Source organism: Aquimarina macrocephali JAMB N27, assembly GCF_000520995.1.
Classification (GTDB): domain Bacteria; phylum Bacteroidota; class Bacteroidia; order Flavobacteriales; family Flavobacteriaceae; genus Aquimarina; species Aquimarina macrocephali.
In genome coordinates, this window is record NZ_JACA01000003.1 from 1 (window position 1) to 230,686 (window position 230,686).

General features: G+C 32.5%; 204 protein-coding genes and 3 tRNA genes (1 of these 207 cut by a window edge). 96 read left to right on the plus strand and 111 right to left on the minus strand.

What is annotated here, in order from left to right:
- Together Z054_RS31255 and Z054_RS0103025 are read right to left on the minus strand one after the other, a co-directional pair.
- Positions 1–16,245, minus strand: a 16,245-nt coding sequence (locus tag Z054_RS31255; RefSeq protein ID WP_152538446.1) for an HYR domain-containing protein, incomplete at its 3' end; no start/stop codon positions are given.
- Positions 16,246–16,975: 730 nt separating this feature from the next.
- Positions 16,976–17,599, minus strand: a complete 624-nt coding sequence (locus Z054_RS0103025; protein WP_051473657.1) for an IS1595 family transposase — start codon at positions 17,597–17,599, stop codon at positions 16,976–16,978.
- A 15-nt stretch (positions 17,600–17,614) separates the two neighbouring features.
- On the opposite strand from Z054_RS0103025, the gene Z054_RS31260 reads away from it, so the two are divergent.
- The 7 genes from Z054_RS31260 to Z054_RS0103060 all read left to right on the plus strand — a co-directional run bounded on the left by Z054_RS31260 (position 17,615) and on the right by Z054_RS0103060 (position 23,180).
- On the plus strand, positions 17,615–17,845 hold the full coding sequence (locus Z054_RS31260) for a hypothetical protein (RefSeq protein WP_051473658.1): 231 nt from the start codon (positions 17,615–17,617) through the stop codon (positions 17,843–17,845).
- Between the two features lie 72 nt (positions 17,846–17,917).
- Positions 17,918–18,121 carry a hypothetical protein gene (locus Z054_RS0103035; RefSeq protein ID WP_024768621.1) on the plus strand — a complete coding sequence of 68 codons (204 nt, stop codon included), beginning with the start codon at positions 17,918–17,920 and terminating at the stop codon, positions 18,119–18,121.
- Between the two features lie 237 nt (positions 18,122–18,358).
- Positions 18,359–18,826: a hypothetical protein gene (locus Z054_RS0103040; RefSeq protein ID WP_024768622.1), complete on the plus strand. Its 468-nt coding sequence runs from the start codon at positions 18,359–18,361 to the stop codon at positions 18,824–18,826.
- A 36-nt stretch (positions 18,827–18,862) separates the two neighbouring features.
- Positions 18,863–21,034, plus strand: coding sequence for a phosphorylase family protein (locus Z054_RS0103045; RefSeq protein ID WP_024768623.1), 2,172 nt, complete (start codon positions 18,863–18,865; stop codon positions 21,032–21,034).
- Between the two features lie 63 nt (positions 21,035–21,097).
- A complete protein-coding gene (locus Z054_RS0103050) occupies positions 21,098–21,442 on the plus strand; it encodes a hypothetical protein (RefSeq protein WP_024768624.1) in 345 nt (114 codons plus the stop codon).
- An 819-nt stretch (positions 21,443–22,261) separates the two neighbouring features.
- Positions 22,262–22,453, plus strand: a complete 192-nt coding sequence (locus Z054_RS31265; RefSeq protein WP_152538448.1) for a hypothetical protein — start codon at positions 22,262–22,264, stop codon at positions 22,451–22,453.
- Between the two features lie 229 nt (positions 22,454–22,682).
- A complete protein-coding gene (locus Z054_RS0103060; protein ID WP_152538449.1) occupies positions 22,683–23,180 on the plus strand; it encodes a hypothetical protein in 498 nt (165 codons plus the stop codon).
- 412 nt (positions 23,181–23,592) lie between these two features.
- Here the strand turns inward: Z054_RS0103060 and Z054_RS0103065 are convergent, their stop codons facing one another.
- The gene (locus tag Z054_RS0103065) at positions 23,593–25,779 is read right to left on the minus strand and encodes an acylase (protein WP_024768626.1); all 2,187 of its coding nucleotides are present in this window, start codon (positions 25,777–25,779) and stop codon (positions 23,593–23,595) included.
- A 202-nt stretch (positions 25,780–25,981) separates the two neighbouring features.
- Between Z054_RS0103065 and Z054_RS0103070 the strand changes: the two genes are divergently transcribed.
- From Z054_RS0103070 to Z054_RS0103120, 12 genes are all read left to right on the plus strand, one after another.
- Positions 25,982–26,287: a hypothetical protein gene (locus Z054_RS0103070; protein WP_024768627.1), complete on the plus strand. Its 306-nt coding sequence runs from the start codon at positions 25,982–25,984 to the stop codon at positions 26,285–26,287.
- Between the two features lie 393 nt (positions 26,288–26,680).
- Positions 26,681–27,376, plus strand: coding sequence for an ABC transporter ATP-binding protein (locus Z054_RS0103075; protein ID WP_024768628.1), 696 nt, complete (start codon positions 26,681–26,683; stop codon positions 27,374–27,376).
- A gap of 10 nt (positions 27,377–27,386) precedes the next feature.
- Positions 27,387–29,672, plus strand: coding sequence for a TonB-dependent receptor (locus Z054_RS27805; protein ID WP_316929915.1), 2,286 nt, complete (start codon positions 27,387–27,389; stop codon positions 29,670–29,672).
- Positions 29,635–29,883, plus strand: coding sequence for a TonB-dependent receptor (locus Z054_RS32615; protein WP_316929916.1), 249 nt, complete (start codon positions 29,635–29,637; stop codon positions 29,881–29,883). Before Z054_RS27805 ends, Z054_RS32615 begins: the two co-directional genes overlap by 38 nt.
- 4 nt (positions 29,884–29,887) lie before the next feature.
- The gene (locus tag Z054_RS0103085; protein WP_024768629.1) at positions 29,888–31,327 is read left to right on the plus strand and encodes an ABC transporter permease; all 1,440 of its coding nucleotides are present in this window, start codon (positions 29,888–29,890) and stop codon (positions 31,325–31,327) included.
- Positions 31,328–31,329: 2 nt separating this feature from the next.
- Positions 31,330–32,670 (plus strand): DUF3526 domain-containing protein, encoded by a 1,341-nt coding sequence (locus Z054_RS0103090; RefSeq protein ID WP_024768630.1) that lies wholly within the window; start codon positions 31,330–31,332, stop codon positions 32,668–32,670.
- Positions 32,671–32,927: 257 nt separating this feature from the next.
- Entirely contained in the window at positions 32,928–33,422 is a 495-nt protein-coding gene (locus Z054_RS0103095) for an RNA polymerase sigma factor (RefSeq protein WP_024768631.1), read from the plus strand.
- A 1-nt stretch (position 33,423) separates the two neighbouring features.
- Positions 33,424–34,113 carry a hypothetical protein gene (locus Z054_RS0103100; RefSeq protein WP_024768632.1) on the plus strand — a complete coding sequence of 230 codons (690 nt, stop codon included), beginning with the start codon at positions 33,424–33,426 and terminating at the stop codon, positions 34,111–34,113.
- 182 nt (positions 34,114–34,295) lie between these two features.
- A complete protein-coding gene (locus Z054_RS0103105) occupies positions 34,296–34,526 on the plus strand; it encodes a hypothetical protein (RefSeq protein ID WP_024768633.1) in 231 nt (76 codons plus the stop codon).
- Positions 34,527–34,668: 142 nt separating this feature from the next.
- The gene (locus Z054_RS0103110; RefSeq protein ID WP_024768634.1) at positions 34,669–35,769 is read left to right on the plus strand and encodes a helix-turn-helix domain-containing protein; all 1,101 of its coding nucleotides are present in this window, start codon (positions 34,669–34,671) and stop codon (positions 35,767–35,769) included.
- Between the two features lie 124 nt (positions 35,770–35,893).
- Positions 35,894–37,441 (plus strand): alpha/beta fold hydrolase, encoded by a 1,548-nt coding sequence (locus Z054_RS0103115; RefSeq protein ID WP_024768635.1) that lies wholly within the window; start codon positions 35,894–35,896, stop codon positions 37,439–37,441.
- Positions 37,442–37,751: 310 nt separating this feature from the next.
- Positions 37,752–38,327, plus strand: coding sequence for a Crp/Fnr family transcriptional regulator (locus Z054_RS0103120; protein WP_024768636.1), 576 nt, complete (start codon positions 37,752–37,754; stop codon positions 38,325–38,327).
- A gap of 42 nt (positions 38,328–38,369) precedes the next feature.
- Here Z054_RS0103120 and Z054_RS0103125 read toward each other — a convergent pair whose 3' ends face one another.
- The 4 genes from Z054_RS0103125 to Z054_RS0103140 all read right to left on the minus strand — a co-directional run bounded on the left by Z054_RS0103125 (position 38,370) and on the right by Z054_RS0103140 (position 43,178).
- Positions 38,370–39,041, minus strand: a complete 672-nt coding sequence (locus tag Z054_RS0103125) for a LytR/AlgR family response regulator transcription factor (protein WP_161635236.1) — start codon at positions 39,039–39,041, stop codon at positions 38,370–38,372.
- Between the two features lie 8 nt (positions 39,042–39,049).
- Positions 39,050–40,072, minus strand: coding sequence for a sensor histidine kinase (locus Z054_RS0103130; protein ID WP_024768638.1), 1,023 nt, complete (start codon positions 40,070–40,072; stop codon positions 39,050–39,052).
- Positions 40,073–40,122: 50 nt separating this feature from the next.
- Positions 40,123–40,779: a hypothetical protein gene (locus Z054_RS0103135; protein WP_024768639.1), complete on the minus strand. Its 657-nt coding sequence runs from the start codon at positions 40,777–40,779 to the stop codon at positions 40,123–40,125.
- A 71-nt stretch (positions 40,780–40,850) separates the two neighbouring features.
- Positions 40,851–43,178, minus strand: a complete 2,328-nt coding sequence (locus tag Z054_RS0103140) for an outer membrane beta-barrel family protein (protein ID WP_035090454.1) — start codon at positions 43,176–43,178, stop codon at positions 40,851–40,853.
- Between the two features lie 374 nt (positions 43,179–43,552).
- On the opposite strand from Z054_RS0103140, the gene Z054_RS0103145 reads away from it, so the two are divergent.
- The 6 genes from Z054_RS0103145 (at position 43,553) to Z054_RS0103170 (ending at position 49,581) form a co-directional block, all read left to right on the plus strand.
- Positions 43,553–44,122, plus strand: a complete 570-nt coding sequence (locus tag Z054_RS0103145; protein WP_024768641.1) for an RNA polymerase sigma factor — start codon at positions 43,553–43,555, stop codon at positions 44,120–44,122.
- A gap of 29 nt (positions 44,123–44,151) precedes the next feature.
- The gene (locus tag Z054_RS0103150) at positions 44,152–44,334 is read left to right on the plus strand and encodes a hypothetical protein (RefSeq protein WP_024768642.1); all 183 of its coding nucleotides are present in this window, start codon (positions 44,152–44,154) and stop codon (positions 44,332–44,334) included.
- 21 nt (positions 44,335–44,355) lie between these two features.
- Positions 44,356–45,171, plus strand: a complete 816-nt coding sequence (locus Z054_RS0103155; RefSeq protein WP_024768643.1) for a mechanosensitive ion channel family protein — start codon at positions 44,356–44,358, stop codon at positions 45,169–45,171.
- Positions 45,172–45,645: 474 nt separating this feature from the next.
- Positions 45,646–47,940: a TonB-dependent receptor domain-containing protein gene (locus tag Z054_RS0103160; RefSeq protein WP_024768644.1), complete on the plus strand. Its 2,295-nt coding sequence runs from the start codon at positions 45,646–45,648 to the stop codon at positions 47,938–47,940.
- A 41-nt stretch (positions 47,941–47,981) separates the two neighbouring features.
- The gene (locus Z054_RS0103165) at positions 47,982–49,097 is read left to right on the plus strand and encodes a PQQ-dependent sugar dehydrogenase (RefSeq protein ID WP_024768645.1); all 1,116 of its coding nucleotides are present in this window, start codon (positions 47,982–47,984) and stop codon (positions 49,095–49,097) included.
- A 19-nt stretch (positions 49,098–49,116) separates the two neighbouring features.
- Positions 49,117–49,581, plus strand: coding sequence for a c-type cytochrome (locus Z054_RS0103170; protein ID WP_024768646.1), 465 nt, complete (start codon positions 49,117–49,119; stop codon positions 49,579–49,581).
- Between the two features lie 264 nt (positions 49,582–49,845).
- On the opposite strand, the gene Z054_RS29860 is transcribed toward Z054_RS0103170, so the two are convergent.
- From Z054_RS29860 to Z054_RS0103195, 3 genes are all read right to left on the minus strand, one after another.
- Entirely contained in the window at positions 49,846–50,691 is an 846-nt protein-coding gene (locus Z054_RS29860; protein WP_024768647.1) for a M12 family metallopeptidase, read from the minus strand.
- A 917-nt stretch (positions 50,692–51,608) separates the two neighbouring features.
- The gene (locus Z054_RS0103185; protein WP_024768648.1) at positions 51,609–52,448 is read right to left on the minus strand and encodes a M12 family metallopeptidase; all 840 of its coding nucleotides are present in this window, start codon (positions 52,446–52,448) and stop codon (positions 51,609–51,611) included.
- Positions 52,449–53,076: 628 nt separating this feature from the next.
- Complete coding sequence (locus tag Z054_RS0103195) at positions 53,077–53,973, minus strand: helix-turn-helix domain-containing protein (RefSeq protein ID WP_161635237.1); 897 nt, start codon at positions 53,971–53,973, stop codon at positions 53,077–53,079.
- A gap of 239 nt (positions 53,974–54,212) precedes the next feature.
- On the opposite strand from Z054_RS0103195, the gene Z054_RS0103200 reads away from it, so the two are divergent.
- The 10 genes from Z054_RS0103200 (at position 54,213) to scpA (ending at position 65,228) form a co-directional block, all read left to right on the plus strand.
- Positions 54,213–54,950, plus strand: coding sequence for a hypothetical protein (locus tag Z054_RS0103200; RefSeq protein WP_024768650.1), 738 nt, complete (start codon positions 54,213–54,215; stop codon positions 54,948–54,950).
- A 52-nt stretch (positions 54,951–55,002) separates the two neighbouring features.
- Positions 55,003–56,274 carry an MFS transporter gene (locus Z054_RS0103205; RefSeq protein WP_024768651.1) on the plus strand — a complete coding sequence of 424 codons (1,272 nt, stop codon included), beginning with the start codon at positions 55,003–55,005 and terminating at the stop codon, positions 56,272–56,274.
- 4 nt (positions 56,275–56,278) lie between these two features.
- Positions 56,279–57,853, plus strand: coding sequence for a glycoside hydrolase family 3 protein (locus Z054_RS0103210; RefSeq protein WP_241461383.1), 1,575 nt, complete (start codon positions 56,279–56,281; stop codon positions 57,851–57,853).
- Between the two features lie 6 nt (positions 57,854–57,859).
- Complete coding sequence (locus Z054_RS0103215) at positions 57,860–58,942, plus strand: anhydro-N-acetylmuramic acid kinase (RefSeq protein ID WP_024768653.1); 1,083 nt, start codon at positions 57,860–57,862, stop codon at positions 58,940–58,942.
- A 118-nt stretch (positions 58,943–59,060) separates the two neighbouring features.
- Positions 59,061–59,669, plus strand: coding sequence for a uridine kinase (gene udk, locus Z054_RS0103220; protein ID WP_024768654.1), 609 nt, complete (start codon positions 59,061–59,063; stop codon positions 59,667–59,669).
- Positions 59,670–59,752: 83 nt separating this feature from the next.
- Complete coding sequence (locus Z054_RS0103225) at positions 59,753–60,067, plus strand: FtsB family cell division protein (RefSeq protein ID WP_051473670.1); 315 nt, start codon at positions 59,753–59,755, stop codon at positions 60,065–60,067.
- Complete coding sequence (locus Z054_RS0103230; RefSeq protein ID WP_024768656.1) at positions 60,060–61,427, plus strand: methylmalonyl-CoA mutase subunit beta; 1,368 nt, start codon at positions 60,060–60,062, stop codon at positions 61,425–61,427. Before Z054_RS0103225 ends, Z054_RS0103230 begins: the two co-directional genes overlap by 8 nt.
- A gap of 66 nt (positions 61,428–61,493) precedes the next feature.
- Positions 61,494–62,138, plus strand: a complete 645-nt coding sequence (locus Z054_RS0103235) for a hypothetical protein (protein ID WP_024768657.1) — start codon at positions 61,494–61,496, stop codon at positions 62,136–62,138.
- Positions 62,139–62,404: 266 nt separating this feature from the next.
- Complete coding sequence (locus Z054_RS0103240) at positions 62,405–62,974, plus strand: hypothetical protein (protein WP_024768658.1); 570 nt, start codon at positions 62,405–62,407, stop codon at positions 62,972–62,974.
- A gap of 121 nt (positions 62,975–63,095) precedes the next feature.
- A complete protein-coding gene (gene scpA / locus Z054_RS0103245; RefSeq protein WP_024768659.1) occupies positions 63,096–65,228 on the plus strand; it encodes a methylmalonyl-CoA mutase in 2,133 nt (710 codons plus the stop codon).
- Between the two features lie 3 nt (positions 65,229–65,231).
- Here the strand turns inward: scpA and Z054_RS0103250 are convergent, their stop codons facing one another.
- Positions 65,232–67,010 carry a carboxypeptidase-like regulatory domain-containing protein gene (locus Z054_RS0103250; protein ID WP_084050081.1) on the minus strand — a complete coding sequence of 593 codons (1,779 nt, stop codon included), beginning with the start codon at positions 67,008–67,010 and terminating at the stop codon, positions 65,232–65,234.
- A 150-nt stretch (positions 67,011–67,160) separates the two neighbouring features.
- Complete coding sequence (locus tag Z054_RS0103255; protein WP_035090462.1) at positions 67,161–68,969, minus strand: carboxypeptidase-like regulatory domain-containing protein; 1,809 nt, start codon at positions 68,967–68,969, stop codon at positions 67,161–67,163.
- 289 nt (positions 68,970–69,258) lie between these two features.
- On the opposite strand from Z054_RS0103255, the gene Z054_RS0103260 reads away from it, so the two are divergent.
- From Z054_RS0103260 to Z054_RS29865, 9 genes are all read left to right on the plus strand, one after another.
- A complete protein-coding gene (locus Z054_RS0103260; protein ID WP_024768662.1) occupies positions 69,259–70,140 on the plus strand; it encodes an SDR family oxidoreductase in 882 nt (293 codons plus the stop codon).
- A 141-nt stretch (positions 70,141–70,281) separates the two neighbouring features.
- The gene (locus Z054_RS0103265; RefSeq protein ID WP_024768663.1) at positions 70,282–71,046 is read left to right on the plus strand and encodes a ParA family protein; all 765 of its coding nucleotides are present in this window, start codon (positions 70,282–70,284) and stop codon (positions 71,044–71,046) included.
- Positions 71,047–71,052: 6 nt separating this feature from the next.
- On the plus strand, positions 71,053–71,967 hold the full coding sequence (locus Z054_RS0103270; RefSeq protein ID WP_024768664.1) for a ParB/RepB/Spo0J family partition protein: 915 nt from the start codon (positions 71,053–71,055) through the stop codon (positions 71,965–71,967).
- Positions 71,957–72,541, plus strand: coding sequence for a DUF5683 domain-containing protein (locus Z054_RS0103275; RefSeq protein WP_024768665.1), 585 nt, complete (start codon positions 71,957–71,959; stop codon positions 72,539–72,541). The genes Z054_RS0103270 and Z054_RS0103275 overlap by 11 nt, the downstream gene beginning before the upstream one ends.
- 46 nt (positions 72,542–72,587) lie before the next feature.
- Positions 72,588–73,286, plus strand: coding sequence for a 4-hydroxy-tetrahydrodipicolinate reductase (gene dapB / locus Z054_RS0103280; protein ID WP_024768666.1), 699 nt, complete (start codon positions 72,588–72,590; stop codon positions 73,284–73,286).
- Positions 73,287–73,340: 54 nt separating this feature from the next.
- Positions 73,341–74,912, plus strand: a complete 1,572-nt coding sequence (lepB, locus tag Z054_RS0103285) for a signal peptidase I (protein WP_024768667.1) — start codon at positions 73,341–73,343, stop codon at positions 74,910–74,912.
- A 17-nt stretch (positions 74,913–74,929) separates the two neighbouring features.
- Positions 74,930–75,556, plus strand: coding sequence for a WbqC family protein (locus Z054_RS0103290; RefSeq protein WP_024768668.1), 627 nt, complete (start codon positions 74,930–74,932; stop codon positions 75,554–75,556).
- Positions 75,553–75,861, plus strand: a complete 309-nt coding sequence (locus Z054_RS0103295; RefSeq protein WP_024768669.1) for a DUF6122 family protein — start codon at positions 75,553–75,555, stop codon at positions 75,859–75,861. Before Z054_RS0103290 ends, Z054_RS0103295 begins: the two co-directional genes overlap by 4 nt.
- A 90-nt stretch (positions 75,862–75,951) precedes the next feature.
- Entirely contained in the window at positions 75,952–76,728 is a 777-nt protein-coding gene (locus tag Z054_RS29865) for a M949_RS01915 family surface polysaccharide biosynthesis protein (RefSeq protein WP_024768670.1), read from the plus strand.
- 45 nt (positions 76,729–76,773) lie between these two features.
- Here Z054_RS29865 and Z054_RS0103305 read toward each other — a convergent pair whose 3' ends face one another.
- The 7 genes from Z054_RS0103305 to Z054_RS0103335 all read right to left on the minus strand — a co-directional run bounded on the left by Z054_RS0103305 (position 76,774) and on the right by Z054_RS0103335 (position 83,104).
- On the minus strand, positions 76,774–77,790 hold the full coding sequence (locus tag Z054_RS0103305; protein ID WP_024768671.1) for an endonuclease/exonuclease/phosphatase family protein: 1,017 nt from the start codon (positions 77,788–77,790) through the stop codon (positions 76,774–76,776).
- Between the two features lie 2 nt (positions 77,791–77,792).
- Positions 77,793–78,671, minus strand: a complete 879-nt coding sequence (locus Z054_RS0103310; protein ID WP_024768672.1) for a rhomboid family protein — start codon at positions 78,669–78,671, stop codon at positions 77,793–77,795.
- Positions 78,672–78,674: 3 nt separating this feature from the next.
- On the minus strand, positions 78,675–79,460 hold the full coding sequence (locus Z054_RS0103315; protein ID WP_024768673.1) for a rhomboid family intramembrane serine protease: 786 nt from the start codon (positions 79,458–79,460) through the stop codon (positions 78,675–78,677).
- Positions 79,461–79,467: 7 nt separating this feature from the next.
- The gene (gene mutL, locus Z054_RS0103320) at positions 79,468–81,342 is read right to left on the minus strand and encodes a DNA mismatch repair endonuclease MutL (RefSeq protein WP_024768674.1); all 1,875 of its coding nucleotides are present in this window, start codon (positions 81,340–81,342) and stop codon (positions 79,468–79,470) included.
- Entirely contained in the window at positions 81,343–81,639 is a 297-nt protein-coding gene (locus tag Z054_RS0103325) for a hypothetical protein (RefSeq protein ID WP_035090467.1), read from the minus strand. It abuts the gene before it with no gap.
- Positions 81,640–81,766: 127 nt separating this feature from the next.
- Entirely contained in the window at positions 81,767–82,270 is a 504-nt protein-coding gene (ribH, locus tag Z054_RS0103330) for a 6,7-dimethyl-8-ribityllumazine synthase (RefSeq protein ID WP_024768676.1), read from the minus strand.
- A gap of 63 nt (positions 82,271–82,333) precedes the next feature.
- Positions 82,334–83,104: a tetratricopeptide repeat protein gene (locus Z054_RS0103335; protein WP_024768677.1), complete on the minus strand. Its 771-nt coding sequence runs from the start codon at positions 83,102–83,104 to the stop codon at positions 82,334–82,336.
- 136 nt (positions 83,105–83,240) lie between these two features.
- Between Z054_RS0103335 and recF the strand changes: the two genes are divergently transcribed.
- From recF to Z054_RS0103350, 3 genes are read left to right on the plus strand one after another with little or no spacing between them, the layout of a single operon-like run.
- Positions 83,241–84,341: a DNA replication/repair protein RecF gene (gene recF / locus Z054_RS0103340; protein ID WP_024768678.1), complete on the plus strand. Its 1,101-nt coding sequence runs from the start codon at positions 83,241–83,243 to the stop codon at positions 84,339–84,341.
- Positions 84,342–84,388: 47 nt separating this feature from the next.
- Positions 84,389–84,802, plus strand: coding sequence for a hypothetical protein (locus Z054_RS0103345; protein ID WP_024768679.1), 414 nt, complete (start codon positions 84,389–84,391; stop codon positions 84,800–84,802).
- Positions 84,802–85,098 carry a DUF721 domain-containing protein gene (locus Z054_RS0103350; RefSeq protein ID WP_024768680.1) on the plus strand — a complete coding sequence of 99 codons (297 nt, stop codon included), beginning with the start codon at positions 84,802–84,804 and terminating at the stop codon, positions 85,096–85,098. Before Z054_RS0103345 ends, Z054_RS0103350 begins: the two co-directional genes overlap by 1 nt.
- On the opposite strand, the gene Z054_RS0103355 is transcribed toward Z054_RS0103350, so the two are convergent.
- Both Z054_RS0103355 and Z054_RS0103360 read right to left on the minus strand, forming a co-directional pair.
- A complete protein-coding gene (locus Z054_RS0103355) occupies positions 85,084–85,476 on the minus strand; it encodes an acyl-CoA thioesterase (RefSeq protein WP_024768681.1) in 393 nt (130 codons plus the stop codon). The genes Z054_RS0103350 and Z054_RS0103355 overlap by 15 nt on opposite strands.
- A 124-nt stretch (positions 85,477–85,600) precedes the next feature.
- A complete protein-coding gene (locus Z054_RS0103360; protein WP_024768682.1) occupies positions 85,601–86,773 on the minus strand; it encodes a hypothetical protein in 1,173 nt (390 codons plus the stop codon).
- A 410-nt stretch (positions 86,774–87,183) separates the two neighbouring features.
- Between Z054_RS0103360 and Z054_RS0103365 the strand changes: the two genes are divergently transcribed.
- Both Z054_RS0103365 and Z054_RS0103370 read left to right on the plus strand, forming a co-directional pair.
- Positions 87,184–90,411 carry a SusC/RagA family TonB-linked outer membrane protein gene (locus Z054_RS0103365; RefSeq protein WP_024768683.1) on the plus strand — a complete coding sequence of 1,076 codons (3,228 nt, stop codon included), beginning with the start codon at positions 87,184–87,186 and terminating at the stop codon, positions 90,409–90,411.
- A gap of 10 nt (positions 90,412–90,421) precedes the next feature.
- Positions 90,422–91,876, plus strand: a complete 1,455-nt coding sequence (locus Z054_RS0103370) for a SusD/RagB family nutrient-binding outer membrane lipoprotein (RefSeq protein ID WP_024768684.1) — start codon at positions 90,422–90,424, stop codon at positions 91,874–91,876.
- A 546-nt stretch (positions 91,877–92,422) separates the two neighbouring features.
- Here Z054_RS0103370 and Z054_RS0103375 read toward each other — a convergent pair.
- A complete protein-coding gene (locus tag Z054_RS0103375; RefSeq protein ID WP_024768685.1) occupies positions 92,423–93,583 on the minus strand; it encodes a hypothetical protein in 1,161 nt (386 codons plus the stop codon).
- Between the two features lie 168 nt (positions 93,584–93,751).
- On the opposite strand from Z054_RS0103375, the gene Z054_RS0103380 reads away from it, so the two are divergent.
- The 4 genes from Z054_RS0103380 to Z054_RS0103395 all read left to right on the plus strand — a co-directional run bounded on the left by Z054_RS0103380 (position 93,752) and on the right by Z054_RS0103395 (position 99,025).
- Positions 93,752–94,273, plus strand: a complete 522-nt coding sequence (locus Z054_RS0103380) for an RNA polymerase sigma factor (protein WP_024768686.1) — start codon at positions 93,752–93,754, stop codon at positions 94,271–94,273.
- 87 nt (positions 94,274–94,360) lie between these two features.
- Complete coding sequence (locus Z054_RS0103385) at positions 94,361–95,275, plus strand: FecR family protein (RefSeq protein ID WP_024768687.1); 915 nt, start codon at positions 94,361–94,363, stop codon at positions 95,273–95,275.
- 4 nt (positions 95,276–95,279) lie between these two features.
- Positions 95,280–97,832 carry a TonB-dependent receptor plug domain-containing protein gene (locus Z054_RS0103390; RefSeq protein ID WP_024768688.1) on the plus strand — a complete coding sequence of 851 codons (2,553 nt, stop codon included), beginning with the start codon at positions 95,280–95,282 and terminating at the stop codon, positions 97,830–97,832.
- 83 nt (positions 97,833–97,915) lie between these two features.
- Positions 97,916–99,025: a C1 family peptidase gene (locus Z054_RS0103395; RefSeq protein WP_024768689.1), complete on the plus strand. Its 1,110-nt coding sequence runs from the start codon at positions 97,916–97,918 to the stop codon at positions 99,023–99,025.
- A 77-nt stretch (positions 99,026–99,102) separates the two neighbouring features.
- On the opposite strand, the gene Z054_RS0103400 is transcribed toward Z054_RS0103395, so the two are convergent.
- Together Z054_RS0103400 and Z054_RS0103405 are read right to left on the minus strand one after the other, a co-directional pair.
- The gene (locus Z054_RS0103400) at positions 99,103–99,522 is read right to left on the minus strand and encodes a nucleoside-diphosphate kinase (RefSeq protein WP_024768690.1); all 420 of its coding nucleotides are present in this window, start codon (positions 99,520–99,522) and stop codon (positions 99,103–99,105) included.
- A 232-nt stretch (positions 99,523–99,754) separates the two neighbouring features.
- Entirely contained in the window at positions 99,755–100,783 is a 1,029-nt protein-coding gene (locus Z054_RS0103405; RefSeq protein WP_024768691.1) for an alkaline phosphatase D family protein, read from the minus strand.
- Positions 100,784–100,862: 79 nt separating this feature from the next.
- On the opposite strand from Z054_RS0103405, the gene Z054_RS0103410 reads away from it, so the two are divergent.
- Genes Z054_RS0103410 through Z054_RS0103420 form a run of 3 tightly spaced genes read left to right on the plus strand, consistent with a single transcriptional unit; the run spans position 100,863 to position 103,582 of the window.
- Positions 100,863–101,879, plus strand: a complete 1,017-nt coding sequence (locus Z054_RS0103410) for a DHH family phosphoesterase (RefSeq protein ID WP_024768692.1) — start codon at positions 100,863–100,865, stop codon at positions 101,877–101,879.
- Positions 101,876–102,427: a gliding motility-associated peptidyl-prolyl isomerase GldI gene (gldI, locus tag Z054_RS0103415; RefSeq protein ID WP_024768693.1), complete on the plus strand. Its 552-nt coding sequence runs from the start codon at positions 101,876–101,878 to the stop codon at positions 102,425–102,427. Before Z054_RS0103410 ends, gldI begins: the two co-directional genes overlap by 4 nt.
- 12 nt (positions 102,428–102,439) lie before the next feature.
- Complete coding sequence (locus tag Z054_RS0103420; RefSeq protein ID WP_024768694.1) at positions 102,440–103,582, plus strand: peptidylprolyl isomerase; 1,143 nt, start codon at positions 102,440–102,442, stop codon at positions 103,580–103,582.
- Between the two features lie 203 nt (positions 103,583–103,785).
- Here Z054_RS0103420 and Z054_RS0103430 read toward each other — a convergent pair whose 3' ends face one another.
- The 16 genes from Z054_RS0103430 to Z054_RS0103505 form a co-directional block, all read right to left on the minus strand.
- Positions 103,786–104,961: an acyl-CoA dehydrogenase family protein gene (locus Z054_RS0103430; RefSeq protein WP_035090472.1), complete on the minus strand. Its 1,176-nt coding sequence runs from the start codon at positions 104,959–104,961 to the stop codon at positions 103,786–103,788.
- A gap of 34 nt (positions 104,962–104,995) precedes the next feature.
- On the minus strand, positions 104,996–105,826 hold the full coding sequence (locus Z054_RS0103435) for a DUF2306 domain-containing protein (RefSeq protein WP_024768696.1): 831 nt from the start codon (positions 105,824–105,826) through the stop codon (positions 104,996–104,998).
- Between the two features lie 336 nt (positions 105,827–106,162).
- The gene (locus Z054_RS0103440; protein WP_024768697.1) at positions 106,163–106,708 is read right to left on the minus strand and encodes a hypothetical protein; all 546 of its coding nucleotides are present in this window, start codon (positions 106,706–106,708) and stop codon (positions 106,163–106,165) included.
- A gap of 80 nt (positions 106,709–106,788) precedes the next feature.
- Positions 106,789–107,241, minus strand: a complete 453-nt coding sequence (locus Z054_RS0103445) for a hypothetical protein (protein WP_152538452.1) — start codon at positions 107,239–107,241, stop codon at positions 106,789–106,791.
- A gap of 125 nt (positions 107,242–107,366) precedes the next feature.
- A complete protein-coding gene (locus Z054_RS0103450) occupies positions 107,367–108,068 on the minus strand; it encodes a DUF4386 domain-containing protein (protein ID WP_024768699.1) in 702 nt (233 codons plus the stop codon).
- A gap of 173 nt (positions 108,069–108,241) precedes the next feature.
- On the minus strand, positions 108,242–108,676 hold the full coding sequence (locus Z054_RS0103455; RefSeq protein WP_024768700.1) for a DUF6326 family protein: 435 nt from the start codon (positions 108,674–108,676) through the stop codon (positions 108,242–108,244).
- Between the two features lie 50 nt (positions 108,677–108,726).
- Positions 108,727–109,284, minus strand: a complete 558-nt coding sequence (locus Z054_RS0103460; RefSeq protein ID WP_024768701.1) for a GIN domain-containing protein — start codon at positions 109,282–109,284, stop codon at positions 108,727–108,729.
- Entirely contained in the window at positions 109,271–109,651 is a 381-nt protein-coding gene (locus Z054_RS0103465; protein WP_024768702.1) for a GntR family transcriptional regulator, read from the minus strand. Before Z054_RS0103465 ends, Z054_RS0103460 begins: the two co-directional genes overlap by 14 nt.
- A 2-nt stretch (positions 109,652–109,653) precedes the next feature.
- Positions 109,654–110,406, minus strand: coding sequence for a hypothetical protein (locus tag Z054_RS0103470; RefSeq protein ID WP_152538453.1), 753 nt, complete (start codon positions 110,404–110,406; stop codon positions 109,654–109,656).
- Entirely contained in the window at positions 110,390–111,238 is an 849-nt protein-coding gene (locus Z054_RS0103475; RefSeq protein WP_024768704.1) for an ABC transporter ATP-binding protein, read from the minus strand. The genes Z054_RS0103470 and Z054_RS0103475 overlap by 17 nt, the downstream gene beginning before the upstream one ends.
- A 320-nt stretch (positions 111,239–111,558) precedes the next feature.
- Positions 111,559–112,041 (minus strand): DUF2867 domain-containing protein, encoded by a 483-nt coding sequence (locus Z054_RS27820; RefSeq protein ID WP_024768705.1) that lies wholly within the window; start codon positions 112,039–112,041, stop codon positions 111,559–111,561.
- A gap of 57 nt (positions 112,042–112,098) precedes the next feature.
- Complete coding sequence (locus Z054_RS0103485) at positions 112,099–112,614, minus strand: GNAT family N-acetyltransferase (protein WP_024768706.1); 516 nt, start codon at positions 112,612–112,614, stop codon at positions 112,099–112,101.
- A gap of 69 nt (positions 112,615–112,683) precedes the next feature.
- Complete coding sequence (locus Z054_RS0103490) at positions 112,684–113,124, minus strand: SRPBCC family protein (protein ID WP_024768707.1); 441 nt, start codon at positions 113,122–113,124, stop codon at positions 112,684–112,686.
- Positions 113,125–113,190: 66 nt separating this feature from the next.
- Positions 113,191–113,532 carry a nuclear transport factor 2 family protein gene (locus Z054_RS0103495; RefSeq protein WP_024768708.1) on the minus strand — a complete coding sequence of 114 codons (342 nt, stop codon included), beginning with the start codon at positions 113,530–113,532 and terminating at the stop codon, positions 113,191–113,193.
- A gap of 11 nt (positions 113,533–113,543) precedes the next feature.
- Positions 113,544–114,275 carry a hypothetical protein gene (locus Z054_RS0103500; protein ID WP_024768709.1) on the minus strand — a complete coding sequence of 244 codons (732 nt, stop codon included), beginning with the start codon at positions 114,273–114,275 and terminating at the stop codon, positions 113,544–113,546.
- A 256-nt stretch (positions 114,276–114,531) separates the two neighbouring features.
- On the minus strand, positions 114,532–115,995 hold the full coding sequence (locus tag Z054_RS0103505) for an aminoacyl-histidine dipeptidase (RefSeq protein WP_024768710.1): 1,464 nt from the start codon (positions 115,993–115,995) through the stop codon (positions 114,532–114,534).
- Positions 115,996–116,175: 180 nt separating this feature from the next.
- Here Z054_RS0103505 and Z054_RS0103510 point away from each other — a divergent pair, with 180 nt between their 5' ends.
- The gene (locus Z054_RS0103510; protein WP_024768711.1) at positions 116,176–117,240 is read left to right on the plus strand and encodes a DUF3810 domain-containing protein; all 1,065 of its coding nucleotides are present in this window, start codon (positions 116,176–116,178) and stop codon (positions 117,238–117,240) included.
- Positions 117,241–117,245: 5 nt separating this feature from the next.
- Here Z054_RS0103510 and Z054_RS0103515 read toward each other — a convergent pair whose 3' ends face one another.
- The gene (locus Z054_RS0103515) at positions 117,246–117,914 is read right to left on the minus strand and encodes a hypothetical protein (protein ID WP_152538454.1); all 669 of its coding nucleotides are present in this window, start codon (positions 117,912–117,914) and stop codon (positions 117,246–117,248) included.
- Positions 117,915–118,058: 144 nt separating this feature from the next.
- Positions 118,059–118,739 (minus strand): hypothetical protein, encoded by a 681-nt coding sequence (locus Z054_RS0103520; protein WP_024768713.1) that lies wholly within the window; start codon positions 118,737–118,739, stop codon positions 118,059–118,061.
- Positions 118,740–118,891: 152 nt separating this feature from the next.
- Between Z054_RS0103520 and Z054_RS0103525 the strand changes: the two genes are divergently transcribed.
- Together Z054_RS0103525 and Z054_RS0103530 are read left to right on the plus strand one after the other, a co-directional pair.
- Positions 118,892–121,876, plus strand: a complete 2,985-nt coding sequence (locus Z054_RS0103525) for an amidohydrolase family protein (RefSeq protein WP_024768714.1) — start codon at positions 118,892–118,894, stop codon at positions 121,874–121,876.
- A gap of 50 nt (positions 121,877–121,926) precedes the next feature.
- Positions 121,927–123,219, plus strand: a complete 1,293-nt coding sequence (locus Z054_RS0103530) for an amidohydrolase family protein (RefSeq protein ID WP_024768715.1) — start codon at positions 121,927–121,929, stop codon at positions 123,217–123,219.
- A gap of 125 nt (positions 123,220–123,344) precedes the next feature.
- On the opposite strand, the gene Z054_RS0103535 is transcribed toward Z054_RS0103530, so the two are convergent.
- The 9 genes from Z054_RS0103535 to tgt form a co-directional block, all read right to left on the minus strand.
- On the minus strand, positions 123,345–124,163 hold the full coding sequence (locus Z054_RS0103535; protein WP_024768716.1) for a tetratricopeptide repeat protein: 819 nt from the start codon (positions 124,161–124,163) through the stop codon (positions 123,345–123,347).
- A gap of 72 nt (positions 124,164–124,235) precedes the next feature.
- On the minus strand, positions 124,236–125,045 hold the full coding sequence (locus Z054_RS0103540; protein ID WP_024768717.1) for a DUF6503 family protein: 810 nt from the start codon (positions 125,043–125,045) through the stop codon (positions 124,236–124,238).
- Positions 125,046–125,116: 71 nt separating this feature from the next.
- The gene (locus tag Z054_RS0103545; RefSeq protein ID WP_161635238.1) at positions 125,117–126,109 is read right to left on the minus strand and encodes a DKNYY domain-containing protein; all 993 of its coding nucleotides are present in this window, start codon (positions 126,107–126,109) and stop codon (positions 125,117–125,119) included.
- Between the two features lie 122 nt (positions 126,110–126,231).
- The gene (locus tag Z054_RS0103550; protein WP_051473672.1) at positions 126,232–127,527 is read right to left on the minus strand and encodes a hypothetical protein; all 1,296 of its coding nucleotides are present in this window, start codon (positions 127,525–127,527) and stop codon (positions 126,232–126,234) included.
- A gap of 4 nt (positions 127,528–127,531) precedes the next feature.
- Positions 127,532–129,079, minus strand: a complete 1,548-nt coding sequence (gene dnaB / locus Z054_RS0103555) for a replicative DNA helicase (RefSeq protein WP_024768720.1) — start codon at positions 129,077–129,079, stop codon at positions 127,532–127,534.
- A gap of 170 nt (positions 129,080–129,249) precedes the next feature.
- Positions 129,250–130,203, minus strand: coding sequence for an acetyl-CoA carboxylase carboxyltransferase subunit alpha (locus Z054_RS0103560; RefSeq protein ID WP_024768721.1), 954 nt, complete (start codon positions 130,201–130,203; stop codon positions 129,250–129,252).
- A gap of 51 nt (positions 130,204–130,254) precedes the next feature.
- Positions 130,255–131,184, minus strand: a complete 930-nt coding sequence (locus tag Z054_RS0103565) for a DMT family transporter (RefSeq protein WP_024768722.1) — start codon at positions 131,182–131,184, stop codon at positions 130,255–130,257.
- Positions 131,171–132,241, minus strand: coding sequence for an LptF/LptG family permease (locus Z054_RS0103570; protein WP_024768723.1), 1,071 nt, complete (start codon positions 132,239–132,241; stop codon positions 131,171–131,173). The genes Z054_RS0103565 and Z054_RS0103570 overlap by 14 nt, the downstream gene beginning before the upstream one ends.
- Position 132,242: 1 nt before the next feature.
- Positions 132,243–133,373 carry a tRNA guanosine(34) transglycosylase Tgt gene (tgt, locus tag Z054_RS0103575; protein ID WP_024768724.1) on the minus strand — a complete coding sequence of 377 codons (1,131 nt, stop codon included), beginning with the start codon at positions 133,371–133,373 and terminating at the stop codon, positions 132,243–132,245.
- A gap of 176 nt (positions 133,374–133,549) precedes the next feature.
- On the opposite strand from tgt, the gene Z054_RS0103580 reads away from it, so the two are divergent.
- From Z054_RS0103580 to Z054_RS0103595, 4 genes are all read left to right on the plus strand, one after another.
- Complete coding sequence (locus tag Z054_RS0103580) at positions 133,550–134,395, plus strand: transketolase (protein WP_024768725.1); 846 nt, start codon at positions 133,550–133,552, stop codon at positions 134,393–134,395.
- 10 nt (positions 134,396–134,405) lie between these two features.
- On the plus strand, positions 134,406–135,110 hold the full coding sequence (locus Z054_RS0103585; RefSeq protein WP_024768726.1) for a hypothetical protein: 705 nt from the start codon (positions 134,406–134,408) through the stop codon (positions 135,108–135,110).
- Positions 135,107–136,060, plus strand: a complete 954-nt coding sequence (locus Z054_RS0103590; protein ID WP_024768727.1) for a transketolase family protein — start codon at positions 135,107–135,109, stop codon at positions 136,058–136,060. Before Z054_RS0103585 ends, Z054_RS0103590 begins: the two co-directional genes overlap by 4 nt.
- Before the next feature lie 335 nt (positions 136,061–136,395).
- On the plus strand, positions 136,396–136,980 hold the full coding sequence (locus Z054_RS0103595; RefSeq protein ID WP_024768728.1) for a porin family protein: 585 nt from the start codon (positions 136,396–136,398) through the stop codon (positions 136,978–136,980).
- A gap of 48 nt (positions 136,981–137,028) precedes the next feature.
- Here the strand turns inward: Z054_RS0103595 and Z054_RS0103600 are convergent, their stop codons facing one another.
- Positions 137,029–138,000, minus strand: a complete 972-nt coding sequence (locus Z054_RS0103600; RefSeq protein ID WP_024768729.1) for an FKBP-type peptidyl-prolyl cis-trans isomerase — start codon at positions 137,998–138,000, stop codon at positions 137,029–137,031.
- Between the two features lie 90 nt (positions 138,001–138,090).
- Here Z054_RS0103600 and Z054_RS0103605 point away from each other — a divergent pair, with 90 nt between their 5' ends.
- The 3 genes from Z054_RS0103605 (at position 138,091) to Z054_RS0103615 (ending at position 139,666) form a co-directional block, all read left to right on the plus strand.
- Entirely contained in the window at positions 138,091–138,495 is a 405-nt protein-coding gene (locus tag Z054_RS0103605) for an RNA-binding S4 domain-containing protein (RefSeq protein ID WP_024768730.1), read from the plus strand.
- Complete coding sequence (locus Z054_RS0103610) at positions 138,492–139,076, plus strand: methyltransferase domain-containing protein (RefSeq protein WP_024768731.1); 585 nt, start codon at positions 138,492–138,494, stop codon at positions 139,074–139,076. The genes Z054_RS0103605 and Z054_RS0103610 overlap by 4 nt, the downstream gene beginning before the upstream one ends.
- 89 nt (positions 139,077–139,165) lie before the next feature.
- Positions 139,166–139,666 carry a phosphoribosyltransferase family protein gene (locus Z054_RS0103615; RefSeq protein ID WP_024768732.1) on the plus strand — a complete coding sequence of 167 codons (501 nt, stop codon included), beginning with the start codon at positions 139,166–139,168 and terminating at the stop codon, positions 139,664–139,666.
- On the opposite strand, the gene Z054_RS0103620 is transcribed toward Z054_RS0103615, so the two are convergent.
- Positions 139,658–140,179 carry a shikimate kinase gene (locus Z054_RS0103620; RefSeq protein WP_024768733.1) on the minus strand — a complete coding sequence of 174 codons (522 nt, stop codon included), beginning with the start codon at positions 140,177–140,179 and terminating at the stop codon, positions 139,658–139,660. The genes Z054_RS0103615 and Z054_RS0103620 overlap by 9 nt on opposite strands.
- A 134-nt stretch (positions 140,180–140,313) precedes the next feature.
- Between Z054_RS0103620 and Z054_RS0103625 the strand changes: the two genes are divergently transcribed.
- The 3 genes from Z054_RS0103625 (at position 140,314) to Z054_RS0103635 (ending at position 140,786) form a co-directional block, all read left to right on the plus strand.
- Positions 140,314–140,386: transfer RNA gene (locus tag Z054_RS0103625), tRNA-Lys, on the plus strand.
- 179 nt (positions 140,387–140,565) lie between these two features.
- Positions 140,566–140,638: transfer RNA gene (locus tag Z054_RS0103630), tRNA-Lys, on the plus strand.
- 64 nt (positions 140,639–140,702) lie between these two features.
- Positions 140,703–140,786, plus strand: a tRNA-Leu gene (locus Z054_RS0103635).
- Between the two features lie 598 nt (positions 140,787–141,384).
- On the opposite strand, the gene Z054_RS0103640 is transcribed toward Z054_RS0103635, so the two are convergent.
- Together Z054_RS0103640 and Z054_RS0103645 are read right to left on the minus strand one after the other, a co-directional pair.
- Entirely contained in the window at positions 141,385–144,627 is a 3,243-nt protein-coding gene (locus Z054_RS0103640; protein ID WP_024768734.1) for a TonB-dependent receptor, read from the minus strand.
- Positions 144,628–144,709: 82 nt separating this feature from the next.
- Positions 144,710–145,876: a FecR family protein gene (locus Z054_RS0103645; protein WP_024768735.1), complete on the minus strand. Its 1,167-nt coding sequence runs from the start codon at positions 145,874–145,876 to the stop codon at positions 144,710–144,712.
- A gap of 88 nt (positions 145,877–145,964) precedes the next feature.
- On the opposite strand from Z054_RS0103645, the gene Z054_RS0103650 reads away from it, so the two are divergent.
- The 5 genes from Z054_RS0103650 (at position 145,965) to Z054_RS0103670 (ending at position 150,495) form a co-directional block, all read left to right on the plus strand.
- Positions 145,965–146,522 (plus strand): RNA polymerase sigma factor, encoded by a 558-nt coding sequence (locus Z054_RS0103650; protein WP_024768736.1) that lies wholly within the window; start codon positions 145,965–145,967, stop codon positions 146,520–146,522.
- A gap of 214 nt (positions 146,523–146,736) precedes the next feature.
- Positions 146,737–147,633, plus strand: coding sequence for a MerR family transcriptional regulator (locus Z054_RS0103655; protein WP_024768737.1), 897 nt, complete (start codon positions 146,737–146,739; stop codon positions 147,631–147,633).
- Positions 147,634–147,652: 19 nt separating this feature from the next.
- On the plus strand, positions 147,653–149,149 hold the full coding sequence (locus tag Z054_RS0103660; protein WP_024768738.1) for a phytoene desaturase family protein: 1,497 nt from the start codon (positions 147,653–147,655) through the stop codon (positions 149,147–149,149).
- A gap of 30 nt (positions 149,150–149,179) precedes the next feature.
- The gene (locus Z054_RS0103665; RefSeq protein ID WP_024768739.1) at positions 149,180–150,019 is read left to right on the plus strand and encodes a phytoene/squalene synthase family protein; all 840 of its coding nucleotides are present in this window, start codon (positions 149,180–149,182) and stop codon (positions 150,017–150,019) included.
- 26 nt (positions 150,020–150,045) lie between these two features.
- Complete coding sequence (locus Z054_RS0103670) at positions 150,046–150,495, plus strand: sterol desaturase family protein (protein ID WP_024768740.1); 450 nt, start codon at positions 150,046–150,048, stop codon at positions 150,493–150,495.
- 3 nt (positions 150,496–150,498) lie between these two features.
- Here Z054_RS0103670 and Z054_RS0103675 read toward each other — a convergent pair whose 3' ends face one another.
- The 14 genes from Z054_RS0103675 to Z054_RS0103740 all read right to left on the minus strand — a co-directional run bounded on the left by Z054_RS0103675 (position 150,499) and on the right by Z054_RS0103740 (position 161,632).
- The gene (locus Z054_RS0103675; protein WP_024768741.1) at positions 150,499–151,059 is read right to left on the minus strand and encodes a TlpA family protein disulfide reductase; all 561 of its coding nucleotides are present in this window, start codon (positions 151,057–151,059) and stop codon (positions 150,499–150,501) included.
- Positions 151,060–151,283: 224 nt separating this feature from the next.
- A complete protein-coding gene (locus Z054_RS0103680; RefSeq protein ID WP_024768742.1) occupies positions 151,284–152,192 on the minus strand; it encodes an anti-sigma factor domain-containing protein in 909 nt (302 codons plus the stop codon).
- 72 nt (positions 152,193–152,264) lie between these two features.
- Positions 152,265–152,933, minus strand: coding sequence for a Crp/Fnr family transcriptional regulator (locus tag Z054_RS0103685; RefSeq protein ID WP_024768743.1), 669 nt, complete (start codon positions 152,931–152,933; stop codon positions 152,265–152,267).
- A gap of 133 nt (positions 152,934–153,066) precedes the next feature.
- Complete coding sequence (locus tag Z054_RS0103690) at positions 153,067–154,512, minus strand: nicotinate phosphoribosyltransferase (protein ID WP_024768744.1); 1,446 nt, start codon at positions 154,510–154,512, stop codon at positions 153,067–153,069.
- A 110-nt stretch (positions 154,513–154,622) separates the two neighbouring features.
- Positions 154,623–155,777: a hypothetical protein gene (locus Z054_RS0103695; RefSeq protein ID WP_152538455.1), complete on the minus strand. Its 1,155-nt coding sequence runs from the start codon at positions 155,775–155,777 to the stop codon at positions 154,623–154,625.
- Positions 155,778–155,853: 76 nt separating this feature from the next.
- A complete protein-coding gene (locus Z054_RS0103700) occupies positions 155,854–156,582 on the minus strand; it encodes a metallophosphoesterase (protein WP_024768746.1) in 729 nt (242 codons plus the stop codon).
- 70 nt (positions 156,583–156,652) lie between these two features.
- Positions 156,653–157,198, minus strand: a complete 546-nt coding sequence (locus Z054_RS0103705; protein ID WP_024768747.1) for an RNA 2'-phosphotransferase — start codon at positions 157,196–157,198, stop codon at positions 156,653–156,655.
- The gene (locus tag Z054_RS0103710) at positions 157,185–157,703 is read right to left on the minus strand and encodes an O-acetyl-ADP-ribose deacetylase (protein WP_024768748.1); all 519 of its coding nucleotides are present in this window, start codon (positions 157,701–157,703) and stop codon (positions 157,185–157,187) included. Before Z054_RS0103710 ends, Z054_RS0103705 begins: the two co-directional genes overlap by 14 nt.
- A complete protein-coding gene (locus tag Z054_RS0103715; RefSeq protein ID WP_024768749.1) occupies positions 157,700–158,335 on the minus strand; it encodes a DUF4291 domain-containing protein in 636 nt (211 codons plus the stop codon). Before Z054_RS0103715 ends, Z054_RS0103710 begins: the two co-directional genes overlap by 4 nt.
- A gap of 114 nt (positions 158,336–158,449) precedes the next feature.
- Positions 158,450–158,983 (minus strand): LOG family protein, encoded by a 534-nt coding sequence (locus Z054_RS29870; RefSeq protein WP_051473662.1) that lies wholly within the window; start codon positions 158,981–158,983, stop codon positions 158,450–158,452.
- 4 nt (positions 158,984–158,987) lie between these two features.
- Positions 158,988–159,542 (minus strand): NADAR family protein, encoded by a 555-nt coding sequence (locus Z054_RS0103725; protein WP_024768751.1) that lies wholly within the window; start codon positions 159,540–159,542, stop codon positions 158,988–158,990.
- Positions 159,539–159,997 carry a nucleoside 2-deoxyribosyltransferase domain-containing protein gene (locus Z054_RS0103730; protein WP_024768752.1) on the minus strand — a complete coding sequence of 153 codons (459 nt, stop codon included), beginning with the start codon at positions 159,995–159,997 and terminating at the stop codon, positions 159,539–159,541. The genes Z054_RS0103725 and Z054_RS0103730 overlap by 4 nt, the downstream gene beginning before the upstream one ends.
- 49 nt (positions 159,998–160,046) lie before the next feature.
- Positions 160,047–160,874, minus strand: a complete 828-nt coding sequence (prs, locus tag Z054_RS0103735) for a ribose-phosphate diphosphokinase (protein WP_024768753.1) — start codon at positions 160,872–160,874, stop codon at positions 160,047–160,049.
- A 77-nt stretch (positions 160,875–160,951) separates the two neighbouring features.
- Complete coding sequence (locus tag Z054_RS0103740) at positions 160,952–161,632, minus strand: NUDIX hydrolase (protein WP_024768754.1); 681 nt, start codon at positions 161,630–161,632, stop codon at positions 160,952–160,954.
- 239 nt (positions 161,633–161,871) lie between these two features.
- On the opposite strand from Z054_RS0103740, the gene Z054_RS31270 reads away from it, so the two are divergent.
- Positions 161,872–162,057 (plus strand): hypothetical protein, encoded by a 186-nt coding sequence (locus Z054_RS31270; RefSeq protein ID WP_152538456.1) that lies wholly within the window; start codon positions 161,872–161,874, stop codon positions 162,055–162,057.
- Positions 162,058–162,143: 86 nt separating this feature from the next.
- Here the strand turns inward: Z054_RS31270 and Z054_RS0103745 are convergent, their stop codons facing one another.
- The 6 genes from Z054_RS0103745 to Z054_RS0103770 all read right to left on the minus strand — a co-directional run bounded on the left by Z054_RS0103745 (position 162,144) and on the right by Z054_RS0103770 (position 170,843).
- Positions 162,144–164,411 carry an aconitate hydratase gene (locus tag Z054_RS0103745; protein WP_024768755.1) on the minus strand — a complete coding sequence of 756 codons (2,268 nt, stop codon included), beginning with the start codon at positions 164,409–164,411 and terminating at the stop codon, positions 162,144–162,146.
- Positions 164,412–164,734: 323 nt separating this feature from the next.
- Positions 164,735–165,169: a hypothetical protein gene (locus tag Z054_RS0103750; protein WP_152538457.1), complete on the minus strand. Its 435-nt coding sequence runs from the start codon at positions 165,167–165,169 to the stop codon at positions 164,735–164,737.
- 205 nt (positions 165,170–165,374) lie between these two features.
- Complete coding sequence (locus Z054_RS0103755) at positions 165,375–166,331, minus strand: AAA family ATPase (RefSeq protein ID WP_024768757.1); 957 nt, start codon at positions 166,329–166,331, stop codon at positions 165,375–165,377.
- Between the two features lie 6 nt (positions 166,332–166,337).
- Positions 166,338–167,810 carry a peptidylprolyl isomerase gene (locus Z054_RS0103760; protein ID WP_241461384.1) on the minus strand — a complete coding sequence of 491 codons (1,473 nt, stop codon included), beginning with the start codon at positions 167,808–167,810 and terminating at the stop codon, positions 166,338–166,340.
- On the minus strand, positions 167,803–168,651 hold the full coding sequence (locus tag Z054_RS0103765; RefSeq protein WP_024768759.1) for a hypothetical protein: 849 nt from the start codon (positions 168,649–168,651) through the stop codon (positions 167,803–167,805). Before Z054_RS0103765 ends, Z054_RS0103760 begins: the two co-directional genes overlap by 8 nt.
- A gap of 203 nt (positions 168,652–168,854) precedes the next feature.
- Entirely contained in the window at positions 168,855–170,843 is a 1,989-nt protein-coding gene (locus Z054_RS0103770) for a peptidylprolyl isomerase (RefSeq protein WP_152538458.1), read from the minus strand.
- 136 nt (positions 170,844–170,979) lie between these two features.
- Here Z054_RS0103770 and Z054_RS0103775 point away from each other — a divergent pair, with 136 nt between their 5' ends.
- From Z054_RS0103775 to Z054_RS0103785, 3 genes are all read left to right on the plus strand, one after another.
- The gene (locus tag Z054_RS0103775) at positions 170,980–171,432 is read left to right on the plus strand and encodes an SRPBCC family protein (protein WP_024768761.1); all 453 of its coding nucleotides are present in this window, start codon (positions 170,980–170,982) and stop codon (positions 171,430–171,432) included.
- A 42-nt stretch (positions 171,433–171,474) separates the two neighbouring features.
- Entirely contained in the window at positions 171,475–171,714 is a 240-nt protein-coding gene (locus Z054_RS0103780; protein ID WP_024768762.1) for a hypothetical protein, read from the plus strand.
- 89 nt (positions 171,715–171,803) lie between these two features.
- Positions 171,804–172,325 (plus strand): OmpH family outer membrane protein, encoded by a 522-nt coding sequence (locus tag Z054_RS0103785; RefSeq protein WP_024768763.1) that lies wholly within the window; start codon positions 171,804–171,806, stop codon positions 172,323–172,325.
- A gap of 50 nt (positions 172,326–172,375) precedes the next feature.
- Here Z054_RS0103785 and Z054_RS0103790 read toward each other — a convergent pair whose 3' ends face one another.
- Genes Z054_RS0103790 through guaB form a run of 3 tightly spaced genes read right to left on the minus strand, consistent with a single transcriptional unit; the run spans position 172,376 to position 175,775 of the window.
- Entirely contained in the window at positions 172,376–173,215 is an 840-nt protein-coding gene (locus tag Z054_RS0103790) for a tetratricopeptide repeat protein (RefSeq protein WP_024768764.1), read from the minus strand.
- Entirely contained in the window at positions 173,187–174,290 is a 1,104-nt protein-coding gene (locus Z054_RS29875; protein WP_024768765.1) for a hypothetical protein, read from the minus strand. Before Z054_RS29875 ends, Z054_RS0103790 begins: the two co-directional genes overlap by 29 nt.
- 9 nt (positions 174,291–174,299) lie before the next feature.
- The gene (gene guaB, locus Z054_RS0103800; protein WP_024768766.1) at positions 174,300–175,775 is read right to left on the minus strand and encodes an IMP dehydrogenase; all 1,476 of its coding nucleotides are present in this window, start codon (positions 175,773–175,775) and stop codon (positions 174,300–174,302) included.
- Between the two features lie 296 nt (positions 175,776–176,071).
- Between guaB and Z054_RS0103805 the strand changes: the two genes are divergently transcribed.
- The 5 genes from Z054_RS0103805 (at position 176,072) to Z054_RS0103825 (ending at position 182,877) form a co-directional block, all read left to right on the plus strand.
- On the plus strand, positions 176,072–176,839 hold the full coding sequence (locus Z054_RS0103805; protein WP_035090512.1) for a phosphatase PAP2 family protein: 768 nt from the start codon (positions 176,072–176,074) through the stop codon (positions 176,837–176,839).
- A gap of 264 nt (positions 176,840–177,103) precedes the next feature.
- A complete protein-coding gene (locus tag Z054_RS0103810; RefSeq protein WP_024768768.1) occupies positions 177,104–177,439 on the plus strand; it encodes a hypothetical protein in 336 nt (111 codons plus the stop codon).
- A 490-nt stretch (positions 177,440–177,929) separates the two neighbouring features.
- Positions 177,930–180,728, plus strand: a complete 2,799-nt coding sequence (locus tag Z054_RS0103815) for a T9SS type A sorting domain-containing protein (protein ID WP_161635239.1) — start codon at positions 177,930–177,932, stop codon at positions 180,726–180,728.
- A 395-nt stretch (positions 180,729–181,123) separates the two neighbouring features.
- On the plus strand, positions 181,124–182,161 hold the full coding sequence (locus tag Z054_RS0103820) for a sensor histidine kinase (protein ID WP_024768770.1): 1,038 nt from the start codon (positions 181,124–181,126) through the stop codon (positions 182,159–182,161).
- Positions 182,161–182,877, plus strand: a complete 717-nt coding sequence (locus Z054_RS0103825) for a LytR/AlgR family response regulator transcription factor (RefSeq protein WP_024768771.1) — start codon at positions 182,161–182,163, stop codon at positions 182,875–182,877. Before Z054_RS0103820 ends, Z054_RS0103825 begins: the two co-directional genes overlap by 1 nt.
- A 31-nt stretch (positions 182,878–182,908) precedes the next feature.
- Here Z054_RS0103825 and Z054_RS0103830 read toward each other — a convergent pair whose 3' ends face one another.
- The 24 genes from Z054_RS0103830 to Z054_RS0103945 form a co-directional block, all read right to left on the minus strand.
- On the minus strand, positions 182,909–184,228 hold the full coding sequence (locus Z054_RS0103830) for a S41 family peptidase (protein WP_084050087.1): 1,320 nt from the start codon (positions 184,226–184,228) through the stop codon (positions 182,909–182,911).
- 48 nt (positions 184,229–184,276) lie between these two features.
- A complete protein-coding gene (locus tag Z054_RS29880; RefSeq protein WP_152538459.1) occupies positions 184,277–185,569 on the minus strand; it encodes a nuclear transport factor 2 family protein in 1,293 nt (430 codons plus the stop codon).
- A gap of 50 nt (positions 185,570–185,619) precedes the next feature.
- Positions 185,620–186,531, minus strand: a complete 912-nt coding sequence (locus tag Z054_RS0103840; RefSeq protein WP_024768774.1) for a hypothetical protein — start codon at positions 186,529–186,531, stop codon at positions 185,620–185,622.
- Positions 186,532–186,846: 315 nt separating this feature from the next.
- Positions 186,847–187,323, minus strand: a complete 477-nt coding sequence (locus tag Z054_RS0103845) for a hypothetical protein (RefSeq protein ID WP_024768775.1) — start codon at positions 187,321–187,323, stop codon at positions 186,847–186,849.
- A gap of 504 nt (positions 187,324–187,827) precedes the next feature.
- A complete protein-coding gene (locus tag Z054_RS0103850) occupies positions 187,828–189,057 on the minus strand; it encodes a DUF3999 family protein (protein ID WP_024768776.1) in 1,230 nt (409 codons plus the stop codon).
- A gap of 113 nt (positions 189,058–189,170) precedes the next feature.
- The gene (locus tag Z054_RS0103855) at positions 189,171–191,552 is read right to left on the minus strand and encodes a DUF2339 domain-containing protein (protein ID WP_024768777.1); all 2,382 of its coding nucleotides are present in this window, start codon (positions 191,550–191,552) and stop codon (positions 189,171–189,173) included.
- A gap of 354 nt (positions 191,553–191,906) precedes the next feature.
- Positions 191,907–193,184 carry an RNA polymerase sigma factor gene (locus Z054_RS0103860; protein ID WP_024768778.1) on the minus strand — a complete coding sequence of 426 codons (1,278 nt, stop codon included), beginning with the start codon at positions 193,182–193,184 and terminating at the stop codon, positions 191,907–191,909.
- A 4-nt stretch (positions 193,185–193,188) separates the two neighbouring features.
- The gene (locus Z054_RS0103865; protein WP_241461385.1) at positions 193,189–193,515 is read right to left on the minus strand and encodes a YciI family protein; all 327 of its coding nucleotides are present in this window, start codon (positions 193,513–193,515) and stop codon (positions 193,189–193,191) included.
- Positions 193,516–193,555: 40 nt separating this feature from the next.
- Positions 193,556–193,900, minus strand: coding sequence for a YciI family protein (locus tag Z054_RS0103870; protein ID WP_024768780.1), 345 nt, complete (start codon positions 193,898–193,900; stop codon positions 193,556–193,558).
- Between the two features lie 293 nt (positions 193,901–194,193).
- Complete coding sequence (locus tag Z054_RS0103875; protein ID WP_152538460.1) at positions 194,194–194,580, minus strand: hypothetical protein; 387 nt, start codon at positions 194,578–194,580, stop codon at positions 194,194–194,196.
- Positions 194,581–194,723: 143 nt separating this feature from the next.
- On the minus strand, positions 194,724–195,113 hold the full coding sequence (locus Z054_RS0103880; protein ID WP_024768782.1) for a hypothetical protein: 390 nt from the start codon (positions 195,111–195,113) through the stop codon (positions 194,724–194,726).
- Between the two features lie 383 nt (positions 195,114–195,496).
- Positions 195,497–195,976 carry a DUF1203 domain-containing protein gene (locus Z054_RS0103885; protein ID WP_024768783.1) on the minus strand — a complete coding sequence of 160 codons (480 nt, stop codon included), beginning with the start codon at positions 195,974–195,976 and terminating at the stop codon, positions 195,497–195,499.
- 111 nt (positions 195,977–196,087) lie between these two features.
- Positions 196,088–196,933, minus strand: a complete 846-nt coding sequence (locus Z054_RS0103890) for a bifunctional helix-turn-helix domain-containing protein/methylated-DNA--[protein]-cysteine S-methyltransferase (protein WP_035090523.1) — start codon at positions 196,931–196,933, stop codon at positions 196,088–196,090.
- 133 nt (positions 196,934–197,066) lie between these two features.
- Positions 197,067–198,314: a DUF3570 domain-containing protein gene (locus Z054_RS0103895; RefSeq protein WP_035090524.1), complete on the minus strand. Its 1,248-nt coding sequence runs from the start codon at positions 198,312–198,314 to the stop codon at positions 197,067–197,069.
- A 65-nt stretch (positions 198,315–198,379) separates the two neighbouring features.
- Positions 198,380–198,592 carry a DUF4266 domain-containing protein gene (locus tag Z054_RS0103900; protein ID WP_024768786.1) on the minus strand — a complete coding sequence of 71 codons (213 nt, stop codon included), beginning with the start codon at positions 198,590–198,592 and terminating at the stop codon, positions 198,380–198,382.
- 25 nt (positions 198,593–198,617) lie between these two features.
- Positions 198,618–199,562 carry an FAD:protein FMN transferase gene (locus Z054_RS0103905; RefSeq protein WP_084050090.1) on the minus strand — a complete coding sequence of 315 codons (945 nt, stop codon included), beginning with the start codon at positions 199,560–199,562 and terminating at the stop codon, positions 198,618–198,620.
- Positions 199,563–199,602: 40 nt separating this feature from the next.
- Positions 199,603–200,043: a thioredoxin family protein gene (locus tag Z054_RS0103910; protein ID WP_024768788.1), complete on the minus strand. Its 441-nt coding sequence runs from the start codon at positions 200,041–200,043 to the stop codon at positions 199,603–199,605.
- A 121-nt stretch (positions 200,044–200,164) separates the two neighbouring features.
- The gene (locus tag Z054_RS27840) at positions 200,165–200,527 is read right to left on the minus strand and encodes a hypothetical protein (protein WP_152538461.1); all 363 of its coding nucleotides are present in this window, start codon (positions 200,525–200,527) and stop codon (positions 200,165–200,167) included.
- 453 nt (positions 200,528–200,980) lie between these two features.
- Entirely contained in the window at positions 200,981–201,487 is a 507-nt protein-coding gene (locus tag Z054_RS0103920; RefSeq protein WP_024768790.1) for a ferritin, read from the minus strand.
- A gap of 156 nt (positions 201,488–201,643) precedes the next feature.
- Positions 201,644–202,156: a PAS domain-containing protein gene (locus Z054_RS0103925; RefSeq protein WP_024768791.1), complete on the minus strand. Its 513-nt coding sequence runs from the start codon at positions 202,154–202,156 to the stop codon at positions 201,644–201,646.
- A 104-nt stretch (positions 202,157–202,260) separates the two neighbouring features.
- Positions 202,261–202,749, minus strand: a complete 489-nt coding sequence (locus tag Z054_RS0103930) for a hypothetical protein (RefSeq protein WP_024768792.1) — start codon at positions 202,747–202,749, stop codon at positions 202,261–202,263.
- On the minus strand, positions 202,749–203,285 hold the full coding sequence (locus tag Z054_RS0103935) for an FMN-binding protein (protein WP_035090526.1): 537 nt from the start codon (positions 203,283–203,285) through the stop codon (positions 202,749–202,751). The genes Z054_RS0103930 and Z054_RS0103935 overlap by 1 nt, the downstream gene beginning before the upstream one ends.
- A 125-nt stretch (positions 203,286–203,410) precedes the next feature.
- A complete protein-coding gene (locus tag Z054_RS0103940; protein ID WP_024768794.1) occupies positions 203,411–204,589 on the minus strand; it encodes a porin in 1,179 nt (392 codons plus the stop codon).
- A gap of 157 nt (positions 204,590–204,746) precedes the next feature.
- On the minus strand, positions 204,747–205,613 hold the full coding sequence (locus Z054_RS0103945; RefSeq protein ID WP_024768795.1) for a hydroxymethylglutaryl-CoA lyase: 867 nt from the start codon (positions 205,611–205,613) through the stop codon (positions 204,747–204,749).
- Between the two features lie 242 nt (positions 205,614–205,855).
- On the opposite strand from Z054_RS0103945, the gene Z054_RS29885 reads away from it, so the two are divergent.
- The 9 genes from Z054_RS29885 to Z054_RS29890 all read left to right on the plus strand — a co-directional run bounded on the left by Z054_RS29885 (position 205,856) and on the right by Z054_RS29890 (position 217,208).
- Complete coding sequence (locus Z054_RS29885; RefSeq protein ID WP_024768796.1) at positions 205,856–208,663, plus strand: ATP-binding protein; 2,808 nt, start codon at positions 205,856–205,858, stop codon at positions 208,661–208,663.
- 473 nt (positions 208,664–209,136) lie between these two features.
- Positions 209,137–210,156: a Kelch repeat-containing protein gene (locus Z054_RS0103955; RefSeq protein WP_024768797.1), complete on the plus strand. Its 1,020-nt coding sequence runs from the start codon at positions 209,137–209,139 to the stop codon at positions 210,154–210,156.
- A 63-nt stretch (positions 210,157–210,219) separates the two neighbouring features.
- Positions 210,220–211,473 (plus strand): hypothetical protein, encoded by a 1,254-nt coding sequence (locus Z054_RS0103960; protein WP_024768798.1) that lies wholly within the window; start codon positions 210,220–210,222, stop codon positions 211,471–211,473.
- A 52-nt stretch (positions 211,474–211,525) separates the two neighbouring features.
- Positions 211,526–212,212 (plus strand): TapB family protein, encoded by a 687-nt coding sequence (locus tag Z054_RS0103965; RefSeq protein ID WP_024768799.1) that lies wholly within the window; start codon positions 211,526–211,528, stop codon positions 212,210–212,212.
- Between the two features lie 12 nt (positions 212,213–212,224).
- A complete protein-coding gene (locus Z054_RS0103970) occupies positions 212,225–212,824 on the plus strand; it encodes an autotransporter outer membrane beta-barrel domain-containing protein (RefSeq protein ID WP_024768800.1) in 600 nt (199 codons plus the stop codon).
- A gap of 128 nt (positions 212,825–212,952) precedes the next feature.
- The gene (locus Z054_RS0103975) at positions 212,953–214,260 is read left to right on the plus strand and encodes an NHL domain-containing protein (RefSeq protein WP_161635240.1); all 1,308 of its coding nucleotides are present in this window, start codon (positions 212,953–212,955) and stop codon (positions 214,258–214,260) included.
- 22 nt (positions 214,261–214,282) lie between these two features.
- Positions 214,283–215,326: a hypothetical protein gene (locus tag Z054_RS0103980; protein ID WP_024768802.1), complete on the plus strand. Its 1,044-nt coding sequence runs from the start codon at positions 214,283–214,285 to the stop codon at positions 215,324–215,326.
- Between the two features lie 38 nt (positions 215,327–215,364).
- Positions 215,365–216,618, plus strand: coding sequence for a kelch repeat-containing protein (locus tag Z054_RS0103985; protein ID WP_024768803.1), 1,254 nt, complete (start codon positions 215,365–215,367; stop codon positions 216,616–216,618).
- 23 nt (positions 216,619–216,641) lie between these two features.
- Positions 216,642–217,208 carry a hypothetical protein gene (locus Z054_RS29890; RefSeq protein ID WP_024768804.1) on the plus strand — a complete coding sequence of 189 codons (567 nt, stop codon included), beginning with the start codon at positions 216,642–216,644 and terminating at the stop codon, positions 217,206–217,208.
- 139 nt (positions 217,209–217,347) lie between these two features.
- On the opposite strand, the gene Z054_RS0103995 is transcribed toward Z054_RS29890, so the two are convergent.
- The 5 genes from Z054_RS0103995 to Z054_RS0104015 all read right to left on the minus strand — a co-directional run bounded on the left by Z054_RS0103995 (position 217,348) and on the right by Z054_RS0104015 (position 223,541).
- Positions 217,348–219,531: a prolyl oligopeptidase family serine peptidase gene (locus Z054_RS0103995; RefSeq protein ID WP_024768805.1), complete on the minus strand. Its 2,184-nt coding sequence runs from the start codon at positions 219,529–219,531 to the stop codon at positions 217,348–217,350.
- Positions 219,532–219,573: 42 nt separating this feature from the next.
- Entirely contained in the window at positions 219,574–219,756 is a 183-nt protein-coding gene (locus Z054_RS0104000; protein WP_152538462.1) for a hypothetical protein, read from the minus strand.
- 142 nt (positions 219,757–219,898) lie between these two features.
- The gene (locus Z054_RS0104005; protein WP_024768807.1) at positions 219,899–221,602 is read right to left on the minus strand and encodes a helix-turn-helix domain-containing protein; all 1,704 of its coding nucleotides are present in this window, start codon (positions 221,600–221,602) and stop codon (positions 219,899–219,901) included.
- Positions 221,603–221,879: 277 nt separating this feature from the next.
- Positions 221,880–222,497, minus strand: coding sequence for a LysE family translocator (locus Z054_RS0104010; protein WP_024768808.1), 618 nt, complete (start codon positions 222,495–222,497; stop codon positions 221,880–221,882).
- A gap of 12 nt (positions 222,498–222,509) precedes the next feature.
- Positions 222,510–223,541 (minus strand): quinone-dependent dihydroorotate dehydrogenase, encoded by a 1,032-nt coding sequence (locus Z054_RS0104015; RefSeq protein ID WP_024768809.1) that lies wholly within the window; start codon positions 223,539–223,541, stop codon positions 222,510–222,512.
- 92 nt (positions 223,542–223,633) lie between these two features.
- Here Z054_RS0104015 and pepT point away from each other — a divergent pair, with 92 nt between their 5' ends.
- Positions 223,634–224,869, plus strand: coding sequence for a peptidase T (gene pepT / locus Z054_RS0104020; protein ID WP_024768810.1), 1,236 nt, complete (start codon positions 223,634–223,636; stop codon positions 224,867–224,869).
- Positions 224,870–225,029: 160 nt separating this feature from the next.
- On the opposite strand, the gene yajC is transcribed toward pepT, so the two are convergent.
- The 4 genes from yajC to Z054_RS0104040 form a co-directional block, all read right to left on the minus strand.
- Complete coding sequence (yajC, locus tag Z054_RS0104025) at positions 225,030–225,320, minus strand: preprotein translocase subunit YajC (protein ID WP_024768811.1); 291 nt, start codon at positions 225,318–225,320, stop codon at positions 225,030–225,032.
- A 3-nt stretch (positions 225,321–225,323) separates the two neighbouring features.
- Positions 225,324–225,803: a DUF1573 domain-containing protein gene (locus Z054_RS0104030; RefSeq protein WP_024768812.1), complete on the minus strand. Its 480-nt coding sequence runs from the start codon at positions 225,801–225,803 to the stop codon at positions 225,324–225,326.
- A gap of 52 nt (positions 225,804–225,855) precedes the next feature.
- The gene (gene nusB / locus Z054_RS0104035) at positions 225,856–226,767 is read right to left on the minus strand and encodes a transcription antitermination factor NusB (RefSeq protein ID WP_035090613.1); all 912 of its coding nucleotides are present in this window, start codon (positions 226,765–226,767) and stop codon (positions 225,856–225,858) included.
- A gap of 303 nt (positions 226,768–227,070) precedes the next feature.
- Positions 227,071–228,168: a Glu/Leu/Phe/Val family dehydrogenase gene (locus Z054_RS0104040; protein ID WP_024768814.1), complete on the minus strand. Its 1,098-nt coding sequence runs from the start codon at positions 228,166–228,168 to the stop codon at positions 227,071–227,073.
- A gap of 140 nt (positions 228,169–228,308) precedes the next feature.
- Here Z054_RS0104040 and Z054_RS0104045 point away from each other — a divergent pair, with 140 nt between their 5' ends.
- From Z054_RS0104045 to Z054_RS0104055, 3 genes are all read left to right on the plus strand, one after another.
- Positions 228,309–230,066 (plus strand): ABC transporter ATP-binding protein, encoded by a 1,758-nt coding sequence (locus Z054_RS0104045; RefSeq protein WP_024768815.1) that lies wholly within the window; start codon positions 228,309–228,311, stop codon positions 230,064–230,066.
- 78 nt (positions 230,067–230,144) lie between these two features.
- A complete protein-coding gene (locus tag Z054_RS0104050) occupies positions 230,145–230,537 on the plus strand; it encodes a PUR family DNA/RNA-binding protein (RefSeq protein ID WP_024768816.1) in 393 nt (130 codons plus the stop codon).
- Positions 230,538–230,643: 106 nt separating this feature from the next.
- Positions 230,644–230,686, plus strand: partial view of a M14 family zinc carboxypeptidase gene (locus Z054_RS0104055; protein WP_024768817.1) — the 5' portion only. The gene runs 2,471 nt beyond the window's last position; the window shows 43 of its 2,514 coding nt (coding positions 1–43); it begins with the start codon at positions 230,644–230,646; its stop codon lies beyond the right edge, outside the window.

The following is a 230,686-nucleotide window of genomic DNA, read 5'->3' on the forward strand; positions in this document are numbered from 1 at the left end:
CGTAGCTTCGGTTTCCGTTATTGTAAATCCAACAATACTTAATTCCAGGCTATCATTATCGATAATTTCCCCTATTCCTTGGTTATCAGATATTGATATTCCTGCTTGTCCATTATTTTGTAAATTATTGAGATTGATAAGGTATGTTTCTGTAGGTTCAGCTATTGTATTTTCAAGGATATTTACATCAAATATTTGCGTATTGTTATTGGTTCCTCCAAAGGTTAGTGTTGTTGCAGTGATGGCAGTATAATCCTCGCTTGCTATTGCGGTATTATCTGCGGTACTATAGTCCACAGTAAAATTATTTTGCACATCTCCAGTTAAGGTTACAGTAAAGGTTGCAGTACCATCTGCTTCATTAACACTCACATCGTCGATACTTAGCGTAGCATTATCATTATCATTGATGGTGCTGGTTGCGGTAGCTGTTGCGATGCTTACTTGTTGTGCATTTGTATTCGTTAATGCTATAGTTCCTGTAAAAGTTTCCGTAGGTTCAGCAATAGCGTCTCCGAGTATAGACACAGGTAAATTGATCGTGTTGTTTCCTGCAGACAGCGTATAAGATTGTGCAGTTTGTGATGTATAATCTGTACCATCCGTAGTTGTTATATGTGCAGTGGTTAATGTAAATGTTATATCCTCTTCAGCTACAATGTTGCTAGTCACGGTAAAGTTAGCTGTTTGCGTAGCTTCTGTTTCAGTGATGGTAAATCCAGCAATACTTAATTCTAAGCTATCATTATCATTAATGGTACTGGTTGCGATAGCTGTTGCGATGGTTACTTGTTGTGCATTTGTATTGGTTAATGCTATAGTTCCTGTAAAAGCTTCCGTAGGTTCTGCGATGATATCCCCGAGTATAGATACAGGTAGATTGATCGTGTTGTTTCCTGCGGATAGCGTATAAGATTGTGCAGTTTGTGATGTATAATCTGTACCCTCAGTAGTTGTTATATGTGCTGTGGTTAGTGTAAATGTTATATCCTCTTCAGCTACAATGTTGCTAGTCACTACAAAGTTAGCTGTTTGCGTAGCTTCGGTTTCCGTTATTGTAAATCCAACAATACTTAATTCCAGGCTATCATTATCGATAATTTCCCCTATTCCTTGGTTATCAGATATTGATATTCCTGCTTGTCCATTATTTTGTAAATTATTGAGATTGATAAGGTATGTTTCTGTAGGTTCAGCTATTGTATTTTCAAGGATATTTACATCAAATATTTGCGTATTGTTATTGGTTCCTCCAAAGGTTAGTGTTGTTGCAGTGATGGCCGTATAATCCTCGCTTGCTATTGCGGTATTATCTGCGGTACTATAGTTCACAGTAAAATTATTTTGCACATTTCCAGTTAAGGTTACAGTAAAGGTTGCAGTACCATCTGCTTCATTAACACTCACATCATTGATACTTAAGGTGGCGGTATCATTATCATTAATCTCACCAATAGCTGAAAGAGCATTAACACCCCCATTTAGTGTAATACTTTGCCCATTTGTAATTAGGTTATTAATAGTTCCATTAAGGGTTTCTGTTGGCTCAATGAGGTTGTCATTATTAATTATAACGTTAACTACCTGGCTCTCTGCATTTGCTCCTCCAAATGTTAATAAAGTAGTTGTTATTGCCGTGTAATCCGATCCGGCAATTGCAGAAATGTCAGAACTAGCAAACTCTAGGGTCATTTCATTCTGTATCGATTTATCTGTTGAAATTGTAAAATCAGCAGTACCAATATTTTCATTTACACTAAAACCTGTTATAGAAATCACGGCACTGTCATCATTAGTAATGGTTCCTATAGCAGAGTCATCACTAAATGTAATAGATGAACTCGGAGCTGATACGGGAGTAATATTGCTTAAGTTTACTAAGAAGGATTCATCTAATTCTATAATTTCATCTCCATTAATAGTAATTTCGATGGTTTCTTGTTCGTTAGCCAATCCTTCAAAGGTTAGTGTTCCTGAGTTAGCAACATAATCAGAGTTTACAGTCGTAGCGGTTCCATCTACAGTAGTATAGTCTAATGTTAAACCATCTTCTACTTCTCCACTTAGTTCGACTGTAAATGTAAGTGTGGATGTACCTGCATTTCCTTCCGCAATGGATACGGCTGAAATAGATAGCGTAGTGCTGTCATCATTAATAATAGTACCAACGCCAGTTTTTCCGGCTGCATCAATAGTAATGTTTTTACCAGGAGCAATTATACTATTAAGAACAACATTAAATGTTTCATTGATTTCTACTGCTGTATCTCCGTTGACAGAAATGATAATATTTTGTGTTTCTCCTATTGCTCCGCTTATAAAATCAATACGCCCACCATTAGCTGTAAAATCTGATGGTGCTCTGGCTTCGACATTAGAAGTAAAGAATGTAACACCATAACCACCAACAATTTCAGCTCCAGAATGAGTAATAGTAAATATGTAATCAATGGTACCTGAATTACCTTCTGTTTCTATTACACTATCAATCGAAAGGGTGGCGGCATCATCATCTGTATTATTTACTAATACATCATCAGGATCTAATCCGTCATAATTATCATCTGTAGTTAATGTTGTATCTACTGTATTGACAATAGTATAGGAAATACTACCATCCACAAGAATATCATCAATACCTGTTACAGTTACAGTTTGTGGAATATCCCAGTCTGCGGCAGTAAAAGTTAAAGAAGATGTGTTCACCGTTCCTTCATTAGTATTATTACTGGCTACATTCACCACCACTACATAATCTTGTGTACCTGTTGCTGGTTTGCTTGTTAAAACAACAGTAAATGTTGCAGTTCCTCCAGCTTCTGAAGTTGTTAATGAAGTAGGAGTTACAATAAATCCTGCGTTGTCGTTATCTTCATTAATAATACTAATGTCATTCACGACTAATGAAACATATTTAGGATCCAAAGAAGTTGTATTACTAGTAACAATTGTATATGTAATATCACCGTCTACAATATCATCATCCTTACCAGTGACTGTTACAGTTTGATTGATATTCCAATCTGATGGAGTAAAGGTTAACGATATAGGATTAAAAGTATCACTTTCTGTTAGATCATTACTAGAAAGTGTTATCGATACATTTTCTATAGGTTCAGTATCAAGAACAACTGTAAAAGTAGCTGTACCATTACCTTCAGTGGTATTTCCAGAAATGGTTGATACTGTTACCCCCGCAATGTCATTATCCAAATTGGTTGCGGCAACATCTGCTGGGTCAACATTTTCATATCCTGATAAATCATCGGTAGCAGCTTGATCAGTAGTTAGAATAATATTATAACCAATATCATCATCATCAAGGTCATCATTTACACCTGTTATGGTCACTGTTTGCGGAGTATCCCAATTGGATGCATCAAATGTTAATGTATTTGTTGATACGGTTCCTTCTGTTACATCATCACTTACTACGTTGAAGACTACAGTACCCGATGGTTCAAAGGGCAATACGACTGTGAAAGTATCTGTGGCTAAATCTTCTGAAGTTTGAATAGAAGTTTCTGAAACGATAACTGTATTATTGGGCAGTGCATTTACCGTTACTAAGAAGTCACAAGTTTGCGTATTACCAGCAGAATCTTCAGCAATGTAGGTAACTGTAGTTGTTCCCAAATTGAAGTTGGCACTGTTCAATTCATTAATTCCCGAAGCTTGTGGTGCTCCAATAGTAGCTCCAGAAAGTTCGTATGTAAGTTTGGTTACAGAACAATTGTCTGTATATACTGGAGCAGAAATACCAGAAACTGTAACCGATGAGTCGCCTACATTATCAAGGTCTTGAGTTATATTAGTAGGGCAAGAAGAAATGGTTGGTATTTCAGTATCAGTAACGATAACATCAAAAGTTACTGTTTCTGTATTTGAAGGAGAAGCATTATCCGATACTGTCCAAGTAACCGTTGTTGTTCCTGATTCAAACACTTGACCGTTTAACGTGGTGTTGGGTCCTGTGATAACCGTAGTCACCCCTGTTAACGCATAGGTAATGGTTGGGTTAGTATCGCAATTGTCAGTTGGATTCCATGCATTATCTATATGAGTATAAGTACAAACATTAGCATCGGTAACTACATTTCTGTCTGTTGAATCATCCAAAGTAGGAGCTTGTATATCTTGAATGGTGATAGTAGTACTACATACGTTTGTACGTCCAGAAGAATCTGTTACTCGTAAATAGATTGTGTTATTTCCTATTTCAGCACAGTTGTATGTTAATGATGAACTATATGTAGTATCATCTTTTGATATTTCGTAAGTTGAAATGGAGCAATTATCAGTAGAACCATTGTTTATAGCTACTTGTGTTAAGGATACAGTGCCATCTCTTTGTATTTGGATAGTAGCCGTTTGGCATGTTGCTACTGGGTCTTCAGTATCTGTTACTGTTACTGTATAAGAACAACTATTACTATTACCTTCAGCATCCAAAACTGTCCAGATTACTGTTGTAGTTCCTTGCTCAAATATTTGTCCGTTTAAGGTAGTGTTTGCTCCAGTAATTGTTGTAGTAGCACCAGTAAGATTGTAGGTTAGAGAAGGAGACGTATCACAGTTATCTGTAACAATAGCATTTAGACTGTTATCAATATGTGTATAAGTACAAGCATTATTATCTGTTACGACAAATTGATTTGAAGGGCATGAAGTAAATACAGGAGATATATTGTCTTCAACGGTAACAGTAGCCGTACATGTTGATTCATTTCCATTAGTATCCGTTACAGTCAACGTAATAGTGTTTTGCCCTAAATTTGAACAATCAAAAGTACTTTCATCAACCGAAAGGAGATTGATTCCACAAGAATCTGAAGAACCATCATCAATATCTTCTGCTAGGATACTAGCGTCTCCAAATTCATCTAATTGAATCGTAATATCTCTACACATTGTGATTGGAGGTGTATTATCTTCAACAGTTACTGTTGTAGTACAGATATTCGTATTACCAGCAATATCTGTAATAGTAAGAGTAACTGTGTTTGCACCAACTTCTGCACATGTAAAGGTATTAGGAGATATATTTGCTGTAAAGTTTGGGCAATTATCCGAAGATCCAAAGGCTATAGAATCAATATCAGTATTTGATAAACTGTAGGCTCCAGTAGCATCTAATTGAATTGTAATTGGAGTGCAGGAAGCAACTGGATTTATTGTGTCTTCTACAGTAACTATTACATCATCGGTAGACGTATTCCCACTAGTATCTGTGACTGTTAAGGTGACTGTATTTGGGCCAAAATCGGCACAGCTAAAGTCAGTTTTATTAATAGCTAAACTTTGTATACCGCAATTATCTGTAGAACCATTATTAATATCATTGGTTGTTATATTTGCAGAACCGCTAGCGTCTAATTGTATAGATATGTTTTGGCCTATAGCAATTGGCGTAGTGGTATCATTAACTGTAACTGTAAAGGAGCATTGGGAAGAAACACCACTACCATCAATAGCAGTCCAGGTGACAGTAGTGGTACCACTATTAAATATTTGTCCATTTAAAGAGGTGTTTGCAGGGTTATCTGCTAATACAGTATCTCCAGATAGAGCGTAGGTAAGATTATTTATTGCGACACAACCGTCTGTGGCAGTAGCATTCCAATCTGTTCCGTTATGTTCGTATCCACACTTATCACTATCAGTTCCTGCAATTTGTGCGGTAGTGCAAGTTATTACTGGAGCAATATCATCTTCGACCGTAACTAAGGCGGTTGTCGTTGATATATTATTATTTACATCAGTTACGGTAAGAGTAACGGTATTTGTAGCTGGATTAATTCCTAGATTTGAGCAATCAAAATTTGTTTTGTCTAAGATTATAGATGCAATACCACAACTATCAGAAGAACCATTATTAATGTCTCCTGCTGTTATGGTAGCGTTACCAGTATTGTCTAAGTTTATGGTAATATCTTGTGCGATAGCAATAGGAGAAATATTGTCTTCTACAGTCACAACAGCTGTACATGTGTCTGAGTTCCCTGTAGTATCTGTTACGGTTAAGGTGATCGTATTTGGACCAACATCGGTACAATCAAAACTACTTTTACTAAGCACTCTCACCAATGAGTCTTGACAATTATCGAAGGAGCCATTATCAATATCTAAACCTGTTATGTTTGTATTACCAGTAGCATCCAAAGCAACTGTAATATTTTTGCACACAGCAACAGGACTAATATCGTCTTGAATAGTTACAGTAGCATCACAAGTACTGCTATTTCCATTTATATCAGTTACTGTTAAGGTTACTGAGTTAATCCCTAAATTAGTACAGTCAAAAGTGGTTTTACTTGCAGCTAAACTTACCGAACCACAAGCATCTGATGATCCATTATTAATATCTTCTGGAGTAATGGTTGCATTGCCAAAAGCATCTAAAACAACGGATATAGGTTTGCATAAAGCAGTTGGAGGTGTTACGTCTTGTACAGTAACCGTTGCATTACAACTGCTAATGTTACCATTATTGTCGGTAACCGTTAATGTTACTGCATTTACGCCGATTTCTACACAAGAAAAGGTATTTGGTGTTACCACCAAACTATTGATTCCACTAGGATCAGATGTTCCAAGTGCAATTGCATTCACATTGTCAGTTGTTAACGAATAATTACCTGTGTTATCAAGGTTTATGATAATATTGTTGCATACTACTGTAGGATCTTCAATGTCTTCAATGATTACTTGATAGGTACCTGTATCAGTATTGCCATTCACATCAGTTGCTTCCCAAACTACAGTATGGGTTCCAACTCCAAAGCTTTCCCCAATAATAGAAGTTGAAAGATCAGTACCAATAATGCTTCCACCATCGATCTGATATGTAATAGTTTGTAAACCACAGTTATCAGTTGCGGGGATATTCCATGAAAGATCAACAGGACTTTTGGCGGTATAGGTGTTGAATCCTGTATCTAAACTTCGTGTTTGTGTTGCAATCGTGACAAATGTAGGGCTCTGTGTATCTGTTATCGTAAATTCAGAGGTACAGGTTGTGCCTACGTTATCACTTGTGTCATATAAACGCCAAAGCACTGTTGTAGTTGGGTTTGCGGTAGTTCCCATAGGTATTTGCTCTCCAGATAGAGTAGTACTTAAATCTGATCCAACTTCAGTGGCTCCATCTATAGAATAGGTAAGTCGTGATAGTCCTGCATTGTCTTCAAAGGAGAAAGGATCAAATTCAGAACCAACAACTTGATAATAACACTCACCGGTTTCAGCTGTTTGACTAATTGTTGTATCTGGGCAGTTATTAATAACAGGTAATTCTACATCTGTAACTACTATCTCAATACTGCAAGAAGTAATATTATTGCTATCATCGGTAGCAGTCCAAATAACTGTTGTTGTTCCAATAGGAAATGTTTCACCGGTCAAAGAGGTTTTATTGTTATAATCATTATTTAATGTAACATCACAATTATCGCTAAAACTTGTTGGGTCAAACTCTGCGACTATAGCCGTATAATAGGCTTCTGTACTGTCTGTATTTCTATTAAATTGGTTTCCGGAATCACCTGCTGAGCAATTTATTGTAGGAAAAGTATTGTCTATTACCGTGACCTTAAAATCGTAATTAAACGTATTACCAGCTTCGTCTGTTACCGTATAAGTAACATCAGTATCTCCTAATGGAAATTCATATCCGGGTACTGCTAAAGCGGGTGTAATAATTATGGCTAAACCTCCTTGAACCGTAACATTGTCAATAAAAGTAGGTGCCGTATAATTTACTTCTTCACTACAACCACTTGATATATTTACTGAAATATTAGTTGGTGCAGCTAGAAGACGAGGATCTTCTGTGTCTACAACGGTAACTGTAAAAATAGCTGTACCTACATTACCGCTATCATCAGTAGCTTCCCACGTAATAGAATTATCGCCCAGAGCTAACTGTTGACCATCTAATGTAGTAACATTAAACTCATTTACGATTTTAGTTACAATTCCGCAATTGTCTGAAGCAGTTACATCATCAAATTCGGATCCTTGAACGGTATAAAAATTCTGATTGAGATCCGTAGGTCTTACTTGATTTCCTTGGACCACAATAATTGGTGGTTCGTTATCATTAATCGTTAATACGTATGAGCAGGTACTTGTTTGTCCACCAGAATCCTCTGATAACCAGTTGATGGTTATTTTTCCGGTATTGACACCATTTTCAGGCCCTCTGGGAATCGTAATTCCAGAAAGTGTATTTGTACCGGTGACTAGCGTGCTGGTTTCTGGATTAATAAAGCTCCATGTTAAACTGGGTGCTGTACAATTATCTGTTGCGTCTGTTGGGTCTAACTCGTTTCCTACTACCGTATAAGAACAACTACCAGAGTCTACGTTTCTTGCCTGATCTGATAAACAAGTAATCGTTGGAGCGGTGTCAGTAACCGTAACATCAAAAGAGCAGATAAGAATATTACCATTATTGTCGGTGGCAGTATAAGTAACGGTTGTAGTTCCTAGATCAAATAAGCTACCTGGAGAAAAGTTCGATACAAAAGAATCCATACCAGAACAAATATCAGTAGCTGTTAGTGCTGGCCATGATACAACAGCTTGACAAGATGCTCCCTCTGCAGTAACAACTATTTCAGAACTAGGACAATTAGTAATGGTTGGTGCCTCATTATCAACAATCGTTACATTTTGATCATAGGACGTCTGATTTCCTGCTTCATCTGTCAATACCCATCGTATCACCGTAAGCCCTATTGGGAAAGTTGCAGGTGCATTACTAGTAATTATTATGTTTCCGGGTATTGAGCAATTGTCTGTAGCAGTAGGTGGGGTTAGTGTTGTTGTATTATTGCAGATTCCAGGGGTTACATTTAGAGTTACATCCTCAAAAGGAGTATCTAAAACAGGTCCTTCTTCATCTTCAACAGTAAAATCAAAACTGCATGTACTTGTATATAAGGTTCCTCCTACGGTTTGTGTAGCTGTCCAAGTAATAATGGTTGTGCCTACAGGAATGTCTGCTCCTGCCAAGGTAGTATTAGAAGGCGCACCGGCTAAGTCATGAGTTAGCGTACGAGATACTCCAGCAGAAGAAACAAAGGTAGTATCATAACTTGTATCTCCATTTGGTATGGTAAAAGAACAAGAACCATTATCTGTAGTCTGGGTGGCATTACCAGAGCATGCAACTTCTGGTTCAAGAGCGTCTACAACAACTACATTAACATCACAAGTTGTAGTGTTTGTCCCATCACTGGCAGTCCACGTAAAAGTGTAATTACCAGCGGTTAGTTCTTCACCATTTAAAAATTCTGTACCTGTTCTGTTGTTTGTATAAGAAACTATTTCGCAGTTATCTGATACTGGTGGTGTGAATTCATTACCATTAACATAATAAAAATCTACATTCGAATTAGTATATTCTCTGTAATAAGTAACAGTAGGGCAGGTGATTATTGGAGCTTGATTGTCTGTTACTATAACCCGTTGTGTATGAAATTGAAAATTTCCTCTTATATCTCTAGCAGTCCAATACACTAAAGTCTCACCTAATTCAAAAATAGTTTCATTAGTTGATTGGGTATATATAATGTCCAGAGGCCCATCACAGTTATCAGTAGATGTTGGAGTGCCTAAGTTTACACCAGTAGTAACACAATCACCTAGATCTGCATTGGTGTTTATGTCTGACGGCCAGTTTATTACGGGGCCTTGGTTATCAATAATGAAAATACTATATGTACAATAAGAATTAGAACTGGAACCATTATCGACTGTCCATGTCACAACAGTTTCTCCTCTATTTAATACAACGCCAGCTAAACTTGAACCACCACTTCCAATAGTTACTCCTGTTAATATATAGGAAAATGTTACTCCTGTTGCTGTGGAAGAAACATCCATTTCGGCTCCTTGAACCGTATAAGTACATATATTTGAGCCTGTATTTCTAGACTGGTTTTGTCTACAGGTCACTGGTGGTGAGGGATCTGTATTATCATTAATGGTAATCGTCATTACACAAGTAGAAATATTACCCAATGCATCTGTAAAAGTCCAAGTAAGGGTTGTGGTTCCTACAGGAAACTGTACCCCAGAGAGACTATTTGTATTATTAAAATCATTGATTATTGTAAATGAAGAGCAGTCAAAGATCCTAAATGGCTTAAATTCATCTCCAAAAACAGTGTAGTAATTTTGTCCTTGGTCTACTCTTCTTGTAATATTTGATCTACAATTAAAAGTAGGAGCATCATCATCTACAACTGTGATATCTTGAGTGGCAGAAGAAATGTTTCCATGAATATCTTCTACAAACCAAGTCACCGATTGTGTACCTATATTATAACTGTTATTTATAGAATTGTTCCACACTCTTAATACTCCACAATTATCTGATGTAATAGGAGTTCCTAATGAAGCGACCTGCGCTGTACAACGATTTGTAGTTCCTATGGTAATATCTGCGGGAGCCGTTATAGAAGGAGATTCGTTATCATTTATAATAACGAAGAAGTTACAAGTGTCTGTATACGTTATGCCATCAACTACTTGAGAAGCTGTCCAGTTAACCAAGGTGGTACCTTCTGGAAAAACAGCTCCAGCCAAAGTAGCTGAGTTGTTATAACCATTTACTAAGGTCGCACCCGCTGTTGATGCAAAAGGATCAAATTCTGTTCCTTGTGTAGTATAATTACATTGATTTGTATCGGTATCCTTTACCTGATTATCAACACAGCTTAAAGAAGGGTACAAGCTAGAAGTTACATTAACTGTTATTATACAAGTTTGTGTGTTAGCAGGAACAGCATTATCAGTAGCTGTCCAGGTAATAACATTCATACCTACATTTAATTGTACTCCAGTAATATTGGTGCCAGAACCAGTAGTAACCCCAGTTATAGCATAGGTGTATGAAGCTAATCCACAATTATCATCGGCATTGGGTTTTAGTTCTCTATTTCTAACGGTATAAAAAGATTCTCCTCTATCTTTTATTCTTGTGATGGTGCTTGCAGGGCAATCAATTATTGGTTTTACATCATCTATAACAGTTACTTCAAGTGTTTTTGTTGTTGTATTTCCAGCATTGTCTGTAATACTCCAATTTATCGTAGTAGTTCCCACTGGGAAAGTTGCAAAAGCTAGAGAACGATAATTATTATAATCATTTATAACAGTAAAGTTTTCTAAAGTACAATTATCTATGATCGCTTGTGGATCAAATTCTATGCCTACAGTTTCATAAAAACAATTGTCATTACTAGTTGATTTTGATACACTAACTGTAGTATTAGAACTAGCAACCAATTCAAAATTGGGAGCTGTAATATCCAGTACTTCTACTTGATATTCCATTGTAGATACACTTCCACCAGCATCCGTTGCTGTCCATACTACAACGGTGATGCCAACAGGGAAATCGAATCCTGCTAAAGTATTGGTTCCATTTTGATTGTTTACAAGGGTAACTCCTGGGCAATTATCAGTGACTGTAGTTGGATCAAATTCAGACCCTATAACAGTATAAACACAACCTCCTGTAGTGGCATTTTCAGTTTGATTGGCTACGGTAGAGATTGAAGGTACTTGTTGATCAACTACAGTAATATTAAATTCACAACTAGCAGTATTTCCTATAACATCGGTTATGGTCCAAACTATTGTATGAATCCCTGCTGATAACACTTCATTTTCTAACGAGTTCGAAGTGCCACCAGAAACTCCGTCTAAAACATAAGAAATGGTTAAATCCCCGGGGATATCACAATTATCAGCTAATGCTGTAGAGTCAAATTCTGTGCCTTGAACAATATAATCACAGGATCCTCCGGGTATATTTCTTAATAGATTACCATTACATTCAAATGTTGGAGCCTGATTGTCTGATACAGTTATGGTAAATGTATTTGCTACCACCGTATTCCCATTAACATCACCCAAAGTCCATTGAATGATATATGGATTGGTTTCGTCTTTTGGCAATTGTAATCCAGATAACGAAGTATTCCCTGTAAAAACAGTTGTTCCGTCTTTAGTAATGATATAAGTTGGATCTTGTAAATCACAATTATCCGAAATATCTTTTAAATCAAAGGTAGCATCATTGATTGTAAAGTAACATTGGGTTGGATCTGTGTTTCTTGCAAAATTTCCTGTTGGTGTTGTAAAAGTTGGATCCTGATTATCTTCTACCGATACATAAACGGTACAACTAGAGCTGTTGCCATTTTCATCTACTGTAGTCCAAACTATTGTATTGGTGCCAACAGGTAATTTTTTACCTGCTAATGTCGCTGTTCCATCAAACGAATTAGTAGTAGAATCTACTGCGCAACCATCATCTGTAGTAGGATCAAATTCTATTCCTTGAACAGTATAGGAACAATTTCCAGTATCCGCTTCTCGTATAAATGGACTTCCTGCTGTGCTTCCAGGAACGCAGGTTAACACAGGTGGTGTTAAATCATTTACAGTAACATCAAAACTCATAAATACTGAATTACCCGAAGTATCTGTAGCTCTGTAAATAACAGTTGTTGTTCCAACAGGAAAAACAGAACCGTTAGTTAAACCATCGATCTGAACTAAAGTAGTTCCTGGACAATTATCTGTAACTATGGGGTCTGTCCAATTAATTACTTTATCACATCCCACAGTAATATTTTCGGTAATGTCAGTAATTATAGAAATTTCTGGGTTTTCATTGTCAGTTACCGTTACTCTAAAACTAGTAGATCTTGTGTTTACACCATCACTCGCGGTCCATACAATTGTATTTAACCCGGTAGGGATAATAACCGCATCCAAAGTAGAAGCTACTACAGGTGGATCAGAATTTATTGTATAAGTAACAGAGGTAATAGCGCAATTGTCAGTAAAAACCGCATCAAACTCATTACCCAATACCGTATACCCGCACACTGCCGTGGTTGTATTTTTAAATTGATTACTTACAGCTGTGACCGTTGGTTGTTGTGTGTCGACAACTGTTTTAGTAAATGTTAATGGAGTAGAGATATTTGTACCATCAGAAGCCGTCCAAGTAATTGTATTTGCCCCTAGTAGTATGGTTTCTCCAGCCAATGAACCTATTCCTGATAAAGAAGTAACACCTGTTACTGTATAGGATAATACAGTTCCTGAACAATTATCAGTTACCGTAGGGTCAAATTGTGATCCTTGTATTGTATAGGTACAAGTGCTTGTGTCTGCATTTACATCTCCAGAGGTAGTTTCTGCACTTGCGCTTAATACAGGGGTAATATTGTCTACAATAGTTACGGTGGTGTTACAAGTGCTTGAATTACCAGTTTCGTCTGTAATAGTTACTGTAACTGAATTAGGACCTAGGTCAGAACAGTTAAAAGAGGTTTGGCTAAAGGTAAAAGCCAAATTGCCTGAAGTAGTACAATTATCAGTAGAACCTCCGTCAATAACCGTACTAGTAAGTGTTGCATTTCCCGAAGCGTCTAAACTGAGTGTTGGTGATGCACAAACTGCATTTGGAGCTTCATTGTCATTTACGGTAATAACAAAGCTGCAAATACCGCTATCGTTGCTAGATTCGTCTATTGCTGTGTATGTTACTGTTGTAGTTCCTGTTGGAAATGTATCACCAGGATTATGGGATTTGGTCCAGATAATATTTGTATCTCCTGTACAATTATCATTAACAGTAGGTTCTATCCAAGTCACTGTTGCAAAACACTCTCCCGTATCTACATTTACACTAATATTAGTAGGACAGTTGCTTAAAACCGGTGCTTCTATATCTTCTACTACGATGTCGAATGAACAGGTAAGGCTATTATTTCCAGCTTCATCTGTTGCAATATACGTTACTGTAGTAGTTCCAACAAGAAAAGGATCTCCTGGGAAGTGTGATTTTGTCCAAGTTATATCTCCAGAGTTGCTACAATTGTCTGAAACACTAGGTTCTGTCCAACTTACAGTAGTCGAACATGCTCCTAAATTACTTGGTTTTGAAATATTGGAAGGGCAGTTCTGAATAATTGGAACCTGTGTATCATTTACAGTAACGGTAAAACTTGCATCAACACTATTTCCAGAGGCGTCAGTAGCAGTATATGTTATTGTAGTATCTCCAATTGGAGAAAAAGCACCATTTAAATTTCCTGCGGTTTGGGTTATGTTGCCACCTAAACAGTTATCTGCAGATGTTGGCTCTGTCCAATTTACAATAGCACCACAGCTATCAATATCATTATTAATGCTTATATCAGATGGTAGGTTAACAATGGTGGGATTTTCAACATCTGAAATTGTAATATTAAAACTACAAGTAATTGAATTACCTGTCGTATCAGTAATTTCAAAAGTGTTTGTAGTTGTTCCTACTGGGAAAGTTGCTCCAGAAGCTAATCCGGTTATTTGAGCAGTGTTTGATCCAAGGCAATTATCTGTACCTACTGGTGGCGTATAAGTCACAACCGCACCACAAATACCAGGGTCCGAATTCTGTACAATAGTTGATGGACAGCTAATTTCAGGGTTTTGATTATCTACTACTGTAATGTTAAAACTTTCTATTGTACTATTTCCATTGTCATCTTCAGCAGTATAGGAAATCGTAGTAGTTCCAATAGGAAAATTACTTCCATTAACAAGGCCTGTTGTTGGGCTAGATGTTTGTGATAAACTTTGGATACCACAATTATCTGTTGCTGTGGGTTCTGTCCAATTCACTATTTTTGTACAGGAACCTATATCATTATTAATATTTATATCCAGCGGAAGACTAACAATTATAGGAACTTCAGAATCATTAATCGTGATGGTAAAACTGCAAGTATCTTCATTCCCAGAAGCATCTGTAACAGTAACATTAACCGTAGTAATTCCTTCATTAAAAGATACTCCATTTAAAGTGTTTAGGATAGTATTTATAGTAGCTCCAGTAAGTACATATGAAATTGATGGAGTTCCACAATTATCACTTGTAGATGCATCCCAAGAGTTATCTGCCTTTGTATAGGTACATTGACCATTATCTGTGTTTTCAGTTTGATTGGCAATACAACTTATAGTAGGGTTTGTACTATCAGTTACTTCTATGGTAAAGCTGCAATTAGAAACTAAGCCAGCAATATCAGTGGCTGTCCATGTGACAGTAGTAATCCCTTGAGGAAAAGTAACACCATCCAAATTTGTTCCGGTTCCTGTGGATACTCCACTTAAGGTATATGTCAATGAATTTACGGAACAATTATCTGTAGCTACAGCATTCCACGAAGTACCAGTATGAGTATATTGACATGAAGCATTACCTGCTTGAATTTGATTTGATACACAATTGATATCCGGATTTTGATTATCTACTAATGTTACATTAAAATTATAGGTGTTTTCATTACCAGATTCATCAGTGGCAGTAATAGTTACCACTTGTACAGTCCCATGGTCATTTATGATAGTGTTAGGAGATGGGTTTTGTACTAGAGTTATGTCACCTACAGCAGAACAATTATCAGATACCGTGACAGTAGAAATATAATCTGGTAACGTTTGATTACAATTATTAATACTGGTGTTAATAGTTTTATCTCCTTCTCCAGTAATACTTGGAATACTACTTTCTAAAACAACATTTAATGATTCTGAAGAAGTACACCCCTCAGTACTAATAGCCTGTACCGTATAATTAGTATTGGTAGTTATGGAAATAGAAATTGGGATATCTCCAATTTTTACAGCATTAGCCTGATCCCATAATTCATACGTACTAGCATCTGTAGCATAAGCTTCAATTAAAAAAGGAGTATTGTAACAAATAGGATTACCAGAGTTTACAGTCGTATTTATATTTGATGGTAAAGGATTTACTGTTATTGTTACTGTTGATGCACTGATAGGAAGTGATGTATTAAAAGGATCGGTAACACTTATCAAAGAATATGTTGTAGTAACCGTTGGGGATACCAAAATAGGATCACCACCAAAAGTAGGGCTATCGGGATCGGCATCACTATTATAATTGTTAATAATAAAACTATTTGTACCATCTGAATACACTACGGTATAGGGATTTATACTTGCTCCAATAATGATCTGAAGTGTTGTCGTTTCACCAATACATATTGCCATAGGGCCATCAGGAAGTAATTCAGCATCCTGAGCATGTATACAAAAGATAGATCCAAACAGGGAAAATATAAATACACGAAAACAATCCATCTTTGTAATACAAGATGCATCAAATAAAAGTTTGGTAGATAGGAGTAATGATTTTAGCATTCTAATTTTTATTAAACTACATCTATCTATGTTACATGCACTATTTGATGAAAATCATAATAGTATGTTGCGATATCTGTGATTATATATGAGTATGCATATTCTAATTTTTGATTTTTGAATCAAAAAATAAAGTCAGGAGGAATGTATATATTACAAATGTTTGATGTGTTAATAAGCTTAATAGTTTGATCTAGATAAATAGACGTTAAGATGTTTTTAGAACAATAAATTTGTGAAGAAGTACTTAAAAACTGTTTAGCATATAGTATTAGTAAAAATAACCCTAAAAATGTATAGAATGATTTTATTCTAAATATTGAAAATTTACAACTCTTATCACTTGAAAAGTAAGCAACTATTCTCATAACTTAATAAATTAAAGTTATTCTTAAAAAAAAACAGAAAACCTTTTCCCTTATGAAAGGCTTAATAAAATACTCAAAGTATCAATAACATTAAAATGTTTTAATGATATGAGTAGTACATTTTTTTCTCAAGTGGGGTGAATTAATTATGAGAATTTTCCGAAGTGTTTACCCAATAAATATATACCTAAATAAATTTATTAACAAAATTTTAAGCAAAAAATGAACAGTTGCTCCCTTTTTTAACAACGAAAAGTGGTTTGTCTGTATTTTAAGTAAGCTCAAACCGTTGTAGTGGTACACTAATTATTTGAGGTTTTCTATAATTTTTTAAGTATCAATTATTTATTTTAATATGACTATCAGGTAGTTTGCACATTGTTTGTCCATTTGTTTGTAACTACTGCTATGATCGCCCTGTGAAACATGAACTTAAAGTGTCTTCTGTTAAATTTATAGCAGTATTCATCCAGATAACTTTGTAAATAGTCAATGCCAGTAGAATGATGTATATCCAACAACAATCTTTTGGCATTACTGATAGCAATATGTACCCAAGGCAGTATTTCCGAGGTTTTTCTTTTATCCTGTATTACTACTGCTTGATGATCATTCAAATGTTCCTTGATATCATTATAGTTGTTGGCTCCATCTGTTGTGGCAGATGCTTTTGTGTCCACATTAGTTTTGACTTTTTGTTTTGTAGTATCTTTTTTAAGGTTTTTTATGATCTTCATTTTAATAAAACCCACTTTCTTTGAAGTTTTATGTTTGTATTTCTCAGAGAATTCTACAGGTTTTGATTCTACGATTACCAATACACAGGCTTGTCTTTGACTTCCTTTACCCCGTTTAAGTTTTCCCTTGTTATCCTCTATCTCCTTTGCAATCCTATCCTGGTCTTCTTTGGTGGGAACGATCTCAAAGAAGCCTTCATCTAGTTCTATTTGATTATGAAGCTGATAATTGTCATCCCTTTTACCCATATCATATCGGATTTTATGGAGCATATACCAGATAGGTTCATAATAAAGATTATTTCTTTAGGTCTAGTATACCGAGAACAAAACGAGCAAGAACCTATAAGAATGGAACAGGATAATGAGTACCGTGATGCTATTGTAGGAGGTGAAATTACATTCACTTATCATTTATCAGATGAAGGAAATCTGATAAACAAATTTTATGTTGATTTATTTCCAGAACATAAAGAAGATATTATGAAAATTTGATAAATCAAATAATCAATGGAAATTGCAATAGAAAAATCTGATGTATTTGATTACTAAAAGTTTAATAAACCGATGATCAAGGAAAATGATTTATATAATTTAGGGTATAAAGTTAAGCAGGATATGACCGACAACTCTATTGATTTTAAGCCTAATAACATGGGAACAAGACCTTACTTAGTAAATTTAAAAGTAGGATGTGTAACAATTACACATGAGTATACTTCTAATAACGGAACATTGTTTTTTAAAGATAGTAATAGCTTTAAAGAATAGCATAACAATTATAAAATTTAAATAAACGATAATATGAATCCATTTTTAGCAGTAGGGATTTTATTGACCATATCTGGTCTTATTATTTATGATTTGAATTGAGGAACATCTGAGAATAATAATACTAAACTACAAGGATATTCAACCTTGACCATCATGATTGGTTTAGCTACTTTGTCATTTGGACTATTAAAATATATCGGATGATTTTGAATACTAACAAAGTTTAAATAAACGATGGATATCATTGATAATTATGTAGATCATTTTCAAATAGATAAATACTCTTGTTATTGTTTATTAGATAAGCATACAGATACATTTTCAATATATTCAGAGATGCCTCTTCGTAAAGGTTTATGCAAAAGTGGAAGTAGATATAATGAAATATTTTATGTTGTATTTTCTATTTATTCATACTGCAAGATTGAAGATTTAAAGGTTAAATCTATTGAAAATAAGGGAATAGGCTCAATTTGTTTATCATATTTTGAGAAATATATAATAAATAATTATTCTAAAAGAATAGATTGTTTTTTTGGATACTTAGTTTATTGTAATACTAGAAACAAAGAATACTCAAAGATTGAATTTTACGAAAAATTAAAAAGATATTATAAAAAAAATGAATATTTAGTAAACCTTAATCCAGATAATATAAAGCATAACAATCCCTATATAATAAAGAAACTAAAGTCTAAATAAACGATTATATAAAGATAAATACCTGAGAAATAAAATATGACAAAAAAACCTAAACTGAAAAATGCGCTAAAGAAAAAAGAATTTCAAAAATGGTTGGAATCTCTTTCTCATAAAGAGTTAACAATTATAAATGCACAATTACATAATTTAATTTGGTCATGGTTAGGTAATATTACTATTGATATATTTAATGAATTATGGTTAGATCTTCCTTACTTGAATATTATTTTTGAAAAAAAATATATAGAATCAAGATTTGATGTGATAGATAAGTTTGATTCTGGTCACTTTGGAGTTCACATTAAGGACTTTTGGCCAGAATTGGATGAGATACGAATAAAAACACACGAAAGATTAAATAAAGAAACTTCTGGAGTCACAAGAGCCGAATTATGGTTACTTCCTGAAGCTATGAATTCAAGAGCAGATTCGTCATCTGAAGCATTGATTTATTTTGCAAGTAGAGGAGAAATTTTAATGACTTCTCATGAAATAAAAAGAAGGTGGCATAATAATATTTGTTTTGATATTCAAAGAGGTTCTATTTTTCGAATTATTCCTGAAAAAATAAAAGAAAGAGCCAAAGAAAATCTAATATCACTTAGTGAAGCCAGTGAAATATTAAATAAAAATGGAAATTTACCACGATTTTTTGATTTCAGAGATGAAGATGAAGAATTTATTGATGCAAGCTTTTTAAGAACTGTAGAATGGTTGAATGTTGAAGGATTTAATCCTTGGGTTGATTCAACAATTAATAATTTAAATGCGTCAACTCAATATGGAATAGAACATTATAAGTATTCTTGGGACTTATTTTATTACGTTAGATCAAATTTATTTATTGAAAAATCGTCTAAAGTAGCACTAGAATCATTGCTTTGGATTCTCATAAATGGCCCTATTGAAAATGATAAACCTTGGGTAACTAATTGGCATTTACCGAGTGGAAAGGGATACGAAAAAGCTTCATATTTGCCAATAGCTAGTTCTATAATTTTTGTTTGGCAACGAATTAATTCACAAGGAATTGATAATGCGATTTTAGACAATGCAACAAGTGTACTTTATTCCACCCAATTAGAAGATGGCTCATGGCCAATTACCTCAATTGATGAGGAAGGAAGTATTATGTCTACTTGTTTTGCTATTCACGCATTATGCTTATATAAACCTTTAGGTTGGCAAAATTCATGTAAAAAAGGTGTTGAATGGTTAAAAGACCAACAAAGCGATAGTGGTTTTTGGTATATTCAAGGTGGACCAGCAACTATGATGACAGTATTTGTTTTGGATTCCTTAAGTCTTTTTGAAGGAGGTAAAACAACCTTTGATAATAATTCTTTATTATCATTAAAAGAATCAGAGAATAAACATGAACTTGATATGTCAAACGAAGATTGGTTTAAAAAACCAATCCCAAAAATTCAATCTAAATCAAAAGATGATGTAATAGCTAAATTTCATCCAAAAATTGCGATTGTATGCGCGGTAGAAATAGAACTACAATACATACTAAAAGAATTAAAACCTTCAGATGGAAATTCAAAAATAATAAAAGTAGTAGATGGAACAGAAACGTATTATTTAGGCAAATTTGGATTTCAAAATGCAGTTGTAACAATGTCAACAATGGGTACTCAAGGTGCTTCTGGTTCTATTCTTTCAATAGAATCACTAATAAGAATGTGGGATCCTATTGTAATTACGATGGTAGGTATTGCGTTCGGGGTTGATAAAACTGAACATAATCCTGGGGATGTTTTAGTAGCTAATTCAATTATTCCTTATGAAAATCAAAAAGTTAGTAAAGGAGAAATAAACTATAGGAATCCAATTCCAGTATCAAGTCCTGCTCTTCTAAACAGAATTAGAAATGTTTTTGGTTGGGAGTTTAAAAGACCAGATGGTACTATAGTATCTAAGCACATAGGACCATTATTGTCTGGAGAAAAATTAGTAAATGATATTACATTTAAAGACCAACTTACATCTGAATATCCAAATGCAATTGGAGGTGAAATGGAATCAAGCGGTGTTTGGTCATCTGCTTCGAAACATAATAAACAATGGATTGTCATGAAATCGGTTTGTGATTGGGCAGATGGAGAAAAAAATGATGGTTATCAAGCACTTGCTGCAGCAACCTCTGTTTCATTGTGTAAGTTTATTTTTGAAGATGAATTTACGTTGGAAGGTATTAGATAGGCAGCTACTACGTATATAAAATGTAGTGTGAGACATTATAAACTTTAAAAGTTCAATTAACCGATGGATGTGAAAGATTATAATTACCTAATGGAAAAATATTCTCTTCTAATTTATGGTATGACAACAGGAAAAGGTAACATAAAAGAACGTCTCATTGAAAATTTAGAGCATCTTCATAGTACATTCGGTTTAGAGTTTCCAAAGGAGTTAAAATCACAGAAAGAAGAAATTATAATTAAATTGACAAAGTTTCCTGCATTAATTAATAACAAAAAAATAATTTATAGTTCTTATGAAAGAACAATTTCAAAATGTAGGCATAAAACTCTTGTAGAACTGGGAAAATTAATAGCTAACTTACATATAGAAATGAAATTCTTTACTAGAACACAAAGAAAAAATTGAAACTAGTAAACTAAACCGATGGTTTATTAATTAATTGGGGAAATAAACCTCATTTATTTTATTTTTAATAATTTAGAAGCAATGTAAAAATTATAAATAATCCCCATATTCAGTTTAACTCTGGGTATGGGGTGTTTTATTAAATTAAACGACTTGATAAAGCACAACTGTTGACAATTTCACGTTTTAATGACAAACGAAATTTTTAATAAAGAAGATATTTAATACATTGAAAATGAGGTTTCAACAAACCCAATATTCAAGTATAATGGAATACGAGTTGCTAATATTTCAAAACTCACAAGTAGAGATGTAGTTTGCGTTTCTGATAAAAATTTAATACTTACAAAAGGAAACTCTTATACTGCCTATAAGCATATTAAGGAAAGACATCATTATTGGACAACCAATATTTACCCAAAAGGAAAAGGGTATTGGGCTCAGTCCAAATTTCCTCAAGAAATTGCACCTGTAGATTATATTAAAATTGCAGATCAAATATATTCGAAAGAAAAATTTCTAAAGAATAATGAACATAAAGACTCTGACAAATTTGAAAAGTATTTAGGAGAATTCACTTTTCCAAATAATGATGTTGATATAATAAACCTAATACTATATAAAGGAACGAAAATAATTCATTCTCTATATCCTCAAAATAAGAAATATAATAAACTAAAAAACAGAGCAAAATTTCCTTATGCACGGGGAACAATCGAAATTAAAAAATCCAACCTGCCAAATGTCAAAAACATCGAAATCCCATATTTTGATTCTGACCTTAAATTAAAATATGTAATTCTAATAGAAAAATTCCTTTTGAAAAAAATAGAAGAATGGAGAATATTGGCAATTGATGATAATGGAGAGTATAGGTTTGATGTAAAAATTGGAGAACGAAAGCTTCTGGAGTTTAGTGGAGAAACATCTGAAAGAACTACCTATCAGCATTGTGATTTAAGAAAAGTTGAAGATATTATGAAACAAATTGACAGTGGGGAAATTAAATAAAAGCCCGGTAGCTCGGAAATGTTTTCCGTGCGGAATAATAAATTAAAAGTTCAATAAAGCGATGATCTGGGTATTTATATTATTTTTTACAGTGGCTTTATTAAAGGCTGTTTCGGCTATAATTAGTGAGAAGAAAAAACGATCAAGATCAATTAAAAGATGGAAGGACTTTGAGAAAAAGAATCATGATAGCCAATAATTAGAAAATTAAAGTTCAATAAAACGATCAATGAAAAATACCTTTCTCATATTATTTCTTTTGTATTTCTTAATGGGATGCAACGATCAGAAATTAACTCATCAAGAGACAGTCACTAAATATTATAATGCCAGAGATGAAGCTAACTATAACGAATTAAAAACACTTATAAACGATAGTATTACGATTACTGCAGGAGATTACATCATGCCTTATGCCCAAGATAGTTTCTATGAAGAATTTAAATGGGATTCCGTATTTAGAACATCTTATAAAATAGTTGAACTAGAAGAAAAAAACAATCAGGTTATTATTTCTGTCACTTTAAAATCTGCTCGTCTTAAATTTTTAAAAAATAACCCTATGACTTGCCAGTATAAAATTTCTTTTAATTCTGGAAAAATCTCGAAAATTGAAGAATTAGAATGTAAAGATGCTGATTGGACTATCTGGAAAAAAGAGGTAGATTCTTTAGTTAGTTGGATTAAAAAAATCATTCGGAACTTGATGGTTTCATTAATGATATGACGATGAATGGTGCAATAAATTATCTAAAGGCGATTGAATTATATGAAACAGATAAAAACTCAATGTAGTAAATATCCTCGGGGCAAGCCAGGTATTAAGCCTGAAAGAAAATAAATTCATAGAATTTAGGAGATGAAAAATATAGGCATTTTGTACTAACTCTTTATGAAGCTTTTCCATAAGAAGATTATTCTGTCCGTTGGAAGGGAGTTTTTCTATCTCGATATAGAAAGAAATGATAATAAAAACAGTACCTATATTGTTCTTGACAAAGAATAAAGGTGCTAAAACTTTGATTTATTAGTCGAATTATCAAGTAAATTTTGATCTGTTTTTGTGCTCTTAAACTATAATTAACTGATTATCAGTATTAATTATTTTCTTTTACAGTAAATTCAAAGTATAACTGGTATTATTTGTCTTTACTCTTTTCACCAGGGTGATAAACGGTTTTGGCTTTTTTCTCTACATCCTCCCGATAATAAGCAACATCTTTAAAATTAACATCTACATACCGTTGTGCCTGATCATCAAAATGTGGTGAATTTGGATCTCCGCTTTGGCCGCCTGCCAGCATACTTTTGGCTTTTACTTTATCTCCAAATTCTACTACTGCTACAAAACTGTTACCTGATGTTCCGTATATTTTTTTAGTTCCGTTATAAGATCTGGCTCCATACGAAGCTAAAGCTCCCCACCTACCTGAAGCCAACCCTACAGGCATACTTGGTTTTTGGTCATTAAAAGGTTGTTTGATATCTCCATTAAGTCGTTGATAACGGTTAATCTCTCCCCAGGGAATGTTCCAACTACCAAAATCATCTGTTAGTCTGGATACAGCTTCTTTAAAGATAGCGATGCGTTCTTCTATAGGTGATTCTGAACCAAAATAATTGATTCTTTCCATAAATTTTAACTGCTTGGGTGTGTTTCCCTTTCGTAAATAAATAGTACCATAGTAATGTGCTAATGACATAGCTACTGATTCTTTTGACACGGCAAAATCCCAATTTCTTAATATTTCAATAGGTTCTTTTAAAGATTTTTCTGGATTTGGAGATTGATCATATGCTGCTATTAATCCTGGAATCAATCCTTCAAAAGCTGGTAAATAGGGATCGTACGCTATTTCAATTAGCTTTTCTAATGTCAATCCATTTGCTTTTTTCAATAATCGTATGGCATGAATACCTCGAAAATTTTCACTATTTCTTGACATATACCGAGGGTAATCTTCAGTTTTAGGGCTGTATTCTGCAGCACTTGTAAAAGGCGTAGAATTACAATTTTGTATCCAACCGTTAGCTGGATTCAACAAAGTAATAGCTTCATCCACTGTATGCAATCCTTTCCAGTCGGTATCAGTATCACTTCCGTCTACCGGTTTTGTATAATCAAATTTTGTATTCCTTTTCGGGATAAAATTGCCATGATAATATGCAATATTTCCTTCGGCATCAGCATAGACAGTATTATTAGAAGAATTAGTGCGTATATCCATCATTTCTCTAAATTCTTTGTGATTGTCTAATTTGGTTCTGGTAAAAGATTGAGTTAAAGCTTTTACCGGATCCCACATCATGGCCGTTGCTACCCATTTATTATCCATCTTATGTGTAATTGGGCCATGATGTGTACGATACATTTCAAAATTCCGTTCCTTAACTTCCCCTCCTTCTTTGTATTTGAGTGCTACACCCAATGTTTCTACTGGTCGAAGTTCATCACCGTATTTATAGTGTAGTCCATCTTTATTTTTGGTTACGGTTTCAACAAAATCATCTATAATATCTGTATATGTAGAGGTATGCATCCACCCTGTCTTTTCATTAAATCCTTGATAAACGAAGAATTGTCCCCAAGTTACTGCGCCATATGCGTTTAAACCTTCTTCACTTACCACATGTACTTCTCCGCGAAAGAAAAATGATGTATGTGGATTAATGAGCAACATAGCATTACCAGAGGCTGTCAATTTTCCTGAAATGGCAAACCCATTAGAACCTCTGGGCTCATTATCAGCAAGACGTATGAGTCCGTCATTTACTTTACTGATTGAAAGTGATGGTTCTTGGTTGTCATAAAAAGTTTTGATTCCTTTTGTGGATACGCGTTCAATATCACCTCCTATAGACCCTTCACTAAAATACATAGGCATCCAGGGCTCAAAATGTGTTAGCAATTTTGGTTTAACTTCGGGATGTGTATGCAGATAATAGTTAATACCATCTGCAAAAGCGATACAAAGTTTTTTTAACCATTCTGGGCTCTTCTCATAGTTTTCTATAGCTTCTTCTTTGGTCATAAACAATCTTGCTCTAAGATCGCTATAAAGTGCTTCTTCACCCTCAACCTCAGCCAGTCGACCGATAGCCCAAATATAATTTCTCTCTACACGATTAAAATCATCTTCGCATTGTGCATATAACAAACCAAATACAGCATCGGCATCTGTTTTTCCATAAATATGGGGAACCCCAAAATCATCACGAATAATCTCTGTATTAATGCTATGATTTTCCCAACGAGATAATTCTGTTTCCGGTTGCTTAGTACAAGCGGTAACAACAATGATTAGTATAAGATAAAAATATTTCACGAGTTTCTATAGTTTAATTGAATTTCTGAACTAATGTAAGGTTATAAATAGCCTTGTCTACGAAACTATCTAAGATTTTGTAAAGTATACCATACCAATTTTTAAAATCATATCATACCAATGTTGGATCATTTCTAGCTATTCAAATAATTTAGAACTCCTTAACATTTTATCTACATATTATTTGGTAGGTTTGTCTGTTATGAAAATTGGGGATTTAAAAAATTACATTACCTATATTTTTATTGTCATTTTTCTTTCTCTGAAAGTGGCAGGCTTGCATGTACTTACTCATAATGATGATGGTATAGAACATTGTGAAGTTTGCGATCTCGTTTCTATAACCAATTTTACTCCGGCTGCTGTTAATGACACCAGCCAAAACTATGTGAGTAGTACTTTTGAGTTCTATACTCAAAAAAATGTAATAAGTCACTACAACTTCGTTTATAGTAGTGATGTAAATATTACAAATCTATTTTCGAGACCTCCTCCTTTTTTAGCATAGTTATTTTACTCTATTTTCATTTTTAACGATTAAACTCTTTCTTTTTAAGCGATTACTCATCAGGTTTTATACTTGAGGTTTTTCTTAAATCAATGAGATGAAGCTACCCATAAATGCTAATTCTCATAGTCTTAAAAGATAATTCGGTTTATGTTTTCATGAGCTTTGACTTTCTTCTGTTACTCATGTTTTTAGGGCTTAAAACTTAACGATTTCCAATTTTAAGTACTCTAATTAGACTGTAATTGCATATAACCTTATGGTTATAAACATTTGGATATAAGGAATGGTTATTTTCTTATTTAAAATCTCAATTTAATTACTACCCTTAAGATTAGACCTCTATTTATTAATACGGTCTCTTTTTAGAGATACAATAATACTTTAAACACAATGCTTAGAGCAAAAAACTTGTCAAAAACCTATAACGGAAAAAAAGCAGTAAACAATGTTTCTTTTCAAGTAGAACAAGGTTCTATATTCTGCCTCCTTGGTCAAAATGGGGCGGGAAAAACCACAACCATTAATTTATTTCTTGGTTTTATAAAACCCGATAGTGGGCAAATCTTAATCGGTAATGAAGAAATTAAATCCAACACTACTGCTATAAAGAAAAAAACAGCCTATATCCCAGAGACAGTTCAGCTATATGGAAACTTGTCAGGAATAGAAAATTTAGATTTTTTCAGTCGCTTGGCGGGGTATAAATACTCTCAAGAAAAATTACGCGAATTTTTGACTAAAGCTGGATTGCAAAAAGACGCACATCTCCAACGTTTATCTTCCTATTCTAAAGGGATGCGACAAAAAGTAGGTATTGCTATTGCTGTTGCAAAAAATGCTGATGTTATTTTTATGGATGAGCCTACATCTGGCCTTGATCCTAAAGCAACAGCAGAATTCACTACAACCTGTAAAGAACTTGTTAAAGAAGGTAAAACCATATTTATGGCCACTCATGATATATTCAACGCAGTACATGTAGGTACTACTATCGGAATCATGAAAGAAGGTTCTCTGGTTCAACAGATTAAAACAAGCGGCATCGATGCCAACCAATTAAACGAATTGTATTTAGAAACCATTTAAAAATTACCCCATGAAAAAATATATTTTAATTATTTTATTTGCTCTTATTTGTCTACAAAGTTTTGCTCAAATCAATATTAAAGGTAAAATTATTGACGACAAACAAAATAGTATTCTTGGTGCTACTATTTCTTTTACTACTGAAGAAAAAAAAGAAGGAACTATTTCTAATGAAAACGGAGAATTCAACTTTATTTTGCAAGAAACAGGAACTTATGAAGTTAAGATAAGTTATGTTGGTTTTTATGTGATCACCAAGACCTATGATTTTCTAGAAAATAAAGAATATGATCTCGGCACGATAACGCTAATAGAAGATGTACAACAACTTCAAACCGTAGAAGTAGTAGGGCGTACAAAACGAGATTATAATAGTGACTATTCGTTCTCTGCTACCAAAATAGCTATTGCAAACAAAGAACTACCACAGGCCATAGCTTCGGTAACCAAAGAGTTAATTGCCGATAGGCAAGCCTTTCACTTAGCAGATGCCGTTAAAGTAGTTAGTGGTGTTAGTCCATCTAGTTTTTATAATCAGTACAATATAAGAGGTATAAGCCAAAACGAAGAAGGGCAGATCATTAATGGTATGCGTACTCGGCAGTTTTATTTCTTACAGCCACTTACTTCTAACATTGAAAGAGTAGAAGTGATAAAAGGGCCTGCGAGTGCAACTTTTGCCAGTGTTGATCCCGGTGGAAGTATTAATATGGTTACTAAAAAACCTTTATCGGTAGATAGAAAAGAAGTGAGTTTGAGTGTGGGTAGTTTTAGTACTATGAGAGGGACTTTAGATTTTACAGGGCCACTTAACGAATCAAAAACGTTGCTATACCGTATAAATGGAGCATACCAATCAGCGCAATCTTACCGTGATTTAGTAAGTAATAAATCAATCTTAATATCACCATCGTTCAGTTATATTCCTAACGAAAAAACCGCCATCAATGCAGAATTCATATTCAATAACATGAATGGCAATTTAGACCGTGGGCAACCTATTTTTGGTGCTGTAGCTGGCCAAACAAACCTTAACAGCACACCGATAAGTCTCAATTTAGGAGCCTCTAGCGATTTCTTCAAATCAAAGGAAGTAATTATTATGGGAAATATTTCTCATAAATTCAGTCCCAATATCACTTTCAATACCTCCTACATGAAACAAACCTGGACTGAAGATTTACAGGAGCATCGTACTACAAATGCATTTGCTGTAGATATTGCAAACGAGCCTATTCCCAGTTTGGTCTCTATGCGATTTGTACAACGAAAGCAGTTTTGGAGCATTGATAATGTAAACAGTTATTTCAATTTTGATTTCAAAATAGGGTCAATAGATCACAAATTATTGGTTGGATATGATTTGCACTACTGGAAAAAACTTAAAGGAGGTGGTCAAAACTCAGCAAGAGGTTATTTATTAAATGATGGTAGTGTCACCAGATCTTTTGATCCAGCAAATGCATCAGATTATCAAACCATTACTATTGGGGGGCTTACATTACCCAAGCCCAATGTTAATCATTTTGATTTGGCAAACCCATCATACACCATACAAAATATTCAAGATTACACCATCAACTCACGTATCGCAGTTCCTTCTGCATTAACCATGAGTAATGCCGTCTATATTCAGGAACAGTTGAAATGGAACAAGTTCTCTTTATTATTGAGTTTAAGAAATGAGTGGTTTGAGGATATAACTCATTATAAGACGACCAATGAATCTTCTTTCACAAACCAAAGGCTTATTCCAAGAATCGGTATAACCTATGCTGTAAATAAGAATATTAACGTATACGGAACTTATTTAGAAGGTTTCCAACCTCAATCCAATACCGTTACCCTATTGCCTAGTACAGGTCAATTTTTCTGGGCTGATGAATCAGCTTCACGATTTAAGCCTTTGATTTCCGATTTAAAAGAAATAGGGATGAAAGCTGATTTGTTTAATAAAAAGATAACAATGAACATGGCTTTCTATGAAATTAATCAGAAAAACATTCTAATGAGTGCCAATGACCCTTCGCAACCTGATTTGTTAGTACAACGTGGAGCCGACCGTAGTAGAGGATTTGAATGGGATATAGCAGGCTACTTACTACCCAACTGGCAAATAAACGCTTCTTACAGTTATATCGATGCCGTTATCGTAACCGATGCTGATGTAACTTTGAACGGTGCCAGAAAAGAGAACGTACCAAAACATAGTGCAAATCTGTGGACACGTTACAATTTCGACAATGGGTCTATATTGAGTGGGCATTGGTTTTGGCGTACAACATCAAGGAAGTAAAGTCCCTTGGTTTACACGTGATTTTGAAGTGCCAGCCTCTACCATTTTTGACGCAGCATTGTATTATAGTCCTACAAAAAGTAATCTACAGGTAGCTGTAAATGTGGGTAATTTATTCGATACAACCTATTGGCTGGGTGCACAAACATATACGCGTTTGTTTCCTGGAGCTCCTAGAAATATAACGCTTACAACAACTTATAAATTTTAAATCTATGAGAAGGTCAGTAATTATATTATTCGCCAAACAATTATGGCAAACCACTTTTAGATCCAAAGTATTACATGTTACTATGATTTTGGTGACTGTTTTAATTGCATTTGCAGCCTATAGCGGATGGGATAATTATAATACTCAAAACCGTATTCGTAATTTTTATCAGGAAGAAGCCAGGCATAGTTGGGAGAGTAATCCAGATAAGCACCCGCATCGTATGGCACATTATGGATCTTTTGCTTTTCGTCTAAAACACAAACTAAGTTTGTTTGACTTTGGAATGGAAAACTATACAGGGAATGCTGTTTTTTTAGAAGCTCATAAACAAAATACCATAAATTTCTCAGAAGCAAGCCTATCTACGGGCTTGCTTCGCTTTGGAGAAGTAAGTTTGGCTATGTTGTTAAAAATCATTTTCCCATTACTCATTTTTTATTTAGGCTTTGGAGCTTTAGCTAGTGAAAGAGAAAATAACATCTTAAAAATAATGATCAATCAAGGGGCCACTTGGAGAGAAATATTTTTTGGTAAATCTCTTGGTTTAATGAGTCTTGCCATGTTTTTCTTTATCCCGGTAATTATCATCACTCTATTATTTATGGTTTTTGCAGAAGGCACCCCCATAACATCTTCTGAAATAACAAGATACTTTATACTAGTATTGAGTTATGTACTTTTTTTTGGTATCATTAGTAGTATAACCATTCTAGTTTCTGCCATAAGTAAAACTGCCAAAGATTCTTTAATAAAACTCTTAGGAATCTGGCTATTCTTTATCATTATCCTTCCCAAAACACTTCAAGCTTTTGGGCATTACCTTTATCCAACTCCTTCAAAAATAGAGTTCGAATCTATTGTAGAAAACGATTTGATAAAAGAAGGAGATAGTCACAATCCAGATGATATTCATTATAAAGCAATTAAAGATTCTGTACTTCTGGCAAATAATGTTGAATCTGTGGATCAATTACCTTTTAACTATGGAGGTTTTATCATGAGTCAAAGCGAAAAAATCAGTGCTTCAATTTACAATCAACATTTAAATAATTTATTGGCTACATATAAAAGTCAAAATGCCATCGAAAGGCTCTCTGCTTTACTTAATCCATATACAGCAATAAAACATATTTCTATGGCTTTTTCGGGAACTGATTTTGCATCCTATATTCATTTTCAGCACCAGGCAGAACGCTATCGTTATCAACTTGCACAAGAAATGAATTCGTTACAAATGAAACTCATTTCAAACAAAAAAACAGGTGCCTCTACTATTATAGATAAAAGTCATTGGGAAGCGTTTCCTGATTTCGAATATGATCATTTGTCCACCATATCTATTCTGAAAAACGAAGCTTTATCCATTTTCTCACTGATTCTTTGGAGTATGCTCTCTGTTATAATCGTAAGAAGTTTATCTAAAAAAACAAAAGTCATATAACTATGTATTCCATATTATTCAAATCGTTTATTCGAACCAAAATAGCAGCTATTTCTCTTGTGCTTCTTCTAGGGGTGGGTATAATAAGTATTTTCATCGGAAAACAATTTACCCAAAAGCAAGAAAAAGCAATTATTGAAGCCGAGTCATTTCAAGAAGAGAGTATTAAACGAAATGTAAAATATCATAATGATGATTTGGGTCTGTTACTTTATTATTTGCGTTTCTCTCTAGTCAAGAAGTCAAATAATTTAACAGGACTTTCTATTGGTCAACGAGATGTAAATCCATCGATATTAGCTGTGACCATACGAGGTCTTGAAGGGCAAAAGTATGATACCGATTTTGAGAATCCATCTCTTTTACTATCCGGAAATTTAGATCTTGGATTTGTAATCATTTACTTGTTTCCGTTACTACTTATCGCATTAACATTTAATTTGTATTCTGAAGAAAAAGAAGCTGAAACATGGCGATTGGTAACTGCTCAGACCTCCTCTCCTATTAAATTTTTATTTAAAAAGTTATCTATAAGAGTATTTTTTCTATACACAGTATTAGCTATACTTTTTTTATTGGCCATTATTATTTTACAACTACCAATTAACGAAGCTCTTCTGGCTTTTATAAGTGTTAGTATTTTGTATTTGGCATTTTGGACTTCTTTATGTTTTATTGTTATTTCTTACCGAAAAAATTCGAGTTTTAATGCGTTGACATTACTTTCATTATGGATACTACTTACCATATTACTTCCTGCCTCGGTAAACAATTATGTCATAAATAAATACCCTGTACCAGAAACACTAAAAACCATGGTAGAACAACGAGATGGGTATCATAAAAAATGGGATATGGCAAAAGAAGTTACTATGGATAAATTTTTTGCTCACTATCCACAGTATAAAAAATATCCTGTTCCCGAAGACAAATTTAGCTGGCTCTGGTATTATGGAATGCAACAGATGGGTGATGACGAATCTCTAGAATCCAGTAAAATAATGAAGGAGAAAATAAAACTACGAGAAAACGTAAGCCATGCAATATCCCTAGCAATACCTACGATGCATACTCAATTAACCTTTAATCAAATTGCGCGATCCGATTTAAATAACCATTTACTCTTTTTGGATCATTTAGATAAGTACCATGAAGAATTAAGACTATACTTCTATCCCAAAATATTCGAAAATTATCCAGTTAAAAATGAGAAATGGAAGAAATTTAAGCCCAAATATGCATCTATTTCCCACACCATTAATTGGGCTAATTCTATGCTTCCACTAGTACTAATTACAGTAATTATTTCATTAATAAGTTTTTTTAATTTGAGAAAAATCTAACAAAAGCATAGGTACAGCATATAAAATGTACTTCTATTCTTTTACATACCAGTATCTCTTCAAATATAAAGTTCAATCACAAATGTGATTGAACTTTATTATTTGTTTGCATTTTCTAAAATCTTAAATAAATAACCAATACCTTACTTATCTTAGTGCATATAAAAACCTAGCAATCAATTCAATTTTGACATAAAAATAAATTATCTGTGATTTTTTATAATTCCAAACGAATAATAAGGTAAACAACAGTTAATATGCTTTTGAATGAAGAAACATTTACTAAAACTTTAAGAAGCAATAAAGGCATTCTTTATAAAGTTGCAAATTCTTATTGTAAAAATATAGATGACAGAGAAGATCTTATTCAGGAGATAATCATACAATTATGGAAAGCATGGCCAAAATATGATGACACCTATAAAGTATCTACCTGGATGTATCGAATAGCTTTAAATGTTGCCATCTCATTTTATCGTAAATCAAATTACCAAAGAAACAAATCTGATACATTCAATGAGGATTTGGTTTCTACATCGTATAAACAAAACCCAGAAAGCTCAGAAAATATAGAACAACTCTATTATTTTATCGCACAATTAAGCGAATTGAACAAAGCATTGATTCTTCTTTATTTAGAAAAATATAGCTATGAAGAAATTGGTCAAACCCTAGGTATATCTACTACCAATGTTGCTACCAAAATATCAAGGATAAAAAAACAGTTGAAAGAAAAATTTAATAAAAACTAAAATGAATTTAGATAATATACAAGAAGAATGGGGTGATCATTATAATACTTCAATTAACGACGAAAATTTAGTGATCCAATTATTTAAAGAATCTAAGTATAAAAAAATTGGTTCTAATCTAAAACGAATGAAAGCACAAAGTGTTCTCTATATGGTTTTTAATCTATTGGTCATTATATATGCCTGGATTGTTTTGGTAATGAACTTTAAAAGTATTGGTATTTCTGTTTCTGCTGCACTACTAATATTACTATCCAAGATTGTATTTTATAAAAATGTAGCGCAACTAAATTCGATGTCCAAAATTAAGTATACAGAACCTATTGTAAAGCTTCAAAAAATTATTGAACGTCTTAAATTAAAAAGATTAAAACACAATCAGTTTATCTTCATTCTATCAAATATTTATTTCTGGTTACTTATGATTGTCTTTTTTTCTATGGATCCATTAGTTTTGATCCCAGAAATATGGAAAAAAGCGGCTATTGTTATTATTATACATGTAGGATTTTCTATATTGTGGTTTCCTCTATCATTCTGGATTTTGGGTAAATATGGTGCTCTAGCACAACGTTCTACTTTTTGGACACGATTGGGTAAAAACTCTTTACTAACCGACGAATCAGCAAATTCTTCTTTAAATAGAACATTATCTTTTTTAGTTGAAATAAAGAATTTTGAAAAGCAATAACTACCGAATTTATAAAGTATCTCAGTTTTGTTTGTTAGTCCCAGTAAAACAACTATAAAATGACCCTATTTATAAAATAGATGTCTTACCTATAAGGGTTTTACCCAAATTGCGAATTTAAAAAACACAATCAAACTCTATAGCTGTGTGCTGAAAAATAACCTCATAAGAATAGACTACTAATGAATACATATTTTTTAATCGAAGGAACTTTATGCTTTCATTTAGGGATTGCCCATTCAATTCTTGGAGAATATTTGATTTTCAAAAACAAAAGAAGGAAAGGAAGTTTGATGTTATCAAAAAAAAGTTCTGAATTAGAAGAAAGAGATTTACGAATACTATGGGCAATTTGGCATTTGGCCTCAGTTTTCGGTTGGTGTATAGGAACAATATTAATAATTGGAAGATAATATATCTAAAAGAACATGATACTATATTACCTAAATCCCTATCCTGTCCATTATCACATCAATATATACCCATATTCTTAGAATACTTAAAAAAATAGAATATATTGTTTCTGTATTTTTGACTTTGCTTTAGTGATAAAAAATGATATACATAGCTGGTATTAGTATTGCTTTATTTATTTCTGCATTACTTCTTAATAAAAAGAATAAATCAAAATCAGATATGATTCTTTTGGGATGGATGATCCTGATCGCGGTTCATTTATATCTTTTTCATATTAATTTCACAGAGCACATTTATCAATCTCCTCACTTATTAGGGTTACATTTCCCCCTTCCTTTATTTCATGGCATATTTTTATATTACTACGTATCTGCTGTTACCAATCAATTTCCAAAAAAGAATTGGTGTGTTCTATTGCATTTAGCTCCAATTATTTTGTCTTACCTCTATTTGATTCCGTTTTTTCTCCTTTCGGGTGCGCAAAAAATAGAAGTGTTTGAAAATGAAGGTAAGGGTTATGAAACATTTATGGCTATAGGCATATCGCTAATTTATATATCGGGTATCATCTATGTACTATGGTCTAGTATTTTATTAAAAAGGCATAAAAAAAATATCCTGATACAGTTTTCTAATATAGAAGAGATTGATTTAAGATGGTTACAATTTTTGATATATGGCTTAGGTATAATATGGAGTATCCTGATTTTCACAAATAATGACATCTATATCTTCATGGGAGTTTCTGTTTTCGTAATTTTAATTGGTTTTTTTGGAATACAACAAAAAGATATTTTTAGCAGTCAAAATTTGGTATTAAAAAGAAATCAAAGAAGAATATCTAAAAAAGAAAGTAAAAAAACAAAATATATAAAATCTGGTCTTACCGATAAATTAGCCGAAGATACATACAAGAATCTAATGCAATTAATGACTGAGGAAGAGTATTACAAAGAAAATAACCTTTCATTGAATGATCTGGCTTCTAAACTAAACATACATCCTAATTATTTATCTGAGATAATTAATAAAAAGGAAGAAAGGAATTTTTATGATTTCATCAATGATTTTCGGGTAGAAGAATTTAAAAGGCTAATTAATATTCCAGAAAATCAACAATTCACATTATTAGCTCTAGCATATGATTGTGGATTCAATTCTAAGTCATCATTCAACCGGTATTTTAAAAAACATACCGGAAAAACACCTTCAGAATATCTCAAATCGGTTGTAAAATAGCTATAACGTACACCTTTCTTAAGTACCTTAAAGAAAAACAAGTGTCAGATTACAAGTTGAAGCGTGATACCGTTTTGATACCTATATGTTTGCCTTAAAAATTCAATTAAGCAAACTTTTGTAAATGAAAATCTATAACATTATCCAAACGATCATCATTGCGTTATTAAGTAGTATTCTTCTTTCTTCTTGTGCTTCTAAAATTCCGGTTTTTGTTAAAAGCAAGACTTTGAAAGAAGGTGATATTACAATAAAACGAGGGACATTTAAAAATAAGAATACTAAAAAATACCCAAAGAAAATTAAGGCCGATTACTTTTCATTAGCCGTCAAAGAAAATCGAAATAATCCCAATAGCCGTATCATTACTATACCAGTAATCAAATTACATTCTACAAGTAATAAACCAAAAGAACCCATTTTTTTATTGGCCGGAGGTCCAGGAGCTTCAAACATATGGAAAAACCCAAGATTATGGTTACTTGATAATCATGATATAATTATGGTTGGATATCGCGGGGTTGATGGCTCTGTGCAACTTGATTCTGAAACATTTGAAAAAGCACTGATACATCATACAAAGGTCTTTTCTCCAGAACACCTAAAAAAATTAGGTCGTGTTTTAAAAAATCAATTAAAGCAGTATAAGAAAAACGGTGTTGATATTAATGGCTATACCATGATCGAAGTTATAGATGATATTGAACTTGCCAAAAACAAACTAGGCTATGACAAAATAAACCTATTTGGCGCTAGTTATGGAACACGATTAGCATATATATACGGATTAAGATACCCAAATAGCATTTATAGAAGTGCAATTGGAGGTATAAACCCTCCAGGGCATTTTGCCTGGGATCCACAAGAAATAGATAATGTTCTTGTTAAATATGGCGAATTGTGGAAAAAAAATCCTTCGAACCTTAAAAGATCACCCAACATAATTCGGACCATTCAAAATGTATTTTCTGAGTTACCCGTAAAATGGAAAAAAATTAATATTGATCCAGGAAAAGTTAGGGTAGCCATGTTTAGTATGTTATACACAACAGCAGGAACAGCACAAGTATTTGATGCATTTATTGCTGCAGAAAGAGGAGATTTTAGTGGGTTAGCTTTTTTGGTTATGATGTATGATCTTCTACCTAATGTAAAAAAACTCTATTGGGGAGAATTTCTTGCAAAATCCATTACCGCTGATTACCAATCAGAAAGAAATTATACTACTGCAATGGATTCTAAAAGCAATTTACTTGGTGCCCCCCTATCAAAACTATTTGAAATAATCAATCACTCTGAATGGGATATACAAATGATCCCTAAACAATATAGAACATTCAAAACTTCAGATGTAACTACTTTACTAATCAATGGAAATCTGGATGTAAGTTCTCCCATAGAAAATGCAAAAGAATTAATTAACTATTTACCTAACGGCCATTTGGTCGTTATTACAGATAGTGGGCATCACGATTTTTATGAAAAACAAGAAGAAATCGTAAACACTATGATTAAGAAATTCTATTTAACAGGGCAGGTACATGACGAAAGAATTAAACATATTTCTGCAGATCTTGGAAAACCAAAACAAAGTCTACAGAAATTAGGGAAATCATTGTACACTTTAAAAAAATTAGGCCTGTTAAAAATAATCGTAAAATTATTCATGTAATGCTAACATTAATAATTTCTTGCCTTTTGTCAAGAAGAATTAACTAAAAATAAAATAAGTTTGAAATTGGTTCTAATCAAAGATTAATGATAAAATTATATTCATCGATCAAATAAAAACGGACAAGGAGTAAATAATTTATTTTGTACAATCTATTACACAAAAAGGATACAGATCGTATTTATAGGTATTGATATTCTTCCTGTATTTTATTTTTATAAGTGTTGATACAAGAAATGGAGTAACTTTATGGAATTTGTTGAAGGAAATTTAAATTGAAAACAATTATAATTATAAATGATTTTATAGCATGAACAGTTTAGTAGCATTTATACAACAAATTATTCCTATTACCGAAGCAAACGCTACAGATATTGCAAAATCTTTTGAATACAAAGAATTAAAAAAAGGAGAATTCATTGTTCAAGAAGGTAAAATTAGTGATGACTACTACTTTTTTGAAAAAGGCCTGTTACGAACGTATCTATATGATATTGAAGGTAATGAAGTTACTACTGATTTTTACACTTCAAATTCTGTTGTTTTTGAGGTTACTTCTTTTTTTCAAAGAGTACCTTCACAAGTAAATATACAGGCGATTACCGACTGTCAAGGATACCGATTTTCATACAAACAATTAAACACTCTTTTTCATAACAAACCAGCATTTAGGGATTTTGGAAGAGCTATCCTGGTTAAAGAATTTATTGCCTCAAAGAAAAGAACTATCTCAATGATAAATCAAACAGCAGAACAACGATACAAGGCTCTTTTACAATCAAATTCAGAAATTATTATGAATGCTCCCTTAAAATATATTGCTTCTTATTTAGGAATAACAGATAGTACTTTAAGTCGTATTAGGAAGGATTTTGCTAAAAGATAGGTATTGAATTCTTAAAACTGCTATCTTTTAAAAATAGTAGTATTACTTTATATATTTCATCTTTTTTAAGAATTCTTCTTTATATGTTTTTCCAACAGGGATTTTTTCATCTGCTATATACACCAAGTTTCCAGATACTTTATTTATTTTCTCAAAATTTACAATATAAGAACGATGAGTTCTTACAAAATTATAGTCATACAGTTTTTTTTCCCAATTGTGTAAACTGTCTAACAGTAAAATAGACTTTTCTTTAGTAATTACTTTTACATAATCTACCTCGGCTTTTAAATATAAAATATCATCAATAGTAATTTTATAAATCGTCTTGTCTGCATATAGAAAAAGCTGTTTATTGGTTTCGTTATTTGTAATCTTTATTTGATTTCTAACTCGAGTAATTGCTTTAAAAAAGCGTTCATAAGAAAATGGTTTTACCAGGTAATCCAATACATTTTCTTCAAAAGCATCTACTGCATAATCTGGATAAGCAGTGGTTACAATTACTTTTGGAGGATTGATAAGTGTTTTCAAAAATGATAAACCATTTAACTCTGGCAGTTGAATATCTAAAAACATAAAATCGACTTCTTTTAGTTTTTCTAATCTAATATCCAATCCGCTTTCATAAACTCCTAAACAGTTCACAAATGGGGTCTTTTCAATATAATTTTGCAACACCTCTTGTGCGCCGTGTTCATCTTCTATAATCAAACAATTTATCATAATGAGATAGTGAGTATTACTTTATACACATTATTTTCTTTCTTAATCTGCAATTGATATTTCTCTGGATATAATAACTGTAGTCTATTTTGAGTGTTTTTTATCCCAATACCACTTTCTTGCCAATTTGTATCAATCTCTGGTTTTTTGTTTTCATTATATGGATTTTCACAATAAAAAGAGAAGTGATCCTTTTCTAATACAGCTTTAATTATTATCTGATGGTTTTTACCTTTTAAAATACTAGTATACTTAAATGCATTTTCTACAAAAGGAATTAAGAGTAACGGAGCTATTTCTTTTTTAGAGTTATCAATATCATCAAAAAAAGTAGCTTTTATTTTGGTAGATAATCGCTCTTCCTGCAAGCTAATATAGTCTTTCACATGAGTGATTTCTTGAGACAAACTTACTTTTTCCTTTTGCCCTTCATGCAGTACATATCTAAAACTATTTGATAGCTTTAAAATCAAATCCGGAGTTTTTTCATCTTTTTTTAAGGCATTTGCATAAATATTATTTAACGTATTAAATAAGAAATGAGGATTTATTTGTGCTTTTAATGCGCTGAGTTCTGCTTGTTGTTTTTCTTGTTTTGTAGTATCTAGTTCAAGCTGTTTAGCATATAACTTTTTAATAGAATACAAAGCAAAAAAAGCCAAACTAAAGGAGAAATACGTCACCCAGCTAGAAACTACATATTTCCAGCGATGATCTTGATGATCTTTATGATCTTCTGTAAGGTGAAAAAGATTATCCGCATAATAGTGGATTAAAGCATTACTACTAAAAACAAACAGTACTAAAAAAATATACTTCTTCTTATTTTTTAAAGGAAAGAACCACAGATACATGATATATGTAGGTATCATATTGAATACCAATGTAACTAGCTCATGCATAAAACTCATAGGGTACCCTCCTTCTCTTCCCAGATACTTTATATATGGAAAAAAAAGTACCACTCCCCAAAAAAGCAGATGCAATACAGGTTCTGCTTTTTTTAGTTTTGAATACATAGAATTATTATTCACACGTTCTTTTATTAAACCTTACTAAGGTATTACTTTTATTGATGATAAATCATCAAATCCTTTATAGATGCTTTTGCTAGAATGGTTTCTTCTTGGGTGGTAGCACCACTTATTCTGAAAAGTATATGCCCTCCCAGAAGTGGATTATAATCTGTACGTTCGAAAATAATACTATCATTAAGAGAAAACCACACTTCATTTTCTTTTTTACCAATTTCTACACTAATCCATTGATTATCGTTCATTATATTTTCTTGTTTTCGGAGATGGAAATCTCGCTCCAAAGAAGAAATATTTTTGTAAAAGAATGGAGTATACCCGTGAGATTTATTATTAAATGTTACATTATAATGATTCATTTCTCTTCGCCATTCCCAAATATCTTCGGTATTAGCATTCTTTTCAGGTAACATTAATTGTATTGTTTCTGCGGTATCAGATGCAGAAAATAGTACAATTAGTACTGATGCTTTTGACAAAGCCTTTATTTTATATTGTACTATCATATCTCCCTGGTAGCTTTTAGGACTTACTAAAAAGAAGCCATCAGAGCTATCAATTTCTTCAAAAACAAATTCATGATCTTTAATCGAGGTTTTACCTTTTCCTATTGTTCTCCATTGAGAAAGTTCTTGAGAAGAGATTTTTTCTTCAACAAAATCATTTGGTTTACAACCGATTATCGTTAACATAAAAATCATTATTACCGTTGACATAAAAGAATTTATCTGCATTGCGTATAGTTTTTTACTTGTATTATTTTTTAATTGCTAGAATCGTTGTGTCTATATTCTCGTTCCTTTCTGTTTCTTGCTCTATCCTCATTTTTAAAGAGTGTATACTTAAGACTAAATAGAAATCCCAGTGTTTGTGATTGAAACTTCCAAACGGTACGTTGGCTAAATTCGGTAGTACGTGTATTTCGTTTCATTAAGTTATTGTCTAATACATCTATGACTCTTAAATTGGCTGTTAATTTATTATTCAAAAACTTTGCTCTTACCGCCCAATCAACTCTATGTCTTGGTTCTATATAATTAAAAGCATTTTGTCTCTTGGGTGTATGTCGATATGTTATATCTGTACTCACCTTTTTAGTGATTTTAAATGTATTTTTTAATTGTAGATTAGATGAGTATAATTCATCCCAGGTAACCAGATTGTTCTGATCTGTCATTGTGTAATAATAATTCCCGGTAAGTATGGTATTCCAATACTTAGTAAACTTATATTTTACAGTAGCTTCAATACCTAATGAATGATTTATTCCAATATTTTGAAATGAGATCACCTGTACATTATTATCTTCTATAGTATTTACCCAAAGAATAACATCTTTCCTGTAGCGATAAAATGTGGTAACAGACCAATTTAATTTTCTCTTATTATTTTGGTAGTTAAGTTCAATATTATCACTTGATTCTGGTCTTAATCCTGGGTTACCATCAAATCTAAAAAAAGGGTTCCCTAACTGAAAAGGATTAATATGATGCAAATTTGGCCTGGAGATTCGTTTACTATATCCTAAACCCAGTGTATTACCTTCGCTAAATGTATAGCCCATGTGTATCGATGGAAAAAGATTAGAAAAATGTAAATCTGTTGTTGATGAATTGAGTGTATTTTGAGATTTTGATGAGAAATATTCATATCGCAATCCAACTTGCCAATCTAATTTTTGAATACTAAATTTTGTAAGCCCGTAGATACCTAATAGTTCTTCTTCATAATCAAATGTGTTTAAAGTAGATATCTCATTATTTGGTCTAAAAAACTGTTGGTTTTTTGTATCACTTCTATTCCAGGATGCTCCTGTCTCTATTTTAATCTTTTCTGAAACAGGTAATGCGTAGTCTAATGATATGGCATGGATTTTATTATCTTCTTCTATTATTTGGTCAAACAAAAAAGCACTGTCTTCAAAATCAGAGGATGGATACTCATTTTTATTATCATTAAGATTATAGTCAATCTCTAAAAAATGCCCTTCCTTATTAAATCCTCTGCGATAATTAGCATTAAAAACAGAAGTAAAATGTGAATGTTCAGAGTTACGAGTATATGTAAAATCATCACGATCGGTCACATCAAAATATTGTGAATTATTATAAAAACTATGATAATCATCGGTATAATCAAATCCCAAAGAGAATTCATTATGTTCATCCACAAAAAAGTCTAATCCAATTATTCCTCTTTTTATTTTGCCATTAAAATCGTGAGGAGTAAAAATTCCCTGAGTATCGCCATTTATGAAAGATCGATTAATAGTTTGTTTACTATCCATTTCTCTTCCAGATTGCGAGACATTAAATCTAAAATTCATAAATGAGAGATTATAGTTTCCATCAATGCCATAACTATATCGTTTTGTTCCTAGTGCGCTATTGAGGTTAAGGTTGAACCCCTTATTTACATTTCTTTTTAAAACAACATTTATAACTCCTGATAATCCATCTGCTTGATATTTTGCTGATGGAGAAGTTATAATTTCTACAGTTTTTATAGAAGATGATGGGATTTGCTCTAATAACTCCACTGCGTCAAGGGAAGAAGGTTTTCCATTGATTAATAATTTCACATTATCACTACCTCTTAATGAAATATTACCAGTTCCCAAATCGGTTTGTATATCTGGGATTTGATCAAAAGCTTCGAGTGCTGTAGTTCCTGATTGTTGAAGATCTGCTCCTATATCAATAATTTTTCTATCAATTTTAAGCTGTGTGGTAGTTCGATCAGCTTCAATAACAATTTCTTCAAGAGTGCTTGCCATCGATTCTAATTGGATAGAAATATTCGTTGGATCGTCAACTTCAGAAAATTGAACCAAAGAAGTTTGATAACCAATAAAACTAACTTCAAAATAGGTAAATATCTTATCTGTTTCTAACAGAAATAGACCATCATCATTAGTCGAAATACCATCAACTAATTCTTTTTTATTATTATAAACTGCTACTGTAGCATAAGGGATAATCTCCTGGGTTATCTGATCTCTTACCGTTCCTTTCAATATTTTTATTTCCTGACCAATCATAATGGAGAATCCCATGAAAAAAAATAGTATAAAACTTACTGTTCGCATCATTTTTTTGAATTTGATATTTCAAAAGTGATACTCCTATCTTTTTTAGAAAATTTTAATCTGTGAAAGCTCTCAGTTCATCTGTTAACTGTTTAAAAGAGTTTTAAAAACAAGAAAACCTTAGAAATCATACTATTACTTTTATTTTTTACTTAAATTAAGGTTTCAAAAATGTTTTTTGAACTCTTTTAAACCTTCACTCAAGCCCCAAAGATTGGTGTTTTTGGATATTTAAATACCATAAACACATCGCTTTAAAACAAATCATAACAGAGGTACCGCAATCACTTTGAAATAAAGAAATAAATTAAAAGTGACTTTTTTAGATACGCTGTGTCTAAATTATTTAGAGGGATTATATGTAATAAAAATACAGGTTGAAGAAGACAGAACTGGATGAAAATTTAGAGGATAAAGAGCTTGTTTACAAAATAGCCAAAAGTAAGGATACTAAGCTATATGCAATTCTTTATGACAGATATGCAAAAACTATATATAATAAATGCTTGAGTTTTGTAAAATCTAATGAAGAGGCGCAAGATTTAACACACGATATTTTTGTTCTTTTATTCGCCAAGCTAAAGACATTTAAAGGAAATTCTAAATTTTCTACCTGGTTGTATTCATTCACCTATAATTTCTGTGTGAATTATGTACAGAGGGTTCAAAAAAAGAAAAAAGAGAAAATCGTATCAATCGATGATATTATCGTTGATTACCCATCAGAAGAAATAGATGATGAAGATATGATGAAATTAAAGTCCAAAAAACTAGCAATGGCACTAAAAAAAATTGAACCCGAAGATAAAATCATTTTAATGATGAAATATCAGGATGATCTCACTATAAAAGAAATTGAAAAAACTCTAAATATTGGAAATAGTGCTGTAAAAATGAGATTAAGCCGAGCCAAATCTAGATTAGTGAATTTATATAAAACCTTATAACACCTTTTAAACCTAATACCCCACAAAAAATGAAAAATCCATTTAAAAAAATTATTCAAAATGAAGAATTACCTGCTTCTATCAAGGAAAAGGTACTCGATGATGTCGAAATAGTAAAGCTATCACTAGATCTGGCTGATTTATTTGCTATAAAATATCCAAATTCTCTTGAAGAACTTTTTAAAATAGTAAGTCGTTCTAACAAAAACTAAGGACTAACCTCCAAAAATCGTATGGAAAAATTTCTAAATTTTAAATTGATTGAAAATATATTTAATGAACTATATGAGATTATGCCTAATATAATTGGCGCCATTTTGTTCATTTTAGTCGGGTGGATGATTGTAAAATTCATTCTTTTTATATTAAAAAAATCCTTGAAGCTAACCAAAATTGATACTTTGGCATCTAAAATTAGTGATAATGGGACTCTTTTTAATTCTGCTACCAAAATCGAACCTACCAAAATAATTCTAGCTTTTGTTAAGTGGTTTCTAATTCTTGTATTGGTTATTGTCGGAGCTGATATGTTTGGTTTAAATATGGTTTCGAATGGTGCAGGAAGATTAATCGATTATTTACCCAAAATATTCAGTTCGATTGTAATTTTAGGATTAGGATTATACCTGGCTTCTTTAGTAAGAAAATCTGTTTATGCTTTGCTAAAATCTTTGGATCTTAGTGGATCTAAAATAATAAGCTCTATCCTCTTTTTTAGTATTGTAGCAATTGTTTCTATTACGGCTTTAAATCAAGCAGGTATCAATACTAGTATCATAACAAACAACCTTTCTCTAATTCTGGGAGCTTTTTTAGCCACTTTTGTACTTGCATTAGGTTTAGGCTCTAGAGATGTTGTGTATAGATTATTACTAGGTTTCTATTCTAAGAAAAATTTTGAAGTAGGACAAAAAATTAGAATCGAAGGTGACGAAGGAGTTATTATTTCTATCGATAATATTAGTATGATAGTAGAAAGTAATGATAATAATAGAGTAATCTATCCTATTAAACTTATAGTGGATAAAAAAGTTGAAATTATAAAGTAATGAATCTAAAGTGACTTTTTTTTTTTTTATGTGTCAAAACTATATAACGGATAAAATAGAAGTTTCATACTTCTTGTAAAAAGGGAAAGATGATTGTATTGATTGCTGTTCAAATCATAATACTAATAGTACTAATTATACTAATAGTTCGTAATTGGTTTGAATATACGAAGGACAAGAGACGATTACATAGTATAAATAAAGAAGAAGGAAATATTTAGGGGGTCCAAAAATGACACTGTTTCTTTTTTGGATAATTCTGTTTTTTATAGCAGGTCAGTTGATAAGGGGAATTTATATAACAACTGGCCTCTATAAAAAATGAATACTTTTTACTTCATAGTACAGCTGTATATTTTCTTCGGTATAAGAATTACTCTATCTGATCGTTAAAAAATCATAATATTCATCAACACAATCATGTTTTTTAAACCCAATTGCCTCTAGTTTCCGATATTTGAGGAAAAACAAATCTTGAAAAGAATATTTTTATTTTTAGTACTCGCTTGTCACTTTTCTGTATACTCACAATTTGACACTAAAGGAATTGTCATAAATAGTTCAAATAAACTTCCAATAGCCAATGTAAGCGTTCTTGATACAGGTAGTAATATCAAAGTTTTTACTGATACTGATGGCAAGTTTTCTATAAAATCTTTAGGCAAAATAAAGTTTTTCAAAGATGGTTATACTGAAACTTCTATAGATATTAACAAACATAACCATATTAAGAATGAATACATTGTAATAGCATTAGTTCCCATTACAAATTTAGTTGAGGTTGTGATAGAAGATTATTTTCGTCCACAAAAACATAAGTATGCAACAGAGGCTGTCTCTTCTATTACAGCTAATGATATTAATCGTGGAAACTCAATTGAGTTGCACCCTGTTCTCAATAGAGTTGCTGGTGTTTTTATGCAAAACGGTACTTTAAACACCAATAGAATTACAATTAGAGGAATCGGGGCCAGAAACTTATTTGGTACAGCTAATATAAGAGCCTATTTTGGAGATATCCCATTAACCGATGGAAATGGAGAATCTTCTATAGAGGATTTAGAACTCGGTGCTTTATCCAGCATAGAAATTCATAAAGGACCTTCTTCAAGCAGTTATGGTGTAGGATTAGGAGGAACTATCTTATTTCAACCCGAATTTGCAAATACAAATACTTCTGAGAGTGAATTAACTACATCACTTGGGAGTTATGGACTAAGAAGAATTCTGGCTAAAGCTGCTATATCCAAAGAAAAATCTAATATTACAGTACTGTATAGCAATAATCATACTGATGGCTATCGAGATAATAATGAATATGATCGAAATACAGTGACACTGGCCTCTGGTTTTGATGCTGGAAAGAAAAATAGCTTTTCTATTTTAGGTAGCTATGTTAACCTTAATGCTGGTATTCCCAGTTCATTAGATCAGGAAAATTTTGAAAACAATCCAAGACAAGCCGCATTTACCTGGGGGCGTGCTCAAGGTTCGGAAGATGTAGATTATGGACTATTAGGAGTAACCTGGAAACATAAATATAATTCAAAAACATCACATAACACCAGTGTTTTTAGTTCTTTTAGAAACAATGACGAGTCTAGACCTTTTAATATACTAAAAGAAAATGCAACAAGTTTTGGTATTAGAAACCGAGTTTTAGGGAGTCATCTAATCGCCAGTAAGGAATTAAACTGGACCGCAGGTGGGGAATTATTCTTTGATTATTATACTGGTAAGACTTTTGAAAATCTATATCAGGATTTCCCTGCTGGAACAGGTAGTGTACAAGGCAATCAACTTTCTGATCTCGATGAAAAACGATACTATTACAACATTTTTGCTGAAGCAAATTATAAGATTAATAAGAAGTTTAGAGTAAATGTTGGTATAAATCTCAATCAGACTTTTTTTGATATCGATGATCAATTCTTATCTGATGGAGAAGATAGCTCTGGCAAATTCGATTTTGACCCCATATTCTCTCCCAAAATTGGAATAAATTATTCTCTAAATTCTCAATTTACGCTCTACGGAAACATTGCCCACGGTTTCTCTACTCCTACTACTTCAGAAACACTATTGCCTGATGGTCTTTTTAATCCCGATATAAAACCCGAAATAGGTTGGAATTATGAGATCGGTACCCGATATAGTCTATTACAGGATATGCTCTATGGATCTTTATCATTATATCAATTTAGAGTTAAAGATCTTTTGGTTTCAAGAAGAACTATCGATGATAATTTCTTTGCTATTAATGCAGGAAAAACCATACATAATGGTGCCGAATTAGAATTGAATTATGATATTATAAAAGTAAAGTCTGGAGTATTAAAATTCTTTTTCAATGCATCAATATATGACCATAAATTTGATGACTTTGTAGATTTGGATACTGATTTTTCGAATAACGATCTTACCGGTGTTCCTTCTGAAGTTACCAATTCAGGAATCGAATTTATAGCTCAAAAAGGGTTCTATGGTAACCTTAGCTTTCAGACTGTAGGTAAAATACCTGCAAACGATGCAAACACAACATTTAGCAAAAACTATGAATTACTACATGGCAAAATAGGTTTTAAAAGTAACATTGGATCTCACCTTAAGTATGACTTATTTTTTGGCGCAAATAATATTTTAGATACTAAGTATGCGTCTCAATTACAAATCAATGCCAGAGGGTTTGGTGGTAATTCTCCTAGATATTTCTATCCCGGTTTACCATTTAATGCATACACAGGGATTAACATAAAATATAGATTATAACTAATATTTCTTTGTATTTTTCGGGAATCAACAAAAAATCTATGAAATTCTCGTCATTTCTTATCTTTCTAACCATTGTGTTTTCGGCTTGCGCACAGCAACAAAAAGAAAATGACATTACCTTAGAAGATGATCCTAAAAACTATACAACAGAAGTTGTTGTTCCTGATTTGCAAATCCCATGGGGAATGGCTTGGTTGCCTGATGGCAGTATGCTCATTACAGAAAAAAGTGGAGAATTGATCCATTTTAAAAATGGTAATAAAACCTCGATTGGCAATGTCCCAGAAGTATATAATCGTAATCAAGGCGGGTTGTTGGATATAGAGCTACATCCTAAATATAAAGAAAACGGATGGCTATACATCACTTATTCCTCTAAAGAAGGTACCGAAAAAGGTGGTAACACAGCTTTGATTAGAGCCAAACTAGAAAACAATCAACTGACCAATATAGAAAAACTCTATAAAGGAACACCCAATACTACAAAAGGGCATCATTTTGGATCACGAATAGAATTTGATAATGAAGGATACCTATATTTTTCTATTGGAGATCGTGGTAATAGAGATGTAAACCCTCAAGATATTACTAAGGACGGAGGAAAAATATACCGCCTTAATGATGATGGATCTATCCCTAAAGACAACCCTTTTGTTACCAAAAATGGAGCAAAAAAAGCTGTTTTTTCTTATGGCCATCGCAATCCACAAGGAATGGCAATACATCCCGATGGTACAATCTGGGTTCATGAACATGGTCCTAAAGGTGGTGATGAAATTAATCCAATCATAAAAGGTACAAACTATGGGTGGCCAGTAATCACTTATGGTATTAATTATAGTGGTACATCTATTACAGATATCACTAAAAAAGAAGGAATGAAACAGCCAATATATTATTGGGTTCCTTCTATCGCTCCTAGCGGAATGGATTTTATTACAAGTGATATCTATCCCCAATGGAAAAACAACCTATTAGTAGGTTCATTAATATTTCAATATCTTGAACTGGTAGAATTAACCGATACTAAAGTTACAGGACGAAAAAAATTACTCGATGGTATGGGGCGTATTCGTAATGTAAGGCAAGGACCAGATGGATTTATCTATGTCGCAGTAGAAAATAAAGGTATTGTGAAAATAATTCCGAATTAAATTAGAAACATGTAAACGCATGAAAAAATATTTAAAACGCTTCTTCGTAATAGAAATTACCATATTGATCATAAGTATTTCACTTGTTGCGCAACAAGAAAAATCAGATCCCGAATATATTCTATATCCTGTATCAAAAATTCAAGATGCTAAACTATCAGAAAGTATAGCTCGTGGAAACGAAATTTATACTGATTTTTGTATGCAATGCCATCTTCCTGATGGAAAAGGATCTCCTAATGTATTTCCGCCTTTGGCAGGATCAGACTGGTTAGTTAATAAACGAAAAGAAAGCATTTATTCTATCAAATATGGGTTAAATGGTCCTATCAAAGTTAACGGAAAGACTTATAATAGTGCGATGACGTCATTAGGTCTTGAAGACGAAGAAATTGCAGATGTAATGAATTACATTATGAATAGTTGGGGTAATACCCAGAAAAAAATGGTTACCGTTGAAGAAGTTGGTAAAGTTGAAAAATAACATCAATTATTTTTCTTTATCATCCTCTTACTCTGTATTTCTTGTTATGGGATTACAGCTTTTGATGTAACAATAGTAATCCGTTTGTGAATTTTGAATAAATAAGGTTATCTGAAAAGTAAATTTGTTGTGAAATTTCACGTTTTTAACACCAGCTATTGATGATAAAATTTAAACAATACGTTAGTTTTTGATTTAATTTTCAGATAACCTTGTTTTAATTAAAAAAATAACAACAATTATCTAAATAATGATGATTAAAGTTTAACGATAATATGCATTGATACAAGCAATATCACCACTACTTAAATAGTTTCTACCACTTTCTATCGCATTATTAAAAGGTCTACCCGTACTGATGCTTACCATATCAGATACTCCATTTCTAGTTCTAGAAGGATATAACATAATCGAATTCCAGTCAAAACGCCCATAATTATTTCCAGTTTTTCTAAAGTTACTACGGCTATCACTAGGAATTGCATTCCAATTTATACGAATATGTCGATCTCGATCTGGTCTTGAATGCTCATGGTGTAAACCAATAGTATGTCCTAATTCATGAATAGCTACACCGAGATTATTTCTACCTAAAGAGAAACTTTGTCTTCCACCAGCCATACCAACAGTAGCATAATTACCTCCTCTTGCATCGGTAAATATGTTAACATAATTACCACGACCTTGAACGAATCTAATTCGCGTTCTGCTCGAAATGTGTCTCATAGCACTTAAAACAGTATTTCTTTTGGATGAAGAAAAACCTGAAGCAAACTGATAATATATGGTACGATTAGCCCATCTCCTTGCTCCTGCCCAATTTGCCTTTACCCCCTCTTGATCACTTAAAAACTCAGATAGGTCTGTTTCAGAAACTACTATATCTCCATTATAAAGATATTCTCCATTTCCTAAATCTCCTACTGCCACTTCTTCTCCATTAACTTTTAAAATAGTTGTAGGAACATGATTATTAAACAAGACTTCTTTAGCCTCGGTATCTTCCCCTATTGCCGTTTCTACGGGAGCTTCATTCTCTTCTTGTTTTTCACAAGAAAAACAAAGAGTAGCCAAAAAGGCCATTGATAAAATTAATTTAATTGATTTCATTTTTAGTTAAGTTTGTGAGTTAAAAAAAATAATTATTGTTATTTTCTTAATATTTGTGTTAAATCGCAGTAAAACTATATGAACAAAAAACCAAATAAAAGGTAAATGTCGATATAAAAATGGTAAATATCGAAATGATGTAAATATTGGGTTTTGAAATTATTTGGAGTCAATCCTATCTATTTTTTGAAATATTCTACAAAGTTAGTAGGCTCTTTAAAACCAATTAAAAAAGTTAGCTCTGTACTTTTAACAGAATGTATTAGTTTTCTTTTTGGTTCTAAGATCACAAATCCGTCAGCAAATAGCTCTAGTATCAAGTCCAACGTCATTACACTAAGAACTTAAACTACTGATTTAAAATTTATTAATAACTAACTCTGGCCTACGCCGGAATACAAAATGACTAAAAAACAATGCTTTTTGCTTGTCATTCCAGCGTAGGCTGGAATCCTTGGTCAAAGTATAGGAATGTTTTTTTACAGATACTTAACTTATACCATTTCTTATATGAAATTACTGTAATCTGAATTGAATTATTTTTGGTTCAGGTAAAAAAGAAAATTCAGGTATAGCATAGCTATCGATGCATTTTATTTTGAAACATGGAGTAAAAAGAAACAATTTTAGCAGGTAATTTTATATAAGAAAGGTATTAATAACCAAAAAGATACAGCTTAACGAAAGAACATTGGAAGAAAGCCTTCGGAGTATTTTGAAACTTCACGTTTTCAAACTTTAAACATTTACTGATGCGATCAACACCCTGTATATCAATATTTAAAAAAACAAAAAAAATAGCTGTCTAAAGAATAGATTTCCAATCTCAAACTAAATGTTCGATTTTTAGGTCTACTTTTCAGACAACTATTTTTAAAAAAAACAATAATTATTTATATATAAATAATTATTAAAATTTAACGGTAATATCTATTAATACAAGCAACATCTCCACTACTTAAAGTAGCACTATTTGAGAATAATGAAGTAGTAATAGGCTGACCATTACTTCGTCGAACCATTTCGTATCCACCACCTCTACTAACCGTAGGATACAGCATAATTGATCTCCAGTCAAAGCTTCCGACATTTTGCCCTTTTTTACGATAATCGCTGTGAAAATTTTGAGGAATATTATTATAATTTACTGTTACGTAACTATCACGATCTCTTCTTTGATGTTCATGATACAAACCAATAGTATGCCCCAATTCATGAATTGCAATACCAAGTCTATTGGTTGATATAGAAAGGCTTTGTGCCCCTCCCCTCATACCAACAGTAGCATAATTAGTTCCATTTCCTGAGGTGAAAATGCTAACATAATTACCACTACCACGGCCTTGAACAAACCTAACACGTGTTCTGCTAGAGATATGTCTCATAGCTCTTAGCATAGTACTTCTACGTCCTGAAGACAAACCTTGGGCGAACTGATAGTAAATCGTATTGTTAGTCCATCTTCTTTGGCCTCCCCAATTCGCTTTTTCATCATCACTTAAAAAACTAGACAATCCTTCTTTTGTAAATGCCATATCTCCATTAAAAAGATATTCTCCATTACCAAGATCACCTACTCGTACTTCTTCTCCATTAATTTTTAAAACAGTAGAAGGTACATTATCATTAGTTATTAGACCATGTTCTTGATCTGTTGTTGCCTCTACAGGCATAGTATTAGTTTCCTCTTGTTTCTCACAAGAAATAAACAGGGTAGTTAACAAAGCCCCTGATAAGATTAATTTAATTGATTTCATTTTATTCTAAAGTTGAAGGTTAACAAATAATTATTGTCATTCTTTGTGTTAAATCGTTACAAAACTAACCAACGTAACAAACAAACAAAAGGTGGATATTGGCATAAAAATGGTAAATATTAATAAAAATGATAATACGAGTATTGGCTCTTAAAGTTATTTGAGATTAAGCCTATCCATTTTTTAAAATTATACCAGTTCTGATTTGAATTTGCTCATAAGAAAAATATCAGATTTTTAGTTTAGGCGAAAAAGAAAAAACGAGCATAGCCTTAGTTACGGTTATTTTTTATGTTGAAGCATCAAGTAAAAAGACATGTTTTTATTGGGTGAATTCAAGTTAGAAATGGTATTAGTAGCCTCTTTAACGCCGATTAAAAAAGCTAGCTCTGTACTTTTAATACAATGTATTAATTTTCTTTTTGCTTCTAAAATCACAAAATCGTCAAAAAAATAATCCTAGAGACAAGTCTAGCGTCATTAAATTAAAGATTTAAGCTATTGATTAAAGTATAGGAATATTTTGCAAACAGTGACTTAATAATCAAGAGGATAAAGTTCAACAAAAGGATATTGGAGGCAAGTTCACGAGACGTTTAGATGAATATTGATGTAAAAATGGTGAATATTAAATAAGATGGTGGTATGAATATTGGCTCTTAAAGTTGTTTGGGGTCAAGCCTGTCAATTTTTTAAAATATTTCACAAAATTAGTAGCCTCTTTAAAACCTATTAAAAAAGCTAACTCTGTACTTTTAATATTAGAGTTTATTAATTTTCTTTTTGCCTCTAGGATCACAAATCCGTCAATGAATTGTTTTGCAGTAATCCCAATCGTTTCTTTACAAACGATATTTAAGCGCATATAGGTTATATTTAAATGTTCTGCATAAAAATCAGCGTTTCTACTAATTATATAATCTCTTTCTAAAGCCGTTATAAACTTTAGAAATAGCACTATACTCTCAGAATATTTTCCAGAAAAAGTCTGACCCCTTTTTATTTGTTCTACTTTAGAAAGTATGATAGTATACAAAGAAAATATAGTATCACTCTTATTATAACCATCTGCCTCTTTATAATATTCTTTATATAAGAGTTTTATATAATCCCCAATATTAGAACTTTCATTAACTTGAAGTATTGGCTTAAATAGATGAGGAGCAAATAAACGTATAATAGTTTCCTTAGATAAATCATTAAGTCGCATCTCAAAAAAGTCTTTTGTGAAAAGCAAAATAAAACCTTTCACATTTTCTTTAAACCTAAATGCATTTACCTGACCTTTAGCCAAATACACCAAGTTGTTTTTTTCAACCTTATGCCATACATAATCTACTAAATGTTCTGTTTCTCCTTCTGTATAATAAGCTAATAAATAAAATTCTAATTTATGTGGTGTTTCTGGAAAAGAAGATATCACACCACGATACTTTTGTATTAGATCTTCTATTAATAAGACTTCAATTCCATTTGCCCTAGGGTAACTAGGCTCGTATTTTGCGTATGGTATCTCTTCATTCATAATCATTAGAAGGTTTAAAATAACATTCTAGGCTAAGAGTAAATCACTGTATTTTAGCTAATACCGCTATAATTGATCAAACCCGATTAAAAATAAATTTTCTTATTTAGGAAATAACCCCTAAATGTATAAAACTACAAGTCTATTGTGTATAACATAACAATCTAATCATATGCTACGTTAGTATTACTTTATTATATTGCAACTCAAAAAAAGCTTTTACTAATTAAACATGACATATGAAATTCTTAGCATTCATTTCTGTATTTCTAATCATGTCCCATGGTAATGCCCAAGAAAATCCCAACACATATAGGTTTAGTTATAAATCAGAACTTTATAAGGGTACCAGATTTGATATCACTACAAAATTAAGAGCGCTAAAGAATAACTCATGGTTTACAAACATCCCTGAAGAAAAACAGGTAGAACTTGCTGGCTTATTTAAAAGAGTAAAAGATCAACCAATACCTAGATTATACCGAAAGGATGCCATTGTATTTCTTGATGCATTGTATGCGTATGAAGAGTTCTTAACCATATATGATAATGCACTTTATGAAGTAATCCAGCACCTGAAACACGATATGCGTCGTCTTGATTTTAAATTCGAAAGGCAATTTACCAAAGCTAAAATACAATTAAATCGTACACAGAAGGAAGCAAAAAATAATATAGAACGCATAGACCTCCTAAGGAAAGATTTTCATGATACTCAAATAAAACTAGTTAGCCATAGATGGATGAAGAAAAAAATGGAAAAGTATAACGGTATGAGTGCAGTTAAAAAGCCAGATAAATTAATCAAAGAGTTTAAAAAGGCTGAAGCAATGAATATCTTCACTATGATTGAAGAAAAAAAAATGGACAAAATCAATTCGTATCTTGTAGATCAAATCATTGATTTCTTTTATAAAAAGTCGCTCCCAGAGATAGATCTGGATAAGCTAGAACTAGATTATATCGATAAAATATAAATCAGGTATTACTAATAATTTATAAGTATCTTTCTTTCCTTAATAACAATTCATGACAGAACCTAATAAAGACAAAAACGCCTGGGCTTGGGTGCCTTCATTATATTTTACAGAAGGATTACCATATGTGATTATCATTACGTTTTCTGTAATCATGTATAAAAAACTAGGAATTAGTAATGCTGATATTGGATTGTATACCAGTTGGCTCTACCTTCCTTGGGTTATAAAACCACTATGGAGCCCGTTTGTAGATATTAAAAGTACTAAGCGTAATTGGTTTTTAGGTATGCAACTCCTTATTGCTATAGCATTTTTGGGAGTAGGTTTAACGATCCCTACCAATAATTTCTTTGTCCTTAGTCTTTCTTGTTTCTGGATAGCCGCATTTGCATCGGCCACAAACGATATTGCTTCTGATGGATATTACCTTATTAGCCTTACACAAAAAAAACAGTCCTTTTTTTTAGGAGTACGCAGTACTTTTTATCGCTTGGCTATGGTAACAGGACAAGGATTAATTGTAGTACTTGCTGGTTTTTTAGAGGGGTATTACGGTAATAATCAAAAAGCATGGTCTTATACCATGATTATCACTGCCGTTTTCATGATTCTATTAACAGTAATCAATCTTTTTGCAACTCCAAAAGTGGAAAATGAAACCGAGGATTCTAAAGATAATCCAATACGTTTCTTAGATGTTTTTAAGACCTTCTTTCAAAAAAAACAAATAGGTATTGTTCTCGCGTTTATTCTTCTTTACAGATTAGGAGAATCCCAATTGGTAAAAATGGCTTCTCCCTTTTTATTAGATCAGAAAGAAGCTGGTGGATTAGCATTATCTACTACCGAGGTAGGTACTATTTATGGTACATTTGGAATTATAGCCTTAACCATAGGAGGAATTCTGGGAGGTATTGCTATTTCGATATATGGATTAAAAAAATGGATGCTTCCAATGATTTTAGCTTTAAACCTGCCTAATGTATTGTATGTTTTGTTAAGCTTCTGGGAATCATCTTCTGTAGTATCTGTTACATTAGTTGTTATTATTGAGCAATTTGGATATGGATTTGGGTTTGCTGCTTATCTTATGTTTTTGATATATGTAGCAGAGGGTGTTTCTAAAACTTCTCATTATGCAATCGCAACAGGGTTTATGGCTTTAGGTATGATGTTGCCAGGTATGATTAGTGGTTTCATCCAAGAGGTTCTTGGATATACCGGATTCTTTATTTGGGTTGCCATTGCCGCAATCCCTGGCATTATCCTTACTCGATACATCCAATATCCCGCTACTTACGGAAAGAAAGACAAAAATTAAATTAATGCAAGTAATGAATCTATCCAACCTTTCTAAAACCGAAAAAATTGGCCAGTTTTTCTTTCCTGCTGCATTTATTAATGATACGGATCAAGAAATAAAAGAAGTCGAAAAATTAATACTAGATTATAAAGTAGGAGGTCTTACCTTTTTTCATAGTAGAGCCAGTGCTGCTACCAACTTTGAGGACAAGAAAAAAGTGATTCGAAATGAAGATAGTGCTAAACGACTAGCAGAACTTATAACACATTATCAAAACATAGCTCCTACCCCACTACTAATTAGTATTGATGCAGAATGGGGATTGGCAATGCGTGTAGAAAATACCCCTCAATATCCTTATGCCATAACATTAGGAGCAATACCCGATGATCAATCAGATTTGATTACCGAAGTAGGGAAATACACAGGAAATGATCTTAAAAGTATAGGAATTCACCTCAATTTAGCTCCTGTTGCCGATATTAATGTCAACCCCAATAATCCTGTAATCGGTTATCGTTCTTTTGGTGAAAAAAAAGAACAGGTTACTCTTAAATCCTTAGCATTTTACAAAGGACTTAAAGCTTCAGGGGTTTTAGGCTGTTTTAAGCATTTCCCAGGACATGGGGATACTGCTGTAGATTCACACCTTGGGCTTCCAGTAATCTCTAAATCTAGACAAGAATTATATGATGAAGAACTGTATCCATTTATAAAAGCAATAGCATCGGGAATTGATAGCATTTTAATCGGACATCTGGCTGTACCTTCTTTAACCAAAGGAAAAAATATATCCGCTACTTTGTCAAAAGATATTATTAAAGGAGTATTAAGAAATGAATTGGGTTTCGAAGGTGTTGTTATTTCTGATGCCCTTAATATGCATAGTGTTTCTAAATTATATCCCGAAAAAGGAATATTAGAATGGAAAGCATTTGATGCAGGTAATGATATTCTATGTTTTGCAGAGCATGTAGCAGAAGGTATTCGTACCATAGAAAAAAATGCAACTGACGAGCAAATTGAAGAAAGTTTTACAAGAATTCAAAAGCTTAAAAAAGATGCATTTGAAAAGAATATCTCGAAGCCTACTTTTGATCCTGAAAAAGAAGCTTCTTTAAATAGTAACATCGCTAAAGCATCACTCACTCATTATAAGTCGGATAAAGAAAGTTTTGAAAAATTTAATATCGAAAGTTTTGAAGCTGTAGTTATAGGAAATAGTAAAAATTGTACCTTTTTCGAAGAAATTAAACAATACAAACAGTTTAATAAATCAAGATATACCCAATCTTTTTCTACTACCATTTCTGGTAATAATATTCTTATAGCATTGTTTCCACCTTCAATAAAACCAATACATGAGTTTGGTATAGACCCAGAGATACTGCAAGCTATAGAAAAGCTAAGTACCACAAAAAATGTAACTTTATATTTGTTTGGTAATCCATATGTTTTGAGAATATTACAAACTAAAAATATAAATAACATAGTACTTGTATATCAGAATTTTAAAACTTTTCAAGAGGTAGGAGCCAAACACTTTCTTGGGCAACATAAAGCCATTGGTCTATCTCCTGTACAACTTTCAATATAAAAAGATATGAGTTCGGTTAAAAATCAATACACTGCAATCGGTTTAATGTCTGGGACTTCTCTAGACGGATTGGATATTGTTTGTTGCTCATTTGAGAAGAAAAATGATACCTGGATATTCTCTATTATTAATACTGATAGTATTGATTATGATGTTACTTTTAAAGAGCAATTAAAAAACACAGTACATCTCGAACCAACGGCTTTATTGACTTTTCATAACGAATATGGAAGTTGGTTGGGTAATCAGGTAAAAAAATTCATGAATCAAAACAACATTCAGGTAGATTTTGTAGCCAGCCATGGTCACACTGTTTTTCATCAACCCGAGATTGGATTAACATATCAAATAGGATCTGGACAACATCTGGCCAATGTATGTGGGCAAAAGGTAATCTGTGATTTTAGAACCAATGACGTTGCTCTGGGTGGCCAGGGAGCTCCTCTAGTTCCTATAGGTGATCAGTTATTATTTGATCAATACGATTTTTGTCTTAATCTGGGCGGAATTAGCAATATCTCTTTTAATAGTGGGAGAAAAAGAATTGCCTATGATATTTCGCCTGCCAATATGCTACTTAATTTTATTTGTTCGACTATAGATAAAGCATATGATAAAGGTGGGGCGATCGCTAGAACAGGTACCTTAAATCCTGCCTTACTAGATACTTTAAATAATCTATCGTATTATAAGCTTCCGTTTCCAAAATCTTTGGGATATGAATGGTTTACCGAAGAAATGATTCCAATTATTGTTCATAATCAGGATACTACAGAAAATCTTTTACATACAGCTGTTCACCATATTACTACTCAAATAGCAGATGCAATTAAAAAAACTAAACATAAAAACAGTTCTATACTGGTAACCGGTGGTGGCGCAAAAAATGATTTTCTTATCCAAATATTGCAACAAAAATTAGACGGTTTTGCGACAGTAGTTATTCCATCAGAAGAGATTATTGATTTTAAAGAAGCACTGATCTTTGCTTTTATGGGAGTACTTAGAGAAAGAAATGAAATAAATTGCCTGCAATCTGTTACCGGAGCCAGAAAAGATTCTTCCTCTGGAGTCCTATATCATCCGTGATAAAATCTCTTGTATATTTCTTTGATCCGACAAAAGGTACACTATAACTTTTACGACAATAGAAATTTGATGCGCAATTACTCAAAAACAATCTTTAAATTTGTCAAAAAAATCAGAAATGCTAATTATCGGTATCGCCGGAGGAACAGGCTGTGGAAAAACTACTGTTGTCAATCAAATTGTAAATGAATTACCAGAAAATGAAGTTTGTGTCATATCACAAGACTCATACTATAAAGATACAAGTCATCTCGCGTACGAAGAACGAGTTAAAATAAACTTTGATCATCCACAATCTATAGATTTCGAACTATTAGGTCAACATTTGACCGCACTTAGAAAAGGCGAAACAATAGAACAACCTGTATATTCTTTTGTAGAACATAATCGCACTAGCGAAACTGTTAGTACAGCGCCAAGCAAAGTAATCATCGTTGAAGGAATTTTAATACTTACCAACCCAAAAATCCGGGAAATGTTTGATATCAAAATATATGTACAAACAGATAGTGATGAACGACTAATACGAAGACTTAAAAGGGATATAGCAGAGCGTGGACGTGATATGGATGAAGTTTTGGATCGATATCAAAACACATTAAAACCTATGCATCAACAGTTCATTGATCCAACCAAAGAATTTGCTGATCTTATTATACCCAACAACAACTATAATAATGTAGCTATTGATATTGTACGTACCATTATTAAAGAACGCTTGAATTAACTTTTGTACCTTTACAACGAATATTATTCTCAATTAGATTGAAGTTAAAACAATATTTTCAGAAACTAAAAAATAAACCGGCGTTGATCCCGATATTTGCCATATTTTTAAATAAATATGTGCTCATTATTCTGTTATTTATAGTTTGGATGCTGTTTTTTGACACGAATTCCTGGTTGATTCATAGAGAATTAGATGAGGAAATCCAGGAGCTTGAAGATAATAAAGAATACTATATGAAGGAGATTGTAAAGGATCAGAAGGATATTAAAGTATTAAAAGACAGTAGCGAGCTTGAAAAATTCGCAAGAGAAGAATATTTTATGAAGCGAGATAATGAAGAAATATACATTATTGAGTATGAAGATAGTGTACCTAAAAACAAAAAAGATGACTAAATCCCTATTCGATGGTTTTGAAAAAGTTTCTGCAAAACAATGGAAACAAAAAATTCAATTTGATCTCAAAGGTGCAGATTATAATGAAGCATTGATTTATAAATCTTTAGAAGGCATTGATATAAAACCTTTTTACAATGAGGAGGACAGTATCGAAAACGGTTCTGTATCTCATCCTTCTACTTGGAAAAATTCTGTAAAAATAGTAGTTAGTACAGCAATTATTGGTAACCAAAAAGCTCTGGAAGCTATTAAAAAAGGTGCCGAAAGTATTCATTTTGTGATCTCACAAGAAGATATTGATCCAAAAAGTCTTTTACAACATATTACTTCTGATACCTCTGTTTTTATAGAAACTGAATTTCTTTCTTCTTCTTATGTTCAAAAACTAAATGATATTGCCAAAGAAATTAATCTAAGTATCTATATATTAACAGATATTATTAATAATCTGGCAAGTACAGGAAACTGGTATAAGACATTAAAAGAAGATCATGCTTCATTAGATCAAATCACTAAGAATAAACATCTTAAAAACAGTATTAGTATTAATATAGGGTTGTATCAAAATGCTGGTGCTACAATGGTACAACAATTAGCATATGGATTAGCTCATGCCAATGAATACTTAAATCATTTTGAAAACGCTACAAGTACACTTTTAGAAAAAACACCTGTAGTTTTTAAAGTTGCGGTAGGTGGTAATTACTTTTTTGAAATAGCTAAACTAAGAGCTCTTAGAATATTATGGAGCACTTTGGCTCCAGAATATAGCGCTACAACAGAGTGTCATATTTTAGCATATCCATCACATAGAAACAAGACCATTCTGGATTATAACGTAAATATGTTACGTACTACTACAGAATGTATGAGTGCAATATTAGGAGGTGCCGATACCATTCAAAATCTACCTTATGACGATATTTATCATCTCGAAAATGATTTTGGAACGAGAATTTCGTTAAATCAACTTTTAATTCTAAAAAACGAAAGCTACTTTGATCTGGTTGCTAATCCCGCTTCAGGATCCTACTATATTGAGAGTTTAACAAAACAAATGGCCGATAAGGCATTATCAATATTTAAAAATATTGAAGAAGGCGGTGGTTTCCTGAACCAGTTAAAATCAGGGGTTATTCAGAAAAAAATAAAAGAGAGTGCCGAAAAAGAGCAAGAATTATTCGATAATCAAGAAATTATATTAACAGGGACCAATAAATATCAAAATCCCGAAGAACATATTCCAGAATTTCAAAAACCGGTATTTCCAGATAAAAGAGTTCGAAAAACACTTTTATCTCCAATAATAGCAAAAAGATTGCCTCAGGAAATAGAAAGAAAAACCGTGAACTCATAGCATAAGTCGTTAATTTTTCGTACTTTACAAGGAAGCAACACTTTTTTATAACTAAATATTAATCTCATGCCCCTAAAGATTAAATATACGGTTGTATTATTTTTTTTAGTTCTATTTATATGTACTACAGGTAATACTCAAACCACCGAACAAAATTTTGACTGCCTCAAGATTGACAATCAAGGATTACTAAAACAATCTTTTGATTCCTTTGAAAAAGATTTATTTCATCATTATAAATTTAACAATGACACCATAAGAACGTACCAAACGTTTCTTAATGAAGTATATAGCTTATCCATAAACCTAAGAGAGCTTCCTTCTAAGAATTCTATACGACTAGCGCGTATATACAAGAAAAAAGCTACCGACAGAAATTCTCTTTGGGTTTTACTAAGTCAATATGATGAAGAAATGGTAGCTTCAAAAAATACTTCTGGCCCAAAAACTACTCAACAAAAAGAAGAAGAAGTTTTGACATTTAATTATCGTGGTGGGTTTATTCAATGCTTAAAAAACAATAGCAATAGCGAAGGATTTAAGGATATTGTAAATACTTTAGAGCTTGATGGTAATGTAAGTCCATCTCTAATCGCACAAAGATTGCATGATTTACCAAGAGAAGAATTTAACACTCATGAGGTAAAAAGTTTCATCGCTTTTGATATCTATTATTCTATTTTGCTAGTAATAGAGAAAGCATTTGGGTAATTACCTAAGAAAATATAACACCTATACATAAGTCGTTTAAGGTGTTACCTCCTATTTTATTTCATATTGAATTTCACAAAAAACAACGGCAATAATTTCGGATTTAAGAAAAAAACACAATAAAACGTTAATATTTGCTAACTAATTGTTAACTTCCCGGCTGAATTATAAAATTTAGCCTATACATTAACATTACTAAATCTAAATCAATGCCCCTGAAGATTAGATCTAGAATTATAGTCATAACTTTATTTATATGCATAAAGGTGACTTATTCTCAGTCTGGTTATGACTGCCTTAGTGTAGATGAAACCGGTATCATAAAAAAAGCATATGATTCTTTTGAGAATGACCTATTTGCTCACTATAAATTTGGCACAGACTCTATAAAAACCTATCGAACTTTCTTAGCCGAGGTTGCCAGTTTATCAATTGACTTAAGAAAACTCCCCTCTGATAACTCTATTAAACTCGCTCGAGAATTCAAAAAGATTGCTAATAATAAAACCTCTCTTTGGATCAAATTAAGCGAATACGAAAATCAAGAAGCTGTAAAAAAGTCTACACCCACTACAAGTAAAAAAAATGGAGAAGAAATCTTAATTTTCAATTATAGAGGTGGATATATTCAATGCCTTAAAAACACAAGTGATAGCGATGACTTTAAAGATATTATTTCTACTCTCGAAGAAGATGGTAATGTTAGTACTTCATTAATTTCGCAAAGAATCTATTATATTCCGGACAAAGAATTTTGTGCAATAGAAATAAAAAACTTTATAGCTTTTGATGTATATTACTCTATCTTAATGGTTATCGAAAAGGCATTTAAGTAATTTTTTTACTATTCTCTAAAAACTTAAACTCGAATCCGTTTTTTTTTAATAAAAATCGTTTTTAAAACCTTAATTTTATAGCCTTGTTAATTTATCATTTTAAAAAATGAGGTTTTGAGTAATGAATAGAAAAGACGTACAACATATCCAGTTATCAAAAGAAGTTACCCTTGATAAACAGCAACAGATTTCTACATTTACTACTTCAGAGGGAGTTGATATAAAATCCTTTTACGAAAAAGATGATATTAGTGATGTAGATCATCTTAATTTTTCTGCTGGAGTTCCTCCCTATTTACGTGGTCCATATTCTACAATGTATGTTCGTAGACCTTGGACAATACGACAATATGCAGGTTTTTCTACTGCAGAAGAAAGTAATGCTTTTTATCGCAGAAACCTTGCTGCGGGACAAAAAGGACTATCTGTAGCTTTTGATCTGGCTACACACCGTGGATATGACAGTGATCATGAACGTGTGTTTGGTGATGTAGGTATGGCCGGAGTAGCGATCGATACAGTAGAGGATATGAAAGTTCTATTTGATCAGATTCCACTCGATAAAATGTCTGTTTCTATGACTATGAACGGAGCTGTTTTACCCATTATGGCATTTTATATTGTAGCTGCAGAAGAACAAGGTGTAGATAAAAATCTACTTTCTGGAACTATTCAAAATGATATCTTAAAAGAGTTCATGGTACGTAATACTTACGTTTACCCTCCCGCTCCATCTATGCGAATCATTGGTGATATTTTTAAATATTGCTCTAAGAATATGCCAAAATTTAACCCTATAAGTATCTCTGGTTACCACATGCAGGAAGCTGGTGCTACCTGTGATATCGAATTGGCATACACATTAGCAGATGGATTAGAGTATATTAGAAAAGGGATTGAAGCAGGTATGGATGTCGATTCATTTGCACCACGTCTTTCTTTCTTTTGGGCAATTGGCATGAATCATTTTATGGAAATTGCCAAAATGCGTGCTGCACGCATGCTATGGGCCAAATTGATCCAGCAGTTTAATCCAAAAAACCCAAAATCTTTAATGCTCCGTACGCATTGTCAAACCAGTGGATGGAGTCTTACTGCACAAGATCCATTTAATAATGTGGCTCGTACTTGTATAGAAGCAAGTGCTGCTGCTTTTGGTGGAACACAGAGTTTACACACCAATGCACTAGATGAAGCCATTGCACTGCCTACAGATTTTTCTGCAAGAATTGCCAGAAATACACAAATATACCTACAAGAAGAAACTCAGATTACCCGCACAGTTGATCCATGGGCAGGGAGTTATTATGTAGAATCCCTAACTAACGATATTGCCGAAAAAGCGTGGAAGCTTATTGAAGAAGTAGAAGAACTTGGAGGAATGACCAAAGCTATTGAAGCAGGAATTCCAAAAATGAGAATAGAAGAAGCTGCCGCACGTAAACAAGCTAGAATCGATAGCGAACAAGATATAATCATAGGAGTTAATAAATTTAAACTAGAAGAAGAAGAGGCTATTAATACTCTAAAAGTAGATAATCAAGCTGTGAGAACCCAGCAAATAGAGGGGCTTAATAAAGTAAAAGCTTCTAGAGATGAGAAGGCTGCACAAAAAGCATTACATAATTTAACTATAGCAGCGACTAATGAAAGTCAAAATTTATTAGCTTTAGCAGTAGAAGCCGCAAGACTGAGAGCTACGTTAGGAGAAATCAGTGATGCCTTAGAAAAAGAATTCGGAAGATATAAAGCAGAAATCAAATCATTTACGGGTGTGTATGCAAAAGAAATAAAAGATGATGCATCTTTTAATAAAGCAAGAGAATTAGCAAATCAATATGCTAAATTAGAAGGTCGCAGACCAAGGATTATGATTGCCAAAATGGGACAAGACGGTCATGATCGTGGTGCAAAAGTAGTTGCGACCAGTTATGCCGATGTAGGTTTTGATGTAGATATTGGTCCGCTATTTCAAACCCCTGTTGAAGCTGCAAAACAGGCTGTAGAAAATGATGTACATATCGTGGGAGTATCTTCACTTGCAGGAGGCCACAAAACTTTGGTTCCTCAAATTGTCGAAGAGCTTAAAAAATATGGACGAGAAGACATAATGGTTATTGTTGGTGGTGTTATCCCCCCTGATGACTACGATGTTCTCTTTGAAGCAGGTGCAGTTGCTATTTTTGGACCAGGAACAAAAATAAGTGATGCGGCAATCACCATTTTAGAGATTTTAATTTCTGTATTTAAGTAGGTATTATCTAAATATTGAGTTAAACTTAAACAGTTGTATCTTATAGTTATAGCTTTTAAGTTTAAACAGTTTTATACGATTTGTTTGATTTTCTCTTCCCCAATTCTTGTAAACTGTTGCTTTTAAATATGTGGGAGCATACTTTTTATTTCCTAGATAAGTGATATTTATAAGCCACTCTCCTTTACCTAAATCATAAATGAAAAATTCATCAGAAGAATACCCTTTTAGTTTCTCATCTGAAATACGATCACTATTTTTTGCCCAAGAATGCTCATAAGCAAAAGAATTTAATTGAGGATCTACAAATTCTAATAAGAATTCTGCCTCAGAGGTGTTCCATTCAAAAACAACACGAACATCACTGGTTAACGTTTCTTCTTCCTCTTTCTTAATCTTAAAAACTTCTTTAATTTTTGCTTCCTCTTTTTTTTGTGTATACAAGTATTTCATTTCATTATAAACAACTTGCTCTATACCCTTCTCTTCTAATTTAAAACCTCTACGCAAATATCGCATATACATATCCCAAGCATTCTGATACTCTTTGTTTTCTGAATACACATTAGCTAAGTCGCGAAATGATTGCGCATAAGATGGTCTTAAATGAATAATCTTATTATAAACATGCAAAGCTTTCAACTTTTCACCTAATTCCTGGTATTTGTATGCAAGAGCTTTAAGTGCTTCTGCATTTTTATCAAACATCTTTTCCATATCTGACAGCACTAACAAGGATAGTTTGTTGTTTTCTTTTTCTTGCCTAAAGTAATTAGCTACATCAAGATAAAAACTTGATGAATTTTGATACTTTGTAGATAGAGCTTTATAGGTTTCATACACTTTTTTTTCGCTGATATTCGAATCTATTTTCTCTAAGACACCTATAATATTAGATCCTTTATCAATATAGGGAAAAGCATTATTTTGATACTGATTTTCATTGGTTCCAAGCTTTGTTTTAAGTGTTTTATGCAACATTGAACTCTTTGTTGTAACAACAATAACTCCTCCTGCTCCTCTTGTTCCATATTTTGTTCTTGCCGCAACAGATCTAAGTACGGCTACATATGCAATATCATTCAAATCAATATGGGGTGCTTCCTCATAAACAAAGCCATCAACATCCCAAATTGCCAGTCCACTTCCTTCATTAAACATAGTATAAACTCTAGGTAAAATTCTAACTCTTTTTTTACCATGTCCCACTGTCATACCTTCATTACCTACAGGATCCGAACCTTGATAGACGATACCATAAATTGGAATACGTCCCCTAATCGCTTCTATTAAATCAATAGCTCCTACATTAAGATCTTCTCCTTTTACAATTTTAGAAGCAAATGGTGAACTTCTTAGATCAATTTCCCCATATGCTGTTTTCAGTTTAGATAATTTAGGCTTATTCTTCATAGAATGTTTCTCATGACGATTAGTTTTAACTAATACTTCATCTAGCGTATTGACATCTTCGATCATCTTTATATTAAGAAACTGAGTGACATCTTCTACAATAACTTCTATTGTTTTTTTTCCTACAAAAGAAAAATAAATGACTTCTTTTTCTGAAGCTTCTATATAATAATATCCATTTTCATCAGTAATAGTTCTTCTATTTTTATCTTGTATTGAAACATTTACATTCTTTAGAGGGATATTATTTGAAGTAACATATCCATAGATTTTATTTAGGTTTGATTTAGACTGAGCAAAAAGGGTAGACTCCCCCATTGTCATCATGATTAAAATCATCAAAAAAGCTGAGTGTTTTTTTGTGGACATTATGAGTAGAATTAAATGAAAAAATCAACCTTATAAAGGTTATTTTGAATTTGATTTTAATTCATTTTTTAACTCCACAAAGATTTTGCCGTATTTATACATAAAGACGACAAACAGTAATTTTTATGTTTTTATTAACTATTTAAGCAATTAATATTCTGAACTAGGTAGTTTTGAGTTCAATTTTAATAGTCCCATTTTATAATTTTTTCTTTTGAGTTTAAAAAGTTTGACCTCTTTGGTTTGATTGATCTTACCCCAATTTCTATATACCGAAGCTTTTACATAAGAAGGTTTATCCTTTTTATTTCCTAAATAAGTTATATTAATAAACCAATTCCCCTCGGTCAAATCATAAAGATAAAATTCATTAGAAGAATATCCTCTCTGCTTTTCATCCATAATACGTTTACTATCCTTTTCCTGAGAATGTTCAAAATTAAACGCTCTAGATTGGGGATCAACAAATTCTATTGCAAACTCTGCTTCAGAGGTATCCCATTCAAACACTAAACGAATATCGCTTTTTGAATTTTGCAATCCCAATCCTTTAATCTCAGAATTTTCTTTAATACCAGCTGCTCCCTTTTTTAATGTGTATAAATATGCCATCTCACTATATACCATTTTTTCAATCCCTTCTTCAAGTATATAATTACCTTCTCGCAAATATTGAAGATACATATTCGAGGCTTTTTTATATTGTTTATTCTCTGTATATGCATTTGCCAGATCCCTATAGGATTGTGCATAAGATGGTCTTAATTCTACAAGCTTGGTATACACATCAACAGCTTTTTGATGTAAACCACGTTCCTGATATGTATATGCAATAGCTTTCAATGCTTCTGGGTCATTCGTAAAAATATCTTGAGCATCAGATAGCACCTGTGATGATAGAGAATTATTGTTTTTCTCCGTTTTAAAATATTTAGAAACATCCAGGTAAAAACTAGGAGTTTCTATATAATTAGAGGAAAGTCCCTGAAAAAATTTAGATAATGTTTTATGATCAGAAATTGTATCCAGAGTGGCAAGGAAGGAGATCTTAGATTCTGCCGAGGTATAAGGAACAGCTCCATTACCATTTTGTTTTCCTTTTTTCTTCTTTCTTTTTTTTCCTTTTTTTTGTTTTACAGATTTAACTCCTATGGTTCTTACAACGATTACACCACCTGATCCCCGCATGCCGTATTTTGCAGTTGCGGACACGGATTTTAGTACTGTAACTTTATCAATATCTCCTACAGCCAAGTTAGGAGGGTATTCGTATACAGTACCATCAATATCCCAAACAGCTAAACTTTCCTCTGGATTTGAAATAGACAAATTAGGCACTATTCGTACTCTACCGTTTTCAATACTTAGATATTTTACAATACCACTTAATGTTTCAATTAAACTGGTTCCCTGAACTGTAAGTTCTTTACCTCTAATCTTTTTTATTCTTCCATAAGAGACACTCTTTTTATTGATTTCCCCATAAGAAGTTGTTATTGTAGACTCCTCTTCTTCCCCATAACGATTCTTCTTTTTATTAGTCTTAAGTACTACTTCTCCAAGTTCATTTAACTCATCAACCATAGCAATATTTAGACGTCTAGTCACGTCTTCAACAATAATTTCAACCGGCTTCATACCAACAGAAGAGAACTGTATAATTTCTTTCTCTGAAGCTTTAATTTTATAATATCCTTTCTTATTTGTAGTTGTTTTCACATCTGTATTCTTCACTACGACATTTACATTTTTAATAGGAGAATCATTATAAGTTACATATCCCGAAATTTCTTTTGGGTTTGATCTGGGCTGACCAAAGACAGAAGCACTATTCCCTATGATTACTGTAAAAAATAAGATTTTAAAAGCTAAACGTCTTTTAAAAATAATTTCGCTAATAAAATCAACATTATACGTTGCTATTCTGTACAGTGATAGTTGTTTAATTTTTGTAATCATAATTTCAATAATATATTCCTTTTCCCTAATAATACATACCAAAAATAGTGGTAGTGTTTTTATAAAAATACACAAAAATAATTAGGCAATGTTATGAGAGTATGACGCATGACTTTTCTAATGATTATAGGTAATCACAATAATTAGATAATTATTTTTTAATCCCGCACTACTTTAAGCATTATAAATAATAGTATTTTAGCTAAACATTAAAAAGAAAACAAAAATAAACTATGCATGCATAGTTTATGGTTATAACTTGTTATCTTAGCAGAATACTGATACAAATATGAATTATAAAGATAAAATGCTTCGTGATGGAGCACTAAAAGGAAAAAATATCGTTGTTACCGGTGGGGGTAGCGGATTAGGTAAATCTATGACGAGATATTTTCTAGAACTTGGAGCCAATGTTGCCATTACTTCACGTAATCTAGAAAAATTGCAAAATACGGCCAAAGAGCTAGAATCCGAAACAGGTGGTACCTGTTTACCGGTGCAATGTGATGTAAGAGAATATGATCAGGTAGAAGCAATGAGAGACAAGGTTCTTGAAGCTTTTGGTTCGGTGGACGTGTTACTTAATAATGCTGCAGGAAATTTTATTTCTCCTACAGAGCGTTTATCACATCGTGCATTTGATATCATTATTGACATTGTGTTAAAAGGTACCAAAAACTGTACACTTGCTTTTGGAAAACACTGGATTAAAAATAATTACAAAAATACTGTTGTTCTAAATATCGTAACAACATATGCCTGGACAGGTTCGGCGTATGTAGTACCAAGTGCTACTGCAAAAGCAGGAGTTTTGGCAATGACTCGATCATTAGCTGTAGAATGGGCAAAATATGGAATGCGTTTTAATGCGATCGCTCCGGGTCCTTTTCCTACAAAAGGAGCATGGGACCGCCTTTTACCAGGAGATTTAAAAGATAAGATTGATATGGCTAAACAAGTGCCTTTAGCTCGTGTAGGGGATCATCAGGAACTTGCTAATCTTGCGGCTTATTTGGTATCCGATTTTTCTGCCTATGTAAATGGCGAGGTTGTTACATTAGATGGTGGTGAATGGCTAAAAGGAGCAGGGCAATTTAATCTTCTTGAACAAATTCCTGAAGAAATGTGGGATCAACTAGAAGCAATGATCAGAGCAAAAAAAAATAAATAAGTATTTATTAACAATAATAAAAGTACGTTAGACCATCCTTAAAGGGGGATGGTCTTTTTTATTTCCTACTGTTAACATTTTTCATTTTTATAATATATAATAAATTGTATTTTTATCGCTACTAAATCCAAATCTCCCCTCATGGGTAAAATAATAGCAATTGCAAATCAAAAAGGTGGTGTAGGTAAAACTACCACCTCTGTAAACTTAGCGGCTTCTCTAGGTGTTTTAGAGAAAAAAGTACTCCTGATCGATGCAGATCCACAGGCCAATGCAACTTCTGGACTAGGGTTAGATGTTGATACTATTGAAAAAGGGACGTATCAAATTCTAGAGCATACCATAAAGCCTGAAGATGCAATTTTAGAAACCAATTCTCCTAATGTGCATATTATCCCTGCACATATTGATTTGGTTGCAATAGAAATAGAGCTTGTTGATAAAGAGCAACGTGAGTATATGATGAAAAAAGCAATCGAAGGGCTAAAGTCAAAATATGACTATATCCTCATAGATTGTGCACCTTCTCTCGGCTTGTTAACTCTAAATGCATTAACTGCTGCTGATTCGGTAATGATTCCTATTCAGTGTGAATATTTTGCATTAGAAGGACTAGGAAAACTTTTAAATACAGTAAAAAGCATACAAAAAATCCATAATAAAAATTTGGATATCGAAGGGTTATTGTTAACGATGTATGACTCTAGATTAAGATTATCTAATCAGGTAGTAGAAGAAGTTCAAAAACACTTTAATGAAATGGTGTTTAAAACTATCATTCAGAGGAATATTCGTTTAAGTGAGGCTCCAAGTTATGGTGAAAGCATAATTAATTATGATGCTTCTAGTAAAGGTGCCAGTAATTACTTAAGTTTGGCACACGAAATTATTAAGAAAAATAGTTAAGGATTCATGGCGAAGGCAACTAAAAAGCAGGCACTAGGAAGAGGATTATCGGCACTATTAAAAGATCCTGATAATGATATACAATCAGTAGAGGACAAAAATGCCGATAAAGTAGTTGGTAATATTATAGAATTAGATCTAAATAGTATAGATGTAAATCCATTTCAGCCTCGTACTAGTTTTAATGATGAGACATTACGAGAACTTGCAACCTCGATAAAAGAAGTTGGCGTTATACAGCCAATTACAGTTCGTAAATTAGATTTTGACAATTATCAGTTAGTAAGTGGAGAACGTCGTTTTCGAGCTTCAAAATTAGCTGGGTTAAAAACAATACCTGCATATATTCGTATTGCTAATGACCAAGAGTCATTAACAATGGCATTGGTAGAGAATATTCAACGACAGGATTTAGATCCTATTGAAATTGCCCTATCATATCAACGTCTTATCGATGAGATTAGTCTGACACAAGAGCAATTGAGTGACAGAGTAGGAAAAAAAAGATCTACTATTGCTAATTACTTAAGATTACTAAAACTAGATCCTATTGTACAAACAGGGATGCGAGATGGTTTTATATCTATGGGGCATGGTCGTGCTTTGATAAATATTGAAGATCAGCAACAGCAACTGGATATTTATGAGAGTATTATAGGAAAATCATTATCTGTTCGTGATACCGAAAAAATAGTTAGATCTCTTAATGATAAAACAGAAAACACCCCTAATGCCAAGGCTTCTTCTACTAATAATCAGCTACCAAAACACATTGCCAAAGGGGTAAAAGAGTTTTCAGACTATTTTGGCGCAAAAATTGATATAAAAGTTTCTGGTAAAGGAAGTGGAAAACTTATCATACCATTTTCTTCAGAAGAAGATTTTAAACGCTTAAAGAAACTTATAGATAGTGAAGATTAAATTCTTTTATATTATTTTTTTTGTACTACTTTCTATTCAAAATATTCTTTCTCAAGAAAATGAAGAATTAAAAGTTATTACAGAAGAAGTTCCTGTAAAAAAGAAAAAAAGGGAAAGGAAAATACGTCCTTATGAGCCTTTGGCTCCCGCTAGAGCAGCATTTTATTCTGCAGTTCTACCGGGATTAGGGCAAGCATACACTAAAAAATATTGGAAAATCCCTATCGTATATGCGGCATTAGGAACAGGTATTTATTTCTATATCGATAATAACAATAAGTATAATCGCTTTAGGGATATATACAAACGCAGACTGGCAGGTTTTACAGATGATGAGTTTCCGAATATAACAAATGATCAATTAATATCATTGCAAGAACGTTTTCGTCGAGATAAAGAATTATCACTGTTAATAACAGTAGGAGTTTATCTTTTAAATATTGTAGATGCAAACGTTACGGCTCACTTATTACAATATAACGTAACCGAAGATCTCTCGTTCAAACCAAAAATAAATTTTAATGAGTTTAATGCCAAACCAAATTATGGCGTATCACTCAACTATAGCTTTTAAGAAATACTAATCCTTAAGAGCTTAGTGAATTAATATCAACCAAAATATGAAAATTGCACTACTGGGATATGGCAAAATGGGTAAAACCATAGAAAAGATCGCAATAGAAAGAGGTCATACCATAGTACTTAAAGTAGATAAAGGTGATACTACATATGATCTTTCTGAAGCCGATGTAGCTATTGATTTTAGTATTCCTGACGCAGCAGTAAATAATATCACCAATTGTTTTAATGCCAATGTTCCCGTAATATCTGGTACAACGGGATGGCTAGATCATTATGATGATATCCTTGAATTATGTAATGAAAAAAAAGGAGGATTCATTTATGCTTCAAATTATAGTTTGGGCGTAAATTTATTCTTCGAACTTAATAAAAAGCTTGCTAAGATGATGAACCCTTTAGAAGGGTATGCTATATCTATGGAAGAAATTCATCATACCGAAAAACTAGATGCTCCAAGTGGTACTGCAATAACACTGGCAGAGGGAGTTATTCAAAATACAGATAAAAAGGCATGGCAACTGGATAAAGGTGATGAAAATACCATCCCGATTGTTGCAAAAAGAATTGATAAAGTTCCCGGTACTCATACCATAACATACTCTTCTCTCGTTGATGATATAGAAATCAAACACACTGCACATAATCGTAATGGTTTTGCTCTAGGAGCTGTTGTCGCTGCCGAATGGTTAAAAGATAAAACCGGAGTTTATAGTATGAAAGATGTACTAGGTTTATAAAAAGTGTAACACTTTACAGATAAAAGGGACTTATATTAAAAAATATATTAAAAGATGATACTTACAGAATGGTTTATTTTTTTCCTGATACTACAGGTTATTCATTTTCTGGGAACCTGGAAATTATATAATAAAGCGGGTAGAAAAGCATGGGAGGCTCTTATCCCGGTCTATAATGCTGTAATTTTAATGAAGATTATAAATCGTCCATGGTGGTGGGTGATATTGTTATTTATCCCTGTAATAAATGTTATTATGCTCCCTGTTATTTGGGTAGAAACGATACGAAGTTTTGGGAAAAACTCTACCACCGATACCATTCTGGTTATCGTTACTCTTGGATTCTATATCTTTTATGTCAATTACATGCTCAATGTAACTTATATTGAAGATCGAGATCTAAAACCAAGAACCGCAACAGGAGAATGGGTAAGTTCAATTCTATTTGCAATTGTTGCTGCAACTATAGTACACACTTATTTTATGCAGCCCTACACCATCCCTACCGGTTCTTTAGAAAGAACATTACTGGTCGGGGACTTCTTATTTGTTAGTAAATTTCATTATGGTGCTCGTACTCCTATGACAGCAGTATCTTTTCCTATGGTTCATGATACAATCCCACTGGTACGAACCAAATCATATTCTAACAAACCACAATATCCATATTTTAGATTACCTGGTTTTCAAAAAATCAAACGTAATGATATTGTTGTATTTAGCTGGCCAATAGATACCGTAAATGCTTTTCAGCAATATAGCGATGGTAAACATCATTATAAACCTATAGATAAAAAATCTAATTATGTAAAACGTTGTGTAGGTACTCCCGGGGATTCTCTGGCGGTAGTAGATGGTTTTGTCTATGTTAATGGAAAACAAACTAAATTACCAGAACGAGCTCAATTACAGTTTTCATATTCTGGAACTACAAAGGGTAGCAGTTTCAATCTTCAAAACCTATATAACCGTTATAAAATAAAGCCTAATGAGTTTGGATATAACAATTCACAATTTAGTGCTCACGGTATGACCGAGGAAGCTGCTTCTCGATTTAAAAATCATCAAAACATAGCTAGTATACAGAGAAATGTGACTCCAAAAGGTTTAAAAGATCCTAAAATCTTTCCTAATAATGGTAAAGTAAACTGGAACTCTGATAATTTTGGTGCAATTTATATTCCTGAAGCTGGTAAAACAGTGAAAATGGATCTCAAAAGTTTCTCCCTTTACAGAAGAATTATAGAAGTCTATGAAGGTTCTGAAATGGGAATTGACAATAAACTATCTGTAAATGGCACGCAAGTACTCCTTAACGGCAAACCTATAGATAGCTATACTTTTAAACAAGATTACTACTGGATGATGGGTGATAATCGTCATAACAGTGAAGATAGTCGTGTATGGGGTTATGTTCCTGCTAATCATATTGTAGGGAAACCTGTTTTTGTATGGTTTAGCTGGGATTCTAATGCTAAAGGGCTTTTTAACAAAGTACGATGGGAACGCATGTTCACTACCGTTGGAGGAAATGGAAAACCGATTTCCTATTTTAAATATTTCCTGATTGTTTTAGCTGGCTGGATTATCTATAATCAATATCGTAAAAGGAAAAAAGGAGCTTAACACCCAGTACCATAAAATTGAAAACATCCCTACTCCATCCTATGTATTTTGGATCTATACTGCAGTATGTAGCTGTAGCCAAATCTGATGTTGTTGTTTTTGAAAATGAAGATAATTATCAAAAACAAACCTATCGTAACCGTACTTATGTCTATGGAGCAAATGGTAAACTTTTATTGTCCATTCCTATTAAGCATAATCAAAAGCAAGAAAGACAATTATACAGGGATGTTCGTATCGAGAATGATTTTCAATGGCAAGCATTGCATTGGAAATCTCTTGAAACTGCTTACAGAACTTCGCCGTTTTTTGAATATTATGAACATGAATTTGTTCACTTATTTGAAAAACCCAAAGAATTTCTTCTGGATTTCAATTATGAATGTATGCAAGTCGTACTAGACTGTCTTCAATTAGATACTTCTTTTTCTAAAACTACTACATATGACAAGGATCCCAAAGAAGTTACTGATTTGCGAAATCTGGTAAATGCAAAAAAAACAAAGTCATATGATCTTCAACCTTATATTCAAGTTTTTGAAGACAAATATGGTTTTATACCTAACCTCTCTATTTTAGATTTGGTATTTAATGAAGGGACCAATGCTTTGACTTATCTTGAGAATCAACCTGTTTTTCTATGATCCGACCGATCTTACATTATGGGTTTCATTTCATAGTTCCATTATTCATCGCAGTACTCTTCTTCCCTAAACAGTGGAAGAAGGTCTATTTTTTATTTATAGCAGCTATGCTAATCGATATCGATCATGTTTTGGCCGATCAAATTTTTGACCCTAATCGGTGTAGTATTGGATTCCATCCTTTACATAGTTATTATGCTATTACAGCATATGGAATTATGTTATTTTTTCCTAAAACGAGAATTATCGGATTAGCTCTACTATGGCATATTCTTACAGATCAGCTTGATTGCTGGATGATGTAAAAAATAGCTCACACATTCCATTTTAGAAAATATTGATTACATTTAGTATAGAACTGGTGCTAAGAAACTGCTTTTAATCTATTTTTTTCTATGAACAAACTTCTATTTTTTATCGTAATTGTTAGCTTATTTTCTTGTGGAAAACAAACAAAAGATTCCAATAACAATACTGAACAACAAGTAACAAAAGAGGATTCTACCCCAATAGTAGAGCTAAAAAGGCTTGATTCTATTTCATTCGATCCAAAAATGGCCCGTAGACTTTCTAATAAAGAAATCGCATCAACTTTTACTAAAAGAACAAAAAGGCGGTTCGATATTGTCTCCCCTATATACCAGGCATATTCGTATAAAGACGAGTTGGGAGAATATTACCTGTTATTATCAGAACGTTTTAAAGGAATAGATGAAAAAAATGACACTTTGTATGACCAGATAAAAGCACTTAATTTATCTTATAGAAACAAACAGTTCAAAAAAAAATCTTCTATTAAAGATGATATAGATAAAGATTGGGAAACATCGATTGGATTTTGGAACAAATACTCAAGTTTATCTGATTTAGACAATGATGGCCAGGCAGATCTTGTATTGGTTTATGGCACTATGGGACAAGATGGATATACAGATGGTAGAGTAAAGATTATTATCTATCATAACAAAAGGAGAGTAACTATTAGACATCAGAATAGCAATTATGATGGAAGGTTAACCAAAATCAGTAAAAAATTCTACACATTACCCCTTCAAATACAACAGTCTGTAAAAGAAAGAATGAAGCAAATGATGAAAAACAAACATGCAGTTTTCTTTGAAGATTGGGAAGCAAAAATGGAAACAAACGCTATTAGTATAGATGGATTGTAATATGATAATGAATCATTAAGAAAATGGTATTGCTCCTTTAAAAAGCTAAAGTTTTATTTTTGATAGTATAGGAAAATGATCTGAAAGCTCAAGATCAAAGCTTTTAAACCCTTGTACTTCAAATTCTTCGGGTACTAAAATAAAATCAATTCTAGCCGGAAACAATTCAAACTTAAAAGTTTTACCAAATCCCTTTCCTGCTTTCTTAAAAGTATCCTGAAGGTTTTCTGATCTAATTTTATCGTATACATATGAATATGCCGTATTATTAAAATCTCCCATCACAATATTTCTATATGGAGAAGATTTCATATGCTCTATAAGCTGCTCTGTCTGAGTTTGTTGTCTTTTAAAAGATACTCCGATGCGTTTTAATAACTTTTGAGAATCTGCCTTGGCCAAATCATCTGTTTTAGAACTAATCCTATGAGATTGTAAATGAATATTATACACTCTAATAGTATCCTTAGGAAATATTACATCTGCAAAAATCACATTGTTAGCCGTATTCTCAAAATTTAAAGAGCCTTTATTTATAAACGGAAATTTCGAAAAGATAACCAATGCTAATTCTCTACTGTTGTGATTAAAATACTCATACTTATTTACATATTGGCTAAAATCGATATCCGGATTATTATAATATTCCTGAGCACAAAAGATGTCTGGGTTTTGATCTTTCACCAATTTTGAAATATCCCGGGGAATTGTTTCTGAGGTTATCCAAAAAAAACGGTTAAAACTATGTACGTTATAACTCATCAATGAAATACCATCCTCAACCTCATCGGTTGACTTTCCTCTAAGCTTATACAATGAAGATACGTGAGAAATTCCAAGAATTAGTACAACCAGAGAAAGTATTCCCTTTTTATTGAGTTGTACTGCCCAAAATAACAGAAACAACACATTAATCACAATTAGAATTGGTACTGCCAAACTTAACACAGACAATAACGGAAACGTTTTTGGAGAAACATAAGGTAGTAAATAGGACAGTAACAAGGCAGAAGCTGCCATAGCGTTCATCAAAAAGACGATCTTGCTAATTACTTTCCTCATAACTACTCCTTCCCTGCTTTAAACAAAAAATCTTTCTCTTCTTTGGTTAAACTATCATAACCACTTTTGCTAATTTTATCCAAAATAGCATCAATTTGTTTCTGATTAGGAGTTTTAACTGAAGAAGTCACTGTTTTCTTAGGGGCTCTTTTATGAGTTTTTGATTTATGTACTGTCTTTAAAGGGCTTTTCTTTTTTGAAGTAAACATGGTACTTAACCCATCCATAAGTTTTTCGAACCAGGAACCAATATCATTTCCTTTTTTAAGTTGAATCGCATATATATAACCAAAAAGTGCACCGCCCAAATGAGCAATCAATCCACCAGCATTACCAGATGTAGGAATTTGGATAAGATCAGAAAGCACTACGAACACCCCTATCTGCCATAATTTGATGTTAAACATAAAGATTCGTACTTCAGAATTTGGTGTATATGCAGCAATAAAAATCATAATGGCACGAACTGCAGCCGATGCTCCAATTAAATATGCTAATGTGTTATTTAAAACCGGAAATACATTATAGGCCAACACAAATAATAATCCTCCGCAGATAGCACCTAATAAGTAAATTGTGAGAAATCTTTTTTCGGTAAATAAGTTTAAAACATATTGTCCAAACCAGTATAGCACTAGCATATTCCAGAAAATATGCCAAAAATCAAAATGCAAAAAACTATACGTGAGAATACTCCAGGGTTGTATGATCAACGATCCAGGATCAACAGGTAAAACAAACCACTCCATCAAAGCGCCAGAGTTTGTTTTAAAAATCCAGGATCCTAGTGTAGCGAATAAAAATAAAGCTACATTAATAACAATAAGCTTAATGATTACATTAGCTGTTTTAAACTGATATGATAGATTATTTGCTGTCATCGATTAATACCACCGTTTATCATTGAACGAATTCTTTTTCCAATACCATATCATAATAAACCCAAAGAGAGCTCCACCCAAATGTGCTAAATAAGCTGTATTGGAAGGGCTGAAGACAGAATACCCAGTAAGCATAGAAAATAAATCTAATAAAATAATTCCAGGAATAAAGTATTTAGCTTTTATAGGAATTGGTAAAAAGATTAACATAAGTTCTTGATTTGGAAATAAAACTCCAAACGCCACCAAAATTCCCATTAATGCACCAGAGGCTCCTACTAATGTTCCATTAAAATTCCCTACTAATTGTTTGAAATCATTTGGACTCAAGGTATTTTCCCAAACTGGCATATATTTCCCTTGGTTAAGAACGTCAAAAATTACATCACGCTCATAACCTGCATTTACCAATTGAGATAATGAATCCTGAAATTGAAAATAATCATAACCAGCATGTATCAATAAAGCTCCAAGGCCAGCCGAAATATAGAAAAAAACAAATTTTTTAACTCCTAAAAATCGCTCCACTGGTGTTCCGAACATCCACAAACCAAACATATTGAATAATATATGTTGAAAGTAAATAGTTTGACCATTCTCTGTAGGAACGTAATTTGCATGCATAAACATATGAGTAATTACCTGCCAAGGTTTGAATAAATCATTACTAACAAAATGATATGCAAATAAATTATTAAACAACACTCCTTTAGCTATCGAAAGTGCTCCTATCCAAAAAATGACATTTATAATCAATATGTTTTTAACAGCTGGTGTAATCCTTCCCATTTATGTATTAAAATTTCTTATCGATTTCATCTACTGTTAACGTAATGAAAGTCGGCTTATTATTTGGTGTTATAGTAGGCTCAGTACATGCAAACAGGCTATTTACCATATACTGTTGTTGTTCTGAAGCCAATTCTACTCCTGCTCGCACTGCAATACTTTTTGAAATGGATCTGGCTAGCAAATCTGTCTGAGAAAAACCACTATCTGGCACTTCACTTTCGAGATCACTAATCAACTGTTCCAAAAGTTGAGCTACTTCTTTTTCTGAAGTAACCGATGGTATTCCCATAATTTCAACTTCTCCGGGGGATAACTCTCCAAAAACAAACCCTGTATTTTCGAGCTGTTCTTTTACAGTAGTAAGAAGTTCAATCTCTTTTTTGGTAAAAGAAAGTACCAGTGGAAACAATAATTGTTGACTTACAGCACTTGCCATAGTAATATTACGCAATAACTCTTCGTATAATATTCTTTGATGTGCTCGGTTTTGATTAACAATCACCATCCCACTTTTTATGGTAGTAACAATATATTTTTTTCTAAGTTGATACGTTGTATGATGTCCAACTTTTTTTTCATCGGTCTCAAACAATGATCCTGTAACTTCTACGCTTTCGAATTCTACTGAAGAAAAATCATTTTCAGTAGACTTGATGGTTGTCATTTCAGATTCTAACCCTACATACAGATTCTCCCAGTCTCCGGCAGATTCTTTTTTAAACGATGTATGGCTTTTGCCCGAAAACGAGCTGCCACCAGATACTTTTTCATCTTTAAACGGATTAAAATTACGATCTACCTCTATTGTAGGTGTCTGAGCAGTTTTGCTCTTATACTCATAAGGTGTATCCATCGAAGCATCTCTATTAAAATCTAATACAGGTGCTACATTAAATTGCCCAAGGCTATGTTTTATCGAAGCTCTTAACATGGCATACAACGCATGCTCATCTTCAAATTTAATTTCGGTCTTAGTAGGGTGAATATTAATATCTATTGATTTGGGATCCACAGTAAGGTATACAAAATAGCTTGGGTGTGCTTTATCTTTTAGCAAACCTTCAAATGCGGCATTAACAGCATGATTTAAATAAGGGCTCTTAATAAATCTATTATTAACAAAGAAAAACTGCTCGCCACGAGTACGCTTGGCATATTCTGGTTTTCCTATAAATCCACTTATAGTAACTAAGTCTGTTTCTTCTTCAACGGGAACAAGTTTTTCATTGGTTTTCCCTCCAAAAATATTTACAATACGTTGGCGACAATTTGTAATAGGCAGGTTAAAAACTTCACTACCATTGTGGTACATATCAAATTTAATAGAATGATGTGCCATAGTCACCCGATGAAATTCATCGATAATATGGCGTAGTTCTACTGCATTTGATTTTAAAAAATTTCGCCTTGCAGGAATATTATAAAATAAATTTTTGACACTTATAGAAGTTCCTTTTGGAGTTACGCATACTTCTTGAGAAATCACTTCACTACCTTCTATATTAATCTCTGTACCTACCTCGTCTTCTTCTTGCTTCGTTTTTAACTCTACATGAGCAATCGCAGCAATAGAAGCCAGAGCTTCTCCTCTGAAACCTTTGGTATCTAATTGAAAAATATCTTCTGCCGCTTTTATTTTTGAAGTAGCATGCCGTTCAAAACTCAGCCTGGCATCGGTAACGCTCATTCCTGATCCATTATCAATAACCTGAATAAGAGTTTTACCAGCTTCTTTTATAATTAATTTTATATGCGTAGCCTTAGCATCAATTGCGTTCTCTAACAGCTCTTTCACTACTGAAGCTGGTCGTTGAACCACCTCTCCGGCAGCAATTTGATTAGCTACGTGATCTGGTAATAGTTGAATGATATCAGACATCTATCGTCGTGCAGTAAATATGGATAAATCAAAATCAATTATATACAAAAAGATGAAGATCAGGATTATTGCAATATAAATAACCTTTCTATTAATTTCACGATTACCTCGATTACGACTCGATGTACGGGCTTCTGCCCAGTGTGAACCAAAATCTATATCATTTGTAGCATCCCTGTATTTGGTAATTTTATTCTCAAAATTATAGATATTACCTCCACTTTTACCTTCATAGTACCTAGGGGTGTAATTGAATCTTCGGTTTTTCCTTCTTTTTGGGATACTTAACTTCACAATCTGCTTCTATCTTTTTGATTATCCAAATATACTTAAAAAGCATTGTAATGTAAAGTTTTTAGCATTACAATAACATCAAAATATAAATAGCAAAGATTATACCGCTTAGATTTTAGTCAGAGAATTCTTATTTATAAAAAGTTGCATCTTTACGCAACTGCGCCATTTTGATAGCTGCAATTGCTGCTTCAGTTCCTTTATTACCATGCTTTCCTCCAGAACGATCAATAGATTGCTGTAGTGTATTATCAGTAAGTACACAAAAGATTACAGGGATATCACTAGCAATATTTAAGTCCTTGATTCCTTGCGTAACACCTTCACAAACAAAGTCAAAATGTTTGGTTTCTCCTTGTATAACAGACCCTACGGCGATAACAGCATCAAGCATATCAAAAGATTCTTGCATTTTCTTACACCCATATATCAATTCGAAACTTCCGGGTACATTCCAGCGTACTATGTTTTCTTTTACTGCTCCACAATCTATAAATGCATCAAATGCACCTTGAAATAACCCTTGGGTAATTTCTTCATTCCATTCTGAAACAACAATCCCAAACCGAAAATTTTTCGCATTTGGGATAGTTGTTTTATCGTATTGTGATAAATTTTTATTTTCTGTAGCCATATTGGTTTCGCGTCTTGGATTTCAGGTTTCAGCAAAAAACTGAAAATTAGAACCACAAAACTATTACTTCATTGCTTGTGCTTTACCTAGATGTACATCTGCTTGATTAGCTTCTACACTCTTAGGAAATTCTTCTTTAATTCTTTCTAAATACGGAATTGCAACTTCTGGTTTATCAAGAGATATTGCAGTAATTGCTGCTTTTAATAAAAACTTCGGAGTAGTAAAGTCATTTACCTTTGCTTTAGCCGCTTTCTCATAATACCCTAATGCTTCTTCTGTTTGATCAAGCTGAGAAAATGCATCACCAATACCTCCAAGAGCTAAAGGGCCTAATATATCATCATCACTCTTAAAACTATCAAGGTAATTGATTGCTTCCTGGTATTTATTCATATTTAGGTAAGAAAATCCAGCATAATAGTTTGATAGGTTAGCAGCATCGGTACTACCATAATTCTCTATAATTCCTAAAAAACCATACTTTCCTTCTCCTCCATTAAGAGCTAAAGTATATAATGAATCGCTAAGTTTAGAGTTACCATTAACAGCATTATCAAAATACTGTTGTGCTGTAAACATCTCATTAGCTGCTTCTTCCTCTTTTGGTTCCTGGATAAATTTCTGAAATCCAAGGTATCCTAATATCACAACGGCTATCATTCCGACAGCACTTAGTATGTATTTTTGGTTAGCTGCAACCCATTCTTCAGTTTTGGAAGCCCCTTCATCTAAGGTATTAAATACCTCAGCAGTTGTTGAATTGTCTTCTATTTGCTCAACTTCTTCAGCTTTGTTTTTTGGTTTGTGTCCACGTTTCTTGTAAGTTGCCATAAATTTTCTTTAATGAACGGCAAAAATAAAATATTTATTCACAATTAAAAGCACAACTATTTATTATTTTTCAATAATTTGCGTCGGTTAACTAAGAATTCTATTAAAGTCGGGACTCCTTGATGATCAATATTTTATGATTTTAAATTCTCTTTCTTTACTTAATTATAAAAATTTCGAGTCCATCAATTTTGAATTTGACGATAAAATAAACTGTCTTGTTGGAAATAATGGGGTCGGAAAAACAAATATTCTGGATGCTATTTATCATTTGTCATTTGGTAAAAGCTATTTCAATCCAATTACTAGTCAAAACATTAAGCATAATGCCGATTTTTTTGTTATTGATGGTCTTTACACAAAAGAAGGTCGTGATGAAAAAGTTATTATTAGTGCAAAAAGAGGGCAGAAAAAAGTAATCAAACGCAACGCAAAAATATATGATACTTTTAGCGAGCATATTGGTTTTTTACCTTTGGTAATTATTTCTCCCGCAGACAGAGATCTAATTACAGAAGGTAGTGATACTCGTCGCAAATTTATAGATGGTGTGATCTCCCAAAGTGATCAATCTTATCTAAAAACATTATTAAAATATTCTAAAATTGTATCACAGCGTAACTCTCTATTAAAGTACTTTACTGCCAATAATACTTTTGACCTTACCACATTAGAGGTATACAACCAGCAAATGCATGAGTACGGTAGTATTATCTACGAAAAAAGAGCAGCATTTTTAGAGGTTTTTATTCCTATTTTCGAAAGCAGATATCAAGCAATTAGCTCTGGAAAAGAAAGTGTTACTCTTTCTTATCAAAGTAAGCTATCCGAAACTAATTTACTAATTCTTTTAGAACAAAGTCTTTCTAGAGACAGAATGCTACAATATACCAGTGTGGGAGTTCATAAAGATGATTTGTCTTTTGAGATTGAAGGATATCCTATTAAAAAATTCGGAAGCCAGGGACAGCAAAAATCGTTTCTTATTGCTTTAAAACTAGCTCAATTTGATTTTATTAAAAAACAAAGTAAAGTAAACCCTATACTCTTGCTTGATGATATTTTTGACAAACTCGATGAAAAACGTGTAGAACATATTATAAAATTGGTAGATGATCAAAATTTTGGACAATTATTCATTAGTGATACTCATGCAGATCGAACTGAAAGTGTGGTAAAAAAGATATCGCAATCATACAAAATTATTAAGTTGAAAAATAACGAATTAGAGAAATAGAGATTATTAAAATTTCTTCTGATAAATAAAAAACACTCAGATAAAATATGCGACGAGTTTTATTTTGTGTAGTACTCCTATATGTCACTTCCTGTACAACCACCAACCCAAAAGAGTATATTCAATATTTGGATGGGTATTGGGAAATTAAAAAGGTGGTATTGCCAGATGAAAACAAAAAAGAATATGTGTTCAATCAGGATATTGACTTTTTTGAAGTTAAAGATTCAATAGGAATACGTAAAAAAGTACGACCTCGACTGGATGGAAGTTTTATAATTACCAATAATCAGGAAATATTCACTATAGTTATTGAAAATGATAGTGTAAGGCTGTATTATAAAAACTCGTTAGCGACATGGAAAGAAACCATTATTTCTGCAAAAGAAAACGAGATAGTTTTCAAGAATGAAACAGGAAATGTTTACTTTTATCAACGATATCAAAAGCTAAAATTATAATGGCAAAACGTCATCAAGAACATCAGAGTATGGAAGAGGCTTTAAAAAGCTTTGTTTCAGACAATAATCTACAAAAAGGATTAGACAAGGTTGCTGTACGTGATGTTTGGGAAAAAATAATGGGGCCTGCAATAACAAAATATACACGGAATATTAAACTTGAAAGAGAAACTGTGTATGTTGAACTTACATCATCTGTATTAAGAGAAGAACTTAGCTATGGCAGGCAAAAAATAATAGACAACCTCAATGATGAACTAGGCAAGGTATTAGTCAAAAAACTAGTTCTGAGGTAACTCCTCTTTTTCATGTATAATCTTAGTTTTACCATGTGATACTGGTTTTCCATTGACATCAAGATTAACTACCGTTATATTCTCTACCTTAATAATTGTCTTATGCGTTAACTTATTTCTCACTTCACATTTAAGAATCAAAGAGGTATTTCCGAATTTCACAACGTCCATTCCTATTTCAATAATATCACCTTGTACTGCAGAGCTAACAAAATTGATTTCAGACATAAATTTAGTCACTACTCTTCTGTTTTGTAATTGTATAATTGCATACAATGCCGCTTCTTCATCTATCCATTCTAATAACCTACCTCCAAATAAGGTTTCATTAGAATTTAAATCGCCTGGTTTTATAATTTTTCTGGTGTGATACTTCATGACTTTATTTTGTTTGCCACAAAATTATCAAAAATATCGTGTTCTATACTCGATAAAAGAAAAGGATTTTACAGTTAAGATGTATTACTATTTAACGCGTTGTCATTAACAATGTACAGAGTGATTAGGGAACTATTATCTCGTCACAAAACTTTATACCATCGGGGCAATTTGGAGTTATTACTTTAGCACATACATTATTTGTCCCTTGATCCAAATTAAGCTCTATTACTCCTGCACTTAACAGCGAGTTTTCAATAAAAACTTCATTTACATACCAGCCTATAGTAGCATCATTACTTACCCCTGTAACAGAAGGGTTAAATTTATATGTATTTGTACCTGTAACCCGTTCATTAGTAAATGTAATATCCGGGCAAATAGGTTCTACCACAATTTCTTTACAAGCAATCGTCCCGCTAAGGCAGTTAGTGGTAATCACTTTTATACAAGTTTCATATGTTCCCGGAGTAAATTGCCTTGTAAATGGGTTTCCATCAACAACCTGATCAGCAATTATCTCTCCATTGATTTTAAAAAATAGTTGATACCCATCCATAATCTCAATATCTGGAATGAATCTATACTCATTATCTTGTAAAGGTTGGATTTCAAATCGTATTGTAGGGCAGCCAATACAATTATTTATGATTTCATAAAACTCATAATATGTCGATACTTGGGTCGGCTTAAGATCTGGAGTAACTAGTATTGATATTGGAAATATAAAATTCGGCTGATAAATAGCCCCTTGATCCGTAAGAAAACGACTAAAATTTTCCTCGCTATCAATATTAACTTCTTTATTTTCTTTATCACTTAGCGTAATAGGATATTCAAACTTAAAACATTGTTTATATAAATGATTAAAAATATCTCTGAATGTTTTTATCTGGCATTCTCTAAGTACACTAATCAAAGAATCTTCATTTTCTACAAGAAGAGGGTCATTAGCTCCTTTAAACATTATCTGAATAGGAAATTGTAACCCGGTTATATTAAAATTTGCACTTTGCCCAGAAATTACCCCAAGTAATCCTTTATAATCATCAACTCGTATGGTCGAATCAGTATTATAACCAAATATCAATGGATATTTAAAGGTAAAACACAGCTCCTCTTCATTTATTACCGAATTTCTTGTTTTTATATCATTAAGAATAGATACGATTGTTGTACTTGATGTAATCTTAGCATCTATACTATCAGGAAAAAAAGAGTCATCATTTACACAAGAATATGCAAACATTACCAATGCTAATATAAAACCTTTACAATATGTACTTAATTTATTCAATATGAAACTGTTCTAGATATATTTATAACGTTTACAAATTCATTTACCCTACCCCATTTCTCTATTTAACATGGATGAATGTATATAAAATAAAATTAGAATCAAAAGACTATCTAAATACATCCAATATAATTAAGAACAACAAAACAACTCGATAAATTTTAATTCATCTTTGTTATTATCAAAAAAACATTACATATTAAATCACAATATTAGATAATCTTCGTTTTATAAATTATAAGGTTTAAAATGGTTTAAAACTTCTTTATAAAAAGAAAAATCTTAATTAGTCGTCTTTTCAAGTTACCCTTACAATTTCTCAGTTAATTTTTTGTTAAAAAAACATTATCCTTATTATCCTGTAATTTTTCTTAATAACCTTGCTTACTAACAAAAATTAACATGCAATAATGAAATTATTAACAAAAAACATGCTAATACTTCTAACGGTATTAGTGACGCAATTTTCTGTTGCGCAAGAAACCCCTATTACAGGTAAGGTCACAGATGATGGCGGCATGCCATTACCTGGTGTAAACATTATAGTAAAGGGTAGCAACAGTGGAGCTCAAACAGATTTTGACGGGATGTATTCGTTACAAGCTTCTGAAGGAAGTACTCTTCTCTTCAGTTACCTTGGTTTTGCAGATCAGGAGGTTATTGTAGGCACCCAAAAAACTATTAATGTACAATTAGAAGTTACGGCTTCTCAATTAGAAGAGATAGTAGTTACGGCTCTTGGTATTTCTAGAGATAAAAAATCTTTAGGATATTCTACACAAGAAGTTGATGGAGAAGATTTAACTAAAGTAAAAACTGCAAATTTTGTAAACGCACTTTCTGGAAAAGCTTCTGGTATTCAAATTAGAAAAAATAACAATATAGGTGGGTCTACCAATGTTGTTATTAGAGGTAATGCTTCTTTAACTGGAAGTAACCAGGCTTTATTTGTTATTGATGGGGTTCCTATCAATAATACAAATAGTAATTCTGCTGGTCAGGGTCAAGCTCAAGGAGGGTATTATGATTATGGTAATGCTGCATCAGATATTAACCCTGAGGATATAGAATCTATAAACGTTCTAAAAGGTGCTGCTGCATCTGCTCTTTATGGTTCAAGAGCTGCAAATGGTGTTATTATGATTACTACTAAAAAAGGTGGTAAATCTAAAGGACTTGGAATTACAGTTAATTCTGGAATGACATTTGGATCTATTGATAAAAGTACATTTGCAAAATACCAAACACAATATGGTGCTGGTTATAGTCCTGGTTTTTATCAGGAAGATATATTGGGAGATGGCACAGCAGATGATCAAACAGTTAAATATGATGATGATGCTTCTTATGGATCTGCTTTTGATTCAAGTGTATTAGTATACCAATGGGATTCTTTTGATCCTGCATCACCTAACTACAGAACAGCAACTCCATGGGTAAACGCTGAGAATGGTCCTATTTCATTTTTTGAGACTCCGATAACAATTACAAATTCGTTATCATTAGACAAAGGATATGATCAGGGTTCTTTTAGATTAAACTACACGATGTTTGATCAAACTGGTTTGATGCCAAACAGTTCTATCAAGAAGCATAACTTTTCTATGAGCGGAAGTTTTAAACTTAGTGATAAATTAACTGCAACTGGATATGCTAATTATATCAAAACAGATGGTTTAGGTCGTAACTCTACAGGATATAATGATAATATTGTATCTAATTTTAAACAATGGTGGCAAACCAATGTTGATATAAGACAACAAGAAGATATTTATTTTGCAACAAGAAGAAACGTAACTTGGAACCCTGCTTCTGCAGATGCCGGTTCTACGCCAATTTATTGGGATAATCCATATTGGAAACGTTATGAGAATTATCAATCTGATTCTAGAAATCGTTTTTTAGGAAATGTTTCTCTAAACTATGTAATAACAGATTGGTTTAATATTACAGGTAGAGTCGCTACAGATACATATTCTGAATTACAGGAAGAAAGAAGAGCTAATGGTAGTGTTCCTACTCGTTTTGGAGTTAGTAGAGGTAATGTAGATTCTGGATATGGAAGAAGAGATATTCGAAATACAGAAACCAACTATGATTTGATGTTTAATTTTGATAAAAACTTAAGTGATGAATTTAATATTAAAGGGATTTTAGGAACTAATATTAGAAGAAATCACTTTCAATCTATTTATGCATCTACCAGTGGTGGGCTAAGTGTTCCTAGATTATATTCATTACAAAACAGTAAAGGACCTCTTCCATTACCGGTAGAAAGAGATGAAAAAATTGGAGTTGATGGTGTGTATGCCAGTGTATCTCTTGGATATAAAAACATGTTGTTTTTAGATGGTACCATAAGAAGAGATCATTCTTCAACGTTACCAAAAGGTAATAGTACTTTCTACTACCCATCTATTGCAGGTAGTTTTGTTTTTTCTAGCCTTTTGGATACAGATATTATTTCATTTGGTAAATTAAGAGCCAATTATGCAGAAGTAGGTAATAGTGCTCCTTTTGATTTTTTATATGATAGTTATAATGTGAACACTCCTATAGGAAGCGCAAGTACTTCTGTAGGAAACGTAAAAAAGAATCCTAATCTAAAACCTGAAAGAACAACAAGTACTGAGATTGGTTTAGAAATGAAACTTTTACAAAACAGATTTGGATTTGATGTCGCATATTACGTAAACAACTCTATTGATCAAATTTTTGGAGTACCTGTTAGTAGAGGAACTGGTTATACTTCTAAAATTCTTAATGCAGGAGAAATTGAAAATAAAGGTATAGAAGTATCTGTATCCGGAACCCCAATAAAAACCGACGATCTATCCTGGAAGGTAAATGTAAACTGGTCAAAAAATAAAAATAAAGTAGTTTCTTTAGAAGATGGTATAGAAAATCTTCAATTAGGTGACTTTCAAGGAGGTGTTACAATAAACGCTACTGTAGGTCAACCATATGGTGTTATTTATGGTACAGATTACACCTACATAAATGGGCAGAGAGTTATAGACCCTTCTAATGGACAACATATAAAAACTACTGCATCCAATAATGTAATAGGAGATACTAACCCAGAATGGTTGATGGGTATTTCTAATAAAGTTAATTATAAAAATCTTTCTTTTAGCTTTTTAATTGATATCCAAAAAGGAGGAAGCATATTTGCTTTGGATCAGTATTATGGTCTGGCAACTGGTTTATATGCCGAAACAGCTTTTATCAATGATTTAGGAAATCCTGTAAGAAATACTTTAGCCGATGGCGGTGGTTTTATCAATCCAGGTGTAAATCCTGATGGATCTACAAATACTACGCGAATCAGAGCAGATCGATTTGGTGCTCAAGGATATCGTAGAGGTTTACCTGATGCTGCTTTTGTATATGATGCTAGTTATGTAAAATTACGTGAAGTCTCTTTAACATACACTTTTCCTAAAAAATTAATTGACTACACTTTCTTAAATGATGTATCTATAAGTATAATTGGATCAAACCTTTGGATTATTGACAAAAACACTCCTCATGAAGATCCTGAAGGAGGTTTAAGTTCTGGTAACCTACAAGGGTACTCTACTGGGTCATTACCAACAACCAGAGATTTTGGTTTTAACTTAAAATTACAATTCTAAAAAAATTAAGATGAAAAAAATATTAATCCTAATTACCGCGGTAATTATAGCCTCTTGTTCGGATAATCTCGAGAGTCTGAACGAGAATATTAAAGATCCATCTTCTGTTCCTGGAGAAACCTTATTTACAGGTGCACAGAAGAATCTGGTTGATCAAATAGTAGATCTAAATGTAAATAACAACAATACCAAACTTTTTGCTCAATATCTACAAGAAACAACCTATACAGATGAAAGCAACTATGATCAAACTAGTAGAACTATTCCTGCTACACATTGGAGTATTCTTTATAAAGATGTCTTAAAAGACCTGGATGAAGCTGCTAAGATTATAGAAGACACAGAATATTCACTTCCTTCGGATATTGAAGTTAAAGCGAATAAGCTTCAAGTAATAGAAATCTTAACTGTCTATACTTATAGCATATTAATAGAAACTTTTGGAAATGTTCCTTACACAGAAGCTTTAGATATTGATAACCTATTGCCTGCATATGATGATGGTGAAACTGTATACAAAGCATTGGTTGGTAGACTTACGGTTGCAATTGATGCATTAGATACAAGCAAAGGAAGTTTTGGAGTTGCAGATAATATTTATGGTGGTGATGCATCGCTATGGAAAAAGTTTGCTTCTTCTTTAAAACTTAGAATGGGTATCTTATTATCTGATGTAGATAATGCATTTGCAAAAACTACCGTAGAAGCGGCTGTTACAAGTGGTGTATTTACCAGTAGAGCTGATAATGCCAATTTTACGTACTTAGCAGCTTCACCAAATACAAATCCTATTCATGATAATTTAGTTTTAAGTGGAAGGCATGATTTTGTTGCGGCGGTTACGATTGTAGATATGATGAATACATTGAATGACCCCAGAAGACCTCTATATTTCTTAGAAGTACCAGGAACTGGTACTTATGTTGGAGGAGGTATTGGAGCTACGTCAAACTATTCTTCACATTCTCATGTATCTGCTCAGGTAGAAGCAGCAACAACTCCAGGTGTAATTTTTGATTATGCTGAAGTTGAGTTTCTACTAGCTGAAGCTGCTGCAAGAACTTTTGCAGTTGGTGGTACAGCAAAAAGTCATTATGATATTGCTGTAGTAGAATCAATAGAAAGCTGGGGAGGATCAAATGCAGATGCAGTAACATACCTTGCTCAAGCAACGGTGGACTATGATACTGCTTTGGCAGCTAGTACAGCAACTACTCCTTGGAAAGAAGTAATCGGTAATCAAAAATGGATAGCTTTATTTAATAGAGGGTTAGAAGGTTGGACTTCAATCAGACTTTTAGATTTTCCAATATTAGCTACACCAGCCGAACCTGTTTCTGGTTTCCCAAATAGATATACGTATCCTATAATAGAACAAACCTTAAATGGTACGAACTGGCAAGCTGCCTCTACAACAATAGGTGGTGATCTTGCAGAAACAAAACTTTTCTGGGATTTGAATTAGCAAATATTTAGCTAAATTATTAATATAGTTTATAGGGGTGAGATAGAAAATCTCACCCCTATTTTTTATACCAATGTTATGCTTAGTTTTTTAAATAATATTCCTTCCTTATACATCCAGCAATCTTCTACCTTTCGGTCAAGGATCCTATTAAACATTTAACCATAAATCTAAAGGAATGCTTTCTGGATAAAAGAAATAAAAAAACAAATCATTTATCTCGCATATCCCTCAGGGCTTGTAGAATAAGGGTTGGAAAGATCTCTACAATTCTCTTTCTGTTATTTCTAGATTTTCGATTTCGTTCTAGGTAGGATCACCTATAAGTCATTACAAAAAACACCCTATTTGATGGCCTTTTTCTTTCAATCCTTATATTAAATTCTATGATTTAATTTTACTTTTCAGAAATCATTAACCAAAATAATATTACATCGTAATCTTATAAATAAAGATTCCCCGAAAGCATGGCCTCGCTTCCAGGGAATCAACCTAATTAATCTAACCTAACTAACTTTTATGTTCTTTATAATCTAATCAGTAGTATTACTCAAATTCTACAATCTTACAATATGAAATACCATTCGGACAACTTGGTGTTTCAATCATTAAGCATACCTCATATCTTCCCGGTCCATCAAATTCATAATAAAATGGATTGTTGTGAGGGAATTCTGGTGATTTACCTACATATTTTCCGTTAACGAACCATTCTAGCGTAACCTCATCGATTCCTTCAAATGCACGAGGATAAAAATGATATGCAGCTTTATCTCCATCTCGTTCTGGTTCAAAGAACAGATCTGGGCAATCTCCTACTCTAATCTCTTTACAATATTTCACTCCTTCTGGACAATCAGGAGTAATCACTTTTAAGCATACTTCATGAGCTCCAGAATCAAATTGATATACAAGAGTTCTATTTCCTACCTGTGGATCATTTTTTGGTGCTTCAACATCTTTCCCGTCAACATACCACAATATTTGACTTACTTCGTCTGTACCTTCTATTTTTGCTTCAAAAGTATAAGTGCCCACGGTTCCCGGTTCTATTTCCTTTGTAAAAGAAACTTCTGGACAAACCAAATCTGATTCTTCAACCTCTATAACTTTACAATAAGAAACTCCTTCTGGGCAATCTGGTGTTTCTGTTTTGATACATACTTCATATCTACCTGGTTCTTTAAAATCCCAAATCAAATAATTATCTTCATCAGGTGCAGAATCTTCTACCAATCTATCATTAATATACCATCCATAAGATACTTCTTGAATCCCTCTAAAGTCAGCGAAAAATTTATACGTAGATCGCCCCTGGTAATGTTTACTTCTAAAAAACAAATCAGGACAAGGGTTATTTTCGTCTACCTCTACCTCTATATCAGTACAGGCTTCTATTGTTCTTTCCTCGGTTATTATTCTTACACAAATTGTATGTTTACCGGGCTCAAACAAATAATCCAAAATCTGATTAATAATATTTTCTTCATCTTCGCCTTCTATATCATTTCCATCTACAGACCAAATCGTCTGTGCATCATTGCTAATCCCACTTGTCTTAGCTTCAAAACTATAAACCGCACTTCCATCTTTGTTATCTATAGCAATCTTTACCTCTGGATCATTATTAAAATCTTCAGTTTCACAAGAGCTAAATCCTAATAGAAGCGTAAGCATCAACGTATACCAAATACCAAGTTTTTTCATCGTAAATAATTTTAGGGGTTACTAAATTTTCTTCAGAAGCTTTTTAAACCTCTCTTAAAATGAAACGATTTAAAAAAAAATTACCCTACCCCCCCCTTCTTTCATTTTTTATTCTTTGATAGCTTGAAAAAAAAATCTAGATTTGAAAATATATTTTTATTCCCCTAAATGTCTGACAACAATAATTCTACATGTAACGAGCAAGTCTTTGACAAGTTTTTCAAAAGTAACTCCAAACTTTTGAGGAATTATATCTATTACAAATTTGGAGATCTGGAACAAGCAGAAGATATTGTTCAGGACGCATTTATTAAACTCTGGAACAATTGCTCTAAAGTGTCGATAGATAAAGCCAAAAGCTATATTTATACTATTGCTACCAATCTTGGAATTAGCGTTACACGACATCAAAAAGTGAGGTTTAAATACAGAGATTATATTACACAACGTAAAACAGATATCAATCACGAATCACCAGAATTCATTGCTCTTGAAAAAGAGTATATGGAAAAATTAAAAAGCGCAATTGCGGATTTACCAGAACGCCAAAGAGAAGTGTTCCTGCTGAGTCGAATAGATAAAAAAACATATAAAGAAATTGCCGAGCTATCGAATGTTTCTGTAAAAGCTATAGAAAAATTGATGCATAAAGCATTATTAACATTAAGAGGAAAAATAGGAAATATTTAGAGTAAACCTATTAACCTGGAAAACTTTTTAATAAAAAGGGGTAGGGTAATTTAAAAATAAAACGTTCACATATTATATGCCGAAGTTATGTTAGACGATAAAAAAGACGATATATTCTTATCCAGATGGATTAGCGGAGAGCTTTCTGAGGAGGAACTTCGTGAGTTTAAGTCTCATCCTGAATATGAGTATTATGTAAAAATAATGGCTGGTGCTGATGCTTTGGACCTAAAAGATTATGATGTAGAAAAAGAGCTCTCTACTATAAAATCCAAATCAGGTTATACAGCAAAAGAAAATTCTAATTCGGTTATAAGATTATGGCCCTATATTGCAGTTGCAGCTTCGATTGCAATTATTCTGGGAATCTTTTTATTTAATCCCAATGAATCTTTCAACACTAATTTTGGAGAACAATTATCCGTACTATTACCAGATGGATCAGAAATGATCTTAAATGCTAAATCTATTGCAAGTTTTGACAAAGAGAATTGGAAAGAAAATAGAATGGTAACATTAGAAGGGGAAGCATTTTTTAAAGTAAAAAAAGGAAGTAAATTTACTGTTACTACCAAAAACGGTGAGGTTTCTGTACTAGGAACCCAATTTAATGTGCAATCTCAAAATACTTTTTTTGAAGTTACTTGTTTTGAAGGTAAAGTTAGTGTTGCCAATAAGGAAAATAAAGAAATTCTAACAGCAGGAAAAGGGTATAGAAATCTAGAAAATACTGTTCCAGAAAATTGGACTTTCGACACTCGGGAACCATCCTGGCTTAGCAATACAAGTTCGTTTAGAAGCATACCTATCAAATATGTGTTTAATGAGCTTGAAGAACAATATGATTTAAAAATTAAAACAACAGAGATAAATCTCGAAACTATATACACAGGGACTTTCCCAAATAATAATAAGGAAGTTGCTCTTAGAACAGTTTTTAGTACCTTAGGCATGAAGTATAGCTTATCGAAAGATGGCAAGACTGTGGTATTAGAAAAGTAATAGAATGATAAGACTTCTATGTGTATGTATTTTTTTATGTAGCATATCTGTTTCTTCTCAAGAAGAAGCAAAAGTCATTACTATCAATAATAGACCGCTACCAGAAATAATTCCTATAATCGAGGAATTTTATAGCCTTAAGTTTTCTTACATCGATACTTTTATAAAGGATAAAAATATTTCTATAATCCTAAATCCCCAACTCTCCCTACAAGATTTAATTAAAAAATTACAACAACAAACGAAATTACAATTTAAAATCACTGGAAAAAACTTTGTAACCATTAGTGTTTTAAATAAAAGAGATACTATTTCTGTTTGTGGATATATTCTAGACGAAGAGCAAAAGCCTCTTAAGGACATAGGAGTTTTTTTTAAAGCTAATCGTAGCAATGTAACCACAGACAACAAGGGATATTTTGAAAGTAATCAGGTACCATACAACTCGGTTATTTTAATTAGTGCTCCGGGGTTTCGTCAAAGAGTTCTGAATTCTAAATCGTTTTTAACCGACGAGTGTATTAAAATATACCTTACCAATGCACATGAAGAAATTCTGGATGAAGTTTTTATTCAGGAATATTTGGCTAAGGGAATTACCCAAAACAAAGAAGTTATTCATATTGATTTAAATAATGTAGAAATTCTTCCTGGACGTACAGAGCCAGATATTTTACAAACTATACAACTCACTCCTGGTGTTAACAATCCTTTTGAGACTGCTTCTGGGTTATTTGTAAGAGGAAGTTCTCCTAATCAAAATCTAGTACTATGGAATGGTATAAAAACCTATCATCAGGGGCATTTATTTGGTATGCTATCTGCGTTTAACCCATATGTAGCTAAAGAGGTAAATTTTTCTAAAAGTGGAGTTAGTGCCAAGTATGGAGATAGAATTGCAGGAGTTGTAGATATTAAATCCGAAAACCAAATTGCAGAACGTTTTTCTGGAGGGGCCGGCTTTAATATGATCAATGCAGATATAGTAGCGCATATTCCTATCATACGAGATAAAGTATCACTTCAGGTATCAGGAAGAAGATCATATACCGATGTTTTAGAAACATTTACTTATAAACAACTCTCTGATCGCGTTTTTCAGAATACTAAAATTGCCGAAACTGTTGCTCTTAACAATGAAAATAATGATTTTTTCTATATAGATTATAATGCAAATTTAATTCTACAACCTTCAGATGGTGACAAAATTGAAATTAATACAATTTATAGTAAAAATGACTTAGATTTTAGAAGAAGTGACGCTGTCGACTCCTTTAATGATGACCTTACTACAGAAAATGAAGGGTATAACTTTAAATGGAGTCACACATACAGTAAAACTTTTAATACCAAAGTAAGTGGGTATTACACCAAATACCTTTTAAATTATCAGTTTATTACCCGAAACTTAGGAACAATAACCGAAATCGAAAGTAAAAAAAATACTGTTGGTGATTATGGTGCAGAACTTGGGTTAAATTATGAACTATCAAAATATCAAAACATTTCTGGAGGTTATCAATTATCTAATAATACGATCAGATATGCCTTTGTTACTGCTACTCCTAGTTATGAATTAATTCTGGATGAAGATGATCGTTTTTTAAATACACATGCTGCATATGCAGAATACACATTCGATAATCCAAAAAACTTTTATGTTTCTGCTGGATTACGTTTCAATTTTTATGCAGAGCTTGACAAAACTTATATTGAGCCTCGGATTTTTGCTCAAAAATATATTACCAAAAATTGGGAAATCAATACTAGCTTAGAATACAGAAGTCAATCAACCAGCCAGATACAAGAATCTATCGTGAGCGACTTATCTCTTGAAAATCAAGTCTGGACATTGGCAAACAATGAGCAATTTCCCGTGATTAGTAGTCATCAATTTACATTAGGAAGCAGTTTTAGAAAAAATAAATGGTACCTGGATATCGATGGGTATTATAAACAAATCGAAGATATTACCACATTAACCGCAGGTTTTATTAACCCTATAGACAATGTTCACCATGTAGGAGAAAGTAGAATTTTTGGAGTCGATCTTTTTCTAAAAAAAAGGTTTAAAAATTACAAAACCTGGGTTAGTTATTCTTATATCAATACCCGTAATACATTTGAAGATATTAATAACAATGAATCTTTTCCTGGTAATTGGAATATTGAACATACAGTAAAATGGTCTCAATTTTATAAAATTAATAATTTTCAATTCTCTCTGGGGTGGATTTGGCATACAGGTAAAGCCTATACTAATGTATCTGGAGTAGATGAAAGTGGCGAAATCATAATCTTAGAATTTGATGAAATTAACAGCAATAATCTTCCAGAATATCATAGGTTAGATTTCTCTGCTATTTATGATTTTAAAATAGGATACAATCCCAATATCAAATACAGAATTGGACTTTCTGTTCTAAATTTATACAATAAAAAGAATTTACTAAATCGAGAGTTTAGAACAACAAATTCTCTTAATAACCAGTTGATCAATTCTGATATATTATCACTGGGGATTACTCCTAATATTAGCTTTAGAATTTTTTGGTAAATAACTACTCTATTTTTTTAGTTGAGTTTTCCTTATTTATCTATTTTCTTGTACCTTCATTGCCTACAAATCATATAACTAAAATGAAAAAACTCTTTTTTATTAATTGCATGTTTCTATTTTTATCTATAGGATATGCACAAGAAACACATCCCGATTATAGCATAACAGATGAAATATCTCTTAAGTGTAATCCTGTTATTAGTCAAGGAAAAACAGGCACGTGCTGGAGTTTTTCTACCACCTCATATATCGAATCAGAAATCGCTCGTCTGGGGCATGGAGTTCATGATTTATCAGAATTATTTCAAGTTAGAAATACATACACCGATAAAGCTCGAAATTATATATTAAGACAAGGTAAAGCCCAATTTAGTGAAGGAGCACTTGCGCATGATGTTATAAAATCTATTCGTAAACACGGAATTATTCCTAATGAAACTTATACAGGTTTTGCCGGAAGTATTGCGGATCGTCATGATCACAGTGAACTAATTAAATTGTTAACCAATATGGTTGATAACGCAGTGAAACACAAAATTCTTTCACAAAACTGGTGGAAAAGTTATGAAGCAATGTTAGATATCTATCTTGGAGAAAGACCTGATACCTTTAATTACAATAACAAAACCTATACTCCTATTGAGTTTGCCAAAGAACTTGGGATAGATGCAAATAACTATATCACACTAACTTCTTTCACTCACCATCCAATGAATAGTGATTTTATTCTGGAAATACCAGATAATTTCTCTAATGGTATATATCATAATATCCCACTTGATGAGTTACAACAGGTAGTTGATCATGCTTTAAAAGAAGGGTATACTGTAGCCTGGGATGGAGATGTAAGTGAAGTAGGATTTTCTCAAAAAAACGGCTTAGCTATTCTTACCCATAAGAAAGAACGTAAAGATGCATTTAAAGAATATATCAAAGAAGAAAAAGTTACTCCCGAATCTCGACAAAAAGAATTCGAAAAGTACAATACTACAGATGATCACTTAATGCATTTAGTAGGAAAAGGCATTGATAAAAAAGGAAAGACGTATTATAAGATCAAAAATTCTTGGGGAATTAAAGGAGCTCAACATGGGTATCTTTATATGTCTGAAGCATATTTTAGAATGAAAACCGTAGGGATTTTACTTCATAAAGATGGTATTCCTAAAAAAATAAAAGAAAAGGTATAATCAATTTATAAAACACAAAAAAGCTGTCTGTATATGTATATACAGACAGCTTTTTTTGTAATAAGAAATATATCTTTTTAGAACTGCTCTCTTCCAGAAAAATGAAAAGCTCCTTCAATAGCAGCATTTTCATCACTATCACTACCATGAACAGCGTTTTCACTAATAGAAGTAGCATACTTTTTACGAATAGTTCCTTCTGCAGCTTCTTCAGGATTTGTTGCACCTATTAAGGTTCTGAAATCTTCTACAGCATTTTCCTTTTCTAAAATAGCCGCTACAATTGGACCACTTGTCATATACTCTACTAATTCTCCGTAAAAAGGACGCTCTTTATGAACTGCATAAAATGCTGCAGCATCATCTGTAGTAAGTTGAGTTAATTTCATTGCTACAATTCTAAACCCTGAAGCAGTAATTTGCTCAATAATTCCTCCAATGTATCCTTTTCTTACCGCATCCGGTTTAAGCATTGTAAAAGTTCTGTTTGTTGCCATTGTATGTTTTTGTTATCTAACACCTCTTATAACCAGAAGTATTTCAAATTATTACTTAGGTATATAAAACCCGATTTTTAAAATTTTTGTGCAAAAATATATATAAAAGCATCAAAAACAAGAATTATTATATGAAATGAGTATTATTAAGAATCAATTATTTACATCCGAATAGATTTATTCTTCCTTTTATAGGTAAAGAAAAGTACATTCAATAACTAGATCTCCAAATCTATTTTTTAGGGTATTGTCGTTTATACTCTTGTAATACAATATTATTTTTACCTCGAATCTGCATAGTTACGGTATAAGAATCAAGATCAAATTTTAGCACTCCAAAACTTGGAGTTGAGATTACCCGACCGATTCTGTACTTATTAGATTCTCCTTTATATGCGGCATATGAATGTGTTAAACCACTAGATGTAAAATCAATTAATGGATACTTAAGCCCTTTTACCTTATTCATAGAAAATTCAGAAATATGCCGATCTCCACTAAGCATTATAGCATTTCTTACTCCATTATTTATTAGCATATCATTTAACCGTTTTACTTCGTGAGGAAAATTCCCCCAAGTTTCAAAACCATGTTCTGATGACAAAAATTGAATACTACTCACAATAAGAACAAAATCAGAATAATTGGATGCCAGCTCTTTTTCGAACCATTTCCATTGCGCTTCTCCTAATACAGTTCCTTCATTATTTTCATATGGTTCATACCGTCTTCCTTCTTCTGTGCTCTTTCTTAAAGCAGATCTAAAATATCGGGTATCCAAAACGATCACTTTTATGCTTCCTTTTTCAATTTCAAAAACTCTTGATGTATAAATCCCATCCTGAACTCTTAGAGGATCATCCTTTCCTACTTCTAAAAAATCTAGAAATAACTGCTGGCTCTCTTCTTTTTTATTCCACTCTACTCCTGCATCATTTTTACCATAATCATGATCATCCCAGGTAGCCATTACAGGAACTACTTTCTTTAATTTTTGATAATCCGGATTACTATTTTGTATCGTATAATCACTTTCTATTTTGGACATATCATCAGAATCTGCATAGATATTATCTCCTCCCCAAATAAATAGATTAGGAGTGTTTTTTAAGATTTCATTCCAAAAAGGCTGAGGGCTGTTCTGCTTATTGCAACTTCCGAATGCTATAACAAAATCTGAAGATGATGCCGCTTTATCTTGTGAAAAAGTGAATTGAATTACACAAAAGAACATAACTAGAAAACTATCAATATATCTCATGATTCTTAAATTTAATGACTCAACAAAATTAATTGTTCTAATATTACTAAAATATTATTTATTGTATCTTCGCTGACCTATGAATACTAATGAAACAAACAAGGTAAGAAGACTTCTTTCTTCTACAAAAAATATTGTAATTGTAACCCATAAAAATCCTGATGGTGATGCTATAGGTTCTAGTTTGGCATTATATCACTATCTTATTTCTTTTGGACATGATGTTACGGTTATTACACCAAATGATTATCCTCTTTTTTTAAAGTGGATGCCTGGTGAAGATACTATTCTTAAGTATGATAGTGATATTAAAACTGCGTTATCCAAAATCGAAAAAGCGGATCTTATTTTCACTTTAGATTTTAATCACTTTTCTAGAAGTGGTGATATGGAGAATATTTTAGCAAAAGCCAAAGCTACCTTTATTATGATTGATCATCACCAACAACCCGATGATTACGCAGAAGTAACTTATAGTGATCCTGGTATGAGCTCTACCTGCCAGATGATATATCATTTCATAGAAAAACTGAATGATCTGGATAAAATCACCCCAGAGGCCGCAACCTGTATTTATGTTGGAATAATGACAGATACCGGATCTTTTAGATATAGATCTACAACAAGTACTACTCATAAAGTAATAGCAGATCTAATCGATCGAGGAGCTGATAATACTAGAATCCATGAAAGCATTTATGATACTAATACACTATCCAAAATTCAATTAAAAGGTATTGCTTTAAATAATCTAAGAGTACTACCAGAATACAAAACAGCATACATTACTTTATCTCAAAAAGAACTGGATCAACATGGTTTCAAAAAAGGAGATACTGAAGGCTTTGTTAATTTTGGGCTTTCTATAAAAGGAATCAAATTTGCTGTTATTTTTATAGAAAACAAAGGAGAAGAAATTATTAAAATCTCCTTACGCTCTAAGGGTGATTTTTCGGTAAACGAATTCTCAAGAAATCATTTTGAAGGAGGAGGCCATAACAATGCTGCAGGTGGGAGAAGTAATCTATCATTATCTAATACCGTTGAAAAATTTATTAGTATCTTACCAACTTATAAAAAAGTCCTGAATCAATGAGATTAGCCCTTCACACGCTCTGTCTTCTTTTTTTATTTTCTTCTTGTAAAACACCTGAAGCCCGAAGACCAATAAGTATAAAATCTGGTTCTTTTATTAGTGAATCTATTAATCGCAATAAAGAACTTGCAGCAAGAGAAGAGGCTAGAATTCAAAAAATTATTAATGAAGACTCTACTAATAATTATATAACCTCAGAAACAGGATTCTGGTATTTCTACACTAAAAAAGATACCGTATCTACTATCACACCGCAATTTGGAGATATTGTAACCTTCGATTATAATGTAAAAGATTTAGGCGGCACTGTAATTTATTCAGAACAAGAATTAAACACAATTACATACCGTATTGATAAAGAAGAACTTTTTTTAGGTCTTAGAGAAGGATTAAAGCTTATGAAACAAGGTGAAATGGTGACATTTCTGTTTCCTTCTTACCAAGCATATGGATATTATGGTGATGATAATAAGATTGGCACAAATATTCCGTTAATAGCAGAAGTAACACTTAACACAATTACAAAAGAATCAACAACAGAAAATTAATTACCAACAAAAATGAAAAAATTAAATTTATTATTCTTAGCTATTATTGCATTAGCATTCAACAGTTGTAATGAAAAATATCCAGATTTACAAGAAGGTATTTATGCCGAAATCGTTACAAATAAAGGAACAGCAGTAGCAAAATTACACTATGATCTTACGCCTATGACGGTTGCCAACTTTGTTTCTCTGGCAGAAGGTACCAATACTATGGTTGATAGTACTTACAAAGGAAAAAAATATTATAATGGAATTATATTTCACAGAATAATCAAAGATTTTATGATCCAAACCGGAGATCCTTTAGGAACAGGAACAGGAGATCCAGGATATAAATTTCCGGATGAGATTGTGGATTCACTTTCTCATAAATCAAAAGGAATCTTATCAATGGCAAATTCTGGCCCAAATACCAATGGTAGTCAGTTTTTTATTACGCTAAAAGAAACTCCATGGTTAAATGGAAAACATACTGTTTTTGGAGAAATCGTTTTAGGACAAGACATTATTGATAGTATTGGTGTTACAAAAACGGTTCCTGGAGACAAACCAGAAGCAGAGATAAAAATGATGGAAGTTAATATCATTCGCAAAGGTTCTGAAGCTAAAGCTTTTAATACAGAAACTGCCTTTACAGACAAGATAAAAGCTGTTGAAGAAGAAAAGGCTGAAAAAGAACGATTAGCAAAAGAGCGTAATGAAGCTATTGCTGCAAAGTTTAATGAACAGAAAGGTACAGCAACAAAATTAGAAAGTGGTCTTGAAATTATACATGTAAATCAGGGAGATGGACCACAACCCAAGCCGGGAGAAACTGTAGGTATAAATTATGCAGGGTATTTCACAGATGGAAGAGTCTTTGACACTAATATTGCTGAAAAAGCAAAAGAACTAGGAGTTTTTAATCAGCGTAGAGCTGATGATCCAAGAGGGTATGCCCCTGCACAAATGCCATATTCTGCTGAAGCAAAAATGATTGCCGGCTTTAAAGAAGGTATATTACAATTAAAAAATGTAGGTTCTAAAGCTATCATTTTTATTCCTTCTCATCTTGCTTATGGAGAAAGAGGGAATAGAGGGATTCCACCAAATACTGATCTTATTTTCGAGATAGAATTAGCTAGTATCCCAGGTCAGGCAGAAGAAAAAAAATAATTCCTATTGTATTATCACAATAGTCAAAAAACAAAAACATCCCGAATTAATCGGGATGTTTTTGTTTTGTATAATATCCTCTCAAAATTCTCATTCTGTAGAAGTTAAAAGACCTTTACAACCGTTTTGATTGTACTTCTTCTCCATTATCAATAAGAGTTAAACTTTCTACTTTACCACCCTCATTCTTATTAAATCGAATATTATAAAAAATCATAGCTCTTATTCTTCATTACTGATTTACTAAAATGTTCCTTTATATCTATATCAGTCATAGGTTGTAAAACTCCATATACTATCTCTTTATAAATTTTATTTGTTAAGGAATTAGGAGATAAAAATTTTGATCCCATTACGTATCTAGTTTTATTAATAATTTCTTCAGAAAAATGTGTCGAAAAATACTTTGCTACTACAGAGGCTTCAAATATTTTTTCTAATGATGTCTTATTTCCTTTTTCAAAATTTGCTATTATAGTTCCCGCATTCTCGCATAGCATGTATCCAGTTTTATATTTTATCATTAACTCCCCAAGGCTATCAAGGAAGTTTTCTGACTCGGATAACTTTTTATCATTCTTGATTTTTTTTTGACTAAACGCTTTTAAATGCAAAATCACGCAGAACGCTGCTCCTAAATAAGAACCAGGTACCAGTGCCTGGAACCATGATCTTTGATAAATTAAAAGCTCACATCCATCTTCATTTGTAGTATCCAATTTAATAACATTAGTGCTACTCACTACTAAATTTTTGAACGTAACTGATTTTGTAAACGAGCCTTTCATTGTATCTCCAAATACAGCATCTTCAAATTCAATTTTATCATCATTTGCAGGCAGAAAAAATACTGCCTTAGTCTCATTAGTTAATGTTGCTGTGAATACTAAATAATCGGCTACACCAGATAATGACATATATGGGGCCCGACCATTTATTATATAAAAATTTCTTTCTTTTTGCGCCACTATATCTTTGTTACCAGAAACCTCTTTAAAAGTTCGTACCGACCCGGTATTGGCAATCAATATTTGTTCTTTTTCTATCTTTTTTAGTAAAACTTCTCTTTTCCAATATTGTATACTTTTCTTTGGAAAAGGGAAAGAAGATAATGATGCCAGAATATAATAATGCATAGATAAAGCAACAGACACAGGAATTGATATTTCGCCAATCCTGTGCAAAATTCTGAAACATTCTTGATAAACTGTTTCTGTATTTTTCTCATGACAAGGAATAAAGGGTAGCCTTGTTGTTTTTATAAATGCATAGAATTCTTTATAGTTTTTGGTCTTCTCAACTTTATAGAGTTTATCGCACACTTTTTCCAGTTCGGTTTTTCTGTTGATTTTTTGATTATCAATTATCATATTCTTCATTTCTAAATATCGATTAGTGGATTACAGACATATCTTAAATGCGGGGAAGCCACATGCTCATGGTTGCAGCAAAAATTCCAATACCGGTTATGATGGTCAGAAAAAAAAGAAGGGTCGTCATAGCAAACTTACCCGTAGTACCACTTCGATCTTGTGCTTGAAGATAGAGTTCTAGAATGGCTAGTGGCACTAGAAATTGACCAAACCCTAGGAATACGAGAAACGGTCCCTGAAACGTCTCTGGATCAAAACCAACTGGGCCGCCATTAATAAAAAGCCAAAACATTAATCCGATACGAAAAAACCAGACACCATTAGATACCAAAAACAACCTAAGTGCCCATCGTCTGTGGGTATTAAAATCACGAGCAACGGCTGTGCGCCAAGACATAATAGCAAAAAACATAATCAAAAAAGCATTAATACTAACACTTACCTGACCAACAAGCCCGCCTATATTACCGCGAGTCCAAATCATATAAAGCCCATCAACACTAATCAATAATGCAGTGAAGATATATATACGGCCATTCCATCGATGAAAAGCACGAGCATGGATACGAATTTGGGGAATAAATTGGAGTGGCCCACCTACCATGATAATGATTGCTAATACAATATGTAATGCAACAGCTAAATTACCCATGGTTTCTCCGGGAATATATCCATGTGGAAGAACTTCATTCCATTTCTCGAAATCTCCATTTATTGCAGAACTACCATAAAAAAAAGTTACATAATATGCAAAGATCCATTGACCAATAACAGCCACAAGGAACCAAAACGTTACCGCCGCACCCAAAGCTTTATCTGCTTTTACAGTTTTAGGTTGTGCTATACTGGCACTACTATTTTCTGATTTCATTTTATTCGTTTTTTGATTGATGATGATATGATTAATACTTATTTTAAAAAAAAATTAATATGAAAGGCTTTCTTTGATTATAGAAAAGCAGTCATTTATTCTTTACATTTTCTTATTATACAACTAGTCATTATTAGACTAGCTCGTAAATAATTGTAATCGAATTGAGTTTTTTAATACTAAACTTGTACTGTTAGAAATAATTGATTAGAGCTTATTGTAAGGAATAAAATCATTCTTGTACTGTAGTCAAAAATTGCCAACAAGAGTAGTATTAACTGTATTTGTCTGATCAATTTCTTAATCTATTCCTTTTTCATTAAAGTTAGCTTGTTCTTACTTTTTTGAGATAAGATATAACATACCTGTCCTCACTATTTTGTAAGTAATTATAAATATAATAGTCAATAAAACCCCGATTCCTGTTGGCAAAATTACTCCAAACGTATATGTCATTCCAATAACAAAACCCAGTAAATGCTCTGACCTGTATAGTGGAACAAAAAATGAAACTAGACATAATCCAATCATCATATATCCTGGAAAATCCGAACCAATAGTAAAAAAGAAAGAGATCAATATCCCAAATGAAAGAGCTCCAATAAATCTATATATGATTCTGGTCATATTTTGAGGTAATCCCAATCTCTCTTTATTAACTAATCTTTGATGGATGCGATATAGTAAATACCAAGTAAGTAATGGGAGGACAATTACACCCCACCAATTTGATATCCCAGGTAAATCTTCGCGATGGAGAATATGGTGGGTTGGCACACCTTCATGGTAATAGTCCCAAATTAGATGTGTTCCTACCAATAGAGTTATTATACCAGTAAAATAGATTCGAATTTCTAACTTCTTTTTTTCATTTGATTTCATAACTATTCGTTTTCTGATTGATGATGATTGATGATAAATGTCAAATTTTTAACTTCTAATAAAAATAAGTTCGATATAGATTACCTAAATCTAAAAAGTTCCTTTATGTAGTTTTTAAAGACGTATCCCCACGGAATAACAATAAGGTCAATAGGAATTGCCATAAGAAATGGTTTAAGAAATTCTTCTGAGGTCGAATCTAATTGACCAGAAGACCATAAAGGATATGCAATACCTATGGCCCATACCGACTTATAAAATAATTGCAGTAAAAGCAAAGGCAACATTTTTAATGGATATCGTATTCCTAAGCCCATTAAAGTAGCATATGCGGCCCAGAAACTATAGGTAACTCCATCATAAGGGCCCCAAACTTCGCTAGGGTTGATAATTTCTGACCATGTACTATGCCCCAAAGTTAAAAAGGTAAGGAGGTAAATAGCTCTCATAGCATACAAATAGAACTTTGGTACTTTTTTAGTTTTTACAGAATTGTTTTCTAACGTGTTTGTGACATCGTGTTTTGATTTCATAATTGTTCGTTTTTTGATTGATGATGATTGATGATTTCTTAAAATTTAAAATGTTTAGGTTTTAAACATTTTATTTCGATATTTTATCCGGATAGATATATGTCTTAGTTGTTAGACATATGAGTTCATTTGCCCTTTTTTATCCCCATAATTAATAACCATAGGCAAGTACCTATTTCCCCTATACTCGCAGGGAGCATAACAAAGGAGGGGATTTCATAATTAGGAAAAAGCAGTCCTCCGCATACCGCTATCAAATAGCTAAAACAACCAACCATCAACAAAATGCCTAATACTTTAGGAAGAAAACCTGATTTAAAAACCAAATATCCAAAAGGAAAGAGCCAAAGTCCCCAAAATACCTCAACAATAAGAATTCCATTATGATAAGATTCCAAAAGTAACATTACCTGTGCCTGTAACTGTTCTGTAGTATACACTTTAAGATATTCTGCATTACCAATTAAAGAAAGAACATCAACTTTGTTTTGTATATTCAAATAAGAAATAGGAACACTAATGATTGCAAATACTACCATTAATATTGCAGAATTTTTATGAACTGGTTTAAGCAATTTGTATAAAACTATCGGTAACATTATATAACATACATAGCTAATCAATCCACTTAAAATCCCCATTCGAAATAACAGTTCTGATGTCACTATATTGTTAAATGTAATAGAGGCATCATCCCATACTATAAGTTTTGAAGGTACATACACTAGATTAAAGATTCCAGTTAGTACAACGCTTAAATAAAACAATCCTGCTATTCTTGCAGTCCTATTTTGTGCATGATAATCTTCGTTTTTTATTAAATCCATAGTGTTCGTTTTTTGATTGATGATGATTGCCTTTTGAAAATATTGGAAACAAAACTCCCATAGTAAAAAGTAATATCTATACTTAATACTGTTCTTTTATATAGTAGGTTATAGGATAAAAAGTGTGTGTTTTACAACTATATCGCTACTGTGATTTATTATGTATGTTGTTTCTAAGCTTCCTGCTTAGGCCATTTCAAGGCATAGCGAATGATTAATAAACTCAGAGCAATTTCTATCACCCCTAAAAACATATAGTATATTGTCCAGGGTGTAGGGTTTATCATCGTAAGAGCCATTATAATAGTGTAAAGGCTACCAACAATGATATTTAACCAGCGATTTATGTTTGGTTTTAGTAATAGAGACAATGAAATCATCACTGCAGGAATAGCCATACTTATTGCAAAAGCCAGAATTATCGTAGGAGTTGTTTCACCAATAGGGGTGACTTTAGCTATCATATCTTCTATTGCTCCGGGTACGAATAAAGAGAAAAAATCTCCATAAATATAACATACTATAAGTGAGGTCCACAATGCAGAAAGTTTTAGCTTTACATTGATTTTATAATCTTCTAATATTTTGTTTTTTTTGATTAAATCCATACTATTCGTTTTTTGATTGATGATGATAATTTAATTTTCTTCTCTATTGATTAGTTAGAGAAATCAATTTCATTCGTATTCCCTTTTAATTTTACATTAGATCCAGGAGTAGCAGAGCATTTAACCGACTCATATGATAGTTCGAGATTTCCATTACTATCATCTGTAAATTCCAGTATTAAATCTTTTCCAGAAACTGTTCCTTTTGTTTCGAAATATGATTCTGAGTTCACCTGTAGTGAATCCAATTGATGATTAGAAACAAATATTCTCACGGTATCTCCTTTTTCCTCTCTCTTTGTTTTTTCTATGATTAATTTTTTATCCTTCACTTCAGTTTTGATATGTATCAATAAATTTTCTGAGGCTTCTACTTTTACTTCAGTTATACTATCTTGTTTAAAAAAAACTTCAATACCATGACTAACCGATATCTTGCTAAACGCAGAAACAATTCTTGTTTCAGATATCATATTCTCTGTATATCGAATTGCATTCTCTCGAAGTTCTCCTTTCCTCACATTATCATGTATAGAAAACTGAAAAGCCAGAAAAAAAAGAATAACAGCTCCTAATGCACCTATTACAATCCAATTACTTGTTTTCATGATCTATATTATTTAGATATTGATTAAATGAGTCTTTTACTTCTTCAAATTTTATATCAAGCAGTCCCATTTTTTTAAATATATCCGGAAGAAGTTCTTCCATAAATTCTTTTCTTTTAATATCGAGAACCTTGTTGTATCCATTTTCTGAAACAAAATACCCTATCCCTCTTTTGTTATAGATTACCTCTTGTTCCTGCAAATAGGTAAAAGCCCTTATCGCAGTGTTAGGGTTTACCTCTACCATAACAGCAATCTCTCTCACAGAAGGTATTCTTTCATCCTCCTGCCATCTTTTTACAAGTATATTCTCATAGAAAAAATCTACGATTTGTAAATAAATAGGTTTGCTGTCATCAAAATCCATCCTTATACTTCCTTTTCAACTATCTTAAAATAACTTGCCAATAGCATTAATGGCACAAAAATGCCCATAAAAAATCCTTTTCCCATTCCAGAAAAATCTTGTCCTGTCTTATCAAATGCTTCTGAAGCTAGTCCTTCTCCCGAAAATACATCATACCCATAATTGAGCATCCCGAAAAGCATCATATTGAGTACTACCAGCCCAAAAACAAATAATACAACTACAAGTAATGTTTTTCCTACTCTATTTTTATTAAATGCGATAGCACCATAAAGAAATACGGGTTGTATGACAAAATACACCTTAACCAGTTGCCAGTAACTTTCTGAAAATATAGGCAACAGGTGAAAATTCGTTTCAGAAAACATGCTACCAAGTATAATTGTTATTTGTCCGACCAAAAAACCAAGGAATGAAAATACAAGAGTATATACCACAAAAGTACTAAGCCAGGCTGCAGCTATTCTTTCATAAGATGAAACGGGTAATGAAAAATATAAATGGTTTGATTTTTGGTTATGCGCTTCTTTAAAAGTTGAAAAAATGAATAGTACTCCTAGCCCTACATAAAATTTACCAAATATGCTCGTAAATTCGCCACTCGAAATCTGATGATCTCCTCGTAAACTAAACAAAAAGACAATAAAAAAAATAGCGCTGGCAACAGATAAAGTAGTAAGTATTGCTCCCTTTAGAAGTATGATATCTCTATATATAAAACTGCCTATTCTCTTAATGTTAAATTGCTCCATCATGAAATGTATTTAAGGCATTATTAATTCTATTAGACTCGCTTAAAATGGCATTAAATAATAATTCGAGATCCACTTCTGTCTCATCTCTATCTTGTCTAAAAAGCATAGCTTTTCCTCCAAAAGATGTTTCAGAATAAATAATAGATTCTTTTGCATCTCGTGTAGGTTTTCCAAACCATAAATGTTCAGAAACATTAGACAATGGTTGATCAAATGCTACTTTAGATTGATCCAATATCACTACATGATTTATCAAACTATGTAAATCCCGGACCTGATGGGTAGAAATAATAATACATTTTCCCTCATCAACCGCCAGAGCCATAATCTTCCTAAATTGACTTTTTGATGGGATATCCAACCCATTAGTTGGCTCATCCATAAGCAGGAGCTTCGTATTTGTTGCAATTCCAAATGCAATAAGTACTTTCTTCTTATTACCAAAAGAAAGAGTTGATATATTTTCATCAGCCGAGAGCTTAAATTCTTCTATTAATTTATAAAATTGATCCCGAGAGAACCCTGGATAAAAAGGAGAATTTACTTGTTCATAAGTAGAAATCTTAAGTCCTGGTAATTCAAAATCTTCTGGTACCATAAAAATATCCTGAAGACATTTTACATTTCTTCCTGAAATATTTTCACCCAAAACCCGATAATAACCCGCTTTTGGGAATAACAATCCAGTCATTATCTTCATTAATGTACTCTTTCCTTCACCATTCTTACCAAAAAGCCCATAAATGTTTCCCGGGATAAAATCTAAAGTGATATTATCCAGGATTATTTTGCTTTTTGGGTAATAGAACCGTAAGTCTTTAATTTGAATCATGGTTAGTGTATTAGTCATCTAGTACACTACAAATATATCTAAGAGAAATCAATAAACCAAAGGTTTTTTATTTTATTGATTATCTGCCAGTTAACCTATTAAAATCAAAACAACGCTTAGGCCAGATATAGTAAAGGTTTTCGGAATATTACATTTTTAGAATTATAATATTGAAAATTGACGCTCTTCTAATTAAATATTCCAATTTTTAAAGAATTTTTAAAGTTATAGAAGGTCATTATGCTGTCTTATGGGCTTTCTTTTTTTCTATAAGCAACAATTCTTTTTCCATTTTTCTAAATATTTTTTTCATAAAATATTTAGAAAAATGGTTTCACAAAAAAGAAATATATTTTTCCCAAGGTATTATGAATTTTCACCACAGTTGCTAGTTCTATTATCGTGTCTTTCTCCTCTTTATAGCTAATAAAAGATAGTTTAAAATCTAAATGTTTATCTGTTTGTCCTGTTAATAATTCTATATCATTCTTATCCAGTACATCAAATATTGCAATACTATCCCCAATATTACCTTCAAATTCGTTCAAATATGCTTCTCTTTCTATATGGGTTAGTTTAGTTGCCGTTTTTAGTCCCATTTTTTTGGCTATTTTCTCTCTAGAGAGTAATAGTTTTGTAAAAAACGGTGAGAAGGATTTAAAGAATGCCACCATGCAATCTTTTGGTTTAGGCACTTCATTTAATAATGTGGTTCTTAATTGAAAAACATCACTATAACTTACTTCTTTACTTTGTTTAGTAATTAGATATTCTTTATTTAGTTCTATCTCTATTATTTTCATTTTTTAAAAACTAAAGTCTCATTATTATTCTTTATTTACTATTGTTATAGCATACTACTACATCTTTTTATTTAAGATATAATACCTATGTTCATCCCAAATTTTATCATTCTTAATAATTGCCTTTTGGAATATTCCTTCTTTTTTAAATCCACTTTTTTCGAGAACCCTCATCGAAGTAGTGTTATATTCAATAATTCCTGCATATATTCTAATCAGGTTTAATTTTTCAAATCCATATTCGGTTATCTGGTCTACGGCTTTTGTAGTAATTCCTTTACCCCAATATGGTTCTCCCAGCCAATACCCTATTTCTGCAGATTTTCTATATATATCATTTTGTAACATAAGAGATATAACTCCGCAAAGTTCCCCTCTAAACTCTATCCCAAAGCTTACCGCAGGATCCTGTTGTATTGTCATCTCAATAAAGGATGTAGCATCCTTTTCATCATAAGGGTTAGGGAAATAATCTCTTAAATTATTTGATATATTACTATTGTTGGCAAGTTTTGCCATTTGTGATTTATCAGATTCTTCAAGCTCTCTTATTTTAATTTCTCTATTATCCATAATTCATTAAGTTATTGATAAACCCAAGCAATGATATGGCAATTTATGAAGGTAATTTTCATTCTGCACTTATTTTTTCGACATCAAATATTCTTTTAAACTACTTTTAATAAAGTATTCCCAGCCTCCTATACAGCTCTCTCGTGCAAATTCTGGAATGTCCGATGGAAAACTGTGTATTATTTCGGTTATCAACCTAAGTTTTACATGGTTCTCATTTTTAAACAATTCGAATGTTACGAATGAATCTCCACTATATTCTTTATATCTCCAACCATATTTTATTTTCTGATATGGTATTACTTCTGTTATCTTCCAGAGGTGTGTAAATTTTCGATTTTCGACCTCGACAACAAATTGTGTTTCAAATCCTTCTTTTGCTTCAAACGATTCAATTTGTTCAAAAAACCATTTTTTCATTTGGTCTAACTCTGTTATGGCTTTCCAAACATTTTTTGGTGTTGTCATATAAGTTTCTTCTACTACAATTGGTACATCTATATTTTTCATATGACAAAATATTTTAACTATGCATTTTATTTTCTCCTCTCTTCTATTGAGCAGCTTTTGTTTTTCTCATCGTTTTCTAATAAAATGAACTTTTGATATTAAATCGTTTTCAATTTCATAGATCACTACTACTTCATTAAAACCAACTCCTTTTCTACCAGTTACTTGTTCTCTATCAATTACTTTGTTCCCAAATACTATTCTATTTGTAATAGTCGCTCTAAGTTTTGGAGAATTCTCAAAGACATCTTGATAAACTTCTTTTAGTTTTGAAATGTTATCGATAAATGGTTCTGACTCAAGAAAATTATAAATTTTGATATCAGCAGTATAAAAAGATAAAAAATCAGGTAAATTTCTATCATTATATGCATCTAATTGGTCTTGTACTATTTTTTCTGGATTCATTTTTATCTATCCTATTTTTCTATTAATGTTGGAAAATTGTCAAGATCAACATCCGGTAGTTTTTCATTGCAATTCTTTATTATTTTCCCAAGTAAATAAGGGCCCGTTTCTTTTTCATACCCCAGCCGAATATAAGTATAACAATCATTTTCTCTTAGATCTGTAAATTCTGTTGAAAAATAAGAAATACCCGTTTTATCACTTGTATCAGATTCATCTCCAAAATAGAAGCTTGAAGCTATATCTGCTTTTCCATTTTGAGTATGATTTGATTTATCAAATTCTGTCATCTCAATTTTATAATCGATTGTAGTATAGTTAAGTCTTTTAATTATAACGGCAACTGCAAGATTACCTTTTTTACCCGTTAATGTTATTCGACGACCTATTTCTGGAGTTTCGGGGAAATAAATAGTATCTGTATCATTTAAAATCAACAGATTATCAGAAAGTGTGATCTTCTTCTCTCTTAATTTTTTGAGTCCATCAATAAATTTATCTGAATAGTCAGACTTATTTTTAATACTTATTTCTGTTTCTTTTTTATCAATATCATTTTCCTTATCATCAGAAAGATCTACTCTCTTATTAGTATATGAACTATCTGTAGCTATTGTTTTTGTTGTATCTACAAGAATCGAAGATGCTTTTTCATTCGTCTGTGAGTTACTACACCCCAATACACTCATTATGATTAGAGTTGTTACTATATTTTTTGTCTTTACTATTTTAAGATGATTCATAATAATTCTGTGGTAATTATTTAATTTAAAAAAGACAAGAGGCGTTTTCTACTATAGTTTAAAAGTAATTAATTCAAGTGAATATGGTAAGAAAATTCTACAACAATGAATTAAAGTTATTATAAAATGATCTTAATACATACTTCTATAAACCAATAGGTCTATCTTACTTATACCAGACGTCGTGCCCTTGTATAAGTAAGATAGACCTATATGCTATCAATACTTTGATTAACAGTTATAGTCAAAAAGACAATTACTGTTTCTTTGGAGTTTCTTTTAAGATTTCTTTTACGAATTTCCAGTATTTTTGTACTGATGAGATGCTTGTTCTTTCATCTGGTGAATGTGCTCCCAAAATTGTTGGTCCAAACGATATCATATCCATATCTGGATAATTCTGCCCCAGGATACCACATTCTAGTCCTGCATGACAGGCAGCTACGTGTGCTTTTTCACCATTAAGGTTTTGATACAATTCATCCATTACTTTCAAAATTGGAGAATTCATATTAGGAGCCCAACCGGGGTAATCCCCACTAGTAGTTACTTCACATCCTATTAATTCAAAAGTAGCTCTCAACTTGTTTGCAAGATCCAACTTAGAAGATTCTACACTACTTCGGGTTAGACATTCGATAGTGATATCTCCTTTTCCTATCGTTATTTTAGCAATGTTATTAGAGGTTTCTACCAAGTCAGAGATTGAAGCGCTCATAGTATACACTCCATTATGTGCAGCATACAATGCCTTTATTACTCCTTCCTGAACACCTAACTCCATTACCTGTGCTGGTAGATCTGTAGTATTAATTTCTATAGTAAGATCAGGGTCTGCGATAGAAAGTTCATTCTGGATTGTTTTAGATAACTCTCCTATTTCGAATTCAAAAGCTTTTGCCTGTACTGCATCTACTACAATTATAGCGAAGCTCTCTCTTGGGATTGCATTACGCAAGCTTCCTCCTTTTACTTCACTAATCTGTAAGCCAAAATTCTCAAAACCATCAAATAACAGTCTATTCATTATTTTATTAGCATTCCCTAATCCTTTATGAATATCCATACCAGAATGCCCTCCACTAAGTCCTGTAATAGCAATAGTATACCCTACTTTACCATCTGTAATTGGTTCTTCTTTGTAATTTCTTTTTGCTGTAACATCAATTCCGCCAGCACAACCAACTCCTATTTCATCATCTTCCTCGGTATCCAGGTTTAATAATATATCTCCATGTAACCATCCTCCTTCTAATCCCATCGCTCCTGTCATTCCTGTTTCTTCATCAATGGTAAATAATGCCTCGATAGCAGGATGTGCAATATCTGTAGATTCGAGAATTGCCATAATAGTAGCTACTCCTAATCCATTATCGGCACCAAGAGTTGTTCCTTTGGCTCTTACCCAATCTTCATCGATATACATTTCTATACCTTGAGTATCAAAATCAAAATCGGTATCTGAATTTTTTTGATGCACCATATCCAGGTGAGATTGCATCACTACCACTTTGCGATCCTCCATTCCCGAAGTAGCCGGTTTTCTAATTAGAACATTACCAACCTTGTCTATCTCGGTAGTTAATCCTAATGATTCTCCAAAATCTTTCATAAACGCAATGACACGTTCTTCTTTTTTTGAAGGTCTTGGAACCGCATTAAGATCTGCAAATTTATTCCATATCACTTTGGGTTCAAGGCTTCTTATTTCTGAATTCATAATTGATGTTTAAATATTGTCAGCGTTATATTATAGATATTTAGCAAAATTCTAAATTTTAAATCAAGTATCAAAGCTTAGAGCTATCAAAGTCATAAAGTTTCTAAAGTCAAACGAATAGATCCTAAAAAAATTCTTAATTCTTCATTCTAAATTGAGAATTGTAAATATCTTTATCCCATGCAATCTAAGACAAAACTTTATCTTACAATATTACTTCCTATTCAAATCATTCTTATTCAGATCCTTTCTTTTTTTCCTGAGGTTATAGAACAGTTATATAGTAATGGCTTGTTTGTTTATATCTCCAAGGCTTTACGATATGTATTTGGATGGCTTCCATTTTCTTTTGGAGACATTTTATACTGTGTTTTAATTATTATGCTAATACGTTTTTTATTTAAAAAGGTATTTAAGAAGCATTTGTTATGGAAAGAAATAGTATTGGATATTGGCGCTACTTTATCAATTGTGTATGCGTGTTTTCATATCCTTTGGGGAATGAATTACTATAGATTGCCCTTACATGAGATATTACAATTAGATGACAAATATACTGAAGAAGAACTGGTTACCGTTTCAGAAAAATTAATAATTCAAGCCAATTCTTTACATCTACAACTAGAACCTAATGATTCTCTACCTATACGCATACCATATTCTAAAGAAGAAATATTTCAAAAAACAATTCCTGCTTACGATCAGTTACATCAAATATTTCCTGTATTACAATATCACCCTAAAAGTATTAAAACGTCTATATTAAGTCTTCCTCTAACTTACATGGGGTTTAGTGGGTATTTAAATCCTATTACCAATGAAGCGCAAGTAAATGGATTAATACTTAATTACAAGACACCTACCACTAGTTGTCATGAAGAAGCACATCAATTAGGATTTGCCAAAGAAAATGAAGCTAATTTTATAGCTGCATTGACCACTATGAATTATGATGATGTATATTTTAACTATAGCGGAGCTACCTTTGCCTTAAAATTTTGCTTAAACGATCTTTATCTTCGTAATGAAGAAAAAGCAATTTGTCTTATCGAAAAGTTAAGACCAGGTATTAGAAGAAATTATATTGAAGTAAATGAGTTCTGGGAATCTTATGAAAATCCCCTGGAACCCATTTTTAAAAGTACTTATGATAGTTATTTAAAAGCTAATAACCAACCTGATGGTATGGATACCTATAGTTATGTCGTAGCGTTATTAGTTAATTATTATAAGACCAGATTATAGAGTAACTATAGGGTATTATAATAACCCACAATTCTAATTAGATCATTTTCTTTTTTATAATTAAGCCCTTTTGAGGAAACGTACTTTTCGATTTCGTTCTTTTTATCTTCCAAAACTTTCAATATATCTTTCTGTTTTAATTTGATTTTAAGTAAATCACCTCCAGCCTTCAATATGAAATAACTACGTTTTTCTATATATTTATCATTCGTTGTCTTTTCATAAGCATCAATTGCATTTTGACCTTGCTTTACCTTCTTTTCTACCTTCATAACCAAAGAATTCTTCCCTTCTTTTAAAAAGACAAAGAACTGCTTTGTTCCTTCATAATCTAACATCTTATAAACATATCCTTCGTCCAAAACAACTCGGATATTCTCTCTTTTCAAAACATTGAATATTTCTGTAACTTCAATTTCATCATTTATAGTATTATATCTAACATAGGCTCTACGCATTTTTTTTCCGTTTACGTATACTGAAGCAAGCTTATTTTCATTTTCATAGTACTGATGCCCAAGAACAGTATTCTTTAGAGGCTTCTTAACAACTACTCGAGTCCCATAAGCACTCATATTTGCTGTTTCTTCAGCTCCAGCAACCGAACCAATTTTAGTTTGTCCGATAACCAGACAATTTTGCAATAATAAAAGCACTACAAACAATTTTTTCATTTTCTTTAATTTAAATTTTCCCGAAGTAAAGAAACAACTTTTATACATAATATCACCCTTTGCTAAAATACCATTTAACAATCTGATATATTACATGTCAATTCTAAATTCAGATAAAATTAAATAGATAAGTCAATTATAAAGTTATAAAGTATTATAATAGTTAATAATCTTAATCAGGTCTTTTTCCTTCTTAAAACTTAGTTTTTTTGAAGAGGCAAACTTTTCAAGTCCATCTTTTTTATCCAAAACTTTAAGAATGTCCTTTTTCTTAAGTTTTACTTTTTGAACCTCTCCTTTTTTATTGTTAATTATAAAGTATTTATTATTCTCAATATACTTTGAAGGAGTACTAGCATCATAACTGGTTACCGCTTCTTTCCCTTGTTTTATTTTCTTCAATGCTTTCACCCCCAGAGAGAATGGTCCTTTATTATACACAACAAAAAATTGTCTATCTCCTTCATAATTAAATAATTTATAACTATACTTTTTAAGAGCAACTTCTAAGTTATCTACTTTTAGCATATTAAATCTTTTATTATCATCTACATATTCTAGTTCTCCATTAAAAGCATTGTATCTAACTAAACATTGACGTACTTGTTTTTTATTCACATATATTGTTGCCATTACATTATTCTCTTCAAAATACTGATGCCCTTTAATAGAAGCGTTTCGAGCTTTTTGTCTTACTATAATTGTTGAGCTAAAAGGCCCTATCGCTGTCTTACCCCCAGGATCTGAGGCTCCTCCTCCAAAGGTTTCCTGCCCAATCATTACAGTACTACTCATCAATAAAAAAAGAATAAAAAAGTTTTTCATTATTATAAATTTTGTTGTTAATATTTTGGTAAATTTCTAAAAATTCATAAATATACTAGTACAAGTGATGTTAAAACAATCTTAATTAACAACCTCTTTTTATTTCAACCATTATCTTTAAAACCAATTCAATTTTACTTTACACTACACTTATGAAAAAACTTCTATTATCGCTTACGGTGATATGCGGAATTTTAAATTCTTACTCTCAGGATTATTTCCCCAAAAATGATGGGGTTAATACTACAAATTCTAATTATACCGTATTTAAAAACGCAACGATTCACACAACGCCAGATACTGAGATCAAAAATGGAACTCTAGTTATCCAAAAAGGTAAAATTGTACAGGTAGGAAATTCTATTTCCGCTCCTGCCAATAGTGTGATAATTGACCTTAAAGGAAAACATATTTACGCTTCTTTTATTGATCCGTTCACCAATTTTGGTATCGAAAAACCTAAACGAAAAGGAGGAAGTCCTTTTAGTGGTAACCCACAATATCAAGCATCCCGAGAAGGCTATTACTGGAACGATCACATTCGTCCTGAAACTAATGCCTTAACCTCCTTTAAATATGATGCAAAAAAAGCAACAGAATATGTAAAAGAAGGATTTGGAGTACTTAATACTCATATGCCCGACGGTATTGTAAGAGGAACTGGGTTATTGGTAGCTCTAAATAATGAAGGTACAGAAGGTGATCGATTATTAAGTGATCGCTCATCACAGTTCTTATCTTTTTCTAAGAGTAATAAAAGTAAACAGATATACCCTACATCCTTAATGGGAGCTATGGCACTTCTAAGACAAGTATACCACGATGCCGATTGGTATGCAGGTGGTAATGCCACTAACAAAGATCTATCTCTGGAAGCTTTAAACAGGAACAAAAATCTTCCTCAAATTTTTGAAGCGGGAAGCAGAATAAATGGTTTTAGAGCTGATAAGGTTGGTGATCAATTTAAAATGCAATACATACTTGTTGGTGGTGGAGATGAATATGCCAGGATCGACAAGGTAAAAGCTACCAATGCCAAATATATAATTCCTCTGGATTTTCCTGAAGCCTATGATGTTTCAGATCCTTTTATGGCTAACCTGGTAAGCCTAGGAGATATGAGACATTGGAACCAGGCCCCAACAAACCCTTCTGTATTATCAAAAAATGGAATTACCTTTTCTTTGACTACACATAAATTAAAAAAGATAGCCGATCTAAAAGGCAGAATTGCAAAAGCAATTGAGTATGGCTTGGATAAAAAAATTGCCATTGCAGCTCTAACAACCATACCTGCACAGATTTTAGGAAAAAGTAATCTTTTAGGAAGTATTAAAAAAGGAAGCTATGCCAACTTTCTAATCACCAAAAGTGAATTATTTTCAAAAGACAATATTATTTATGAGAACTGGGTGCAGGGTCGTAAAAATATAGTGAATGATATGAATGTTACCGATATTAATGGTAACTATGAGCTAACCGTTGCCGGAAAAACGTATGATATGTCAATTTCGGGAAAGCCCACAAAACCTAAAGCCGAAATAAAACTTGGCGACACAAAATTAGGATCCAAAATAAACTATAAGAATGATTGGGTAACTATTACTTTTACCGATACAGACACTACTAAGGCTAAATACACTAGGATTGTATCCAGTATTGCCGGCACTCCTAATTTTTGGAGTGGTAAAGCTATTCTTCCTAATGGAGCACAAACTTCTTTTTCTGTTAAAAAGAAACCAGAAAAAGCTTCTGAAAAAAAGGGTAAAAAATCAACCGATAAAAAAGAAAAACCCGAAGTTCTTCCTGTTGTATATCCTAATATAGCATATGGAAATTCTCAAGTACCAAAATCAGAGTCGTTACTATTTAAAAACGCAACAGTTTGGACCAATGAAACCGATGGAGTTTTAACAGAGACCGATGTATTAGTCAAAAATGGTAAAATCTCTGCTATTGGTAAAAACCTTAATGATAGTAACGCCAAAATAATTGATGCTACCGGAAAACATCTTACCTCTGGTATTGTTGACGAGCATTCTCATATCGCAGCGGCTGCCATTAATGAAGCTGGACATAATTCTTCTGCCGAAGTAACTATCGAAGATGTTGTATCTCCCGATGATATTGATATTTATAGAAATCTGGCCGGTGGTGTAACCTCTATTCAGATTCTTCATGGTTCTGCAAATCCAATAGGAGGACGTTCTGCAATCATAAAATTAAAATGGGGACAGAGCGCTAATAACCTTATTTATCCCAATTCACCTAAGTTTATCAAATTCGCATTAGGCGAGAATGTAAAACAAAGTAACTGGCAAAGTTTTAGCCGTTTTCCACAATCAAGAATGGGAGTTGAACAATTATATATAGATTACTTCTCTCGTGCAAAAGAATATCATAAACTTAAAACAAGTGGTAAACCGTATCGCAAGGATACCGAAATGGAAACCTTAGCAGAAATTATAAACGGTCAACGTTATATTAGCTGCCATTCTTATGTGCAAAGTGAGATCAATATGTTAATGAAGGTTGCCGAAAAATTTAATTTTAAAATTAACACCTTTACCCATATCCTCGAGGGATATAAGCTAGCAGATAAAATGGTAGCTCATGGTGTTGGAGGATCTACCTTCTCTGACTGGTGGGCATACAAATACGAGGTTAATGACGCCATTCCTTATAATGCAGCTATTATGCATAAACAAGGTGTAGTTACTGCAATTAATAGTGATGATGGAGAAATGTCTCGTCGTCTTAATCAGGAAGCTGCAAAATCCGTAAAATACGGTGGTGTAAGTGAAGAAGATGCGTTGAAATTTGTAACTCTTAACCCTGCCAAACTATTACATATCGATGACAAAGTAGGGAGTATTAAAATAGGTAAAGATGCAGATTTAGTATTATGGACAGATCATCCACTATCTATATATGCTAAAGCAGAAAAAACTATAATCGAAGGAGCCGTGTATTTTGATCTTGAAAAAGATAAGGCTATGAGAAAATCTATTGCAGCAGAAAGAAATAAGCTTTCTACTATGCTTTTAAAGGCAAAAAACAGCGGTCTTAAAACACAGCCTGCCAAGAAGAAGGAAAAGCAACATTTCGAGTGCGAAACTTTAGAAACTATTAATTAAACAAAATATAGATCAGACTAAGCTTGTCGAAGTCTAAAATCATAAAGAATATGAAAAAAATAGTATTCATAATAGCACTGTGTATTATTTCCTTTGGAAAAGTAACAGCGCAGCAAACCCCAGCAAAAGTTCAGAGTGAAGCAATAACGATCACTGGTGCTACAGCACATATCGGTAATGGAGAAGTTATTGAAAATAGTATTATCATTTTTGAAAATGGAAAGATAACAGCAATAGGTACTAATGGAAGTGCCTCTGCAAGAGGAACCGTAATTGACGCTTCTGGAAAACATATCTATCCTGGTTTTATAGCTCCAAATTCTACCTTAGGATTAGTAGAAATAGGTGCTGTTCGCGCTACAGATGACGATAGTGAAATTGGAAATTACAACCCACATATTCGAAGCATTATTGCCTACAATGCAGAGAGTAAAATTGTCGAAAGTATGCGTCCTAATGGTGTTTTAATGGCACAGGTTACCCCTCGTGGTGGTAGAATTTCGGGAACATCATCGATTGTGCAATTAGATGCATGGAATTGGGAAGATGCAACTATAAAAGTAGATGATGGTATCCATATCAATTGGCCAAGTTCCTTTACAAGGGGTCGTTGGTGGCTTGGTGAAGATCCAGGATATAAACCCAATAAAAAATATGCAGAACAAATAACAGAATTGGTAGATTTTATACATCAATCCAAGGCTTCCGTTAAATCAACTAAGACAACAGGAAATCTTCCTCACCATGCAATGAAAGGTGTTTTTGATGGATCAAAAACTTTGTTTGTACATGTAAATACAGAAAAAGAAATTTTGGATGTGCTTAGTTTTTCTAAAGAAAATAATATCAAGAAAATAGTTTTAGTAGGCGCCTATGAAGCTTATAAAGTTGCAGCACAGCTAAAACAAAACAATGTTCCAGTTCTAACTACAAGAACACACTCTACTCCCAGACAAGAAGATGAAGATTATGATTTACCATATAAAAACGCAAAATTATTGATGGATGCTGGAGTGCTAGTTGCATTACAGAATAGCGGGCAAATGGAGCGTGCTAATGCACGTAATTTACCGTTTCAGGCAGGAACTGTTGCTGCACATGGATTAGATAAAGAAAAGGCTTTACAACTCATTACTGGTAACAGTGCCAAAATTCTGGGTATTGATAATATTACCGGAACTCTTGAAGTTGGTAAAGATGCAACTCTATTTATTAGTATAGGTGATGCCCTTGATATGCGTACAAATCAATTAGAGAAAGCTTTTATCCAAGGACGTGATATTAGCTTAGAAAGCCATCAGACTAAGTTATGGAAACGATACAGTGAGAAATACACTAAATAATAGTCCTAAATACTCTTATTAGAGAAGTAAAATCTTTTTAGTTAAAAAGATTTTACTTCTCTAATAAACTATCTATACTCAATGTAGCCAAAAGTATAACTACAGAAGAAATAATACTTTATAAATCAGTTTGGGCAATATTCATCAATAATTGCTATAGATTCTATATCTCCTAGTTTTACCAACTTTTTAATATCTTGACAGAAGTCCGTATCTCCTTTAGCCAATTTTGCACCCACTCTTGTTTTTAAAGCTTTTATGTACTCAGGGAAAATTGCTATTGCTTCAGAGGTATAAGAAATTGCTTTATCATAGTTTTTTTTCTTATAATGTATATCCCCCAGATTGTTATATGCCATATATGAATCTTTGTTGATCTCTATACATTTTTCGTAATATATTATTGCCTCATCGTAGTCTTTTTTATCACTATATAAATTACCTAATCGAAAGAAAGCGAGACTCCAATTAGGTCGTAATTTCAGAGCTATATTCAGATCTTCTTTTGCTGCATCAAAATTTTTAAGTTTTGTATAAATTTGAGCCCTATCTAACCAAGCCATTTCATAATCTGGTTTTAGCTCTATAACTTTTGAAAAATCATCTCTCGCTCCTTCTAAATCGTCTAATCTTTCCTTTACAGCTCCCCTAACATAATATGAAATCATTGTATTAGGGCTAATCTCAATTGATTTATCTAAATCTGATAATGCTGATTTCCAATCGTGAATTACTGCTTTATATCTACCTCTTTTAAAATAATGTTCGGCTTTGGGCCATCTGTTGATAAAACGGGTTTCCATTTTAATATATTTCCTCACAGACTCCCAAGACGAAGTATCAGGTAATTTGACAGTATTCGGAATTTCCTGTTCCTGAGCAAAATTATTAGTACAAAAAATTAAAACAAAAGCTATATTAATAAACTTGAAATGTAATGTCATACTTCCTTAATTTTATTTTGATTGTTAAACCTTGTTTTCAATTAAGTTTTCTGTCATTACAACATACATCATTTACAAGGTTTTACTTTTTTCTATACTAGGTTTTTTAAATAATGAACTAGAAACTTTTTTCTTATCTATTTTAGCATTTACAAAATTCATTTCACTTTTAACCTCTCCTACTACACCATCTTTATAAGCTCTCCATTTAAGGGATGTAGGAAGCAATATTCCATTTACATCATTCCAATTTGCATATTCTATGAGGCTTATTTTTTCGCTAGATTCTTTACTGAAAAATGTAACTGTATAGCCTAGAAATTTCATTTTCCCAGATGGTTTATCAAAATAAAGAAAATAATTGTCTTTGGGTGAATCTCCAATACCATCTCCATAAGATATTTTATAGCCTGCATACGAAATATCACCCACCTTAAGGTCATCTACTTTTTGATATGAAATTCCATCATCACCCAACACAAAAGGCATTGCATAAAAATAGAACATCAAATTATGATAGAAACGAGGATTTCCCTTGAAATAAGTAGAATCCTGCTCTAACCAAGCTTCTTTACCATCAAATCCTAAAACGAATTTATCTGTTTCTACACGTGCATAACGGGTTTTAAGATCGATAGTGTGCTTTTCGTTTCCTTCAGGCTTAGCTATCTCAAAAATCATGCTATTCATTTGATCAAACGCATTGATACCCCCATGAGCTTTAAAAACAGCAGCAATATCTTCGGGAAAATCTCCAGATCGATCTGGTATAACCTCTTCTTTTTGTTCTTCCTGAACTTTGGTTTCTTTTTCTGGTTTTACTTCTTGTTTACAGGAGATAATAGTTGTAATCAAAAGTGATACTAGGATAAGATTTTTCATGATTAAGATTTGTAAATAAGTTAATTCTAGACAATGTAGTCGTATTACTTAAATTACCTTACAATACTGTATCACCAGCTTTTTGATTTTTTTAAAATTTCTCCAGATTCATAAACATGGTTTTTATCTGAAAAAGTATAATTCTTATCATTATACCTAAAAGTCTTTGCATCTGCACCGTCAACAATTTGTCCATGAAAAAAAACAAGGCTATCATCTTTCACATAGCCATATCCTATTTCTTCAAGAGTTGACGCATTGGCTTTTTCAAGAATTTTCCCTTTATAATAAATATTATCATCTATTTTAACAATAGAATTATCATTGTAAAACTGTATTTGATCAGCATTTTTAAAAGGAATGCGAACTATTCTATCCTTAATATCAAGATCAATGTTATCGGTATGAATATATACATATTCATCATCACGAATACAAAAATAAGCTAAATCAACAACCTGAGATACATTTACTTCTGTTCTATATAATGGTTGTTGATACCAATAATAATACACTCCATTTTTATCTTTACAAAACTGACTATTCACGACATCAAAAGACTCATAATCAACTCCTTGCATTTTTTCATTATTTCTAAAGATAAAATTCTTATCCTTTGCAAAATCATAATTCAGTTGTTCATATGTTTCAGGATCTGCATCTTCTAATATTTTAAAACCATCGCCAGTATCACTAATATGATAATAATTATCTACAAGGACATATACATGATTTTTATCTATAGGAACATAACCAGCTTTTACATCAAAAGAAGGCACATCTACTCCAAAATCAATTATTTTTGATTTAAAATATGCATATTCTTTATCTTTTGCATAATCTCTTCCTAAAACTTGAAAAGTAGTAAAATCAACATCCATTTCATGCTTCCCTAAAGAAAACCAATTTCCCATAGGGCTGTATATAATTTCATCACCACCCCGTGTATAAAAGTAAGAATCAGATTTCTCCTCATTTATCAATTTCCCGAATGGATTTAAAAAACGATAGACTCCATATATACCCAGTGTAGTTAGTAGTAGAAAAATCGCGCCTAATATCATTAATACTTTTTTTATCATTTTGCTATAATATGCTTCATTGTGTCATGAATCAAAAACAAAATTATAAAAAATGATACGTAAATTCATCACTGTAAACCGTGATTAGGAATGTAATATTGCTATTAGGTTTTCTGCTTTTTCTTTTTTGCAGCAGGAAAGAGCACATTGTTTAGAATTAAACGATATCCCGGTGAATTAGGATGCAGTTCTAATTCTGTCTTTGGATCGCCAACTCTATGTGTATAATCTTCGGGATCGTGCCCTCCGTAAAAAGTAAAGAATCCTTTTCCCTTAATACCATGTATATAGCGAGCTTCTGAATTGGTTTTATTTTCACCCAGTACTAATACATTGGATTTAATCTCATTAGGATTATATGCTGTAGTTTGCCCCATAAATCCTTTGACCAAAGACGTATGATTCTGGCAAAGCATAGTTGGGATAGGGTCCCATTTTGCAGAGAAATCCATCAGCGTAAAATAATCTGTTGTTTTGGGGATACGGCGTTTTCTAGTCATATCTATTGAAGAAAACTCATATACATTTGGGCTACGCTCTAGTGTAAAGTTCTTAAACGCAAAAGTCTTACTATAATCTATCTTAGATTGGTATCCCGGTTCACTAGGATCTCCATCAAACATGGGCTCACAAACATCAACCCCTTCTGCAGCTAAGGCAATCTCAAAACTATCTGTAGCACTACACATGGCAAACATAAATCCACCACCAACAACATAGTCTCGAATTTTTAAAGCAACTCCTAGTTTCTCTTGCGAAACTTTTGAATATCCAAGTTCGGTAGCTAGTTTTTCTGCAGCGGCTTTTTCTCTAATATACCATGGAGCAGCTCTATATGTCGCATAAAACTTACCATATTGTCCTGTAAAATCTTCGTGATGCAAATGTAACCAGTCATATAAGATCAGGTTATCTTCTAGAACCTCTTTATCATAAATTGTTTTGTAGGGAATTTCTGCAAATGTCAATACCATAGTAACCGCATCATCCCAAGGTTGATTTCCTTTGGGAGAATACACTGCTATTTTTGGCGCCTTTTCTAAAACTACGGCCTCCATATTCTGTGAAGGACTACTTATTTCTTCTAAAATTTCGTTAGTTTCAGCATCACTAAGTACTTCATACGAAACCCCTCTAATGGTACATTCTTTTCTAATATATTCTGTATCTGGCAGTAAAAAAGATCCTCCTCTATAGTTTAGCAACCATTTTACTTTAAGATCTTTACTTAATGTCCAATATGTAATCCCATAGGCTTTTAGGTGATTTTGTTGGCCATCTGCATCCATCGGAATTAGCACATAAGATGCATAAGATTGAAATGTAAATAGAAAAACCAATATAACTACACCAGGGCGAAGCCATCTTTGTTGTAGTGTGAAAGATTTAAATATCTGCATTATTTTAGAAAGGTACTTCGTCGTCATCATCGCTAGAGTCATTTATGCTACTCCCAAAGGCTTCATCTGCACTAGGAAGATGACTTGTACTAAGTGGTTCATCTTCACTACCATCATTCATTTTAGAATGAAATTCGAAAGGAGTACTAAAATCATCTAAGTTATCAAATTTACCCAAGTGACCAACAAATTTTAACCTAATATTGTCTAAACCACCATTACGGTGCTTTGCTACAATGAATTCTCCTTGCCCTTGAGTTGGTGATCTTTCTTCATCATCCCATTCATCAATTTTATAATATTCTGGTCTATAAATAAAAGATACAATATCTGCATCCTGTTCTATCGCTCCAGATTCACGAAGGTCACTAAGTAGTGGTCTTTTACTTCCACCACGGGTTTCTACGGCCCTTGACAGCTGTGATAATGCAATTACTGGTACACTTAATTCTTTTGCCAGAGCTTTCAGGTTACGAGAAATAGTAGAAATTTCCTGTTCCCTATTTCCATTTTTCCCTGTACCTCCTGCTGTCATCAACTGCAAATAATCAATGACAATCATTTTTATACCATGCTGAGATGAGAGACGGCGGGCTTTTGCTCTAAGGTCAAAAATTGAAAGAGATGGAGTATCATCAATAAACAACGGTGCTTTTTCCAGGTCTTTTACTTTTACATTAAGCTGTTCCCATTCGTGTTTTTCTAACTTACCAGTACGCAACTTCTCTGAAGAGAGGCCGGTTTCAGAAGATATCAAACGTGTAATCAGCTGTACTGAAGACATCTCTAATGAAAAGAATGCTACAGGAATATTTTGCCCTACAGCCATATTTCTGGCCATAGAAAGGGTTAAAGCTGTTTTTCCCATACCCGGACGGGCAGCCACAATGATTAAATCACTTGGCTGCCAACCCGAAGTTAATTTGTCTACCTTATCGAAGCCAGACGGGATTCCACTTAATCCTTCTTTGTTTGAAATTTCCTGTATTTTTTTCTTTGCCTGTATAACCAGATTTTGTGCAGTCTCTGTAGATCGTTTTATATTTCCTTGTGTTACCTCATACAATCTGGATTCTGCCATATCGAGAAGGTCAAAAACGTCTGTAGTCTCATCGTAGGATTCTTCAATAATTTCATTCGAAATTTTAATCAAACTTCGCTGTATATATTTCTGAAGAATTATTCTGGCATGAAACTCTATATGCGCAGAAGATGCCACTTTTTGGGTTAATTGTACCAAATAATAATCTCCTCCGGCCAATTCTAATCTCGAATCCTTCTTTAGCTGGCTAGAAACCGTTAATAAGTCTATTGGCTCAGAGTTTTCGAATAGTTTAAATATTGCTTCAAAAATGTATTGATGTGCTTCTCTATAAAAAACATCGGGATTAAGTATGTCAATAATTTCGTCGACCCCTTTCTTATCAATCATCATTGCTCCAAGCACAACTTCCTCTAAATCAACCGCTTGAGGAGGTATTTTTCCTTTTTCAAGCGAAATTACGTTCCCCCGATCGTAATTTATTTGCTTAGTTTGCTTTACTTTTTCCATGACTACGAATGTAAAAAAATTGTAAAAAGATGTACCTAAATACAAAGATACGAATGTCCACCAGTCTTCAACAAATGAACTGTTAATAACTTAATTTTATTGTTAATAAGCATAAAAAAATCTGAAGCTTACAACTTCAGATTCAGGTAGTAAGTGATTCCCTTTAGGGGTTAGTCTTTAAAGACTCCCATATTAGCATACTTTTCCATTCGCTTTTCAACCAATTCTTCTGGTGATAAGTTTTTTAATTCTTCAAAAGATGCTAATATTTTATCCCGTACTGTTTTAAAGGTAGTTTCTCGATCACTATGTGCTCCTCCAAGTGGTTCTTTAACGATTTCATCAACCACCTTAAGATTAACGCTATCTTTTGCTGTAAGTTTTAATGCTTCTGCTGCTTGTTCTTTCTGATCCCAGCTTCTCCATAATATAGAAGAGCAATTTTCTGGAGATATCACAGAGTACCATGCGTTTTCGAGCATCAATACTTTATCTCCTACTCCTATTCCTAATGCTCCTCCACTAGCTCCTTCTCCTATAATCACAACAATAACCGGTACTTTAAGGCGAGTCATTTCGAGTATATTACGAGCAATTGCTTCTCCTTGGCCACGTTCTTCTGCTTCTAATCCAGGGTAAGCTCCAGGAGTATCAATAAAAGTAACTACCGGAATATCAAATTTTTCTGCACTTTTCATTAAACGAAGTGCTTTACGATATCCTTCTGGGTTTGCCATTCCGAAATTACGGTATTGTCTGGTCTTGGTATTGTATCCTTTTTGTTGACCAACAAACATAAAACTTTGGTCTCCTATTTTTCCTAAACCACCAATCATGGCCTTATCATCCTTTACATTTCGATCGCCATGCAGTTCTAAAAAGGATTCACCACAAATTGCATCTACATAATCTAAAGTATATGGTCTAGAAGGGTGCCTTGACAGCTGAACTCGTTGCCATGGCGTAAGGTTTTTATATATTTCTTTTTTAGTTTCTTTTAGCTTTTTTTCAATTTGCTTACACGTATCGGTAACATCGACTTCGCTTTCTTCACCGATAGCACAAGCCTTCTCAAATTGTTCTTCGAGTTCCTTAATGGGGAGTTCAAATTCTAAATATTCCATATCAAGAATATATTTTATATTAACTAGGGTTAGCCGACAAATATAAAAACTTTACTTCGTAATGTTACGCAAAGTTCCTTCTCTTTTTCTTTTTTTAGCATTTTTGAATATTCCGTTTAAAACAACTGTGCTAAGAATAATCGCTGCACCATAGTAGAACTGGGGGTTCATCTTTTCTGCCTCTCCAAAAATCAGAAAAGCTAATAGTATTCCATATACAGGTTCTAGGTTGGTCGTTAACATTACTGTATATGGAGTCAAATATTTCATTACCTGTACAGAACCTATAAAAGCATAAGCAGTACAAACCGACGCCAATAATAACATATACATCCAATCCGAAGTTGTTAATTGAAAAAACGAAACTGTAAATCCTTCGGTTGTGCCAAATATTGTTGCCCCTAACAAATATACAGTTACAATCCCTACACCACTTAATAATTCATAAAATGAGATTACAGATGGATTATATTGTTGTGCTACTTTACCATTTATTAAGGAAAAAACCGACGATAAGAAAGCAGAACACAATGCATAAATAATGCCTATAAAGTAATCCCCTTCAACTTTAAAAATAATATACAGTCCTGTAATCACTAAAAGCCCGAAAAGAATCTCATACCATATTACCTTTCTTTTATAAAAAATGGGCTCCAAAATCGAAGTAAAAAAAGCTCCAGTAGACATCATGGACAGTGTTATAGATACATTAGAAACTTTGATTGCTGCAAAAAAAGTAATCCAGTGTAACGCTATAACAATTCCAGCCAAAAAAAGTGTAAAAAATAATTTTCTTGAAACCGCTAATGGTAATTTTTTGAAATAAATGTAAACATAAATAAATACCGAAGCCAGAAGCATTCTATACCAAACCAGCGGTAATGCTTCGATAGATATCAATTCTCCAAGAATAGCAGTGAATCCCCATATAAACACTATAAAATGTAAATGCAGGTAATTAAAAAGTTTAGCGTTTGGCATTGTATAAAAGATAAATAGCTAAGATTCCAAAGGATATATTAGGAAACCATACAGCAACTATTGGTGGAAAATCAGATTGGTTGGCCAATGTACCTAAAACTTTATCAAAAAAGATAAAAACAAATGCTAATGAAATACCAACAGCCAAGTTAACTCCCATTCCTCCTCTTCTTTTCATAGAAGAAACAGCTACACCAATAATGGTAAGAATAAATGCAGACACTGGTATACTCCATCTTTTATAAGCTACAACTTTATATCTATTAATATCAGACGACCCTCTTTTACTTTCTTTTTCGATAAACTTACTTAACTCTGCATAATTAAGAGTCTCTGCCACATACGTAACTGGGGTAAATTCATCTATATTAAAAGGCAAGACAGTATCCTTTGTTTTAGCCTTTTCAATAATATCTTTATTTTCTAATACAGTTCGTTTTACATAACCTCTCAATTCATAGATACTATCTCTAAACACGATTCTTCTTGCCGAAATCTTTATCTTTAATCTATTACCATCAAAATATTCTAATGTAAAATTAGTAGCCGATTTATCTAAAGGTTTAAAGTTATTGGCATATAAAAACATACTATCATTAAGTTGTCGATATACGTTTTTAGTTTCCTGTACTTTTTTACCTTTTTTAAGGTAAGAATATTTAAATTCATTAAATCCCTGACTAGCTTTTGGAGCCAAAAACAATCCCATAGCTAATGCTCCAAAACAAATAATAATCGCACCTATCATATAGGGTCTAAGAAACCTCCAGAATGAAACTCCTGAGCTTAAAAAAGCTATAATTTCTGTTTTGTTAGCGAGTTTAGAAGTAAACCAAATTACGGATAAGAATACGAAGAGAGGAAATAGCAAATTGGCAAAATAAACGGTAAAGTCAAGATAATACTCTATTACAGCATCAAGAGGAACCTGATGCTCCAGCATATTATCTATTTTTTCTGAAAGATCTACTATTATTCCAATAGGGATAAAAAGCAGAATCATTGTAAAAAATGTTCCCAGATATCTTTTAAGTATGTACCAGTCCAGTATTTTCAATCTATAATCTTTTATCCATTTGTTTAACCATCATATTCTTCCAGGAATTAAAATCACCGGCTAAGATATGTTTTCTAGCTTCGCGAACCAACCATAAGTAGAAACCTAAATTATGTATTGTTGCTATTTGTTTTCCTAATAATTCATTTACTGAAAAAAGATGTTTTAAATATGCCTTAGAATACTCTGTGTCTACAAAAGTGATAGCCATGTCATCTATTGCAGAAAAATCATCTTCCCATTTTTTATTTTTTATGTTAATAGTTCCATGTGCTGTAAATAACATCCCATTACGTGCATTACGTGTGGGCATTACACAATCAAACATATCTACACCAAGAGCAATATTTTCTAAAATATTAATAGGTGTTCCTACTCCCATTAAATACCTTGGTTTATCTTCTGGCAAAATATCCGTTACTACTTCTGTCATCGCATACATTTCTTCTGCCGGTTCTCCTACAGACAACCCTCCAATTGCATTACCAACGGCCCCAGCATTCGCTATATATTCTGCCGATTGTTTTCTAAGATCTTTATACGTACTTCCCTGTACTATTGGAAAAAAAGCCTGATCATACCCATACTTAACCGGAATTTTTTCTAAATGTTGCATACAACGATCTAACCATCTGTGTGTCATATGCATACTTCTTTTTGCATATTGATAATCACAAGGATAAGGGGTACACTCATCAAATGCCATGATGATATCTGCCCCAATAGTACGCTGAATTTCCATTACATTTTCTGGAGTAAACACATGAAATGAACCATCAATATGGGACTTAAACTTCACTCCTTCTTCTTTTATTTTTCGATTAGCAGATAAAGAATATACCTGATAACCTCCACTATCGGTAAGGATATTTCGATCCCAGTTCATAAACTTATGTAATCCTCCTGCTTTTTCTAAAATAGGAGTTTGAGGTCGTAGATATAAATGATATGTATTTCCTAAAATAATATCGGGATTAATATCGTTTTTTAATTCTCTTTGATGTACTCCTTTTACGGTAGCAACTGTTCCTACCGGCATAAAAATTGGTGTTTCTATAACACCGTGATCTGTACTTATTTTACCTGCTCTCGCTTTACTTAGAGAGTCTTTGGACAAAAGGTCAAATTGCATAATTCCTGTTTGATGGAGCGCAAAGATAACTAACTAAAATCACATTGATCAACTTAGGTTTTCTAAAACTTTTTGTTATTAACATTAGTTTCTTAATTAAAAGCAGTCTATACATTTTGTCACCGCATACAAAACCTGTACTTTTGGGGCTTTATTATCAAGAAATTAGCAATATAATGCCAAAAACAAAACAATTAGAGGATTTTGCAACACAAGTACGTAGAGATATTTTACGACAAGTACACAAAGTTAATTCTGGTCACCCAGGAGGGTCTTTGGGCTGTACAGAATTTTTTGTTGCCCTGTTTCAAGAAGTTTTAGATCGAAAAGATGATTTTGATATGAATGGTATCGATGAAGATATCTTTTTCTTATCCAATGGTCATATTTCACCAGTCTATTATAGTGTATTAGCACGAAGTGGATATTTCCCTGTAGAAGAGCTAAACACGTTTAGGCTAATTAACAGTAGATTACAAGGACATCCAACAACTCATGAAGGGCTTCCTGGTATTCGTATTGCTTCTGGATCATTAGGGCAAGGGATGTCTGTAGCTTTAGGTGCTGCACAAGCAAAAAAATTAAATAATGATTCTCACCTCGTATACAGCCTGCATGGTGATGGAGAGCTTCAAGAAGGACAAATTTGGGAAGCAGCTATGTATGCTTCTGGAAAAAAAGTAGATAATCTTATCGCTACCATTGATTATAACGGTAAACAAATAGATGGTTCTACAGACGATGTTCTTCCGCTAGGAGACCTAAAAGCAAAATTTGAAGCTTTTGGTTGGGATGTTATGGAAATTAAAGAAGGTAACAATATTTCTGCCGTTACTGAAGGGCTTAAAGAAGCAAAAAGCAGAACAGGTAAAGGAAAACCTGTTTGTATATTAATGCATACTGTAATGGGTAATGGAGTTGATTTTATGATGCATACACATGCATGGCATGGTAAAGCTCCTAATGATGAACAGCTAGAAATTGGATTAGCACAAAATCCTGAAACCCTAGGAGATTATTAAAAATCATAAAATGAAAATAGCTAAACTAGCATCCTTTGTATTGTGTTTATTAACATCTGCCTCTTCTTTTAGTCAAAAAATAGTAATCGATTATTTTGTTGATTATGAAATTGAAACTAAAAAAAAGAAAGATACTATCACTATAGGGTTTAGCAAAAACGGTGATTATTTATATACTGACTCTGATGCTCTGGTTAAAAATTTCCAAAGGTCTGTATTTAAAAGACGAGATGCAGATATTAAAAATTCTGAAATGCATGTTGTTTTTGATATCAAACAACAGTTTGTCTATTTTCTAATGACTTTTGATAAAAATGAGTTTTTTATGAAAATGAATGTTAATGATTTTATTCCTTCTACAAGAGATAAATCTCCATTTGATGGTATTACACAATTTATTCTTGAAAAAACCGAAGATAACATTCAAATTGAAAATACAGATTACAATATTCACCAATTGTATCCTGATAATGAGCCAGAAGAAAAAATCAAAATTGTCTATTCAGAAGATATGAAATTTAACAATTCTATCCTTATGAATTCAATTTACACTATGATGTCGGGTTCTAATGCATCAGAAGATATTAAAATACCAAAAATAAATGGGGTTATATTATATCTTGCCAGTAAAAATAAGACTTTAATCAAGGCAGTAAAAACAGATAGTAATCCCAAAACTTTAGATATTAACTTTAGTTATAAAATAACAGAATGAAAAAATATATAGATACAGGAAAAAAAGATACTCGTTCTGGTTTTGGAGCCGGTTTAGAAGAATTAGGTAAAACTAATGAAAATGTAGTGGCATTATGTGCCGATTTGATCGGTTCGTTAAAAATGGATGCTTTTATCGCTAATCATCCCGAACGTTTTTTTCAGATTGGTATTGCTGAAGCAAATATGATGGGAATTGCAGCAGGGTTAACTATAGGTGGTAAAATCCCTTTTACAGGAACGTTTGCAAATTTCTCTACAGGACGTGTTTATGATCAAATTCGTCAATCTATAGCATATAGTGATAAAAATGTAAAGATTTGTGCTTCGCATGCTGGTTTAACACTAGGAGAAGATGGAGCAACACACCAAATCCTGGAAGATATTGGCCTTATGAAAATGCTACCAGGAATGACAGTAATCAATACATGTGATTATAACCAAACTAAAGCTGCTACCCTAGCAATAGCGGATTACGAAGGCCCGGTTTATTTAAGGTTTGGAAGACCAAAAGTTGCTAATTTCACTCCAGAAGATCAAAAATTCGAAATCGGAAAAGCAGTTCTACTACAAGAAGGTACAGATGTAACTATAGTTGCTACAGGCCATTTGGTATGGGAAGCTTTACAAGCAGCAGAATCATTACATGAACAAGGAATCAGTGCAGAAGTCATTAATATACATACGATAAAACCACTTGATGATGCAGCAATTCTAAATTCGGTAAAGAAAACAGGATGTATTGTTACTGCAGAAGAGCATAACTTCTTAGGAGGTTTAGGAGAAAGCGTTTCAAGAGTTTTAGCACTTCACAATCCTGTACCACAAGAGTTTATTGCAACAAATGACACTTTTGGAGAAAGTGGAACACCAGATCAGCTAATGGAAAAATATGGCTTAAATGCAGAAGCTATAAACAAAGCTGTGTTAAAAGTCGTAAAAAGAAAATAATACTTTTTAAATACTATTAAGAAAACCTTCTGATTTATTTCAGAAGGTTTTTTGTTTTTATAAAAAATAAAACAAGAAGACATTCGTTCTCTATAGACTAGCCTTTATACCAAAATCACTCAAATTATTTATTAATCTTTAAATCTGGATTACGCAATAGATCATCTATTACAGTTTGAAGCGACTTCAAACCCTGATAATGCTATACCATGTTTTTTTAGTGTAAATACATCTAACACTATGCAAACTAAGAAAGCATCAGGTTTTATTGCATTTTGAACCCTAATAACAAAATTCTATTACATAATACTGATTGAAGCAAAAATTATTTTACAATGAAAAATGTATTTATCTTTTTTATGTTATTTACTTCTTGCGCCATACTTGCACAGGAAAAAAGAGTAACTTTTGGAGTAAAAGGAGGGCTTAATTATGGGGATAATGGTAAAATCGAAATTACTGATGTCACAAGAACAACAGCAGATGATAGGGTCGGGTATCACTTGGGAGTATTCTTAAGAGGAAAATTAACCGATAATATTTATCTCAAACCAGAATTACAATACACCGTGAACAACAGCACATACAAACTTGTAAATGCAGAGCTCGATTACACGATTAAGAAGTTAGACTTACCCATTCTTTTAGGAATTTCTGTTTTGGGACCAATACATGTCTTTGGAGGCCCAGCATTACAGTATATTGTTGAAACAGACTTAGAAGATGTAAGGCTTGGTGATGTTAAAAACGAGTTTACTGTTGGATTACAATTTGGTGCTGGTGTGCAATTTGGCAGATTTAATGCAGATATACGTTATGAACGTGGGCTTAGTAAAAATACTGCAGAATCAATAGATAAAAGCATAAGAGTAGATTCTAGACCGAATCAGCTTATTATAGGTCTTTCTCTTGACTTATAGATCTATATTTGTTTAAAAAAAACTCCGATTTTTCAATCGGAGTTTTTTTTATTCATTTTTTAAATCTCTATCATCAGCATCCAGATGATTCTTTATACCATCGCCATCATCATCATAAAATGTAATTTCATCCGGAGTAATAAATCCATCATTATTAGCATCATTAACCGTTATTTCATCTTTGGTTAGTGTACCATCTCTATCATCATCATTATCTACATAATCTGGAGCAGAATCTTTATCTGTATCATCATCTATATCCAATACCAAACGATCTCCATCTATATCCTCTAAATAAGACGGCAAACCATCTCTATCATGATCAGCCTGATTAACTTTATACAATTGAATGTTAAAAATTAATGGAGAATATGAAGGGATACTTGGACGAGCTTCATTAAAATAAGCTAAGCCAGAAGGCATAAATACAACCAAGTTTCCATAACCACTATACGTAACCGAACCATCACTGTTTTGCACAAAACTAGAAGCTCCTTTAAAATCAACTAATGATTCTCTAAAACCTTCTACAACAGACACCAAATCAAACCACACTGGATTCACTGCACTATCAAACACTCTATTAGTGCTACTTGGCTTATACAGCAATTCCCCCTGATATGTTACCAGAGTAGAATCTGCAAAAGTAGGTTGATGCACATCTTCTCCTTGATTTAAGTTTAGAACGTACAATGTGTATTCAACATCGTTCCTTGTAATCTTTTTAGTTGCTAAAAGAGGTGAATCCAAAATTGATTGCTCCCCTATATTGGCATCAGCTATTGTATCTAACTTTGCAAGTTGGTATTCTGCAATAGCATCATTATTTACAAACACATCCTCTAAAGTATAAAAATGTGTTCTTAAATAGTCCTGAAGTGCTGCATCATCGGTTATTTGTTGTTCTCCTCTATCTCTTGGAGGAACGGCAGTTGCACCACCATCATCATCATCTTTTTTACAAGCATATAAAACCACCAAAGCTAGCACAATGGCACAGCTATATTTTATTACATTCATGTATTTACTTTTTTGAAGGCGCAAGATACGATTTTCTTGTACTTTTGTTTCACAATTATTTAATATAAAAACGCATTTTAATTATTTTTTATGCGAGTTGACAAATATTTATGGTGTATTCGATACTTTAAGACACGAAGTATTGCTACAAAAGCATGCAAAGATGGTAAAATTCGTGTTAACGGAAATATCATCAAACCTTCCAGAGATATCTATCCTATGGATAAAATAACTGTTCGTAAAAATCAAATTAATTATGAACTTGTGGTACTCGATACACCAGACAATCGAATTGGAGCTAAACTCGTCGATATCTATCGTAAAGACACTACTCCAAAGGAAGCGTTGCAAAAATTAGATCTTTTAAAATATTCTAAAGATTATTATCGAAAAAAAGGTACCGGCAGGCCTACCAAAAAAGATCGAAGAGATATCGATGATTGGTATTCTGATGATGAAGTAAATGATGATGAAATAAATGATAGTGAAGAATGATCCCAGATAAAGAATATTGGAAATATCGCTATCAAAATAGACAAACGGAGTGGGATATTGGTTTTGCTTCTCCTCCCATAACCAATTATTTTGATCAGTTGAAAGATCGTGATCTTAAAATTCTTATTCCGGGTTGTGGAAATGCCTATGAAGCAGAATACTTATTTAATCTGGGATTTAAAAACATCTATATATTAGATCTTGTAGAAGATGTATTACAAAGTTTTAAACGACGATTACCTGAGTTTCCTTCTGAAAAATTAATTTGTGCTGACTTTTTTAAGTATAAAGGGACATTTGATTTAATTATCGAACAAACTTTCTTCTGTGCTTTATCACCAGAACAGCGAAGAGATTATACGCATAAAATCTCAAACCTTCTTTCTCCAAAAGGAAAACTGGTCGGAGTTTTATTTAATAAATATTTTGAGCATAAGGGGCCTCCTTTTGGAGGGAGTAAAAAAGAATATGAGCTCTTGTTTTCTGAGTGTTTTACTATAAAAACATTAGAAAACTGTTATAATTCTATAGAACCACGTATGGGTAACGAACTCTTTTTTATATTTGAAAACCCGTTATAAATTTTTATAAAACTCTATTTATAATTAAAAACAATCATTAGTAATAGTTTATTTATACTATTATAAATAGCAATCAACAATTCTGAAATATGCAAACCGACAACAATATAATTCTTACTCACGAACAAATACAACACAAAATAAAACGTATTGCATATCAGATTTATGAAACTAATGTTAATGAAAAAGAGATTGTAATTGCAGGGATAGCAGAAAACGGATATATATTTGCCGAGCGCTTAAAAGTCATATTAGAAGATATCTCTGACTTAAAAATAACGTTATGTGAGGTTACAATGAATAAAAAGTCTCCTCATAACACTGTAAAAACTTCAATCGACGCAGCTGAGTATCAAAACAAACCTGTAATTCTTGCAGATGATGTGCTTAATTCGGGTACTGCTCTTATTTATGGTGTAAAACATTTTCTTGATGTTCCTCTTACCAGATTTAAAACTGCGGTTTTGGTTAACCGAAACCATAAGAAATACCCAATTAAGGCCGATTTTAAAGGAATCTCTTTATCTACTTCATTACATGAGCATATCATTGTAAAGTTTGGAGATGAGGACCTTGCTATTTTAAAATAAAAAAGTTTTAATTTCTTCGCTTATTTGATCCTTACTTTTTTGATCAGTGATTACTTTGTAATCAGCTTGATTATAGTAAAAAGATCGCTCAAACAAGTGTTTACGGACAAAATCTTTAAGCTCGTTTGGTGTAGTAACATGAGAAATCAATGGCCGTTTGCTTCGTTCTGCAAATACCCTTTTTGTTAGTTCATCTAACGAGGTTTGTAAATATATACTTTTTGCATTTTCATTATTTGCTACAATTTCTAAGTTACCTGCAAAACAAGGTGTACCTCCACCAAGAGAAATAATAGTGTTTTTATATGTCTCTAACACCTCTTTAAGGTATAAAGATTCTTTTTTTCTGAAATATATTTCACCTTGATCATCAAAAATCTTTCTAATTGATTTTTTTTCTTGAATTTCTATAAAATCATCCAAATCAAGATAACTCAATTTCATTTTAGCAGCCAAGTCTTTGCCTACCAGGGATTTTCCGCTTCCCATATACCCCATTAAAACTATATTCATACCGTAAAAATTAAATAGATATTACTCAAAAAAAACATCATTTTAAACAAAATGCAAATTTATATGAATTTCTTCTTGAAAAATAAATTAATGATAGTATATTTGCACCCGCATTCAAGGAAAAAAGAATGTCTGACCTGGTAGCTCAGTTGGTAGAGCATCTCCCTTTTAAGGAGAGGGTCCTGGGTTCGAGCCCCAGCCCGGTCACAAATAAATAAATAGTAATTATAGATATAACTATTGTTTATTTAAAAAAATTGAAAGTGATGTTGGCTAGAAGTATATCCTGAGCATAGTCGAAGGAAGTCCCAGCCCGGTCACAAATAAATAATAGTTGATTATTATTTATTCAGTTCTTAAAAATATCTGATAATGAAATTATCAATGACCTGGTAGCTCAGTTGGTAGAGCATCTCCCTTTTAAGGAGAGGGTCCTGGGTTCGAGCCCCAGCCCGGTCACTAAAAAGTATCGTAATTTTTACGGTACTTTTTTAGTTTTATGTTATATTGTAGTATTCATACTGCCCAGGTGCTGGAACTGGTAGACAGGCATGGTTGAGGGCCATGTGTCCATTAGGGCGTGCGGGTTCGACTCCCGCTCTGGGCACACTATACTATTATAATGCACATCATTCAAAGTAGTAAATACACAATATTCTTTCTTAGAGAATTACATTCTTCAAAACCACCAATACCTTTTTTTATTTATCAAAATATTCAATCACAAGAAAACCCTTTCTCTTTTAGTTCACATTCTTCAATATAAAATTACGTATTTCCACGTATTTGGAAAGACAATAACTCTAATTACCTTTGATTCATAATGTTATGATTAAAACTCATAACTGCAACCAATTAGATATTCAACACTAAAAAAAATATTATGAATCTTTTTAGAACCAAATTCAGATTTAACTTCAGAGTAGTTCTTAGTTTTTTATCAAGCCTTCCTGGGGCCTGTAGTCATGCTATTCATAGATAAAGCATTACGTTTATAAAGAATAGTTTTTCCGCATTTAATTTGTATAATATTAAAACGATCAATCATGAAAACTAACCTAAAAATTAATAGTTATTTCTTTGCAAAACTCTGCTTATTATTTAGTGTAGCTTCACTTCTTGCTGTTATAATGATGATTTAAAAAATAGGCAGGGATAAATTTATCCCTGCCTATTACTGTATTAAACTAATAATACAAACTCAACTATAGGCTAAAATTAATTCTTGCAAATAAGAATCTTCCGGTATATCCAAATTGTGATGTTCTTCGAGAATACACAAACTGATCACCAGCAGTTCCTCCTGCTCTATTTTCATCGGGATATACATCTAATAAATTGTTAGCTCCTATGGTAATATTAAGGTTTTCAAAAACCTTTGCAGAAACAGAAAGGTCGGTTATGACTTTTCCTCCATAAACGGCATCATTACTAACTACTGTTCCTTCGACTCTTGGGTCTCCATTAAAATCATCTGGATCGGTTACCTCTCCAAAAAATACGTTTCTTAATAGTACATTATATCTTCCGATAGATAATGCATTGGTAAGGCTTAATTTTGTTCTTGGTTGTGCCAACGTTAGAAAAGCTTCTTCCTGAGCATCAAAGAAGTTACCTCCCTGACCTGCACTTGCAATTCTAGCCGGAATTCTAATCTCCTCTACCTCGGTTTCTGCAAATGTGGCAGACAGATCACTTTTTAAAGTTGCATTTTCCCCAAAGTCGGCTTTATGAGAAACCACAACATCTATACCTTGAGACTTGGTATCAATTGCATTAACAAAGAAACGTGCACTGGTAGCTCCTGCATCCTCAAATATCTGAGTAAGCTCTGCATCGCCTCCGTTTCCAAAACTACCGCTATACACTATTCTATCGTCGATAGTAATCAAATAGGCATCTGCAGTGATTGTGAAATTCTGAATTTTTGCCGTAAATCCAAGACTATAACTATCAGAGGTTTCTTCCTTTAATTTTGCTATCCCAATTAAAGTCGCTGCTCTACTATCATTGGTAAATGTACCTTGTTCAAAAGGTTGATTATCCACAAAAACTGTACTGGTTCTACTAAAAAATTGCTGATGTAACGACGGTGCTCTAAATCCAGTACTATTGGCCCCTCGTACAGAAAAATTATCTGATATCTTATATCTGGTTGCTAGTTTATAGTTAAAAGTATCTCCAAAATCAGAATAGTTTTCATATCTCCCTGCCAAGCTAACTAACCATTGCTTTGTAAAATCAACTTCCAGATCGATATAACCTGCAATACTATTTCTATATTTATCGGTTTCGTTATTCGGGTCATATCCTCTAAACACTTGTGAACCTCCGCCAAGTACAGCTCCCGTGAAATTATTTCGAACTAATTCATTATCGGGAGTAGTACTGGTTACGGGGTTTCCGTTAATATCATAACTGGTATAAGAAGCTTCCTCCCCTGCTGTAATAGAGTAGTTCTCTACTTTGTACTCTGCTCCCATTGCAACATTAAATCCTTCAAAAATATCTTCATGAAATTTGCTAATATCCAGATTAGTAGTATTCTGCATAAAACTTAATGATCCTGCATCAAAGGTTCTTGGTGTTGCAACGCCCAAGGTTCCATTACTAGAATTACCAACAGTGATATCAAAAGTATTGATCCCATATGTATTCGAGAAATCCACATTCCAATCCTTAATCTTACCTTTGATTCCCAGTGCGATAGATTTGTCAACAATATCTGTTCCTATATTAGGTAAGAATCCATTAGGAAATGCTGGTGTATTAGCTCTGCCATCTCCTTGTGCTGGTCTTCTGTAAAATCCAGATGCCAATCCTTGTCGATAACTAATACCACCAAAACTATAAATCTCGGTATCATCACTTAGCGGGATAGACATATTGGCAAAGAATTTCCCTTCTCTTAATTTGGCTGTACCTACTTTAAATCTAAAATCTGTACGGGTTAATCCGCGAGCTGTCAATTCTGCCTCATCGACATCTATATCCAATAATCCTCTGAAGGTATCTACATCTGCAGGGTTATTAACATCTAAAGCCGCAATCTGGTCCTTAACACTCTGATCCAGGTATGTGATTCCTTGAGCAGCGGTTTGATAATCTGCAAGTGTCATTTCTGCAACATTTCCTCCTCCTGCTGCAAAAACACGTTCTGCTCCATGAAATCCTTTAAAAATATCTCCTTGATAATCGCGATTACGTAACGCTGGTTCCCTGGTAGAAAGTGATCCTGTAAAATTGATAAATCCTCCATTTTCTCCTAAAGCTAACCCATAATTTGCTTCTAATTTTACTTTCTCGCCATCACTACCTCCATCAAACTGATTAGAGTTTTCGCTAAAATTAGCTCCTGTAGTAAGCGTAAGATCTAATTTACCCGTCGCTTTTTTTAGTACAATATTAATCACACCAGCAATGGCATCAGATCCATATTGAGCAGCAGCTCCATCTCGTAACACTTCAATTCTTTGAATAGCAGCAGTAGGAATTGCGTTCATATCCGTACCTACACTACCCGCTCCAACAGTACCATTTACATTAACCAGTGAAGTATTATGCCTTCTTTTTCCATTAATTAATACCAAAACCTGATCGGGTCCTAAACCACGCAAAGAAGCTGGATCGATATGATCTGTCCCATCAGAAACAGTTTGGGTCTGTGACGTAAATGAAGGAGCTGCATAATTTAAAATTTCATTAATCGAAGTCTGTGGTCCCTGAGTAGCCATCTGAGTGATATCGATAACATCAATTGGCACCGCAGTTTCTGTAGCAGTACGACTAGGGTTTCTAGACCCTACAAGAATTACATCATCTAATTGTGCAGCAGCATCTTGTAATACTATCTCAATAAAATCTTTACCGGTTACATCTACCTCTGTAGTTTCAAAACCAATATAAGAAACAATCAAAGTATTGTTTTCGCCTGATAAATTAATCGCAAAATTACCGTCAAAATCTGTTTGAGCTCCAGTTGTAGTTCCTTTAACCAACACATTTGCCCCTGGTAATGGATTTCCATTAAAGTCTTTGACATTTCCTTTAATCTCACGTTGTAACTCTATCTTCTCTTTAAGTAAATGAGTTTTTTTCAATATCACTTGTTTCCCGATAATAGAATATGAGATATCTGTTCTATTAAACAAGAGTTCCAGAACTTTATCCAGAGTTTCTTTATTAACCTGGATTGTAGTCTTTTGACTTAGATTTACCTCATCATTAATGTAAAAAAACTTATATGATGTTTGGTTTTTAATTTCTTCAATGACTTCAGATAATGGTGTTTCCTCAAAATCAAGTTCTATTTTGCCTTGTGAAAAGCCCGAAGTTGCCATCATCTGAAAGATGGAAAAACTAAATAGAACCAGTGTAAGTTTCATTTTTAATACAATTGATTGGTACGCTACGTGTGAAAATAGCGCATGATTACCCTTTTTTTTCATATTTTTGAAAAGTTTGATTGTTAAGTACTCTGTTAAATAATAATCGAATCAGTAAGGGAAGTGTAGCAGCACTTCCTTTTTTTTACGGATTGATTGTAATGTTCTTACCTTTTATTTCATATGTAAATTTTAAAGTTTCTGAAAATGTTCTCAGGATTTCTTCGATATTCTCTACATCAAATTCTCCTGTAAAATGTGTATTGTTTAATGTTTTGTTATGACTTGTTATCGAGACATCATAGCTGCGTTCTATCCTTTTAAATGCATCTACAAAAGATTCGTTTTGTAGTATAATCTTTTTATCCATCCAAGAAGTATATAAGGATGTATTTACCTTTTGTTTATGCATAATTTTTTTATGCTTACTAAAAATTGCCTGATCGTTGGGTATTAGTCGCAATGAGCTTGTATTCTCATTTTGATCGTTGACAACCACAGCACCTTCTACCAATGTAGTTTTTACCGTAGCATCTTCGGCATAAGAAGATACATTAAACTGGGTTCCTAAAACTTCTACATCTACATTTTCTGTTTTTACTATAAACGGCTGCTCTTTATTTTTGGTAACATCAAAGAAAGCTTCTCCTTTTAGATAGACCATTCTATTTTCTTTTGTAGGCATAAAATGCTGAGGGAATTTTAAACTACTCGCTGCATTTAGCCATACTTTAGTTCCGTCGGATAATGTGAGCTGAAATAATTTTCCTTTAGGAATAGAGATTTCAATATACTTAGCTTCGGTTACCTCATTACCTGGCTGAACAATAAATTGATTCTGATCTTTTTTACCAATCAAATTACCACTAGCATTTATAATATCTGCTTTATCATTAAAATCAGTATATGTAACTGTACCATCTGCCTGAACAATTTTGATTTTATCTACAGGTTGAGTATTTGCTTCAACAACAGTAGGGTTTGTTTTAACAGCAGTAACATTCTGAGTGGTATAATAATACCCTCCTAGAAGTACTCCTCCCAGAACTGCAACATATTTTAATACCGCTGACCAAGATTTTAGGCTAATCACCTTAGCCTTCTTTTCCTCAATAGTGTAGATAAAACGTTCATAAGCAGAGTTTGGATCTGCTGGCAACTCTTTGTTTGTGCCATACCATTTCTTTATTTCTTGCTTAAAAAGGATTTCATGATCAGGATTTTCAGCCAACCATTGTTGTAATGCCTGTTTATCTGAGGACGAAATGTCTCCTTCTAAGTACTTCTTAATTACTGTTAAATAATTATCCATTCTTCATTTTTTCTATTTAAAAGATGCAGAAAAACCATAAATCCCCTACTTTATTTTATTTTTTTTAATTTAGTCGGTGATTTTAATAATGAAAAAAGATAGTCGGGACATAGAAAAATTACTGATTCAGGGGCTTACAGACGGAAATCAAGACAGCTATAAAATAGTGTTTAATCAATACTATTCCTGGCTGTATAACTACGTTTATAAGCTTTCTAATAATTCGTCATTGTCTGAGGATCTGGTGCAAAATGTTTTACTTAGGCTTTGGGAAAAAAAATCAACTTTACGAATTACTTCATCCTTAAAAAATTATCTTTTCAGATCTTGTCATAATGAATTTCTAATGTATCTACGGCAACAAAAAAAAGAATACGATGCATTAGATTCTCTAAGATGGGAAGCCATATTCGAAATGTATACTAGTGAAGAAGAAAACCAATTAGACTTAAATTGGATAAAACTTGAAAAAGCTATTGAGCAACTTCCAAAAAAATGTAGAGAAGTATTTAAAATTAGTCGTTTAGAGCAAAAAAAACATAAGGAAATAGCCGATATTTTAGGTATTTCTACTAAGACCGTCGAAATACATATTAGTAAAGCTTTGCGTTTCTTAAAAACTAATGTTTCTATTTTTTTCTTTTAAATCTTCTACTGTAGCATACACAATGAAGTAGTATCAAGCTATATTATATACTAAGTATCACAAAACTATATTAACACCACACTATCAACCTCTTATCATTAACAAATTGATAAAAAATGTTTGTTTTTTAACAATTAACGGTACTATTTTAACATTTTTTGAAAAAAAAAGTGTTTTCTTTTCCTTAGTTTTGTTTAACAATTTCTAAAAAAAAGTGAACAATATTAAACAAACATTTAGTATTAAAGATCTAGAGAATCTTTGTGGTGTAAAAGCGCACACCATAAGAATATGGGAAAAAAGATATAATCTACTTTCTCCTGATCGTACTGATACCAATATAAGAACATACAATTTAAAAAATCTTCAGAAACTACTTAATGTTACTTACCTGGTAAACAGTGGTTACAAAATATCTAGAATTTCTAAATTAGGTACACAAGAAATTAATGAATATGTAAGAAGTATCGTATCTGACAATAGCACCAAAAACCAGGCTATGAACTCCTTTAAAATTGCGATGTTGAATTATGATCTTGAGCTATTTTTAGAGACATATTCACAACTAGAGAGCAAAAGAAATTTTAAAGAAATATTTGTTGATTTTTTTATTCCTTTATTAAAAGAAATAGGATTATTATGGCAGACAGATACAATTAGCCCTGCACATGAACATTTTATCTCTAATTTAATAAAGCAAAAGCTATTACTAAACATTGAAAAACTTCAATATTCTAAACCCACCAAAACGGATAGAGCTTTTATTTTATTTCTTCCAGAAAACGAAATACATGAATTAGGTTTATTATATATTAATTATGAAGTACTCTTACATGGATATAAGGCTATTTATCTGGGTCCAAGTATTCCTTTAGACAGTCTGCCTAATATGCTTTCTTTTCATGATGATGTGGTGTTTATATCCTATTTCACTATCAGACCAGAAAAAGATAATATAAAAAAATACCTTGAGGATTTTAATACAATTGTATGTGCCAATAGAGTCAATGAGTTATGGATATTAGGCAAACAAATCATGCATATTCCTAATAACACAGGACACAACCATCGTTATTTTGAATCAATTAGCTCATTAATTTCTGAGTTTTAATTTTATAATTATTTCAGTTATGTCTAAAAAGATAGCAATCATCGGTTCTGGATTTTCATCGCTTTCTGCTTCGTGCTATCTGGCTAAATTAGGATATGATGTAACTGTTTTTGAAAAAAACGCGACTGTAGGTGGCAGAGCCGGTCAATTAAAAAAAGAAGGATTTACGTTCGATACTGGTCCTTCCTGGTATTGGATGCCTGATGTGTTTGAACGTTTTTTTAGGGATTTTGATACATCAGCCTCTGATTATTATACGTTAGACAAACTACACCCTGCATACAAAGTTTTCTTTAAAAACAATGAAAGTATCACGATAGGTGATTCATTAGAAAAAATATATGAAACCTTTGAAGCAGAAGAAAAGGGAAGTTCGGTTAAACTACAAAAGTTTATCAAAACTGCACAAAATAATTATGAAATTGCAATTAAGGATTTAGTCTATCGACCAGGAGTTTCCATATTAGAACTGGTAACAAAACAAACAATTCTACGAGTAGGTCAATTTTTTAGTACCATTTCTAAAGAAGTTCGTAAAGAATTTAAAAGTAAAAAGTTAATCCAAATTCTTGAGTTTCCTGTATTGTTCTTAGGCGCTAAACCAAGTGATACTCCAGCTTTTTATAGTTTTATGAATTATGCTGATTTTGGGTTGGGAACCTGGCATCCCAGGGGAGGAATGTATAGTGTAATAGCGGGGATGGAAGAATTAGCCAGATCACTCGGTGTAACAATTCACACCAATGCGACTGTCGAAAAAATAGTAGTAGAAAACGGTCATGCAAAAGGCATTATTGTAAATGGTGAAAAAATAGATGCTGATGTTGTATTATGCGGAGCAGATTATCATCATGGGGAAACATTATTAGCGCCAGAATATCGACAATATTCTGAAAAATATTGGGAGCGTAAAACTTTTGCTCCTTCTTCTCTACTCTTTTATGTAGGGTTTGATAAAAAGCTACAAAATATTAACCATCATAATTTATTTTTTGATACCGATTTTGAGCAACATACAAGAGATATTTATGACACCCCTAAATGGCCTGATGATCCATTGTTTTATGCCAATTTCACTTCTTTAACAGATCCAGAATCTGCTCCTAAAGGCAAAGAAAATGGGTTTTTCCTTATCCCGTTAGCTCCAGGAATAGAAGATACCAACGAGCTAAGAGAACGTTATTTTGATAAAATGATGACTCGTTTTGAAGCACTTACAAATCAAAATGTTAAAAATAGCATTATCTTTAAAGAGTCCTTTTGTATTAAAGACTTTATAAAAGAATATAATTCTTACAAAGGAAACGCCTATGGGATGGCTAATACACTTTTACAAACTGCATTCCTAAGACCTAAGTTAAAAAGCAAAAAAATACAAGATTTATTTTTTACCGGGCAGCTTACTGTTCCTGGTCCGGGTGTACCTCCATCTTTGATTTCAGGAAAACTAGTAGCTGGATTAATCGAAACTCATTATAAATATAACAAGACGTTAAAACCTAGTACAACAGTATAACAAACTCAATTAAACCTTAAATCCTATCTTATGAAGTCTATTTTTGATACTGTATCGCAAAGTTGTAGCAAAATTGTTACAAATTCCTACAGTACATCATTTTCGCTTGCTTCAAAAATGTTATCAGATTCTATACGGCAGGATATTTATAATATTTATGGTTTTGTAAGGTTTGCAGATGAAATTGTAGATACATTTCATGAGTATGATAAAGAAAAATTATTTAATGATTTTGAAGAGGAAATGTACAAAGCAATTAAAAATAAGATTAGCTTAAATCCTATTCTTAATTCTTTTCAAAAAACAGTTCATCAATATAATATTAGTCCGGAGTTGTATGAAGCATTTATGAAAAGTATGAGATTAGATTTGCATAAAACCAACTATCTAACAGATCAAGAATACAAAGATTATATTTATGGATCGGCAGATGTAGTTGGATTAATGTGTTTGAAAGTTTTTGTGAATGGGGATGCCGAAAAGTATGCTGATTTAAAGCAAAGCGCAATGCATTTGGGTTCTGCTTTTCAGAAGGTTAATTTCTTACGGGATCTAAAAACAGATTTTGAAGATCTTAATAGAACCTATTTCCCGAATCTAAATTTAAATGAACTTGATGAAGAATCTAAACTTAAAATTATCAAGGAAATAGAAGAAGATTTTGATAAAGCTTTACAAGGTATTTTAAAACTTCCTGTTGAAGCAAAATTTGGAGTATATACTGCATTTATTTACTATAAAAAATTATTAAATAAGCTTAAAAAAACTCCGTCTTTAGAAATAAAAAATACACGTATACGAGTATCGAATTATCAAAAATTTGGATTATTAGCAAAATCCTATTTTGACTATCGATTAAACTTAATTTAGCCTTATTTTTGTATAAAACCTATTTTGTGAAAGTTGTTATCCAAATATTAGTTTTTCTTGCCGCCTTCTCTATTATGGAGTTCATGGCTTGGTTCACTCACAAATATGTAATGCATGGTTTTTTGTGGTCATTACATAGAGATCATCATCATAAAGATCATGACAGTTGGTGGGAACGCAATGATTTATTCTTTGTATTCTATGCTATAGTAAGTATGTCTTGTATTTTGTTTCATGATTCACAGACATTTTGGATAGGAAGAGCTATAGGTCTAGGCATTCTAGCTTACGGTATTGCCTATTTTGTTGTACATGATATTTTTATACATCAGCGTTTTAAAGCATTCAGAAATACGAGCAATTGGTACGCCAAAGGAGTAAGAAGAGCTCATAAAATGCATCATAAAAATATAAAAAAGGAAAAAGGAGAATGTTTTGGTATGCTAGTGGTTCCTTTCAAATATTTTAAAAAATAGATTTTATTCGGCTAATAGATTATCTATAGTTTCTCTTACTTTGGTGCTATTCCAATCTGCGGCACCAACTTTATCAATAATAATGTTTCCTTTTTTATCTAATAAATAAGTTGCAGGTATTGTTTTACTCACAAAAGGTTTTGGGTGCTCTGATAATGATCTATAGATAGGGTAGCTATAGTTTTTATTCTTCATAAACTTATTTAATTCTGGATCATCATCTGTAGTTACAAAGAGAAATACTACTTCATCTTTATAATCATTATACAATTTTTGCAATGAAGGCATTTCTGCTATGCAAGGAGGACACCATGTAGCCCAGTAATTGATTAAAACAACTTTATCTTTTGCTGTATTAAAATTAGTAGACGCTGTATTTACTCCATGTAATTTCCAGTCATATGATGCTACTTTTGCTCTTTCTTCTACTTTTACTATCCCGGGGCTAAAAGAGAAAATTCTGGTTAAAAATATCTGCATCATCCCTCTGGTATTAGGAATAAAAAATAATATCAATATGATTGCAAAAATCACATTTGAAATGTTCTTTTTATTAAACTTCATCTATCTAAATATTTTGATTTTCAGAATTCATTTGATTTTTTCATCTATTGTCACAGATATTTTGATTAGTAACAAAATCCTGAAACACCTTACAAAGTTATATAAATAAATGGCACTACATCTAAGATAGATATAGACTTAATTCTTAAAATACAGTTTTCTTAAATTAATAAAGCGCAATCAAAGATTGCGCTTTAAAACTAACAAAAAATAACAATGAACTATTATCTTGTTACACTTCCGGAAGGAAATGAAGCACTATTAAGCTCAAAGGTATAACTAGTAGGTGCGGTATCTGTACCTGCTGTACCAACCAAAGGTTTCAACAAAAATGGTGCTGCTGCATTGTCTGGAAATGGTTCTACAGAAATCACAACCGTTTTTCCTCTAACATCTAATGGAAATGTTACTCCGTCTGGAGCATTTCTAAAAAAGTCTTCTCCTGGTAATTGTGGTCCATTAGAAGCTGTCTCACTAAACCCATTAAGGTTTCCTGCATTATCATCTGCTGTATTATTCATTGTGAATGTTCCGGTAGAAACGGGTACTCCATCTGCTACTACCCATCCTTCATATTTCCATCCTGCATCAAGAACCGGTAAGGTTAAATTTGCTGCCGGAGGCATTCCTGGAGTACCAAACCATACTCCAAATTGATCATTACCATTATTAGCAGTTCCCGAAGCCTCATCTGTTGGGGTTCTTAAGAAAAACCCTCCTGCTGAAGCTGAAAAATCTCCTTCTCCTACTGGCCCTAACCCTACTGTTGCCGTATTACCGGTTCCGAAATCACCTTTTAATAGTTTTGTATCTGATGGTGCCGGGTTTGGATCTGGATTTGGTTCTATTGTTAATACAAAAGCCGCCGCCGCCTTAAGCGATTCTGTATTTACCATAAAAGAAGTACTAGATAATTCTCCCGCACTATTTACAGAAAATGTTCCTGTAGAAACTGGAGCTTCATTAACGATAATCCATCCTTCATAAAGGTAATCGCTTCCTAAGTCTTCTAATCCACTAAGATTAAGTGTTACATTTGATTCGGTAGGTACATTACCAGAGTCATCATCATTGTTACATGAAGAAACAATACATCCGATAATCAGAGTACCTATAATTGTTTTTTTAAACATTGCTTTTTTTTTATGATTATTAGACCATAAAATTATTAACATTGAAGTTTTTAAAATGTTAGCCACCTAACATTAAGCAACATTTTTTAAACGAATCTCTTTTCTATTAAAATCTATGACGTTAGATTCCTTTAATTCGTTTAGAATAATATTTAAGGTTGGTCTCGATGTACCGATAAGATGAGCTATGTCTTTTTGGGTATAAGGATGCTCTATTACCATATCTCCTGTATAAGGACAACAGTGCCCGTAGTCTTCTTTAAGCTCATTTAAGAACTCTAATAATCTTGTTTTGGTATCTTTAAAGAGAAGTAACTGTAATCTTCTTTCTAAGCGTTTAAATCGCATACCTATAAATTTATAGATTCTAAGGCTAAAAGATTGATTCTCGCGCATAAGTCCATGCATGGTTTCTACACCGATGGGACAAATAGAAGTTGTATTATCGACAGATTGCGCAAACTCTGTTCTTTTGTTTTCTCCAAGAATAGCTTTTTCACCAAAAATCTCTCCCCGAGTAAGAATAGCTTTTATTACCTCGTATCCATCTTCTGCATAGTATCCAATTTTTACCTTTCCTTTTTCTATAAGGTATACTTTGTTTGCAGAATCTTCTTCAAAATAAATATAGTCGTTCTTTCGGTAAGCATCAAAATCGTGATCTTTTTTATACCTTTTAAACTTATGAGGGCATAATACTTTAAAGAGATCTGAATCCTCAAAAAACCAGATTGCACTCATGATGATTATGTTTTATGATGTTAGTTTATCTACTTATGTCGTAAAACACTCAAATCCCTTACATTATTGTATTAGAAACCCCTTAAAAGCTTAATTTTAAGGGGTTTTGTGAATTTCATGATATAAACTTAATTTATTGAGCAATTCTTTTACGAATCGTAAACAAATTATCTTCTATTAGTAACTCTCCATCTTTAAAAACAGTTTTTAATAATCCTTGATTTTCTTCTTGTTCAGAAACCTGATCTTTATACACTATTTTTCCTTGTTCTTCATATAATTGAATACGCCCTTTTGCAGATTTTTTAGTCCCATCATCTGTGATCGGATCTTTAAATATTTCTCTTCCTTCTCCCTGTACTTCTACATAAGTAGCTTTCATTGCAAATCCAAAAGTATCTCGGGTATTGTATTGATATGTAAAACTCCCTATTCCCAGAACCACATTAGTAGAAGCAAAACCTTTAGCTTTTAACTTTTCACAAATCTGGGTTGCTCTTTCTATTGTAATACTATCTCCATAGATAGCTCCGATTTTTGGATTCAACACTTTGTATCCCTGATCATTTATAGTTCCTCCAAATTCATCCCAAAGTAATTCTATAACACCCTTAGCAACTATTGGATTCTTATGATCACATCCACAAATAATATCCACAGGATCACCAGAATCTGGTCTAATGACAAGTTTTCCTTCTCTGTCGAGGATTTCATTTTTTAGTTTAGGCAAATATTCTGTTAGCACTTTCCAAAGATCCCAAGTATCAGATACTACAGATAATATTCCCGTTGGATATGTCTCTAATAACCTTCTAAAGGTTCCTATTTCATCATCTTTACTTCCTGCACACATCACACTATGCTCTGTAGCATTTACACTACCAATAACTAATTCTTTGGTAACATCTGCATTATAATATGTTTCAAAAGCTTTTGCTACAGGCAATGTATCACTCCCAGAAAATGATAATGCATGTCCCATACCGCTAAGAATTGAAGATTCTGTTCCCGACATTCCTCGCATCGAAAAATCGTGACCCTGCCAGGTAATAAACTCTATATTATTACGATCTGTTTCTATTGCAAAAGAGGATAAAATGCTTTGATATTGTTTTGCAATAGTAGCAGAAGTACAAGGTTGCCAAATAATATTAGACAATAAAGTTTCCAGGTAATTGGTAAGCCAGAAAAATTCTGGTTTAGTGTTCATTACTGTAAACATCGGTACTCGAATAGGAACTTCTGTTCCCTCTGGTAAGGATTTGATTTTAATCGGTAAATATCCTAAATCGTGTAATTCTTCGATATGTGCAATATCATAATCTATACCCAGATAATGATCTACATATTTTTTATATTCTGCAGTCACTTCTTCTTTGGGAAGATTGAAAAACTGTTCGTTGAATTGTTTGATTAAATATTCTTTAATAAAATACTGCAACCCAAAAAACACTACATTATCAATTCCTTCTATTCTACTTTTCCTAGGTGTCCAGTTAGAATACACAAAAGTAGTTCCGTTTGGATATTGCTCTTTATGTCCTAATTTATAACCGTCTGTTAATAGTAATGGATTCATCTTTATTCTATTTTGCGTTATTTATACGCAAATATAGTTTTTATTTTTAAACTGATAAAATCTTAAAAGAATTTTCTTCTGGATTATTTCAAAAACTGATAGAAAACATGTTAGTTTTCATACTTGCGATTCATGAATTCCTTAAATACTTTTTGAAAACCACTAAGATCTACTTTAGCATTTTTAACTTCAGAACTGTCTTTGTATTCTATGTAATATGTGTTTCTCGGTTTCTCAAAGAAACGTATCCCCTCTATTATTTTACCATTATCTCCTGTGAGAATGTATCCTCTAAAAATTTCAGGATCTTCTGGACGTTGTTTATCTTTTTTATGCATTTCATTAATGATGGTCTCTATAAACTCATCAAAAAAAGATTGCATATTCTTATTGATAAAAATCTCTGGTTTCTCAAAATAGATTTTCTGTATGTCTACCAAATCTAACTTGGTCGAATATTCCTTAAAACCACTGGTTCCATAACCATATGTTCCATCACTTTGATCATATATAAACATGGTGCTATTCGCAGGTAAAACATCTACATTTCCTTTCATAAAATATTTAGCACCAATTTCTTTTTCATTTATAGTATATGAAGCTTTCCAACTCTTATTTTTCCTGAATAATTGTATTTCCAACTTCTCCCCTGCTGCAGCTAAGGTAGGCGATCCTATAATAATACTATCTCCTTTCTGAATTATCAAAGTTCGCTGATAATAGTGCTTAGCAAATATATCTATATGTAATGCTGTATATTTTTTATTCTCTATTTTTTTAGAGAATATTCCCGAAGGCACTTCTTCATATTCATATCCATCTATTATTTTACCATTCTTATAAACAGATTTGATGTTTAATTTTGGTTTATACAAATCTCTTATGTATACTTCATAATCTTCTTTACTCATCACTTCTCCTAGTTGCTCTTGTAAGCCTTCTATTTCAGAAGTTTCTGGTGCTAATGCCATTTGATAAACATCTAAAGAATATTGAAATTTTGCTTCTCCATTCTCATAATAATCAACTCTGGGAAATTCATCGTTTCCTTTTGAAAAATATCCATTATATGGTTTTCCATATTTATAAAATCCTTTGTATATTTTTTGAGGTTTTTCGACAATTACAAAAGAATCTTGATCAATAACATTATCCATGTTTTGAGAATTTACAGGATTAAATGAAAGCATGCACAATGACAAGAGTAAAATAATCTTGCTACTCCAGCTAATTCTACATCTTAATAAGAATTCGATCTTAATCATTACAAAATTTTAGAAGATAAAAATAGGTCCAATTTCTGTTAGAAACTACACTGTTTACCGTTAAAGTTAGAAAGATTTAGTTTCTTCCTTTTTCATCAGGGTATAAAGAAGGCAATGGGTCGCTTTGCCAAAACTCTTTGGTATCGATATCCAGGATAGTAAGTTTTCCTTTGAAACCTGCTCCTGTATCCATATTCCAGAGGTTATAGGCTTTTATAGGAGTATCCTTGCCATACTCAATAGTAGGGGTATGCCCGATATAAATCTCGGAATAATGGCTAAACCGTTTTGGTTGATCATCTTTTAAAGCTACCTCTCCAACTTTATCGGCGAGTAATGCTGATTCCCATAATGTTCGATCCCAATAATAATTAGAATCATACTCCTCTTTTCCTACGCCATGCATAGATGTAAATCCTGCATGTACAAAAAGCCTTCCCTCTTTATCCAGATAGTAATCTTCCAACGTATTAAAAAATGCTTTATGAGTTTCTTTGGTAAGTAATCCGGATTGAATATAGCTATGGATTGTTTCTTTTCCTCCATGCGCCAACCATACGGGGTTGGTTACTCCTTTTTCTAGCCATAATCCACACCACAGGTCATGATTTCCTCGTATAAAAACACATGTATTGGATGTAGAGAGGTTGATAAGTTCTTGTATTACCAGAGCCGATTCGCTCCAGCCATCTACGTAGTCTCCCAAAAAAACCAGGGTATCTTCTGACGTTACATTTGCTCGTTCTAAAACCTGAAGTAAAGCCCTATGACCACCATGTATATCTCCAATCACTAAAGTTCTCATGATTATATTCTTAAAATACTTATCTTCTTAAGACCTCACAGGTTTTAAAAACCTGTGAGGTCTGGATATATTATGATTTAAACTCAATATATTCTGGAGCTACTACATCGGTTAGCCACACTTCATTATCCGATTGATAAAACTCTATTCCTTTGGCATACATTTCACCCGATCTCACAGTTAGAATAATAGGTTTCCCTCTTCTCGATCCTACTTTAATAGCCGTTTCTCTTTCTTTACTAAGATGTACATGATGCCTGCTCATTTTCAGCAACCCTTTTTCTCTAATGGCATCCATAAATTTAGCCACTGTACCGTGATACAAGAATTCTGGGGGCTGCTTTGGTTGATATTCTAAATCTACCTGTATTGAGTGACCCTGACTGGCTCTAATCCTCGTATGGTCTTCATTAAAGGCAAAGCGTTGCTTATCACAGGATGCTACAACTTCTTCTAATACATCCATACTTAATTCAGGCCGGTGCCTTTTTACTTTTTGTAGTAATTCCTGTACATCTGTCCAACCCTTTTCATCGAGTTGTATCCCCACTTTATCAGGGTTATGCCTTAGAATAAGGCTTAAAAATTTACTTATATGTTTATTATTTGTTTTCATTTTTTAATAATTCATTATACAGCTCAAAATTTTCCTGATCAAAACAAACAAAGACTATCTCTTCAATCTTATTTTGATCAAAATTTTTAGCCACTTCGACAGCTATTCTTGCCGCAACATTTTTAGGGAATTTATAGATTCCTGTACTTATATTTGGAAAAGCTATCTTTTTTACTCCATTCTCAATTGCTAATTTTAATGAATTGATATAGCAGTTTCTCAATAGTTCTTCCTTTTCTTTTCCTTCATTATTCCAAACTGGTCCTACGGTATGAATAACATAATTTGCAGGAAGATTACCTGCTGTCGTGATCACAGCTTCTCCTGGATTACATTTACCTTGCCTAGCTCTAACAACTCTACAAGCTTCCAGGATAGCAGCCCCACCTTTGCGATGAATCGCTCCATCCACTCCACCGCCTCCCAAAAGAGAAGAATTTGCTGCGTTGACAATAGCATCGACTTTAATCGTAGTGATATCAGATTGGATTACTACTATTTTCATTTTAGTTTCAAATATGTATTCAATTTTTCATCCTTAAATATCAATGGTTTTTCTGCTGGAATAACCAGATTTTCCAAATCTTTATTTTTCACAAATTTATATTGCTCACTAACAAAATCAGAAACATCTTCAATCTCCAAAACATCATCTTTTGCATATGACTTTATAAACTCCTTTCTTAATCCAATCTGGATGGCTCGTCTTTCTAATTTCACTCCATATGGATCATGATCGGGATCCCATTGCAATCTCACATTAGAATTTGCAACATCTTCCTGCCAGGCTTCATACGACACATATAATTCTGGTTTAAACGATGAATACACAGCATTTTTAACATAGCTCTCAAAAGCTTCTTTTTTAAGGTGTATGGCCAATACGACTTCTTGTCCTTCTTTTGTCCCCCAACCATTTCTGTACATCATCCACAAGAAATTAGGTTTAATCCATGTCATTCGGTCTAAGCTAAAAGCTCCTCCAAAAAATTGATTTTTTACGGCAAAACTTCCTATTTCGGGACGATAAGATTGGTATACTATTATTTTCTCGTCATCATATTGTGCCATGATATGATACCCGCTTTGGGGCCATTCTTTCTCTTGTTCTTTATATTTTTTAAGTTGTAATTTCATTATTTCTATAATTTATTCTCGATACATTTTGTCTTCATTACATTACAACAAAACACTCGAATTGACGCATTACTTCATTAAATTCTCATTAAATCGTTCTACATAATGTTCTTGTCATTCTTCTTGCGATATTAGTTCATTAAACTCTTCAAAATCTTTAACCACCTTAAACAAATGATGCTCATACTCTGGAATAATGGTTGATTTTAAGACTTCTATAATATTATTCCAAAAATCACCAATAAAAAATACTTTAGGTCTATGTACAGATTTATCTTTACGAATGATATCTAGTGTTAAGAACACCTCAGACAATGTCCCAATTCCTCCTTTTTGTACAATAAATATACTGGTCTCTTGTATTAACAACTCTAACCGTTCATACAATTTTTTGGTAACAACGGTTTCTGATAAAAACTTATTTCCTTTTTCTGAACCTACTTGTTTACATGTTATGCCAATAGCTTTTCCTCCTTCTATACTAGCACCTTTAGAAACTGCTTCCATCATTCCACCATATCCTCCATTTTTTATTATATATCCATTTTTGGTCAGCAAAGAGCCTATTAAAATAGTTTCTTTATACTCTATACTCTCCTGATTTTTTCCCGCCCCACCAAAGAGTGTTGCGTATTTTATCGTTTTCATCTTTTTATAATTCTTGTTTTAATTCATCTCTCACCTCCATCAAAGCAAATCCTAGTAGATTTTGCCCTCTCCATAAATTGGGGTTTTGTGCTTTTTCATTACTTTGTCCCATTCCAATTCCCCAAATTCGATCCCGTGGACTCGCTTCTACAATAACCCTATTCTTAGTATTTAATAAAAATTCTTTCATTTCAGAATGCTGAGAAAACTTATGTATATTTCCTTGTTTTACAATCTGATATTTATGTTCATCCCAAACCTTTGGATCAAAGTTTTTTACTTTTCTTCCTAGTTGTTTAGCTTCCATAGGATTTGATGATTTTAAGATTTCTTCAATTATTTCGATATCATCAAACAATCTTGCTTTTTCTACCATCATCCAATGTTCTGCAGTTCTATAATTGATATTATCAACTTTAAAAGAAGACTCCCACCATTGACTAAAACAGCTTTTTCCTATACTTCCATCTTTATTTGGAGTATGCCCCCAGAAGAATAGATACTTTAAACTTTTCCCTTTATTGAATCGTTCCTGTATATTTTGTATTGTGTATTTCATTTTAATTTTTTCTTTACTTCATTAATCAATTCCTCCAAACTATTCACTTTTTGTACTCCGTACTGCTCACAGACAACATCTACATTTCCTTTTCTCCAAAATCCTTCTGGGCAGCATACTATCAATTTATTACTCTTTGCATATAACCCTAACTCTAGTAGTGTTATAGGTGATTTTGTGTTTTTATCAAAATACATGATGATCATGTCTGCTTTTTCTAAAGCTTCTAACTCCCAAAGTACTTGTTCTTTAAAAACTGGATTATCTATCTTTTGTTCCCAACTGGCATCCCAACTCGATCTTCTGGGGTTTAACAGTGTGACATTTTCTTCTGTTAGTTTCTCTACCACCTTATCCTGCCATCTTTGAGCTACATCTAATTCTATACTTCCTGCCAGAAAAACACTTAGGTTTTTATTCAATTCTGGGGTAATTGGTGGTACTATTAAATTCATTTTTTGTTATTTTAGGATAGTATTCATTATTCACAAAATAGGTTCTGGTCTACTCTGGAATAACAGGAATTTGTACTACCTTTTCTTCATTTATATCTCTAAAGGAATTTGTTGTAAAAATGGTATCGAATGATTTGGTTAATTCTTCATACCCTTTACTAAAAATACCATGACTGATAATCAAACTTAGTTTGCCTGCATTCTTTTCTTTTAGTGCTGTTGCTAATCCTAAAAAAGTTCCTCCTCCGTCACAAATGTCATCAACAATTACACAATGTTTTCCTTCTAAATCATCTTCATATACTCTAAAACCAGACAAGGCTCCTGTTTTTACATCTCTTTTTTTAGAACATTCTACCACTTCTACTCCGCCCAGAAATTCAGATACTTTATAGATTTTTTTTAATGCTCCCCCATCAGGAGAAATTAACACTACTTCTTCTTTGATGAAATCTAAACATTGTTTGACAAATTCATAATTCTGAATCACTGTTACACGATCTAATAATGCAGGAGCTACCTCAGAATGTGGATCAAAGATTGTTACCTGATTATAGTTTTGTGCGTTAATACTATCTGCATATACTTTAACACTAAGTGATTCTCCTGTAACCATCACCCTATCTTGCCTAGCAGCAGGAAAATATGGAATAAACACATCAATCTCCTTTACATTCATTCTACGTAACGCATCGGTAGCGATCAATAATAACCCTAAGTCATTAAACGAATTGATTCGTTGCGTAATCATGATACTGTTCCCAATATTTTTATCTAAAATATTTATATGCGGTTCTCCTCCATTAAAAACAAATGATTTAAAATCAATAGATTTCTCAAAAGGTGTAAATGATGGGTCCAAATGTAAATATCTCATAATTGTGTTATTTTAATATAATATACCTTCAAATATATCTTTCTGAAAGCCAGCAGTATTGATTGTAGTGATGATAATTACTTAATATCAAATAGAAACCCCTCTTCTTTAAGTTTGAAGTATTGTTTTTTATTGAATTTAAAAAGGTTTGCCGGTCTACCTCTTCCTTCAGAGATTTTTTCGTCTAACTCCTCCAGGATTCCGAAGCTTAGTATTTTTTTTCTAAAATTTCGACGATCAATTACTTTTTGCAGAATAGTCATATATAGCTTTTCGAGATCCGAAAACAAAAACTTATCGGCAAGTAAATCAAACCCTACAGGTTCATAAGTGAGTTTATTTTGTAATCTCTTTTTTGCTGTTTCCAAAATACGAATGTGGTCAAATGCCAAATCCGGAAGTTCGGTCATATCAAACCATGCAACATCTTGAGCGTCGGTGTCTGCTTTGATTGCATAGTGTTCTGGTTTTACCAAAGCAAAATAAGTAACACTAACTACCCTATTTCTTGGATCTCTCCCCGGGTCACCAAAAGAATACAATTGTTCTAAATAGTCTATGGTTACATTAGTCTCTTCCTTAAGCTCTCTAACCACAGCCTGTTCTAAACTTTCGTTTTCCAAGACCAAACCGCCCGGCAAGGCCCAAGAACCTTTAAAAGGGTTTATATCTCTTTTTATCAATAGGACATTAAGTCTCTTGTCTTTATATCCAAAGACTACAGCATCAACAGCTACTTTTATATTTTGGCGTACCATATACGCAAATTTACATATTTCTGTTTTGGAATAAAAAAACTTATCAAGTTATATTAAGAAATAAAGAAGTCCAATGTCAAATTATTCTTTTTTCAAATTATAAATGGTATACATTCTTCTTCAAAATTAGCATTATGATAATACCAGCTATATCAATTGAATACAAAAAAGTAGTATTTTTATAGGTAAGCTCATATCCTGAGAGCTCTATAAAGTTCAGGATTATTACACAAAAGATTATGAAAAATACACTTTTAAACCTAGGAAAAAAATTATCCAGAACAGAACAAAAACAAATTAATGGTGGCGGCAATCCATGTGATACATACAATGGCCCAATAGTAGTTACCTGTAGTCAATATGAACTACTTCCTCCTCAACACAAATTTTGTGTTATGGTTAGTGTAGAGTGTTTCCCACGCTAATACGCCTTAATACAAAAAATAAAAAAACTCCCAAAGAGATTAACCTTTGGGAGTTTTTTTATTTAAAATTGCTCTTTTATGGTGTCTTAGTCATTCTGCTTCTTAATTAAGTTTAATGCAGAACCTTCTTTAAACCATTCAATTTGAGAATTATTATAGGTATGATTTAACATCGCAGTATCTTTAGATCCATCTGCATGAACAATTTCTAATGTTAATTGTTTTCCTGATGCAAATTGGTTAAGATCTGTAAAATTAAAAGTATCATCTTCTTGTATCAAATCATAATCACTTTCATTAGCAAACGTTAATCCAAGCATCCCTTGTTTCTTAAGATTTGTTTCGTGGATACGAGCGAATGATTTTACAATTACTGCACATACACCTAAATGACGTGGTTCCATTGCAGCATGTTCTCGTGATGAACCTTCTCCGTAGTTATGGTCTCCCACAACAATAGTAGGTACTCCTGCTGCTTTATATGCTCTTGCAGTATCTGGTACACCACCAAACTCTCCTGTTAATTGGTTTTTAACAAAGTTTGTTTTTTTACCAAATGCATTTACAGCACCAATTAAACAGTTATTAGAAATATTATCTAAATGACCTCTATATCGTAACCATGGTCCTGCCATAGAAATATGATCTGTAGTACATTTACCAAATGCTTTTATTAGCAATTTAGCTCCATTAATTTCACTACCTATTGGTACAAATGGTGTTAATAACTCTAATCTTTCTGAAGTTGGGCTTACTTTCACTTCTACACCACTACCATCTTCAACCGGAGCTAAATATCCATTATCTTTTACTTCAAACCCTTTTGGAGGTAGTTCCCATCCTGTTGGTTCATCGAACATTACCTCTTCTCCATTTTCGTTAATTAACTTATCGGTTAAGGGGTTGAAATCTAGTCGCCCTGCAACTGCAATTGCAGCAGTTAATTCTGGTGATGCAACAAAAGCATGTGTATTAGGGTTACCATCAGCTCGCTTAGCAAAGTTTCTATTAAAAGAATGTACGATACTATTCTTCGGAGCATTTTTAGGATCATTATATCTAGCCCATTGTCCAATACAAGGTCCACAAGCATTAGTAAATATTTTAGCATCTAGTTTTTCAAATATCCCAAGGATACCATCTCTATCTGCTGTATATCTTACTTGTTCAGAACCTGGGTTGATCCCTAATTCTGCTTTCATTTTTAAACCTTTATCCAACGCTTGTTGTGCGATTGAAGAGGCACGAGATAAATCTTCGTAAGAAGAGTTTGTACAAGAACCTATTAGTCCCCATTCTACTTGAATTGGCCAATCATTAGCTTTTGCTTTTTCTGTCATTGCACTACCAACTGCCGTCGATAAATCTGGAGTAAAAGGCCCATTTAACAATGGTCCTAATTCAGATAAATTAATTTCGATTACTTGATCAAAATATTGTTCTGGATTTGCATATACCTCAGGATCTGCTGTTAAGTGTTCTTTTACTTTGTTTGCCGCATCTGCTACATCTGCTCTTTCTGTTGCTCTCAAGTAACGTTCCATGGACTCATCATAACCAAAAGTAGATGTTGTAGCCCCTATTTCGGCACCCATATTACAAATGGTTCCTTTTCCTGTACACGACATTGATGTTGCCCCAGGTCCAAAATATTCTACTATTGCACCAGTTCCTCCTTTTACCGTAAGGATTTCTGCTACTTTTAAGATCACATCCTTAGGTGCAGTCCAACCAGATAACTTGCCTGTTAATTTTACTCCTATTAACTTAGGGAACTTCAATTCCCAAGCCATACCAGCCATAACGTCTACCGCATCTGCTCCACCAACACCAATTGCAACCATTCCTAAACCACCTGCATTTACAGTATGAGAATCTGTTCCAATCATCATTCCTCCCGGGAAAGCATAGTTTTCTAATACTACCTGATGAATAATTCCAGCTCCTGGTTTCCAGAATCCGATTCCATATTTATCAGATACAGATTCTAAGAAGTTAAATACCTCACTACTAATATCATTAGCATTTTTTAAATCTGTTGCTGCACCATCTTTTGCCTGAATCAAGTGATCACAGTGCACTGTTGTTGGTACTGCTACTTTATTTTTACCAGCTTGCATAAACTGTAATAATGCCATTTGAGCTGTCGCATCCTGACAAGCGATACGGTCTGGTGCAAAATCAACATAATCTTTACCCCGTGTGAACGCTTTTTTTGTTTTTACGTCCCACAAGTGTGAATACAAAATTTTCTCTGCCAAGGTTAAAGGTTTACCTGTAACTTCGCGTGCTGTATTAACACGGTCGGCTACCTGACTGTATACCTTTTTTATCATATCGATATCGAATGCCATCTCTAATTATTTTTTAGTATTGAAAAGTCTTGCGAAAATACGAATTTTAAAGGATTTTCTTAAATGAATACATTTAATCCCTTCTTTTTGCATTTTTAAAAAAATATAAGGCTTCATTTATTGAAATTCACAAATTAGAATTACGAAAATTACAATATCACTAAAAATTAAGATAAGAAAATACTTCGCCATTTCTTCGATTCACGAAAACGTTATAGTCATTCTTTAAAAAACGATCTAAAAAAGGTAAAAAGTGGCATAAAATAAAAAAGTGAAGCCGTATAGCTTCACTTTTTACAAATTCAAAACTTCTAATTTTGACACTAATCTTTTCTTTTTCTATGTTTTCTCTTGTTATGTTTTCTTTTTCTTATTTGCTCATATTGTTCTAATTGAGCTTCTGAGAGCGATGCTTTAAACTTTTCATTTGCATCTTTCATAATTGCTTTATGATTTTCACGCATCTCTTTTTGCGCCTCACTAAGGGTAAGCTTCAATGCTTTTCTTTTTCCCTTTCTAGAAAGATCTTCATTTTTTACAATTACCAACTGTTCTTTGGTAAAACTGGCATGCATCACCTTTCTTTGCTCTTTTCTAAGTTCTTTTTTGTTTTTTAATTCATTTTTTTGACTCTCAGAAAGACTTTCATAAAATTCTTTTCTTAATTCCTTGCGATCCATATGATTTTCCTCGGGTTGGGCTGATACTACTATAGCTCCCATAAACAAAACCATGGCACATATTATACTATTTTTCATTTGTTTCTTTTTCAATTTTTCTATATTAAACAATATTCTCTGTTGAACGTTCAATACTATGACCATTAAATATGAAAAAGGTTTAATATTAATAAAGAAAAATAATTTCTGATTATACAGGATTGATTATACACGCCGCCTCTATTGAAGATTAACTATATCAGAAATCAACAAATCCTTTGAAAGCTTTTTAACTAAGTAGTTGTTAAAACAGGCTATTAATCACATCTTCTACGCTAATGCCTTCTGCTTCTGCTTTGTAGTTTTTAATGATACGATGACGAAGAATACCCATAGCTACAGCCTGTACATCTTCTATATCTGGAGAATATTTGCCTTTGATAGCAGCATTAGCTTTGGCTGCCAGGATTAAATTTTGAGAAGCTCGCGGTCCTGCTCCCCAATCTATATAATTTTTTACTAATTCTGTTGCTGTTTCTCCATCAGGTCTTGTTTTACCTACCATGCTTACAGCATATTCAATTACATTATCTGCCACCGGAATACGGCGAATCAAATGTTGAAAATCTATAATCTCCTTAGCAGTAAATAGTGGATTAACAGTAGCGCTTGTATCTCCTGTAGTACTCTTCACAACATCTACTTCTTCCTGAAAGCTTGGATATTTAAGCTCTATAGCAAACATAAATCTATCTAGTTGCGCTTCTGGTAATGGATATGTTCCTTCTTGCTCGATTGGGTTTTGGGTTGCAAGAACAAAATATGGTAAATCTAAATTGTAATGGTGTCCAGCAACTGTTACAGATCTTTCCTGCATTGCTTCAAGAAGTGCTGCCTGGGTTTTTGGCGGAGTACGATTAATCTCATCTGCCAGAATGATATTAGAGAATATAGGTCCTTTAATAAATTTAAAATGTCTTGTTTCATCCAGTATTTCACTTCCTAATATATCACTAGGCATCAAATCAGGAGTAAACTGAATTCTTTTAAAATCTAATCCTAAAGCTTGAGAAATGGTATTAACCATAAGAGTTTTAGCAAGCCCGGGAACACCAATTAATAATGCATGACCGCCAGAAAAAACAGAAATAAGTATCTGATCGATAACTTTTTCTTGTCCAATAATGACTTTGGATATTTCTTTTTTGAGTTCTGAATGTTTTTTTACTAGTTTTTCTATAGCCGCTACGTCGTCTGACATATTATTTTATTTTTTTAACCAGTTACCACTATATTCACAGTCTCTATACTCTCCGTTTATTTTTATATAGGTATCCATTATTTTTTCGCTCTGCCACTTACGAATCGCATCAATTTGTTTTTTTCTTAATGCCAATTCTTGTATTTTAAGATAGTCATTTGCGTAATCAGCTATATGTTCATCAAACCGGTTAAGTACTGTTATTAATTTATACTTTTTTCGGCCTTGACGATCCTGATCAGGAATTACCAGAGAAACTTCATTCATTTTTAGTTTAGATACTTGATCGTACAATATAGGGTCAATTTTGGTAAGTTCAAAACGAGTATCTCCTGTGGTAGGATTAAGTAGTTGCCCTCCATCTTCACGAGTTTCTTTTTCATCACTAAATTTTCTTGCTGCCTCTTTAAATTTAATAGAACCCGAAACGATACTTGTTCGTATAGAATCTATTAATCTTTTGGCTTCATCAACTGTTTTCCTGGTTACTTCGGGAGAGAGTAGTATGTGTCTTACGTCGATTTCTTCTCCTCGTATTTTATCAACTTTTACAATATGCCATCCAAAATCAGTTTTAAATGGTTCGCTTACTTCTCCTTCTTGCAAGCTAAAAGCTACATCTTTAAATTCTTTGGCAAAGTTTGTTTTACGATCAAGAGTATATTTTCCTCCAGTAGATTTAGAACCTGGATCCTGAGAGTACAATACTGCTTTAGTAGCAAAGCTACTACCGTTCTCTACAATATCTTCTCTAAATTGATTTAATCTATCGATTACTTTTTGCTCTTCTTCCTGAGGTATTTCTGGTTCTATTACAATCTGAGCTAATTCAAGTTCTGTCCCAAAAAGTGGTCTTTCTTCTTTTGGAATGTCATCAAAAAATTCTCTGATTTCTTCAGGAGTAATCTCGATATCTTTGATAATCTTAGTTCTCATCTGTTCAGATAACCTATTTGACTTATTGATTTCAAAAAGTTCTTTTCTGAAATCTGCAACATTATCCTTTTTATAAAATTTTAATACTTTTTCTACAGTTCCCAACTCATTTGTCATATATGCCAATTGCTGGTCAACCATAGAGTTAACTTCTGCATCTCTAACTTCTATACTATCCTGAATAGCATGATGAGCATACAATTTGGCCTCAAACAAACTACCTGCAAGTTCGCAACGGCTTACATCAGAAGCAGAAACTCCTTCACTAATCAACTGTCTATAGGCAATATCTACATCACTATCCAAAATTACATTTTCTCCAATCACCGCAGCTACGCCATCTATTTTGGTCTTTTGAAACGGTACTTTTACAGTTTCTATTGGCGTATTTATAGAATCATTTACCATGGCGCTATTCTGCCCATTAATGGTATCTTGGGTTACTATGGAATCTTGTGCTACTTCTTCAATAATCTCTTGTGCATAAAATTGTGTATTTATACTAAAAGTAAGTATAGCACAAAGTACTGTAGTTTTAATCATAAACTTCAAATTGTTTGTTCTCAACTGCATCTCTTGTAATGTCTTTTTCTATTTTTTTTATTAGCTCCAACTTTCTCTTATTCAATATAATCTGCCTTATTGTAGGCTTAATATATTCTAGCGGTGCTATTTCATTACGCTTTAATACGCCTTCTATTTTCACCATATATACTCCTGTAGAATCTCTAAGTTGCATATATTTCCCATTTTTTAAGAGTTTTGACCTATCTTGTTTTTTGAGAATTGGAATCTTACTTAATACCTGATCTAACTTGATCCAAACAGAATCATTTAAAGAATATGTTAGGTATTCTATCTTTTTTCCTCTCAACTCTTCTATATCCTCTTCATTAAAACGATTGAATTGTTGCTTCGTTGCAACAATATTCGCGTAATCAGGTGGCAAATGTAAGTAACGTAATTTTACTAACTCCTCATTAAGATTAAAATTTTTCAAATTTTGATCATAATATGATTGAAGATCTTGTTCTGTGATCTCCATATTAATAGATTTATTTATCACTGCATTCTTATAAGCATTGATATATAAGGTGCTTTGATAGTTTTCTACCAAATCATTAAATTCTTCAAGTTCTTCTTGGGTAAGATTTAGTTTAGCCTTGTCGATAAACAATTGACGAGTAGCCCATGTATTAATATAATTATTAACAATATTAGTACTATCGCCCGTAGACACATCCTTTGGTACTAGTTTTTTAATATCATCTTTATATAGGTAGGTATCATTTACTCTGGCAATAGCTTCTTTTTTAATTTGATTCTTAAATTTTTGGCAAGAAACAACAACTAGCAATAGCAGTATTAATTTATAATATTTCATCTGTTTATATATAGTATTCTTTAGACGATCAGACTTATGCTGGTATAGATATGTATGAAATAACCATTTAGCTTGTAAAAAGTTATAATCATTATATCTTATTCACACATTCTCATCTTTTGAATTATCCATAAAGAAATTAATAACAGCATCCAAGAGCATATACAATTGTATTGCTCTCTAATTAAAAATTTATTAATTTTTTAAATTGATAATTCTTTTTTAGCTTTTTTTAAGATTTTCTCATTAACCTTTACCGGGTATTTTACTCTTAAATGATCTAGCCATTTATTTTCTATACTTTCCTGAAAATCATTAATCACTTCGCCCTTGGTTTCTTCAAAAGTTTTAATTCTTGAAGGTAAGATTTCTCTAACCATAATCAAAGTCTTAAAATTCTCTTCTTCCAGGAACACAATCTTCCCTTTTTCTGCAGAAAAATCTTTGGGTAATATCGCGTCTCCTTTAGCTAATTCTTCTTCTGAAAAAAGGACTAACGCTACATCTCCTTTATTGACTTCTGTTTTTATTTCTTTAATCGACTTTTTCTTCTTCAGTAATTTCTCAACCGTACTAATTGCTTCTTGTTTTGATGAAGAAGCCTTAAGAACTTTATACGCCTCATTTTGCGTATACTTGTTTTTTTGAGTCTCATAATATTTTTTAAGCCCTATAGAATCTGTTTTAGATACATTCCATATTTTAGATTCCATAAGATCGAAAAGTAAAAGTCCATCGCGATACTCTCCTATTACATTTGCAAAATCTTTATTATCTTCCTCAAGGTGCTCTTCATAATATCGAAGTAAGGTTGTTGATTCGAATCGGGTATACATTTCTTCAACAAAAGCAGAAACATCTGCATATCCTTCTATTCTTATTTGATTACTCTTCAAAAACCCAGCAAAGTCCTTATATATATATTTCTCTTTTTTAAGATTAAAGAGTTCTTTTTCTAGATTTTTGTCTTCAGGTATGTTCCATTCCTCTTTAGAAAATGTAGCTGGAAGTATTTCTTTAAAATATGCAACTGCTTTTTCATTCTTGGTGATAGCATATTTTTCCTTTAATGAATTAATAAATGAAGTAGTCACTAATTTGGACCTGCTATCTCTTTTTACTTTTTTGGTAAGTTCGTTTTTTTGTTCTTCAAAACTCTTGAGCGGGTGTTTATCTATAAGTTGGATGATATGCCAGCCATACTTAGTTTGTATTGGTGCAGAGATTTCGCCTTTTTTTTCTAAATCAAAAGCAGTTTTTTCGAATTTCTCAGAATTTAATGCTCCTTGTCCAAAACGTCTAATCTTACCTCCCTCTATTGCTGTACTCGGATCATCACTATATTGTTTTGCTAATGAAGCAAAAGAAACTCCTTGCTGAAGTTGCTGATTGATTTCCTTTATCCTTTTTTCTGCTGCTTCTGATGTTCTATTAGTATTAATAGCTACCATAATATGAGCTACAGTAACTTCTCCTAATTTTTTCTCTCTACCATTAACTTTTACAACATGGTAACCAAACTGTGTTCTGAACGGTTCTGAAATCTCCCCAACTTTAGTTACATATGCAGCTTTTTCAAATGGATACACCATTCTGAACGCAGAAAACCAACCTAAATTTCCATTGTTTTTAGCAACAGAAGGGTCTTGACTATAGGATTTAGCAACAACATCAAAAGATTCTCCGTTTATAATCTTATTTCTTGCTTCTACAATTTTTTGATATGCGGCGATAGTATCTTTTGCTAATGCATTAGGCTTTACCATAATCAAAATATGACTAGCATTTACTTGCTCAAGAGAGCGATCATAAGCTTCCTTTATTAATGCATCAGAAGTTCTGGTATCTGTAAGATATCCTTTTGCCAGTTGTTTTCTATACCCCTCTAATTCTTCTAAATACGTTTGTTTTTTGTCTAACCCAAGGTGTTTTGCTTCTCTTAACTTTAACTTATAATTAATAAACAAATTAAGATACTCGTCTATATTCTTTTGTGAATCGTCTTTAACTAAATCTATATTTTTAAGATACACTCTCTTAAACTCTGATATATACACAGGAGATTCGTCAATAGTAAATAGCACATCCTTTGATTGTTGTGCATTTGCAAGTGTAAACAAAATACTTCCTAAAAAAAATAACAGCCCCTTTTTATACATAATTTCTATATGATGAAGTTCTAAATCGAACAAAAATAATAATATTAAAATGTTTTACAAGTTCCTTGTTCTAACGATGTAAACACCCCCTATAGTATTAGCTTTTAAAATTTTTATGATCTATGTATATTGTAGCCACATTACAAAACTCACTAACAACAATCTCATCATGGAATATACACTCGACATCGAAATAAAATTACCTAGAAATCAAGTGATTGAAAAATTTAACAATGAAGAAAACATAAAACACTGGCAAAAGGGCTTTGTAAGTATGGAGCACTTAAGTGGTGTAAAAGGAAAAACCGGAGCAATCTCAAAGCTTACCTATAAAATGGGCAAACGAGAAATTGAAATGATAGAAACAATCACTTTATTCGATCTTCCTGAGTCGTTTCACCTTACTTTTGATGCGAAAAACGTATATAACATTCAGGAAAATTATTTCGAAGAACTCTCAAACGGAAATACGAAATGGACCTCTAAAAACGAATTTAAATTTAATGGTTTCATGAAACTTATGGGATTTCTTATGCCTGGTGCTTTCAAAAAACAATCATGTGCATACATGGAAGATTTTAAAGCTTTTGCAGAAGAAGGAAAAAGCGTATTAGATAATTAATTCACAAAAACATTTTTGACGTCTATAAAATTGACGATTATTTTGGAAAGAAAAATAAAATTAATTTGGGATTTTAGAGGCCCTGCTGCAAGTAAAACTGCACAACATCACGAAATCCATCTTAAGGAATATATTACTTCAGAAAAATTAACTCTTGATATTACGGGATATCAGGATCTCAATGACCTACACAGTTTGGCATATCTGGTTGTTACCGATTCTGAAATGAAAAAGGTACGTGATGCTTTAAAACCTCATCGGGGACAACTCTATGAAGGATAGATTTTTAAAAAAAATAATTCGTGGCACGTATATTGTCTAAGACCTTATATATTTGCAAAAAATAGAAAATAAAAAAACAAAAAAGTAAAATGAAAAAAATAATATTATCAATCTTAATATTGATCGTTAGTTTTCAATTAAATGCACAATCCAAAACCGGAACTATAGATTCTGAGTATATTCTTTCTCAAATGCCAGAACTTACCAAGGTTCAGGAAGATTTAAAAGCCTATAATGGTAAAATGGAAGGTGATTTAAAAGTAAAAGTAGAAGCATACCAAGCTAAAGTGAAAGAATACCAAGACAAGGTAGCTTCTTTTACCGAGGCTATTAAAAAAACAAAGCAGGAAGAAATCATTGCTTTAGAAAATGATATTGCAAAATTTCGTCAGAATGGTAGTAAATTAATACAAATAGAACAAAATAGATTATTACAACCTCTATATCAAAAAATTGGGCAAGCACTAGAAGAAGTTGCTAAAACTGAAGGATATGCTCAAGTATTTACTATTACCACAAGTGGTTTAGCATATGTTGATCCTAAATTCGACGTAACTAAAACAGTAATGACAAAATTAGGAATCACGATAAAAGAAGCTCCTAAAAAATAAAACACAGCATTATATTATAATAAAAAAACGTATCAATTGATACGTTTTTTTTATAACTCGTTACTAGCAATTTCCTTTAGTTTATCCTCTACCTGCATCAAGTATATCTCATTATATACTTCTTTATAAGGATCAGAAGCTTTGTATCCTTGTTTGATTAGTTTTTTTGATTGTTCAATTGCCAATATTGCCTCTTCTTTATTGTCCATTTCTAATAAAGCAAGTCCCTTATAGTAATATCCCATAGAAGATTTATCATATAGCTTGATTGCCATATCAAAATCGGCAATAGCTTCTTTGTACATTTTTTGATGCGTATAACTAATCCCTCTATATACATAAGCAGATACTTTTACATAATCTCCTTCTTCTTCTATTGCATTCGTAAATTCTAGTATTGCGTCTTCATGTCTTTCTAACGCTTGTAACACTTCTCCTTTTAATGAATTAACATTCTCTCCCCAGGCATAATCCGTCTTATCCGGAGTATAGTCATCATATTGATTAAGGTATCGTAAGGCTCGATCATAATCTTTATATAAATCTGTCATTAGCCAAGATGTGTAGTATAGCGTTTCTTTTGGATCAAGTTCCATTGCTTTTTCAAGTAAAGGAATAGCGATATGATAATCTCCTATCTTACTATTTGCTATTGATTTTTCGATGTAATAATCTGCAATATCAGGGTTTAAAGCAATTAACGTATCTAAATATGCCTGTTCATTTATCGCTCCTTGAAAAGACCATTTCTTTTCATACTCCAAACGTTTAGTTTCTTCGGACTTTTGCTCTTCTGTCCATTCTGAATAGTCTACAACTTTCCCCTCTCGACAAGAATACATCAAACTGATAAGACAAACATTAAGGATATATACGAATAATCTTTCCATTTTTAATTCTAAAACTTAAGTAAATATAGGTATCTATGTCTTTGTCACTTTTTGGTTTCCTACCTGGTATCCAATCCTGTAAGCCTTTTGTAATTTCAAGAATCTGATTAGCTACTTCTGCTGAAAACTCCTTATGTTGGTAATTAGTATCAAATGCCTGTGTTTCATACATCCCAGCCTTTCCTTCGCAATTAACTACAAATCGAACCTGAAATATCCCCGATTCTGCATTGCCATCGGGCTCCTTATAGTTCTCTTTAAAAATCTTTCTTATATGATAAAGACCTCCTTTATATGCTGTTCCCTGATAATAATACCTATCTCCAGGAAAATTCTTGTTAATGTACTGATTACAAAGCTGAAATAATACTGGTTTCATCTCGGTATCTGATCTTGGAACAGGTGTGTATTGTATTTTTTTAAACTCTCCATCCCTAAAACCAAAAGTATAGATACCATCTTCATCATATGAAAGTACTTGTTCCCAAAACTGATAATTCTGATCACATGCTAATTGATTTCCTTTTTTGATAAGAAATAAAGCATTCTGAAAAGTAATGAATTCATAACAATAAGTATAATACTCATAACTATTGGCATTTATGAATTGTAATTTTTTTTCTTCTTTACTAAATCTAAAAATCCCAGTTTCTTCATTTATTTTCCAATCTTTGGATGACAAAAAGTCTTCAAACTCCTGAACATTAATAGCCTTTGCAGCAATCAAACGATGTGCTTCGATTTTATCAAGAAAATTTAACTGATCATTTTTTATATGAAATTTACGAACAGGGTAAGAAGTCGTATCTAGTGTAATAGAATCCTTAGAAAATTGTATACTGTTTTTAAAGAATATAGTACCGCTCAATTTTTTGAAGTGAAGCGTATCCTTTTTAAATTCCAGCACATAATTACTAGGCAAATAAAAATCCCTATCATATTTAAATGCTCCTCCTATCCAAGTCCCCTGAATCGAGTTTTCATCAATAGGTAATATTTCTTTTTGCTTACATGAGTTTAGACCAATAATAAATATTCCTAAAAGGAGATATATTATTTTGTCTTGGTATTTCATATTTAGCTATTATCTTCTGCTATAGTTAGGTGCTTCTTTGGTAATAGTTACATCATGTGGGTGACTTTCATTAATACCACTAGCAGTAATCTTCACGAAACGACCATTTTCCTGTAGTGTAGAAATATCTTTTGCTCCGCAATATCCCATACCGGCACGTAATCCTCCTATAAATTGATGTATACTCTCTACAAGATCTCCTTTATAGGCTACTCTACCTACTATCCCTTCTGGAACCAGTTTTTTAATATCGTCTTCAACATCCTGAAAATATCGATCTTTAGAACCTTTCTTCATAGCTTCTACAGATCCCATACCTCTATAGGTTTTAAATTTTCTTCCTTCGTAAATCACTGTTTCTCCCGGAGATTCTTTCGTTCCTGCAAGAAGTGAACCTAACATAACTGTATCTGCTCCTGCAGCTATAGCTTTTGGAATATCTCCCGTATATCTAATACCTCCATCTGCAATCACAGGAACTCCAGATCCTTTTATCGCATTAGCTACTTCTAATACTGCAGAAAACTGGGGAAATCCTACACCTGCTACTACTCTTGTAGTGCATATAGATCCAGGACCAATTCCTACTTTAACTGCATCAGCACCTGCTTCTACCAAATATTTTGCAGCTTCTCCAGTCGCAATATTCCCTACAACTACTTCTAATTCTGGGAACTTTGCTTTTACTTCTTTTAATACTGCAACTACACCTTTGGTATGCCCATGTGCTGTATCAATAACTACAGCATCTACTCCAGATTTTACTAAAGCTTCTGCTCGCTCAATAGCGTCACCGGTAACTCCAATAGCAGCTGCTACACGCAAACGTCCTAACTTATCTTTATTTGCATTTGGTTTTAAAGTCAGTTTAGTAATATCTCTAAAAGTAATCAAACCAACTAATGTATTCTCTTTATCTATTACAGGTAATTTTTCGATCTTATTATTTTGCAAAATTACTTCTGCTTGCTGTAATGATGTTCCTTCTCCTACTGTAACCAGGTTTTTACTAGTCATTACTTCGGATATAGGCCGTTGATCATTTTTCTCAAAACGAAGATCTCTATTGGTAACAATACCAATCAATTTATAATGATCATCTACAATTGGAATCCCACCAATGCTATGCTCTCGCATATTGTTTTTGGCATCAATCACCTTAGCATCCAGAGGTAATGTTACCGGATCGATAATCATACCGCTTTCTGCACGTTTTACTTTGCGTACTTTAATTGCCTGTTCTTCGATAGTCATGTTTTTATGTAACACTCCTATCCCACCTTCTTGAGCCATAGCAATAGCCATACGACTTTCTGTAACAGTATCCATTGCTGCAGAAACGATAGGAACATTAAGTATAATATTTTTTGTAAACTTAGTCCTGATACTCACCTCTCTGGGTAGAACTTCAGAAAAAGCAGGGACTAGAAGAACATCGTCATAGGTTAAACCTTCTCCAACGATTTTGGATTCATGTGCTGTCATCGCAATTAAAATTTAATTGCGTGCAAATGTACGTCTTTTTTAAGGAATATTAACCCTATACCTTTTTATTTTGATAATCAAGATCACTTATACTACCGGTTTACTTTAATAAGCAGTATACAGAGTAATCTACAAAATGTTAAAGTACTAGTATTTTTATAGCAATTGTTAATTATTTATTAACAAAATGAATTTTATTAACATAATTTTAGTAATTATACAGTATATTTATTTTGTTAGGTTTTTTTGATATCAAGTATATCAAAACTATCTACAGCCCCAAAAAGAATTATTGTATGAGAACTATGCTAACCCTGGCATTGATATTTTTATATATCAATATTGCCAATGCTCAATTTACTGATGCCCCATTTACCAATTCAACATTTACGAATTCTAGTCAGATAGAATTTAAACCAGAGAAAACTTTATTTAGTAAAAGAATCATACCCGTAGCGTTAATTGCTACTGGTATTCTTTTATCTACAACCAGCTTTGAGAAATCATTTCAGAAAGATCTTAGAAATATGGTCGGTGATGATTTTTATTTTGGCATGGATGATTACACCAGGTATGCTCCCGTTGTAGAAATGTATGCTGCCGATATTTTAGGAGCAAAGTCAAAAAGTCATTGGTTTGACCAAACCAAAAATCTTATTCTTTCATCTCTCATAAGTAATGGTGCATCTTCATTATTAAAGAGAGAGGTTCACAAATACAGACCGGGAGGTTCTACAAACGCTAATTCTTTTCCATCGGGACATACTACTACAGCATTTACTACAGCCACGGTATTATATGAAGAGTTTAAAAACACCAATCCTCTTTTAGCATATAGTGGTTACTTTTTTGCTATTACTACAGGAAGTTTAAGAATGCTTAATAATATGCATTACCTCTCTGATGTTTTGGTTGGAGCTGGTATAGGAATATTGTCTGTAAAACTGGTATACCATTTTAATCATCTTATCTCCTGGAATCCTTTCAAAAAACTGGATGGAATAGCTTTTGCTCCACAATTCAGTGAAAAATCTGTAGGGTTTTATCTTTCGAGAACTTTCTAAGATAAGAGAAGTTCTTATAAAAAATGTAAAGATTCTAAAAAAACAAATTCCACATTGTTTTAATAAGTCAAAGTAGTATATAAAATGTATCATTAGTATGCACTTTGGTCTTAATTATTACATCATACAATTATGGATGATCCACCCAACAAGGGGTAATATCCCCTACTCAGAATCCGTGTTTTCCCTCTATTTTGATAACACCTAATACACTACTTTTGAATAAACAAAACAGTCTAACTCATATTTCAAAATTTATAAATAATGATTGTTTCACACAAAGTAGAAAGTTATAGTCTTCAAATTGTTAGTAATTATGCTGGCGGTGGCGGTTACCAAATGGGGTTCGTATACCTTTATGGACAAAGTCAAGAATATGTAGGGCATTTAGCTATTATTAAAAACGAAAAGACATTGCCCGAAAATAAACAACATAGCAATGGTAGTATAGTACTCTATTTTCATGAAACAAAATTACAATCTATTCTTGAAACCCTTAGAAGTGAAAGTCCTGTATCAATTAAATTTAATACTAGTTCTAAATGGGGATCAATCGAAACAGGCAAAGAAACAGTAGGAAATGGGGAACTTGCTGCTTAGTACCCAAAAGATCTGAAAAACAACAAAGTACCATTACTCTCAATTAACACATGGGCCAACCAGAAATGAGAGTTCTAAAAAATACAAATTGTGAAGAATGTAATTGGTTCACAATCTGGTGACAGTGGAAGTGTGTTAAATTAAATGGAATCTACAATTTTTCAGGTCTTTTGGATACTTTATCTTCTAATAACGGATAGGTTCTTTTCTAAAAAAAATGTTATATATAAAACCATTCTATTTATTCCAATATAAATTTAGAGATACAATTTCTTAATCAATTGGTTATATTTACAAAAATCATTTTAATTTATAACTACAATACATCAAAGTGAGTTCTTTTGATGTTCTGTATTTTTATAATATTTCATGATATATAATCAGTATTCTTAATGTAAACAGCATTAATATTCTGATATAGTAAATACAACCTAATCTTACACTCTGTAGAATGAAAACACAAACTACAAACTACCGCATAATAACAATTATGTTAACTATAATTCTATGCGGATGGTTATTATATTATAATATAGAAACTACTAACACTAGAGAAGAACATGAGGCATTTTTGAATAACACCTATCAAAAAGCACATGTAACACAAGGAGAGTTAAACAGTAAGAAGCCTGACAGACCAGATTTTGCTGCACTTCACGAATATCTTACTACTCTAGATCCGACAACAAAAAATGTACCTAAAGAGCGTTTATTAAAATCATTTCAATTTACCAAAGCACAAGCACTTAAGAGTAAATTATTACAAAAAAACAGTAGTGATCAAATACAATGGAAAAATATCCCTGCTAATATATCGGGTAGAATTCGAAAAATAGTCTTTGATCCTTCAGACGCAACACATAAGAAAATATGGGGAGGATCGGTTACTGGTGGACTGTGGTATAATAATGATATTACAAATCCAGAATCTTCCTGGGAAAATGCATCTGGTTTTTTTGAAAATCTGGCTGTAGGTGCCATTACTTTTGATCCTGATAACAGTAATACGATGTATGTGGGAACGGGAGAATCTTATACAGCTGTAAATATTTATCGGGAATCCTCTGGTCGTGGTACAGGTATATGGAAATCTGTTGATCATGGTGAAACCTGGCAGCTTTTACCATCAAGTACTGATTTTGCTTATGTAAACGGTATTCTGGTTAGAAATGAAGCTGGTACAAGTGTACTCTATGCTGCAGTTGCTTCGGGAACCTATAAAGGAGCTCCACATGGATCTAATAGTACCAATGGATTATATCGATCAATAGATGGTGGTACTAACTGGGTACAAGTGCTTCCGAATATAGTAGGAGATACTACACCATATGCTCCATCAGACATACAAGAAGTTGATGGAGGAAAGCTTCTCGTCGGTACAATGCGAAATGTAGATGAAAATGGAGCCGGTGTTATACTTAGTTCTTTAAATGGAACTGATTGGACTATTGATGATTCTTTTGCAACAAGCAGATTTGATCCCTTAAGTGATCTTTACCCAGGTAGAATAAAATTTGCAGTTGCTCCTTCTAATCCAAAGAGAGTTTATGCTATTATAAGTGGAGGATTCAAATTCCCGTCGGGATTCATAAGAGATTCGAGTAGTTTTTGTATTCTTTTGCAATCTTTTGATGCTGGTAGCACTTGGTCAGAATTTGCAGGTCCGAGTAGAGATTTGGGCTGGGGAGCCTGGGGGTCGCTTACCTGGCATGCCATGGCTATAGGAGTAGATGCCAATGATGAAAACACGATCATGATTGGTGGCTTTAATAGTTTTAAATTAACAGGAACTGATACTGCTGATACTACAGATGCTAGTGCTTTACGATGGCAATCAGTTTCTTACTGGATAGCAAATCGTCATAAATTCCCAAAATATGTTCATGCAGATCAACATACTATTATATATAGACCAGGTTCTTCTGATGAAGTTCTTATTTCTACAGACGGAGGTGTATTCTATTCAAATAATATGACCACTTCTAATGTAGCCGAATTTGATAACTTTTTAAATATATTTCCTTCCTTTTTTGATGTAAATAAAGGCTTAAATACTATTCAATACTATACTGTTGGTATTCACCCGGGAAAAGGAATTGATATTTATTATGGAGGAACGCAGGATAATGGTACACTACGATATGATGGTAATCCTATTGATGTGACCGATATGGTAAGTGGTGGAGATGGTGTATTTGCGTTTGTTGATAAAAACGAACCCCATATTAGGATAACTTCTGTATATCATAATCAATATTTTATCAGCAGGGATGCTGGCGAAAATTTTACTTATTTTGGTTCATTGAGTGGTACTTTTATCAATGCAACAGATTACAACTCTCAAACCAATACAATTTTTGCAAACGCAATGGGGCTTGGTGGTGCAATTTCCTCAACAGATAATCAACATATTGATGAGTTATTAACAATTGAGATAAAAAGTGATACTATACTTTCAAAATTTACACCGCTAAACACAGGATCGACTGTACCCTACTCTAGCGTAAAAGTATCGCCATATGACAAAACAAGAACTTCGACATTATTTATTGGTACTCAATCTGGTAAATTATTTAAAGTAACAAACGCGCAGAGTGATACCCCTACAGCTATAGAGATCGGCAGTAATTCATTTCCTCCTGCCACTATATCCAGTATTGATATCGGTGAAACAGAAGATGAAATTTTGATTACTTTTTCTAATTATGGCATTAGTTCTGTTTGGTATAGTGATAATGGTGGATCCTCGTGGATTGAAAAAGAAAATAACTTACCTGATATGCCTGTACGATGGGGATTATTCAATCCTTTTGATAGGTCTCAGGTACTATTAGCGACAGAAATTGGTGTGTGGGCTACAGATGATATAAAATCAAGTGAAGTTGAATGGTTTCCCAAAAATGAAACCCTTGCTAATGTAAGAACAGATATGATTGCCATACGAGAATCAGATGCAAAAATTGTAGCAGCTACTCATGGCCGAGGAATGTTTGAAGCAACGCTAAATGTAAAAGACAATCCAACTAGTCCTCCTATTGTAGAGAAGGAGATGTTTTCTATTTACCCTAATCCAACTCAAAACACATTTACAATTAGCTCAATACAAAAAAATATCATTGTATATCAAGGTGAAATTTTCACAGTTGGTGGTAGACTTGTAGAAAAATTTACATACACTTCTGGTGAGGAAGAGAATATTGACATTAGTCGTTATAGACCTGGGATTTATCTTATAAACATTGAAGGAAATGATGGTTCACAAATTGTAACTAAAATGGTAAAACAATAGAATTGATTTTTACAGTAACGGGTATCGCATTGGTTCTTATTTCATTATCCTCTTCTATCCTTTTTTCATGAAAACAAAAAAACGGAGTAAGTACTTAAACTTACTCCGTTTTCAAAAATGGTTTACGTTTAGTTATATAAAATGCAATTATAACTAAGCAACAAATATAGTTTTTTATCAGGGAATCATATAAAAAATACGGCCTAAGAAAGAAATAGCAAGTGTAACTAACCTTTATTATATAGGCTATAAACACATTACATCAGCATATATTTCTATATTTCATCGAGCAAGAGGTGTTGTTGAGAGAAAATAATAGCCCAATACCCATAATTTAACGATATTACGATCCATTTTATCCTGTTTGGGATATACTTAAATGCATCTACATTACTATGACAACTTCTATATTTTTTAAAAATCGAACCTTAAAACATATCGTTTTTTGGATTCTTTATTTATTGATTTGGATATTGATGGATGTAATGTATGGTGCTTCTTTGATAAAAGCTTCTTATAAGTACCTGGGTTGTTTATTAGAAATTCCATTTTATTATATACATATGTATTACTTGTGGCCTAAGTATATTAGCACCAAACGCTATGCATATTATTTTCTGGCTTTCATTCCTCTTCTTATTATAAACTCATTACTTGTAAAACTTTTTCAATATTACTTTATCTATCCGGTTTTATTAGACATACCAAAACTTCCTTCTGATTATTTTTCTTTTCCCAGAATACTAGATTTTGCAAGAGCAATATTATTATGGTTTGGTCCTCCTACTGCTATTAAGATTTTACAGGATTACTACGAAAATAAGATCAACTTAGAAAAAATAAAAAAAGAACAAAAGATCAGTGAATTGAATTTTCTGAGATCACAAATGAATCCTCATTTCCTTTTTAATACATTAAACAATCTGTATTCATTATCATTAAAAGGTTCAAAAAAAACTCCAGAAGCCCTATTACAGCTATCAAACCTATTATCATATACCATATATGAGGGCAGTGAAGACAAAATTTCTTTAGAAAAGGAGATACATCACTTGCATGATTATATTGAATTAGAGAAGTTACGTTTTGGAAATCGTTTGAATCTACAGATGGAAATCTCTGGTAATTTTAGCGGTGTGATGATCACTCCTCTTATCTTAATTCCTATAGTCGAAAATGCTTTTAAACATTGCTCTTTGAATGAAAGAGGAGATGTAGATATACAAATAAAAATAGCGGTTACTAATGATGAATTACATATCAGCACTATCAATCCTGTAGGAAACTCTGTAAAAGAAAGTAATAAAAACGGAATAGGTGTTCAAAATTTATCTAAAAGATTACAGATTATTTACCCTCAAAAACATACCTTTAGGTTAGAAGAACGTGCGCATAAGTTTTATGTCGACCTAAGTATACAATTAGAAAATTGATGAGTACTATAAAATGTATTATTGTAGATGATGAGCCATTAGCTCAGGATGTTATTTCTGATTACATCAGCAGGTTAGATTTTTTATCCGAAGTTGGAAAATTTGATGATGCTTTATCTGCTATTGAATTTTTGAATACCGAAACAATCGATCTTATTTTTCTAGATATACAAATGCCTATGCTAAATGGGATCAATTTTTTAAAAGCTGTCTCTTCTCCTCCTAAGGTTATTTTTACAACAGCACATCGTCATTATGCTGTTGACGGCTTTGAGCTTAATGCTGTTGATTATCTAATAAAACCAATTCCCTTTTATCGCTTTGTACAAGCTATTGAAAAAATAAGAGCACATACAGATCAACCCATAAAAATTCCAGAAACTTCTCCTGGCGCTGCTTTTTTTAAGGTAGATAACAAAAAAATAAAGGTGTATTATACTGATATTCTTCTAATTGAAAGCTTAAAAGATTATATTAAAGTAGTACTAAAAGACAGGTTTTTTGTTACTTATCAAACCCTTTCGGGAATGTTAGAACTATTACCATCGTCTCAGTTTGTACAGGTTCACAAATCTTTTATAGTAAACTTTCACTATATAAGTGTTATACAAGGAAATGTATTAGAAATAAATGATCATACCATCCCGATGGGAAGAAGTTATAGAGATCAGGCTTTGGAAAAAATATACCTGACCGGAAAAAAGGTTTGGAAATAAACCTGTCATCTACTACAAATAGTACATATGATCACATTTTATCTTTAAAATTGCTTAAGTTCTTCTGGTACAATTTTACTTGTTTATCTTTTCTATGTTTTGCAATAGCTACGGCGGCTTCATAATGTTTTAATGCCAATTTATTTTGCCCATTTTGTGCTAAAACTTCAGCATAGCTATCTTGTGCATTCGGAGAATCAGGAAAAAGTATTGATCCTGCTCTTAGGATTACCAAAGCAGCTTTTATATTCTTTTCCAAATAATTATATCCCATATCATTAACCATAAAACTCTCCATATGTCCTCTTTTCAATATCAATTGTAGAAGTTCACAAACAGTTTTTTCGTCTTGTTCTGTATACTCTGTTTTTTCCAAAACCTTTTCTAGCTGTTTAAAAGGTTTTTCTCTATATTTTGATGCACTTACCGCGGCTATTTTCTTGGCCTTTTCAAGCGCATCATCGGCAGAAGACTTAACATCGGGTATCACTCCAACACCTTCCCAATTTGTATTTGTTACAGGGTTGATTGATCGTGCAATTGGAACAATAAGCCTATATCCCAATGGTAATCTCATGAAATTTACAGGATGTGCGCCGCCACCGGTGTTCTCTCCTATAATTGTAGCCCTTTTTCTCGCTTGTAGGTCGTATGCAAAAGCTTCGGATGCAGAAAAGGTTCTGCCATTGGTTAATATAAATAAAGGAACATCCAGCCTTTGCATACCTTTTACGGGTACTGTACTATAGTTTTCCATACTATCTGTTCTTCTTGTGTATACACTAGTTAATGGTAGGTTTTCAGGAAAAAAATAACTACTTAAATTAACTCCAACAGGGCCATTACCTCCCCCATTCCCTCTTAAATCTATAATTATAGCATCAGCAGTTGACAAATATTTCATTAGAGGATCTACTTTTATAGTGTCTTCTACCCTAAATCCTTTTAGGTGAACATACCCCACATTTCCTTCAAAAAAATTAACTTCTCCAAATCCTCCCATACGAAAACGCTCTATGTTTTGCAGATGCATAGGAATGAAACCTAAAGGATTACTCGGTCTACTATTTCGAGGTCTTGGAGGAGCAATATTTAGATGTTTATCATTTGTGATTTTTTGCATCTCTTTTGTCAATGCTCTTGCAAAATCTTCTGGCTTTTTAAAAGTATCAAAATACTTCTCTTCCATTAATTTATCCAGATGTTTATTTACCTCCTGTGCCTTATCCAGAAAAACATAGTTTTTGATCATTAACCCTTCTATTCTTTTTATAACATCATTATTTGATTGTGCTAAAAGAAGCATTGGTGTTAAGGCAATCAGGATAAATATTGATATTTTATTTTTCATTATTTTAATCTGTATTATAATGTACCGTAGGTATGATTTTTATTTATTTTAATTTGGATATCGATCTACATTCTTATACTGCCAAAGTAAATTTATGATTTGCCATTGGTTATTTGTTTTTACTAGATGTAAATACTCTACCCAATTGTCTGAAATCAATTTAACAGTAGCAATACGGTTATAGATATCTAGTATTTTTATTTCATTACTTGGTTTAGGCGGAAACTTGGTTCCAGACTTATTCCATGATTTTGCAAACTCTATCATCTGTTCATAACTGGTTTCTCTAATCACTTCTTTTTGTTTTTCTCGGTCAAAACCCATCGTTCTCTTTGCTAAATCTTCATGAAACACTTCTTTCATAAGATCAGGTTTTAATTCTTGTAGTGCTATTAAATACCCTAACGCTCTTTCCTTGATCTCTATAGTATCTTTTTTACTTACCGCACTAGCCATTCTTACATGAGTAACAGAAGGAAAATCTCGCTCGTGCGTCAGTTCATTATTTTCGTCAAACATTGCTCCTTTTATGAGGTATCCCTTGTCATCAAATTCTTGGCTGTTCGCTGCAAAATTCCACTGATTTTTAGTTAATTCTCCTTTTGCATTGTGATAAGAATATCTAATATGGTTTCCATTTTTATCATAAGTATCTTCATAAGAGGCCACTCCTATTGAGTTTTCTTGAACTTCTAACTTCTCATTAAGATTATAATTAGCTTTTGGAGACCCGTCTTTTCTATATAAAATTCCTGTTATCCCAAATTCAAAATATGGTGAAATATTAACAGGAGTATTTTGTAAATCATATCTCTTTTCAACTATTAATTTTTTGTTTTTTGACCACCTATAATTCGCAATTTTCCAATTAGATTCCATAGGGTCACCATTCAGATCATAGAAATCCAGCGCATTTATAAATCCTTTTTTATCATATTGATATACTTCTTTATACACTTCGCGATCATTGATCATTCGATTTCCTTTCTTATCAAAAAAAACACGGGTCTCTACCCCATTAGTGTAATCAAAAACTGTTCTATAGGCCCCTATTGTTGCTAAGGGGTGTTTTCGCTGATCATGATAGTGATAGTTAATAATCTCTGTCAACTGTTTTTTTTCATTATACTTAAACACATAATGAGAAGTACGTTGAGCTTCTTGATGATTTATTTCATGAATTCCTTTTATCTTTACATGTGGCGATACATGATTATACCTCATGTGTCTAAAATATTGTTCTGTAACAGCGTGCTGAGCATTAGATTTAGGAAAGTGCAATACTGCTAATAGCAAAAATGAAGTTATTAAAAGGAGGTTGTTTTTCAGTATGTTTTTCATAAATATATTTTTTAGTGTTTCTATATATTGACACTTCTTAATTTGTTCGATCAATACACTTTATCTAACCAATGTATTAGATTAAGTAACAGTTGATAATTTTCCGCAGCTTCTGCAGAATTCATCCCAACCTTAACTCTATCTCTACCGGCAATTTGCGCAGTAAACATGGCTGCTTCTCCAAATACAGCTATCCTACCTTTTCCATATTCTAAAACAGCTCCTTGTGATAAATTTTCTGCAGAGATTCTAGGTGTGTTTTCATTAAAAACCCACATCGTATCTGTTATAAATACAGTATATTCTTTTTTTAAATTTAAAATTGAAGTAGCTTTTTCTGGTGTTTTAAATCCTTGACCGGTAAAAGTCCTTATACGATTTATCCGCTCTTTAATATTTCTACCATTTGTTATCATATTATGACTGAGCATTTTATTTTTTCTGGAAAAATCAAAAATGCCTTTATCATCTGGATCCATTACAAAGCTGTCATAAAATGTAAAACCAAATGCTTTTGCAAGATTTGCAGAGGCACCAGCAAAAGGCATATGATCTGCAATCAAAAAAAGAGAACCTCCATTTTTAACCCATTCTTTTACATTATTTATCTCATTTTTTGAAAAAGCACTTTCTGTAGGTGCTACAAAAGGAGGTCTGCTGTTTTCTGATAGAGCATTAGAAATTACTAATATCTTAAGATCTTTTAATTTATCTTTTTCAAATTTTCCTTCAAAACCAGCAACTTTATAACCGTCCTTTGCTACTAATTTTGCAAAAGGCAAAAACCTGTTGTCCTTTGTATGAAAATTGCGATGTCCTTGATCTATATGTATCGTAGTACCAGATTTTTTTGGATACATTTTTACTGTTACTTCAGGACTATAAATTGTATCTGGTATTTGTTGAGAAAATAAATGGCTTATAGTTAAAAGACTAATTATAAGCATGATTTTTCTGTTCATTGTTTTTTGATTTTTAACTGACAAAAAGGGTAAATTACTTTATGAGATCGTATGACACCTATTAGCAGTCATTAATTCTGTTCTATGCATCAAGGTAATACAATCATACTCTTGCAGTTAAATATTTTTGCTGAACGGTAAGATCATACCTCTATATTAAATATCTATCTCGACATTCTGTCAAAAGTTAAATATTTGTATTTCATCGAGAAGTAAATGTTGTTGAGAGAAGATAATGAACAACTTTATACCAAGATCAGGTATATCTTAGGTAAGTAATCCATCAAAATAAATAAGTTTACATTGTATATCTACTTAGCTTTTTAGTTGTTTTCCGTAGTCACAATCATCTGCCAGCCCTTTTGAATAACTGGTCTTTGTATTTAGATCCATGATAAGATATACTTTTTTCTTTATGAATATGGTTACATGCTCTTCTTGCCAATGTATTTTTATATCTTTCTTTTTAAGATTTTTAACATAACTGTATCGATTAGCATATAAGGCAGGCAATGGTGCATCTCTTCTTTCTAGGATATTTTTATGTGAATTTACACCAGAAAATTTTGGATCGATTACCGCACATAGAAAGCCATCAAAATCAATATCTTCTTTATCTGTGCTCAAGAGGTAAGCCCAAACAGCATAGGTTTCTTCTTCGATCATCAATGTTCTTCCGGAATTAGTATGTGTATCTGTTATAAAAATTTTAGCAGTACTCTTTTCTGGCTTCTTTTCTTTGGTGTTTACACTAAATAATCCATCAAAAATAGATAGTAATTCAATTTTCATTTACAAATTTTATTTTTGGGGCCCGCCGTAAGCTAGAGCTTAATATATTGGACGCAATCTCACCACAACGGGTAAGATGTAGAGTTTTTATTTTTACTTATTTCTTATTCATTTTCTGGCACTTTATTACACTAAGATATGCCTGCATAGGGTACTAATTCTTAAACTATGAAACTGTAGTTGGTTACAAACCTATTTGGTAAGATTAAAAACTTCATTATCATACGTGTAATACTGCTAACATAAGTAATTATTTTTAAAGTTGTTTACGGTTTTCCACAACAATACCTAGGGGTTTTTCCCCCTGTTAAAGCCTCGTACCCCCTATCAATACTCAAAAAAAATTCGACAAAAAGATTCAAAAAAAAATGAAAAAAAATGGAAACAGAGACACATAAACCAAAATCAAGTATCTTTCACAAGTTTTTATTATCATCCTGATAGTAAAAAACCACTTTATAGGAGGTCAAAAACTTCTTCCTATTCCAGAAAATAACATACTTTTTACTTTTTTTTCATCATAGATAATGTAAATCCTCCTAATAATAGGATCACAATACCCATTATACCCCATAACCAGATCTTATTAGCAAACAAGGGTTCTGTTACAACAGCTTCTTCTTGGTCAATAGTCTGTTGTATTTCGGGAAGTAGCGTTGTCATCTCACTCGGGATTTTGGCAGATACATGATTAAGATCATACGAAGGTTTTTTCATTTTATCATTTCCATAAACAAGATAATATGTTCCTGGATTTGCAAAACGTGTAACAAGTTCGTGTTGATATCCTTTAACGATGACTTTATTAATTTTTAAAGGTTGATTATCATGATTATCGATCACTATTCTAAAGTTCTGAGCAATTGTACTCGTATTGGTAAATGCATTATCTTCTATAGAATTAAGCACTCCCGAACCAAGCTCTCTATAACGGGGTTTCCAACTATCTTGCTTAGTTTGTATGCTATCTGCTATATATCGAATAGATATAGGACGATAATAATCAAAAGTCTCCTGTACTTCGAGACCAATATAGCTTACAGGGACTGGTACTTTAAGATTAACATCTATAATGGTATTTTTGGTCCCCTTAGGATTCTGGATATTTAGTCTTTCTATGTTATACTTCTTGTAGTTTGCTTCTTTAACTTCATATCTGGTTACACTAGCCGATTGTAAAACGGGTTTTTTAATACTTTTTATCAGTATCCTAAAATAGTGATACTGCGCATTAGGAAATCGTACTGTGGTGAATTGATAATCTGTAAGTTCATTTTTTATAGAAAGTATACGGTAGTCTTCCTTTATGGTATACCATTCTTTACGATCTTGAGTTCCTTCTAAAGTAATCAACCAATCAAAATTTGATTGCTCAAAGTCTAGATGAATTTGATTAATTGATTGCTTAGTTGGAATCTCCATTGTAATATATGTCCCTTTCTCATTATATGAAGTATTTAAGATGGTAAAAGGTACTTTATTAAAGGATTTTTTTTCGGTTTTTAACCGTAAAAGATAAGGTGCTTCTATCGTGTCTTTCTTGTTTGTGATCCCAAAAACTCTAATATCTGATAGGTTTGGCGAAACCTTACTAAACATTTCATCGGGTAGACTAATTGCATGCCAGATATCTGTTATCTCTGGCAATATATTTTTATAAGCATATTGATCCATCTGGGCATAAGTCCCAAAACAAACCAATAATGCCAGGAATATTATAATTTTCTTTTTCATGAGTTTAATTCTTTTTAATTATCTGCAAACAAATTAAGAACACATATAATCACTGCGTACTCACTTTAAAGATTTTAAACATATTCTTATTCTTTATGAAGAGATTTTTAAAACTAGTTACTATTTGTTTCATCTGCTATAATATGTTTGTATTTATTGTATAAAAATGAAATAATTAAAAGAAGCACTCCTAAAGCTAAGAATACAATAGTTTTGGCAATAGTTTCCATATGTGAAATATCATAAAAGAATAATTTTATAAGTGTAATTCCAAATACTATAATTGCTAAGATTCGTAGATATTTTTTTCTTTTCCATATTCCTAAAACAATGAGTAACAAAGCATAAATACCCCATAAAATACTCAATCCAAGTTTATATGTCTCTGTATACCCCGACAGGTCTAACCAATGTACTAATTCACTACTTACTATCCAGATTAATGTACAATGCAGTATAATTTCAAAAGCTATTTTAAAGGTTCTACCAAGAAATTTTTGTCGTACATATTTATAAAAAGTAAATAGTAAACCAGCCACGAATACAAAAGAAATGTATCGTATACCTATATTGGAAAAGGCTTCTGCACTAAATTCTGTTTCTTTTAATTCCAGATAATTAGCTCTAAACTCACTTAACAGGTATAATCCTCGAGTTAAAAACCCAAAAAGAGCAAACATCATAAAACCAAGAGTGATATATCCAAAAACGTTATTTTTGATTTTTTTGATATTTACAAAAGACAAAATAACCAGAAACAATAAACTATAATTAATGAGCCAAATGGCTTTAAAATTTCTGGTATCTGATAATACTGTATACTGCTCTGTACTATTGATATTTTGAGAAATATATTGGTGATCTATATCTTGATAAACCTGGTTCCAATAACTATCTATTTCTATCCAAAATGTAAAGTAAGTGGTACATATCAATAGTAATGCAAGACCTATGGTAAGCATTGTATACAACCAAGGTTGTTTTGGCCAGGGAAAAGATAGTTTCTCTTTACGATGTGTGATATAAATAAATGCAAAAGACACAATACACAATATTGATGTCATAAGATAAATATTAAACACCGGTATTAATTTGGTTTCTGGTAGTGTTGGGCTATATCGATAATACACTACGATCCAATCATGTAAAAGACTAAAAAAAGTTAAGGCCCACAATGGATACGAAAGTATTTCGTATATCGGTACTTTTTTGGTTCGCCCAATCCAAAATAACAATGCCGCTTCTCCTGCCCATAACAGTGTAACCCAATTTCCATCTAGTTGTACAGGAAATGCAATTGTAATAAAAATCAAAACCATACCTGACACAAAATAAAACAGGTTACGATCAGCTAGTTTTAATCTATGCACAATAACGCTAACTACAAAATGAATCACTGCATTCGCCAATGTAAATACACCTAATAAATCCTTACCATATTCGTGATTGTTTAACATCGAAAATCCAATACCATAAAAGATAAATGAATTAGATAACTGTAGAATTACATCAATGGTTTTAAAGCTTTCTTTTTTTCTGAGTTTGTATACCAAAAACATAAGATAGAATGTGATAAAAAATACAGTAAGAAATATAAAGCCAAGAGTAAAATGTTCTTCTATAGTGTATTTACCTGCATACCATGACATAAAAATGATCCAGGTAAGCAAGAAAGACGAAAAATAAAGAGGTTTCCAGTATTTTTTGATGGCAATAATGAGAATACCTATATTAATAATCGCCATGTAACTAAATAAAACCAATACTCTACCCGATCCATCACTTAATAAAAAAGGAACCGCATATGCGCCTACGAGCCCGATATGAGCTATGATTTGTTTATTATACTGTATTGCTGCAAAAACAGTAAATGCCGTAAATAATAACATAAGAATAAATGTCGGAGTCTGCGGAATTAGTCCGTACAAATCATATGCTAAAAAGGTTATAAAATATAATATAGTCATAGCACCACTAACCAGTACAGCGCTAAAATTTTCATATTTTTTCTTTAGCTTCATTCCAATTCCTAAAAGCCCCAATCCTGTTAGATATCCCAGTATAATCCTAGTTAATGGCCCTATTAGATCATGTTCTATGGTATATTTTGCTCCAATAGCAACACCAATTATAATAATGATGATACCTATTTTATTGATTAGATTTTCTCCAATAAATTTTTCAAGGTTAGATTTCTTTTTTGGTATACTAGTTTTGGCAATAGTAGTTTTTTCTTCTTTTACTAATGCTGGTGATACATCCTCAGGTTTAACAGAAGAGGGTGTAGTTTTGGCACTTTCTTTTGTAATTTCTGCTATAGGTGAAACAGGGGTTGGGTTTTCTGTTTTTATATCTGGCTGCTTGGCTGAAGATATTTTTATCTTATATATTTCATCTTTAAGATCTTGTATTTGAGTTGAGAAATCTTGTTGTCTTTTCAGTAGAATTTCTAGCTTCTCCAAAAGCTGATGTATCTGATCTTGGTTGTTTCCCATATTACAATATTATTATATTTACCTAATACTAAGTATTCTTCAAAGCTTTTATAAATTAAGATACTACAAAATATAACAAGGTTACATTTAAAGCTATATCATCACCTCTAAGAGTAAATACCACTATCTAAATCAAAAATTCAAAACCTGTTTCTTTTCAAAACTAAATATGTAGCATACACATTTTGAATAGTAAACAAATATCTATGATACACTCAATTTATAGTACACTGTTTCCCGTGAAAAGTATTATTTATATTTCACATGGAATTACAGAATAAAAAACATTCATTCTGAAAAGGTAAAAAAGTTTTTCTAAAAAGGCACTATCTTAGGATATAATAGATGTTTGTTTTATTTCAAAATACGAGCAATTTTATCTTTTAGAAACTGTCTTTCTTGTTTAGACTGGGTAAGTTGTATTGCTTTTTGGTAGTATGATGATGCTGTACGATTATCTTCTAATCGCTGATAGATTTCACCCAAAGTTGCATGGTATAGATAATATTTTTCTAGTAACTTATTGTTCTTTACATTTTCGAGTGCTGTTAGTGCTTCTTTTGGGCCTCTGAGTTCTAGAATAACCAGACATCGATTTAAAAAAACGATAGGATCGTTAGCGATTTTTAATAAGAGTTCATAATACTCTAATATCATTTTCCAGTTCGTATCTGCATATTGCTTTGCGCAGCAATGTTGATATGCAATAGCAGCTTCGAGATGATATGTTGAGAGTTCGTCTCCAAAAGCAGCTTTGTTTAGATACTGTCCACCAGATTGAATGAGTTTTGCATCCCATGTTGTACGACCCTGTTCAGAAAGTAAAATAAGTCTTCCTTCTTCTGTTAGCCTACTATTAATTCTTGAAGCGTGAAAACACATTAATCCCATCAAAGCATATACCTCGGGTAATTGTGTACGTTTTTCTGATAACAGAGATTTACATAAAAGCATTGCCTGACTAATTAGATCTTTACGAATCAACTGATCGGCATGAGTAGAATTATAGCCTTCGTTAAACATGAGGTAGATGGCATTAAGAACAGTTTTAGTTCTTGGATTTATCTCATCAGAAGTCGGGATCACAGGGCGTATCTTGTGTTTTCTAAAATATTCTTTGGTTCGATACAACCTTTTAGAGATAGTATCTTCATTACTAAGAAAGGATCGCGCAACCTCTTTGGTACTAAATCCACATAACGCTTTAAGAATAAATGTAATTTGATTTTCTTGCGAGATATCGGGGTGACAGCATGCATACATCATTCCTAAGAAATCATCTTTAATATGCTGTTCCTGCCAATAGTTATCCATTGTAGTGGTTAGTGTATACCCCGAAGTTAGAAGTTGTTTTTCGGGATCAGAAAAATCGATAACACGACTATGTTTATTATGCCTGATAATATCTATCGCTTTGTTTTTAGCTGTACGATATAACCATGCTCTTGGGTTATCTGGCATTCCTCTAAATTTCCAGGTTTCCAGAGCTTTAACCAGAGCATCTTGCACCACGTCCTCGGCTAATTCTATATTTTCGATACCGAATATTTTAATCAATACAGAAACCATCTTTCCTGACTCTTGTCTAAAAAGATGGTTTAATGTATGATCTATGTGATCTCTATTTTCCAAAAAGTTATTCCATTGGACTTATTTCTCGTACTTCGACGCTGCATCCATATTCAAAACCTGGACAATCCTTAGCTATTTGTGCTGCATGGTCCAGAGAGTTTGCTTTAATTAACAAGTATCCACCAACCAGTTCTTTACCTTCTGCTAATGGACGATCGGTTACCTTTTTACCACCTTCGGTTAATGTTTTGGCTTCGTTCATTAATGGTTGACCACCAACAAGTTGTTCTGATTTCTCCAAACCACCCATCCATTGTTGCCAATGTTGCATATGTTGCTGCATCTCTTCTGGTGATCGGTTAGCATCATGTCCGCCACGGATAATATACATAAACTCTTTCATTACTATATCTTTTTAATATTCTATTATCTTAATCCTCTGGCCATACTTCTCTTACTTCTACATAAGAATTCCATTGCAATCCAGGGCATCCTTTTGCCATTTCGGTAGCATCTTCTATTTTATCTGCTTTTATGATCAAATATCCACCTACTAACTCTTTACCTTCTGTTAGAGGTCTATCGGTTACTTTGGTTCCTCCGGGATGAATTGTATTTCCGTGTGAAAATAATCGTTCGCCTCCAACGAATTTTTCTTGCTGGGCCATTTCGCCAATCCATTGTTGCCATTCCTGCATATGCATTTGCTGTTCTTCTGGAGATTTAGAATCCCATACGTTATCATCTCCTCTAAAAAGAAACATAAATTCTTTCATTTGTCTGTTTTTTTAAGTGATTATTTATTTTTTACACTACTATGACGAACGCTTTTTTGATTTTTGGACAAACAACATGATATTTTTTAATAAAATACTCTAAAAGAGTATAACAAGGTGATATTTGTAGCTTGATATTGTATTGTTTCTCGGCAATTAAACTTATCTATTCGTTGACGGAATTTACGAATAATCCTCAAAAAAATAACGAGTATATTTTCATATACTCGTTACCGTTTATAAAGTTTTGTGATGTATTGTTGTTTCAAAAAACACTCATATTGAGCTATCTCTTATTTTTTTAGAGATTTATTATACCACTCTCTCTTTTTATTTATATATAAAAAAAGAGCATTTTCTGTGGCTTCATAATATATACATTCTGAACTACCGATACACACTTCACGTTTTTTTGTATCTACAGACCACGTATTTTGTGTTGTCTTTGTTTTAGACTTTTTTACTACTGTTTTATCTGATTTGAATATGATAACTGTTTCTGGGTCATCTTTTTTAACCCATTCTCCTATCAATTCTGTCCCTGAAGTAACCTGATCAATTACAGTTTCTTTGGACTCTAATATCTGATCTTGTTGTACAGGCTTAGTCTTAAAACCCATTAACGTTACAGCTAAAATAACAATTGTAAAAATTACGGATATAGATTGGGGTCTTTTCATAATTTAAATTTTTAATAAAATAAGGATATAAATTTAATGTTTTTTTGGTAATATATAGTTTTGATATTTTTTAAATGCTCAAAAGTTGATAAAATCATCAATTCTTTTACTCTATTAGCAAATTTTATACCATTACTATATTATTATTCTTTAAATCTGGCATAATGAAGTTTCATTTCATTCATGGTAATCTCTAGCATATCTTCTCTTAGCACATATTCTAAACACATTTCTGTGCCTCCTTCTACCGATGTAGCTTTTAAGCATAGCTTGCTGTCTTTTAATAACCAGTATCTTTTTAAGGGTTCTCCTAAGGATTTTTCTATGACAGTTCCATCTGATCTCAATTCTATATAAGTATTAGGATCACCATCCATTACCCATTTTCCTATTAATTCTTTTGGGCCTCCCTGATATATACCACTAGCATTTTCTTTTTCACCAACAGTCTTATGATGTTCAGGGCTATTTTTAAAGCTGCTCAATGTTAGCATTGCTATACTAACTATAGTAAGAATTAATTTGGATTGCATAATTTGGGCATTTAGGTAGGCTAAATTTAACGTTTTTTTTGGTTTTATCCCTAATACTATGTTATTAAATATCTTTCTTCATACATGATAAATGCAATACAATTCATTCAAAACAATACAATTTACCAGAACTCCTATTCTAATTTTACTATCATTCGGGTTCTTATCATCGAGATATCTTTAAAAATTTTACACATATTCTGTTTATCAGTTTTTAAGTTGAGAATTTCAAATATCATTTTAAGAAATTAATTGAGGTAGGGTATTATACTATATAAACGTTCTATTATAAAAACGCCCGTAACTTATCTATTAACGTAAATGGCAAAAGGGGAACACTATTCGTATGTGTTCCCCTTTTTAATTTTAGAAATTTCTAAAAATTACATTCTTTCTATTTTACATATAAAACAACCAGCTTCAGCATTTCTAGCATGTAAATACGTTATATCGCTGTGGTTATTAAATATTTCTGGAATCAAAAGATCTACATCATCATCCCCTACCAATTTTGTAAATATCATATTTTGTTTCTTATCATACCCAATCAGTGATAAAGGAAAATTTTGTTTATCTGCTTTGATTTCTGGTGGAAATTGATGGCTATTCTTATAAGGTTCGACTTCTTTTTTGTGAACAAAAATTGGACCTGGTTGATTAAATGCATTTTTAATTTCAAAAGGACTATGACTAATCAATAATCGGGTATCTTTTCCCGGGTCAAACTTTTTTAAGGAAATACGACAAGGCCCATAACCTGTAGCAATTTGTTCAACAATTGGGTAGCCAAAATAATCTACTCTTGTTTCTTTGATTCCTGATACATATTCTTTTGTTAATGGGACAATTCTAAATTTTTGCATATTCTTATTTTATAATTTAGTCCAGATTATACCATAGAAAATTCATTACATAATTCTGATTTAACAAAAGTGATAAGAATCTAAAAAGCAAAACACCCGAATCTTGCTTAGTTATGAATTAATTTTTGCTGCTTCCCAGCCAATTATAGCTGTTTTGCGTGTATTGCCCCAATGGTATTGTCCTAAATCACCTGTAGATTGGATTACCCGATGACAAGGGATTAAAAATGCAACAGGATTACTACCTATAGCGGTTCCTACAGCTCTGGATGCTTTAGGTTTATGAATGTGATTGGCAATGGATCCATATGTTGTTAACCCACCCTTCGGGATCTTGAGTAATGTTTCCCAAACTTTTAATTGAAAATCAGTTCCTTTAAGGTGTAATTTTATTTGATTCAGTTTTTTCCAATCTTTTGTAAAAATAAATAAAGCATTTTGCTGAGGTCTATCTACTATTTGAGTAAATTTTGCTTTTGGAAAACGTTTTTGTAATGTTGTAAATGCATGTTCGTCATCTGCAAATGTCATATGACAAATACCTTTTGAAGTAGAAGCTACCAACATTTTACCAAATGGGCTTTCGGCATAGCTATAATTGATATCAAGGTTTTGACCTCCATTTTTGTATTCTCCAGGTGTCATTCCTTCTATTTTTATAAAAAGATCATGTAACCTTCCTGTTCCAGAAAGTCCAGTCTCATATGCCGCATCAAACAAAGTGGTTTGTTGATCTTTTAAAATGTTTTTTGCATATTCTAGACTGGTATACTGTAAAAACTTTTTGGGGCTCACCCCTACCCAATCTGTAAAGAGTCTTTGAAAATGAAAAGGGCTAATATGTACCTTTTCTGCAATCTCATCCAGATTAGGTTGATCTTTAAAATTTTGCTTAATATACGTTATCGCCTCTGCAATACGATTGTAATGAAACTGATTTTGTTCACTTATCTCCATAATACTTTAATTTTAAAAACAGTATAAAAGTATTTAGCTCAAGGTATTTTTAAAACCCAGAACTTGCTTATTTCAATACAGAGTAAAAATAATAGTATTTTATGGTTAGAAAAATTATGCTGTAATAACTGATTTAATCCATTATAAAGCTAAATCCTCCAGAAAACAAACTAGAGCTTAGTCCAGAGTCACGTTCATATTGTCTAAATCGAAGATCAATACTTTTTAAACCAAGTTTCCATATATGTAATTTTGCAAAGATATCTGTATAACTAATACCAAAACCATACTGATTCGCATCAAATCCAGACAAATCATAATCAGAGGTATAGAATTGCTGTGTAGATAGATGTTGATTAAACGGGGCAAAATAATCCGCTTTTGTTTGTGTATAAAAACGATATGAAGGATACAGTGTAAATTTATCTGTAATTTTAATAGGTACTTCTATACTTGCAGTATGTGAGTTAATCCCCCAATCATCTGTATAATATCTATAAAATGTTCGTATTGTAAAAACTTCATTAATATAATAATGTAATCTTCCTCCCGCGGCTATTTTAAATCTAGAATCTGGTAATCTTTCTACATCATCACCGTATGTAAATTCTTCAATAATTACGTCGGCCACATCGGCAAATTGCACTCGTTGAAACGGTGTTGACAAAAGGCCTTCCTGTTGAATAAAATCCAATGCGAGGGATCCTTGTAATTTTTTAGACAAAATTTGTGAGAACCCAAATCCTACAGAATACGAATTACGAGATTCATCATCAAACTTTGTAAACGTAGGTTGATCCCTTAATTCTGTGGGATATATTGCTTTCCATGTATCCAGAAACACATTCGCTTTTACACTTAATTCTGTATTTTTCTCATTGAAAAGTCTAGAATAACTACCTCCAAAACCAACAGAAAAATAATCATACTCGGTTGCAACCGCTACATTGGCAGACCATACACTATTTCGATCATCACTACTATGACTGTAACTTCCTGATATTGTTGTTAACACATCTTTTTTTGATGCTCCAGAAGAGGCAACAAATGGACTTGCAGTACCATTACCATCAAAAGGATTAACATTACTAGAAGAAGCTGATGAATATGCCGATATTCCTGCATCTATTGTCAATACATCATCATCATTTAATGGGATAGAAACAACTATTGTAGGTGTAAGATCAGTAAGCTCTTCTGTACCTACACCACCTGTCACCGCAGCATTATCTCCATCCTGAGTGTAATAACTCATCAAGAAATCTACTTCTGCAGATTCTAATACTCTTTTTTTGTATGTAGTGGTATCATCTTGTTGTTGCTCCTGTGCGGTTACAATCACTACCGACAATATGGCTATTATTAAGGGAATTTTTTTCAAGGATCTTTACTTTATAAAATTGTATAGTATATTTTAATATTCTTTATTAATATGGTTATTGGTCACTAATTACAACCACACCCTCCTCCGGTTTTTCCTCCATTTGCTCCAGCAGCAGATTCTCTATAGGCTTGGAAATTGGTTTCGAAGCGATCAATTTTTTTAAGAGCTAGCTCCATATCCGGATCATTGATTTGTACTTTTTCATATTCTTTTACAGCTACACATGAATTTAGAGAAAGTAGTAGTAATAAAAGTATTGGTATTAACTTGTTCATAAAGTACGTTTTATAAAGATTATCGTTATTGGTTATCTATCTTAATATGATCAGAGGTATAAATATTTCCTTGGTCATCAATGATGATACATTCAATCCCTGTTAATTGATTTATTCTATTTAAACCTATCTCAATCCCCATTACAAAAACAGAAGTTGCTAAAGCATCTGCCAACTCTGCTTTTGGAGCAAAAACTGTAGCACTTACTATACCAGTAGATGGATATCCTGTTCTGGGATCAATAATATGAGAATATCGCTTATCATTAAAAGTTACATATTTTTCATAATTCCCAGAGGTTACTACTGCTTTATCTATTACGGGTAATAATGCAAATGCATTATTTTTATTTAAAGGATTAGTAATTGCGACTTTCCACTCGCTTCCGTCGGGTTGTTTCCCCCAGGTATTCATATCTCCAGAGGCATTTATAATTCCGGCACTTACTTCTTTACTCATTAAAAGATCTTTGGCTCTATCTGCTGCATATCCTTTACCAATAGCTCCAAATCCTATTTTCATCCCTTTTTGTTTAAGAAATACGGTAGATTTTGCTTTATTCAAAATTATATTTTGATAACCCACCTTTGCCACCGACATCTTTATTTCTTCTTCAGAGGGCATTTTTTTCATGCTATTATCAAATTTCCAGATTCGATCCATCGAGGCATAACTAATATCGAATGCGCCATCTGTTAATTTAGATATCTGAACAGCTCTGTCTATTAAGTCGAAAAGTTCTACATCAACTTTCACCGGATTAATCCCGGCATTATCATTAATTAATGAAGTTTGAGAGTTCTTATCCCATGAAGAAATCAATTTTTCGATTCTCTGAATTTCTTCAACGGCAATATCGATATACTGATTAGCTGTAATTTTATCTTTATCGACAACAGTAATATCAAAACGACTTCCCATCAGTTTTAGAGTACGTTTATGTATTTGTTGCGAGAAACTACTACTCATTGTAGCTAAACATAAAAATGTAAGGAGAAGTCTCAAAATATTATTTGGTCATTGTACTTAGTATTTCTAAGTACGCATTTGGTGTTACTTTTTTATAACCGGTCTCCCCAATTTTTTTGCCATTTTTATCTAAAACAACAACTAATGGAAAGCCTCCGCTTTTATTATATGTCTCTGCTAATGTTTTATTCTGGTTTTGCAGTGCTTCTGGTAATTGGTTTTTTTTCTTTCGGGGAAAATCTGCCTTTAGCAATACATAATGCTTTTTTGCATATTCCTGAAATTCCTTAGTATCTAGAATCTGTTTTTCTAATTTAATACATGGTGCACACCAATCTGAACCGGCAAATACTAAAATTATATTTTTATCATTCTCTTGTGCAACCTTTTTTGCTTCTTCAAAATTGGTTAGCCACTCCTGAGCACTTACCAAATTAATTCCTGAAAATATCAGAAACACTATTATAATAATCTTTTTCATATCAATGTAAATCTACTTTATAGTAACTATTCAAATTGTTAATTAGTACTTAAAATTTGTTTGAAGGTCATAATACGTACTAAGTCTAAATAATCATTATAGAACAATTAATATACTTACATTATTTTTCTAGAAACCCATCCGCTTTCCAATCCAAAATAATATCAATAGTTGCTTGAGGTAACCTCCCCGCTGGAGGCATTACATTGTTACCATTACTAGTTACTCTCTCCACAAACCCTCTGCCGACACCAATCTTAACTTCTTTAAAATTTCTTAAAGCAAAAGGGGCTCCATTTGCAAGAGGAATAGTATGACATCTCAAACATTGATCATCAATAATGGTTTTTACATCATTATTATAAGTTGTTGTTTTATTTGGGTTTGGACTTGTTATAGGCAAAGTACCATCATCATCTTTTTTACAGGATATCAATAAAAATGTGATAAATAAGATCAAAATATGTTTAGACATTCTTTTCATATTATATATTGTTTTATATAAACAACATTTATAATATGCTTTACCCTATTTTTTAATTGTTAAAAAAGGAAAGTTACCTGGATAAAAACAGATAAAATTTAGAAAGCGTAGCAAACAGCAATCTAAATAATACCATTCAATTATTTTGCTTTCAAAACTCAATCACAACACCTTAACACACAGGTTATCAAGGGTTTTTATGATTTTAAATTCTATAGTTTAGGACACCTTTTGCAATTGGTTTTTCCTTTCTTTTTATACTTTTTACAACATTTTTTCTTTTTCCCTCCACAGGCTATTTCACAATTCATAGCCTGACAAGGAGAATATAATGATGGAGTACCTGAGCTTTGCACTGATATAATTTTTATTAAATCTAAATAAGTACAAAAATATAAAAAAAAGATTCCCGAAAAAGGAATCTCAATTTTATCTTTGTTAACTTATTAACAATCACTTAGCTTGTTGTGCTGCAACTTGAATAGTGTTAATATCTCTATCAAATAAATAATGACCAGATTTATCTTCACCAATAATTTTAAGTTTATCTAATAGTGTACGTGCTATTGCCTCTTCTTCTAATTGTTCTGCTACATACCATTGCATAAAATTATGTACATTATAATCTTTACGTTCCAGACATTCGTATATAATATTATTAATTTTTTCTGTAACAAATTCTTCACTTTTCAAAAATGTTTCAAAAAGCTCCATCAACGATTTAAAATCATCTCTAGGTTTATCTATTGCAGGGATGACAGCATTACCACTTCGTTCATTAATAAACTTAACCAATTTGGTCATATGTACTCTTTCTTCTTCTGATTGCATATAAAAAAATTCTGCTATACCATTATACCCTCTGGTATCTGCCCAACTAGCCATCGAAAGATATTGTGCAGAAGCTTTTGCTTCATATTTTATTTGATCATTTAATAGTTGTTCTATTTCTTTTATCATGTTTATTTAGTATTGTTCGATAATATCGAACTAAAATACATAATTCTATTATAACAAGAAACTATTACATTACCCTCCTTTACAGGTTTATGTAGTTAATCTTCAAAAAAAGTTATATAGATTTTAGGTCTAAATCTAATCTCATCAAAATATGTCTCAAGCTGCTTTCTCAAAAGCAATGTAATTGACCAGTTTACCATGTTTATCATGAACTGGAAATCCTTTAATGAGACAGACATAGGGAGTTTTATCCTTTTTGTAGTTTAAGATTGATACTTCAAAAGAGATTTCATTGTTTATAGCACTTCTTATTTTTAATGATGTCTTAGTACATGTATCTTCCCCTTGAAATATCTTTGGTGAGTTACCTATAACTTCGTTAGGCGAATATCCACTTAGTTTTTGAATATTTTGTGATGCATATACAATTTTAAGATTGGGATTCGTGATAACAATAACAGATTGTTCTTGGATAAATTCTTGGTAGTAATCTCTTGTGAAATTCCAGTTTTTGGTAATTTTTTTTAGAACACTAAGATCTTCTTTAAAACTTTCTAATACTGTATGATGCTCCCCATAGAACTCCCAAGAAATTAATGGCAATACGTGATTAGATGTTTTCTCATAATACTTTGCCACCATAGTATCATACCCAAAAAACTCATTCATTATACTATCTTTTTTCAAAAATATAGAATTAAACCCATATTTTTCTTTGAACAAAAGTTAATTCTAGGGTTAAAACTTTAGTTTCTTTTCTGGCGAAGTTTTTTTTATTTTTTTTGAAATAGTTGCCAAAATGCCAAGATAGCTCCCATACTAAAAGTGGCTGTCATCAATATCCCAGAGAATATTACTACATATTTCATCCAACTTATCCCTATCCACATAAAATAGATACCTCCAAAAGTCAAAATAATTGACAAAAAAGGTTCTACCATTAAGAAGAGTTTTAGTTTTTTATGTATTGAAGTTACTGCTAGTATTCCTCCTAATAAGAAGAAGATAAATGACATAGATAAAATATGGGTATGAATAATGGTAAGCATTTCTCTTTCCCCCTTTTTAAATTTCATTACTTCTGCATCCTCATCATCTTCATTGCCCAAATAGTTCTCTTCAATTCCATTGGGATCAGTAGTCGAAGTTTCATTAACAAACAGCAATCCGGTAAAATATCCTATACTTAAAACAATGATAAAAACTCCTATAAACAATTTTATCTCTTTAGGAAAAGTATGTATTAAACCGTGAAACTGCATCAAATTATTTGGTTTAAATGTAATGCTTTTATACTTTTTAACAAAGTATCTAAAGCTCTGGTCATGGATCTCACAGAGATTGTAGCTCCAGAAATTGCATCAATATCTCCAGGGAAATTAATTTGATCATCCATAGATTTCCCTATAAATTGTTTTAGCCAACGTTTGCTTCCTATCTCTCCTCCATATTCTTCTCTATAGATTAAAACTTTAGATTTCAATATAGAAAAATTTTCATCAAAAATTACCAGGTAATCAAAAGTAGCTGTCTTACTTGGCGCATTACCGATATACGCATAGCCTAATAAACTATCTGCGCTTACTATCTTTAACAGGTTATCTTTTCCAAACTCTGATTTTACAGTACTATTATCTGCATCAGAAATTTTTATAACCTCGGTAGAAAATTCTTCTGTACCAAAATAATTAGTAATTTCTTTATTTACCTTTTTCTCTATTTTTTTAGAGTGATTTGTAAATGAAGTTAATGTAAAAGTTACTACTAATAAAACAACAACAGACATTCTAATTTTCATCTTGCAAAAGTATTTAAAAACTCGTATTCATAAAGCAAAAAACAGGCCAAATTTATAAAGCGTTAAAACCTCATAGGTCTTGGCAAAACCTATGAGGTAAAAAACACTTTTCAATCATCAAATATTTAGAACCAAACTCCGATACCGAAGTTTAGTCGGTTCTTAACATCACCTCCGGATAAGGCATTATCTCTTAATTGATAATCTCCTTTTAGTACCACACCAGGGGTGATATGGTAACTTAATCCTGTGGTAATATCAGTACGGTTATATGCGTCATTTCGTTGTAAACTACCCGCAGTACTTGCATGAGTATCATATTGTTCATAACGTGCAAAAGCAAATAGTTTTTGTTTATTCATCATAGGTAACAGGTTAAATGCTCCTTCTACATACCATCCCATTAAGGCACTACCTAAATCTCTACCTGTTAATGAATTATAATCATCTGTATCAGAAAGTGATGCATAAATAAATTGTCCTCTGGCAGTGAATCTTTGATATGCATATCTAGCATCAAAACCAACCATAGAAATACCAACATTAGCTCCATCCAAATCTTCTACATCGTCTTCTGCTTGTGTTTGACCAAAATATCCTGATAAACCTAAACGTAATCCAGGTAATCCATAATAATCTAATTTTGCTGAAAAAGTAGGGCTATCTACCGTAGATTGGATTGCTTTCTGGCGACCACTACGTAGTCCATTAGATCCTTTTAAAAATCCATTCACTCCTCCTTCTCCATCAGACTCTGTAGATTTGAATCCATTAAAAATATAAGCTTGGTATCCTAATGAGATATTATCAAATCTACCATTAACTCCTATACCTAGTTCTCTCCAGGTTGTAGGAACAATAGCATTATCAACAGCAGGACGCTCGGTACCATTAAAAGTAGTAGGCTCATGAAACTCATTGATAAGTCCCATAGGTACTAACATCAAACCACCTCTAAGGTTTACATTATCGGCAACGTTATAGTTAACAAAAGCTTGTTCTATAAAAACTTCTTCTACGTGTTCAAATTCTACTTCTGTTACGAATTGTATTTGATCATTAAATCGATACCCAAAAAGTAATACTAATCGTTGCACATCTAGTTCTCCATTATCTCCTTCAGGCTGGTTATATAGCATTTCTCCATATGCACCAACAGTTACTGCCTTACCAGAATTACCAGAAAGGATACGTTGTGCGGCGTTGATTTGTTTTTGAGGATCCAATTGTATAGAATCTTGCCTAGTCTGAGCAAAACCTATAAAAGTAATGGTTAATAATAGTAATGTTAATTTATTCTTCATCTCTTTATTTAGACTTATTACAAATAATTTGTTTATTTTGACCGCAAAGGTATTCATCAAAATGAATTTGACAAAGTTTATTTATACTAAATCTAAATTAATTTTAAATTTCAGTAAAGAAAGAAAATTACTACACTGATATTAAGCCTGATACAGGCTAATGATATAACGAAAATATTTTGGTAGCCTCATTATGAGAAGATTCAAAACTTAGCGTTCTGATATTCGTTTCGGCATTCACCGTTGTGAAATATGAGATCATACGCTCTGTAGGCATATTACCTGTTAATTCATCTTTTGCCATTGGACACCCTCCAAACCCCTGAATTGCTCCATCAAACCGTCTGCACCCCGCTTTATATGCAGAATCTACTTTCTCAAACCAGGTCGTTGGTGTGGTATGCAAATGTGCTCCAAATTCAATCTCTGGATAGGCTGGAATTAAATTCGAAAACAAATAATCAATAATTTCTGGTGTAGAAGTACCTACGGTATCTGATAACGAAAGAATTTTCACTCCCATCTTGCTCAGCTTTTCGGTCCACTCCCCCACTATTTCTACATTCCATGGATCTCCATAAGGATTACCGAATCCCATAGAAAGATAAGCCACTACTTTTTTATTTGCTTTATCAGCGATATGTAATATTTCTTGTAACGTAGCTACAGATTCTGCAATAGTCTTATGGGTATTTCTCATCTGGAAATTTTCTGAAATAGAAAAAGGGTATCCCAAATAATCAATAGCTTCGTGTTGTACTGCATCGTTAGCCCCACGTACATTAGCAATAATAGCCAACAATTTGCTTCTGGTATCAGAAAGGTCCAATTGCGATAAAACCTGGGCAGTATCTACCATTTGCGGTATCGCTTTTGGCGAAACAAAACTTCCAAAATCTATAGTATCAAAACCACATCTTAGTAAAGACTGAATGTATTGAACCTTTTTTTCGGTAGGGATAAATTCTTTTATACCCTGCATAGCATCACGGGGACATTCAATAATTTTTACGTTTTCGGTCATTTTAGAGTAGCAAACTAAGAAATATTCAATTGTGTGTATAAAAGTATGATTATTTTTTAAAATTTAAAGTGTTTCGACGCTACATGATATGAACACCCGACAAAAGGATTATAATAATTTAACTCAAATTGTGTATGAGAAAATCTTTTATGATATATGTAACATCAATTGGTTACAAATCTTATATCTATAAGTAATTGATTTATTTATAATTGCTATATTTAAAAAGTCAAATTAAAAACATGAGAAATTTCTTTCCTCTACTTTTTTTAATCCTCCAAATAAATTCTACCGCTCAATCGATTTCTACAAAGCCTATAGAAATTACTAGTAAAGACAGTATTTATATGCCTTTAGAAGAAGTAGCTCTTTACAAAGATTATTCTAAAGAACTTAATTTTAATCAAATTACACTCCAGCCATTTAAATCTATACTTCTTTTAGATTTTAAAAATTCTGAACCAAATGCTTTTTATTGGTATAAATTTAAAATAGATCTTAAAACAGATGCCAAAATATTATATTTTCTAACCTTTATTAGTGATGCTTCAGATTTTTATATACCTCTTAAAAAAAAAGGTTACAAAAAATATGAAACCGGGACATTTATTAAAAAAGGAAAGATTACTTATGATATTGAGCAGGCTTCATCACTTAGTTTATCTATAGATTCGATTGACTTTTCTAAACCTTTTTATTTTAATAAAAAACCAATCTCCAATGCCGGAAAATCAAGTATCAGAGAATCTTTTGGGATTATACTTGTTGACCATAAAAGTGTTGTTGGTGATATAATTAGAGAGGTTTCCGTAGCTAAACATCAAGAGTTTTATACGGGTGCTATATTCATTGCTTGCTTACTTTTTCTTGTAAGTTTTTTTATCTCTAGAGATAAAAACTTTTTGAACTATAGTATTTACTTATTTTTTGTGACCGCAATTTTTGCTCCAAATACTCCATTTACTTTTTCTGTATTGAACAGTATTAATCCTATGCTTTTTCATTATATAAAACAACTTAGCATTATTGGAGCTTCCTTTTTTTATTTTTATTTTGTTTACGGGATCTTAGAGTTTAAAATAGTCCATAAAAGATTATATAAATTTTCTAACTATTTTTTATTCAGCATTATTCTTTTCGCTATTATTAACTTAATCATAACTATAGTTGATCCACATTTAAATTATCGTATTGGTATTTTCTTCACATTTAGAATATTTTTTGGTAGTACAGCATTAATTGTCTTTGTATATCTATTCTCTGTGAGAAAAGATTTGATATCAAGGGTTGTACTCATAAGTAGCTTTTTACTTATTATTGGGAATATTGCTTCTATAATTACAGGTAATGGTTTATACTTTTTAAATACTGTACTAATTGAGATTTTAATTTTTTCAGGAATTGTATCGTATAATAATAAAAGAAATGTTGAATATAGAATTAAAGGCCAGTATGAGCTGGATAATGAACGAAAAATAAAGACCGAACTTATACAACTAGACAAAGCAAAATCAAACTTCTTTGCTAACATATCACATGAGCTTAGAACTCCACTTACCTTAATATCTGGACCCATACAAAATAAATTAATGAATGAAGATCTTAGTGAAAAAGATCGGGTTGATTTTGAATTAGTTTTAAACAACAGCAACAGAATTTCTGATTTGGTCAATCAATTATTAGATATCTCCAAAATTGAAGCCGGTAGCATGACTTTATCTTTGCAAAAGGTAAAACCAATACAACAAATTAATGCTATCGTTAAAGATTTTGAGTATACAGCAAGTTTAAAAAACATTAATTTTCTAACGTATTTAAACAATCATGAAGAAGAAGGCTGGTTGGATCGGGATGCCTTATATAAAATTGTAACTAATTTAGTGTCGAATGCTATAAAATATACTCCAGAAAATGGTTCTATTATCTGCAATGCTCATATTAAAAAAAATAAACTCCTAGTTGATATAAAAAATACAGGAGAAGGCTTGACCAAAGAACAACAACAACTGGTTTTTAAACGTTTTTATCAAACTCATAGTTCTCAATCTGGTACAGGTATTGGGCTAGCTTTGGTTAATGAACTTGTAAAATTACACGAAGGAGTAATCACTGTGGATAGTAAACCAGAGGAATGGACAAGCTTCAGTTTTGCAATCTCCCTAGATAAAAAGGTCATAAAAAATGCTACAGTCATAGAAGAAAACTCAGTACCTATTACTCATTATCATACAATTCATGAAATTTCTGACACCACTACAACTGAGTTAGAATTGGGCGACAAAAATGATGAACTCCCTATTTTATTAATAGTTGAAGACAATACCGATTTAAATAAATTGCTTCAGGATAATTTTAAAGATCAGTATCATATTATTAGTAGCAATAATGGAGAAGAAGGATGTGAACTGGCAATACAACACATTCCCGATATCATCATTTCTGATATTATGATGCCCAAAAAAGATGGAATTGAGCTTACTAACGAATTAAAGAATGATGAACGTACCAGTCATATTCCAATCATTTTATTAACTGCAAAAGCCGGTGAAGAAAATGAATTGTCAGGATTGCAAATAGGAGCTGATGAATACATGACCAAACCTTTTAATCAAAAAATACTGGCCGCCAAGGTTAATAATCTTTTGATGATTAGAAAAAAATTGCAATTGCGATATAGCCAGGAAGTATTTTTGACTCCAAAAGACATTACCATAACCCCTATGGATGAAAACTTCTTAAACAAAGTACAAAAGGTAATGGATGAACAATTGATAGAATCTTCTTTTAGTGTAGAAGAATTTAGTAAAGTCATAGGTATGAGTCGAATGCAACTACACAGAAAATTAAAGGCCTTAACTGGCTTAACATCTTCAGAATTTATTAGATCTCAACGTCTTAAATTGTCCGCACAACTACTCAAAAATTCTGATACAAATGTATCTCAGGTTGGATATGCTGTAGGTTTCAACGATCATTCTTATTTTACTAAATGCTTTAAAGAAATGTATCAATGTACTCCTTCTGAGTATGCTACTAAAGAGAGTAAATAATTCTTTTATCTTCTTATCACCTCTTAACAAACACCCCTAAAAACAAGGGGGAATCCCCCTATTCTCTTAATGTTACATAATTCATAGTCTTTGTTACATACCTCATAACGATCTCCTTTTACATATCCTAGTTTTTCCGTCAAGTCTAAAAACAAAGTTTGATTTATTGATTGATCATGCTGGCATGAATAAAAAAAGAAAAAGTTATAAAGGGCAACTCAATAGTTTTTCGACGAACAGCATACATCTAAATATAAATCATTTAGAAGACGGAACCTACACGTTAAAAATCATACATAAAAACAAAATAATTAAGGAAGTAAAATTTAAGAAGTAAGAGTATCATCTATCAAATTTCTGTTTTTGTTGAAAGCTTGATTTTTTCTAAAAAAATTATGAAAAATATTCATAATAGAGGTAACAATATTCTTTGTATAGTGATTTGAAGATGTAAAACTTTAAAAAGTAAAAAAATGAAAACAAAAGCTTTTAACACACTACTGTTAGCCATCCTTACGGTTATCCTTTTTTCATGTAACTCAGATGATGATGATAATACATCTTTCCGTGGAGGAGAACCTTCCTTAACCTTTACAGTACAGACCGAAGAAGATCAAATGGGTGAATTTGCAGAAGTTGCCATGGCAATTTTTGATGGGAAAATTTATGCTGCCGGAGGTTATAATTCATACGGTGGTTCTCAATTTCATTTCCTCTGGTCCAGTAATAATGGTATTAATTGGGGTACAATGCCTCTTTCTAGCACAACACCCTTAGGGAGCTTTGCAGCTTTTCGTACAGGAACTACATTAACAACGTTTAATGATCAGCTTTGGCTTATAGGTGGTAAAGACATTGCAGATGTTCCATATACGAATATATGGCATTCAGCAGATGGGGAGTCCTGGAGTGAATTATCACCTCCTTTTGGAGCATTACTCACACACGAAACCTTGGTATATGACAGTAAAATGTATGTAACAAAAGGTAATCGTACAACTAACCAAACCGAGGTATGGTCAACAATAAATGGTTTAGACTGGATACAGGAAACCGATAATGCGTTCCCTGGAAGAGCAGGACAAAAAGGTATTGTTTTTAATAATGCAATGTATCTATTAGGAGGAGAAGATATAGCCGGTAACAAAGTAAATGAAATATGGACCAGTACCAATGGTAGTTCATGGGCAGAAGTTAACCCCGCTACTCTATTTTCTGAAAGGAATGCACATTCTGTAACAGTTTACAACGATAAAGTATGGGTTATTGCTGGTAAAGATAACCTTACCGAGTTTAACAACGAAATATGGTATTCATCAGATATGATGACCTGGACCAGATATGAAGGACCTAGACCCGCTCCTACAGAAGGCATCAATAGTCACACAGCATTAGTATTTAATGACGAGATATGGCTTTTTGGAGGCAATCAACCCGATGGTACAGGAGGTTCCCGAAGAACCGGTGAAATACGAAGCTTCAAAGAAGATTAAAAACTTCTTGATCAAAAAAATAACGCCAAAGAATAGCATTTACTAAAATCTAAATCTCAAAAAATGAAAACATCAAAATCTATTTTATATACATTTTTATTATCGCTATCGATTACCATACTCTTGTCTTGCTCTAACGATGACAACGGCCCCGGAATAGATCCTAATCAAGAAATCATATTAGCAACATTTGATTATTCTAATCTTAGTGTAAACAGTTTACCTAATATGATCATCGCCAACAATACAGAAGGTGAGCTATTAACCAGCGTAGAAACCAATAAAGTACCAGGAATTTACACGCTAACAGCAAAAGGATATGCCTCAAATAGTTTTATGCTTACTACCCTTTTAGAGACAGATAGTTACAAAAGTCTTTCTACAACCAAAGACGTACCTGTAGGCAGTAGTGCAATTGCTCCTAATCACCACCCCACTAGAAACGGTAGCATAAAATTTACGCTAAACTTAACTGGGGCTACACGCATCAGGCTTTCTGTTTATGGACTAAAAAACAGAACTGTTACCGATGGAACCGATCCCTTAACCAGTGCTCCTACCAAAACCTATGAATATAATAAAGAAGGTTCTGGTGATAAGATTTTCCTAAAAGTAAGGTATAAGCCAAATGATGTAGATCCCATAATTTATGCATATACATGGATCGATAATTATAAAGAAACTGAAAATAGAGATTTAAGTTTTGCAGATTTCACTATAGTACCCACAAGCACTATAACTATAAATGATACTTCAGATGATAATTACACTGATCTTTCTGCTATTTATGACACCAACAGATATGTTAATCTCGAAAGTAACTTTCCTCAACACTTGGAAATTACAGAAGGATTTGAGTATTACTTAACAGCATATGGAGCATCATACCCCGATGGAGTACACCATAGCAAAGCAATTAAAACTGATGTTTTACCTGAAACAGTATCCGTTAGAAAACCTGATTGGAATTTTTCGTACACTTCAACATCAAACATCCTTCAATTACAACCTTCTGGTGATTATTTATATACCAATATTGATACTCGAATTATAAATCCTGCCGCCAAAAATCTTTCTTGGAACATTACTATTCCGAATAATGGTGCTAATAAAGTAACACTTCCACAGTTACCAGAAAGTCTTTCTGATTATACCGATTATTTTGAAGATACGTCTCGTTTCGAAGATAATTATGTACGCATGATTAATTTATCTAATAACCTCAACTATGTAGATTATATACAAGATTCAATTGATAGAACATATAATCTGGCAGATCAAAATGGAGAATCAATTTCAATTAACATAAATCCATAAAACCATCATGACGCTTATCAAAAAAATGAAGTAACGATTAATAAAATAATCTATGAAAAATATCGCTTTTTTAATTGCAATACTGTCACTCACATCAGTTCATGCTCAGAACAACAATTGCAGTAAGTTTTATGCTAGTCAGGAAGGTAAAGAACTAATCATTCATCAATATGATAAAAAGGAACGTCTTTCTACTATAACCGAATTTAAGGTAACCGATGTAAAAAGCACAGCTACTCAAAGTGTTATTACTATTGCCATGAATCTAAAAGATGGTAGAAACAATAAATCAATTGTCACCTCATCATTTAAAGCTCGTTGTTCGGGAAAAACGACTCGTTTAGATCCTGAATCTTTTATTGCTCCTGGTATACTTGATCAATATAATGACATGGAATATAGTATTCGGGGAGATGATATTTCTTTCCCTAATAGCTTAGCCATTGATCAGGAATTGCCCAATGCATCTGTACACATGTCAGTAAATGCAGGAATCATGAACATAAACATGACTACCAATATGTTAAACAGAAAAGTAATTGCAAAAGAGCAAGTCACTACTCCTGCGGGGACTTTTGATTGCTATGTAATTACCTATACCAACGAGTTAACCATGGGAATGACCACGACACAACATTCTAAACAATGGATAGCAGAAGGTGTCGGTATGGTAAAAGAAGAAACACGCAAAGCAAACGGAAAACTAATCACAAAAAGCATTTTACATCAAATCAACTAAAATTAATTCATTATGAAAAAAGTAGCCACATTAATCACAATATTCATTTTTATAGTTTCATCACGGGCACAAGACTCTGGATTTGACGCCAAAACAAAGGGAAGTTTTATTGCCAACGGGAGTGTCAATGTTTATTTCACCACTCGAAAAAGAAATGATGACAAAGCAACCGCATTTACCACCAGAATAACGCCAAAAGTAGGATATTTTGTAATCGATAATCTTGCCGTGGGTCTCGAATTAGGTATCAACACAAACAAAGAAAAGCAAGATTCAGATTTTGGAGATATAGAAACGACCACTAATGGTTTTGGCATAGGACCTTTTGCCCGTTATTACCTACAAAACAACATCTATTTCGAAGGTCTTATTGGAATAGGAAGCTCTAAAACAACTACTGATGGAGGGTTGCTTGGCTCAACAGATATAAAATCAAATATTTTTGGATTTAGAGTTGGGGCTGGTTATGCTTTTTTTCTCGGAAATCATGTTGCCATCGAACCCAGTGTAAGTTATTCCTGGGAAGATATTAATCCCAATAATGCACCATCTGGTTACAAAGAAAGTCTGTCCTCTATTTTTCTGGGTATTGGTATTTCTGCCTTCTTTTAAATATACCATATAAAAAACCTAATTATAAGAGTGATATCAATTCATTTGATAACAGACATAACAAAATGGCCAATAATGATTCTATACTAACACTTACAAAAATCAATAAAACTAATACGTATAAACAGATGAAAACAATAAAAAACAGTATAGTTATATTGCTAATACTAGTGCTAACAAGTTGTAGTAGTGATGATAATGGCAATACACCTCCAGTAGTACTACCAGTAGCAACTCTAAGTAGTATAAGCCCTATCAGTGGCCCAAAAACTACTATTGTAACCATCAACGGCAATAATTTTGGTGAAGACATTAGTACAGTACAAGTATTTTTTAATGACAAAGAAGGTACTGTACAATCAGTAAGTAATAACCAAATCAGGGCAATTGTGCCAGCCAGAGCATTTACAGGACAGGTAACCCTATCTGTAAATGGCACAACACTTACCGGCCCAGAATTCACCTATACTATTACCGAAGTAAATGTAAGCACTATAGCAGGTAGTACGCAAGGTTATGTAGATGGAACAGGTACCGTTGCCCAATTTAATAACCCTACAGGCATTACAGTAGATACAGATGGTAATCTATATGTTGTAGACATACAGAATCATAAAATTAGAAAGATCACAGCTCAAGGAGTAGTAAGTACCCTAGCTGGTAATACTCAAGGAAATGCAAATGGAACAGGTAGTATGGCTCAATTTAATTTCCCTACAGATATTACAATAGATACAGAAGGCAATCTATATGTGGCCGATACCTGGAACCACGCAATAAGAAAAATAACGCCTCAAGGAGTAGTAAGTACTATCGCAGGAAGTACCCCTGGTTTTGCTGATGGAACTGGCAGCATGGCTCAATTTAATTTTCCTTATGGGCTCGTAACAAATACTCTAGGAAATATATTTGTTGCCGATTCTGGGAACGATAAAATAAGAAAAATTACACCACAAGGAGTAGTAAGTACCATAGCAGGTAGTACTGCAGGTTATGCAGATGGAACTGGTGGTATGGCTCAATTCAATTTCCCTACAGGTATTGCAATAGATAAGAATGACACCCTATATATAGTAGAACGAGGTAATAATAAAGTACGAAAAATCACGCCTCAAGGAGTAGTGAGCACTTTAGCAGGTAACACCTCTGGTTTTGCTGATGGCAATGGTACCGCGGCCCAATTTAACTCCCCTACAAGCATTATTATCGATACAGCTGGAGTTATCTATGTTGCTGATGCTGGGAATGACAAGATAAGAAAAATCACGCCTCAAGGTGTAGTAACTACTCTGGTAGGAAGTACCTCTGGTTTTGCAGATGGCACAGCAGTATCTGCTCAATTTGATTCTCCATTTGATGTTACAATAGATACCGATAATCATCTTTATGTTTCCGATTCTAGAAATCATAAAATTCGAAAAATAACACAAGAATAAATACTCACTTAACATCGAAATAATGAAAACAATACAATTCATTTTACTCATTCTTGTTGCGGGTATTTGTATACGATGTAGTAATGATGATAATTCGAACACCATAGTACCAGAAACAAAAACAATTGATGGATCATGGGAACATACCAGTGGAATCATTCTGGATGGGTCCATAAAATTCATATCAATTGATAAAGAAAAAGGAATATTAATCATGCTATTCGAAAATGAGTTCGGTTTTAGAGGTATCAAACAGTATAATGTTACAATAGATGAAAGTAACATCAATTTTTTAACTCCCACCGAAATCTCAGAATTTGGATATACTTTAGACAAAAATGAACTTAAAATCACTCTTCGCAACAATACTGCAACCTTCAAGAGATTAGACACTGATCTTAATTTGGATAACTGGGTGAAGACATTAACTATTTTGCAAAATGCAGTAGTACCTTTTAAAGATATTGATATCGCATTTGATGGGAGTTCAATTATAGGATATAGTGAAGAAGATAGAGGGATTATAAAAATAAACCCAGAAACATTAGCTATTGAATCAGTTATTGCAACAACACTAACTCCTAAAGCTGTAGAAATCGAAAAATCTGATACCAATCCACTTCTTTTTCAGGCGGATACCGGAAACATTTTTCGGGCATCGTTTTATAGTACCGGAGAAACATTCTATACCTCAATAGATAATGGAGGTTTTATAACAGGATTAGCATCAGAAAAACCTGGTTACACATGGGTTGCCACCAATAATAATGATTATATAAATCGCTATAAATCTAATGGTTCTTTAAATCCTGGGGAGATCTTACAACAAATTGATTTAGGGTTCTATTCTATTAATGGCCTTGATTTTCAAGGTGGGTATTTGTATGTCGCAGGTGGGCAGTATTTATACAAATGTCAAGTTATTCCGGAATTTGAGGTTATTGAGGCTTATAGAATACCTGGATATGCTATGAAAGGAGTTGCTTTTGACGGTACTAACTTCTGGCTTAATGCCCAGGGAGAAGACAATGCTTTTCATTTATTAAAATCTGACTTGACATTATAGAATATAGGGGTCATTAAAAAACAATAAAGTAAGAACACATGAAAACTTTTTTTAAACACTTTAATATCATCATTTTAGTGCTTTTAACACTACTACTAGGCTGTAAAAATGATGATGATCGACCTATTGTACAATTTGAACTTGGGGAAATTACACTTTCTACGCCAACCACCGATGAAACTCTTTTTCGTATTGATGGAGAATTATCATGGGATGCTTTTGAGAGTAATGAATCTTTTGGCTATGATATTTACATAGGATTTGACGACAACAATATGAGTAAAATAGCCACCGTTACAACCACATCATATACTATAGAAACTCCTCTTGAAATTGGAGCTATTTATAAATGGAAAGTAACTGCAAATAATGGTGTAAGAGATATTGGTACATCTGCAATCAGGACCTTTACTACAGAACATATCGCACCCAGGCTACTCACCGACAATGCCGCTTTTCCTAAGCGGGCATATTCAACTACAGTAGCTTTTAATGATAAATTATGGGTTATCGGCGGTCAAAATGAGACAGGAGATCCTTTGGGAGATGTTTGGTCAAGTTCTGATGGTATTACTTGGGTATTAGCACAAGATGCCCCTCCGTTTGGTACTATTCATCAACACTATGCTATCGTATTTAATGACAAATTATGGGTGTACGGAGGTGTACGAGGAGCAAGTGTATCTAGGGCAATTTATAGTTCTGAAGATGGTATTACCTGGACAGAGGAAGCTGAGATAACTCCATTTAACCAATATAATAATATGACTATGACCGTGTTTAATAACAAATTATGGCGTATTGCAGGCTACAATGGTAATGTTGCAGATCTTTCTAATGAGCGCCATGTCTACAGCTCTACCGATGGTCTTAATTGGATTTTGGAAACCAATAATCATGGTTTTGCAGTCAAATATGGGATGGGTATTGCAAATTTAAACAATACGTTATATGGTGTTTTAGAAAAAGGAGATCCAAGTAACCGAAGTGTAAGTATACGAACAAGCACCGATGGAGCTACATGGGGTGAATTATCAAATAATACAACGATAAACTTCTCATACAATCCAACACTTACTGTCTTAAACAATAGGCTTAATATAGTATCAGGCTCTAATCTTACTAATTATTATCAATCAAGAAACGGGATTGATTGGGAGCTCGCTACAAACAGAAGTACAATAACCGGAAAATTAAAATATGCTTTTGCAGTATTAAATGGAAAATTATATGCCGTAGCTGGTGGTTCTTCACCAGGCCTAGCAAACAATTCTGTTTGGATTCTTAATTAAACAAATCATTAAAACTTTACATCATGAAAACAAAAAAATTAAAATTGAAGTACTTTTTTTTAGCATTCATTACTTTACTAGCATTAGGTTGCTCAGACGGAGAAGACGGTGCCGTTGGGCCAGCTGGTCCACAAGGAGGGCAAGGTATTGCAGGGGACAACGGAACCAATGGACAGGATGGGAATGCAAATGTTCGATCTTTTACGTATGATCTCTCTACGGTATCAGGTTCATTTTATGACCAATCTATACCAGAACTCACTCAAGAAGTAATTGACAATGATGCGATTTTAGGATACTTAAAATTAAATGGAAGCACTCGTTTATACCCAATCCCAAATACTAACTTAACTCCACTAGGGATTGATATCAGGACCTTTATAGAGTTGGAAAAATATTCTACGGATTTCTATAATAGAAATCTAAGCACTACATTTTCTGTTACCGCTGGGCAACTTGATGAACTAAGAATTGTAATCATAGCATCAACAAATAGAAGCGGTGAGCAGCAGGATATTCTATCCAAACTAAAAGTAGAAGGAGTAGATATCAATGATTACTATGCTGTAATGAAGTATTTCAATAAATAAAAATGCTATTATCAAGTAGTAGTGTATTATAACTTACCCCATTAATACCCATTACCTAAATAAAAACCAAGGCTTAATGTCTTGGTTTTTTTGATTAGCAAATTGTGTCTTATATTCATTTCTCGGAAATGAATAAAAATTACTCATAGGTTGGTTGATAATCAAGATGACCTGTTTGCCAAAAAGCAAATGAAAAGATATCTGCCATTTCTTCATTATATTTTTGATCAGAATCATTAACCCCGTGTCCTGAGTTAAAATCAACCTTTAAAAGAATCGGTTTTGGTGATCCGTTAAATTCCTGGAGTTTGGCAATAAATTTCCCTGGATCCCAAGCTACTACTCGTTGATCTTTTATACCCGTAAGGATTAATGTTGCCGGATATTCTCTTCCTTTTTTGAGGTGTTGATATGCATCCATTTCGAGGAGTGCTTTAAACTCTATTGAATCTTTTATCGTTCCAAATTCTTTTACATTATTAGGGCCATTAACCTGAAATTCTGATCGTAATAAGTTAATCGACGGAACTACACCAATAGCTACACTAAATAAATCCGGGCGTTCTGTTATAGCCCTACCCACCATAATCCCACCTGCACTAATTCCATAAATTATAGTGTGATCTGATGATGTGAATTTCTCATTTATCATATATTCTGTACATGCAATTGCGTCTTTCCAAGTATTTTTCTTTGTAGTTTTAAATCCTGCTTTGTGCCACGCATCTCCTTTTTCGCCACCACCACGAACATGAGAAACTGCCAGTACTCCTCCTTCGGATATCCATGTTAAAAAAGCAGTAGAGAAGAAAGGAGTATAAGAAGCTCCATATGACCCGTATCCTAATAGTATCGTAGAGTTTTTACTATTTAACAATGTGCCTTTTTTGTAAATAATAGATAACGGAACTTTTTCTCCATCATAAGAAGAAACTTCTACCTCTTTAACTACTATATCATTATATTCTTCATAATTTACTAAAGGTGATAAATTAGCCTTTGTAAATATCTTCTCTATTAGGTCATACCTATATAAAGTATAAGGAGAAGTCCATCCATGAGTAGAAACATAAAAATTCTCTCCATATGAAGCTACAAAGCTTTTACCAGAAGCTATAGGTAATGTAATCTCACTTTCAATACCATCATTAATAACAAATAACCTTGATTCTACACCATTTTTTAATGTTGTAAAAAACAGTCCTTCTTTTCTATATTCAAAATCCAAAATGGATCTGTCTTTTTTTTCTTTGACCAAGACTTCTGGGTTTTCAAAATCAGGATTTATAATTGATGTTTTGCAAATCTTAAAATTTGAAGCCCCTTTGGCAGTTAGATATATTATATCTTCGTTTTCAATAACAAATAATTTGATCTTATCTGTCTTTTTAAATAATGGTGTCCATCGAATTTTTTGATTTTTTATATCTGTAGTTTTAGCATAAAAAGTATCTTCATATACATTTACACCTGCAATACTTGCGAATATATACTCCCCTTGGTTAGAGTGTCCCGAAACATAAGGGAAATCTTCACTTTTTATATCTATTTCGGGGTTATTAGTTTTTGAAAATAGTTCTGTAGTCGTTTTCGGATCTGTTCCTATTTCATAATACACAGCAACAGTATTAAGATAAAAATTCTCATCATTTATATCTATGATTGGTAAATATTGATAAATAAATCCAGAGTTATCATAGAACCAATGTATTCCGTTTAATCCAGATGGATCACAATTAGTTATTATTTTAGGCAAAATTACTTTTGTGGCAACGTCCATAACTATTATTTCAGAAACTTCTTCTCCTTCTTTAGACAGGCTAATTGCTATCTTTTTTCCATCCCTGCTTGGTTTGATATAATTAATAATATATGAATACCCTAAATCAGGCTTGTATTCTTTAGGATTATAAAGTAATATTTCTTTTTCAGTATTATACGATTTTTTATGATATAGCATAAATACATTTTCTCCTGAGTTCTGTTTTAAAAAAAAATACTCCCCTGCCGATGTTATTCTAGAGTTTTTAACTTTATAATCTCCTCTACTACTTGCTTTTTGTAATTTCTTTACTAAATCATGTTTTTTAGAAATCCTATTCAAAACGGTTTGTGTATACTCTTGTTGTTTATGAAACCAATTGATAACTGTAGAGTCTTTTAAGTTTTCAAGATTTCGATATGAGTCGATTATTGTCTCTCCAAAATATTCGTCAACTATTTCTTTTTTAGGAGTTATTGGTGGGCCGCTAAGGGCTCTATTCTTATTTTGACAAGATACCAATATTATAAAAATTAGCGAGGGTAGTATTTTTTTGCACATTACTTTATATCTCAAGGTTGACAATAGATAGCACTATTATTTTTATGCGTTACATGGTGTATTAGTATTTGTTTCAGTAGGACAATCGGGTCTATGGCTTCTTACCCCGGTGCCGTCATCAATGATTATAATATCCCTCCCTCCTCTAATCAAAGAAATGTTCTTAATTTTAGCGATCCGTAATTTTTTCATTTCCAATTTACTGTTACTTTTACTAGTTTTCATCATATTAGTTTTATAAGTTGAGTGAATAAAAGTATAACTTTAATCAACTGTTTAATAGCATTTTATATTCGTTGTAGTCTTGTTTCCGGAAACCAGACCAAAATAAATAACGAAAAGTGAAATAATTAGGTCTATCGTTGAATTAACCCGTGTATTCTTCCATCTTTTTTATGAAATAGGAGGGGTATAATCCGGTTTTTTTATGGAAATATTTTGAAAAAGCTTCTGTAGTATTAAAACCAATTTCATTGGCGATAGCCTTAATTGTGTAGTTTCTAAATTTTTTGTTTGTTTTAAGTTCCTGTATTACATATTCTAATCTTAAATCATTAATATAATTGGTGAAGTTCTTTTCTTTATATGTATTAATTATTCTTGAGATGTATTTACTATTCGTTTTAAATTGTATTGCTAAGCTAGTTGTAGTAATATTAGGTTTAAGAAATTCTAAATTCTCTTCAAATTTTTGAATTTTACACAAAATATCTTCTTTAATATCATCTGATATTTTAAGAATTCTTTTTTTAGATTTTATGGAGATGTTATTATTATTTGTACTGTCATCTTTTTCTTCTATCAATGCTTTAAAACGTTTTGAATACCGTTTTCTCCTCTGATATTGATAATAAAAAAGAGCACTTATGACAATAACGGTTACAATTAAAAACCAGATAAATCTTTTGAAATATGAGTTTTTACCATGTATTGAAGCAATTAACTTTTCCTGCTCTGCTAAAAGTTCTGCCGTATCATATTTTTTTATCAGTTTTTCATTTACCAGTATATTATTTTGATGTAGAATACTATCAAACTTGAGTAATCTTTCTACATATAACAATTGATTTTTATAATCTTGATTTACTTTATAATAGTTAATAAGAAATGAATAGCTCTCTCTTACCTCCGGAGTTATATATCTTGTATTTTGAAATATAGAATCTATTTTTTTATAGAAATAATTTGCTTCACTTTTATTTGCCATAGACTCATTTATTCTTCCCAAATAGAAATATGCATTTACAGTGTGCCTCTTATCCTCTAACTTGGACAAATATGGTAATGACTCCTTTATATTAAATTCGGCTTTGACATACTCTTTCTTATAATAAAAATTGACTCCCTGATTAAAAAGAAATCTATAGTAAAAGCCATTATTGTATTGTTTAGATAAAGAAAACCCTCTTTTCAAATAGTAATCTGAAGAATCTATCATACTATTTTTGGTATACGTTTCTGCTAAGTCTACAATGATTTCCATATAATCAAGAGTATCCCTAATCTTCATTTTTTCTTCATAATCGAGACATTCTTTAAAAATATCTAGGGCCTCTTGATGTTTACCCAATTTACTTTTTATAATTGCAATATTATGTTGAGTCAAATATTGAAAATCTGTATTCTTATTTTTTTTTGTAAATTTTAAGGCCATCAGATAATTATCTAATGCTCGTTCATAATCCCACTTATTCAAGTAAAACCCTCCTTTACTAGAATACGGAAAGGCAGGATAAAAAAGATGGTTCTTATTTTCACTTAATTTGATAGACTCATCTAAATATTGTATTTTAACCTTATCATCTTCGACAAAATAATACAACAAACCGTAGGCTCTTGCCATTTTAATACTATCTCCATCCTCTCTTGCTTTTTCGAGGTATGTCTTTAAATATATCTGGGATTTTATTGTATCTCTACTATTATCTCTATATTTCTTATAGATCTCGGCATAAGATCTATGTTTTAAGGAATCCGAAATTTCAAAACGTCTTTCGACTTGTTGTGAAAATGAAGAGTAAGTACTAAATAAAATAAATACTAGCCGTATTATTTGCGCTATTTTATTCATGTTATTCTATGTCGTGTAATATATCGTCTTTATGCTTTCATGCAAACAGATTGATTTTAAAACTGATAAATCAATCAAAGATGTATAGTATGAAAAATCTTAATTCGAAAACGAATTCATTTTTAATATCCTAATTAAGATACACTATCTTTATTTTGTTGATTAATACATAATAAATATACCTCTTTCTTGTCTCGTTTGACCTAAGTCAGAATAATATGGATAATCCAGGACTAAAAGAGTTTTATAATGATCAAATTCAAATATCTTATTTCTCTTAAAGAAGAATAAAGACGCCTATCCCAATAAAGACAATAATCTGAAGCCATTTTAGAACAACCCCTATTCTTGAACTCTTTTTTAAATACTCTGCAATAGATCCTGCCAGAACTGCTACCAAACCAAAAATAACAAACGAAACCACAATAAAAAGAAATCCAAGTATATAAAACTGTACTACGTTACTTATTGTATTACTAAATAAAAACCCTGGGAAAAATGCTAAAAAGAATATAGATACCTTAGGGTTTAACACATTCATTACAAATCCCTGTTTAAATAATTGTCCGAGGCTTTTCTTTGGCATACTATTTTCTGAAAGACTTACTGAAGCTTCACTTCTAAATACTTTATAAGCCAGAAAAAACAAATACAACGCTCCGAATAGTTTAATGATAAAAAAGAGCATTTCACTCTGTTTAATAATTGCAGATACACCAAAAGCAACCAATGTAGTGTGTATTATACACCCAGACATTAGACCCGTTACCACAGCTAACCCATACTTTTTGCCATTTACCATACTTTGCATTAATACAAATATATTATCGGGCCCTGGTGAGAGTGCCAATGCAGATGTAGCAAGAACAAAAGTGTAGAGAATTTCGTAGTTCATATGCTAAAGGACCTAGTTACTAAGTAGTGCTTTATTAATATCCTTGATTAATTTAGGCCCTTCATATATAAAACCAGTATATATTTGTACCAGACTTGCTCCAGCTTCTAATTTTTCTATAGCATCGGTAGCACTATGTATTCCTCCTACTCCAATAATCGGAAACGCTTTGTTACTTTTTTCTGACAAATATTTAATTACCTCTGTACTTCTATTTTTTATAGGTTGACCACTCAATCCGCCATTACCCATAGTCTCTAATCTATTTTTAGAAGTCTTTAGTCCTTCTCTGGACACAGAAGTATTACTAGCGATGACACCATCTAAATTAGTCTCGGCTACCAATTCTATGATTTCGTCCAATTGATTTGTATTTAGATCCGGTGCAATCTTCAATACAATAGGTTTTTGTTTTTCGAACGTTCTATTTTCTTGTTGTACTGCTACTATTAATTCGTTTAAATATTCTTTATCATTTAGCTTGGCATGACTCCCTACATTTGGGCAACTCACATTTAGAACAAAATAATCTACATATGGATGTAATATTCGAAAACACTCTAAGTAATCTTTGGTATAATTCTCTGGTAACGTATCTGTATTCTTTCCTATATTTCCTCCTATAATAAGTTTGCCTTTATTTTTTCGAAGTTGATTTACAACTGCTTCAAGACCTTTATTATTAAATCCCATTCTATTGATAATCCCCTGATCTTCTTTAAGTCTGAACAGCCTTTTTTTAGGATTACCTACCTGACCTTTGGGAGTCACCGTTCCTATTTCAATAAACCCAAATCCAAAATTAGCTAATTCATTATATAAAACTGCATTCTTATCAAATCCAGCAGCTAGTCCCACAGGGTTATTAAATTTTAATCCAAAAACTTCTCGTTCTAATTTTGGGTCATTTACCTTATATAAGTTTCTAAAAATTGATGGTACCAAAGGAATTTTTGAAAAAACCCGAATCATTCTAAAAGTAAAATGGTGTACATTTTCTGGATCAAACAAGAATAATAGAGGGCGTAGTAAGAATTTATACATTAAATATAATTTTGCTTGTGCAAAAATAAGTTATCCAAGGTTCTAATAAAAGTGTATTTTTGAATTCTTCAGATATTAAAATAGTAGAAGTGATGATTTCAAAACAGCATATCATAAATAGGTTTATAAGTTATGTAACTATTGATACCGAAAGTGACCCCGAAAGTAATACAACTCCCAGTACCAAAAAGCAGTGGGATCTTGCTAATAAACTAGTCGAAGATTTAAAAGATATTGGCTTAGAAGACGTAAATATAGATGAGCATGCTTATATCATGGCTACATTACCATCTAATATTGATCAGAAAGTGCCTACTATTGGTTTTATATCGCATTTTGACACTAGCCCTGATTTTACTGGTGCAAATGTAAATCCACAGATTGTAGAAAATTATGATGGTAAAGATATCACACTAAACGCATCAGAAAATATTATACTCTCTCCAGATTATTTTGAAGATTTAATACAGTATAAAGGTCAGACACTTATTACTACAGACGGCACAACACTTTTGGGAGCCGATGATAAGGCGGGGATTACAGAAATAATAACCGCAATGGAATATCTTATACAACATCCTGAGATTAAACATGGAAAAATTCGAATAGGATTTACTCCTGATGAAGAGATTGGTCGTGGTGCTCATAAGTTTGATGTTTCAAAATTTGGCGCAGATTGGGCCTACACCATGGATGGTAGCCAAATTGGAGAGCTTGAATATGAGAATTTTAATGCCGCTGGTGCTGTGGTAACAGTAAAAGGAAAAATCGTACATCCTGGTTATGCAAAAGGAAAAATGATTAATAGTATGTACATCGCACAGGATTTTATCAATTCATTACCAAGAATGGAGACTCCCGAGCATACAAGCGGTCGAGAAGGTTTTTTTCATTTGCACAATATAAAAGGTAATGTCGAAGAAACTCAATTACAGTATATCATCAGAGATCATGATAAAGAACATTTTGAAGCCAGAAAAAAAGTGATGATAAATCTGACAAATGAGATTAACACTCAACATGCCAAAGAGGTTGTACATATAGAAATTAAAGATCAGTATTTTAACATGCGAGAAAAAGTAGAGCCTGTAATGCATATTGTAGATATTGCAGAAGAGGCTATGAAATCTCTTGATATTACTCCGATTATAAAACCAATACGAGGAGGAACCGATGGATCGCAATTAAGCTTTATGGGATTGCCATGTCCAAACATTTTTGCGGGAGGGCATAATTTTCATGGGCGATACGAATATGTTCCTGCAGAGAGTATGATTAAAGCTGTCGAGGTAATCGTTAAAATTGCCGAGTTAACAGCAAAGAAGTAAGTTAGCAATTTACCAGATTAAAAGTTGCTGGGATATTGTTTTCCTATGTATTCGTCTTTAATTATTATAAAATATAACTAATAATAAATACATATATAAAACAAAAAAGCGCGGTAAAATTAAATTAATTTCATCGCGCTTTTAACAAGTAGGCTAGTTATTACTTCTTATCTGCCGGTTGATTTAATTTCTGACTCATCTCCAACGAAATTGCAGACTTATCATAAGTTAATTTACCCGATCCTGTTTCAATAATAATAGCATTATTTTTTTCACTGAAGTCAAAAACTTTACCATGAAGGCCGCTTTTTGTTACTACACGATCTCCTTTTTTAAGATCTTCAGCAAATTTTTTCTCCTTTTTTGCTTTTTGCATCTGTGGTCGTATCATAAAAAAATACATTACAACAAATATTAGTATAAAAGGAAGAAATGATTGTATTTGATCCATAAATTATTCGCTTACTGGTGTTCCACTTACAGGTTTAGCCTTTGGAGTTACCATAGCTTTAATTTTAAGAATTTCTTTTCCAGCTTCTGTGTTAGCAGTTATAGTAACTTGCTTAGCTTGCTGATTTGGTTTTCCGTTAGAGTTAAACTTAACTAACATCTCTCCGGTAGCTCCTGGAGCAATTGGATCCTTTGGCCATTCTGGCACAGTACATCCACAACTACCTTTTGCACTTACAATTACCAAAGGTGCTTTACCAGTATTGGTAAATGCAAACTTATGCTCTACAACATCTCCTTCGTTGATAGTTCCAAAATCGTGTTCAGTTTTAGTAAAAGTCATCACAGGATAATCTGCATTCTTTGCGTCACGATCTGCTGCTATTTCTACATTTTCTTCTTTAACTTTTTCTGCGGCATTGTCTTTACAAGACATAACTGTCATAGCAAAAACTCCGGCTAAAATTAAGATTCCTTTTTTCATTACTTGGGTTTTTTAATTATTTGAGCGTTAAAAATACTATTTTTTCTAAATATTACATTAATCCACGACCTACTTTGTTTAATTTCCCGTTTTCTTGGTACTCTTTAGAGATTTTATCTAAAATTCCATTGATAAAAATACTACTTTTAGGTGTACTATATTCTTTTGCTATTTCTAAATATTCGTTAATTGTTACTTTTACCGGTATTGAAGGGAACTTTACAAACTCGCAAATAGCCATTTTTATGATAGCTTTATCCAACTCAGCAATACGATCTTGATCCCAATTAGGTGTTTTACCATCAATTTCTTTTGCAAACTCTACACTATTAAGTGTTGTTTTTCTAAAAATATCAGTTGCAAATTTTTTATCATCTATATCTTTATATAGCTTTGGTAGTATCATTTGCTCATCATGAGACGGCTTAACTTTTCTAAGCATTTTGATAATAGAAGTATTTACCAGTGGTAGATCATCAATCCAAGTTAACTTTTTATCTTCAATATATTCGTAAAGCTTATCATTGGGAGCTATAATCTCTTTAAAAACATCGAGTATAAAATCCTTGTCTTCTCTAAAAGAGCTAAGCTTAGTACTCATATAATCTTCATACAGCTCACTTTCTTTAATCTCTTTCCATAATATAGCCACATACTCATCATCCAATTCCCAGCAATTCAGTTTTTTCTTCTCAATTTCTGTTTTGAGTTGAATATTTTTTTCTAACAATAACAGAGCTTCGTTATTGATAAATTTGGTGTTAGGATTTTTTTCTTCGGAAGTAGCAAGATATTTTTTTTGGCTTTTTGCCAAAAAATCTTCTGCGTGTTTTCTAATTTCTATCAGAAGCTGAAGATTTATAATAAATAATTCATACATCTGATCAATACTAAAAAGAAGAAATTTCTCTTCTTTTCCTAGATTGTCACTTTGCGTCTGCTCCATCGAATAGAGAGACTGCATTACTTTTACTCTAATATGTCTTCTGGTTAACATAGAAAATTACAAAGAACTTTATATTAAAAAAGGGCAAAAGTATATTTTAACTTTTGCCCTGCAAAAATACTATTATTTTTAATCGTACCTACCTTAAAGCTTCTTTTTTTATAAGGTAATTGTATTTTTAAAATTTATCGGTTTCTCCTTGGTTCTATAACAATTGAGAACCAGTTTTTTACTTATTAAGGATGGTAACAAACAATTATGGTTATCAAAAATTCACTTTTCTTGTGTTACAAAACCGTTTTTAATTTTTTAAAGATATGCTTACTTTTCTTTTTTTCTAGCTGCAATTCTATCTTCTGCTATACTAATTGCTGCTGTATTTGTGGTTACGTTGGTTGCTTTTGCTTTATTTAAAATATCTAAAGTAGTATCGTAAATATTCTCGGTTTTTGCTATTATTTGATCTCTACCATATCCTTCTATCTCTGCATATACATTTATAATACCTCCTGCATTAATTAGGAAATCGGGAGCATACACAATTCCTTTCTTTTGTAATAACGGGCCATGAATATTTTCATTAGCTAATTGATTATTTGCCGCTCCGGCAATTACTTTTACATTTAGCTTATTAATTGTTTTATCATTAACAGTCGCACCAAGAGCACAAGGAGCATAAATATCTGCTGTTTCTGCATATAGATCATCTCCTCTATAAATATCAACACCATACTTAGTACTTACTGCTTCGAGTCTTTCTTGGTTGATATCGCTAATTATTACTTTAGCTCCTTCTTCAGAGGTTAAACGTACCAGTTCTTCTCCTACATGTCCAATTCCCTGAACCAAAATTCGTTTTCCTTCCAATCCATCGTTTCCGTAGGCAAATTTACTAGCTGCTTTCATTCCCATATACACGCCATAAGCTGTAACAGGAGAAGGATTTCCCGCCCCTCCTTTTGATTCGGATATTCCTGTTACATAAGGAGTAACTTCTCTTACAGTATCCATATCAGAGGTTTCCATACCTACATCTTCTGCAGTATAGTACTTACCACCCAGAGTATGTACAAATTTTCCAAAGCGTTTCATTAGCTCTGGTGTTTTTATTTTTTTCGGATCTCCGATGATTACAGCTTTTCCTCCTCCAAGGTTCAAACCTGTAATAGCAGCTTTATAAGTCATTCCTCGTGATAACCTCAATACATCATTAAGCGCATCCCACTCTGTTGCATAGTCATACATTCTAGTCCCTCCTAAAGCAGGTCCTAAAATTGTGTTATGTACACCAATTATTGCCTTCAATCCTGTATCTTTGTCCTGACAAAAAACAACTTGTTCGTGATTATCAAAAGATAGTTGACCAAATACTGGGGCTTCTTTTTTAAGTTGATTTGCAGTAAACACTTCGGTTATCATGTTATAAAATTTTTTAATATTACAATTATATTATACTCAAAATAAGGGTGCTAAAATAGCATATTTTTATCAATTTGAAATTTAACACTGTTAAACTTTACGGATTTATTAATAAATCTGCTTTTAAATATTAATCTTTTATGCGCGCATTACGCCATCTGAACAAATACTTTTTAAAATACAAATACCGACTTATTATTGGGTTGGTGATTACCATAATCGCAAGAGTTTTCGCTACAATAGTCCCTACGTTAGTTGGCGACTCTGTAGATGTTGTAGAACAATATATTAATAATGAAATTACTGATATCGCCGAAGTAAAAAGCGGACTTATTATAAATATTCTTCTTATTGTAGGAGCATTACTTATTTCTGCATTATTCACTTTTTTAATGCGTCAAACTTTTATAGTAGTTTCTAGATTTATTGAGTTTGATCTTAAAAATGAGGTATTTCAACATTATGAAAAACTATCTCTCAATTTTTATAAGAAAAACAGAACAGGTGATCTTATGAATCGTATTAGCGAAGATGTATCCAGAGTTAGAATGTATGTTGGTCCTGCGATTATGTATAGCGTTAACACTATTACTTTATTTGTTGTGGTGATAGGATATATGATCAGTATTGCTCCTGAGCTTACTTTATATACTGTTACTCCTTTACCCATATTATCGGTATCCATTTATAAATTAAGTGTTGCTATTCATAAACGTAGTACTGTAGTACAAGAGTTTTTATCTAAACTAACCACTTTTACTCAAGAGTCCTTTAGTGGTATCTCTGTAATTAAAGCATACAGCCTGGAATCTCCTACTCAGAAAAATTTCACCGAATTATCTGATAAGAGTAAGGATAAGAATCTTGACCTGGCCAAAGTACAGGCTCTATTTTTCCCTCTAATGGTTTTACTTATTGGTTTTAGTAATATTTTGGTTATTTATATCGGTGGAAAGCAATTTATCGATGGCACCATACAAGATCTCGGTGTTATTGTAGAATTTATCATTTTTGTCAATATGCTTACCTGGCCTGTAGCCACTGTTGGATGGGTTAGTTCTATTGTTCAGCAAGCAGAAGCCTCGCAAGTAAGAATAAACGAATTTCTTAGTCAAGAACCAGAGATCACTAATACAGTAACTCAAAAAACACCAATTACAGGAAATATTAATTTTGATAATGTTTCTTTTACTTATGATGATACTAATATCACTGCTCTAAAAAACATAAGTTTTGAAGTTAAAAATGGAGAAACAATTGGCATTATAGGAAAAACAGGTTCTGGAAAATCAACAATATTAGATCTCATAGGCAGGCTTTATGATGTTTCATCCGGAGAAATACGAATGGATGGAGTTCCTCTAAAAAACCTCAACTTAATCAACTTGAGAGAGAGTATCGGTTATGTCCCACAGGATGCATTTTTATTTAGTGATAGTATACAGAATAATATAAAATTTGGTAATGAGAAAGCTACCGACGACCAAGTGTATGAGGCTGCCAAAAATGCGGTAGTCCATAAAAACATAATAGGTTTTAGTAAAGGGTATGATACTGTTTTAGGAGAACGAGGAATCACATTATCCGGAGGTCAAAAACAACGTGTTTCTATTGCAAGAGCAATACTTAAAAACCCATCTGTACTCCTTTTTGATGATTGCTTATCTGCTGTAGATACTGAAACAGAAGAGGAAATTCTTAACAATCTTCATAAGATTTCTAAGAATAAGACTACTTTTATCGTAAGTCATAGGGTGTCTACTGCAAAAAATGCAAATAAAATTATTGTCTTGGAAGATGGTAAAATAATCCAGCAAGGCTCTCATAATCAACTAATAAGCACTGATGGATATTATAAAGATCTCTATTTAAAACAACTTAGTGAAAAAGAAATTTGAGTTTTTTTTGTGAGGTTAACAATTTTTTTGGATTTTTGAAACCATCATAACATATTAATTAATTAATAAATACGGATTATGAGTGATAATGAAATGATGGATAAAGAAGAAATTTTCTCAAAAGTTTTACGAGCAGGAAGAAGAACATACTTCTTTGACGTAAGAGCCACAAAAGCAGGAGATTATTATCTAACAATAACGGAAAGTAAAAAGTTCACCAATGATGATGGATCTTTTCACTATAAGAAACATAAGATTTACCTTTACAAAGAAGATTTTGTTGGTTTTACAGAGATCTTAAATGAAATGACTCACTTCATTGTCGATGAAAAAGGAGAAGAAGTAATAAGTGAACGACACCAGAAAGATTTTCAGAAATCATATGAAAAAGATGGAGTTGATAATAACGTTACAGAAGAAGTTACTGCATCTACAGAAAGCTTTACAGACGTAAGTTTTGACGACATCTAGAATAATACTATAAGACTTTAAGTTAAAGTTATGTAAACCGCTTCATTCACTGAAGCGGTTTTTTTTATATTCACCCATCAAAAATAATTACCAAAAAATAAAACGCATGAAATATATCTTTACTGTTTTTTTTGCATTATTAAACTTTG

Excerpts from the sequence above, each read along its gene's own strand:
- Z054_RS0103830 (WP_084050087.1), bottom strand. The coding sequence starts at position 184,228 with ATGAAAAATAAAATATCAATATTTATCCTGATTGCCTTAACACCAATG.
- Z054_RS0104050 (WP_024768816.1), top strand. The coding sequence starts at position 230,145 with ATGAGTGATAATGAAATGATGGATAAAGAAGAAATTTTCTCAAAAGTT.
- Z054_RS0103260 (WP_024768662.1), top strand. The coding sequence starts at position 69,259 with ATGAATTATAAAGATAAAATGCTTCGTGATGGAGCACTAAAAGGAAAA.
- Z054_RS29890 (WP_024768804.1), top strand. The coding sequence starts at position 216,642 with ATGAAAACAAAAAAATTAAAATTGAAGTACTTTTTTTTAGCATTCATT.
- Z054_RS0103820 (WP_024768770.1), top strand. The coding sequence starts at position 181,124 with ATGACAACTTCTATATTTTTTAAAAATCGAACCTTAAAACATATCGTT.
- Z054_RS0103370 (WP_024768684.1), top strand. The coding sequence starts at position 90,422 with ATGAAAAAAATATTAATCCTAATTACCGCGGTAATTATAGCCTCTTGT.
- Z054_RS0103270 (WP_024768664.1), top strand. The coding sequence starts at position 71,053 with ATGGCGAAGGCAACTAAAAAGCAGGCACTAGGAAGAGGATTATCGGCA.
- Z054_RS0103765 (WP_024768759.1), bottom strand. The coding sequence starts at position 168,651 with ATGAAATATTATAAATTAATACTGCTATTGCTAGTTGTTGTTTCTTGC.
- Z054_RS29860 (WP_024768647.1), bottom strand. The coding sequence starts at position 50,691 with ATGAAATCAATTAAATTAATTTTATCAATGGCCTTTTTGGCTACTCTT.
- Z054_RS0103095 (WP_024768631.1), top strand. The coding sequence starts at position 32,928 with ATGCTTTTGAATGAAGAAACATTTACTAAAACTTTAAGAAGCAATAAA.
- Z054_RS0103170 (WP_024768646.1), top strand. The coding sequence starts at position 49,117 with ATGAAAAAATATTTAAAACGCTTCTTCGTAATAGAAATTACCATATTG.
- Z054_RS0103620 (WP_024768733.1), bottom strand. The coding sequence starts at position 140,179 with ATGAATATAGTTTTAATGGGGTATATGGGAAGCGGAAAATCCCTGGTA.
- Z054_RS31270 (WP_152538456.1), top strand. The coding sequence starts at position 161,872 with ATGAAAAATACACTTTTAAACCTAGGAAAAAAATTATCCAGAACAGAA.
- Z054_RS0103805 (WP_035090512.1), top strand. The coding sequence starts at position 176,072 with ATGAGAACTATGCTAACCCTGGCATTGATATTTTTATATATCAATATT.
- Z054_RS0103965 (WP_024768799.1), top strand. The coding sequence starts at position 211,526 with ATGAAAAATATCGCTTTTTTAATTGCAATACTGTCACTCACATCAGTT.
- Z054_RS0103645 (WP_024768735.1), bottom strand. The coding sequence starts at position 145,876 with ATGGATAATTATTTAACAGTAATTAAGAAGTACTTAGAAGGAGACATT.
- Z054_RS0103380 (WP_024768686.1), top strand. The coding sequence starts at position 93,752 with ATGTCTGACAACAATAATTCTACATGTAACGAGCAAGTCTTTGACAAG.
- dapB (WP_024768666.1), top strand. The coding sequence starts at position 72,588 with ATGAAAATTGCACTACTGGGATATGGCAAAATGGGTAAAACCATAGAA.
- Z054_RS0103560 (WP_024768721.1), bottom strand. The coding sequence starts at position 130,203 with ATGGAATATTTAGAATTTGAACTCCCCATTAAGGAACTCGAAGAACAA.
- nusB (WP_035090613.1), bottom strand. The coding sequence starts at position 226,767 with ATGCAGTCTCTCTATTCGATGGAGCAGACGCAAAGTGACAATCTAGGA.
- Z054_RS0103585 (WP_024768726.1), top strand. The coding sequence starts at position 134,406 with ATGAAAATAGCTAAACTAGCATCCTTTGTATTGTGTTTATTAACATCT.
- Z054_RS0103985 (WP_024768803.1), top strand. The coding sequence starts at position 215,365 with ATGAAAACTTTTTTTAAACACTTTAATATCATCATTTTAGTGCTTTTA.
- Z054_RS0104045 (WP_024768815.1), top strand. The coding sequence starts at position 228,309 with ATGCGCGCATTACGCCATCTGAACAAATACTTTTTAAAATACAAATAC.
- Z054_RS0103435 (WP_024768696.1), bottom strand. The coding sequence starts at position 105,826 with ATGAAATCAGAAAATAGTAGTGCCAGTATAGCACAACCTAAAACTGTA.
- Z054_RS29875 (WP_024768765.1), bottom strand. The coding sequence starts at position 174,290 with ATGAAATACCAAGACAAAATAATATATCTCCTTTTAGGAATATTTATT.
- Z054_RS0103090 (WP_024768630.1), top strand. The coding sequence starts at position 31,330 with ATGTATTCCATATTATTCAAATCGTTTATTCGAACCAAAATAGCAGCT.
- Z054_RS0103530 (WP_024768715.1), top strand. The coding sequence starts at position 121,927 with ATGAAAAAAATAGTATTCATAATAGCACTGTGTATTATTTCCTTTGGA.
- Z054_RS0103205 (WP_024768651.1), top strand. The coding sequence starts at position 55,003 with ATGACAGAACCTAATAAAGACAAAAACGCCTGGGCTTGGGTGCCTTCA.
- Z054_RS0103410 (WP_024768692.1), top strand. The coding sequence starts at position 100,863 with ATGAATACTAATGAAACAAACAAGGTAAGAAGACTTCTTTCTTCTACA.
- lepB (WP_024768667.1), top strand. The coding sequence starts at position 73,341 with ATGATACTTACAGAATGGTTTATTTTTTTCCTGATACTACAGGTTATT.
- Z054_RS0103730 (WP_024768752.1), bottom strand. The coding sequence starts at position 159,997 with ATGAATTTAATAGTACCACCAATTACCCCAGAATTGAATAAAAACCTA.
- Z054_RS27820 (WP_024768705.1), bottom strand. The coding sequence starts at position 112,041 with ATGAAAATAATAGAGATAGAACTAAATAAAGAATATCTAATTACTAAA.
- Z054_RS0103350 (WP_024768680.1), top strand. The coding sequence starts at position 84,802 with ATGGCAAAACGTCATCAAGAACATCAGAGTATGGAAGAGGCTTTAAAA.
- Z054_RS0103395 (WP_024768689.1), top strand. The coding sequence starts at position 97,916 with ATGAAAAAACTCTTTTTTATTAATTGCATGTTTCTATTTTTATCTATA.
- Z054_RS0103815 (WP_161635239.1), top strand. The coding sequence starts at position 177,930 with ATGTTAACTATAATTCTATGCGGATGGTTATTATATTATAATATAGAA.
- scpA (WP_024768659.1), top strand. The coding sequence starts at position 63,096 with ATGAATAGAAAAGACGTACAACATATCCAGTTATCAAAAGAAGTTACC.
- Z054_RS0103310 (WP_024768672.1), bottom strand. The coding sequence starts at position 78,671 with ATGACAGCAAATAATCTATCATATCAGTTTAAAACAGCTAATGTAATC.
- Z054_RS0103995 (WP_024768805.1), bottom strand. The coding sequence starts at position 219,531 with ATGTGCAAAAAAATACTACCCTCGCTAATTTTTATAATATTGGTATCT.
- Z054_RS0103400 (WP_024768690.1), bottom strand. The coding sequence starts at position 99,522 with ATGGCAACAAACAGAACTTTTACAATGCTTAAACCGGATGCGGTAAGA.
- Z054_RS0103890 (WP_035090523.1), bottom strand. The coding sequence starts at position 196,933 with ATGGAGATAAGTGAACAAAATCAGTTTCATTACAATCGTATTGCAGAG.
- Z054_RS0103130 (WP_024768638.1), bottom strand. The coding sequence starts at position 40,072 with ATGTATTCAAAACTAAAAAAAGCAGAACCTGTATTGCATCTGCTTTTT.
- Z054_RS0103975 (WP_161635240.1), top strand. The coding sequence starts at position 212,953 with ATGAAAACAATAAAAAACAGTATAGTTATATTGCTAATACTAGTGCTA.
- Z054_RS0103525 (WP_024768714.1), top strand. The coding sequence starts at position 118,892 with ATGAAAAAACTTCTATTATCGCTTACGGTGATATGCGGAATTTTAAAT.
- Z054_RS29870 (WP_051473662.1), bottom strand. The coding sequence starts at position 158,983 with ATGAAAACGATAAAATACGCAACACTCTTTGGTGGGGCGGGAAAAAAT.
- Z054_RS0103040 (WP_024768622.1), top strand. The coding sequence starts at position 18,359 with ATGGATATCATTGATAATTATGTAGATCATTTTCAAATAGATAAATAC.
- Z054_RS0103675 (WP_024768741.1), bottom strand. The coding sequence starts at position 151,059 with ATGAAGTTTAATAAAAAGAACATTTCAAATGTGATTTTTGCAATCATA.
- Z054_RS0103455 (WP_024768700.1), bottom strand. The coding sequence starts at position 108,676 with ATGGATTTAATCAAAAAAAACAAAATATTAGAAGATTATAAAATCAAT.
- Z054_RS0103365 (WP_024768683.1), top strand. The coding sequence starts at position 87,184 with ATGAAATTATTAACAAAAAACATGCTAATACTTCTAACGGTATTAGTG.
- Z054_RS0103150 (WP_024768642.1), top strand. The coding sequence starts at position 44,152 with ATGAAAAATCCATTTAAAAAAATTATTCAAAATGAAGAATTACCTGCT.
- Z054_RS0103060 (WP_152538449.1), top strand. The coding sequence starts at position 22,683 with ATGAAAAATACCTTTCTCATATTATTTCTTTTGTATTTCTTAATGGGA.
- Z054_RS0103495 (WP_024768708.1), bottom strand. The coding sequence starts at position 113,532 with ATGAATCCAGAAAAAATAGTACAAGACCAATTAGATGCATATAATGAT.
- Z054_RS0103445 (WP_152538452.1), bottom strand. The coding sequence starts at position 107,241 with ATGAAATCAAAACACGATGTCACAAACACGTTAGAAAACAATTCTGTA.
- dnaB (WP_024768720.1), bottom strand. The coding sequence starts at position 129,079 with ATGGAAAAAGTAAAGCAAACTAAGCAAATAAATTACGATCGGGGGAAC.
- Z054_RS27840 (WP_152538461.1), bottom strand. The coding sequence starts at position 200,527 with ATGAAAAGAATGTCTAAACATATTTTGATCTTATTTATCACATTTTTA.
- Z054_RS0103700 (WP_024768746.1), bottom strand. The coding sequence starts at position 156,582 with ATGAGAACTTTAGTGATTGGAGATATACATGGTGGTCATAGGGCTTTA.
- Z054_RS0103660 (WP_024768738.1), top strand. The coding sequence starts at position 147,653 with ATGTCTAAAAAGATAGCAATCATCGGTTCTGGATTTTCATCGCTTTCT.
- Z054_RS0103100 (WP_024768632.1), top strand. The coding sequence starts at position 33,424 with ATGAATTTAGATAATATACAAGAAGAATGGGGTGATCATTATAATACT.
- Z054_RS0103215 (WP_024768653.1), top strand. The coding sequence starts at position 57,860 with ATGAGTTCGGTTAAAAATCAATACACTGCAATCGGTTTAATGTCTGGG.
- Z054_RS0103105 (WP_024768633.1), top strand. The coding sequence starts at position 34,296 with ATGAATACATATTTTTTAATCGAAGGAACTTTATGCTTTCATTTAGGG.
- Z054_RS0103115 (WP_024768635.1), top strand. The coding sequence starts at position 35,894 with ATGAAAATCTATAACATTATCCAAACGATCATCATTGCGTTATTAAGT.
- Z054_RS0103200 (WP_024768650.1), top strand. The coding sequence starts at position 54,213 with ATGAAATTCTTAGCATTCATTTCTGTATTTCTAATCATGTCCCATGGT.
- Z054_RS0103715 (WP_024768749.1), bottom strand. The coding sequence starts at position 158,335 with ATGAAATTACAACTTAAAAAATATAAAGAACAAGAGAAAGAATGGCCC.
- Z054_RS0103460 (WP_024768701.1), bottom strand. The coding sequence starts at position 109,284 with ATGAAAACAAGTAATTGGATTGTAATAGGTGCATTAGGAGCTGTTATT.
- Z054_RS0103595 (WP_024768728.1), top strand. The coding sequence starts at position 136,396 with ATGAAAAATGTATTTATCTTTTTTATGTTATTTACTTCTTGCGCCATA.
- Z054_RS0103955 (WP_024768797.1), top strand. The coding sequence starts at position 209,137 with ATGAAAACAAAAGCTTTTAACACACTACTGTTAGCCATCCTTACGGTT.
- Z054_RS0103075 (WP_024768628.1), top strand. The coding sequence starts at position 26,681 with ATGCTTAGAGCAAAAAACTTGTCAAAAACCTATAACGGAAAAAAAGCA.
- Z054_RS0103845 (WP_024768775.1), bottom strand. The coding sequence starts at position 187,323 with ATGAAAATTGAATTACTATCTATTTTTGATGGATTATTTAGTGTAAAC.
- Z054_RS0103925 (WP_024768791.1), bottom strand. The coding sequence starts at position 202,156 with ATGAATGAGTTTTTTGGGTATGATACTATGGTGGCAAAGTATTATGAG.
- Z054_RS0103405 (WP_024768691.1), bottom strand. The coding sequence starts at position 100,783 with ATGAGATATATTGATAGTTTTCTAGTTATGTTCTTTTGTGTAATTCAA.
- Z054_RS0103970 (WP_024768800.1), top strand. The coding sequence starts at position 212,225 with ATGAAAAAAGTAGCCACATTAATCACAATATTCATTTTTATAGTTTCA.
- Z054_RS0103465 (WP_024768702.1), bottom strand. The coding sequence starts at position 109,651 with ATGGATTTTGATGACAGCAAACCTATTTATTTACAAATCGTAGATTTT.
- Z054_RS0103650 (WP_024768736.1), top strand. The coding sequence starts at position 145,965 with ATGAAAAAAGATAGTCGGGACATAGAAAAATTACTGATTCAGGGGCTT.
- Z054_RS0103450 (WP_024768699.1), bottom strand. The coding sequence starts at position 108,068 with ATGGATTTAATAAAAAACGAAGATTATCATGCACAAAATAGGACTGCA.
- Z054_RS0104040 (WP_024768814.1), bottom strand. The coding sequence starts at position 228,168 with ATGATAACCGAAGTGTTTACTGCAAATCAACTTAAAAAAGAAGCCCCA.
- Z054_RS0103615 (WP_024768732.1), top strand. The coding sequence starts at position 139,166 with ATGCAAACCGACAACAATATAATTCTTACTCACGAACAAATACAACAC.
- Z054_RS29885 (WP_024768796.1), top strand. The coding sequence starts at position 205,856 with ATGAGAAATTTCTTTCCTCTACTTTTTTTAATCCTCCAAATAAATTCT.
- Z054_RS0103500 (WP_024768709.1), bottom strand. The coding sequence starts at position 114,275 with ATGAATCATCTTAAAATAGTAAAGACAAAAAATATAGTAACAACTCTA.
- Z054_RS0103885 (WP_024768783.1), bottom strand. The coding sequence starts at position 195,976 with ATGCAAAAATTTAGAATTGTCCCATTAACAAAAGAATATGTATCAGGA.
- Z054_RS0103840 (WP_024768774.1), bottom strand. The coding sequence starts at position 186,531 with ATGAACAGAAAAATCATGCTTATAATTAGTCTTTTAACTATAAGCCAT.
- Z054_RS0103025 (WP_051473657.1), bottom strand. The coding sequence starts at position 17,599 with ATGGGTAAAAGGGATGACAATTATCAGCTTCATAATCAAATAGAACTA.
- Z054_RS0103045 (WP_024768623.1), top strand. The coding sequence starts at position 18,863 with ATGACAAAAAAACCTAAACTGAAAAATGCGCTAAAGAAAAAAGAATTT.
- Z054_RS0103785 (WP_024768763.1), top strand. The coding sequence starts at position 171,804 with ATGAAAAAAATAATATTATCAATCTTAATATTGATCGTTAGTTTTCAA.
- Z054_RS0103940 (WP_024768794.1), bottom strand. The coding sequence starts at position 204,589 with ATGAAGAATAAATTAACATTACTATTATTAACCATTACTTTTATAGGT.
- Z054_RS0103870 (WP_024768780.1), bottom strand. The coding sequence starts at position 193,900 with ATGAAAGAATTTATGTTTCTTTTTAGAGGAGATGATAACGTATGGGAT.
- Z054_RS0103690 (WP_024768744.1), bottom strand. The coding sequence starts at position 154,512 with ATGAATCCATTACTATTAACAGACGGTTATAAATTAGGACATAAAGAG.
- Z054_RS0103265 (WP_024768663.1), top strand. The coding sequence starts at position 70,282 with ATGGGTAAAATAATAGCAATTGCAAATCAAAAAGGTGGTGTAGGTAAA.
- Z054_RS0103825 (WP_024768771.1), top strand. The coding sequence starts at position 182,161 with ATGAGTACTATAAAATGTATTATTGTAGATGATGAGCCATTAGCTCAG.
- Z054_RS0104015 (WP_024768809.1), bottom strand. The coding sequence starts at position 223,541 with ATGTATAAATTCTTACTACGCCCTCTATTATTCTTGTTTGATCCAGAA.
- Z054_RS0103355 (WP_024768681.1), bottom strand. The coding sequence starts at position 85,476 with ATGAAGTATCACACCAGAAAAATTATAAAACCAGGCGATTTAAATTCT.
- Z054_RS0103420 (WP_024768694.1), top strand. The coding sequence starts at position 102,440 with ATGAAAAAATTAAATTTATTATTCTTAGCTATTATTGCATTAGCATTC.
- Z054_RS0103535 (WP_024768716.1), bottom strand. The coding sequence starts at position 124,163 with ATGACATTACATTTCAAGTTTATTAATATAGCTTTTGTTTTAATTTTT.
- Z054_RS0103375 (WP_024768685.1), bottom strand. The coding sequence starts at position 93,583 with ATGAAAAAACTTGGTATTTGGTATACGTTGATGCTTACGCTTCTATTA.
- Z054_RS0103755 (WP_024768757.1), bottom strand. The coding sequence starts at position 166,331 with ATGTCAGACGACGTAGCGGCTATAGAAAAACTAGTAAAAAAACATTCA.
- Z054_RS0103140 (WP_035090454.1), bottom strand. The coding sequence starts at position 43,178 with ATGATGCGAACAGTAAGTTTTATACTATTTTTTTTCATGGGATTCTCC.
- Z054_RS0103685 (WP_024768743.1), bottom strand. The coding sequence starts at position 152,933 with ATGAGTGCAATCTGGTTTTTTGAGGATTCAGATCTCTTTAAAGTATTA.
- Z054_RS0104010 (WP_024768808.1), bottom strand. The coding sequence starts at position 222,497 with ATGAACTACGAAATTCTCTACACTTTTGTTCTTGCTACATCTGCATTG.
- Z054_RS0103345 (WP_024768679.1), top strand. The coding sequence starts at position 84,389 with ATGCGACGAGTTTTATTTTGTGTAGTACTCCTATATGTCACTTCCTGT.
- Z054_RS0104030 (WP_024768812.1), bottom strand. The coding sequence starts at position 225,803 with ATGAAAAAAGGAATCTTAATTTTAGCCGGAGTTTTTGCTATGACAGTT.
- Z054_RS0103070 (WP_024768627.1), top strand. The coding sequence starts at position 25,982 with ATGAAAATTGGGGATTTAAAAAATTACATTACCTATATTTTTATTGTC.
- mutL (WP_024768674.1), bottom strand. The coding sequence starts at position 81,342 with ATGTCTGATATCATTCAACTATTACCAGATCACGTAGCTAATCAAATT.
- Z054_RS0103520 (WP_024768713.1), bottom strand. The coding sequence starts at position 118,739 with ATGAAAAACTTTTTTATTCTTTTTTTATTGATGAGTAGTACTGTAATG.
- Z054_RS0103545 (WP_161635238.1), bottom strand. The coding sequence starts at position 126,109 with ATGATATTAGGCGCGATTTTTCTACTACTAACTACACTGGGTATATAT.
- Z054_RS0103390 (WP_024768688.1), top strand. The coding sequence starts at position 95,280 with ATGATAAGACTTCTATGTGTATGTATTTTTTTATGTAGCATATCTGTT.
- Z054_RS0103475 (WP_024768704.1), bottom strand. The coding sequence starts at position 111,238 with ATGATTCAAATTAAAGACTTACGGTTCTATTACCCAAAAAGCAAAATA.
- Z054_RS0103430 (WP_035090472.1), bottom strand. The coding sequence starts at position 104,961 with ATGAAGAATATGATAATTGATAATCAAAAAATCAACAGAAAAACCGAA.
- Z054_RS0103850 (WP_024768776.1), bottom strand. The coding sequence starts at position 189,057 with ATGAAAAAGAAAATTATAATATTCCTGGCATTATTGGTTTGTTTTGGG.
- Z054_RS0103490 (WP_024768707.1), bottom strand. The coding sequence starts at position 113,124 with ATGAAAAATATAGATGTACCAATTGTAGTAGAAGAAACTTATATGACA.
- Z054_RS0103515 (WP_152538454.1), bottom strand. The coding sequence starts at position 117,914 with ATGAAAAAATTGTTTGTAGTGCTTTTATTATTGCAAAATTGTCTGGTT.
- Z054_RS0103750 (WP_152538457.1), bottom strand. The coding sequence starts at position 165,169 with ATGAAAAATAGTATAATATGTGCCATGGTTTTGTTTATGGGAGCTATA.
- Z054_RS0103335 (WP_024768677.1), bottom strand. The coding sequence starts at position 83,104 with ATGGCAACTTACAAGAAACGTGGACACAAACCAAAAAACAAAGCTGAA.
- Z054_RS0103385 (WP_024768687.1), top strand. The coding sequence starts at position 94,361 with ATGTTAGACGATAAAAAAGACGATATATTCTTATCCAGATGGATTAGC.
- Z054_RS31260 (WP_051473658.1), top strand. The coding sequence starts at position 17,615 with ATGGAGCATATACCAGATAGGTTCATAATAAAGATTATTTCTTTAGGT.
- Z054_RS0103865 (WP_241461385.1), bottom strand. The coding sequence starts at position 193,515 with ATGTATATTATCCGTGGCGGACATGATGCTAACCGATCACCAGAAGAG.
- tgt (WP_024768724.1), bottom strand. The coding sequence starts at position 133,373 with ATGCAATTTGACCTTTTGTCCAAAGACTCTCTAAGTAAAGCGAGAGCA.
- gldI (WP_024768693.1), top strand. The coding sequence starts at position 101,876 with ATGAGATTAGCCCTTCACACGCTCTGTCTTCTTTTTTTATTTTCTTCT.
- Z054_RS0103120 (WP_024768636.1), top strand. The coding sequence starts at position 37,752 with ATGAACAGTTTAGTAGCATTTATACAACAAATTATTCCTATTACCGAA.
- Z054_RS0104005 (WP_024768807.1), bottom strand. The coding sequence starts at position 221,602 with ATGAATAAAATAGCGCAAATAATACGGCTAGTATTTATTTTATTTAGT.
- prs (WP_024768753.1), bottom strand. The coding sequence starts at position 160,874 with ATGAGATATTTACATTTGGACCCATCATTTACACCTTTTGAGAAATCT.
- Z054_RS0103315 (WP_024768673.1), bottom strand. The coding sequence starts at position 79,460 with ATGGGAAGGATTACACCAGCTGTTAAAAACATATTGATTATAAATGTC.
- Z054_RS0103695 (WP_152538455.1), bottom strand. The coding sequence starts at position 155,777 with ATGATTAAGATCGAATTCTTATTAAGATGTAGAATTAGCTGGAGTAGC.
- Z054_RS0103085 (WP_024768629.1), top strand. The coding sequence starts at position 29,888 with ATGAGAAGGTCAGTAATTATATTATTCGCCAAACAATTATGGCAAACC.
- Z054_RS0103905 (WP_084050090.1), bottom strand. The coding sequence starts at position 199,562 with ATGAGTAGTAGTTTCTCGCAACAAATACATAAACGTACTCTAAAACTG.
- Z054_RS0103810 (WP_024768768.1), top strand. The coding sequence starts at position 177,104 with ATGATTGTTTCACACAAAGTAGAAAGTTATAGTCTTCAAATTGTTAGT.
- Z054_RS0103035 (WP_024768621.1), top strand. The coding sequence starts at position 17,918 with ATGATCAAGGAAAATGATTTATATAATTTAGGGTATAAAGTTAAGCAG.
- Z054_RS0103725 (WP_024768751.1), bottom strand. The coding sequence starts at position 159,542 with ATGAAATACACAATACAAAATATACAGGAACGATTCAATAAAGGGAAA.
- Z054_RS0103680 (WP_024768742.1), bottom strand. The coding sequence starts at position 152,192 with ATGTTTAAAAAAACAATTATAGGTACTCTGATTATCGGATGTATTGTT.
- Z054_RS0103050 (WP_024768624.1), top strand. The coding sequence starts at position 21,098 with ATGGATGTGAAAGATTATAATTACCTAATGGAAAAATATTCTCTTCTA.
- Z054_RS0103980 (WP_024768802.1), top strand. The coding sequence starts at position 214,283 with ATGAAAACAATACAATTCATTTTACTCATTCTTGTTGCGGGTATTTGT.
- Z054_RS0103760 (WP_241461384.1), bottom strand. The coding sequence starts at position 167,810 with ATGATTAAAACTACAGTACTTTGTGCTATACTTACTTTTAGTATAAAT.
- Z054_RS0103605 (WP_024768730.1), top strand. The coding sequence starts at position 138,091 with ATGCGAGTTGACAAATATTTATGGTGTATTCGATACTTTAAGACACGA.
- Z054_RS0103235 (WP_024768657.1), top strand. The coding sequence starts at position 61,494 with ATGCCCCTAAAGATTAAATATACGGTTGTATTATTTTTTTTAGTTCTA.
- Z054_RS0103580 (WP_024768725.1), top strand. The coding sequence starts at position 133,550 with ATGCCAAAAACAAAACAATTAGAGGATTTTGCAACACAAGTACGTAGA.
- Z054_RS0103945 (WP_024768795.1), bottom strand. The coding sequence starts at position 205,613 with ATGACCGAAAACGTAAAAATTATTGAATGTCCCCGTGATGCTATGCAG.
- Z054_RS0103790 (WP_024768764.1), bottom strand. The coding sequence starts at position 173,215 with ATGGAAAGATTATTCGTATATATCCTTAATGTTTGTCTTATCAGTTTG.
- Z054_RS0103485 (WP_024768706.1), bottom strand. The coding sequence starts at position 112,614 with ATGGATAATAGAGAAATTAAAATAAGAGAGCTTGAAGAATCTGATAAA.
- Z054_RS0103600 (WP_024768729.1), bottom strand. The coding sequence starts at position 138,000 with ATGAATGTAATAAAATATAGCTGTGCCATTGTGCTAGCTTTGGTGGTT.
- Z054_RS0103165 (WP_024768645.1), top strand. The coding sequence starts at position 47,982 with ATGAAATTCTCGTCATTTCTTATCTTTCTAACCATTGTGTTTTCGGCT.
- Z054_RS0103745 (WP_024768755.1), bottom strand. The coding sequence starts at position 164,411 with ATGGCATTCGATATCGATATGATAAAAAAGGTATACAGTCAGGTAGCC.
- Z054_RS0103195 (WP_161635237.1), bottom strand. The coding sequence starts at position 53,973 with ATGAATGAAGAGATACCATACGCAAAATACGAGCCTAGTTACCCTAGG.
- Z054_RS0103880 (WP_024768782.1), bottom strand. The coding sequence starts at position 195,113 with ATGCAATCCAAATTAATTCTTACTATAGTTAGTATAGCAATGCTAACA.
- Z054_RS0103875 (WP_152538460.1), bottom strand. The coding sequence starts at position 194,580 with ATGAAAAGACCCCAATCTATATCCGTAATTTTTACAATTGTTATTTTA.
- Z054_RS27805 (WP_316929915.1), top strand. The coding sequence starts at position 27,387 with ATGAAAAAATATATTTTAATTATTTTATTTGCTCTTATTTGTCTACAA.
- Z054_RS0103510 (WP_024768711.1), top strand. The coding sequence starts at position 116,176 with ATGCAATCTAAGACAAAACTTTATCTTACAATATTACTTCCTATTCAA.
- Z054_RS0103920 (WP_024768790.1), bottom strand. The coding sequence starts at position 201,487 with ATGATAAAAGAAATAGAACAACTATTAAATGATCAAATAAAATATGAA.
- udk (WP_024768654.1), top strand. The coding sequence starts at position 59,061 with ATGCTAATTATCGGTATCGCCGGAGGAACAGGCTGTGGAAAAACTACT.
- Z054_RS0103565 (WP_024768722.1), bottom strand. The coding sequence starts at position 131,184 with ATGCCAAACGCTAAACTTTTTAATTACCTGCATTTACATTTTATAGTG.
- Z054_RS0103255 (WP_035090462.1), bottom strand. The coding sequence starts at position 68,969 with ATGATTACAAAAATTAAACAACTATCACTGTACAGAATAGCAACGTAT.
- Z054_RS0103590 (WP_024768727.1), top strand. The coding sequence starts at position 135,107 with ATGAAAAAATATATAGATACAGGAAAAAAAGATACTCGTTCTGGTTTT.
- Z054_RS0103110 (WP_024768634.1), top strand. The coding sequence starts at position 34,669 with ATGATATACATAGCTGGTATTAGTATTGCTTTATTTATTTCTGCATTA.
- Z054_RS0103610 (WP_024768731.1), top strand. The coding sequence starts at position 138,492 with ATGATCCCAGATAAAGAATATTGGAAATATCGCTATCAAAATAGACAA.
- Z054_RS0103710 (WP_024768748.1), bottom strand. The coding sequence starts at position 157,703 with ATGAAAATAGTAGTAATCCAATCTGATATCACTACGATTAAAGTCGAT.
- Z054_RS0103295 (WP_024768669.1), top strand. The coding sequence starts at position 75,553 with ATGATCCGACCGATCTTACATTATGGGTTTCATTTCATAGTTCCATTA.
- Z054_RS0103540 (WP_024768717.1), bottom strand. The coding sequence starts at position 125,045 with ATGAAAAATCTTATCCTAGTATCACTTTTGATTACAACTATTATCTCC.
- ribH (WP_024768676.1), bottom strand. The coding sequence starts at position 82,270 with ATGGCTACAGAAAATAAAAATTTATCACAATACGATAAAACAACTATC.
- yajC (WP_024768811.1), bottom strand. The coding sequence starts at position 225,320 with ATGGATCAAATACAATCATTTCTTCCTTTTATACTAATATTTGTTGTA.
- Z054_RS0103470 (WP_152538453.1), bottom strand. The coding sequence starts at position 110,406 with ATGATGGAGCAATTTAACATTAAGAGAATAGGCAGTTTTATATATAGA.
- Z054_RS0103910 (WP_024768788.1), bottom strand. The coding sequence starts at position 200,043 with ATGAAAAAGATTATTATAATAGTGTTTCTGATATTTTCAGGAATTAAT.
- Z054_RS0103665 (WP_024768739.1), top strand. The coding sequence starts at position 149,180 with ATGAAGTCTATTTTTGATACTGTATCGCAAAGTTGTAGCAAAATTGTT.
- Z054_RS0104000 (WP_152538462.1), bottom strand. The coding sequence starts at position 219,756 with ATGAAAACTAGTAAAAGTAACAGTAAATTGGAAATGAAAAAATTACGG.
- recF (WP_024768678.1), top strand. The coding sequence starts at position 83,241 with ATGATTTTAAATTCTCTTTCTTTACTTAATTATAAAAATTTCGAGTCC.
- Z054_RS0103230 (WP_024768656.1), top strand. The coding sequence starts at position 60,060 with ATGACTAAATCCCTATTCGATGGTTTTGAAAAAGTTTCTGCAAAACAA.
- Z054_RS0103550 (WP_051473672.1), bottom strand. The coding sequence starts at position 127,527 with ATGCAGATATTTAAATCTTTCACACTACAACAAAGATGGCTTCGCCCT.
- Z054_RS0103505 (WP_024768710.1), bottom strand. The coding sequence starts at position 115,995 with ATGAATTCAGAAATAAGAAGCCTTGAACCCAAAGTGATATGGAATAAA.
- Z054_RS0103135 (WP_024768639.1), bottom strand. The coding sequence starts at position 40,779 with ATGTTAACGATAATCGGTTGTAAACCAAATGATTTTGTTGAAGAAAAA.
- Z054_RS0103640 (WP_024768734.1), bottom strand. The coding sequence starts at position 144,627 with ATGAAAAAAAAGGGTAATCATGCGCTATTTTCACACGTAGCGTACCAA.
- Z054_RS0103440 (WP_024768697.1), bottom strand. The coding sequence starts at position 106,708 with ATGAAATCAAATGAAAAAAAGAAGTTAGAAATTCGAATCTATTTTACT.
- Z054_RS0103155 (WP_024768643.1), top strand. The coding sequence starts at position 44,356 with ATGGAAAAATTTCTAAATTTTAAATTGATTGAAAATATATTTAATGAA.
- Z054_RS29865 (WP_024768670.1), top strand. The coding sequence starts at position 75,952 with ATGAACAAACTTCTATTTTTTATCGTAATTGTTAGCTTATTTTCTTGT.
- Z054_RS0103210 (WP_241461383.1), top strand. The coding sequence starts at position 56,279 with ATGCAAGTAATGAATCTATCCAACCTTTCTAAAACCGAAAAAATTGGC.
- pepT (WP_024768810.1), top strand. The coding sequence starts at position 223,634 with ATGATTTCAAAACAGCATATCATAAATAGGTTTATAAGTTATGTAACT.
- Z054_RS0103930 (WP_024768792.1), bottom strand. The coding sequence starts at position 202,749 with ATGCAGTTTCACGGTTTAATACATACTTTTCCTAAAGAGATAAAATTG.
- Z054_RS0103960 (WP_024768798.1), top strand. The coding sequence starts at position 210,220 with ATGAAAACATCAAAATCTATTTTATATACATTTTTATTATCGCTATCG.
- Z054_RS0103900 (WP_024768786.1), bottom strand. The coding sequence starts at position 198,592 with ATGAACAAGTTAATACCAATACTTTTATTACTACTACTTTCTCTAAAT.
- Z054_RS0103250 (WP_084050081.1), bottom strand. The coding sequence starts at position 67,010 with ATGTCCACAAAAAAACACTCAGCTTTTTTGATGATTTTAATCATGATG.
- Z054_RS0103185 (WP_024768648.1), bottom strand. The coding sequence starts at position 52,448 with ATGAAATCAATTAAATTAATCTTATCAGGGGCTTTGTTAACTACCCTG.
- Z054_RS0103775 (WP_024768761.1), top strand. The coding sequence starts at position 170,980 with ATGGAATATACACTCGACATCGAAATAAAATTACCTAGAAATCAAGTG.
- Z054_RS29880 (WP_152538459.1), bottom strand. The coding sequence starts at position 185,569 with ATGAAAAACATACTGAAAAACAACCTCCTTTTAATAACTTCATTTTTG.
- Z054_RS0103935 (WP_035090526.1), bottom strand. The coding sequence starts at position 203,285 with ATGAAAATTAGAATGTCTGTTGTTGTTTTATTAGTAGTAACTTTTACA.
- Z054_RS0103855 (WP_024768777.1), bottom strand. The coding sequence starts at position 191,552 with ATGGGAAACAACCAAGATCAGATACATCAGCTTTTGGAGAAGCTAGAA.
- Z054_RS0103705 (WP_024768747.1), bottom strand. The coding sequence starts at position 157,198 with ATGAAAACAAATAATAAACATATAAGTAAATTTTTAAGCCTTATTCTA.
- Z054_RS0103305 (WP_024768671.1), bottom strand. The coding sequence starts at position 77,790 with ATGAGGAAAGTAATTAGCAAGATCGTCTTTTTGATGAACGCTATGGCA.
- Z054_RS0103740 (WP_024768754.1), bottom strand. The coding sequence starts at position 161,632 with ATGGTACGCCAAAATATAAAAGTAGCTGTTGATGCTGTAGTCTTTGGA.
- guaB (WP_024768766.1), bottom strand. The coding sequence starts at position 175,775 with ATGACAGCACATGAATCCAAAATCGTTGGAGAAGGTTTAACCTATGAC.